This window comes from Nocardioides zeae, from assembly GCF_030818655.1.
Taxonomy (GTDB): domain Bacteria; phylum Actinomycetota; class Actinomycetes; order Propionibacteriales; family Nocardioidaceae; genus Nocardioides; species Nocardioides zeae_A.
The window spans coordinates 4108573-4334092 of sequence record NZ_JAUTAN010000001.1 but is presented as its reverse complement, the minus strand read 5'-3'; the positions used below and the strand labels follow the sequence as shown (position 1 = coordinate 4334092).

At 71.8% G+C, this 225520-nt stretch carries 218 protein-coding genes, 3 tRNA genes, 3 rRNA genes, 5 pseudogenes and 1 other annotated feature (2 of these 230 running past the window's edge); of the genes and pseudogenes, 74 read left to right on the top strand and 155 right to left on the bottom strand.

Annotated features, from left to right (window positions below):
* The 3 genes in view from rpmB to rpsN are tightly spaced (each overlapping or abutting the next) and all read left to right on the top strand, a layout consistent with a single transcriptional unit that may run on beyond the window.
* Positions 1 to 84, top strand: the 3' portion of a protein-coding gene (gene rpmB, locus QE405_RS20560) for a 50S ribosomal protein L28 (RefSeq protein ID WP_307205181.1). It extends 153 nt beyond the left edge of the window; only the last 84 of its 237 coding nucleotides appear in the window; its start codon lies off the left edge, out of view; the stop codon is at positions 82 to 84.
* On the top strand, positions 84 to 254 hold the full coding sequence (gene rpmG / locus QE405_RS20555; protein WP_307205180.1) for a 50S ribosomal protein L33: 171 nt from the start codon (positions 84 to 86) through the stop codon (positions 252 to 254). Before rpmB ends, rpmG begins: the two co-directional genes overlap by 1 nt.
* Positions 254 to 559, top strand: coding sequence for a 30S ribosomal protein S14 (gene rpsN, locus QE405_RS20550; RefSeq protein WP_307205178.1), 306 nt, complete (start codon positions 254 to 256; stop codon positions 557 to 559). Before rpmG ends, rpsN begins: the two co-directional genes overlap by 1 nt.
* A 215-nt stretch (positions 560 to 774) precedes the next feature.
* Here rpsN and npdG read toward each other — a convergent pair whose 3' ends face one another.
* On the bottom strand, positions 775 to 1467 hold the full coding sequence (gene npdG / locus QE405_RS20545) for an NADPH-dependent F420 reductase (RefSeq protein WP_307205176.1): 693 nt from the start codon (positions 1465 to 1467) through the stop codon (positions 775 to 777).
* Between the two features lie 306 nt (positions 1468 to 1773).
* On the opposite strand from npdG, the gene QE405_RS20540 reads away from it, so the two are divergent.
* Both QE405_RS20540 and QE405_RS20535 read left to right on the top strand, forming a co-directional pair.
* Positions 1774 to 2982, top strand: a complete 1209-nt coding sequence (locus tag QE405_RS20540; RefSeq protein WP_307205174.1) for a hypothetical protein — start codon at positions 1774 to 1776, stop codon at positions 2980 to 2982.
* Positions 2983 to 3004: 22 nt separating this feature from the next.
* Entirely contained in the window at positions 3005 to 3652 is a 648-nt protein-coding gene (locus QE405_RS20535) for a class F sortase (protein WP_307205172.1), read from the top strand.
* A gap of 97 nt (positions 3653 to 3749) precedes the next feature.
* On the opposite strand, the gene QE405_RS20530 is transcribed toward QE405_RS20535, so the two are convergent.
* A complete protein-coding gene (locus tag QE405_RS20530; RefSeq protein WP_307205169.1) occupies positions 3750 to 4196 on the bottom strand; it encodes a carboxymuconolactone decarboxylase family protein in 447 nt (148 codons plus the stop codon).
* 16 nt (positions 4197 to 4212) lie between these two features.
* Complete coding sequence (locus QE405_RS20525; RefSeq protein ID WP_307205161.1) at positions 4213 to 4518, bottom strand: GNAT family N-acetyltransferase; 306 nt, start codon at positions 4516 to 4518, stop codon at positions 4213 to 4215.
* An 85-nt stretch (positions 4519 to 4603) separates the two neighbouring features.
* On the opposite strand from QE405_RS20525, the gene QE405_RS20520 reads away from it, so the two are divergent.
* Together QE405_RS20520 and QE405_RS20515 are read left to right on the top strand one after the other, a co-directional pair.
* Entirely contained in the window at positions 4604 to 5143 is a 540-nt protein-coding gene (locus QE405_RS20520) for a hypothetical protein (protein ID WP_307205147.1), read from the top strand.
* Between the two features lie 274 nt (positions 5144 to 5417).
* A complete protein-coding gene (locus tag QE405_RS20515; protein ID WP_307198779.1) occupies positions 5418 to 6551 on the top strand; it encodes an IS30 family transposase in 1134 nt (377 codons plus the stop codon).
* Between the two features lie 106 nt (positions 6552 to 6657).
* Here QE405_RS20515 and QE405_RS20510 read toward each other — a convergent pair whose 3' ends face one another.
* Together QE405_RS20510 and QE405_RS21115 are read right to left on the bottom strand one after the other, a co-directional pair.
* A complete protein-coding gene (locus QE405_RS20510) occupies positions 6658 to 7677 on the bottom strand; it encodes an LLM class flavin-dependent oxidoreductase (RefSeq protein ID WP_307205140.1) in 1020 nt (339 codons plus the stop codon).
* 14 nt (positions 7678 to 7691) lie between these two features.
* Positions 7692 to 8639 (bottom strand): helix-turn-helix domain-containing protein, encoded by a 948-nt coding sequence (locus QE405_RS21115; protein WP_307205133.1) that lies wholly within the window; start codon positions 8637 to 8639, stop codon positions 7692 to 7694.
* A 135-nt stretch (positions 8640 to 8774) separates the two neighbouring features.
* Between QE405_RS21115 and QE405_RS20500 the strand changes: the two genes are divergently transcribed.
* The gene (locus QE405_RS20500) at positions 8775 to 9734 is read left to right on the top strand and encodes a cyclase family protein (RefSeq protein ID WP_307205127.1); all 960 of its coding nucleotides are present in this window, start codon (positions 8775 to 8777) and stop codon (positions 9732 to 9734) included.
* 7 nt (positions 9735 to 9741) lie between these two features.
* The gene (locus QE405_RS20495; protein WP_307205120.1) at positions 9742 to 11391 is read left to right on the top strand and encodes a class I adenylate-forming enzyme family protein; all 1650 of its coding nucleotides are present in this window, start codon (positions 9742 to 9744) and stop codon (positions 11389 to 11391) included.
* A 60-nt stretch (positions 11392 to 11451) separates the two neighbouring features.
* On the opposite strand, the gene QE405_RS20490 is transcribed toward QE405_RS20495, so the two are convergent.
* Positions 11452 to 12807 (bottom strand): MFS transporter, encoded by a 1356-nt coding sequence (locus QE405_RS20490; RefSeq protein ID WP_307205116.1) that lies wholly within the window; start codon positions 12805 to 12807, stop codon positions 11452 to 11454.
* A gap of 204 nt (positions 12808 to 13011) precedes the next feature.
* On the opposite strand from QE405_RS20490, the gene QE405_RS20485 reads away from it, so the two are divergent.
* Together QE405_RS20485 and aac(3) are read left to right on the top strand one after the other, a co-directional pair.
* Positions 13012 to 13827, top strand: coding sequence for a helix-turn-helix transcriptional regulator (locus QE405_RS20485; protein ID WP_307205100.1), 816 nt, complete (start codon positions 13012 to 13014; stop codon positions 13825 to 13827).
* A gap of 26 nt (positions 13828 to 13853) precedes the next feature.
* Positions 13854 to 14660, top strand: a complete 807-nt coding sequence (aac(3), locus tag QE405_RS20480) for an aminoglycoside 3-N-acetyltransferase (protein ID WP_307205094.1) — start codon at positions 13854 to 13856, stop codon at positions 14658 to 14660.
* A 35-nt stretch (positions 14661 to 14695) separates the two neighbouring features.
* Here aac(3) and QE405_RS20475 read toward each other — a convergent pair whose 3' ends face one another.
* A complete protein-coding gene (locus tag QE405_RS20475) occupies positions 14696 to 15238 on the bottom strand; it encodes a TetR/AcrR family transcriptional regulator (protein WP_307205089.1) in 543 nt (180 codons plus the stop codon).
* Positions 15239 to 15309: 71 nt separating this feature from the next.
* On the opposite strand from QE405_RS20475, the gene QE405_RS20470 reads away from it, so the two are divergent.
* A complete protein-coding gene (locus QE405_RS20470; RefSeq protein WP_307205081.1) occupies positions 15310 to 16005 on the top strand; it encodes an SDR family NAD(P)-dependent oxidoreductase in 696 nt (231 codons plus the stop codon).
* A 24-nt stretch (positions 16006 to 16029) separates the two neighbouring features.
* Here the strand turns inward: QE405_RS20470 and QE405_RS20465 are convergent, their stop codons facing one another.
* The 12 genes and pseudogenes from QE405_RS20465 to QE405_RS20415 all read right to left on the bottom strand — a co-directional run bounded on the left by QE405_RS20465 (position 16030) and on the right by QE405_RS20415 (position 24015).
* Positions 16030 to 17070, bottom strand: a complete 1041-nt coding sequence (locus tag QE405_RS20465; protein WP_307205073.1) for an extracellular solute-binding protein — start codon at positions 17068 to 17070, stop codon at positions 16030 to 16032.
* A 43-nt stretch (positions 17071 to 17113) separates the two neighbouring features.
* The gene (locus QE405_RS20460; protein ID WP_307205064.1) at positions 17114 to 17539 is read right to left on the bottom strand and encodes an SDR family NAD(P)-dependent oxidoreductase; all 426 of its coding nucleotides are present in this window, start codon (positions 17537 to 17539) and stop codon (positions 17114 to 17116) included.
* A gap of 25 nt (positions 17540 to 17564) precedes the next feature.
* A pseudogene (locus tag QE405_RS21025) lies at positions 17565 to 17936 on the bottom strand (SDR family NAD(P)-dependent oxidoreductase); the annotation flags it as partial.
* Positions 17933 to 18328, bottom strand: coding sequence for a nuclear transport factor 2 family protein (locus QE405_RS20455; RefSeq protein WP_307205057.1), 396 nt, complete (start codon positions 18326 to 18328; stop codon positions 17933 to 17935). The pseudogene QE405_RS21025 and the gene QE405_RS20455, both read right to left, overlap by 4 nt.
* 181 nt (positions 18329 to 18509) lie before the next feature.
* Positions 18510 to 18585: transfer RNA gene (locus QE405_RS20450), tRNA-Ala, on the bottom strand.
* A 149-nt stretch (positions 18586 to 18734) separates the two neighbouring features.
* On the bottom strand, positions 18735 to 19625 hold the full coding sequence (sepX, locus tag QE405_RS20445) for a divisome protein SepX/GlpR (protein WP_307205049.1): 891 nt from the start codon (positions 19623 to 19625) through the stop codon (positions 18735 to 18737).
* Positions 19626 to 19713: 88 nt separating this feature from the next.
* Complete coding sequence (locus QE405_RS20440) at positions 19714 to 20325, bottom strand: GNAT family N-acetyltransferase (RefSeq protein ID WP_307205959.1); 612 nt, start codon at positions 20323 to 20325, stop codon at positions 19714 to 19716.
* A gap of 1 nt (position 20326) precedes the next feature.
* Positions 20327 to 20830 (bottom strand): MogA/MoaB family molybdenum cofactor biosynthesis protein, encoded by a 504-nt coding sequence (locus tag QE405_RS20435; RefSeq protein ID WP_307205040.1) that lies wholly within the window; start codon positions 20828 to 20830, stop codon positions 20327 to 20329.
* Positions 20827 to 21252 carry a cyclic pyranopterin monophosphate synthase MoaC gene (gene moaC / locus QE405_RS20430; RefSeq protein ID WP_373459500.1) on the bottom strand — a complete coding sequence of 142 codons (426 nt, stop codon included), beginning with the start codon at positions 21250 to 21252 and terminating at the stop codon, positions 20827 to 20829. Before moaC ends, QE405_RS20435 begins: the two co-directional genes overlap by 4 nt.
* Positions 21253 to 21320: 68 nt before the next feature.
* On the bottom strand, positions 21321 to 22037 hold the full coding sequence (locus tag QE405_RS20425; RefSeq protein WP_307205027.1) for a molybdopterin molybdotransferase MoeA: 717 nt from the start codon (positions 22035 to 22037) through the stop codon (positions 21321 to 21323).
* Positions 22038 to 22134: 97 nt separating this feature from the next.
* Positions 22135 to 22512 (bottom strand): annotated as a pseudogene (locus QE405_RS20420) (gephyrin-like molybdotransferase Glp); the annotation flags it as partial.
* A gap of 123 nt (positions 22513 to 22635) precedes the next feature.
* A complete protein-coding gene (locus QE405_RS20415) occupies positions 22636 to 24015 on the bottom strand; it encodes a UTP--glucose-1-phosphate uridylyltransferase (protein WP_307205013.1) in 1380 nt (459 codons plus the stop codon).
* A gap of 23 nt (positions 24016 to 24038) precedes the next feature.
* Between QE405_RS20415 and QE405_RS20410 the strand changes: the two genes are divergently transcribed.
* The 5 genes from QE405_RS20410 to QE405_RS20390 all read left to right on the top strand — a co-directional run bounded on the left by QE405_RS20410 (position 24039) and on the right by QE405_RS20390 (position 25992).
* Positions 24039 to 24668, top strand: coding sequence for a 5-formyltetrahydrofolate cyclo-ligase (locus QE405_RS20410; protein WP_307205006.1), 630 nt, complete (start codon positions 24039 to 24041; stop codon positions 24666 to 24668).
* A 161-nt stretch (positions 24669 to 24829) separates the two neighbouring features.
* On the top strand, positions 24830 to 25054 hold the full coding sequence (locus tag QE405_RS20405; protein ID WP_307205001.1) for a hypothetical protein: 225 nt from the start codon (positions 24830 to 24832) through the stop codon (positions 25052 to 25054).
* Between the two features lie 30 nt (positions 25055 to 25084).
* Positions 25085 to 25324, top strand: coding sequence for a superinfection immunity protein (locus QE405_RS20400; RefSeq protein WP_307204998.1), 240 nt, complete (start codon positions 25085 to 25087; stop codon positions 25322 to 25324).
* Between the two features lie 86 nt (positions 25325 to 25410).
* Entirely contained in the window at positions 25411 to 25557 is a 147-nt protein-coding gene (locus QE405_RS20395; protein ID WP_307204993.1) for a hypothetical protein, read from the top strand.
* A 90-nt stretch (positions 25558 to 25647) separates the two neighbouring features.
* Positions 25648 to 25992 (top strand): FmdB family zinc ribbon protein, encoded by a 345-nt coding sequence (locus QE405_RS20390; protein WP_307204989.1) that lies wholly within the window; start codon positions 25648 to 25650, stop codon positions 25990 to 25992.
* Between the two features lie 6 nt (positions 25993 to 25998).
* Here QE405_RS20390 and QE405_RS20385 read toward each other — a convergent pair whose 3' ends face one another.
* A complete protein-coding gene (locus tag QE405_RS20385) occupies positions 25999 to 26202 on the bottom strand; it encodes a hypothetical protein (RefSeq protein ID WP_307204983.1) in 204 nt (67 codons plus the stop codon).
* Between the two features lie 88 nt (positions 26203 to 26290).
* Between QE405_RS20385 and QE405_RS21020 the strand changes: the two are divergent.
* From QE405_RS21020 to QE405_RS20365, 5 genes and pseudogenes are all read left to right on the top strand, one after another.
* Positions 26291 to 26542: pseudogene (locus tag QE405_RS21020) on the top strand (hypothetical protein); the annotation flags it as partial.
* A 43-nt stretch (positions 26543 to 26585) separates the two neighbouring features.
* Positions 26586 to 26945, top strand: a complete 360-nt coding sequence (locus tag QE405_RS20380) for a hypothetical protein (protein ID WP_307204980.1) — start codon at positions 26586 to 26588, stop codon at positions 26943 to 26945.
* A 52-nt stretch (positions 26946 to 26997) separates the two neighbouring features.
* Positions 26998 to 27384 carry an MscL family protein gene (locus QE405_RS20375; protein WP_307204975.1) on the top strand — a complete coding sequence of 129 codons (387 nt, stop codon included), beginning with the start codon at positions 26998 to 27000 and terminating at the stop codon, positions 27382 to 27384.
* A 99-nt stretch (positions 27385 to 27483) separates the two neighbouring features.
* Positions 27484 to 28452, top strand: a complete 969-nt coding sequence (gene gmd / locus QE405_RS20370; protein ID WP_307204970.1) for a GDP-mannose 4,6-dehydratase — start codon at positions 27484 to 27486, stop codon at positions 28450 to 28452.
* A gap of 86 nt (positions 28453 to 28538) precedes the next feature.
* Positions 28539 to 29651 (top strand): DUF1972 domain-containing protein, encoded by a 1113-nt coding sequence (locus QE405_RS20365; protein ID WP_307204964.1) that lies wholly within the window; start codon positions 28539 to 28541, stop codon positions 29649 to 29651.
* A 539-nt stretch (positions 29652 to 30190) separates the two neighbouring features.
* On the opposite strand, the gene QE405_RS20360 is transcribed toward QE405_RS20365, so the two are convergent.
* The 15 genes from QE405_RS20360 to QE405_RS20290 form a co-directional block, all read right to left on the bottom strand.
* Positions 30191 to 31363, bottom strand: coding sequence for a hypothetical protein (locus tag QE405_RS20360; protein WP_307204962.1), 1173 nt, complete (start codon positions 31361 to 31363; stop codon positions 30191 to 30193).
* Entirely contained in the window at positions 31356 to 32588 is a 1233-nt protein-coding gene (locus QE405_RS20355) for a glycosyltransferase family 4 protein (RefSeq protein ID WP_307204960.1), read from the bottom strand. The genes QE405_RS20360 and QE405_RS20355 overlap by 8 nt, the downstream gene beginning before the upstream one ends.
* The gene (locus QE405_RS20350) at positions 32581 to 33897 is read right to left on the bottom strand and encodes an O-antigen ligase family protein (protein WP_307204958.1); all 1317 of its coding nucleotides are present in this window, start codon (positions 33895 to 33897) and stop codon (positions 32581 to 32583) included. Before QE405_RS20350 ends, QE405_RS20355 begins: the two co-directional genes overlap by 8 nt.
* Positions 33894 to 34784, bottom strand: coding sequence for a glycosyltransferase family 4 protein (locus QE405_RS20345; protein ID WP_307204956.1), 891 nt, complete (start codon positions 34782 to 34784; stop codon positions 33894 to 33896). The genes QE405_RS20350 and QE405_RS20345 overlap by 4 nt, the downstream gene beginning before the upstream one ends.
* A 200-nt stretch (positions 34785 to 34984) precedes the next feature.
* Entirely contained in the window at positions 34985 to 35698 is a 714-nt protein-coding gene (locus tag QE405_RS20340) for an acyltransferase (RefSeq protein ID WP_307204955.1), read from the bottom strand.
* Positions 35679 to 36692, bottom strand: coding sequence for a glycosyltransferase family 4 protein (locus QE405_RS20335; protein WP_307204953.1), 1014 nt, complete (start codon positions 36690 to 36692; stop codon positions 35679 to 35681). Before QE405_RS20335 ends, QE405_RS20340 begins: the two co-directional genes overlap by 20 nt.
* 749 nt (positions 36693 to 37441) lie before the next feature.
* Positions 37442 to 38686 (bottom strand): sulfate adenylyltransferase subunit 1, encoded by a 1245-nt coding sequence (locus QE405_RS20330; protein WP_307204951.1) that lies wholly within the window; start codon positions 38684 to 38686, stop codon positions 37442 to 37444.
* Positions 38686 to 39600, bottom strand: a complete 915-nt coding sequence (gene cysD, locus QE405_RS20325; protein WP_307204949.1) for a sulfate adenylyltransferase subunit CysD — start codon at positions 39598 to 39600, stop codon at positions 38686 to 38688. The genes QE405_RS20330 and cysD overlap by 1 nt, the downstream gene beginning before the upstream one ends.
* Before the next feature lie 116 nt (positions 39601 to 39716).
* A complete protein-coding gene (locus QE405_RS20320) occupies positions 39717 to 41192 on the bottom strand; it encodes an amidohydrolase family protein (protein ID WP_307204947.1) in 1476 nt (491 codons plus the stop codon).
* Positions 41193 to 41236: 44 nt separating this feature from the next.
* Positions 41237 to 42532 carry an MFS transporter gene (locus QE405_RS20315; protein ID WP_307204945.1) on the bottom strand — a complete coding sequence of 432 codons (1296 nt, stop codon included), beginning with the start codon at positions 42530 to 42532 and terminating at the stop codon, positions 41237 to 41239.
* Between the two features lie 94 nt (positions 42533 to 42626).
* Positions 42627 to 42989 (bottom strand): hypothetical protein, encoded by a 363-nt coding sequence (locus tag QE405_RS20310; RefSeq protein WP_307204943.1) that lies wholly within the window; start codon positions 42987 to 42989, stop codon positions 42627 to 42629.
* Positions 42986 to 43876, bottom strand: coding sequence for a hypothetical protein (locus QE405_RS20305; protein WP_307204941.1), 891 nt, complete (start codon positions 43874 to 43876; stop codon positions 42986 to 42988). The genes QE405_RS20310 and QE405_RS20305 overlap by 4 nt, the downstream gene beginning before the upstream one ends.
* 17 nt (positions 43877 to 43893) lie before the next feature.
* Positions 43894 to 44412 carry a DoxX family membrane protein gene (locus tag QE405_RS20300; protein ID WP_307204937.1) on the bottom strand — a complete coding sequence of 173 codons (519 nt, stop codon included), beginning with the start codon at positions 44410 to 44412 and terminating at the stop codon, positions 43894 to 43896.
* The gene (locus QE405_RS20295) at positions 44409 to 45239 is read right to left on the bottom strand and encodes a citryl-CoA lyase (RefSeq protein WP_307204931.1); all 831 of its coding nucleotides are present in this window, start codon (positions 45237 to 45239) and stop codon (positions 44409 to 44411) included. The genes QE405_RS20300 and QE405_RS20295 overlap by 4 nt, the downstream gene beginning before the upstream one ends.
* Positions 45236 to 46408, bottom strand: a complete 1173-nt coding sequence (locus QE405_RS20290; RefSeq protein ID WP_307204926.1) for a CaiB/BaiF CoA transferase family protein — start codon at positions 46406 to 46408, stop codon at positions 45236 to 45238. Before QE405_RS20290 ends, QE405_RS20295 begins: the two co-directional genes overlap by 4 nt.
* Before the next feature lie 180 nt (positions 46409 to 46588).
* On the opposite strand from QE405_RS20290, the gene QE405_RS20285 reads away from it, so the two are divergent.
* Complete coding sequence (locus tag QE405_RS20285) at positions 46589 to 47386, top strand: IclR family transcriptional regulator domain-containing protein (RefSeq protein WP_307204920.1); 798 nt, start codon at positions 46589 to 46591, stop codon at positions 47384 to 47386.
* A gap of 15 nt (positions 47387 to 47401) precedes the next feature.
* Here the strand turns inward: QE405_RS20285 and QE405_RS20280 are convergent, their stop codons facing one another.
* Positions 47402 to 48568 (bottom strand): nucleotide sugar dehydrogenase, encoded by a 1167-nt coding sequence (locus QE405_RS20280; RefSeq protein ID WP_307204914.1) that lies wholly within the window; start codon positions 48566 to 48568, stop codon positions 47402 to 47404.
* 10 nt (positions 48569 to 48578) lie between these two features.
* A complete protein-coding gene (cysC, locus tag QE405_RS20275) occupies positions 48579 to 50270 on the bottom strand; it encodes an adenylyl-sulfate kinase (protein WP_307204905.1) in 1692 nt (563 codons plus the stop codon).
* Positions 50271 to 50638: 368 nt separating this feature from the next.
* Here cysC and QE405_RS20270 point away from each other — a divergent pair, with 368 nt between their 5' ends.
* Positions 50639 to 51004, top strand: a complete 366-nt coding sequence (locus tag QE405_RS20270) for a helix-turn-helix domain-containing protein (protein WP_163773531.1) — start codon at positions 50639 to 50641, stop codon at positions 51002 to 51004.
* 28 nt (positions 51005 to 51032) lie between these two features.
* Positions 51033 to 51791 carry a hypothetical protein gene (locus QE405_RS20265; RefSeq protein WP_307204902.1) on the top strand — a complete coding sequence of 253 codons (759 nt, stop codon included), beginning with the start codon at positions 51033 to 51035 and terminating at the stop codon, positions 51789 to 51791.
* Between the two features lie 72 nt (positions 51792 to 51863).
* On the opposite strand, the gene QE405_RS20260 is transcribed toward QE405_RS20265, so the two are convergent.
* On the bottom strand, positions 51864 to 52982 hold the full coding sequence (locus tag QE405_RS20260) for a nucleotidyltransferase family protein (protein ID WP_307204900.1): 1119 nt from the start codon (positions 52980 to 52982) through the stop codon (positions 51864 to 51866).
* Between the two features lie 51 nt (positions 52983 to 53033).
* Here QE405_RS20260 and QE405_RS20255 point away from each other — a divergent pair, with 51 nt between their 5' ends.
* A complete protein-coding gene (locus QE405_RS20255; RefSeq protein WP_307204898.1) occupies positions 53034 to 53342 on the top strand; it encodes a DUF2516 family protein in 309 nt (102 codons plus the stop codon).
* A gap of 15 nt (positions 53343 to 53357) precedes the next feature.
* Here the strand turns inward: QE405_RS20255 and QE405_RS20250 are convergent, their stop codons facing one another.
* From QE405_RS20250 to rfbB, 3 genes are all read right to left on the bottom strand, one after another.
* Positions 53358 to 54761, bottom strand: coding sequence for a bifunctional dTDP-4-dehydrorhamnose 3,5-epimerase family protein/NAD(P)-dependent oxidoreductase (locus QE405_RS20250; protein ID WP_307204896.1), 1404 nt, complete (start codon positions 54759 to 54761; stop codon positions 53358 to 53360).
* A gap of 17 nt (positions 54762 to 54778) precedes the next feature.
* A complete protein-coding gene (locus QE405_RS20245) occupies positions 54779 to 55039 on the bottom strand; it encodes a hypothetical protein (RefSeq protein WP_307204893.1) in 261 nt (86 codons plus the stop codon).
* An 89-nt stretch (positions 55040 to 55128) separates the two neighbouring features.
* A complete protein-coding gene (gene rfbB / locus QE405_RS20240; protein WP_307204892.1) occupies positions 55129 to 56127 on the bottom strand; it encodes a dTDP-glucose 4,6-dehydratase in 999 nt (332 codons plus the stop codon).
* A 101-nt stretch (positions 56128 to 56228) separates the two neighbouring features.
* Here rfbB and rfbA point away from each other — a divergent pair, with 101 nt between their 5' ends.
* Positions 56229 to 57101: a glucose-1-phosphate thymidylyltransferase RfbA gene (gene rfbA / locus QE405_RS20235; protein WP_307204891.1), complete on the top strand. Its 873-nt coding sequence runs from the start codon at positions 56229 to 56231 to the stop codon at positions 57099 to 57101.
* 79 nt (positions 57102 to 57180) lie between these two features.
* Here the strand turns inward: rfbA and QE405_RS20230 are convergent, their stop codons facing one another.
* Positions 57181 to 58656, bottom strand: coding sequence for a sugar transferase (locus QE405_RS20230; RefSeq protein ID WP_307204890.1), 1476 nt, complete (start codon positions 58654 to 58656; stop codon positions 57181 to 57183).
* A 191-nt stretch (positions 58657 to 58847) separates the two neighbouring features.
* On the opposite strand from QE405_RS20230, the gene QE405_RS20225 reads away from it, so the two are divergent.
* Positions 58848 to 60281, top strand: coding sequence for a polysaccharide biosynthesis tyrosine autokinase (locus QE405_RS20225; RefSeq protein ID WP_307204888.1), 1434 nt, complete (start codon positions 58848 to 58850; stop codon positions 60279 to 60281).
* Positions 60282 to 60376: 95 nt separating this feature from the next.
* Here the strand turns inward: QE405_RS20225 and QE405_RS20220 are convergent, their stop codons facing one another.
* Genes QE405_RS20220 through QE405_RS20205 form a run of 4 tightly spaced genes read right to left on the bottom strand, consistent with a single transcriptional unit; the run spans position 60377 to position 64097 of the window.
* Complete coding sequence (locus QE405_RS20220) at positions 60377 to 62131, bottom strand: DUF4012 domain-containing protein (protein WP_307204874.1); 1755 nt, start codon at positions 62129 to 62131, stop codon at positions 60377 to 60379.
* Between the two features lie 21 nt (positions 62132 to 62152).
* Positions 62153 to 63136: a CAF17-like 4Fe-4S cluster assembly/insertion protein YgfZ gene (gene ygfZ / locus QE405_RS20215; RefSeq protein ID WP_307204870.1), complete on the bottom strand. Its 984-nt coding sequence runs from the start codon at positions 63134 to 63136 to the stop codon at positions 62153 to 62155.
* Positions 63133 to 63600, bottom strand: coding sequence for a Fur family transcriptional regulator (locus QE405_RS20210; RefSeq protein WP_307204865.1), 468 nt, complete (start codon positions 63598 to 63600; stop codon positions 63133 to 63135). Before QE405_RS20210 ends, ygfZ begins: the two co-directional genes overlap by 4 nt.
* Before the next feature lie 2 nt (positions 63601 to 63602).
* Positions 63603 to 64097 (bottom strand): FABP family protein, encoded by a 495-nt coding sequence (locus tag QE405_RS20205; protein ID WP_307204860.1) that lies wholly within the window; start codon positions 64095 to 64097, stop codon positions 63603 to 63605.
* 160 nt (positions 64098 to 64257) lie between these two features.
* On the opposite strand from QE405_RS20205, the gene QE405_RS20200 reads away from it, so the two are divergent.
* A complete protein-coding gene (locus QE405_RS20200) occupies positions 64258 to 64617 on the top strand; it encodes a DsrE family protein (RefSeq protein ID WP_307204853.1) in 360 nt (119 codons plus the stop codon).
* Between the two features lie 98 nt (positions 64618 to 64715).
* On the opposite strand, the gene QE405_RS20195 is transcribed toward QE405_RS20200, so the two are convergent.
* The 6 genes from QE405_RS20195 to QE405_RS20170 all read right to left on the bottom strand — a co-directional run bounded on the left by QE405_RS20195 (position 64716) and on the right by QE405_RS20170 (position 69128).
* On the bottom strand, positions 64716 to 65150 hold the full coding sequence (locus QE405_RS20195; RefSeq protein WP_307204849.1) for a hypothetical protein: 435 nt from the start codon (positions 65148 to 65150) through the stop codon (positions 64716 to 64718).
* A 154-nt stretch (positions 65151 to 65304) separates the two neighbouring features.
* A complete protein-coding gene (locus QE405_RS20190; RefSeq protein WP_307204842.1) occupies positions 65305 to 66150 on the bottom strand; it encodes a 3-keto-5-aminohexanoate cleavage protein in 846 nt (281 codons plus the stop codon).
* 482 nt (positions 66151 to 66632) lie between these two features.
* Positions 66633 to 67379 carry a hypothetical protein gene (locus tag QE405_RS20185; RefSeq protein ID WP_307204837.1) on the bottom strand — a complete coding sequence of 249 codons (747 nt, stop codon included), beginning with the start codon at positions 67377 to 67379 and terminating at the stop codon, positions 66633 to 66635.
* Between the two features lie 83 nt (positions 67380 to 67462).
* Complete coding sequence (locus tag QE405_RS20180) at positions 67463 to 67759, bottom strand: DUF1416 domain-containing protein (RefSeq protein ID WP_307204830.1); 297 nt, start codon at positions 67757 to 67759, stop codon at positions 67463 to 67465.
* 1 nt (position 67760) lies between these two features.
* Entirely contained in the window at positions 67761 to 68609 is an 849-nt protein-coding gene (locus QE405_RS20175; RefSeq protein WP_307204822.1) for a sulfurtransferase, read from the bottom strand.
* 51 nt (positions 68610 to 68660) lie between these two features.
* Positions 68661 to 69128, bottom strand: a complete 468-nt coding sequence (locus tag QE405_RS20170) for a DUF4395 domain-containing protein (protein WP_307204815.1) — start codon at positions 69126 to 69128, stop codon at positions 68661 to 68663.
* 545 nt (positions 69129 to 69673) lie between these two features.
* Between QE405_RS20170 and QE405_RS20165 the strand changes: the two genes are divergently transcribed.
* Positions 69674 to 70612: a hypothetical protein gene (locus QE405_RS20165; RefSeq protein WP_307204807.1), complete on the top strand. Its 939-nt coding sequence runs from the start codon at positions 69674 to 69676 to the stop codon at positions 70610 to 70612.
* A 736-nt stretch (positions 70613 to 71348) separates the two neighbouring features.
* Here QE405_RS20165 and dapC read toward each other — a convergent pair.
* Positions 71349 to 72458, bottom strand: coding sequence for a succinyldiaminopimelate transaminase (gene dapC, locus QE405_RS20160; RefSeq protein ID WP_307204802.1), 1110 nt, complete (start codon positions 72456 to 72458; stop codon positions 71349 to 71351).
* Positions 72455 to 72778: a ferredoxin gene (gene fdxA / locus QE405_RS20155; RefSeq protein WP_307204787.1), complete on the bottom strand. Its 324-nt coding sequence runs from the start codon at positions 72776 to 72778 to the stop codon at positions 72455 to 72457. The genes dapC and fdxA overlap by 4 nt, the downstream gene beginning before the upstream one ends.
* Positions 72779 to 72885: 107 nt before the next feature.
* Between fdxA and QE405_RS20150 the strand changes: the two genes are divergently transcribed.
* Positions 72886 to 73881, top strand: a complete 996-nt coding sequence (locus QE405_RS20150; protein ID WP_307204780.1) for a GNAT family N-acetyltransferase — start codon at positions 72886 to 72888, stop codon at positions 73879 to 73881.
* A 19-nt stretch (positions 73882 to 73900) separates the two neighbouring features.
* On the opposite strand, the gene QE405_RS20145 is transcribed toward QE405_RS20150, so the two are convergent.
* The 4 genes from QE405_RS20145 to QE405_RS20130 are packed head-to-tail and all read right to left on the bottom strand — an operon-like array spanning position 73901 to position 77492.
* Positions 73901 to 75847 (bottom strand): VanW family protein, encoded by a 1947-nt coding sequence (locus tag QE405_RS20145; protein ID WP_307204774.1) that lies wholly within the window; start codon positions 75845 to 75847, stop codon positions 73901 to 73903.
* A 51-nt stretch (positions 75848 to 75898) separates the two neighbouring features.
* On the bottom strand, positions 75899 to 76267 hold the full coding sequence (locus QE405_RS20140) for a DUF6113 family protein (protein ID WP_307204767.1): 369 nt from the start codon (positions 76265 to 76267) through the stop codon (positions 75899 to 75901).
* Positions 76264 to 77166 (bottom strand): N-acetyl-1-D-myo-inositol-2-amino-2-deoxy-alpha-D-glucopyranoside deacetylase, encoded by a 903-nt coding sequence (mshB, locus tag QE405_RS20135; protein ID WP_307204759.1) that lies wholly within the window; start codon positions 77164 to 77166, stop codon positions 76264 to 76266. Before mshB ends, QE405_RS20140 begins: the two co-directional genes overlap by 4 nt.
* Positions 77167 to 77210: 44 nt before the next feature.
* A complete protein-coding gene (locus tag QE405_RS20130; RefSeq protein WP_307204742.1) occupies positions 77211 to 77492 on the bottom strand; it encodes a hypothetical protein in 282 nt (93 codons plus the stop codon).
* Positions 77493 to 77541: 49 nt separating this feature from the next.
* Here QE405_RS20130 and QE405_RS20125 point away from each other — a divergent pair, with 49 nt between their 5' ends.
* Entirely contained in the window at positions 77542 to 78612 is a 1071-nt protein-coding gene (locus QE405_RS20125; protein ID WP_307204737.1) for a hypothetical protein, read from the top strand.
* A 108-nt stretch (positions 78613 to 78720) separates the two neighbouring features.
* On the opposite strand, the gene QE405_RS20120 is transcribed toward QE405_RS20125, so the two are convergent.
* Positions 78721 to 79554: a thioesterase family protein gene (locus tag QE405_RS20120; RefSeq protein WP_307204729.1), complete on the bottom strand. Its 834-nt coding sequence runs from the start codon at positions 79552 to 79554 to the stop codon at positions 78721 to 78723.
* A 117-nt stretch (positions 79555 to 79671) separates the two neighbouring features.
* Here QE405_RS20120 and typA point away from each other — a divergent pair, with 117 nt between their 5' ends.
* Together typA and QE405_RS20110 are read left to right on the top strand one after the other, a co-directional pair.
* Entirely contained in the window at positions 79672 to 81555 is a 1884-nt protein-coding gene (typA, locus tag QE405_RS20115; RefSeq protein WP_307204720.1) for a translational GTPase TypA, read from the top strand.
* Positions 81556 to 81565: 10 nt separating this feature from the next.
* Complete coding sequence (locus QE405_RS20110) at positions 81566 to 82231, top strand: hypothetical protein (RefSeq protein ID WP_307204704.1); 666 nt, start codon at positions 81566 to 81568, stop codon at positions 82229 to 82231.
* Positions 82232 to 82252: 21 nt separating this feature from the next.
* Here the strand turns inward: QE405_RS20110 and QE405_RS20105 are convergent, their stop codons facing one another.
* A complete protein-coding gene (locus QE405_RS20105) occupies positions 82253 to 83032 on the bottom strand; it encodes a TetR/AcrR family transcriptional regulator (RefSeq protein WP_307204697.1) in 780 nt (259 codons plus the stop codon).
* A 107-nt stretch (positions 83033 to 83139) separates the two neighbouring features.
* Here QE405_RS20105 and QE405_RS20100 point away from each other — a divergent pair, with 107 nt between their 5' ends.
* Entirely contained in the window at positions 83140 to 84642 is a 1503-nt protein-coding gene (locus QE405_RS20100; protein WP_307204689.1) for an MFS transporter, read from the top strand.
* A gap of 33 nt (positions 84643 to 84675) precedes the next feature.
* On the opposite strand, the gene QE405_RS20095 is transcribed toward QE405_RS20100, so the two are convergent.
* Genes QE405_RS20095 through QE405_RS20085 form a run of 3 tightly spaced genes read right to left on the bottom strand, consistent with a single transcriptional unit; the run spans position 84676 to position 86638 of the window.
* Positions 84676 to 85221: a hypothetical protein gene (locus QE405_RS20095; protein WP_307204683.1), complete on the bottom strand. Its 546-nt coding sequence runs from the start codon at positions 85219 to 85221 to the stop codon at positions 84676 to 84678.
* Positions 85214 to 85402: a hypothetical protein gene (locus QE405_RS20090; protein WP_307204677.1), complete on the bottom strand. Its 189-nt coding sequence runs from the start codon at positions 85400 to 85402 to the stop codon at positions 85214 to 85216. The genes QE405_RS20095 and QE405_RS20090 overlap by 8 nt, the downstream gene beginning before the upstream one ends.
* Entirely contained in the window at positions 85403 to 86638 is a 1236-nt protein-coding gene (locus QE405_RS20085) for an LCP family protein (protein WP_307204669.1), read from the bottom strand.
* Positions 86639 to 86874: 236 nt separating this feature from the next.
* Between QE405_RS20085 and QE405_RS20080 the strand changes: the two genes are divergently transcribed.
* Entirely contained in the window at positions 86875 to 87294 is a 420-nt protein-coding gene (locus tag QE405_RS20080; RefSeq protein ID WP_307204663.1) for a BLUF domain-containing protein, read from the top strand.
* Between the two features lie 262 nt (positions 87295 to 87556).
* Here QE405_RS20080 and QE405_RS20075 read toward each other — a convergent pair.
* The 5 genes and pseudogenes from QE405_RS20075 to QE405_RS20055 all read right to left on the bottom strand — a co-directional run.
* Positions 87557 to 88177 (bottom strand): annotated as a pseudogene (locus QE405_RS20075) (PP2C family protein-serine/threonine phosphatase); the annotation flags it as partial.
* 1063 nt (positions 88178 to 89240) lie between these two features.
* Positions 89241 to 89771 carry an ATP-binding protein gene (locus tag QE405_RS20070; RefSeq protein WP_307204658.1) on the bottom strand — a complete coding sequence of 177 codons (531 nt, stop codon included), beginning with the start codon at positions 89769 to 89771 and terminating at the stop codon, positions 89241 to 89243.
* Positions 89772 to 89885: 114 nt separating this feature from the next.
* Positions 89886 to 91064 carry a glycerate kinase gene (locus QE405_RS20065; protein ID WP_307204650.1) on the bottom strand — a complete coding sequence of 393 codons (1179 nt, stop codon included), beginning with the start codon at positions 91062 to 91064 and terminating at the stop codon, positions 89886 to 89888.
* A gap of 92 nt (positions 91065 to 91156) precedes the next feature.
* Positions 91157 to 92257 carry a sugar diacid recognition domain-containing protein gene (locus QE405_RS20060; RefSeq protein ID WP_307204642.1) on the bottom strand — a complete coding sequence of 367 codons (1101 nt, stop codon included), beginning with the start codon at positions 92255 to 92257 and terminating at the stop codon, positions 91157 to 91159.
* A gap of 23 nt (positions 92258 to 92280) precedes the next feature.
* On the bottom strand, positions 92281 to 94011 hold the full coding sequence (locus tag QE405_RS20055) for a cyclic nucleotide-binding domain-containing protein (RefSeq protein ID WP_307204636.1): 1731 nt from the start codon (positions 94009 to 94011) through the stop codon (positions 92281 to 92283).
* 142 nt (positions 94012 to 94153) lie between these two features.
* Between QE405_RS20055 and QE405_RS20050 the strand changes: the two genes are divergently transcribed.
* On the top strand, positions 94154 to 97612 hold the full coding sequence (locus tag QE405_RS20050; protein ID WP_307204627.1) for an adenylate/guanylate cyclase domain-containing protein: 3459 nt from the start codon (positions 94154 to 94156) through the stop codon (positions 97610 to 97612).
* A gap of 16 nt (positions 97613 to 97628) precedes the next feature.
* On the opposite strand, the gene QE405_RS20045 is transcribed toward QE405_RS20050, so the two are convergent.
* Positions 97629 to 98399, bottom strand: a complete 771-nt coding sequence (locus QE405_RS20045; RefSeq protein ID WP_307204621.1) for an SDR family oxidoreductase — start codon at positions 98397 to 98399, stop codon at positions 97629 to 97631.
* A gap of 146 nt (positions 98400 to 98545) precedes the next feature.
* Here QE405_RS20045 and QE405_RS20040 point away from each other — a divergent pair, with 146 nt between their 5' ends.
* A complete protein-coding gene (locus QE405_RS20040) occupies positions 98546 to 98770 on the top strand; it encodes a hypothetical protein (protein ID WP_307204614.1) in 225 nt (74 codons plus the stop codon).
* A gap of 165 nt (positions 98771 to 98935) precedes the next feature.
* Complete coding sequence (locus QE405_RS20035; RefSeq protein WP_307204608.1) at positions 98936 to 100609, top strand: PucR family transcriptional regulator; 1674 nt, start codon at positions 98936 to 98938, stop codon at positions 100607 to 100609.
* On the opposite strand, the gene QE405_RS20030 is transcribed toward QE405_RS20035, so the two are convergent.
* The 9 genes from QE405_RS20030 to QE405_RS19990 all read right to left on the bottom strand — a co-directional run bounded on the left by QE405_RS20030 (position 100573) and on the right by QE405_RS19990 (position 109250).
* Entirely contained in the window at positions 100573 to 102147 is a 1575-nt protein-coding gene (locus QE405_RS20030) for an acyl-CoA synthetase (protein WP_307204602.1), read from the bottom strand. The two genes, QE405_RS20035 and QE405_RS20030, sit on opposite strands and share 37 nt — an antisense overlap.
* Before the next feature lie 64 nt (positions 102148 to 102211).
* Complete coding sequence (locus QE405_RS20025) at positions 102212 to 103375, bottom strand: NAD(P)/FAD-dependent oxidoreductase (RefSeq protein ID WP_307204599.1); 1164 nt, start codon at positions 103373 to 103375, stop codon at positions 102212 to 102214.
* A gap of 105 nt (positions 103376 to 103480) precedes the next feature.
* Positions 103481 to 103831: a RidA family protein gene (locus tag QE405_RS20020; RefSeq protein ID WP_307204594.1), complete on the bottom strand. Its 351-nt coding sequence runs from the start codon at positions 103829 to 103831 to the stop codon at positions 103481 to 103483.
* The gene (locus tag QE405_RS20015; RefSeq protein WP_307204581.1) at positions 103828 to 105339 is read right to left on the bottom strand and encodes an amidohydrolase family protein; all 1512 of its coding nucleotides are present in this window, start codon (positions 105337 to 105339) and stop codon (positions 103828 to 103830) included. Before QE405_RS20015 ends, QE405_RS20020 begins: the two co-directional genes overlap by 4 nt.
* Positions 105336 to 106127 carry an ABC transporter ATP-binding protein gene (locus tag QE405_RS20010; RefSeq protein ID WP_307204574.1) on the bottom strand — a complete coding sequence of 264 codons (792 nt, stop codon included), beginning with the start codon at positions 106125 to 106127 and terminating at the stop codon, positions 105336 to 105338. Before QE405_RS20010 ends, QE405_RS20015 begins: the two co-directional genes overlap by 4 nt.
* Positions 106124 to 106912, bottom strand: a complete 789-nt coding sequence (locus QE405_RS20005) for an ABC transporter permease (RefSeq protein ID WP_307204568.1) — start codon at positions 106910 to 106912, stop codon at positions 106124 to 106126. Before QE405_RS20005 ends, QE405_RS20010 begins: the two co-directional genes overlap by 4 nt.
* Positions 106909 to 107748 carry an ABC transporter permease gene (locus tag QE405_RS20000; protein ID WP_307204562.1) on the bottom strand — a complete coding sequence of 280 codons (840 nt, stop codon included), beginning with the start codon at positions 107746 to 107748 and terminating at the stop codon, positions 106909 to 106911. The genes QE405_RS20005 and QE405_RS20000 overlap by 4 nt, the downstream gene beginning before the upstream one ends.
* Positions 107745 to 108728: an ABC transporter substrate-binding protein gene (locus QE405_RS19995; protein ID WP_307204560.1), complete on the bottom strand. Its 984-nt coding sequence runs from the start codon at positions 108726 to 108728 to the stop codon at positions 107745 to 107747. Before QE405_RS19995 ends, QE405_RS20000 begins: the two co-directional genes overlap by 4 nt.
* A 446-nt stretch (positions 108729 to 109174) precedes the next feature.
* A tRNA-Arg gene (locus tag QE405_RS19990) sits at positions 109175 to 109250 on the bottom strand.
* Positions 109251 to 109426: 176 nt separating this feature from the next.
* Here QE405_RS19990 and QE405_RS19985 point away from each other — a divergent pair.
* Positions 109427 to 109978: a hypothetical protein gene (locus tag QE405_RS19985; protein ID WP_307204556.1), complete on the top strand. Its 552-nt coding sequence runs from the start codon at positions 109427 to 109429 to the stop codon at positions 109976 to 109978.
* 29 nt (positions 109979 to 110007) lie between these two features.
* Here the strand turns inward: QE405_RS19985 and QE405_RS19980 are convergent, their stop codons facing one another.
* The gene (locus QE405_RS19980; RefSeq protein WP_307204550.1) at positions 110008 to 110871 is read right to left on the bottom strand and encodes a helix-turn-helix domain-containing protein; all 864 of its coding nucleotides are present in this window, start codon (positions 110869 to 110871) and stop codon (positions 110008 to 110010) included.
* A 118-nt stretch (positions 110872 to 110989) separates the two neighbouring features.
* Between QE405_RS19980 and QE405_RS19975 the strand changes: the two genes are divergently transcribed.
* The gene (locus tag QE405_RS19975; protein WP_307204543.1) at positions 110990 to 112054 is read left to right on the top strand and encodes an ABC transporter substrate-binding protein; all 1065 of its coding nucleotides are present in this window, start codon (positions 110990 to 110992) and stop codon (positions 112052 to 112054) included.
* Between the two features lie 71 nt (positions 112055 to 112125).
* Here QE405_RS19975 and QE405_RS19970 read toward each other — a convergent pair whose 3' ends face one another.
* Both QE405_RS19970 and QE405_RS19965 read right to left on the bottom strand, forming a co-directional pair.
* On the bottom strand, positions 112126 to 112821 hold the full coding sequence (locus tag QE405_RS19970) for an HAAS signaling domain-containing protein (RefSeq protein WP_307204541.1): 696 nt from the start codon (positions 112819 to 112821) through the stop codon (positions 112126 to 112128).
* Positions 112818 to 113195, bottom strand: coding sequence for a PadR family transcriptional regulator (locus tag QE405_RS19965; RefSeq protein WP_307204540.1), 378 nt, complete (start codon positions 113193 to 113195; stop codon positions 112818 to 112820). The genes QE405_RS19970 and QE405_RS19965 overlap by 4 nt, the downstream gene beginning before the upstream one ends.
* Before the next feature lie 55 nt (positions 113196 to 113250).
* On the opposite strand from QE405_RS19965, the gene QE405_RS19960 reads away from it, so the two are divergent.
* Complete coding sequence (locus tag QE405_RS19960; RefSeq protein WP_307204538.1) at positions 113251 to 113898, top strand: potassium channel family protein; 648 nt, start codon at positions 113251 to 113253, stop codon at positions 113896 to 113898.
* Between the two features lie 15 nt (positions 113899 to 113913).
* Here QE405_RS19960 and QE405_RS19955 read toward each other — a convergent pair whose 3' ends face one another.
* From QE405_RS19955 to QE405_RS19905, 11 genes are all read right to left on the bottom strand, one after another.
* Complete coding sequence (locus tag QE405_RS19955) at positions 113914 to 114702, bottom strand: SDR family oxidoreductase (RefSeq protein WP_307204536.1); 789 nt, start codon at positions 114700 to 114702, stop codon at positions 113914 to 113916.
* A 71-nt stretch (positions 114703 to 114773) separates the two neighbouring features.
* Positions 114774 to 115745, bottom strand: a complete 972-nt coding sequence (locus QE405_RS19950) for a hypothetical protein (RefSeq protein WP_307204535.1) — start codon at positions 115743 to 115745, stop codon at positions 114774 to 114776.
* Positions 115742 to 117406 carry a hypothetical protein gene (locus tag QE405_RS19945; RefSeq protein ID WP_307204533.1) on the bottom strand — a complete coding sequence of 555 codons (1665 nt, stop codon included), beginning with the start codon at positions 117404 to 117406 and terminating at the stop codon, positions 115742 to 115744. Before QE405_RS19945 ends, QE405_RS19950 begins: the two co-directional genes overlap by 4 nt.
* A 268-nt stretch (positions 117407 to 117674) precedes the next feature.
* Positions 117675 to 119213 carry a rhamnulokinase gene (locus QE405_RS19940; protein WP_307204531.1) on the bottom strand — a complete coding sequence of 513 codons (1539 nt, stop codon included), beginning with the start codon at positions 119211 to 119213 and terminating at the stop codon, positions 117675 to 117677.
* Between the two features lie 190 nt (positions 119214 to 119403).
* Positions 119404 to 121458 (bottom strand): bifunctional aldolase/short-chain dehydrogenase, encoded by a 2055-nt coding sequence (locus QE405_RS19935; RefSeq protein WP_307204529.1) that lies wholly within the window; start codon positions 121456 to 121458, stop codon positions 119404 to 119406.
* 71 nt (positions 121459 to 121529) lie between these two features.
* Positions 121530 to 122693, bottom strand: coding sequence for an L-rhamnose isomerase (gene rhaI, locus QE405_RS19930; RefSeq protein WP_307204527.1), 1164 nt, complete (start codon positions 122691 to 122693; stop codon positions 121530 to 121532).
* Positions 122690 to 123124 (bottom strand): L-rhamnose mutarotase, encoded by a 435-nt coding sequence (locus QE405_RS19925; RefSeq protein ID WP_307204525.1) that lies wholly within the window; start codon positions 123122 to 123124, stop codon positions 122690 to 122692. Before QE405_RS19925 ends, rhaI begins: the two co-directional genes overlap by 4 nt.
* Positions 123125 to 123230: 106 nt before the next feature.
* A complete protein-coding gene (gene rhaS / locus QE405_RS19920; RefSeq protein WP_307204524.1) occupies positions 123231 to 124253 on the bottom strand; it encodes a rhamnose ABC transporter substrate-binding protein in 1023 nt (340 codons plus the stop codon).
* A gap of 84 nt (positions 124254 to 124337) precedes the next feature.
* Complete coding sequence (locus tag QE405_RS19915; RefSeq protein WP_307204522.1) at positions 124338 to 125420, bottom strand: ABC transporter permease; 1083 nt, start codon at positions 125418 to 125420, stop codon at positions 124338 to 124340.
* The gene (locus QE405_RS19910; RefSeq protein WP_307204520.1) at positions 125420 to 126484 is read right to left on the bottom strand and encodes an ABC transporter permease; all 1065 of its coding nucleotides are present in this window, start codon (positions 126482 to 126484) and stop codon (positions 125420 to 125422) included. Before QE405_RS19910 ends, QE405_RS19915 begins: the two co-directional genes overlap by 1 nt.
* Positions 126481 to 128073 (bottom strand): sugar ABC transporter ATP-binding protein, encoded by a 1593-nt coding sequence (locus tag QE405_RS19905; protein WP_307204518.1) that lies wholly within the window; start codon positions 128071 to 128073, stop codon positions 126481 to 126483. The genes QE405_RS19910 and QE405_RS19905 overlap by 4 nt, the downstream gene beginning before the upstream one ends.
* Positions 128074 to 128233: 160 nt before the next feature.
* Here QE405_RS19905 and QE405_RS19900 point away from each other — a divergent pair, with 160 nt between their 5' ends.
* On the top strand, positions 128234 to 129235 hold the full coding sequence (locus QE405_RS19900; RefSeq protein ID WP_307204517.1) for a LacI family DNA-binding transcriptional regulator: 1002 nt from the start codon (positions 128234 to 128236) through the stop codon (positions 129233 to 129235).
* A gap of 159 nt (positions 129236 to 129394) precedes the next feature.
* Here QE405_RS19900 and QE405_RS19895 read toward each other — a convergent pair whose 3' ends face one another.
* The 21 genes and pseudogenes from QE405_RS19895 to QE405_RS19800 form a co-directional block, all read right to left on the bottom strand.
* On the bottom strand, positions 129395 to 130078 hold the full coding sequence (locus QE405_RS19895; protein ID WP_307204515.1) for a histidine phosphatase family protein: 684 nt from the start codon (positions 130076 to 130078) through the stop codon (positions 129395 to 129397).
* 9 nt (positions 130079 to 130087) lie between these two features.
* A complete protein-coding gene (locus QE405_RS19890; RefSeq protein ID WP_307204512.1) occupies positions 130088 to 130879 on the bottom strand; it encodes a thioesterase family protein in 792 nt (263 codons plus the stop codon).
* On the bottom strand, positions 130876 to 132759 hold the full coding sequence (locus QE405_RS19885; RefSeq protein WP_307204510.1) for an acetyl/propionyl/methylcrotonyl-CoA carboxylase subunit alpha: 1884 nt from the start codon (positions 132757 to 132759) through the stop codon (positions 130876 to 130878). Before QE405_RS19885 ends, QE405_RS19890 begins: the two co-directional genes overlap by 4 nt.
* A gap of 31 nt (positions 132760 to 132790) precedes the next feature.
* The gene (locus QE405_RS21110) at positions 132791 to 133504 is read right to left on the bottom strand and encodes a carboxyl transferase domain-containing protein (protein ID WP_444939692.1); all 714 of its coding nucleotides are present in this window, start codon (positions 133502 to 133504) and stop codon (positions 132791 to 132793) included.
* Between the two features lie 122 nt (positions 133505 to 133626).
* Positions 133627 to 134352: pseudogene (locus QE405_RS21105) on the bottom strand (carboxyl transferase domain-containing protein); the annotation flags it as partial.
* A gap of 45 nt (positions 134353 to 134397) precedes the next feature.
* Entirely contained in the window at positions 134398 to 135273 is an 876-nt protein-coding gene (locus QE405_RS19875) for an HpcH/HpaI aldolase/citrate lyase family protein (protein ID WP_307204508.1), read from the bottom strand.
* Positions 135270 to 135782 (bottom strand): MaoC family dehydratase, encoded by a 513-nt coding sequence (locus QE405_RS19870; RefSeq protein WP_307204506.1) that lies wholly within the window; start codon positions 135780 to 135782, stop codon positions 135270 to 135272. The genes QE405_RS19875 and QE405_RS19870 overlap by 4 nt, the downstream gene beginning before the upstream one ends.
* An 11-nt stretch (positions 135783 to 135793) precedes the next feature.
* A complete protein-coding gene (locus tag QE405_RS19865; protein WP_307204504.1) occupies positions 135794 to 136972 on the bottom strand; it encodes an acyl-CoA dehydrogenase family protein in 1179 nt (392 codons plus the stop codon).
* Positions 136973 to 137195: 223 nt separating this feature from the next.
* Positions 137196 to 137576 carry a hypothetical protein gene (locus tag QE405_RS19860; protein ID WP_307204503.1) on the bottom strand — a complete coding sequence of 127 codons (381 nt, stop codon included), beginning with the start codon at positions 137574 to 137576 and terminating at the stop codon, positions 137196 to 137198.
* A 45-nt stretch (positions 137577 to 137621) separates the two neighbouring features.
* Positions 137622 to 138716: an MSMEG_0565 family glycosyltransferase gene (locus QE405_RS19855; RefSeq protein WP_307204501.1), complete on the bottom strand. Its 1095-nt coding sequence runs from the start codon at positions 138714 to 138716 to the stop codon at positions 137622 to 137624.
* Positions 138713 to 139582 (bottom strand): carbon-nitrogen hydrolase family protein, encoded by an 870-nt coding sequence (locus QE405_RS19850; RefSeq protein WP_307204499.1) that lies wholly within the window; start codon positions 139580 to 139582, stop codon positions 138713 to 138715. The genes QE405_RS19855 and QE405_RS19850 overlap by 4 nt, the downstream gene beginning before the upstream one ends.
* Before the next feature lie 11 nt (positions 139583 to 139593).
* The gene (locus QE405_RS19845; RefSeq protein ID WP_307204497.1) at positions 139594 to 140970 is read right to left on the bottom strand and encodes an MSMEG_0569 family flavin-dependent oxidoreductase; all 1377 of its coding nucleotides are present in this window, start codon (positions 140968 to 140970) and stop codon (positions 139594 to 139596) included.
* On the bottom strand, positions 140967 to 141284 hold the full coding sequence (locus QE405_RS19840) for an MSMEG_0570 family nitrogen starvation response protein (protein WP_307204495.1): 318 nt from the start codon (positions 141282 to 141284) through the stop codon (positions 140967 to 140969). Before QE405_RS19840 ends, QE405_RS19845 begins: the two co-directional genes overlap by 4 nt.
* Positions 141277 to 142188: a carbon-nitrogen hydrolase family protein gene (locus tag QE405_RS19835; protein ID WP_307204493.1), complete on the bottom strand. Its 912-nt coding sequence runs from the start codon at positions 142186 to 142188 to the stop codon at positions 141277 to 141279. Before QE405_RS19835 ends, QE405_RS19840 begins: the two co-directional genes overlap by 8 nt.
* The gene (locus QE405_RS19830; RefSeq protein ID WP_307204491.1) at positions 142185 to 143639 is read right to left on the bottom strand and encodes an MSMEG_0567/sll0787 family protein; all 1455 of its coding nucleotides are present in this window, start codon (positions 143637 to 143639) and stop codon (positions 142185 to 142187) included. Before QE405_RS19830 ends, QE405_RS19835 begins: the two co-directional genes overlap by 4 nt.
* 1 nt (position 143640) lies before the next feature.
* Positions 143641 to 144708 carry an MSMEG_0568 family radical SAM protein gene (locus tag QE405_RS19825; protein WP_307204489.1) on the bottom strand — a complete coding sequence of 356 codons (1068 nt, stop codon included), beginning with the start codon at positions 144706 to 144708 and terminating at the stop codon, positions 143641 to 143643.
* 10 nt (positions 144709 to 144718) lie between these two features.
* Positions 144719 to 145243: an MSMEG_0572/Sll0783 family nitrogen starvation response protein gene (locus QE405_RS19820; protein WP_163774083.1), complete on the bottom strand. Its 525-nt coding sequence runs from the start codon at positions 145241 to 145243 to the stop codon at positions 144719 to 144721.
* 42 nt (positions 145244 to 145285) lie between these two features.
* On the bottom strand, positions 145286 to 146110 hold the full coding sequence (locus QE405_RS19815) for an amidohydrolase family protein (RefSeq protein WP_307204486.1): 825 nt from the start codon (positions 146108 to 146110) through the stop codon (positions 145286 to 145288).
* A gap of 263 nt (positions 146111 to 146373) precedes the next feature.
* A complete protein-coding gene (locus tag QE405_RS19810) occupies positions 146374 to 147960 on the bottom strand; it encodes a phytoene desaturase family protein (RefSeq protein WP_307204484.1) in 1587 nt (528 codons plus the stop codon).
* The gene (locus tag QE405_RS19805; RefSeq protein ID WP_307204483.1) at positions 147957 to 148943 is read right to left on the bottom strand and encodes an SDR family NAD(P)-dependent oxidoreductase; all 987 of its coding nucleotides are present in this window, start codon (positions 148941 to 148943) and stop codon (positions 147957 to 147959) included. The genes QE405_RS19810 and QE405_RS19805 overlap by 4 nt, the downstream gene beginning before the upstream one ends.
* The gene (locus QE405_RS19800) at positions 148940 to 149374 is read right to left on the bottom strand and encodes an SRPBCC family protein (RefSeq protein WP_307204481.1); all 435 of its coding nucleotides are present in this window, start codon (positions 149372 to 149374) and stop codon (positions 148940 to 148942) included. The genes QE405_RS19805 and QE405_RS19800 overlap by 4 nt, the downstream gene beginning before the upstream one ends.
* Before the next feature lie 111 nt (positions 149375 to 149485).
* Between QE405_RS19800 and QE405_RS19795 the strand changes: the two genes are divergently transcribed.
* Positions 149486 to 149824 (top strand): hypothetical protein, encoded by a 339-nt coding sequence (locus tag QE405_RS19795; RefSeq protein ID WP_307204479.1) that lies wholly within the window; start codon positions 149486 to 149488, stop codon positions 149822 to 149824.
* Positions 149825 to 149826: 2 nt separating this feature from the next.
* On the opposite strand, the gene QE405_RS19790 is transcribed toward QE405_RS19795, so the two are convergent.
* Both QE405_RS19790 and arsB read right to left on the bottom strand, forming a co-directional pair.
* Complete coding sequence (locus QE405_RS19790) at positions 149827 to 150282, bottom strand: arsenate-mycothiol transferase ArsC (RefSeq protein ID WP_307204477.1); 456 nt, start codon at positions 150280 to 150282, stop codon at positions 149827 to 149829.
* On the bottom strand, positions 150279 to 151364 hold the full coding sequence (gene arsB, locus QE405_RS19785; protein ID WP_307204475.1) for an ACR3 family arsenite efflux transporter: 1086 nt from the start codon (positions 151362 to 151364) through the stop codon (positions 150279 to 150281). Before arsB ends, QE405_RS19790 begins: the two co-directional genes overlap by 4 nt.
* Positions 151365 to 151366: 2 nt before the next feature.
* Here arsB and QE405_RS19780 point away from each other — a divergent pair, with 2 nt between their 5' ends.
* Complete coding sequence (locus tag QE405_RS19780; protein ID WP_307204473.1) at positions 151367 to 151735, top strand: ArsR/SmtB family transcription factor; 369 nt, start codon at positions 151367 to 151369, stop codon at positions 151733 to 151735.
* A gap of 180 nt (positions 151736 to 151915) precedes the next feature.
* On the opposite strand, the gene QE405_RS19775 is transcribed toward QE405_RS19780, so the two are convergent.
* Entirely contained in the window at positions 151916 to 152788 is an 873-nt protein-coding gene (locus QE405_RS19775) for a hypothetical protein (protein ID WP_307204471.1), read from the bottom strand.
* Between the two features lie 106 nt (positions 152789 to 152894).
* Positions 152895 to 154180 (bottom strand): IS3 family transposase gene (locus tag QE405_RS19770; protein WP_307204469.1). Its coding sequence is split into 2 segments (ribosomal slippage): positions 152895 to 153889 and positions 153889 to 154180, totalling 1287 coding nucleotides; the frame shifts between segments, so codons are not numbered across the junction.
* Positions 153738 to 153902: a sequence feature (AL1L pseudoknot), on the bottom strand. (Overlaps the previous gene by 165 nt.)
* A gap of 207 nt (positions 154181 to 154387) precedes the next feature.
* Here QE405_RS19770 and QE405_RS19765 point away from each other — a divergent pair.
* Positions 154388 to 154609, top strand: a complete 222-nt coding sequence (locus QE405_RS19765) for a hypothetical protein (RefSeq protein ID WP_307204467.1) — start codon at positions 154388 to 154390, stop codon at positions 154607 to 154609.
* Here QE405_RS19765 and QE405_RS19760 read toward each other — a convergent pair.
* Entirely contained in the window at positions 154606 to 155787 is a 1182-nt protein-coding gene (locus QE405_RS19760; protein ID WP_307204465.1) for a hypothetical protein, read from the bottom strand. The two genes, QE405_RS19765 and QE405_RS19760, sit on opposite strands and share 4 nt — an antisense overlap.
* Positions 155788 to 155993: 206 nt before the next feature.
* On the opposite strand from QE405_RS19760, the gene QE405_RS19755 reads away from it, so the two are divergent.
* Positions 155994 to 156617, top strand: coding sequence for a recombinase family protein (locus tag QE405_RS19755; RefSeq protein WP_307204463.1), 624 nt, complete (start codon positions 155994 to 155996; stop codon positions 156615 to 156617).
* Positions 156618 to 157061: 444 nt separating this feature from the next.
* Here QE405_RS19755 and QE405_RS19750 read toward each other — a convergent pair whose 3' ends face one another.
* On the bottom strand, positions 157062 to 161855 hold the full coding sequence (locus tag QE405_RS19750; protein ID WP_307204460.1) for a DNRLRE domain-containing protein: 4794 nt from the start codon (positions 161853 to 161855) through the stop codon (positions 157062 to 157064).
* 1116 nt (positions 161856 to 162971) lie between these two features.
* Between QE405_RS19750 and QE405_RS19745 the strand changes: the two genes are divergently transcribed.
* From QE405_RS19745 to QE405_RS19735, 3 genes are all read left to right on the top strand, one after another.
* A complete protein-coding gene (locus tag QE405_RS19745; protein ID WP_307204458.1) occupies positions 162972 to 163289 on the top strand; it encodes a hypothetical protein in 318 nt (105 codons plus the stop codon).
* 189 nt (positions 163290 to 163478) lie between these two features.
* Complete coding sequence (locus QE405_RS19740) at positions 163479 to 164171, top strand: hypothetical protein (protein ID WP_307204456.1); 693 nt, start codon at positions 163479 to 163481, stop codon at positions 164169 to 164171.
* A gap of 823 nt (positions 164172 to 164994) precedes the next feature.
* Positions 164995 to 165564 carry a hypothetical protein gene (locus QE405_RS19735; protein WP_307204454.1) on the top strand — a complete coding sequence of 190 codons (570 nt, stop codon included), beginning with the start codon at positions 164995 to 164997 and terminating at the stop codon, positions 165562 to 165564.
* 122 nt (positions 165565 to 165686) lie between these two features.
* On the opposite strand, the gene QE405_RS19730 is transcribed toward QE405_RS19735, so the two are convergent.
* The 3 genes from QE405_RS19730 to QE405_RS19720 form a co-directional block, all read right to left on the bottom strand.
* Positions 165687 to 166826, bottom strand: a complete 1140-nt coding sequence (locus QE405_RS19730; RefSeq protein ID WP_307204453.1) for a hypothetical protein — start codon at positions 166824 to 166826, stop codon at positions 165687 to 165689.
* A 348-nt stretch (positions 166827 to 167174) separates the two neighbouring features.
* Positions 167175 to 168125 carry a nucleotidyl transferase AbiEii/AbiGii toxin family protein gene (locus tag QE405_RS19725; RefSeq protein WP_307204451.1) on the bottom strand — a complete coding sequence of 317 codons (951 nt, stop codon included), beginning with the start codon at positions 168123 to 168125 and terminating at the stop codon, positions 167175 to 167177.
* Positions 168125 to 168472: a transcriptional regulator gene (locus QE405_RS19720; RefSeq protein ID WP_307204449.1), complete on the bottom strand. Its 348-nt coding sequence runs from the start codon at positions 168470 to 168472 to the stop codon at positions 168125 to 168127. Before QE405_RS19720 ends, QE405_RS19725 begins: the two co-directional genes overlap by 1 nt.
* A 113-nt stretch (positions 168473 to 168585) precedes the next feature.
* On the opposite strand from QE405_RS19720, the gene QE405_RS19715 reads away from it, so the two are divergent.
* Positions 168586 to 168894, top strand: coding sequence for a hypothetical protein (locus tag QE405_RS19715; protein ID WP_307204448.1), 309 nt, complete (start codon positions 168586 to 168588; stop codon positions 168892 to 168894).
* 84 nt (positions 168895 to 168978) lie between these two features.
* Here QE405_RS19715 and QE405_RS19710 read toward each other — a convergent pair whose 3' ends face one another.
* Genes QE405_RS19710 through QE405_RS19695 form a run of 4 tightly spaced genes read right to left on the bottom strand, consistent with a single transcriptional unit; the run spans position 168979 to position 171556 of the window.
* Entirely contained in the window at positions 168979 to 169209 is a 231-nt protein-coding gene (locus QE405_RS19710) for a hypothetical protein (RefSeq protein ID WP_307204446.1), read from the bottom strand.
* Positions 169210 to 169236: 27 nt separating this feature from the next.
* Complete coding sequence (locus QE405_RS19705) at positions 169237 to 169836, bottom strand: hypothetical protein (protein WP_307204443.1); 600 nt, start codon at positions 169834 to 169836, stop codon at positions 169237 to 169239.
* Complete coding sequence (locus QE405_RS19700; RefSeq protein WP_307204441.1) at positions 169833 to 170363, bottom strand: M23 family metallopeptidase; 531 nt, start codon at positions 170361 to 170363, stop codon at positions 169833 to 169835. The genes QE405_RS19705 and QE405_RS19700 overlap by 4 nt, the downstream gene beginning before the upstream one ends.
* A 20-nt stretch (positions 170364 to 170383) precedes the next feature.
* Positions 170384 to 171556, bottom strand: coding sequence for a saccharopine dehydrogenase family protein (locus QE405_RS19695; protein ID WP_307204439.1), 1173 nt, complete (start codon positions 171554 to 171556; stop codon positions 170384 to 170386).
* A gap of 34 nt (positions 171557 to 171590) precedes the next feature.
* On the opposite strand from QE405_RS19695, the gene QE405_RS19690 reads away from it, so the two are divergent.
* Together QE405_RS19690 and QE405_RS19685 are read left to right on the top strand one after the other, a co-directional pair.
* The gene (locus tag QE405_RS19690) at positions 171591 to 171860 is read left to right on the top strand and encodes a DUF2277 domain-containing protein (RefSeq protein ID WP_307204437.1); all 270 of its coding nucleotides are present in this window, start codon (positions 171591 to 171593) and stop codon (positions 171858 to 171860) included.
* 33 nt (positions 171861 to 171893) lie between these two features.
* Entirely contained in the window at positions 171894 to 172775 is an 882-nt protein-coding gene (locus QE405_RS19685; protein ID WP_307204435.1) for a Sir2 family NAD-dependent protein deacetylase, read from the top strand.
* Here the strand turns inward: QE405_RS19685 and QE405_RS19680 are convergent.
* Positions 172741 to 173085, bottom strand: a complete 345-nt coding sequence (locus QE405_RS19680) for a hypothetical protein (RefSeq protein ID WP_307204434.1) — start codon at positions 173083 to 173085, stop codon at positions 172741 to 172743. The two genes, QE405_RS19685 and QE405_RS19680, sit on opposite strands and share 35 nt — an antisense overlap.
* Before the next feature lie 249 nt (positions 173086 to 173334).
* A complete protein-coding gene (locus QE405_RS19675) occupies positions 173335 to 174021 on the bottom strand; it encodes a metal-dependent transcriptional regulator (protein ID WP_307204432.1) in 687 nt (228 codons plus the stop codon).
* Between the two features lie 72 nt (positions 174022 to 174093).
* Between QE405_RS19675 and QE405_RS19670 the strand changes: the two genes are divergently transcribed.
* Complete coding sequence (locus QE405_RS19670; protein ID WP_307204430.1) at positions 174094 to 175455, top strand: cryptochrome/photolyase family protein; 1362 nt, start codon at positions 174094 to 174096, stop codon at positions 175453 to 175455.
* Here QE405_RS19670 and QE405_RS19665 read toward each other — a convergent pair.
* Positions 175427 to 176281, bottom strand: a complete 855-nt coding sequence (locus QE405_RS19665; protein WP_307204428.1) for a hypothetical protein — start codon at positions 176279 to 176281, stop codon at positions 175427 to 175429. The two genes, QE405_RS19670 and QE405_RS19665, sit on opposite strands and share 29 nt — an antisense overlap.
* Positions 176282 to 176360: 79 nt before the next feature.
* Between QE405_RS19665 and QE405_RS19660 the strand changes: the two genes are divergently transcribed.
* Positions 176361 to 178022, top strand: a complete 1662-nt coding sequence (locus tag QE405_RS19660; protein ID WP_307204426.1) for a glycoside hydrolase family 13 protein — start codon at positions 176361 to 176363, stop codon at positions 178020 to 178022.
* A gap of 97 nt (positions 178023 to 178119) precedes the next feature.
* Here the strand turns inward: QE405_RS19660 and QE405_RS19655 are convergent, their stop codons facing one another.
* Both QE405_RS19655 and QE405_RS19650 read right to left on the bottom strand, forming a co-directional pair.
* Positions 178120 to 178623 (bottom strand): MarR family winged helix-turn-helix transcriptional regulator, encoded by a 504-nt coding sequence (locus tag QE405_RS19655; RefSeq protein WP_307204424.1) that lies wholly within the window; start codon positions 178621 to 178623, stop codon positions 178120 to 178122.
* Positions 178620 to 180263: an MDR family MFS transporter gene (locus QE405_RS19650; protein WP_307204422.1), complete on the bottom strand. Its 1644-nt coding sequence runs from the start codon at positions 180261 to 180263 to the stop codon at positions 178620 to 178622. The genes QE405_RS19655 and QE405_RS19650 overlap by 4 nt, the downstream gene beginning before the upstream one ends.
* A gap of 187 nt (positions 180264 to 180450) precedes the next feature.
* Between QE405_RS19650 and QE405_RS19645 the strand changes: the two genes are divergently transcribed.
* Positions 180451 to 181110 (top strand): response regulator, encoded by a 660-nt coding sequence (locus QE405_RS19645; protein WP_307204420.1) that lies wholly within the window; start codon positions 180451 to 180453, stop codon positions 181108 to 181110.
* A gap of 12 nt (positions 181111 to 181122) precedes the next feature.
* On the opposite strand, the gene flgN is transcribed toward QE405_RS19645, so the two are convergent.
* The gene (gene flgN / locus QE405_RS19640) at positions 181123 to 181647 is read right to left on the bottom strand and encodes a flagellar protein FlgN (RefSeq protein ID WP_307204418.1); all 525 of its coding nucleotides are present in this window, start codon (positions 181645 to 181647) and stop codon (positions 181123 to 181125) included.
* A 356-nt stretch (positions 181648 to 182003) separates the two neighbouring features.
* Between flgN and QE405_RS19635 the strand changes: the two genes are divergently transcribed.
* Positions 182004 to 182894, top strand: coding sequence for a sigma-70 family RNA polymerase sigma factor (locus tag QE405_RS19635; RefSeq protein ID WP_307204416.1), 891 nt, complete (start codon positions 182004 to 182006; stop codon positions 182892 to 182894).
* 18 nt (positions 182895 to 182912) lie between these two features.
* On the opposite strand, the gene QE405_RS19630 is transcribed toward QE405_RS19635, so the two are convergent.
* Positions 182913 to 183479, bottom strand: a complete 567-nt coding sequence (locus QE405_RS19630; RefSeq protein WP_307204413.1) for a hypothetical protein — start codon at positions 183477 to 183479, stop codon at positions 182913 to 182915.
* A 189-nt stretch (positions 183480 to 183668) separates the two neighbouring features.
* Between QE405_RS19630 and QE405_RS19625 the strand changes: the two genes are divergently transcribed.
* The gene (locus QE405_RS19625; RefSeq protein ID WP_307204411.1) at positions 183669 to 184151 is read left to right on the top strand and encodes a hypothetical protein; all 483 of its coding nucleotides are present in this window, start codon (positions 183669 to 183671) and stop codon (positions 184149 to 184151) included.
* Here the strand turns inward: QE405_RS19625 and rlmC are convergent.
* The gene (rlmC, locus tag QE405_RS19620) at positions 184106 to 185293 is read right to left on the bottom strand and encodes a 23S rRNA (uracil(747)-C(5))-methyltransferase RlmC (RefSeq protein WP_307204409.1); all 1188 of its coding nucleotides are present in this window, start codon (positions 185291 to 185293) and stop codon (positions 184106 to 184108) included. The genes QE405_RS19625 and rlmC overlap by 46 nt on opposite strands.
* A gap of 170 nt (positions 185294 to 185463) precedes the next feature.
* On the opposite strand from rlmC, the gene QE405_RS19615 reads away from it, so the two are divergent.
* Positions 185464 to 186270 carry an alpha/beta fold hydrolase gene (locus QE405_RS19615; protein WP_307204407.1) on the top strand — a complete coding sequence of 269 codons (807 nt, stop codon included), beginning with the start codon at positions 185464 to 185466 and terminating at the stop codon, positions 186268 to 186270.
* A gap of 12 nt (positions 186271 to 186282) precedes the next feature.
* The gene (locus QE405_RS19610) at positions 186283 to 186864 is read left to right on the top strand and encodes an HD domain-containing protein (protein WP_307204405.1); all 582 of its coding nucleotides are present in this window, start codon (positions 186283 to 186285) and stop codon (positions 186862 to 186864) included.
* Here QE405_RS19610 and QE405_RS19605 read toward each other — a convergent pair.
* The 8 genes from QE405_RS19605 to QE405_RS19570 form a co-directional block, all read right to left on the bottom strand.
* On the bottom strand, positions 186854 to 187135 hold the full coding sequence (locus QE405_RS19605) for a DUF4031 domain-containing protein (protein WP_307204403.1): 282 nt from the start codon (positions 187133 to 187135) through the stop codon (positions 186854 to 186856). The genes QE405_RS19610 and QE405_RS19605 overlap by 11 nt on opposite strands.
* A gap of 9 nt (positions 187136 to 187144) precedes the next feature.
* Positions 187145 to 187312, bottom strand: a complete 168-nt coding sequence (locus QE405_RS19600; RefSeq protein WP_307204401.1) for a hypothetical protein — start codon at positions 187310 to 187312, stop codon at positions 187145 to 187147.
* A gap of 114 nt (positions 187313 to 187426) precedes the next feature.
* The gene (locus tag QE405_RS19595) at positions 187427 to 188140 is read right to left on the bottom strand and encodes a tetratricopeptide repeat protein (protein WP_307204399.1); all 714 of its coding nucleotides are present in this window, start codon (positions 188138 to 188140) and stop codon (positions 187427 to 187429) included.
* Between the two features lie 461 nt (positions 188141 to 188601).
* Positions 188602 to 188718: ribosomal RNA gene (gene rrf / locus QE405_RS19590) — 5S ribosomal RNA — on the bottom strand.
* A 228-nt stretch (positions 188719 to 188946) separates the two neighbouring features.
* Positions 188947 to 192075, bottom strand: a 23S ribosomal RNA gene (locus QE405_RS19585).
* Positions 192076 to 192546: 471 nt separating this feature from the next.
* A 16S ribosomal RNA gene (locus QE405_RS19580) occupies positions 192547 to 194072 on the bottom strand.
* The 16S, 23S and 5S rRNA genes sit together here, the layout of an rRNA operon.
* Positions 194073 to 194702: 630 nt before the next feature.
* Positions 194703 to 195974, bottom strand: a complete 1272-nt coding sequence (tyrS, locus tag QE405_RS19575; RefSeq protein WP_307204397.1) for a tyrosine--tRNA ligase — start codon at positions 195972 to 195974, stop codon at positions 194703 to 194705.
* Positions 195975 to 196035: 61 nt separating this feature from the next.
* A complete protein-coding gene (locus QE405_RS19570) occupies positions 196036 to 197034 on the bottom strand; it encodes an ADP-ribosylglycohydrolase family protein (protein ID WP_307204395.1) in 999 nt (332 codons plus the stop codon).
* A gap of 134 nt (positions 197035 to 197168) precedes the next feature.
* Here QE405_RS19570 and QE405_RS19565 point away from each other — a divergent pair, with 134 nt between their 5' ends.
* Both QE405_RS19565 and QE405_RS19560 read left to right on the top strand, forming a co-directional pair.
* Positions 197169 to 198050, top strand: a complete 882-nt coding sequence (locus QE405_RS19565; protein WP_307204393.1) for a bile acid:sodium symporter family protein — start codon at positions 197169 to 197171, stop codon at positions 198048 to 198050.
* A 55-nt stretch (positions 198051 to 198105) separates the two neighbouring features.
* Positions 198106 to 199299 carry a PP2C family protein-serine/threonine phosphatase gene (locus tag QE405_RS19560; protein ID WP_307204391.1) on the top strand — a complete coding sequence of 398 codons (1194 nt, stop codon included), beginning with the start codon at positions 198106 to 198108 and terminating at the stop codon, positions 199297 to 199299.
* 18 nt (positions 199300 to 199317) lie between these two features.
* Here the strand turns inward: QE405_RS19560 and QE405_RS19555 are convergent, their stop codons facing one another.
* Positions 199318 to 200031 (bottom strand): transporter substrate-binding domain-containing protein, encoded by a 714-nt coding sequence (locus QE405_RS19555; RefSeq protein WP_307204390.1) that lies wholly within the window; start codon positions 200029 to 200031, stop codon positions 199318 to 199320.
* A gap of 169 nt (positions 200032 to 200200) precedes the next feature.
* Here QE405_RS19555 and QE405_RS19550 point away from each other — a divergent pair, with 169 nt between their 5' ends.
* Genes QE405_RS19550 through QE405_RS19530 form a run of 5 tightly spaced genes read left to right on the top strand, consistent with a single transcriptional unit; the run spans position 200201 to position 205319 of the window.
* Positions 200201 to 201250, top strand: coding sequence for a glycosyltransferase (locus QE405_RS19550; protein WP_307204388.1), 1050 nt, complete (start codon positions 200201 to 200203; stop codon positions 201248 to 201250).
* Complete coding sequence (locus QE405_RS19545) at positions 201247 to 202251, top strand: glycosyltransferase (RefSeq protein ID WP_307204386.1); 1005 nt, start codon at positions 201247 to 201249, stop codon at positions 202249 to 202251. Before QE405_RS19550 ends, QE405_RS19545 begins: the two co-directional genes overlap by 4 nt.
* Positions 202248 to 203057, top strand: coding sequence for a glycosyltransferase family 2 protein (locus QE405_RS19540; protein WP_307204384.1), 810 nt, complete (start codon positions 202248 to 202250; stop codon positions 203055 to 203057). The genes QE405_RS19545 and QE405_RS19540 overlap by 4 nt, the downstream gene beginning before the upstream one ends.
* On the top strand, positions 203050 to 204042 hold the full coding sequence (locus tag QE405_RS19535) for a hypothetical protein (protein ID WP_307204381.1): 993 nt from the start codon (positions 203050 to 203052) through the stop codon (positions 204040 to 204042). The genes QE405_RS19540 and QE405_RS19535 overlap by 8 nt, the downstream gene beginning before the upstream one ends.
* On the top strand, positions 204039 to 205319 hold the full coding sequence (locus tag QE405_RS19530) for a glycosyltransferase (RefSeq protein ID WP_307204379.1): 1281 nt from the start codon (positions 204039 to 204041) through the stop codon (positions 205317 to 205319). Before QE405_RS19535 ends, QE405_RS19530 begins: the two co-directional genes overlap by 4 nt.
* Here QE405_RS19530 and QE405_RS19525 read toward each other — a convergent pair.
* On the bottom strand, positions 205307 to 206443 hold the full coding sequence (locus QE405_RS19525; RefSeq protein WP_307204377.1) for a glycosyltransferase family 1 protein: 1137 nt from the start codon (positions 206441 to 206443) through the stop codon (positions 205307 to 205309). The two genes, QE405_RS19530 and QE405_RS19525, sit on opposite strands and share 13 nt — an antisense overlap.
* Positions 206444 to 206460: 17 nt before the next feature.
* On the opposite strand from QE405_RS19525, the gene QE405_RS19520 reads away from it, so the two are divergent.
* Complete coding sequence (locus QE405_RS19520; RefSeq protein WP_307204375.1) at positions 206461 to 207399, top strand: WcbI family polysaccharide biosynthesis putative acetyltransferase; 939 nt, start codon at positions 206461 to 206463, stop codon at positions 207397 to 207399.
* A 72-nt stretch (positions 207400 to 207471) separates the two neighbouring features.
* Here QE405_RS19520 and QE405_RS19515 read toward each other — a convergent pair whose 3' ends face one another.
* Positions 207472 to 211029 carry an alpha/beta hydrolase family protein gene (locus QE405_RS19515; RefSeq protein ID WP_307204373.1) on the bottom strand — a complete coding sequence of 1186 codons (3558 nt, stop codon included), beginning with the start codon at positions 211027 to 211029 and terminating at the stop codon, positions 207472 to 207474.
* A gap of 238 nt (positions 211030 to 211267) precedes the next feature.
* Between QE405_RS19515 and QE405_RS19510 the strand changes: the two genes are divergently transcribed.
* Positions 211268 to 211666 (top strand): hypothetical protein, encoded by a 399-nt coding sequence (locus tag QE405_RS19510; RefSeq protein WP_307204372.1) that lies wholly within the window; start codon positions 211268 to 211270, stop codon positions 211664 to 211666.
* A gap of 59 nt (positions 211667 to 211725) precedes the next feature.
* Here QE405_RS19510 and QE405_RS19505 read toward each other — a convergent pair whose 3' ends face one another.
* Together QE405_RS19505 and QE405_RS19500 are read right to left on the bottom strand one after the other, a co-directional pair.
* On the bottom strand, positions 211726 to 212478 hold the full coding sequence (locus tag QE405_RS19505; protein ID WP_307204370.1) for an NAD(P)-binding protein: 753 nt from the start codon (positions 212476 to 212478) through the stop codon (positions 211726 to 211728).
* A complete protein-coding gene (locus QE405_RS19500; RefSeq protein WP_307204368.1) occupies positions 212420 to 213664 on the bottom strand; it encodes an oxidoreductase in 1245 nt (414 codons plus the stop codon). Before QE405_RS19500 ends, QE405_RS19505 begins: the two co-directional genes overlap by 59 nt.
* A gap of 123 nt (positions 213665 to 213787) precedes the next feature.
* On the opposite strand from QE405_RS19500, the gene QE405_RS19495 reads away from it, so the two are divergent.
* Entirely contained in the window at positions 213788 to 214966 is a 1179-nt protein-coding gene (locus QE405_RS19495; RefSeq protein ID WP_307204366.1) for a thiolase family protein, read from the top strand.
* Between the two features lie 63 nt (positions 214967 to 215029).
* Here QE405_RS19495 and QE405_RS19490 read toward each other — a convergent pair.
* Positions 215030 to 215111, bottom strand: a tRNA-Tyr gene (locus QE405_RS19490).
* A 111-nt stretch (positions 215112 to 215222) separates the two neighbouring features.
* On the opposite strand from QE405_RS19490, the gene QE405_RS19485 reads away from it, so the two are divergent.
* Entirely contained in the window at positions 215223 to 215714 is a 492-nt protein-coding gene (locus QE405_RS19485; protein WP_307204364.1) for a YajQ family cyclic di-GMP-binding protein, read from the top strand.
* A 123-nt stretch (positions 215715 to 215837) separates the two neighbouring features.
* Positions 215838 to 216425 carry a hypothetical protein gene (locus QE405_RS19480; RefSeq protein ID WP_307204362.1) on the top strand — a complete coding sequence of 196 codons (588 nt, stop codon included), beginning with the start codon at positions 215838 to 215840 and terminating at the stop codon, positions 216423 to 216425.
* A gap of 77 nt (positions 216426 to 216502) precedes the next feature.
* Here QE405_RS19480 and QE405_RS19475 read toward each other — a convergent pair whose 3' ends face one another.
* Entirely contained in the window at positions 216503 to 217186 is a 684-nt protein-coding gene (locus tag QE405_RS19475) for an Ltp family lipoprotein (protein ID WP_307204360.1), read from the bottom strand.
* 224 nt (positions 217187 to 217410) lie between these two features.
* Here QE405_RS19475 and QE405_RS19470 point away from each other — a divergent pair, with 224 nt between their 5' ends.
* Together QE405_RS19470 and QE405_RS19465 are read left to right on the top strand one after the other, a co-directional pair.
* Entirely contained in the window at positions 217411 to 218766 is a 1356-nt protein-coding gene (locus QE405_RS19470; RefSeq protein WP_307204358.1) for a serine/threonine-protein kinase, read from the top strand.
* 57 nt (positions 218767 to 218823) lie between these two features.
* A complete protein-coding gene (locus QE405_RS19465) occupies positions 218824 to 219720 on the top strand; it encodes a M23 family metallopeptidase (protein ID WP_307204356.1) in 897 nt (298 codons plus the stop codon).
* On the opposite strand, the gene QE405_RS19460 is transcribed toward QE405_RS19465, so the two are convergent.
* The 6 genes from QE405_RS19460 to QE405_RS19435 all read right to left on the bottom strand — a co-directional run.
* Positions 219707 to 220675, bottom strand: a complete 969-nt coding sequence (locus QE405_RS19460; protein ID WP_307204354.1) for a bile acid:sodium symporter — start codon at positions 220673 to 220675, stop codon at positions 219707 to 219709. The two genes, QE405_RS19465 and QE405_RS19460, sit on opposite strands and share 14 nt — an antisense overlap.
* Before the next feature lie 43 nt (positions 220676 to 220718).
* The gene (locus tag QE405_RS19455; protein WP_307204352.1) at positions 220719 to 220859 is read right to left on the bottom strand and encodes a hypothetical protein; all 141 of its coding nucleotides are present in this window, start codon (positions 220857 to 220859) and stop codon (positions 220719 to 220721) included.
* Positions 220860 to 221143: 284 nt separating this feature from the next.
* On the bottom strand, positions 221144 to 222823 hold the full coding sequence (locus QE405_RS19450; RefSeq protein ID WP_307204350.1) for a dipeptide ABC transporter ATP-binding protein: 1680 nt from the start codon (positions 222821 to 222823) through the stop codon (positions 221144 to 221146).
* On the bottom strand, positions 222820 to 223752 hold the full coding sequence (locus QE405_RS19445) for an ABC transporter permease (RefSeq protein WP_307204348.1): 933 nt from the start codon (positions 223750 to 223752) through the stop codon (positions 222820 to 222822). Before QE405_RS19445 ends, QE405_RS19450 begins: the two co-directional genes overlap by 4 nt.
* A gap of 16 nt (positions 223753 to 223768) precedes the next feature.
* Positions 223769 to 224731, bottom strand: coding sequence for an ABC transporter permease (locus QE405_RS19440; protein WP_307204347.1), 963 nt, complete (start codon positions 224729 to 224731; stop codon positions 223769 to 223771).
* 66 nt (positions 224732 to 224797) lie between these two features.
* Positions 224798 to 225520, bottom strand: the end of a protein-coding gene (locus tag QE405_RS19435) for an ABC transporter substrate-binding protein (protein WP_307204346.1). The gene runs 990 nt beyond the window's last position; only the last 723 of its 1713 coding nucleotides appear in the window; the start codon falls outside the window, past its right edge — the gene reads right to left on this strand; the stop codon is at positions 224798 to 224800.

Sequence of the window (225520 nt, the reverse complement as noted above, 5' to 3'; positions counted from 1 at the left end):
AGCGCGCGCGGCATCAAGGTGATCGACGCCCGCGGCATCGAATCGGTCGTCGCCGAGCTGCAGCGGGCAGGGGTGAAGCTCTGATGGCGAAGCGCGGCAGCGACGTGCGCCCGATCATCAAGCTCCGCTCCACGGCGGGCACGGGCTACACCTACGTCACGAAGAAGAACCGGCGGAACGACCCGGACCGGATGGTGCTCATGAAGTACGACCCCCGGATCCGCCGCCACGTCGAGTTCCGGGAGGAGCGCTGATGGCCAAGCAGTCGAAGATCGCCGCCGAGAAGCGGCGCCAGGAGATCGTCGCCCGCTGGGCCGAGCGGCGCGCGGAGGCGAAGGAGCGCGTACGGCGCGCCCCCGCCGGCTCCGCGGAGCTGACCGCGGCGGTCCAGGCGCTGGCCCGGATGCCCCGCGACTCCTCCCCCGTGCGCCTGCGCAACCGCGACCAGGTCGACGGCAGGCCCCGGGGCTACCTGCGCAAGGCCGGGGTGTCGCGCGTGCGGTTCCGCGAGATGGCGCACCGCGGCGAGCTCCCGGGCATCACGAAGTCGAGCTGGTAGGGGTCGGGCCGGGGCCCGAGAAAGAAAACGCGGACGGGGCCCGGGAGCCCCGAAAGAAAACGCGGACCCGGAGGCGCGACACGCCGAGGCGCAGGCCCGCCCGGTCCGCGTTTTCTTCCTCCCGGCCGAGCCCCCCGCGCACTTTCCCCCAACGAGTCGTGGCCCCAGCGCACCACTTTCCGGTGCGCTGGGGCCACGACCCCGTGAGGGACGGATCAGACGTCGGTGATGCGCACGCCGGCGTGGGCCTTGTAGCGACGGTTCGCGGCGATGAGGTTCGCCGTCAGGGCCTCGACCTGGTGGGCGTTGCGGCGACGTCCGCCGTAGATCCCGCGCACCCCCGGGATGACGCCGGCCAGGTCCTGGACGAGGTCGGTGGCCTCGCGCTCGTCGCCGAGCACCAGCACGTCGGTGTCGATCGTGGTGACCTCGGGGTCCTCCAGCAGCACCGCGGAGACGTTGTGGAAGGCACCGACCACGGTGGAGTCGGGCAGCACCGCCTGGGCCTGCTCGGTCGCGGACCCCTCCTCGACCTTGAGCGCGTAGGGGCCCTGCTTGTCGAAGCCCAGCGGGTTCACGCAGTCGACGACGACCTTCCCGGCGAGCTGCTCGCGCAGGCTCTCGAGCAGCTCCTTGTGGCCGTCCCACGGCACGACGACGAGCACGACGTCACCGGCGGCGGCGGCACCGGCGTTGTCCGTACCGGTGACGACACCGACACCCTCGGTGCCGGCGAGGGCCTCCGCGAGCTCGGCCGCGGCCGCCTTCCCCTTCTCCTCCGTGCGCGAGCCCAGCACGACGGGCAGGCCGGCGGCAGCGAAGCGGCGGGCGAGGCCGCGGCCCTGGGGGCCGGTGCCGCCCAGCACGGCGATGGTCGTGCCCTGGAGGCGCTCGGGGAGAGAAGTCATGTGGATGGCTCCGTTCGTCGGGATCTGCGGGGCTCCCGATCGAACGATCGGCAGCGACAGCGGACAGCGTAGTGCGGCACGGGGCCCTCGCCACGAGGCGTCAGCGCCGGCTCCCCCGGTGAGACACCGGCCTCTTGCAATGGCCTTGAGAAAATCTTGAGAGTAGCCTGCGATCGCATGTGTCGTTGACCACCTCGAGCGGGGCACAGAAGGCGTCGCTCGTCGTGATCCATCCGGGGAGGGATTCCTTTGCCACGCTCAACCACGCGCCTTTTCGCCGCGCTCTCGACCGTCGCCATCATCGGCGTGACCACCGCGCCCGCCATGGCCGCCGAGCCCGCCGCCGAGGCGAGCGCCACGGCGGCGATCCTGACGATCGCGGGCAGCCCGGTCGACTCCGGCCAGTTCACGGTCGTCAACGACGGCAAGGAGCAGACGGCCACCGGCACGAACTCCCCTGAGGTCGCCGACGTCCTGTCCAACCAGAGCAACGTCTCGGTGGGCGTGCTCTACCAGGACGCGACCACCACCGTCGCCGACGGCCGCGGCACGTCCCAGGCCTGCTCGGGCGTCGCCGGCACGGGTGCGGTCGTCGTCGAGGTCGGTGACGGCTCCTGCCTCACCGGCGGCGACGCGGTCACGCTGCTGCCGGGCACGGTCAAGCTGGGCGACGCCCAGCTGATCCAGTCCAACATCCTCAACCCGCTGACGCAGCCGCTCAACGACGCGCTCGGCCCGCTGGCCTCCCAGCTGACGACGCCGCTGAGCGACGTGGTCAACCAGGTCCTGGGCGGCCTCGGCGACCTCGGCATCGTCATCGAGTCCGCCGGCGCGATCCAGAGCACCTGCCAGGCGACGTCGACCTCCGCCTCGGCCGACTCCAACGTCGCCGACCTGCGCGGCTACGTGACGGTCGGCGGCCAGGAGATCGAGATCCTCGACCTGCCGGTCGGCGACATCGCGCCGAACACGGAGGTCGTCACCAACCTCGACGACGTCGTCGACGCCGTGCTCGTGGGGGTGGACCAGCAGCTGACCAACGGCCTCAACGGCGCGCTCCAGCCGCTCACCGCCCTGCTGCCCTACGTCGGCCAGATCAACGACCTGGTCATCGCGCAGATCTCGAGCCAGCTGGCCCCGGTCCGCGACAACCTGCTGAGCCTGACGCTCAACAAGCAGTCGCAGCCGTCCGCCAACTCGATCGAGGTCACCGCCCTCGACCTGCAGGTGCTGCCCGCGGCCTCGCAGTTCATCGGCACCAGCTTCGCGAGCCTCGAGCTGGGCAAGGCGTTCTGCAAGGGCGGCGTGGCCGACATCGACACCCCGACCCCGCCGACCACGACGCCGAACCCGACGCCGCCGAGCGACCCGACCCCGGCCGTTCCCGTGTCGGTGCCGGCTGGCTCCGCCGGTGAGACCGAGGTCCCGTGGGGCCCGGTCGCCCTGGGTGGCATGGCGGTCCTCGCGGGCGGTGCCGGTGTGGCGCAGCTCGTCCGTTCGCGCCGTTCGATCTGACCCTCCGTGGTCTACTGACGCGATGAACGAGAGCACCACGACGAAGCGGCCCGGACTGGGGGACGCGCTCCTCTCGGCCCTGACCACGGTGCTCCTCGTGATGAGCGTCGGCATGATCGGCTGGGGTGTGGCGTGGCCGGGTGGCGAGGCGGACGACGGCACGACGTCGTCGGAGTTCGTCTCGATCGACCCGGCCGCGCCCATCCGGCTGGAGGTGCCGCGGATCGACGTCTCGGCGCCGATCATCCCGATCAGCGTCGCCGACGGGGTGCTCGACCCGCCCCGCGACGCCGAGCTGGTCGGCTGGTGGAACCTGAGCGCGAAGCCGGGCGCCACCCAGGGTCAGACGGTCATCACCGGCCACACGGTCCACACCGGGGGCGGCGCCATGAACAGCGTCGGCCAGCTCGAGCAGGGTGACCTGGTCGACGTGGTGAGCGACCAGGGCCGGATGCGCTACGAGCTCACCACCTCCCCGCGCTACTACAGCCGGGAGGACGTCACCGAGAAGGCCGAGGAGCTCTTCGGCCAGGACCACGGCGACGGCGCGCTGGTGCTCATCACCTGCGCGGACTGGAACGGCGAGTACTACGAGAACAACGTCATCGTCGTCGGCAAGCCGCTCGGCCGTCCCAAGGACGGCCAGCCGATCGACGTCGCTGCGGGCTGACCCGCGGCGTACTCCCTCCCCCACGACCGGGTCGTGGTGCGAGACCTACGGATTCCGTCGGTCTCCCACCACGACCCGGTCGGCGTTCGGGGGGGGCTCAGCCCACCGGGTGGTGGCTCGTCATCGACAGCCGGTTGAAGGCGTTGATGGTGACGGCGATCCAGGCGACGACGGAGTACGCCTCGTCGCCGAGCACCCGTCGGGCCCGCGCCTCGGCGCGGCAGCGCTCGTCGTGGGACGGCAGGCGGGTGATCGACTCGGCGAGCACGAGCGCGGCCTGCTCCGCCTCCGAGAACAGGGAGGTATCGCGCCACGCCACGAGCACCGCGAGCCGTCGCGGCTCCTCCCCCGCCGCCAGCGCACGGCGGTGGTGCAGGTCGAGGCAGAAGGCGCAGCCGTTGATCTGCGAGACCCGGAGGTTGACGAGCTCGACCAGCCGGCGGTCGAGCCCGACCCGCTTCGCGGCCTCGGTGACGGCGGCGGCCGTGGAGCCGAGGGCGGCGTACGCCGCAGGTTCGGCCTTGTCGAGGTAGCAGTCGCTCATGGTGCGGCCGCGCGGCTCAGTCGGTGACCCGGCTGGCCGGGGCGTTGAAGGCGAGGTCGGCGTAGTCGGGGTGGCGCTGCATCCAGCCCAGCACGAACGGGCAGAGCGGCATGACCTTCGTGCCCCGGGCGCGGATGTCGTCGAGGGCGAAGCGGGCCAGGGCCGAGCCGACTCCCTGGCCCTCGTGGGCCGGGTCCACCTCGGTGTGGGTGATGACGCGCATGCCGTCGGCGGGGATGTAGACCGCGAAGCCGGCGAGCGCCCCGTCGACGCGTGCCTCGTACCGCTTCTCCTGCTCGTTCTCGACGACCTCGACCGCCATGGCGACTCCTCGCTCGGGGCCGCCGCCCGTCGGCGGCCACGGGTCGACGCTATCCGGTCGGCGCGGGCTCGCTAGCGTGCGCCGCATGGCGACCTCGTCCCGCTTCCTCGACGGCCTCGACGGACTGGCGCGTGCCACGAGCCACCCCGCGTACGTCGCGGTCGCGCCCGACTGGTTCTGGGCCGCCGACGACCCGCGTGCGCCGTTCGGCTCCGACGACGGGCACGACACGTTGCGGCACCTCGAGGAGTACTTCTTCGACGGCGGGTCGGACGACGAGGTCCCCGGCGCGCTCGTCGAGCTGCTCGACGACTGGGCGCTCGTGCCGGAGGAGCTGTGGGAGGCGGCCCCAGAGGACGTCGTCGCGTGGCTCGACGCCGACGAGCCGCACGTCCGCTTCCTGCACGGCGAGATCGACGCCTACGTCGCCGCCGCGGTGGCGCACTTCAAGGTCGCGGGCGGCGTCCACCCGCAGCTCCGGGCGTGGGCGGAACGGGCGTGTGCGCTGCTCGCCACCGTCGTGGACCCGTGGGAGCAGCGGGCGTACGGCGCGGGGCCGGGGCGGTACGACGAGCGCGTCGCCGCCGTGCGGACGGTGCTGGCCGCGGCGCCCGCGGTGGGCTGAGCCCGGCTGGCCCTTGCCTCGGCGGAAGAAAACGCGGACCGGGACCGGGGCCGGACCCGAACCGGGAGAAGAAAACGCGGACCCGGACCGCGACACGCCGAGGGCGGTTTCTAGTGGTCGGTGCAACACGGCTGTGGGGGTTGTGTTGCGGGATCAAGAAGCGGCGCGTGCGCGGGGTCTGGGGCTGTTGGCGGCCGGGGTCCCGGCGAAGCAGGTGTCCGAGTTGCTGGGGTGGGATCGAGACACGGTGGCTTCATGGGCCACAGTCGCTGGCATGCGACTGCGCAAGGGCCGCCACGGCGGTGTTGTCGGTGCCCATCCACCCCCGCTGGACGGTGACTGGGTCGATGAGCACGGCCGGTTGAGCCAGGCCGGGCGGGCCTTGATCCAGATCCGTCGCAGCGAGGGACGGTGTCCAGCACGGATCGCTGCCGAGCTCGGGGTGCACCGCAGCACGGTGGGACGCGAACTGGCCCGCAACACCCGCCTGGGTCGCTACCACGCTGCTGCAGCGCAGGTGATGACCGAGCAGCGCCGGCCCCGGCCCCGCCCGTCCAAGCTCGCAGTTCGTGCAGACACCGGCGTGGATGCGGGTGTGGATGCGGGTGTGGATGGGGGTGCCGGTGAGGTGCTGCGCGCAGCGGTGCTGGTCCGGTTGAACAACCGGTTCTCACCCGTGCAGGTCAGCCAGGATCTGCGGCGGTGCTATCCGGGGCGCGACGATATGCAGGTGAGCCACGAGACGATCTACCAAGCGCTCTACGTGCAGGGCAAGGGATCGCTGCGTGAGGAGCTGAAGGTCGAGAAAGCGTTGCGCAGCGGCCGCACCAGCCGTCGGCCCCGCTCGGCGCTGCCCCCACGGTCCAACCGGTCCTGGATCGGTGCCGAGGCCCACATCAGCCACCGCCCACCCGAAGCCGCCGACCGCGCCGTACCCGGGCACTGGGAGGGCGACCTCGTCATCGGCGCCGGCGGGCGTTCGGCGTTGATCACCCTGGTCGAACGCTCGACCCGCTACGCCCTGATCCGACGGCTGCCGCTGACCCACGACGCCACCACCGTCGCAGCTGCCCTGGTCACGATGATGACCAACCTGCCCGAGTCGTTGCGCCGCTCGCTGACCTGGGACCAGGGCAGCGAGATGGCCGCGCACACCACCTTCACCCTGGCCACCGGATGCCCCGTCTACTTCGCCGACCCCCACAGCCCCTGGCAACGCGGCACCAACGAGAACACCAACGGACTCGTGCGCGACATCCACCCCAAGGGCACCGACTTCAACCACGTCAGCGACGCCGACATCACCGAGACCGAACGCCTCCTCAACATCCGCCCCCGCCAAACCCTCAACTGGGACACCCCCGCCGATAGGCTCCAACAACTACTCAACGTTGCACCGACCACCTGAAGCCGCCGAGCGCCCGGCCCTGAGGGTCCGCGTTTTCTTTCCCGAGCCTCACCGGCCCGCGCACTTTCGTCCCCCCGGGCTCGGGCTCACCCGAGCCGCACGAGGCTCAGCGCCAGCCCAGCCCCGGCGCGACGTGGGTCAGCAGGGACTCGATGACGTGGGCGTTGTACTCCACCCCGAGCTGGTTCGGCACCGTGATGAGCAGCGTGTCCGCGGCGGCGATGGCCTCGTCCTTCGCCAGCTCGTCGATGAGCTGGTCGGGCTCGGCGGCGTACGACTTGCCGAAGCGGGCCGTGCCCCCGTCGATGATGCCCACCTGGTCGCTGCTGGCCCGGTCCTGGCCGAAGTAGGCCCGGTCGCGGTCGTCGACGAGCGGGAAGATGCTGCGGCTGACCGAGACGCGGGGCTCGCGCTCGTGCCCCGCCTCCGTCCAGGCGTCACGGAACACGCGGATCTGCTCCGCCTGCAGCTCGTGGAACGGCACGCCGGTGTCCTCGGTGAGCAGGGTGGAGCTCATGAGGTTCATGCCCTGCTGGGCGGTCCACTCGGCGGTGGCCCGCGAGCCGGCACCCCACCAGATGCGGTCGCGCAGCCCCGCGGAGTGCGGCTCGATGCGCAGCAGGCCGGGCGGGTTGGGGAACATCGGGCGCGGGTTGGGCTGGGCGAAGCCCCGTCCGCTCAGCACGTCCAGGAACACCGACGTGTGGCGCCGCGCCATGTCGGCGTGGTCCTCGCCCTCGGCGGGGCCGTAGCCGAAGTAGCGGTAGCCGTCGACGACCTGCTCCGGTGACCCCCGGCTGATGCCGAGCTGCAGCCTCCCGCCGGAGATGAGGTCGGCGGCACCGGCGTCCTCGGCCATGTAGAGCGGGTTCTCGTAGCGCATGTCGATCACGCCGGTCCCCAGCTCGATCCTCGACGTGCGTGCGCCGGCGGCGGCGAGCAGCGGGAAGGGCGACGCGAGCTGGCGGGCGAAGTGGTGCACGCGGAAGTAGGCGCCGTCGGCACCCAGCTCCTCGGCCGCCTCGGCGAGCTCGATCGACTGCAGCAGCACGTCGGACGCCGACCGCGTCTGCGAGTGCGGCGACGGCGTCCAGTGCCCGAACGACAGGAACCCGATCTTCTTCATGGTTGAAAGAACAACTACCTCTCCACCGATGTTCCAGCACCGGCTCTCATCGCCGCGGCAGCGGCCGCGCCGACGGACGGCACCGTACGGCGTCGAGCGCGAGCTCGACGTATCCCGCCGCCACCTCCTCGGGCGTCGCCGGCCCGGTGGGGCGGTACCACTGCGCCAGCGACGTGCACATCGTGACCACGGCGCGCGCGGCCTCGAGGGGCTCCGCCACGTCGAAGGCCCCGGCGGCCCGGCCCGCGACCACCTCGCGGTCCACCTTGGCCTGTTCCCCGCGCCGTACGGCAGCGATGCGGTGCCGAGCCGCGGGCAGGAGGCTGCGCATCTCGGCGGCGCCGATGAAGCCCAGCTCGCGGCGGTGGGTGTGAGAACAGCGCGAGGCACTCGACGAGGTTCGCGAACCGCTCCGCCGGGTCGGCGCCGGCCGCCGCGGCCGCGTCGGTGCGCGCCGCGAGGTCGCTCATGGTGCGGTCGAGGATGGTGACGAGCATCTGCTGCTTGCTGGCGTAGTAGTGGTAGAGCCCCGCCACCGACAGCCCGGACCGTGCGGCGACGGCGCGCATCGTCGCGCCGTGGTAGCCGAGCTCGAGGAACGTCGCGAGCGCGCCCCGCAGCGCCGGGTCGAGCACGAGCGGCGCGTAGGTGCGCCAGTCGCCCGCGGGGCCTGGCGCCCGGGCCCCGGCGGACGCCCGCAGCGCCCACCGCTCGTCGCTCACCGGCTCCGCCAAGTTGCCGACCAGTCGCTCCACCCGCACCCCCAGCGCGTCGGCGAGCTGCACGACGCGCTCGCTGGAGGTGCCGGTGCGGCCGTTCTCGATCGCGCTCAGCGTCGCCGGGCTCACCGCCAGGGCGCGGGCGAGGTCCCGCAGGGTCAGGCCACGGTTGCGGCGGAGGTCGCGGACCGTCGCCCCCAGCAGCTCGCGGTGCAACGACGCGTCCGGCACAGAGTTCAGCATACCTGAACACGATGCTCCGAGAACAACCCGATGCAGCCCTTGACGACCGCCCCAGAACCCCGAAGTGTGACGTGGGTCATGCCCGTTGCCGAACGGCCGTTCGCGACCCGTCCGGCACGACTCCGTGGAGGAACCATGTCCGACGGCACCGCCCCCGACCTGACCGACCTGCTCGCCGACTCCCCGTCGAACTGGGGCAAGTGGGGACCCGACGACGAGGTCGGCAGCCTCAACTACCTGGGTCCGGAGCAGGTCGTGGCCGCGGCCGGCCTCATCAGCTCGGGCAAGGTCTTCACGTTGCAGCGCCTCATCGGCGACCCGAAGGGCGACCCCGTCTGGCCGGGCCGCACCCCCGCGACCCGCACCCAGATCCTCGACGAGTCGAGCTGGGACGGCGCCGATGCGCCGCAGTTCCCGGGCGGCCTGCACTACGCCGACGACAAGATCGACGCCTTCCTGCAGGGCTCGACGCAGTACGACGCGCTCGGCCACGTCTGGTACGGCGGCCAGCTCTACAACGGCTTCGACGCCCGCACGACCGTCGGCGGCATGGACAAGGCCTCCGTCGAGCCGATCGCCCAGCGCGGCGTCGTCGGCCGCGCGGTCCTGCTCGACATGGCCCGCTTCCGCGGCAAGGACACGCTGGACTCCGCCGAGACCTACACCCACGAGGACCTCGTGGCGTGCGCCGAGGCCCAGGGCGTCGAGCTGCGCAAGCGCGACATCCTCCTCATCCGCACGAACTACCTGCAGCTCTTCTTCGAGCTGGGCGACAAGTTCTACGAGGGCTTCTGCGAGCCCGGGCTGGTCTACAGCCCCGAGCTCGTGCAGTGGTTCGCCGACATGGAGATCCCCAACCTCGTCACCGACACCATCGCCAACGAGGTCACCATCGACCCCGAGAACGGTGTCGCGCTGGTGCTCCACAACGCGCTCATGCGCAACCTCGGCATCGCGTTCACGGAGATCTGCGACCTCGAGGCGCTCGCGGCCGACTGTGCCGAGGACGGCCGCTACGAGCTCTTCTACGCCGCCGCCCCCCTCAAGGTCGCGAAGGGCAGCGGCTCCCCCGTCAACCCGCTCGTCGTCAAGTGAGCCCGGCGTGAGCGTCTACGACGAACGGCCGTGGCTGGACCGCTACGGCCAGCAACCGCCGGAGATCGAGCCGGACCACCGCAACGCCCTCGCGATGTTCCGCGCGGGCCTCGCCCAGGAGCCCGACGGTGTGGCCGTGCGCTACTTCGACGGGGTGCTCACCCGCGCCGAGCTCGACGCGCAGAGCGACGCCCTGGCCTCGGGTCTCCTCGCGCACGGCGTGGCCCCGGGGGACCGCGTCGCGGCGTACCTGCAGAACGTGCCGCAGTTCCTCGTCGTGCTGCTCGCGGCGTGGAAGGCCGGCGCCGTGATGGTCTCCGTCAACCCGATGAGCCGTGCGCGGGAGCTCACCTACCTCCTCGAGGACTCGGGGGCGCGGGTGCTCGTGTCCCTGGAGTCGTTGTACGACGAGGTGGCGCGCGACGTCGTCCCCGGCAGCGCCGTCGAGCTCGTGCTCACCACCAGCGAGCTGGAGCACCAGACGCGGCACGACCCCCGCCTGTTCGCCGGGACGGAGCGGCAGCGGCACGAGGGCACGACGGACCTGGCGGCGTTCATCGACGCGCACCGCGGCCAGGTGCCGCCGCCCGTGACGCTCGGGCCGGAGGACGTCGCGTTCCTGACCTACACGTCGGGCACCACCGGCGTGCCGAAGGGCGCGATGAACACCCACGGCAACGTGGTGTTCACCGCGACCGTCTACCGCGACTGGGCGCGCTTCCGGCCGGGCGGCTCGGTGTTCGGCATCGCGCCGCTCTTCCACATCACGGGGCTGATCGGACACATCGCGGTCAGCTTCCTGGCGCCGATGCCCCTGGTGCTGGCCTACCGCTTCGAGCCGGCGGTGGTGCTCGACGCGCTGGCCGAGCACCGGCCGACGTGCACGATCGGGGCGATCACGGCCTTCAACGCCCTGCTCAACCACCCGGACTTCACCCCCGACCACTTCTCCTCGCTCACCTCCGTCTACTCCGGCGGCGCGGCGATCTCGCCGACGGCCGAGAAGCGGTTCCTCGAGGCGACGGGACTGCAGGTGCACAACGCCTACGGCCTGACGGAGACGACGAGCCCGATGACGCTGACGCCGTTCGGCACGCCCTCGCCGGTCGACCCGGTCTCGGGGGCGCTGTCCGTCGGCGTGCCCGTGCCCTCGACGGTGGTGCGCGTCCTCGGGGACGACGGCCACGACGTACCCCTCGGCGAGGTCGGCGAGATCGTGGCCGAGGGGCCGCAGGTGGTGGCGGGCTACTGGGGCAAGCCGCGGGAGACGGAGGCGAGCCTGCCCGGGCGGTCGCTGCGGTCGGGTGACGTCGGGTTCATGAACGACGACGGCTGGATCTTCATCGTCGACCGCAAGAAGGACATGATCAACGCGTCGGGCTACAAGGTCTGGCCGCGGGAGGTCGAGGACGTCCTGGCCGAGCACCCGGCGGTGCGGGAGTCCGCGGTCGTCGGCGTGCCCGACGAGAAGCGGGGCGAGACGGTGAAGGCGTTCGTGAGCCTGCACGCGGGCCGGGAGGCCACGCCCGAGGAGCTGATCGAGCACTGCCGGGAGCGGATGGCGGCGTACAAGTACCCCCGCCAGGTCGTCGTGATCGACGAGCTCCCGAAGACGGTGACGGGGAAGATCCTGCGCCGCGAGCTGCGGGGCTCCTGAACGCGAGGAGGCCGTCGCACCCACCCGGGTGCGACGGCCTCCTGTGCAGGCGCGTCCGGCTCAGCCGGCCACGGCCATGCGGGTGCGACCGCGGAGGGCGACCGTGCAGGCGATGCTGAGCACGGCCAGCAGGGCGAGCATGACGCCGACGGCGATGCTGCCGTACGACGCGGTGAGGCCCGGCGCCAGCAGCGGCGGGACCGCGCCGCCGAGCACGCCACCCAGGTTGTAGCCCGCACCGGCGCCCGTGTAGCGGAAGCGGGTCTCGAAGAGCTCCGGCAGGTAGGCCCCGACCGGACCGAAGGCGAGACCGAAGATCGCGAGCGTCACGACCACGCCGGCCGCGAACGCGAGCGGGGTGTCGGTGTCGAGGAGCGGGAAGAGCACCAGCGACCAGGCGAGCGCCAGCACGCCGGACGTGATGATCACCGGGCGACGGCCGACACGGTCCGACCACACGCCGCCGGCGAGGGTGGCCACGCCGAGGGCCAGGGCGGCCACGATGCCCGTGGAGAGCACGAACTGCCGGTCGAGCGCGGCGCCCTCGGGTGCGGTGCCGTAGGCGGTGAGGTAGGCCGTCCCCATGTAGAAGAAGCCGAAGAGCACGCTCATGAGGCCGGCGGACAGCAGGATCTCGAGCGGCTGCTGGCGCACCACCTCGACGAACGGGAGCGGGCGCTTCGCGCCGGCGACGTCCTCCGCCCGGTCGGCCCGCTCGGCCTCGGCACGGAACGCCGGGGTCTCCTCGATGCTGATCCGGATGTAGAGCCCCACGGCCACCATGAGCGCGCTCGCGATGAAGGGGATGCGCCAGCCGTAGCTGAGGAACGCCCCGTCCGTGGTGCCGAGCACGGCGTCGCTCACCAGGAAGGTCGCGCTCGACAGCGCGAAGGCGAAGGCCGGGCCGAGCTGCGGGAAGACGGCGTAGAAGCCGCGCTTGCCGACCGGCGCGTACTCCGCCGTCAGCAGGTTCGCCCCCGCCCACTCGCCGCCGACCGCGAGGCCCTGGAGGAAGCGCAGCACCACGAGGGCGATGGGCGCGAGCACGCCGATGGCCGCCGCCGTCGGCAGCAGGCCGATCGCGACCGTCGCCGCACCCATGAGCAGGAGCGTCGTGACGAGGGTGCGCTTGCGGCCGAGCCGGTCGCCGAAGTGGCCGAAGAGCACGGCACCGAGCGGACGCGCCACGAAGGCGACCGCGAACGTCGCGAAGGAGGCGACCGTGCCCGCGGTGGACCCCAGCGCGGGGAAGAACACCGTCGGGAAGACGAGGGCGGCGGCGGTGCCGTAGATGAAGAAGTCGTAGTACTCGATCGTGGTGCCGACGCAGCTGGCGACGGCGACCTTCCGCATCTCCTGCGGGCGGTCCCCCCGTGGGGCGACGTGCCCGGGCGGTGTCGTCGACGTGGTGCTCATGCGACCTCCGTGGTCGGTTCGGGCGGCGACCTGGTGTCGACCGGCGGCGGAAGTGTCGGCCGTCACACCGACAGGTCACCACCCTCCAACGGGGGTACGCCGCTCCCCCGCCCCCGCTGCCGGAGCACCACCCCCTTCGGAGGGTGGTGACCCAGGTCACGCTGGGCGATCATGGGGCCCCGACCCCCCTGCGAGGAGGCCTCCGTGCAGCGCCCGACCCCCGACGTCACCGCCGTCCTCAACCGCGGCCTCGGTGAGGCACTGCGCCGGACCGGTCTGCCCATCGGCTTCGCGGGCCTCGTCAACCCCGACCGCCGCAGCTTCGTGATCTCGGCGTCGCGCGGCCTCCAGACGTCGTCCCTGGTGAACCTCACCGTCCGCTCCGGCGAGGGACTGGGCGGCCGGACCCTGGCCGCGGCGCGGCCCACCGCCGTGTCCGACTACGCCAGCGCCCGCGGCATCACGAAGCGGTACCACCGCGAGGTGAGCCCGGAGGGGCTCGTCTCCGTCATCAGCCTCCCGATCGCCCTCCCGGGGTCGCCGGTGAGCGCGGTGCTCTACCTGGCCGAGCGTCGCCGTACGGACTTCGGGTCGGTCCTCGCCGACCGCCTGCGTCCTGTCGTCGCGGAGCTGGCCCGCGAGATCCACATCGAGAGCGAGGTGGCGCGGCGCGCCGCGCCGGCCGCGGCCCCCGCCATGGCCCCGGAGCTGTACGCCGAGCTCGTCGACCTCATGGGCACCACGACCGATCCGCGCGCCCGGGAGCGCCTGGCGGCCCTCCTCGGCGGCACGCGCGCCGGGACCGACGACGAGGCAGCGGGGGGCGAGGTCCGGTTGACGCCGCGGGAGCGGGACGTCGTGCGCGGCGCGGGCGAGGGACTGTCGAACGCCGCCGTGGCGCACCGGCTCGGCCTGACGGAGCAGACCGTGAAGTCCTACATGAAGGGCGCGATGGCCAAGCTGGGGGTCGCCAACCGCGTGCAGGCCGCGAACGTCGCGCGCCGTCACGGCCTGCTCTGAGGGCCGCCCCGGGGGATGATCCCGCCGTGAGCACCCCCGCCTTCGTGACCCGCGCGGACGTCGCCGCCCAGCTCCGCGACCTCGGGTTGTCGCCCGGCGACGTCGTCATGGCGCACGGCGCGCTCGGCGGCGTCGGCCCGCTGCTCAACGGCCCCGACGCGGTGGTCGGAGGACTGCTCGACGCCGTCTCGCCGGGCGGCACGGTGCTGGCCTACACCGACTGGGACGCGCGCTACGACGTGCTCCTCGACGCCACCGGACGGGTCCCGGCCGCGTGGCGCCCCCACGTGCCGCCCTTCGACGCCGCGACGTCGCGCGCCCACCGCGACAACGGCACCCTGCCGGAGTTCCTGCGCACGTGGCCCGACGCCCGCCGCAGCGGCAGCCCCGGTGCGTCCGTGGCAGCGATCGGCGCCGAGGCCGAGGCGTTCACGCGCGACCACCCCCTCGACCACGGGTACGGCGCGGGCTCGCCCCTCGCCCGCCTCGTCGCCGCCGGCGGGAAGGTGGTCATGCTCGGCGCCCCCTGGGACACCATGACGCTCCTGCACCACGCCGAGGCCCTCGCCGACGTCCCGGGCAAGCGCGTCATCCACTACGAGGTGCCGTTGCTCGTCGACGGCCAGGTCACCTGGCGGATGGTCGAGGAGTTCGACACGAGCGTGCCGGTCGTCGACGGCCTCGCGGAGGACTACTTCGCCGACGTCGTGCGGGGGTTCGTCGCGGAGCACCCGCACCGGCTCGGTCAGGTGGGCGCGGCCCGCACCCTCGTGGTCGACGCCGCCGCGATCTGCGCCTTCGCGGTGAGGTGGCTCGAGGCGCGGTGCCGCTGAGCCTCGCGTCCTGACCCCGTCGGTCGTTGCGGGGGTCAGCCGCCTGGCCCCGACAGCCGAGCACCGGCCACGCGTGCCACGTCGGCCTCCGGGATGCGGTCGAAGACGTCGAGGTGGAGGAAGTGCTTCCCGATCGTCAACCCCAGCAGCGCACACACGGCGAGCGCGGCTCGCGCCTCGGCATCAGGACCCTGCAGGGCGCCGGCGAGGTTGACCACGCGCTCGTCGAGGTAGGCCCGCATGGACTCCGACGCCTCCGGCACGGTGAGCATCGACCGCACGAGGGCGTGGAGCTCGGGCGGCAGCCCGTCGAGGCGCGCGTCGACGACCTCGCGGAGGTGGGCGTCGACGTCGTCCACCGTGCGTCCGGTCAGCTGCACCGCACTGCGGAACAGGGCCGCCTTCGACCCGTGGTGCTGCATCACCAGGGCCGGGTCGACGCCGGCACGGGAGGCGATGGCGCGGATCGTCGCCTTGTCGTAGCCGTGGGCAGCGAACTCCTCGCGCGCCGCGTCGAGGATGCGGCGGGCACTCGCGGCGCGTTGCGCTGCTCGACTCGGCTTCTCTGCTGTGGTCACGAACTGACTCTACAACTGTTGAGCAGGATGACCTACGCTTCACTCAACAGACGATGAGCGGAAGGTGAGCCATGAGCGACAAGCACGCACTGATCGTCGGGGCCTCTCGGGGCATCGGCCTGGGCCTGACCGAACGGTTCCTCGAGCGAGGGTGGTCGGTGACGGCGACCCAGCGGGTGGGATCCGGCGGGAACCTGGCCCACGCGGCCGACCGCGTGGGCGACCGGTTGCGCCTGGAGCACGTGGACATCAACGACACCGCACAGGTGTCCGCCCTGCGTGAGCGGCTCGACGGGGCACGGTTCGACCTGGTGCTGGTCAACGCCGGCATCACCCACGACCGGTGGGAGACGGTGGCGGAGGTCTCGACCGCGACGTTCGAGCGCCTCATGCTGACCAACGCGCTCAGCCCGATGCGCTTCGTCGAGCAGTTCCGCGACCTGGTCACCCCCCATGGCGTCCTCGCGGTCACGTCATCGGGCCAGGGCAGCATCACGAACAACACCCGCGTGACCGGGTGGGAGATCTACCGGGCCAGCAAGTCCGCGCTCAACCAGCTGATGCGTAGCTTCGCGGCCCGCCACGCCGACGACCCGCGCACGCTGCTGCTCCTGGCGCCGGGCTGGGTGCGGACCGAGATGGGCGGCCCGGACGCGGGCCTGTCCGTCGAGGCGAGCACCAGCGGTCTGGCCGACGTCGTGGAGACGTTCTCCGGACGCAGCGGCTTGCACTACGTGGACCACCGGGGCGCCACCGTCCCCTGGTGAGGACCGCCCCGCGCCCGACCACCCTCAGCGGAAGAGCTGCTCCCACTCGGTCTGGTAGGCCGCGACCGACTCCGAGGTGAGCGAGTCCGTGTCGGGGAACGGGATGTCCTGGGCCCGGGTGATGGGCGACTCGACGCTGCCGAGGACGCTGCCGTAGCCCAGGGAGAGCGCCTCCTGGCCCTCCGGCCCGACCATGAAGTCGGCGAGCACCTGGGCCGCGTTGGGGTGCGGCGATGCCGCGAGGACGTGGGCGTACATCGGCACGCCCCAGGCGGGGTCGGGCAGTGCCCAGTCCACCGGGGCACCCGTGTCGCCCTCGCGCACGAGCGGGGCGACCATGGGCGTCACCTCGATCTCGCCCGAGGCCAGGGCCTGGGCGATGCCGAGGACGCTGGGGTAGACCCGCGGCTCGAGGTCGGCCAGCCGCTCGTTGAAGTCGCCGTCGCCCCAGTTGGCGTCGAAGAAGCGGTACTCGTCGACCACGGAGGCGAAGCCCGCCGGGTCGACGACACCGACCTTGCCCTCGAAGCGCGGGTCGAGGATGTCCTCGACGTCGTCGAGGCCCTCGGGCACCGCGTCGGTGTTCCACCCCATCGCCATCACGGCCGCCCCCGCGAGGAAGAGCTTGTCCTCCATGATGCTGGCCGCACGGTCGTAGTCGGGGTCGTCGAACGACGGGCCGACGACCGGGGTCGAGAGGTCACCGGACTCCGCCGCACGCTCGGCCCAGGCGGGGTCGGAGGTCATGTGGACGTCGGCCATCCCCCGCCCGGTCTGCGCCTCCGTCTCGACCCGCGGGGTGATCTCGACGTCGGTGCCGCGCACGAACTCGAGGTCGATGTCGGGGTACGCCGCCTCGAACGCGGTCTCGAGCCGGGCCAGGTTGTCCGGGTGCTGCGTGGAGTAGAGCAGCACCGAGCCCTCCTCCTCGGCGGCCGCCACGACGGCGTCCCAGTCGCCGTCGACCGGTCCGGACGCCGTCGGCTGGCTCGACCCGCAGCCTGCGGCGAGGAGGCCGACGCCCACCAGGGCGGCGGTCAGGGTGACGGGGGTTCGCTTCTTCATCGTGGTCTCCTGCATGCGTCGGTGGATGGGGAGGAGCGGGGGGTCAGCGTCCGTAGACGAGGCCGCCGTCGGCCGCCGCGGCGGCGGCGAGGTCGTGGGCACGAGAGGCGAGCGCCTCGCGGTGGTGCGGCTCGATCGGCACGACCCAGGAGCGGCCCTCCTCGACCGCGTCGAGGGTCAGGCGGGCGATCGCGGCCGGGTCCGCCTGGTCGGTGCGGGGACCGCCGACCGCGGCGAAGCGACGGCGGGCGACCTCGTCGAGCCCGGGGGCGGCGGGGCCGGCGCTGCGCCAGATGGCGGTGTCCACCCCGCCCGGGCACACCACGCTGACCCGCACGTGGTCCGCACCCGCCTCGGCCAGCTCGACCTGCAGTCCTTCGGCCAGTCCGACCACCGCGTGCTTGCTGGCCGCATAGGCCGCGAAGCCGGGCGCGGCGGTGAGGCCGGCCACCGACGCGGTCAGGACCACGGCCGCCGGCCGCGTCGCGCTCGACCATGTCGGGGAGGAAGGCGGCGAGGGTGTGGACGGCGCCGAGCAGGTTGACGTCGAGGACGGTGCGCCAGGTCGACAGGGGGGTCGTCCAGGTCGAGCCGGGCCGGATGAGCCCGGCGTTGGCGACCAGGAGGTCGACCGGCCCGTGCAGGGCGTGGACGTCGGCGGCCAGCGTCATGCAGGCCGCTGCGTCGGTGACGTCGACCTCGGCGGCGTGCGCCCCGGCGAGCGACGCGGCGTGCTGCTCGGCACCGGCACGGTCGCGATCAGCCACCACCACGCGGCCGCCGCGACGGACGACCTCGCTCGCCACGTGCGCTCCGATCCCGCTCGCGGCACCGGTGACGACGGCCAGACCGCCCGCGATCCTCACGCCGCGGAGCCTTCCTGCGCCCAGACGGCCGGCACGCTGACGTACGCCGCGTACCGCGCCATCAGGCCCGAGGTCGCGTCGAGCTCGGCCTGGGCCACGAACGACATGACGACGACGCCACCGTCGTGGACCACCCCGGAGGCCAGGCCCGTGCGGCCGTCGTCGAGCACGGTGTCGACGCGGTGACGGAGGGTGCGCGGACCTCGGCGCTCGAAGACCGCCAGCAGCTCGGATCGGCCGACGGACTCGTGACGCGGCCCGTCGGCGCCCTCCTCCGGGAACGGCGGGTGGGAGTAGACCGCGTCCTCGGTGAAGCACCGGGTGGCAGCCTCGAAGTCGGCCGACTCGAGGGCGGAGAAGTAGCGCTCGAGGATCTCGCGGAACGTGGTCACAGGCTGCATTCCTGTCAGAGGAGGAATCGTGAACTGATATCAGTTCAAGGTAGGGCCACCTGGCTGTGACGTCAATCACCCGCGGGAACGATCGATCCGATCCGGACCCCGGCTCGGGCACGGAGACAGAGGGGTCCGAAAAGCACTGAAGGCCCCGCCGTAACCGGCGGAGCCTTCGTGGTGGTGGAGCTGAGGGGATTCGAACCCCTGACCTTCTCGATGCGAACGAGACGCGCTACCAACTGCGCCACAGCCCCAGTGCGTCACCGTGGTGACGCGAGGAGAAACGTTAGCACCACCGTCGTCCCGGTCCGAATTCGGGTCCGGACCGCTTCACCCCCACCGGGTCGTGGTGGGAGGCCGTCACTTTCCGCAGGCCTCGCACCGCGACCGGGAGGGGAAAGGATCAGTGACCGACGGCCCGGCGGTGGTCGTCGAGCTCGGCCTGCTGGGCGGTACGCCGCTCCTCGGCCTCCGCGCGCTCGCGGCGGACCAGCTCCGAGTCGGCCTGGTCGCGGCCCGAGGAGAAGACGCCCGTGTCGTCGAAGTCGAAGGCGGGGAGCTCGCGGGCGGCGGCGTGGTCCTTGCTGACGTACGTCGGGAGCGGCACCGCGACCGGGTCCCAGAGGGTGCGCGGGTCCCGCGTCTCGGCGGGGTCGCCCGGCGTGTGCGCCCGGGAGAGCTCGGTGGCTCCCTCGGCGGACACGGCGGAGATCAGGCCCGTCTCGGCGTTGGCCTCGAGCAGGTGGGCGCCACCGTCGTCGTACCCCTCGAGACCGGCGACGAGGTCCGCCTCGCTGCTGGCGGCGTTGGGCACCTCGGTGGAGCGGGTCACCACGACGGGCACGACGCCCCGGGCCTGGTTCCACGCGGCGAGCTCGCCCTTGACCATGACCCGGCAGGTGACGAGCCAGGCGCCGAGCAGCACGACCGGGGCGGCGACGTACCCGCGTGCGATCACGCCGGTCACCGCCAGGACGACACCGGCGACGAGCAGCGTGACGAGCACGCCGAGCACGCGACGGCGGCGCTGCATGGCGCGGCGGGCGGCGGCGCGACGGGCCCGGAGCTGCGCAGGGGTGGGCGCAGCTACGGGCTCGACGACCTCCTCGGCCGCCTGGCCGGAGCCGCTGGCACCCGACGCGGCACCGCGGCGCACGAGCACCCGCATCGTCGCCGAGAAGCGCTCCACGGAGCGGGTCTGGACGGCCTCGTCGTGGTGCTTGAGGGCTTGGGGAATGAGGTAGGCCGCCCACGCGAGGGCGACCGCCGCGAAGATGACACCGCTCAGATCCACGAGCCGAGGCTACGAGCGCGGAGCGCGCGAGTTCGGGAGGTGGACTGGTGTGTCGCTTGACAACTGGTGTGACCAGGGAGAATTCGGCTCACGCCAGCCGGGTGCGCAGACCTCCGGGGCACTCCTCGGGCGTGATGGCGTAGAGCCGGTGGTCGCGCCAGTCGCCGTCGATGTGGAGGTAGCGCGGCGCGTAGCCGAACTCCCGCAGCTCCAGCTTCTCCACCACGCGCAGCGAGCTCGAGTTCTCGGGCCGGATCGCGATCTCCACGCGGTGCAGGCGCCCGGGCCCGAAGCAGTGGTCGACGGCGAGCGCGACGCCGCGCGGCACGAGCCCGCGGCCCGCGAAGCGCTGGTCGATCCAGTAGCCGATCGACGCGGACTGTGCCGAGCCGCGCAGCACGCTGTTGACGGTCACCTGGCCGCCGAACGCACCGTCGACCTCGAGCACGAACGGCATCGCCTCGCCGCGGTCGGCGAGCCGCAGCAGCTGCCGGAGCCCGCGCCGCAGGGTGAGGGGCGTGTCGGTCTCGGCGCCGGGCGGCGCGGTCGCGTCCCACGGGGCCAGCCAGTCGCGGTTGCGCTCCCGCGCGTCGCGCCAGGCCTGGGCGTCGCGCATCCGCATCGAGCGCAGCACGAGGCCGGTGGCGGGGTCGGGATCGACGATGCGAGCAGGCCAGGCCGCAGCGTGGCTCCACCGCATCTCAGTCACCGGTGCGCGGGTGGTCGCCGCCGCCGATCTGGTCGACGGCGTGGGGCACGACGTCGGCGAGCACGCCGAGCGCGTCCTTCACCCCGCCCCGGGAGCCGGGGAGGTTGACGACGAGGCAGTGGCCCGCGACGCCGGCGAGCCCGCGGGACAGCACGGCGGTGGGCACGCCCTTGGCCACCCCGGCGGCGCGGATGGCCTCGGCGATGCCGGGCACCTCGCGGTCGAGCAGGGGGCGGGTCACCTCGGGCGTGCGGTCGGTGGGCGTGAGACCCGTGCCGCCGGTGGTGAGCACGACCCGCGCTCCCGCCCGTACGGCGCTGCCGATGGCCTCCCCGACGGGAGCCCCGTCCGGTACGACGACGGGCTCGTCCGTCACGAAGCCCCAGGCCCGGAGGGCCTCGACGAGCAGCGGGCCGGTGGTGTCGTCGTACACGCCGGCGGCGGCGCGGTTGGAGGCGACGACGACGGCGGCGGGGAGCCCGGCGGCGGAGCTCATCGGGTCCAGTCCCCCGACTTGCCCCCGGACTTGGCCTCGACGCGCACGTCGGTGATGACGGCGAGCTTGTCGACGGCCTTGACCATGTCGACCACGGTGAGGGCGGCGACGGAGACGGCGGTGAGCGCCTCCATCTCGACGCCGGTGCGGTCGGCGGTGCGCACGGTCGCGCTGATCTCCACGGCCTCGTCGGTGACCTCGAGGTCGACGGTGACGCCGGACAGCGCGAGCGGGTGGCAGAGCGGGATCAGAGCGGGGGTCTGCTTGGCGCCCATGATCCCGGCGATGCGGGCCACGGCGAGCGCGTCGCCCTTGGGCACGCCCTCCCCGCGCAGGAGGCCGACGACGGTCGGCGACACCAGCACGCGGCCGGTGGCGGTCGCGCTGCGCGTCGTGACGGTCTTCGCGGAGACGTCGACCATGCGCGCGGAGCCGCGCTCGTCGACGTGGGTGAGGCGAGAGCCCTCGGGCGGTGTCGTCACGGGTGACCTCAGAACTGCTCGTCGAGGGCGAGCACGTGCACGGGCTGGCCCGCCTCGACGTGCGTGACGCTCTCGGGGATGACGATGAGGGCGTTGGAGGCCGCGAGGTCGCCCAGCAGGTGGGAGCCGTGGCCCCCGACGGGCGTGACGCTGGCGCTGCGCGCGACGTTGCCGCCGACGCCGGTGGGCACGGAGTAGTCGCCCCGCAGGAACTGACGACGACCGGCGATCGAGGAGATCGGGTGGGTCAGCGCGGCCCGGCGCAGCGGCCGCGCGTAGGGCGCCAGCCCCATGAGCTTGCGGATCGCGGGGAGCACGAACACCTCGAAGGACACGTAGGCCGAGACCGGGTTGCCCGGCAGCGTGACGATCGGCGTCTGGTCGTCGCCGATGACGCCGACGCCCTGGGGCTTGCCGGGCTGCATGGCGACGCCGCCGAACCAGACGTCAGCGCCGGAGCTGGCCGAGCCGAGCGCGGCCTTGACGATGTCGTAGTCGCCCGCGCTGACGCCGCCGGAGGTGATGACGAGGTCGGCGCGCACGAGCTGGTCGTGCACGGCCTCGAGGAAGGCGCCCGGGTCGTCGGGCACGATGCCGACGCGGTAGGACACCGCACCGGCGGCCCGCGCGGCGGCGGCGAGCATGTAGGAGTTGCCGTCGTAGATCGAGTCGTGGCCGACCTCGTCGCCGGGGTCGCGCAGCTCGGAGCCGGTGGAGACGACCACGACGCGCGGGCGGGGGCCGGGCGAGCACGTGGGAGCGGCCGACGGCGGCGAGCAGGCCGATCTGGCGGGGGCCGAGCACGGTGCCGGCGGAGACGACGACCTCGCCGGCCGCGACGTCCTCGCCGCGGTTGCGGATGTGCTGGCCCACGGCGGGGGCGCGCTCGATGCGCACCTGGGCGACGCCGCGGTCGGTCCACTCGTAGGGCACGACGGTGTCGCAGCCGGCCGGCACGGGGGCGCCGGTCATGATCTTGGCGGCGGTGCCGGGGCTGAGCGCCATGATCCGCGCCTGGCCGGCGCCGATCTCGCCCACGACGGGCAGGTGGACGGGGTGGTCCTCGCTCGCGGTGACGACGTCGGAGGCGACCACGGCGTAGCCGTCCATCGCCGCGTTGTCGAACGACGGCAGCGCCACCGGCGCCGCCACGTCCTCGGCACACGCCAGCCCGGAGGCCTCCTGCAGCGAGTGCGACATCGGCGCGAGCGGGTGGACGACGTCCATCACGCGCTCGAAGAACTCCGGTACGCCGATCAGGGAGGTCGCGTCAGGCATCAGGCTCCTCGGTTCGGCGGACGGGCGGGCTGCCCTCGGGCGAGGTCAGCCTCCGAGCACGGTACCCGGGTCGAGGCGCTGCGCCGAAGGAGCCTCGTCGAGCTCGACCTCGCCCTTGACGGTGACGCCCTTGCCGAAGGTCCAGTCGCCGCGGACGCGCAGCGCCGTGGCCTCCTTCAGCGACGGGGCACCCTCGGGGAAGCGGCGGTCGAAGTCGCCGACCAGCTTGTAGACGTCGCCGTCGAGGTCGACGAACGGCACGTCGGTCGCCACCTGGTCGAGCACGAAGTCGTCGCCGATCGCGTAGATGTCGCTGCGCAGCACGAGCAGGTCGTTGGTCGTCTTCACCGGGATGAACCGGTCGCGGCCGACCTCGATCGTCTGGGCGCCCTCGAACACCTCGATGGCGGCACCCATGGCGGTCTCGATCTGCACGACCTTCTCGGTCGAGGAGTCGGCCGGGTCGACGTTCTTCACGTTGCGGATGAGCGGGAGGCCGAGCACGCCCTGGCGCTCGGTCAGCGTCTTCTTCATGGCGTGGAGGTCGAACCACAGGTTGTTGGTCGACATGAACCGGTGGCGGTCGAGGTCGGCCAGCGCGTCCTTGTCCTCGTCACGGGTCTGCGCCGTCTCGCGCAGGATGATGCGTCCGTCGGAGCTGCGCCGCGCGAAGTGGCCGCCCTTGCGGTCGGACGCCGTGCGGCGCACGGCCTCGATCGCGAACGGGGCACCCGAGGAGGCGAACCAGCCGGCCACCCGCGGGTCGGCGACGGCGCCGAGGTTGTCGGAGTTGGAGACGAACGCATAGCGGTAGCCCTGCGCGATCATCTCGTCGAGCAGGCCGGTGCCGAGCAGCGCCGTGTAGATGTCGCCGTGCCCGGGCGGGCACCACTCGAGGTCGGGGTCGCCGGCGAACTCGACGGGCTCGAGGTCGCTGACCCGGAGCTTGGGCTCCTTGTTCTGGAGGAACTCCAGCGGCAGGCCGTCGACGGGGAGCGCGTCGTACCGCTCCAGGGCCGCCAGCGTGTCCGCCGACGTGCGGAAGGAGTTCATGAAGACGAGGGGGACGCGCGCGTCGTACCGCTCCCGCAGCCGCAGCGTCTGCCGCGCGATGATGTCGAGGAACGAGAGGCCCTTGCGCACGCAGAGCAGCGACTTCGCGCGGTCCATGCCCATCGACGTGCCGAGGCCACCGTTGAGCTTGATGACGACGGTCGCGGCGAGCGCCTCGGCGGCGGCCGCCTCGTCCACGTCGACGTCGGCCAGCGCCGGCATGTCGAGCGGCTCGATCGTGTCCTCCGCGATCATGCCGGTCTCGCCGTGCTCCAGCAGGCGGTAGTAGTGCGCGAACACCTCCACGGCGGTCTCGTCGACACCGGCGTCACGCATCTTCGCGGCCGCCTTCTTCAGGCCAGGGCTACCCATGAGCGCGATCGTAGGCTTGTTCGGTGCCGACCACACATCCTCCTGCACAACCCGTCCCGACGGGTGGGGCGCGGGAGGCCAAGCGGGCCCTCCGGCGCGAGATCCTCGGGTGGCGCGCGCAGCGGTCCGAGGAGGGCCGCACGGCCCACGGGGCCGCGCTCGCCGAGGCCGCCCTCCGCACCGAGCCGCTGGCGGCCGTGGTCGCCGCCGGGGGGTGCGTCGCGGCGTACGTCGGGGTGGGCAGCGAGCCGCGCACCCTCCCCCTCCTCGACGCGCTCGTGGCGCGCGGGGTCGAGGTCCTGCTCCCCGCGCTGCGGCGGGACTGGTCGATGACGTGGGGCCGGTACGTCGCGCACGACGCCCTCGTCGCCGCCGAGCGCGGGCTGCTCGAGCCGGCCGAGGCGCCGCACGGGCTCGCGCGCGCCGGCCTGGTGCTCCTGCCGGGCCTGGCGATGGGGCCCGACGGGATGCGCCTGGGGCGGGGCGGGGGCGCCTACGACCGGGCCCTCGGCGCGGCGGCGCCGCACGCGCCGCTCCTCGTCGTGCTCCACCCCGAGGAGGTCGGGCTGCCCGTGCCGGCCGAGCCCCACGACCGGGCGGTCGACGGGGCGCTGACCGTCGACGGAATCGCTTGGTGCGAGCACGCCCAATAATTGATACCGTTCCGGGGTATTCGTTTTTTACCGCCCGCCGCCCGGCGTCACGCACTGTTTACACGCTCGATGCAGTCGTACCGCCGGGTAGGGCTCAGACTCCTCTCAGGGAGAGGGAACGACGGATCTGGGGTCCGTCGTCGGAATCACGGGAGCACACCATGCGCGTATTTCTCGCTGCCGAGGGCAGCACGCTCACCATCTCGTCCAACCGGGCCTTCGAGGCCCTGGTCCTGGCGTCGATGCCCTCGGGCGACGGCGCGTTCCTCAACTGCGACGTCGCTCCGGGAACCACCATCGTGAAGCTGCCGCTCTCGGGCGACGGCCTCATGCTCGAGGTCGTCGACAGCCGCACCGGCGCGGTCACCGGCACCATCACCGTCTGATCTCCACCACCCGTCGGGGAGGATGACGACATGGATGCCGTCGTCACCGACAAGAAGGGCCGCCCGGCGAGCTCGATCGTCAGCATCGTCGTGGCGGTCCTGACCCTGGGCTACATGGTGCCCTGGATGATCGCCGCCCTCCGCGGCAAGCAGAACGCCTGGGGCGTCTTCTGGATCAACCTGTTGCTGGGCTGGACCGCGCTGGGCTGGATCGCAGCCCTCGTGCTGGCCTGCATGCCCCACCGGGTCGTGGGTTTCCGCAGGTCCTGAGCAAGTCCTGAGGGCTTGCGCAAGATCCGCGCCGACTTCCATCCGGGGAGGTTACAAACGGCCGCGGAGTGGTCATAGTCACCCCCATGGCCGTCAACCTGCCGCACGAGCAGCGCTGCTCCTGCGATCACCTCGCCTTCCTCCACGAAGCGCGCGCGCCCCACGGGTGCACCGAGGCGTGCGGTTGCCGTGAGTTCACCGAGCTAGCGGAGGCCGACCTCCTGGAGTGGTGAGCGCCGACCTCCGGTCGCCGCCTAGACTTGGCAGTCGAGGCTCGAGAGTGCCAATCTCTCGCTCGACGTCACGTTCTCCGGAGGTCTCACGTGCCCACCTACCAGTACGCCTGCACCGAGTGCGGTCACTCCTTCGAGCAGGTCCAGAAGTTCTCGGACGACGCGCTCACCGCGTGCCCCGAGTGCCACGGCAAGCTGCGCAAGCTCTTCAACGCCGTCGGCGTGGTGTTCAAGGGCTCGGGCTTCTACCGCAACGACAGCCGCGGCACGGACACGTCCTCGAGCAGCGGTACGTCGTCGAGCTCGACCACCACGAAGAGCGACAGCTCGTCGTCGAGCAGCTCCACGACGTCCGCCACGTCGAGCTCGTCCGGCTCGTCCGGCTCGTCGAGCAGCAGCACGTCGTCGACCTCGTCGTCGTCCGCGTCGGCCTGACGGGGCTCAGCGCATCGCGCGCACGCTGAGCGCCGCGACGAGCACCCAGACGAGCGCGCGCGGGAGGTCGCTGGCGACGACGCCGTGGCCGCCGCCCACCGCCAGCAGGATCTTCGACTCGGAGGAGTGCGCCGCGGTGACGGCGAAGGCGAGCCACGCGGTGGCGCCGACGAGCAGCGCGAGAGCGCAGCAGCGGCGTACCCAGGTCATCCCCCGATCCTAGGGAACCCGACGGCGCCAGCCGCGGCCTGTGGATGAGGCACCGCGCACACCGCGCTCGCCGCCTAGCGTCGTCGCCATGGTCTCGGATCCCTCCACGTCGACGCGGCCGTCGCCCGCCCAGCGGCTGCGCTCCGTCCGTCATGCGCTCTCACGTCGCCGCCGGTGGCTGGCCGCGGCGTGCGCGCTGCTCGCCGTGGGCGCGACGGTGGCGGCCCTGCGTCCCGCTCCCCCGGCCAGCAGCGCCGTCGTCGTCGCCGCGTCGCCCCTGGCGGCAGGCACGGTCCTCGAGGCGGCGGACCTCGTCACGGTCGCCGTACCGCCCGAGGCCGCACCCCCCGGGCCGCCTCGCGGTCGACGAGCTCGTGGGAGCGGTGGTCGCCGCCCCGGTGGACGCGCGCGAGCCCCTCACCTCCCGGCGGATCGTGGGCGCGAGCGCGCTGGCGCCGGCCGAGGGCGAGGTGACGGTGCCGATCCGCCTCCCCGACGCCGGCGTCGCCTCGCTGCTCGGCGTCGGCGACGTCGTGGACGTGCTGGCGACGGACGCGGAGAGCGGTACGACGCGCACCGCGGCCCGCGACGTCCGCGTGGTGGCGCTCCCACCTGACGACGGTGACGTCGGCGCCGCGGGCTTGGGCGGCCGCCTGGTGGTGGTCGCGGCGCCGCGCGACACCGCTGTGACGCTGGCCGGAGCAGCCGTCCACCACTTCCTCACCATCGCGTTCACGAACTAGGGTCGTGAGCCGACCGCCCCGACACCGGGGCCTCGGGACCTAGGAGCTGAGGATGACCGGATTCAAGAACTTCCTGCTGCGCGGCAACCTCATCGAGCTCGCCGTCGCGTTCATCATGGGCGGCGCCTTCGCGACGGTGGTGACCGCGACCGTTGCCCTGATCATGGACCTCGTCGGCAAGGTGGGCGGGCAGCCGGACTTCTCGACCTATCGCCCCGAGGGCATCTCGGTCGGTCCCTGGCTGACGGCCCTCATCGCCTTCGTCATCCTGTCAGCGGTCGTCTACTTCGCGATCGTGATGCCCTACACGCGGGCCAAGGAGCGATTCTTCCCGGACCCCACGGAGGAGCCCGGCACGCCCGAGGACATCGCGCTGCTGACCGAGATCCGCGACCTGCTGGCGAACCAGGGACAGGCGGGGCAGCACAAGCAGCTCTAACCTGAGCGTCGCGATGGCCCACCCCCCGCGGGGTGGGCCATCGTCGTCTCCGGACCGGGGGAAGCCGAACACGACAGCACCACTGGCACAATCCTCGCCATGTCGTCGCGTCGCGCCCTCATCACCGGCATCACCGGTCAGGACGGGCTGTATCTCTCGGAGCTTCTCCTGTCGAAGGGCTACCAGGTCCATGGCCTGATCCGCGGGCAGAACAACCCCAAGCGCGTGCTCGTCGAGGAGATCTCCCCCGAGATCGTCCTCCACGAGGGCGACCTCACCGACTTCGCCAGCATCGCCCGCGCCCTGAAGGCCAGCGACCCCGACGAGGTCTACAACCTGGGCGCTGTCTCCTTCGTCGCCCACTCCTTCCGGAGCGCACTCCACACCAGCAACGTCACGGGCCAGGGAGCCCTGAACGTGCTCGAGGCCATCCGCCTCCACGACCCGGACAACCGCATCCGCTTCTACCAGGCGTCCAGCTCCGAGATGTTCGGCAAGGTGCAGGAGACGCCACAGACCGAGACCACCCGCTTCTACCCCCGCTCCCCGTACGCCGCGGCCAAGGCCTTCGCGCACCACATGACGGTGAACTACCGCGAGGCGTACGGGATGCACGCCTCGGCGGGCATCCTCTTCAACCACGAGTCGCCGCGCCGTGGCCCCGAGTTCGTCACGCGGAAGATCACCCAGGCCGTTGCACGCATCAGCCTGGGGCTGCAGGACGAGATCCGGCTCGGCAATCTCGACGCGGCACGGGACTGGGGGTTCGCGGGCGACTACGTCGAAGCGATGTGGCTGATGCTGCAGCAGGACGAACCGCGTGACTTCGTGATCGCGACGGGCGAGCTGCACACGGTTCGAGACGTGCTAGAGATTGCTTTCGCCCATGTCGGCATCAACGGCTGGGCGGCGCACGTTGCCACCGATGCTGAGCACCTCAGGCCATCCGAGGTCGACCACCTTGTGGGCGACTCAAGCGAGGCCCGTGCCCATCTCGATTGGGAGGCCACCACCTCGTTCGAGACCCTGATCAAGGGCATGGTCGAGAGCGAAGTCACGGCGCACTAGCGCTGCGATCCAACAAACTCCGCACATGGGGCCTTCCCGACACGACACACTGCTCTGGACGACAACTGAGGGAGGCGCTGAAGAACGTGGGCACCAAGCCACTGCGAGTAGCGATCATCGGCACACGCGGCTATCCAAGCTACTACGGAGGTTTTGAGACAGCCGTGCGCCGAATAGCGCCTGCGTTCGCCGACCAAGGTTGGGACGTGACTGTCTATGGACGTCCTGGCAGCACGAAGCCCGACGACCCAGCCAACGATCCAAGAGTCAAGCCTGTTGAGACTAAGGGACTGAACCGGAACGCGCTCAGCACACTGACCTACGGACTTACTGCCGTGCTGCATGCCATTGCGAAACGTCAACAAGTCGCTTTGATCATGAACGTGGCTAACGGATATTGGCTACCCCTGCTGAAGCTGTTTCGCATTCCGACAGTTGTCAATGTCGACGGGATCGAATGGGAACGCGCGAAGTGGAGCAAGCTCGGAAAGCGCGTCTTCTACACGGGGGCAAAACTCACCGCACGATTTGCCGATGAGTTGATCTTCGACGCCGAGGCCATTGGCGACTACTGGGCACGGGAGTTCAATCGAACCGGAACATTCATTCCGTACGGCGGCGACGAAGTCGGAAGGCTTCCGTGCCCCGACATGGTCAGGTCTGGCGAGTACGTTTTGGTAGTCGCCAGATTTGTTCCGGAAAACAGTGTAGGCGAGTTCTTTGACGCGGCTGACGAACTTTCTCGTGAGAACTCCGTCGTGGTCCTGGGCACGGGATCTCCCGAACTGGAGGCCCGCGCCCGCGAGCTCTCTGAACGCCACGAAAAGTTCAAGTGGTTGGGTCATGTGAGCAACGACCAATTGCTACACGGACTCTGGCAACACGCAGGTGCATACTTTCACGGCCACAGCGTCGGCGGCACAAACCCCGCACTTGTGCAAGCAATGGCTTGCGGCGCGCCAATCGTCGCTCGCAACACCGTGTACAACGCGGAGGTGCTCGCGGGTGCGGCGACACTTGTCGAACCCGACCCGCGACAGATCGCTTCTGCCGCTGCCTCTTTACTTGCTTCCGCGGACCGTCGGCTCAGTGTAAGCCGCGCCGTGCGAGCTCGAGCTGCGGAACGATACACATGGTCGGAAGTGGTCGACCTCTACATCGAAACAGTCGCAACGACCGTCAGAGTCAGTCGGGATTAGGCACGACCAGACTGCCAGCTGGACCAGTTGCAATTCCATTGCAGTTGAGGGGCGAGGCACATGCGAGTGGAAGACATGCCGGAATAGAATTCCTCATATTGGGATAATGACCAGCTATGCGGAAACAGCGGAGATAGCGCAGTCCAAACTTCTCGGACGCCCCCAGAATGACCACTTCACGAATCACGGACTCCTTACAAATCCGACACCAATCTTGGGGTTCCAGCTACGTGAATCCGCCTCTCGCTGACATGCCTCGCAACTCGCAGACGCAAACCCCCTGATACAAAGAGTCGCGCCGCCGATCCGCATCGCACCAGCGGGTGCCACACTGGAACATTCGACCGCCGGAAAATTCAACGCCCCGAGTTTGCCGCTTTGTGGACCGAATCGCGTGTCACCCAAGCGACGGCATCGCAGGCACGCCGGTCTCACCCCTCCCGGTGCCCCGACCTGAGCCAGGGCGCTGCCGAGCTACTCACGCCTGCGACTTGAGTGCCTCGACCGTCGCCCAAGAAGCGCGGCGCGCCAACGCGTTTTCAGCGCTTCCGCATACGCCGGCCATAGCGCATCACCAGCAGAAGACGAACGAGGGCTCCAACGCCAATCGCGGAAACAAGACCAAGAGGACCCATTATCAAAACTGACGCGAGTTGGAGCACAATATCCCCCGCCGCCAAGGCTGTCCGTTCAGCGTGCAATCCCTTGCTCACTTCGAGCATTCGGATTGAGGTGACGTAAAGTTCCAACACCTGTGCCGCAACTAGCGACAATCCAACAACCGGAAGAAACGCCAAGAAGAGGTTGGAGTCGACAGCCCAGAAACGAGGCACCACGATACAACCCAAACCCCCCGCTAAAAGGGATAAGAAAAAGACCGATGCAGACACACGCCGGAGCAACCGTCGGACGTCCCCGACGCGTCTCTGGACCATTCGTTCATTCAACTCCCGGACAATGAGAGGGACGAGGCCTTGGAGCAGTGAGAACACAGGCGAGAAGACGAGAGCGTAGGAAACTCGCAGTGCCACAGTCGCGTCGGATACGTCCGCGAAGTAAAGCGCGAAAAGACCAACTTGACCAGCCAGACCGAAGTAGCAAGCCTCGAGCCCCAGGCTCAGACGCAGTCCAACCGTCGCTGGCGCGCGCTCCCGCAGATGGGGCACTCGGGTTAAAGCGACGATCATCCAACCGCCCCAGCAAAGCAAGCACAAAACAATCAGCCACCACACTGACGGGTCATCTTGGAAGAAGAGGACTCCAAATCCCGCGAGAATAGCGTGACCCACCGCCAGGAACAACGACCATACGTAGCGTCCCTCAATAACTAAAATTTGCCGCGGTGAATCTGCGAGCACCAAACCTGCGGCCAGAAAAGCGAAGACGAAACCAATATCCCCCAACCGCGACGTGGCCAGCCAGGCGCATCCACCGACGGCAAGACCCAAAAGGGCGTTTACCTTCAAGCCCGAACGAACCATCACAGCCTCTGTTGACAAAACATGCTGCTTAGTTCCTGAAATTATGTCTGCTTGGAGAGTTGCCGAACGCGAGATAGCTACTCCAATGAACCCGAGCGCAGTGGCAGTCGCCAACCCAGCAAACTGATCCGCGCGTAAGGCAGATAAACATTGCGCGTTGAAAGCGAAAAAAGCCAGGGACCATGCTGCTTGGTCAGCTATCCGCAGCGACGCGACCGAATATTTACGCAAGGTCGGACGCCTCGGCGTCACCGCGACCCGACACCACGAACTCGACCTTCGTACGGATCCGATCTTGATCCCAAACTGGCGGTGCTGAATTCCTTCCCATCCCGGCAGCCGCGACGAGTGCAGACGACAACCTGTGGATATCAAAATTCCTAGAATCAACTTCGATCCCATGGCCCCCAGAAGCCCTCAAGACTGCCGCCGCGCCAGTCAGATTGAACGTCACTATTGGAATTCCAACGGTCGCGGCCTCTCCCACCACGCCAGGCGCGCCCTCTCGCGCAGCACAATGAGCGAAAACATCATGCTCGCTCATCAACTCAAGCAATTTCTTCCTATTCACCTTTCCCAGGAAGTTGACCCGTCCTCTCACACCAAGAGTCTCAGCCAAACTCGGGAGATAAGCACTGGTACCAGGAAGCGGCGCACCCGCGATTGTGAGTGACGCATCCTTCAGCTCTGGGCTCGCAAGGGCCCCCAGAAGTAGCGCGAAACGCTTCCTAGGCACAAGGTGGCCGGCCGCCAGGATCGATATTCCCTTTGACTTCGGTTCTGTCGACGGAGTTCCGCGAGGCAGCAGATCCGCTGGAATCACCAGATTCGGGAAGACCTGCGCCCGCTCACCCAATGCTAGTTTCAGCTGCGGGCTCTGCGTAAGCACCAAGTCCATCTCACGCGCTGTCCGACGCGCGATAGCCACACTGACTTGGTTTCGACACCATTGCAACATCGCGTCAACAAGCCAACGACCTTCACGAGGCTTCAACAAGAAAACTCGCCAATCGCCGGATGAACCGACAGGCCCCCAAACCTTGAACCCTCGGCCTAGGTCCAGATTAGCAAATGGTACCGGCAGGAGCTCAGAAGCGAATGTTACATGCCAAGCCACAGAAAACCGCGAACCCTGCGAAACCAACCTCTTTATGGCTGAGCGGACCGCGATGAACCAGGCAAGGTACTCCAAACGCGTCAATCTAGGATCAAGCAAAAATCCTAGAGATCGGGGCGGGTCTATCCCGACTAGCTTCGCGCAAGTGATGCCGCGTTCCTCAAGTGCCACAGACGTCGCCGCCGCCGACCGCCGGTTCATGAAGGCAATGACCTGCGCGTCGTTTTCCGCTGCGTACTCGCAGATCTCGAGGAGAAACTGCCAACCAATCCCAGCTTCGCTGCTCATTTCCGGATGGCAGGCAAAGGCCGAGACAAGAAATACCTTGTAATCAGACATTGATTCTCGCCTCGTCCCTTCTGTGACTTCGATGGGAGGCAGCCGCAAATCCCACGCTTAAGTACAACCATGCGAACTGAAACCAAATTGTGTTAGTAATGGCGGCGCAGATCAAAACTGAAAGAAGCACTCCAACGTGACCGGCATTAAAGTTCTCCCGCATGGCGGACCAGATAAGGACGGCGAACGCCACGAGGGCTAGCACACCGCCGTCGTACAGAGTCGCGAGAAAGAAGTTTCCCAAGTATTCCGCATATCTGTTGGTTGCATCTATGAGGTGATACTGTGAGTACGAGTTCACACCCGATCCCACAAGCCATCGAGGCCACTCGCCAAGCTCATCGACTGCTTGCCGGTAGATCTCAAGTCGGTAGAATCCAGTGCCGCTGTCGAAGTTCGTAAGATTCGCCAGTCGCCAAGTGAGCGACTCTTCGCTTACCTGACGCCTCTGAGACGTTGCTAATGGAAGCAGAACCAGACCACCGAGGCCTATGAGACCGGCTCCAAGAAGTCGCGCTGGTCGCTTCAACACATCTCTCAAAGCGAAGATGATGATTACGACCGCTAGCGCGATCCACGCGGATCGAGTACCCGCCAGCACGACTGCAGCGCAAACAATGAGGAACAGGAGCCTGTCGCCAGACTCAAGTTTTAGACGCGCTGCGAGCACCACCGCAACGATCCCCACGCACTGAGCCGCGAAGATATTGGTCTCGATCGAGAATCCGATCAATCGGAAGTCCTCGGCGACCCCCCACTGCCCCGGTGGCAGAACACCACCACGTGCCAGGGCAAGCGCTGCCAACGCTACGGAGCAGATCGCGCCCATCACGCGAAGCGCGTCGCGGACACATCGCTCGATATCGAGGTGAGAGGACTGAACCGCTACGAATAGTAGTACGCCGCCGGCGATCTGCACAGCGATCCACAAACTTGCAGCAGGAACGGGCGCAACTGCCGCCGAAGAAAAGAACAGCAGACTCAGGTAGGCAGCGGCCGGCAACAGTATTCGCGCGGGAACCCTTATTGGTATTCCGTTGGCGACTATTGATAGCAGGAATACGGGTAAAACAATCAGCTCGAACCGTACATCTACTCCGCCGGCTGGGAGCGAGAGGCCGTTCAAGGAGACAGCAACGAGAAGGGAGACCCACGCTACTCTGGGGCTCCCTAGGCATGCTCCGACAACCCAGGCACCCACCAGGATGCTGAGTGTGACTGCGGGGTCATGCGCAAGAAGCACCGAGCCGATCGCAACGGCAAAGAAGGTTGCTGCCCAGACAAGCGCGTCGGACTTTAGAGTTCTCATGACACTGTGTCAGGACTCGTCGCGCCAAAAAGATCCCAGTACCTTCTACCAACAGTGGACGGCGAGAAAAGTTCACGCGCTCGCAAAACCATAGGCTCACGCTCAGTTTCGCGAATTTGCTTTTCTAAAGTGCCGTCCAGCAGGGCGACTTCAAATTGTTCGAGATTCTCGAAGATCAGTCCGTGGCCCACCTCGCCTATGACCTCCGCAGGGCCGTCTTTGCCTATGGCAATCGGAGTAAGCCCCAACACAGCTGCCTCAGCTAGCGTCCGACCGAATGCTTCGTGCCGGGAAGCGTTGACAACCGCGGAACACCCATCGAGGGCAGCCGCGAGGTCGTTCGTTCGTTCAACGACCTCAACGCCGATGGATTCCGCAATCTCACGTACCTTGGCCTCGTAATCAGACATGGTGAGCTTCGACTTGATGCCGATGATCCGAAGTTTGGTACTTGTCTCGCCCCACGGTAGCTCCAGCAGTTCCCGGACACCTTTGTGCTCGACCACCTGTCCAACAATCGCGATGACAATGGGCGCGGACTTGGTCAAGCTTCGAGCTTGCGGGAGGAGGCTCACCGGTCGTGGAACTACCGTCGCATCGTGCACTTGGGGCCACCGAGGCAGCGTTTCCAGAACCGCAAAACTTGGCGCAATTGTTCTCCACGCGCAAAGCCGGATAAGAACCTTCAGAAGCAAGGTCATGAACCTATTGCTGAAAGTCTCGTGAAAATCCAGAATTAGGCGTCGTCGACCGAGAAACTTTGCGATCAGCGCGTCGGGAAGTTGCCACACGCTGAACACAAGAATGACATCGCCCGCCCGGCCACCCTTGAGGATGTTTAGAACAGACGAGAAGACCCGACCCGGCAACCCGGCAATGCTCGTCATACTCGATCCTCGGCGAGAGGACTCGAAGGCAAACCGTGTCTCACGCACTTTTACGTTCATGTTGTCCAGGTCGGCCACCAGCGGCGACGCGCGCCCGACGACGAACGATATGTCAACCCATCCTGGACAGTGCTCGAGGAGAGTCAAGAGGGACTTTTCGGCACCCCATGAGGCGCGCGATTCAGTTACAACGACGACGTTCAACGGCCCTCCCCGCGAGTTCCCTTTTGCGAAGCCGGGGCTCCCGCAACGACCGAATAAGCCGCAATCTCTCCCCGGACGACTGAGTTTGCTGCGACCACCGCTCCGTCGTGGATAACCGATCCTGCTAGAACTACTGAATTCGCGCCTATCCACACATCGTTACCCACGCGGATGGCGTTTCGCTGCTCGCCCTGTTCGCGGATCGGAATCTCGCGATCCTTGAAGATATGGTTCTCGGAGTGCATTTGCACTCCGGGTCCTAGCAAGCAGTCGTCGCCGATATACACGCCGCCTTGGCCAAGGATGACATTGTACGCCCCAACTGCTGTCCGCTTGCCGATTACGATCCCTTCGCCCACATTGCGAATGGCTCCCGAAGCTCTAAGTACGGCTCCAATGTCAATTGTCGATTTATCGCCCACTTGGATGCCGCGTTTGGAGACTGCGTCGAGTAACACGTCTGCTGCAATCGCAACGGATTTTCCGAGCGCTAGGGAATCACGGCCTCTGATTCTAACGCGGCGCCCGCGATAGACGTGAGGCATGAGGGTAACGACGCCACGAGCGCGGTCGCCTACTTTCGCCACCAAGAACGAAGCGAGCTGGCGATCCGAAACCAGCGGGTCGATCCCCGATTGGATCCCACGCTCGCGACCGTAGAGTGAATCAACCCATTGCCGCAGTTGTGGCCTACGCACGCGCTGCCTCACTTCTAATATTGTGGGCGATCGTGTTCCAAGTTGGAACCTTTGCCTGACATGGCCGAGCCTCGCGTAGCGCATCGGAGACCACTTGACTTATTGATCTTTCGTCGCGCGGGTCAAAGAACGAGGCCCCAGGGTCCAGTTCGCGGAACACTGCAATGTCGCTCAACGCAATGGGCGCCCCGAAGTGGGCGGCTTCGGCTACCGGCATTCCGAATCCCTCATCCAAAGAGCCGAACACAACCAGATCGCAGTTTCCGTAGAGCCATGCCATCTCGTCATCAGTTACGTACCCCAGGTAGCGGAGTGATTGACTAGATGCGGACTGCTTGTGATGCAAACCGTCTGGGCTCCCCGCGATGTAAATCTGCCTCCCCGCAAGGACCGAATGATCGTCAACAGCGCGCAAGACACGTTCCAGATTCTTGCGTTCGTTCAGGCGGCCGACGATCAGGAGAAATCGTGCTTGGGGGTTTACGCCAACCGGAGGTTTGGGTCGACTGTCTGAAAGTCCGAGATGAAGGCCGAGGCCGACCGGAGTAATGGGAGTCCTGGGCAAATATTTCTCGATGCGCTTAGCCTCGCTTTTGGAGGTCGTGATGACGACGTCGGCCCCGCGCGCCAGCGGCAGTAAAGGACTCAGATACGCCCGCTCCCTCCGAGTGAACCAGTCAGGAGAGTCCTTATAAATGAGGTCATGGATAAGGACAATCTTTGAGTGTGCGCGAACGAACGGGGGCACGAAGTTTTGTGTGAAGGTCGCGTCATACGAGCCCGAGTGCGTCAGAATTGATAGGAGGTGTTGACCTGATTTAGCCTCAACAGTTCTTAAGCTGATGCTGCCCGCGCCGAAGGTCTCGCGAACGACACGTCCTTCGCCAGGCTTGCAAAGAACCCAGATCTCATCCTCGGGGGCGATGTCAATCCACGCTTTCAGTACAGACCGGACCACGTTGCGGCCCGATGGCGGGCCACTCGCCGCCCAGATCCCGTCGTACAAGACCTTCAATCTGGATCAACCGCACTTCCGACAACCGAGGATGAGCACTTCGTATTCACGGATAGTCACGTCGCAGCCCGAGCCTCCGCGCAGGTATCCCACCCCAGATCTCTCCAACGCCGGTGGACTCGAGGAGAACGGAGTTCGCGGCCAACACGGTACCTCGCGCCACCTTTATTTGATGCCCGCGGAATAGGACAACGGCGCCGGGACACAGAACCGAGTCGTCCTCAATGAGTACGCCCTCCTCGGCCTCCAACTCCCGCGACACCCATGAGTCGGCTCGTCCCACGGTGACATTGTGGTAGACGGTCACGTTCTCACCGATCTTCGTGGTCGGGTGAAGAACCACACCCACGCCTCCATGGACAATCCTTGTACTTCTCGGGACGTGAACATTCTTCGGGATCTCGACGCCAAGCAATCGCAGCAGGGTCCGCGCGACGAGACCAACTACAGGAGCGCCCTGTAGTCGAGCGAGCCGTGTGAGCAAGTGGCCCTCCTGGTTGCCGTGGCCTCGCACCGAGTGACTCAGGTGTTCCGGAGCCCGGCCCATCATTGCGGATCGCGCGGCACGGCGTGGATTTTTCCGCCATCCAACGCATCCGTCATGCGTCACAGTCCGCAACGGCCTCCTTGCCCGCCGCGGGTCCGCCGGTGGCAGCGGTCGACCATGCAGGTGGGTCCCAGTAGCAGTCGAACCCCCTGAGGTGGTGCAGGCACCAGGATCTATTGGGCTCCGCTGCTAGCTAGTCGTTCACCATCCCCGCTCCGACCGTCACACCCGTCGCCTCGTCGATGAGGATGAACGCGCCGGTCGTGCGGTTGCGCGAGTAGGGGTCAAGCAGCAACGGCTGCTGCGTCCGCAGGCGCACGCGACCGATCTCGTTGACGCCGAGCTCGCCGGCCTCGAGGTCGCGGTGGAGCGTGTTGACGTCCAGCCGGTAGTCGAGCTCCTTGACGAGGGCCTTGACCGTGCGCGTCGTGTGCTTGACGAGCAGCTTCTGCCGCGGGCGCAGCGGCGTCGTGCTCATCCATGCCACCATCGCGTCGACGTCCTGCGTCACGGCGGGCTGGTTGTTGGGTCGCGCGATCAGGTCGCCGCGGGAGACGTCGACGTCCTCGTTGAGCCGGATGGTCACCGACATCGGCGGGTAGGCCTCCGTGACCTCCCGGTCGAACAGGTCGATCCCCGCGATCGTCGCCGGCATGCCGGAGGGCAGCACGACCACGTCGTCGCCGGCCTTGAAGACGCCGCCGGCCACCTGGCCCGCGTAGCCCCGGTAGTCGTGGTGCTCGTCCGACTTGGGGCGCACGACGTACTGGACGGGGAAGCGAGCGTCGCGGAGGTCGCGGTCGGAGGCCACGTGGACGTTCTCGAGGTGGTGCAGGAGCGAGGAGCCGTCGTACCAGGGCATGTTGGCCGACCGCGTCACCACGTTGTCGCCCTTGAGCGCCGAGATCGGGATGACCGTCAGGTCGGGGATCGTCAGCTTCGTCGCGAAGGCGCTGAACTCGCGCTTGATCTCCTCGAACCGCTCGGCCGAGTAGTCGACGAGGTCCATCTTGTTGACGGCGAGCACGAGGTGGGGCACGCGCAGCAGCGAGAGGAGCACCGCGTGGCGTCGCGACTGCTCCGTGAGCCCGTGACGGGCGTCGACGAGCACCAGGCCCAGGTCGGCGGTAGAGGCGCCGGTGACCATGTTCCGCGTGTACTGCACGTGGCCCGGCGTGTCCGCGATGATGAACTTGCGGGTCGGGGTCGCGAAGTAGCGGTAGGCCACGTCGATGGTGATGCCCTGCTCGCGCTCCGAACGGAGGCCGTCGGTCAGCAGCGCGAGGTCGGTGTAGTCGTAGCCCTTGGATGCGCTCGTGGCCTCGACGGCAGCGAGCTGGTCCTCGAAGATCGCCTTCGAGTCGAGGAGCAGGCGGCCGATGAGGGTCGACTTGCCGTCGTCGACGGATCCGGCGGTGGCGAAACGGAGCAGGTCCATCAGAAGTAGCCCTCCTTCTTGCGGTCCTCCATGGCGGCCTCGGAGAACCGGTCGTCGCCGCGGGTCGCGCCGCGCTCGGTGACACGGGCGACGGCGATCTCGTCGATGATCTCGGCGGTCGTCGCGGCGGTCGACTCCACGCAGCCGGTGAGCGTCAGGTCGCCCACGGTGCGGAACCGGACCGTGCGCTCCTCCGCGACCTCGCCCGCCCGCAGCGGGTTGTGCTCGCTCTCGCTCAGCAGCATGCCGTCACGCTCGAAGACCCGACGCTGGTGGGAGAAGTAGATCGACGGGATCGAGATCTGCTCCCGGTCGAGGTAGTGCCAGATGTCGAGCTCGGTCCAGTTGCTGAGCGGGAAGATCCGCATGTGCTCGCCCTCGTGAATGCGCCCGTTGAACAGGCTCCACAGCTCGGGGCGCTGGTTCTTCGGGTCCCACTGGCCGAACTCGTCGCGGTGGGAGTAGACCCGCTCCTTCGCCCGAGCCTTCTCCTCGTCGCGGCGACCGCCGCCGAAGGCTGCCGTGAAGCCCTCGGTCTCGATCGCGTTGAGGAGGGTGCCGATCTGCATCCGGTTGCGCGTCGTGCGGCCGTCGTCCACCACCACGCCGGTCGCGATCGCCTCCTCGACGGAGGCCACGATGAGGCGGAGTCCCAGGCGGGCCACCCACTCGTCGCGGCACGCCAGCACCTCGGGGAAGTCGTAGCCCGTGTCGACCTGCAGCACGGGGAACGGGACCTTCGCCGGGTAGAAGGCCTTCTCGGCGAGCCGGAGCATCACGATCGAGTCCTTGCCGCCCGAGAACATCAGGACGGGCTTCTCGAACTCGGCGGCGACTTCGCGGAAGATGTGGATCGACTCGGCCTCGAGCTGGTCGAGCTGGCTCAGGCGGTAGTCGGGGTGGGTCACGGACACCGGTTCAGAGTACGGACAGGTGTCTCACGCGCCGTACGCATCCCGAGGGATGAGAGGCCCCGGCCGTCGCCGAGACGGTCGACGGCCGGGGCGCTCGGCACGCGGCACGCGTGAGGTCACGCCTCGTGGGTCGACGCGTCGGCGAAGTCGGTGTAGGTGTACGGGTTGTCGAGCACCTTCGACTCCGGGATGTCGGGGTTCATGCCACCGACCCACGCCTCCTCGCCGAGGGTGGCGCGCAGGTGAGCCACCGTGTCGCCGACCGTGCTGCGGGCGGCGGTCAGGTCGACGCCCACCAGCTCGTGCGCCTCCTTCACCACGCGGCCGTCGACCAGCACGGTGTGCACGTCGCCGCGCTGCGCCTGGAACACGATGTGGCCGTAGGGGTTGAGCAGCGGGAACATCGCGGGTGAGCGGTCGTTCTTGATGAGCACGAGGTCGGCACGCTTGCCGACCTCGACGCTGCCGACGAGGTGGTCGAGGCCGAGGGCCCGGGCGCCGCCCAGGGTCGCGTGCTCGACGACGTCCTTCGCCCGCAGGCCCAGGTGCGTGACCGTGTCCCCGTTCGCGTGCGCCTCCTGGTGCTCGCGCGAGCGGTCCGACGACAGCGTCGAGCGCATCGCCGCGAACATGTCGGCGCTGAACCAGACGCTGGTGTCCACGGAGAGGGAGATGCCGATGCCGTGGCGCCGCAGCGCCCAGCTCGAGGGGTAGCCCTGGCCGCAGCTGGCCTCGCTCTCCGCCGAGACCGACGCCGTGCCGCCCGTGGCCGCGATCCGCTGGTAGGAGTCGTCGCTGAGGGTCGCCGCGTGCACGTACACCGTCCGCGGCTCCATGAAGCCGTGCTCGTGCATGAGGCGGACCCCGTTGTCGTTGGTCGCACCCCACACGCCGGCGTGCGTGGTGACCGCGACGTCCAGCTCACGGGCTGCCTCGAAGGCGGCCTTCTCGGGGAAAGCGGGGTCGCCGGTGACGTCGAAGGCCAGCTGGAAGCCGAGCATGTCGGAGCGCGGCATCCGCCGCTCGACGAAGCTCCGGAAGTCGGCGTCGTGCGTCCACTCCCACGGCGCGGCGTGGATGTTGCCGTAGCCGAGGACGAAGCGGCCCGGCACCGCCTCCAGCGCATCGACCGCCGCTTCCGCGTGCTCGACCGTCGAGAGCCCGTGCGACCAGTCCACCGAGGTGGTCACGCCGGCGTCGATCGCCTCGATGCCGCTGAGCAGGTTGCCGGCGAAGATGTCCTGCGGGCGGAACTTGATGCCGTGCTCGAGGTAGTTCCACACGAAGTACTGCGTCAGCGTCCAGTCGGCGCCGTAGCCCCGCAGCGCGGTCTGCCACATGTGCCGGTGGGTGTCGATCATGCCGGGCATGACGATGCCGCCGGCCGCGTCGACCTCCCGGGTGCCCTCCGGGACCTGCAGGCCGGGACCGACAGCCTCGATCCGGTTGCCGACGACGAGCACGTCGGCGTCCTCGAGGACGCGGCGCGTGGCGTCCATCGTGACGACCACGGCGTTGCGGAAGACCAGCGCGTCGCTGCGGGCGCGCGCGGACGTGGACGTGGGCGACGTCGAGGTGGGGCTGTCGGACATGGGGAGACCTTTCGGGGTGGAGGAGTGACGGCGGCCGCAGGGGGTCAGACGCGCTGGATCATGCGCTTCTGGTCGACGGCGAGCATGAGGACGGCGCCCACGAGCGGCAGCGCGACGATCTGGAGCGTGCCGGCGCCGTCCCACCCGAGACCGGCGACGAGGCGGGCGAAGAGCAGGCCGGAGAAGGCGGCCGCGACGTAGTAGGTGAGCACGAAGACCCCCTGGCCGCGTCCGACCAGGTCGGGGTGCACCGAGCGCTGGAGCGCGGTCGAGAAGTTGGTGAACAGACCGCCGCTGGCGAACGCGCCCACCAGGAACGAGAGCACGTACTGGGCCGTCGGGTCGGTGGCCACGGCGTACATCGGGTAGGCCACGACCGCGGTGCCGACGAAGCTGATCATGAGCACCACCCGCTGGGGGTAGCGGTCACCGAACCACCCGAAGAGGAGGGCGAGCATCGCGCCCAGCCCACCCGCAGCCACGGCGACCGCTCGCTGGCCCGGGGTGAAGCCGAGCTGCTCGGCCAGGAAGGTCGGGTAGAGCCCCAGGTATCCGTAGAAGGTCACGCCGGCGAGGGCGGCACCCGCCCCGAGCACCACGGTGTTGCGGTTGAGCGTCGTGCGCGGCAGGTGGGCGTACGCGTCGAGCTCGGCCTGGGGGCGCTCCCCCGCCACGGCCTCGCTCATCTCGCGCGGCACGAGCACCAGGATCAGCACCGCCATGAGCAGGCCCAGGCAGGCGAAGAGGAGGAACGGCGCGCGCCACGAGTCCATCGCCTCGGAGAACGGCACGCCCACCAGGGGCCCCAGGAAGATGCCCGCACCGAAGGCGACGCCCACGAAACCGGCCGCGAAGGCGCGCTTGTGGAAGAAGTACGCCCCGATGATCGCGTAGAGGGCCGTCGCCTGCACGCCCTCGCCGACGCCGGAGAGCAGGCGGTAGGCCGCCATGTCGAGGAAGCCGCCGGCCAGCGGGATCAGTCCGGTGCCCACCGAGAACACCAGGACGCTGCCGACCACGACCGTCTTCCGCGCGTAGCGGTCGATGACGAAACCCGCCACGAACCCGGCCACGGCCAGCCCGAGGGTGAAACCGGTGGCGAGGAAGCCCGCCTCGGAGAGCGAGAAGCCGAGCTCCTCACGGATCTGCGGCAGCAGCGGGTAGTAGACCTGACGGTCCATCGCGTTGAGCATCCACGACACGCACAGCACGGCGAACCCGAGACCGACGACGACGGGCCCGAGCCGCGAGGGCGGCGTGACGGGGGCGGTGGCAGCCGGAGGACCGGCGGCGGCCGCCTGGCCACCGGCAGCGGCCGGGACGGGAGTGGGGACGGACATGGTGGCTCCTCGGGACAGGGCGCACGAGGGTGTGCGGCACCGCCCGGCCGTCCCCGGGGGACGGCAGGTCGCGGGGTCGCAGCTCGGTGCGGGATCAGGTGGTGATGTCGGGGTAGGGCATGCGCACGTGCGCGAGCTTCTCGGCGTAGTCGAGCTGCATGCCCAGGGGCTCGGTGAAGTCGCGCTCGAACATGGCGATCCACAGCGTCAGCGTCAGGAAGGGATGGGCCCCGAGCTCGAAGAGCGCGACGTGGTCGTGGGTGGCGAGCGCGGTGCGCTCGGCGTCGGTGAAGGAGAGCCAGGTCGTGGTCTCCGATGCGATGCAGTTGAGGATCCGGCCCGCCATCTCCTCCTCCCACCAGGCCACCGTGCCCGCAGGGTCCTCGCGGTAACGCTCGGTGAGCTCGTGGTCGCGGTCGACGGTGTAAAGGAACTTGTTGACGAGGTACTTGCTCATGCCCGCCCTCCCGGCGTGCTCGGCGCGTCGATGAGGTGCGGGTTCGGATACCAGGTGAAGTAGGCCTCCATCGTGTGGAAGAGGCTCAGGCTGTCGGCGTGGTCGGCCTTCTGGTAGCCGGCGACGCCCATCATCAGCATGAAGTCCATGAAGCCGTGGGTGGCGTTGCCGGGGCCGTGCAGGCTGTCGAGGGTGACGTGCTCCAGCACGCCGTCGATGTCGCCGTTGCTGATCCACTCGACGGCCCGCGCGTCGAACTCCGGGTCCGGTCCCGTGGGCCCGAACTGGCGTGGTCCGCCGAGCTCGAGGGAGAGGTGGCCCGAGCCGATGACGGCCACCCGCAGGTGGCTGGGCCACGACTCGATGATCTCGCGGATCGTGCGGCCCAGCTGCACGAAGCGCTCGGGCCGCGGCAGGGGCGGCGCGAAGATGTTCGTGTAGATCGGCACGATGGGCAGGTCGGCGTCGGGCCGGACCGTGAGGATCGGGCAGGTGATCGAGTGGTCGATCCGCAGCTCGTTGGAGAAGGCCAGGTCGAAGCCCTTGTCAAGCCCCTCGCGCAGCATGTAGGCCGAGAGCTCCTCGTCGCCGCGCAGCAGCAGCTTCGGCATGCCGAACTCGCGGATCTCGTTCTCCCAGTTGGCGTCGTACATCGGCGCCTTGCCCACCAGGAACTGCGGCATGTTGTCGAGCCACAGCTGGTGGAAGTGGTCGGAACCGACCATGACGAGCACGTCGGGCCGCGCCCGGGTGAGGGTCTCGCGGTAGGTCGCGATCTTGCTGATCCACTCTGCGGCGAACGGGGGCGCCTGGTCGGGCGGCAGCTGGCTGGTGCGGTAGTAGAACGGGTGGTGCGTGGTGGCGAGCACCGCGACGAGGTCGGCCATCGTTGGGAGCCTCCGGTTCAGGCGACGGGACGGGTCGCGCGCAGGGCGCGGCGACGCTGGAGCAAGGGCGGGACGGCCGCGGCGCAGCCGAGCAGGACGAGGAGCGGTCCGGCGACGGCTCCGCCGTCCGGAACGCCGAGGGCGTGGTCGAGCGACAGCCGCCCGGGGCCGACGAGCGCGAGGCACGCGCCGAGGAAGCCGTAGAGCAGGGGCACCTCGCACCCGCCGAGGTGGGCCCAGATGCCGTTGGCAGCGGTCGGGGCAGCCGCGACGACCATGGTGCCGACGAGGATCGCGCAGCCGAGCCCGAACCCGAGGCCGCCGATGATGAGCACGGCCGCGACGACCTCGCTGGCCGCGGCGAGGGCGACGAGCCGACGTCCGGGACGGAAGCCCCACGACTCGAAGACGCCCGCCGTGGCGTCGATGCCCGCGCCGCCGAACCAGCCCAGGCTCTTCTGCAGGGCATGCCCCAGCAGCAGGGCGCCGAGGCCGGCGCGCAGCACGAGCAGCCCCACGTCGACGGTCTCGCTCACGACGAGCGCCCCTCGCCGTCACCCTCCTGGGCGGCGAGCGCGTCCTCGGGGCTGACGAAGACGGCATGGTGCTCCACGGCGAGGTAGGCATCCATGCCGATCGGGCTGCGCAGCTCCTCCGCCAGCTGCCCCAGCAGTCCGGCCGCCCGGGCCAGCAGGGCGAACCCGCGCAACAGCGGCAGGGGCAGGTCGAGGTCGGCGAGCGCCGCCCCCACGACGCCGGCGCCGTTGAGCACCAGACGCCGGCCGATGATCTCCGGGTGCACGCGGCCGATCGCCTCGAAGAGCGCGAGGTGCGGGCCGTGCACGCCCTCCTCGTGAGCGATGGCGACGAGCGCCGGCGTCCGTGGGTCGAGCTCCTTGTGCACCGGGTGACCCAGGCCCGGGATCGTGCGTCGCTCGGCGCGGGCGGCACCCACCACCTCGCGCGCGACCTCGTCCCAGCCCGCCTCGTCGTCGGGCACCTCGTCGAGGTCCTCGACGACCGCGTGCAGGAACTGCCCGCAGTCCTCGGTGACGCCGAGAAAGCGTGACCCGCCCCCGAGGAGACCGGCGGCCATGGCGCCCTGCACGGAGTCCGGAGCGCTGAGGAAGGTGAGCCGAGCGGCGATCGCCGTCGGGGTGAAGCCGTGGTCGGCCAGCGCCAGGAGACAGGCGTCGAGCATCCGCACCTGGCCCGGGGTCGGCGTGCGCAGCGTGACCATCCGGTAGACCAGCTCGGTCAGGCCGACCTTGCCCATCAGGTCGCCGGCGAGGTCCTCGCCGAGCAAGGTGATGGTCGACGTGGTCGACATGCCGAGCGAGGTCGGGAAGCGCAGCTCGCTCATCGGCCCTCCTCCTGCGCCGCGAGACCCTGGAGCCAGGACCGCACCTCGGCGCCCTGCTGGTCGAGGGTCGGCGGCGGGAGCTCGTAGCGCGCTGCGGAGCGCGAGAAGCGGATGGGGTTGCGCACGAGCGGCACGGCGTCGTCGCCGTCCCCCACCTCGACGACCGGCTCCAGGCCGAGGCTGTCCGCGAACGCGACGCCCTCGGCGACGGAGTTGATCGGGCCCGACGCCACGCCGACGCCGGAGAGGATCTCGAACCACTCGGCCTTCGTGCGCCGCGCGAGCGCCTCCTCCAGCAGGGGGCGCAGCTCCTCGCGGTGTGCCGTGCGGTCGTCGTTGTGCAGGAACCGCGGGTCGTCGACCAGCTCGGGCACACCCAGCGCCGTCGCGAGCGCGGCGAACTGCCGGTCGTTGCCGGCGATGACGATGATGTCGCCGTCGGCGGCCGGCAGCGGCTCGTAGGGGAACAGCGAGGGGTGGGCGTTGCCCATCCGGTGCGGCACCGTGCCGCCCGCGACGTACGCCCCCGTCTGGTTCACCAGGCCGGAGAGCGCCGAGGACAGCAGGTTCACCTCGACGTGCTGGCCACGACCCGAGGCGTGGCGCTCGTTCAGCGCGGCGAGCACCCCGACGAGGGCGTGCATGCCGGTCATCACGTCGAACACCGAGATGCCGGCACGGTACGGCGGGCCGTCCGGGTCACCGGTGAGGCTCATGAGCCCCGACATGGCCTGGACCATCAGGTCGTAGCCCGGGAGGTGGGCGCCCCCGGCGGACCCGAACCCGCTGATCGAGGCGTACACCACGCGCTCGTTGTCGGCGCTGACGCTGTCGTAGTCGAGCCCGTACTTCGCGAGCCCACCCGGGCGGAAGTTCTCCACGACGATGTCGGCGCGGCGCGCGAGGTCGCGGGCGACGGCGAGGTCGTCGGGGTCCTTGAGGTCCAGGGCGATCGAGCGCTTGTTGCGGTTGACGCTGAGGTAGTACGTCGAGACCTCGTCGCGTACCGGTGGCATCCAAGTGCGGGTGTCGTCACCGCCGGGGCCCTCCACCTTGACCACCTCGGCCCCCAGGTCGGCCATCAGCATCGTGGCGTAGGGGCCGGCGAGGATGCGCGAGAAGTCTGCGACGAGGAGCCCGTCGAGAGGTCCGCGGGAACTGTCCGGCATCAGTGGGATCCATCCTTTGTCCGTCAGGCGGTCATGTGTCCGTTTTCGGGATAACTGTGACCGCCCCCACGTCGCCATGTCAAGGGGCACGCTCGGTCGACAGCGGCTGGCCTAGGATTCGCCGGGACCCACCAGGCACGGAACGGCACGACGACGGCACACCGGAAGGAGGCGGAGGCGATGGCCAGCCGTGGCAACGGGCCGGACTTCATCGAGGCGCTCGCGCGCGGGCTCGACGTGATCAAGGCCTTCGACGCCGCCCAGCCGACCCTGTCGATGTCGGAGGTCGCGCAGCGCACCGACCTGGCGCGCCCGACCGTGCGGCGCATCCTGCTCACCCTCGAGGAGCTCGGCTACGTGCGGGCGTCGCGCGCCGGCTTCTCCCTGACCCCGCGCGTCGTGGAGCTGGGCATGGCCTACGTGAACTCGATCGGCCTGTGGGACGTGGCGCGCCCCCACATGGAGGCGCTCGTGGAGCGCACCGGCGAGTCGTCGTCGATCGCCCAGCTCGACGGGTCCGACATCGTCTACGTGGCGCGGGTGGCCGTGCCGAAGATCATCGCCCTCAGCGTGGCCATCGGCACCCGGTTCCCCGCGACGTCGACGTCGTTGGGCAAGGTGCTGCTCTCCGAGCTCGAGCAGTCCGCCGTGGACGACGCGCTCGCCGAGCCCAGCCGCTCGGGCGTGGTGGTGCGCCACACCCCCACGCGCGACGAGCTCGAGCGCGAGCTGGCCGTCACCCGCGAGCGGGGCTGGTGCCTGACCGACGAGGCGCTGGCCGCCGGGGTCCGGTCGGTGGCGGTCCCCCTGCGCGGTGCCGACGGGGCGGTGCTGGCGGCCATGAACGTGACCGTCCACGCGGCCGAGACGAGCGTCGAGACGCTGCTCGACGAGCACCTCCCCCACCTGCTCCGCACGGCGGCGGCGATCAACGACGACTTCGCGCGCCGCGGGGCAGTGCCGACCGTGCAGGGCTGAGGTCCGCCCCCGGGATCAGTCCCGGCCGTAGATGTCCCGCGTGTAGACCTTGTCCGCCACGTCGGCCAGCACGTCGGTGCGGCGGTTGGCGATGATGACGTCGGCCCGCTTCTTGAACTCGTCGAGGTCCTGCACGACCTCCGAGTTGAAGAACAGGTCGTCGTCGAGCGAGGGCTCGTAGATGACGACCTCGACGCCCTTCGCCTTGATCCGCTTCATGACGCCTTGGATCGAGGACGCCCGGAAGTTGTCCGACCCGGACTTCATGATGAGCCGGTAAATGCCCACCGTGGTCGGGTTGCGGCGCAGCACGTCCTCGGCGATGAAGTCCTTGCGCGTCGTGTTGGCCTCGACGATCGCGGAGATGAGGTTCTGCGGCACGTCGGAGTAGTTGGCCTGCAGCTGCTTGGTGTCCTTCGGCAGGCAGTACCCGCCGTACCCGAACGACGGGTTGTTGTAGTGCCCGCCGATGCGCGGGTCGAGCCCGACGCCCTCGATGATCTGCGACGAGTTGAGCCCGTGCACGGCCGCATAGGTGTCGAGCTCGTTGAAGTACGCCACCCGCAGCGCGAGGTAGGTGTTGGCGAACAGCTTGATCGCCTCCGCCTCGGTGGCGTCGGTGAACAGCGTCGGGACGTCCTTCTCGAGCGCGCCCTCGATGAGCAGCGCGGCGAACTCCCGGGCCCGCTCGCCCGTGTCGCCGACGACGATGCGCGACGGGTGCAGGTTGTCGTAGAGCGCCCGGCCCTCACGGAGGAACTCCGGGGAGAAGATGACCGAGGCGCCCGGGTTCTCCGAGCGCACCCGCTCGGTGAAGCCGACCGGCACCGTCGACTTCACGATGATCGTCGCGTCCGTGTTGACCGCGAGCACGTCGGCGATGACCGACTCCACCGTCGAGGTGTTGAAGTAGTTGGTGCGCTCGTCGTAGTCCGTCGGCGTTGCCACGACCACGAAGCGGGCGTCCGCGTACGCCGCGGCCTTGTCCAGCGTCGAGGTGAGGTTCAGCGGCTTCGTCGCGAGGTACTCCTCGAGCTCCCGGTCCTCGATGGGGGACTTCCGGTCGTTGAGGAGGTCGACCCGGTGCTGGTCGACGTCGACGGCGACGACCTCGTGGTGCTGGGCGAGGACGACGGCGTTGGACAGCCCGACGTATCCCAGGCCCGCGACGGCGATCTTCATGGTCGGGAGCCTAACGGCGCGCGAGGGCGGGCGTGACCTCCGTGACGAGACGGTCGATGTGATCCGCGCACGCTGCTGCCGCCGCTGGACCGCGCCGGTAGGGGTCGGCGATGTCCGCCCCGTCCGCGCTCGGCCGGCTGGCGGCGAGCCGCGCGACCGCGTCGCGCGGCGACGTACCGTCCGGGAGGCCGGCGACGCCGCGCGCGAACTGGCCGACGGTGAACACCTTCTTGAAGGCGGCGGGGTGCTCCTCGAGCACGAAGGTGCGGTGGCGCGCCTCGGCGGTGAGCACGAGGTCCGCCTCGGCCACCAGCTCCCGGGTGAGCGGCCGGCTCCGGAAGGCCGCTGGGTCCAGCCCGCGGGCGACCGCCTGCGCGGCCATCTCGGCGTCCATCTCCTTGTCGACAAAACCGTGCGTGCCCGCGCTGGTGACCTCTACCGTCTCCCCCGCCGCGGCCTGGAGGGCCAGCTGCAGGTACGGCGAGCGGCAGATGTTGGCCGTGCAGACGACGAGCACCCGGAACGGGTCCGCCACGGGCTCGGGCTCGAGGTCCGACTCGCCCGTGAGGCCCACGACCGCGAGCACCGGCGCGAGGGCGGCCTCGACGGTCAGCCCGGTCGTGTCGACGACGACGTCGGCGTCAGCGGGCACCTCGTAGGGCGCCGAGATCCCGGTGAAGTCGGCGATCTCGCCCGCGCGCGCCTTGGCGTAGAGCCCCTTGCGGTCCCGCCGCTCGCACTCCTCGACGGGGGTCGCGACGTGCACCAGCACGAACCGCCCCCCGGCCTCCTCGACCATGCGCCGGACCTCGCGGCGGGTCGCGTCGTACGGCGCGATCGGGCTGCACACCGCCACACCGCCGTGCCGGGCGATCTCGGCCGCGACCCAGCCGATGCGCCGGATGTTGGTCTCGCGATCGGCCGGCGAGAAGGACAGGCCCGCGGACAGGTTCCGCCGCACGACGTCGCCGTCGAGGCTCGTCGTCACCGTGCGGTCGGTGGTCTCGAGGACCTCGTCGACCAGGGCGCGGGCGAGCGTGGACTTCCCGCTCCCGGACAGCCCGGTGAAGAACACCACCACTCCCCCGGCGCGCTCCACGGGCTGCGTGGCAGACGCGGCGGCGTCCTGCGACAGCTCGACGACGGCAGCGCCCTCGCCGTACGCCGCGAGGACCCGCCGCCGCCGCTCCGCGTCACGTTCCGCGTCGCCCGTTCGCGCGAGCGGCACGACGACCACGTGCACGTCGGGTACGCCGCGGACCGCCGCCACCGTCGAGCGCACCAGCGCGAGCGGAGAGGTGCCGACGGGCCAGTCGGTGCCGGCCAGCACCAGGAGGACGACCGGGTCGCCGACGCCGCGCACGTCAGCCAGCTGGGCCGCGGTCAACGGGGACTCGACCGGCACGACGACGGCGCCGGGGTGGCGGTCCCGCCGCTCGTCGGGGGTGAGCCGCAACCGGCGGAAGGGGCCGTAGGACGGACGCGAGAGCGGCTCGGTGCGCCCTGCGTCGGGGCCGGTCAGGCTGACCCGCGCGAGCGGCAGACCCTCGGGGTCCACGAGGTCCACGGCCGGCAGCCCGGCCAGGTCGCGGGGCAGGTCCAGCTCGTCGGGGTTCGACGTCGGGGGAAGCACGCCCAGCGCCTGCAGCTCGAGGTCGTCGAGGATGCGCGGGCTCGGACTGTGCTGGGGAACGGCGGCCACGCGCTCATCCTGCCAGCGAGCAAGGGGCGTCGCGGCGGCCGTCCGAGACAGCGGAGCCGCCCTGCCCTCTGGGGTTCGGCAGGGCGGCTCCTGGAGGTCGTCCACCCACCAGCCGTCAGGGATTGCCAGCGGCAGACTCGCTCCGACGACAACTGTCCCACGCCGGGGGGCTCCGCACAAAGCAACTCAGGCGCAACTTTGCGGAGAGTTCCGCCGGCACTGATGGTCGGTTGAAGGGTGCAAGCAGAAGCAAGCACAGCGTCCGTCGCGATCTCACCCGTTCGGTGCTCGGGTTCTTCGCGCGCTGTGCCCGTCCTCACGTTACTCAGGGGTTGAGTTTGCTAGCTGCAGTTAGCACGATGGAGGGCATGGCAAAGGGGAAGGTCGGCAAGACCGTCGAGACTCTGGGCGAGTACCTGAAGGAGCAGCGCACCTCTGCACAGCTCTCCTTGAGGCAGCTCGCGGAGCAGGCGGGTGTGTCGAACCCCTACCTGAGCCAGATCGAACGTGGTCTGCGCAAGCCCTCGGCCGAGGTGCTGCAGCAGATCGCCAAGGCACTGCGGATCTCCGCCGAGCAGCTCTACATCCGCGCGGGCATCGTCAGCCCGACGGACGGCGGAGGTGGCTCCGTCGAGCTCGCGGTGCTCGCCGACCCGAACCTCACGGAGCGGCAGAAACAGTCCCTTCTCGAGGTGTACGCGTCGTTCCTGGCGCTCAACTCCAGCGAAGGCTGATCCCCGCACACAAGCAGAAGGAGTGGACATGGCTGCCACCAAGTTCGACATCAAGTCCGAGGCCCAGAAGGGCCTGTACGCCGGCGCCGGCGTCGTCGACCTCGCCGTCGAGGTCGTTCGGGAGTACGTGAGCACCACGCAGGCCAAGGTGACGGCGTTCCAGGGTGACGTCGAGGCCCGCGTCAAGGGCGTCCAGGCCCGCGCGACCGAGGCCCAGAAGAAGGCGACGAACCTCGAGCTCAAGCCCGAGGCCCTCCGCGACCAGGCCGTCGCGACCGTCAACAAGCGGGTCGAGCTCATCACCAAGGAGGTCGAGGAGCGCCGCGCCGCCATCGAGTCGCGCGTCGCCGACCTGCAGGCCGAGGCCCGTGCCCTCCCGAAGAAGGCCCGCAAGGCGAGCGACGAGTACGTCGCGACCGTGACCGGGGCCTACACCGACCTCGCGAAGCGCGGCGAGACCCTCGTCGAGCGCATCCGCAAGCAGGAGTCGACCCAGGAGGCCACGGCATCGGCCAAGAGCACCGCCTCGCGGGCCAAGGCGACCAAGACCACCGCGAAGAAGACGGCCAGCTCGGCGAAGACCACGGCGAAGACCGCCTCGTCGCAGGCCCGCAAGGCGGCTGAGTCCGCCACGAAGTCGCCGGCCACCAAGCGCGCCACGACCACGACGCGCAAAAAGGCCGCCACGACGAAGTCGACGGCCAAGGCGACCGGCACCACCGCGAAGAAGACCGCCGAGAAGACGGCCACGGCCGTGACCGAGGCCGCGAAGAAGGTCGGCGACTGACGACCGAGCCCCTCGAGGGCTGAGCTCACGAGGCTGGGAGTGCGTACGACGCGCTCCCGGCCTCGTGGCGTGTCAGGCGTGGCGCCACTCCCGCAGGCGGCGGCGGGCAGCACGCGCTCGGATGCCTGCCACCCGGATCGACGCTCCGGGGAGCCGCGACGCGTTCAAGGATCCGAGGTCGCTCGGATGAGCAAGCGTGACCGCGATGACTCGTTTCAGATCGCCTAGAGACGTCGCGTCTCGACCGAGCCTTCTCGCGGCGAGCAGCGTCCGGTGCCCTGGGAACCTTCCAACAGATGCATCCAACGGCATGGCCTGCCTTGCGACAGCCAACGCGGCGGCACGCCTCCCACGGGGGCGGAAACACGATCGGCCGAGCTGAGCACTGACGATCTCGAGCGTCGTGCTCACTGATCGCGGTCCGCGTGCCAACTCGTTCGGAAGCACCTGGTCACGGAGAAGGCACACGTCGACGAGGCTGCGCAGCACCGACCAATCATCTTTCGCGGCGTGACTGGCCGAGTGCCGAAGCGCGTCAGGCGCGCCGAGCGTGGCGACGTCGGCGCCGCCGACTCGAACTGCCGCGCGTTGCGCCCATGCCTCGTCGAAGGACGGGAGTAGGTGACGAGTGGGCCCCAGGTGCCAATGAAGGTCAATAGTCGAGGTGCTCGAGTGGAGTGGCATCTCGTAGTAGTTGCGCAACGTGTGGGACCACGCCCACGTGAGGCCCGGCGATGCGTAGGCAGAATCAGCGCGCCAGCCAGCCTTCTCGAGCGCGTGGCACGCAAACACGACGTCAGCAGGGTGAACGAAGAGATCAAGGTCGCCCGATCCCCGGGCGGCGAAGTCACCATGCGCCTGCGCAGCGAGGGCAAGACCCTTGAAGCTCAGCACCCGCACACCGGCAGCCGTCAGTGCGTCCGTCGCCTGGTGCAGGGCGCGCGCCATCCCGAGGGTCGCGATGCGCTCCCGCCGGGCCAGCGCGTGGATCCGCCGCGCCAGCTCCGGCGTCAGGTCGAGCTGTTCCTCGCGCAGCGCGAGGAACACCACGAGACGGTGGCGCTCGACCGCCGCCAGGTACGCCGTCTCGTCGACCTCTGGCGTCGTCGTGGGGACGTCGCTCTCGCCCTCGAGGAGGCGGCGCACGGTCAGCCGCAGCGCGGCCACGGACTGCTCCGTGTAGACGACCACGACGTCTCCCTTCTCCTCGCGAGCCCCGGAGACACCCTAGTGTTGGGTCTCGTGCTGGTGTACCAGGTGGAATCGTGGGTCATGCTCGCCCTGCTGCTCGCGATCATCGCGGTCAAGGGCTTCACCCTCGTGAGCGCGATCGGGTTCCGCCCCGACGCCTTCGACGCGACGGGCAAGCAGACGAAGTCGACCTGGGTCGGCATCCTCACCGTGGGCCTCGTGCTCGAGCTGGCCACCCTCTTCGTGCCGCTGGGCCTCATCGGGAGGCTCCTCAACATCGGCTTCACGATCGCGGCGCTCGTCTATCTCGCCGACGTGCGCCCCGCGCTGAAGGAGGTCATGCGCCGCCCGCGCTGGTGACTGACGGCGCACAGGTCATCCTGCCGCGACGTACTCCGCCAGCTGCTCCAGCGCGTCACGCGGCACGAAGCCCGTCGACTCGATCTTGGTGAGGTCGAGCGCGCTGTGGGTCGGACGCGGGGCGACCTGCTTGCCCGCGACGTACTCCGCCGTCGTGATGGGCGTGACGTCCTCGCGCGGACGCCCCGCGAGCTCGAAGACCTGCTGCGCGTAGGACGCCCAGGACAGCACCGCTCCGGCCCCGGTCACGTTGTAGATGCCGAAGGGCGCCTCGACGTCGATGAGGTGCTTGATCGCGCGGGCGAGCTCTGAGGTGAAGGTGAGGCGCCCGTACTGGTCGTCGACGACCGTCGGCGCCACGCCGTTCCCCGCCAGCTTCTGCATCGTGCGCACGAAGTTGCCGCCGTCACCGATGACCCACGAGGTGCGCAGCAAGTAGTGCCGGGGCGCGATGCCGACGGCGATGTCGCCAGCGGCCTTGGACTGGCCGTAGACGCTGAGCGGCGAGTAGGGCTCCGTCTCCGTGTGGAGCTCGACGGTGCCGTCGAACACGTAGTCGCTCGAGACGTGGACGAGCGTGAAGCGGTGCTCGGCGGCGAGCCGCGCCAGCGCCGCCGGCGCCGCCGCGTTCGCCGCCCAGCAGGTGGCGCGCCCCTCGGGGGTCTCCGCGACGTCGACGGCCGTGTACGCCGCGGCGTTGAGCACCACGCCGTAGTCGCCCCACGGCCAGGCGGCCACCGCGTCGGCGTCGGTGAGGTCGAGCGCTGCGATGCCCTCGCCCGCGACCATGTCGACCCGCTCGGCGTCGGGGAACTCGACGAGCAGCGCCCGCCCGAGCTGGCCCCCTGCGCCGATGACGAGGGTCTTGCGCGGCTGCATCGGCGTGACGTCCGCGAGGCGCGGGTTGTTCTGGTCCTTCTCCGAGATCTCCGCCTCCGCGAGCGGGATCGGCCACGGGATACCGGCCGTCTCGTCGGCGAGGTTCAGCGCCGGGTAGACCCTGCCGGGGACGAAGTGGTCGTTGACCAGGTAGCTGTAGACGGTCCCGTCCTCCAACGCCTGGTAGGAGTTGCCGACGCCGCGCGGCACGAAGACGGCGACCGACTCGTCGATCTCGATCCAGAAGGTCGCCCCGAACGAGTCGCCGTCGCGCATGTCCACCCAGGCGGCGAAGACGCGACCGGTGGCCACCGCGACGTACTTGTCCCACGGCTCGGTGTGGATACCGCGGGTCGCGCCCGTCGTCGCGTTGTAGGACACGTTGTTCTGCACCGGGCCGAAGTCGGGCAGGCCGAGCGCGGTCATCTTCGCGCGCTGCCAGTTCTCCTTGAACCAGCCGCGGGAGTCCCCGTGCACGGGGAGGCGGACGACCAGGAGGCCGGGGATCGGGGTGGTCTCGACGGCGAGCTCGGTGGTCACGGGTTGGGCGCTCCTGCTCACTCGTCGTCGAGGTCGAAGTGCCGCGCGATGCGCGGGTGCCACCGCTCACGCTCGTCGGCCGGGTCACCAGCGCTGCCCGAAGCGTCGACGTCGACCGCGCTGGGCTTGCCCGTCTCGTTGACCGCCCAGGCCAGGAGGGGCCGGGACCACGAGTACTGGCCGCGCTCACCGACGTGCTTGAGCAGCGTCCCCATGTCGTTGGCGGTGTAGGCGCGGTCGCCGTCGCTGATCGCTCCGGCCAGCTCGCCGTAGGTCATGGGCTCCGTGCTCTGACGAGCGCGTGCCGCGAGGACGCCCTCAGCCCGTCGCGCGAGCTCCGGAATGGACTGCTTTGCGATTGCCACTGTCACTGCCCCTTGGCTGCGTAGGTTGCCTCGACGGCCCGCTTGTGCGGGCGCCACCAGGCCTCGTTGTCTCGGTACCACTGGACGGTTCGCGCAAGCCCATCGGCGAAGTCACCGTACGCGGGCTGCCATCCCAGCTCGTTGCGGAGCTTCGAGGAGTCGATGGCGTAGCGCAGGTCGTGACCCGCCCGGTCGGTGACGTGGTCGAAGTCGTCAGCCGGGCGGCCGAAGGCCTCGAGGATCATCCTGACAACCTCGAGGTTGTTCTTCTCGCCGTCGGCGCCGATCAGGTAGGTCTCCCCGATCCGGCCCTTCTGGAGGATGGTCCACACCGCCGAGGAGTGGTCGTCGGCGTGGATCCAGTCGCGCACGTTGAGGCCCGCGCCGTAGAGCTTGGGTCGCCCACCGTCGATGACGTTGGTGATCTGGCGCGGGATGAACTTCTCGATGTGCTGCCACGGCCCGTAGTTGTTCGAGCAGTTCGACACCGTCGCCTGCACGCCGAACGAGCGCACCCAGGCGCGCACGAGGTGGTCGGAGCCGGCCTTGGAGGCGGAGTAGGGCGACGACGGCGTGTAGGGCGTCGCCTCGGTGAACCGGTTGGGGTCGTCGAGCTCGAGGTCGCCGTAGACCTCGTCGGTCGAGATGTGGTGGAACCGCACCCCGGCCTTGCGGACGGCCTCGAGCAGCACGAAGGTGCCGACGATGTTCGTCTGGATGAACGGGCTCGGGTCGTGGAGCGAGTTGTCGTTGTGCGACTCTGCCGCGTAGTGCACGACGGCGTCGTGACGGGCCACGAGCGGCTCGACGACGCTCGCGTCGGCGATGTCGCCGACCACCAGCTCGACCCGGTCGGCGGGGAGGGCGGCCAGCGACTCGCGGCTCGCGGCGTAGGTCAGCTTGTCCAGCACCGTCACCTGCGCGTCGGTGTGGGCGACGAGGTAGTGGACGAAGTTGGAGCCGATGAACCCGGCGCCGCCGGTCACGAGGATGCGCTGCATGGGGGAAGCCTAGGGAACGCGCGCACCGATCTCCGATTCAACGCTGAACCCCGACCAACTTCACACCCGCGACAGGGTCGACCCCCCTAGGCTGTGGGCCCATGCGCGGAATCATCCTGGCCGGTGGAACCGGCTCGAGGCTTCACCCCATCACCCTGGGCGTCAGCAAGCAGCTCGTGCCCGTATACGACAAGCCGATGATCTACTACCCGCTCACCACCCTGATGCTCGCGGGCATCCGCGACGTCCTCATCATCACGACCCCGCACGACAACGAGGCGTTCCGGCGCCTCCTCGGCGACGGGTCGCAGCTGGGCGTGAGCATCACCTACGCGGTGCAGCCGAGCCCCGACGGGCTCGCCCAGGCCTTCGTGATCGGGGAGGAGCACATCGGCGGCGAGTCGGTGGCCCTCGTGCTGGGCGACAACATCTTCTACGGTCCGGGCCTCGGCACTCAGCTCCGCCGCTTCGAGCAACTCGACGGCGCGGCGGTCTTCGGCTACCAGGTAGCCGATCCCACGGCGTACGGCGTCGTCGACTTCGACGCCTCGGGCGTAGCGACGTCGCTGGAAGAGAAGCCGACGGAGCCGCGCAGCAACTACGCGGTGCCGGGCCTGTACTTCTACGGCAACGACGTCGTCGGCCGCGCCAAGGAGCTCACGCCGTCGGCACGCGGCGAGCTGGAGATCACCGACCTCAACCGGATCTACCTCGAGGAGGGCCGGCTGCAGGTCGAGATCCTGCCCCGCGGCACGGCCTGGCTCGACACCGGCACGTTCGACTCCCTCAACGACGCCAGCAACTTCGTGCGCACGCTCGAGGGCCGCCAGGGGCTGAAGATCGGCTGCCCCGAGGAGGTGGCCTGGCGCATGGGCTGGCTCAGCGACGACGAGCTCCGCGACCGCGCGGAGCCGCTGCGCAAGAGCGGGTACGGCGCGTACCTCGAGGGCCTGCTGGCATCGGACCTCGTCTGAGCGGGCCTGAACGACACGACCGGGCTCGCCGTCCCCCAGGAGGGCGACCCCGGTCGTAGCTCGGGAGGGAACCGCTGCGTCAGTAGGCGCCGCGGGAGCTCACCACGGCACCGACGGTGCGGCCCAGGATGCTGAGGTCCTGCATCATCGACCAGTTGTCGACGTAGTAGATGTCGAGTCGGATCGCTTCCTCCCACGACAGGTCGGAGCGGCCGGAGACCTGCCAGAGGCCCGTCATCCCGGGCAGCACGCGGAGCCGGCGGCGCATGTCGTCGTCGTACGTCGCGACCTCGGCCGGCAGCGGGGGCCGGGGGCCGACGAGGCTCATCTCGCCGCGGATGACGTTGAACAGCTGGGGGAGCTCGTCTATGGAGAACCGGCGCAGCCACTTGCCGGGCTTCGTGATGCGCGGGTCCTCCTTCATCTTGAAGAGGCCTCCGTCGAAACCTGCCTCGGCATGCAGCTTCGCGAGCAGCTCCTCGGCGTTCGTCACCATCGAGCGGAACTTGAGGCAGGCGAACTCAACGCCGTCGCGCCCGGTGCGCGTCTGGCGGAAGAGGATGGGCCCGCGGTCGAACGCCCACACCCGCACAGCCGCGATCGCAAGAACGGGGCTGAGGACCACCACCAGCAACGAGGCACCGATGAGATCGAAGGTGCGCTTGGCCCACCGGGACGCCTTGAAGGACCGGGCCGTGTCGAGGTGCATCAGCGGGAGCCCGCCGACCGGGCGGACGGTGATGCGCTCGCGCGCCACGTCAGTGACACTCGGCGCCACCACGACCTGCGTGCGGTGCTGCTCGAGGTCCCAGGCCGCGCGGCGCATCTCGTCGGACGTGCGGAAGGCGCCATTGGCGAAGAAGACGATGTCCGCATCAGCGCCGCCGGCCACACTGGCCAGGTCAGCCGAGTCACCGATGACCGGAATGCCCGACGCGGTGGTCGTGCTGACGTGTCCGGCCGGGGTCACGGCGCCCACGATGTGATAGCCGAGCCACGATTCGCGGTCGAGGACAGCGGCGATCTCGTCAACGTGGGAGGGACGACCGGCGATGACCACTCGGTGCTGGAGCACGCCAAGGCGGTGGGCCTTGTGGAGGGCGCGGCGCAGGGCGAACCGACCGAGCACGAGCAGGGGGATACCGATGGCGAAGGCCAGGAGGAAGAAACCGCGCGACAAGGGGAACTTAGCGAGGTAGCAGCCGACCCCGACGACGGCTGCCGTCAGGAGCGAGGCATTGACGACCCGCTTGTACTCGTCGGGGCCGGCCCCGAAGATCGACCGCGTATAGCCACCGGAGGAAGCGATTGCGCCGATCCACGCAAGGAACATGAGGGGTCCGACCACACCCAGCATATCGGACACATCGCCGACAAGGTCAAAAAACGCTAGTCGGTTGCGGCCAGCGATCGCGAGCGCCGCTGTCACCGCGATAGCGATGGTGTCCGTCACCAATGCCGTCAGCGGGATATAAACAAGAGCTCGGTGCCGGAAACCCTGTGACGACACGTTCATCGCGCTGTCTCGGCTGACTGTGGCGATCGTGTGCGTCAACTAGGGCTCCGAGAGGTGGGCAACGGCAGGGACCTCCCCTAAGTCTGCGGCATGCAAGGGGTGCCCGCATCCGCTTCTCGAAAATGACACGTACACCACACCCGGACGCGTGATGGCCTGAAGGTCGGCGCAAGAGGTCTCGCGCGGATAGCATGTCCGACCATGGCCCAGACCACGCTGGCAGGAGAGGGATGACTCTCCGCGACTACCTGCGCATCATTCGCTCGGCTTGGCTGTCGATCGCGATCGTGACGCTCCTTTGCGTCGCTATGAGTGCGGCGTACACCTTCACCGTGGCCCCTCAGTATGAGTCGTCAGCCCGTTTGTTTGTGAGCACCCAGGGCAGCGATACGAACGACGCATACACCGGTGGGCTTTACTCACAGCAGCGCGTTGCGTCCTACGCAGACCTCATCCAGAGCCGCGAACTCGCTGGGGACGTCATCGACGAGCTCGGTCTAGACCTCACGCCGCCACAACTGCTGGGGCGCGTATCGGCAACCGTGGTGCCGGACACCGTCAACCTCGAGATCTCCGTCGAAGACAGCGACGCCCAGAACGCGCAGCGCATCGCCCAGGGGTACGCCGAAGCGATGGTCGCGCTCGTACGCGAACTCGAGACGCCTCCCGGGCAGACCGTCGCTCCCATTAAGGCTACGATCGTGGACCCGGCCGACTTCAACGACGCCCCCGTGTCGCCGCAGCCAGTGCGCAATATCGCCCTCGGCCTCATCCTCGGCGCCCTCCTCGGGATTGGCATTGCCATTCTGCGCGACCTACTCGACTCTACGGTCAAGTCGGCGGACGACATCGCCGGAGCCACGGACGCGCCGCTCATCGGTGCAATCGGCTACGACGCAAGTGTCCGCAATGACCCACTGATCACCACTCTGCCCTCGCACGCACCCCGAGTCGAGGCATTCAGGGTGCTGCGCACCAACCTCCAGTTCATCGACCTCGACAAGACCTCCAAGATCTTCGTCGGCACGTCGGCAGTCCCGGGCGAGGGCAAGACGACCACGATGGTCAACCTTTCCCTCGCTCTAGCCCAGGGCGGGGAGCGCACCTTGCTCATTGAGTGTGACCTACGCCGCCCCAAGGCGGCGGCATCCCTGGGCCTGGACTCCAGCATCGGGGTCACCACCGTTCTCTTGGGACGGGTAACGCTCGCCGACGCCGTGCAGACGCACGAATCGGGTCTCGACGTGCTCGGGGGCGGGGCGATCCCGCCCAACCCGGCCGAGCTCATCCAGTCCGCCGCCATGAAGGATCTCCTTGCCGAGGTTCGTGAGCAGTACGACGTGGTGCTCATCGATGCGCCGCCGCTGCTTCCCGTGACCGACGCCGCGCTGCTGTCGGCGCAGGCCGACGGTGCGCTCGTCGTCGTGCGGCACGGCAAGACGACCGTGGACCAGTTGAACGGTGCGGTTCGGCGCCTCGAGCAGGTCGACGCGGCGGCCCTCGGCGTCGTCTTGAACATGACGCCGAAGGCCGGCGGCGCCTACGGGTACGGCTACGGATATGGCTACGGGTACGGCTACGGTCCGGAGGAGGGTCGGCGCGCCGACCGTTCCGCGAAAGATTCTGACGACGACGGCGCACGGCGGGGCAAACGCTCTCGCTGACGCCGTCACCTTCTACGTAGGCCCCGCCACCGTGATAGGAGGCGGGGCCTTCTGCTTAGTCGTGATCATGCGCTCAGACCGGAGACACCACTCGATCAGGAACGGCAGGCGGAAGTTGAGATCGAAGACAGGTCGCCAGGCTCCACTCCGGCAGTCGTATCGACCTCGACAGCGCCTGGCTGACCCTGACCGGTCGTCATCGTCCATCGGATGTCGGCTGTGAACCCCGGGTCCAGGAACGCCAGCACGGTCTGCACGGGCCGACCGTCGAGGTCGACCGTGGGCGTCCCAACGTAGGGCTCGTCGTTGAACGTGACGTCGTCGATGGTGCCGCCCACCGGTCCGATGACCTGGACCGACACGAGCTGCTTGCCGGGTTCGATCCCAAAGTTGCCAGCTCCCGTCACGTAGCTGGGCAGCGAGGCTGCATCCTCGGGGGCGTCCGACAGTAGGTACGCCCGGCCGGAGAGGCGCTGCTCCCCGCGGGCGCAGCTGGTGGCCGTGACATGCACTTCGTGGCGAAGGAAGTAGGACATCTTCGCGCCGGTGGTGTCGTTGAGGAACACGCCGACCTGCGGGTTAGCGTCGTCCGGATCGGTCACGAGCTCCCCGGCGATGCGCGTTCCGGCCACCACGGCCTGCTCGGCCTCCTCGAACGAGTGCAGCTTGACACGGCCTTCGTCGACACCGCGCCCGAGTGCCTCGACCAGCGCACGGGGATTACCGCCCCCTGCGGCCAGGGCGTCGAACGTGCGGGCGGCTGCCGCATTGAAGTAGGCGTCCTGCTGGGCCGGGTCGTCGTAGCGCAGGTAGACCTGGTGGAGCAGCTCGTCGACGAGGTTGTCCTGGGTCAGCGTCGGCCCCCCCGGCACATCAATGGGACCGACCGCGCCCAGCACGTAGGACAGCGTCACCGGGTCGATCGCCATGACGCCGTCGACCGGCTCGTACTCCTGCTCCCATCGCGCCCGCCACAGCTCAGCGGAACGGGGGAAGTCGGGGGTGAAGTTCGCGTCGAGGAAGTAGGTGCCGAGCTGGCGGTTCCAGATCTCGTCCTCGGCGTCCGTCAGCGGCAGCACCGGCTCGTCCGTCATGCCGAACGAGTTGCCCGCCACCTGCCGCGCCAGCTCGATCTTGCCGTCGACCGCGGTCACGAGCGCCGCCGAACCGGGCAGGCCCCCGCCGGCCCGGATCTCGGCGTTGTTCTGGAAGATCAGCAGGTAGTGCCGCGGACCGTCGGCGCCCAGCATCGACGGCATCACCTGCGCCGCGCGGTCGGCGGAGTCGAGGACCCGCGCGGCGCGTCCGACCTCGCTCACCACCTCGCGGTACTGGTCGCGCACCACCCCGACGTACCCCGCGGAGTCGTGCTCGTCGAGCTCGGCGACCGCGCGCTGGAACGCCTCGTTGCCGCGGGCCACCGGCTCCTGCAGCGCCGCCACGGCGTCGAGATCGATCCGCCCGTCGCGGGGGCTCAACGCTTCGAGGTTGCCGGCCGTCTCCACGAGCGGCGCCAGGCCGTCCTGGGCGAGGTCGTCGAGCACGGTGCTGACGGCGCGCACGCCCTCGAGGTCGTCGCCCACGAACGGGGTCCACGTCATCACCGACCACAGCGGACCGTCCGTGCGCCCCGCCGCGGACGCGGCGTGGTCCTGCAGGCTGGCCAGCGCGGCGTCGGCGGCGGCGTCGTCACCGTCGGTGACGGCGGTCTGCAGCGTGCGCGCGTCGTCGGCCGCGGCCGCCAGGTCGGTGCTGGTGCGGACGACGAGCCACACGCCCCAGAGCACCACCCCGAGCAGGAGCACGCCGGCGAGCAGGACGGGCAGCTTCCAGCCGCGGGCAGCACGCATGGGCGTGACTCTAGCGAGGGATCAGCGCAGGCGTGGACGGACGTGCAGACCCACCTCGGGGTCGACGAGCACCTCTTGGCCGGCGGGCATGCCCTCCACCTCGAGGGTCGCGTCCAGGGCGACGTTCCGCTTCACCATCGCCAGGGCGATCGGGCCCAGCTCGTGGTGCCGCGCCGAGCTGCCGACGAAGCCGACGACCTTCTCCCCCAGCCGCAGCTCGGCCCCCGGTGTGGGCAACGTCTCCTGCGATCCGTCGAGGTGGAGCAGCGTCAGGCGCCGCGGCGGACGCCCCAACGTGTGCACGCGCGCCACCGTCTCCTGACCCCGGTAGCATCCCTTGTCGAGGTGCACCGCCGGCCCGATCCAGCCCGCCTCGTTGGGGATGGTGCGGTGGTCGGTGTCGAGACCGAGCCGGGGCTCGCCCCGCTCGATGCGCAGGGCCTCGAAGGCCCACAGCCCGGCCGCCGGGCCGGCGGCCGCGGCGTACGCCTCCAGCTGGTCGCGCGGGACGAGCTCGTACGCCGCATAGGGACCCTCGCCGCGGGACGCCGGGCGCCACGTCAGCGCCCACTCCGCGGTGACGTCGGCGACCTCGACCTTCGACCAGAAGCGCATCCGGTCGAGGAACGTCACCAGGGCCGCACCCTGACCGGGCTCGGTGTGGGCGAGGAAGGCCTCACCGTCGTCGTACCCGTAGAAGGCGTGCTCCACGTGGCCCTGCGGGCTGAGCACGAGCACACCGGTCCACTCCCGCGGCGCGAGGTCGGTGAGGTGCTGCGTCGTCAGCGAGTGCAGCCATGTCAGGCGGTCCTCCCCCGACACCCGGATGACGTCGTGGTGGGACAGGTCGACGAAGCCCTCCCCCGCGACCAGTCGGCGCTGCTCGACGTTGAACGAGCCGTAGTGCGCCGCCACCGCAGCATCGATGCCGTTCGCCGCCACCGCGCCCGGCAGGCGCAGCAGGGGGCTCGTGGGGGTGCTGGGGGTGGGTCCGTCGTCGGTCATTGCGTCTCCTCGTCGGTGGGGCAGCGCACGCACTCCCCGAAGATGGCCAGGTGGCCGGCGTCGGCGACGAACCCGCGGCGGTCACGGAGCGCGTCGAGGAACCGAGCGGCCTCCTCCACGTCAACAGACGAGACCCGCCCACACTTCCGGCAGACGAGGTGGAAGTGCTCGTGGCCGTCGTCGACGGCGTGGAACGTGGGCGCCCGGTCGCTGAGGTGGGCGTGGCGCACCAGGCCGAGGCCCTCGAGCACCTCGAGCGTGCGGTAGACCGTCGACAGGTTGACCGCCGACGACGACTTGCGCACCTCCGCGAGCACCTCGTCAGGGGTCGCGTGGCGCAGCGTCGTCACCGCTTGGAGGATCAGCTCGCGCTGGGGGGTCAGTCGGTAGCCCTGGGCTCGGAGACGGGCACGCCAGTCCGGCTCGACGCCGTCCCCCGGTGCTGCCGGGTGGTGCGCCCCCACCGTCAGGCCCGCTGCAGACGCGCCCAGGTGCGGGGCTGCAGGGCCTCGCCGAACGCGGCCAGGTCGTAGGCGTAGAGCAGGTCGCCCTCGACGTTGCCGTAGAGCCGCTTGCCGCCCGTCACCTCGGGGGCGCCCTCGGTGCGACCGATCGCGTCGGTCACGATCTCGAGCTTGCCACCCTCGGCCTCACCGATCCAGATCTCGACGACCCCGGACTCGTGGCTGAGCAGCAGCTCGACCTTGCCCCCGGGCAGCGCGCGCAGGAAGCCGGTCTCGATCGCGTCGTCGCGGACCTTCGCGCCGTCGGCGTCCACCACCCAGGACCGCGCCATGTAGTGGAAGAACGGGCGGCCGTCGTGGGTGAAGATCAGCTCCTGACCGAACTGGTAGGGCTCGATCGTCGGGTAGTCCCCGTGGCCGTTGCCCCGCCACGTGCCCAGCATCCAGGCGATGGGCCCACAGTCGGGGTGGAGGTCGGACGGCAGCTCGAACGCCATCAGACCCGCCCTCCGGCCCCGGCGCCCACGAGGCGCGCCAACGCACGGAGGGCCAACGCCGCGAGCCCCAGGGGCGCGGCGACGAGCACGGCGATCAGCACGGCATCCATGAGGCGGGAGTCTATCGGCGGCCGTCCGCGGCTCGTCCTAGGCTGGCGGGATGCGAAGCCTGAGGATCAAGGTCACCTGCGGGGTCGAGGACGCCGAGCGCTGCAACCAGGCCTTCACGGTCGCCGCGGCGGCCGCTGCCGCCGGGGCCGACATCGGCCTGTGGCTCACGGGCGAGGCCGCCTGGTTCGGCGTGCCCGGCCACGCCGAGGAGTTCGCCCTCCCCCACGCCGCCCCGCTCGCCGACCTGCTCGCCACGGTCGTCGAGCTCGGCCAGGTGACGGTGTGCACGCAGTGCGCGGTGCGCCGCGGGATCACCGAGACCGACCTGGTGCCCGGCGTGCGGATCGCGGGTGCCGCGGCGTTCGCCGAGGAGATCCTGGGCGACGGGGTGCAGGCGCTCGTCTACTGAGGCTCCGCTACGGGGCCGAGCACCGCTGCGCCTACTACCGCCAGAAACGCAGAACGGCCCCCGCCCGAAGGCGGGGGCCGTTCTCGAGATGCTGCGGGTCAGGCGCGACCGGACTGGGTGACCCAGACGTTCCAGGCGCGGACCGAGTTGCGGTACTGGTCGTCGTTCGGGACGAAGGTGACCGTCACCCGGTAGTTGGCCTTGACGCCCGCCGCGAAGGTCGGCGTCGTGTAGTAGCGCGTCGTGCCGGAGTAGCTGTACTGCTTCACCTGCACCGAGCTCGTGCCGTAGCGACGGATCGACACGTAGACCGTGCCGCTGACCCGGGTGCCCGGCTCACCGGCGTAGAAGATCGTGAAACCCTTGCCCGTGCCGGCGCGGCCGATGTTGGACGGCGCGTCGGGCGTGAGGCGGGAACCCGTGGCGTACTGCCCCGGGTAACCCTCGGCGGCCTGCGCGGTGACGGCCGAACCGGCGAGCACGCCAACGGCCATCACGACCGTGGAGATGATCGCCACGAGAAGCTTCTTCATGAGAACCCCTGACGTAGATCGAAGCGGATGGATGAACCCCTCATCCATCCGCCCCGAACTCTAGGCCATTTCGGGAGACTTCCGGACCACTCCGGGCAAATAACCCCCGTTCCGACCGAAGTTCACGCTCCCTTAACACGATCCGTGACTGCGCTCACCGCTGAACGGCCAGCCCGAGCGCCTCCCGGACCCGGTGCGGCGCCATCGGCACCCGGTGGACTAGACCACCCAGCGCCACCGCCCGCTCCACGAGACGCCGGTTGCTCCCGACCGGCTCCCCCGGCGCAAAGCTGAGCGTGTCTTCCATGCCGACGCGGAGGTGCCCGCCCTTGGCGAGCGCGGCCATCGCCACCGTCATCGCCGTGCGCCCGATGCCCGTCGCCGACCACGACGTCACCGCGGACGGCAGCGCGGCGACGGCCGCGACGAGCGCGTCGGCCGTGCCCGGCATCCCGCCCGGCACCCCCATCACGAGGTCGCAGTGCACGCGGTCGCCGACCGGCAGGCCGTCCGTCGCGAGGAGACGCCCCAGGGCCGCCACGTGCCCGAGGTCGAACAGCTCGAACTCGGGCGCGATGCCCCGCTCGCGGGCGGCGCGGTGGAGGTCCCGCACGAAGGGCCACGGGTTGAGGAACACGTCGTCCCCGAAGTTCACCGTGCCGAGCGTGATGGAGCAGGAGTCGGGCGCGGCATCCAGCACGCGGAGCCGGTCCTCGAGCGGGTCGTGCACCGAGCCCCCGGTCGACAGCTGCACGACGAGCGACGTCGACTCGCGCAGCGCGGTCACCGTCTCCCGCAGGCGGCCCAGGTCGAGCGTCGGGCGGTGGTCGGCGTCGCGCACGTGGACGTGGATCAACCCCGCGCCCGCCGCCTCGCACTCCTTCGCCGTCCCGACGAGCTCGTCGAGCGTCGTCGGCAGCTCCGGGCAGTCGGACTTCGCCGTCTCGGCCCCCGTGGGGGCGACGGTGATGAGCAGGTCGTCGACGACGGTCTCAGCCATCACGCCATGCTCGCAGAAGATCCTGCGGCGGAGAACACCAACGACAGGACGATCTTCTACGGCGTGCGCGTCACCGCCAGGTAGCAGAGCACGACCGTGACGATCGACAGGATGACGAGCAGCGAATACTGCAGCGTCCTCCGCAAGCGTCGCTGCTCAACTGGGCCACGACGAGCCATGCTTCTCCGGTTCCTCCTTCTCGAGACGTTCACCCCTCACCCCCAAGGGTGACACCGATCCCAATCGTCCGAGAACCAGGTCTAGACCACTCAACCTCGTGACGTGTGCCACGGACCCGGTCAGGGGTGGTAGCTCGGGTGGTGGGGGCACCTGTCGCCGTACTTCATCCAGCACCGCATCGCGCGGGCCAGCCGCTTCATCCTCCGCACCGGAGCTCCTCGAATCGCCGTGGTCTCGACACCACGACGCTAGGGCGATCCGGAGGCGCTTCCGTCTCCCTTGCGGCAACGTTGAGGGTGCGTCTAGACCATCGGAGGCAGCGACCCCGGCGTGCCCAGCCCCGCGCGGAACCGCGGGTCGGCGGCGGCCCGCCCCACGACGTACGCCGCGGTCTCCGCGCCGCCCGCCAGCCGGTGCGTGCTCACGGTGAGCGGGCGGACGCGCCACGAGCGGACCGGGGGGCCGTGGCGGTCCACGACCGGTCGGGCGCCCGCGTGCACCCGGATCCCCAGTGGTTCCGCGGGATCGACGCCGGCGATGGCCGTCCACGGCACCTCCCACGTCGTGCCGAGGTGCTCCGCGATGACCCGGTGGGGCGTCAGCCAGACACCGCCCGCCGTGTCGCGGCCCGGGGAGGCGACGACGACGAGCGCGATGCCGACCAGCCCGCAGGCCGAGGCCAGGACCCAGTGGGCGGCGACGAGGGCGAGCACCGCCCCGATGAGCAGTGTCACACCCGCGCCGAGCAGCATCCGGGTCACGTTGCGGACCACCGCACCGTCCCGCGGCAGGAACAGGGCCGGTTCGCCCCCGCGCAGCACGACGAGGGTCGGGACGGGCGGGTGGCGCTCGAGGGCGGCGTACGCGCGCTCCTGGGCCACCCCGCCCGCCAGGGCGACGCAGAGCAGCAGCCCCGGCACGAGGACGACCCCGTTGCCGCTCCCGAGGAGCAGCGCGACGCCCAGCAGCGTCACGACCGGCGCGACGATGCCGAGGACGACGAGGGCGCCGCGGCGCACGACGACGAGGTCCGAGGCGGGAGACGGCACCGCACCAGTGAACCGCACCGCCGGGAGACGCCGACGGGCCCCGGAGCAGTGCTCCGGGGCCCGTGCGGGTGGTACGGGGTGGTTCAGATGGCGATCTCGACCTCGGCGACCACGCCGGTGCGGGCGACGACCGCGCGGTCGACGGGCTCCGCCTTCGGGGCGAGGGTCCGCAGGGTCCACTCGCCGTCACCGGCGAAGAACCGGAAGTGGCCCGTCGCGGAGGTCGGGACCTCCGCGGTGAACTCACCGGTGCGGTCGAGCAGACGGACGTAGGCGCTCTCGACGGGCTCGCCGTCGCGCAGCACCTGGCCCTGGATCACGGCCTCCTTCGCGACGTTGACGCCGTCGAGGGACAGGCCGCCCTTGGTGGCTCCACACATGTCAGGCCTCGCCGGGCTCGTCGCCGAGGACCACGGGCACGCCCACGAGGGAGCCGTACTCGGTCCACGAACCGTCGTAGTTCTTCACGTTCTCGTGGCCCAGGAGCTCCTTGAGCACGAACCACGTGATCGACGAGCGCTCACCGATGCGGCAGAGCGCGATGGTGTCCTTGGAGTCGTCGATGCCGGCGTCGGCGTAGAGGGCCTTGAGGTCCTCGTCCGACTTGAAGGTGCCGTCGTCGTTGACGTTCTTGCTCCACGGCACGTTGAGCGACGTGGGGATGTGGCCGGCACGCTGGGCCTGCTCCTGCGGGAGGTGGGCCGGGGCGAGGAGGCGGCCCGCGAACTCGTCGGGGCTGCGCACGTCGACGAGGTTCTGCACGCCGATGGCGGCGATGGCGTCGTCACGGAAGGCGCGGATGGAGTGGTCCTGCTCCTGCGCGACGTACTGCGTGGCGGCGCGCTCGGGCACCTCGTTGGTGAGCTCGCGGGACTCGAGCTCCCACTTCTTGCGGCCGCCGTCGACGAGCTTGACGTTGGTGTGGCCGTAGAGCGTGAAGTACCAGTAGGCGTAGGCCGCGAACCAGTTGTTGTTGCCGCCGTAGAGCAGGACCAGGTCGTCGTTGGAGATGCCCTTGCGGGACAGGAGCTCCTCGAACTGCTGCTTGTTGACGAAGTCGCGGCGGACCTGGTCCTGCAGCTCGGTCGTCCAGTCCAGCTTCACGGCGCCACGGATGTGGCCCTTGTCGTAGGACGTGGTGTCCTCGTCGACCTCGACGACGACGATGCCGTCGCTGTCGAGGTTGTCCTCGACCCACTGGGTGGAGACGAGTGCGGACTCACGGCTCATGGTTGGTGCCTTTCGGTTGTGGTGCTGGACGTCGGACGGGTGGTGCGCGGCTCAGGCGGTGGCGCGCTTGAGCAGCAGGTAGACCTCGCAGCCCAGGCAGAACGCGAAGACCGCGTTCAGCAGGGCCGCGACGAGGGCGAACCCGACGGCCACCTGGCCGACGAGGGTCGCCCCGAGCAGGTACGCCGCCAGGGCGACCACGACGAACCCGAGGCCCACGGCCTGGGCGAAGCGCGGCGGCTCCGGGTCCTCGAGCTCCGTCGGCGGCTGCAGCCGCGGCCGGACGAGGGTGCGGAACACCCAGCCGTACGGCGCGTGCTGCGGCCCCGCCGCCGCCCCGACCGCGAAGACCGCGGCCTGGACGCCGAGCAGCACGAGCGCCACGGGGCTGTCGCCCAGCAGCAGGGCGACGGCGAGCACGACGGACGTGATGCCGGCCGCGAGCTGCGGACCACGGGGGTCGATGCCGGCCCCCGTGGCGGGGGCACCCGCGGGACGCGCGGCGGAGTCGGTGGACATGGAGTTCCTGACGGTGGTGTTCGGGTGCTGTTCGAGTCATGCCCGGGGGCGTGGACGTGCCGGGACGCTGTCGTCGCGCATCGGCGAGGCGCGTGCGTCAGTCGGTCAGGAGCAGCGACACAGGGCGGAGCGCACGCGGCAGTGGTCGACTGCGCGTCGCTTCGTCAGCAAGGTCGTGAACACGTCGCCCAATGTAGGCGGATGCCGGGCGGGCGCGAATTCTGGGTCCGGATGGTGGGACGGATGTTCGATGGGTGAGATGAGGGGGGCGGGGTGGGGCGGCCTCGCGTGGGCTCGGGGACCGGACTCGCGTGGCGTCGGGACCGGACTCGCGTGGCCTCGGGACCGGAAATGTGCGGAGGGGGCAGGTCCGGCCGGCTCGGGCCCGCCCCAGCGTCCCAGTTCGGGGGTCGGGGTGGGTTGCGGCCGGGGCGCTCGCCGGCCTCGGCCCGCTGGTGGTCCCCAGGCGGGTGGCATCGGGACCTTGTCCCCAGGCGCTGTCCGCGAGGCCCCGGGGACGTCGCGGGTGGGGCAGCGTCGTACCCGTGCCCACGGACCCCGACCTCCCTGTCGACCTGCCCCCTGACCTGCGGGTGGGGCGCCTCCGACGGGCCGGCTGGGAGCGGGTGACACGTGGCGTCCATCGCCGGTCCGACGCGGAGGAGGCGGAGCTGCTGGACCTGCGTGGTTGCCAGGAGGCGTTGCCGGACGACGCGGTGCTCACCGGGCTGACGGCCGCGTCCGCACGGGGGTGGTGGCTGCCGATGCTGCCGGAGGACGTGCCGGTGTTCGCGACCACGCGGGTGGGGTCCGGGCAGAGTCGGCGCCCCGAGGTGCGGCTGATCCGCGCGGTCGAGGCGCCCACGGTCGACCGGGTCGGTGACCTGCGGTTGGCGTCGCCCGTGCGGACCCTCCTCGACTGCGGGCGCCTGCTGGGTCCCCTGGACCTGGCGGTCGTCCTCGGTGGCGCGCTGCGCCCGCCGGGCGACGCCCCTGCGGTCACCCTGGCCGAGGTCGAGGCGGCAGCGGCCCGCGCCGGCGCCCGGGGGGCGAGCCGGCTCCGGGAGGCCCTCGCACTGCTGGTCGACCCCGGACGCGCCGAGTCGGCCCCCGAGGTCACGCTCGGCGCGCTGTGCCGCACGCTGCGGGTGCCCGTGGTGGCGCAGCACGAGGTGCGGACGGCCGCCGGCTCCTTCGTCGCCCGCGGTGACCTGTGGGTCGTGGGCACGAGGACGCTGGTGGAGTACGACGGCGCTGTCCACCGCGAGAAGGAGGCGTACGCCGACGGGCTGCGCCGCGACCGACGACTGAGGTCCGAGGACTGGGGGCGGATCGCCGTCACGCGCGACGACCTCGTGGAGCGGTCGCAGCAGCTGGCGCGGGAGCTCTACGAAGCGGCCGGACTCGCCCACGACCAGCGGCGGGTGCTGGCGTGGTGGCGGCTGTTGCGTACCAGCGGCGAGACCCCCGCCGGGCGGGCCTAGCTGAGTGGCCGCTGGGCACGGCGGACCAACGCGCGACGCGCGGATGCCCAGGAGGGTGAGAGGGAAGATCCGCGCGACGGCCCGGCTGACGGCCCGGCTGACGGTCAGACCAGCGACGGCAGGCACGCGGCGTAGGGCGGGCGCCCGACGCGCGCCCCACCGGCGGGCCGGAAATGTGCAGCTGGAGCAGGCCCGGCCCGACCAGACCCACCCCAACCGCACATCTCGCGACCCGGCCAACGGGGGGCCACCCGCGACACCCCCACCGGCGGGCCGGAAAATGTGCAACTGGGGCAGGCCCAGCTCGACCAGACCCACCCCAACCGCACATCTCGCGACCCGGCCAACGGGGCGCCACCCGCGACACCCCCACCGGCGGCCCGGAAATGTGCAGCTGGGGCAGGCCCGGCTCGACCAGACCCACCCCAACCGCACATTTCGCGACCCGGCCAACGGGGCGCCGCCCGCGACACCCCCACCGGCGGCCCGAAATGTGCAGCTGGGGCAGGCCCGGCTCGACCAGACCCACCCCAACCGCACATCTCGCGACCCGGCCAACGGGGGCCACCCGCGACACCCCCACCGGCGGCCCGAAATGTGCAGCTGGAGCAGGCCCGGCTCGACCAGACCCACCCCAACCGCACATTTCGCGACCCGCGGGCCACCCAGAAGCCCGAAACCAGAAGCCCGAAACCAGAAACCAGAAGCCCGCAGCCCGCAGCCCGCAGCCCGACCCTCAGGCCAGCCGCGCCACCGCGGCGTCGATCCGCTCGTCGGTCGCGGTGAACGCCACGCGCACGTGCTGACGACCCGCCGCGCCGTAGAACGCCCCCGGTGCCACGAGGATCCCCCGCTCGGCGAGCCAGGCGACGGTGTCCCACGAGTCCTCGCCGCGGGTGGACCACAGGTAGAGCGACGCTTCGGAGTGGTCGACCCGGAAGCCGGCCCGCTCCAACGCCGCGCGGAGGCGGGCACGACGCGCGGCGTACCGGCTGTGCTGCTCCAGCGCGTGCGCGTCGTCGCCGAGGGCGGCGATCATCGCGTGCTGCTGCGGCAGCGGCATGATGAGGCCGAGGTTCTTCCTGACGGCGAGCAGCTCGCCCACCACGGCCGGGTCGCCGGCGACGAAGGCGCAGCGGTAGCCCGCGAGGTTGGACCGCTTCGACAGCGAATGGATCGCGAGGATGCCCTCGTGCGAGCCGCCGGAGACGTCCGGGTGGAGCACCGACGTGACCGGGCCCTCCCAGCTGTTCTCGATGTAGCACTCGTCGCTGACGAGCAGCACGCCGCGCTCGCGGCACCACTCGACCACCTTGCGCAGGTGCGCCGTCGGCAGCACGCGGCCGGTCGGGTTCGAGGGGCTGTTGAGGAAGAGCAGCGCCGGCACCCGCGGCCCGAGCGCCGTCAGCGAGTCGGTCGCGAGCGACTCGGCGCCGGCGAGGGCGGCACCGACCTCGTACGTCGGGTAGGCCACCTCCGGCAGCACCACCAGGTCGCCCGGGCCGATGCCCAGGTGCAGCGGCAGCGCCGCGATGAGCTCCTTGGAGCCCACCACGGGCAGCACGCCGTCGAGGCCGAGGCCCGTGACGCCGTGGTTGCGCGCCAGCCAGTCGATCGCCGCCTGGCGCACGGCCGGGATGCCGATCGTCGTCGGGTAGCCCGGCGCGTCCGCGGCCGCAGCCAGGGCGGCCTGCGCGACCTCGGGGGTCGGGTCCACCGGCGTACCGATGGAGAGGTCGACGATGCCGTCGGGGTGCGAGCGCGCGCGCTCCGCGTGCTCCACCAGACCGTCCCAGGGGAAGTCGGGCAGGCGCTGGGAGACGGCGCGCCGCGCCGGGGCGCTCACTCCTGGTTCTGGGGCGGCAGGGCGGCGATGAAGGGGTGGTCGGCCTCGATCACGCCCATCTTCGCCGCGCCACCGGGCGAGCCCAGGTCGTCGAAGAAGTTCACGTTGGCCGTGTAGTACTCCTTCCACTCCTCCGGGGTGTCGTCCTCGTAGTAGATGGCCTCCACCGGGCAGACCGGCTCGCACGCGCCGCAATCGACGCACTCGTCGGGGTGGATGTAGAGCATCCGGCTGCCCTCGTAGATGCAGTCGACCGGACACTCGTCGACGCACGCGCGGTCCTTGACGTCCACACACGGCTGGGCGACGACGTACGTCATCTCGGGTCCTCCTGGAGTCACGGGGCACGCGGTCGTGCCTTGGTGGTGCGGGTCGAGCGGGATGCACGGGCGCGGATCACGCGCGGCGCCAGCCTAGTATCCGCGAGGTGACCTCCCCCGACGAACCCCACGATGTGAACAGCGGGTCACCCGTCACCGGCGCGCACGGTCTCGGACCGCACGTCGTCGGTACCCGCATCGTCGTGCGCCGACTCGTCCCCGGCGAGACCGGCCCCACCGGCGGGCCCGCGTTCACCGACCTGCTGGGCGTGGCGGAGGGGTGGTGGCCCGACCTCGTCGTACGGCGCGCGGACGGCACCGCCGTCACCGTCCCCCACGCGCTCATCGTCTCGGGCAAGCCCGTGCCGCCCCGCGCCAGCCGGCTGCAGCGCGTGCCCGGCCGCGAGGTCCAGCGGCGCGTGCGCGGGCTGTGGCCCGGCGAGACGGCCACGCTGGGCGACTGGCTGCTGCAGGTGTCGCCGCCGCACGAGGGGCGCGTGCGCCGGCGCGCGAACTCGGTGCTCGCCTACGGCAGCCCCGACCGCCCGCTCGGCGAGGCGCTGGTGGCCGTCGAGCAGTGGTACGCCGCGCGCGACCGCCCACCGGAGCTGTGCGTCCCGCTGGGCTCGGCCGAGGAGGCCGCCCTGCGGGACGCGGGCTGGACGGAGCCGCCGGACTTCGCCGGGCACGCCGTGGCGGTGCAGGTCGGGTCGGTCGCCCGTCTGCGACGCGCCCTCGGTCCGATCGACGGCCGCGGCGACACCGGCACGGCCGAGACCCGGCGTGGGCCGGTCGAGGGCGCCGCCCCCGACGTCGAGCGGGTGCGGGCCTCGGTCACCGCCGACGGCCACCGGATCGCGACCGGTCTCGCCGACCTGCGCGGCGACTGGGCCTGCGTGCACGACGTGCGCACGGACGCGGCGTACCGGCGCACGGGGCTGGCGCGACACGTGGTCGCCGGGCTGCTCGGCGAGGTCGCCGAACGCGGCGTCACCACCGTCGTGCTGCACGTGCTGACGACGAACGCGCCGGCGCTGGCGCTCTACGCAGGGCTCGGGTTCGAGGAGCACCACACGGCGACGTACCTCGCGCCGCGGCGCTAGCGCGGGACGGAGAGCGGCCTCAGCCGCCCGTGCCCGCCTCGCCCGGCTCCACCGGGTCGGCCTGCTCGACCGGCGGCGGGGTCGGCTCCGGCTCCGGCGAGACGCAGCGGATCGTCGGGGTGGGGCTGTAGGTCCAGCTGAAGTCCTCGGTGCGCACGATCTCGTCCGACCCGGGCTCGCGGAAGATCCGGTCGTAGTCGACCGAGAAGCCGCTCGAGCCGCTCTGGGGCTCGCAGTCCGCGGTGTCGAGGGTGCGGGTGCTCGAGCTCGTGACGGCGTAGCGGCCCGAGACGTCGGACTCGATGTCCCACGTCTTCGTGGACCACATGCGCACCGTGATCGACCCGCGGTTGCCCGGCGAGCTGGGACTGAGGATCGCTTGCACGAGCACGCCGTGCTCGGTGTCGTTCTCGAACTTCAGGTCCACCGTCGGCCACGCCACCGTCGCCTCACGACCCTCGGGGTAGCGGTCGATGTAGAGCGAGTGGGGCTTGTGCTCGACGTCCTTGAGGCCGGCGAAGTAGGCCGCGTTGAACGTCGTCGTCGCCATCTGCGAGACGCCGCCGCCGGGCTCGGAGCGGAAGATGCCGTTCGAGATGATGAAGCCGTCGGTGAAGCCGTTCTCGTAGGTGCGCTCCCCCACGATGCCGTTGAGCGAGAAGACGTCGCCGGGCTTGAGCACGGTGCCGTCGATCAGCTCGGCCGCGCGACCGATGTTGGTGTTCCGGTACGGCGCGTGGGGGTAGTAGGTCGTGAACTCACTGACCTCCTCCACGATGCCGAGGGCCTCGGCGTCCGCGGTCGTGAACTCCGGCTCGACGGCCTCCGCCTCGACGGTGCCCTCCCGGCTGCCCTCGGGGGCGGTCACGACCTCCGTGAACACCGCCGCCAGCGTGTCGGGGAGGAAGTCGACGCCCGGCTCCGCGGGCACGACGACGGGCTCGCCGTTCTCGATCACGACCGTGGCGTCGACCGGGCGACCCGGGTCGCCCACGCGGTCGTCGACCAGGTCCTTCAGCACGGCGCCGTCGATCCGGCCCACGAGGGCCCCGTCCTCGGCGACCATGGAGACCGCCGGCGCGTACTCCACCGGGTCGAGCTCGACCGGCGTCTCGCCGAAGACGAGGGTCACGGGACCCGACATCGCCGGCTCCGCGAAGGTCGCCAGCGCGGTCTCGATCTCGTCGGCGTCGATGGTCGGCGCCACGTCGGCGAGGGCCAGCTCGACGGTGCCGTCCTCGGCGACGAAGGCGTCCTCGATCGCCGCGACCGCCGCGTCCCGCTCGAACCCGCGACCCGGCATCGGGTCGGTGACCACCGGCTGGCCGTCGGTGAAGGCGATCGCCCCCTCGACGGGCGGCTGGCCGGCCGCCTCCTCGAGACCGGCGAGGAACTCCTCTACGGCGGCGTCGTCCGCCTTCACCACGGCCGGCAGCTCGTCGCCGCCCGTGAAGTAGTCCCACAGCCGGCGCGGCGCCCAGCTGCGCTCGCCCCCGGCCGCGGCGACCGATGCCGCGTAGTCGACCTCGAGGCCCGCGGCCCCCGGGTCGAGCTCGTCGGAGAGGTCCGAGTCCGCCACCGTCACGGCGATGGGGCGCTGCACGCGGTCGGCCAGACCGTCCTCGAGCGCCTGCTCCGCGTCCTCCTGCGTGAGGCCGCCGATGTCGACGCCGGCCACGGACGTGCCCCGGGCGACCTTGTCGCCCGCGACCGCGTAGGCCGCGACGTACAGGCCCGCGGCCAGGAGCACGAGCGCGAGCGCGGAGAGGGCCACGACCCGACCCGTACGGCGCTGCTGGGCCACCGGCTCCTCCGTGGGCTCGTCGGGATCCATGAGGGAGAGGCGCTCCGTCTCGGGGGCCTGCTCCGGACTCGCCGCGGACGGCCGCACGGCGGGGCGCTCGGCAGTGTCCCCGCCCTCGAAGCCGGCGTCGGGCCGGTCGGTGGGCTCGTCAGCGTCAGTCACGGGCGCCATCCTAGGTATGCCGGGTCGGCGCGCCGACCCCGTGCACCCCGTTCACCCCTTCGGACGGCCGGGTCGCTCCCCCGCCGGGCGGCGGTCGAGGCCGCCGGCGAGCGCGACGACCCCGGCGAGCGCGACAAGGAAGCCGAGCACGAGGATCGCGTAGCCCTTCCCGTCGTCCGCCACGGCGAAGTCACCCTCGGGGCGGCCCTCCAGCACGACCAGCAGCATCGCCGCCCACCCGGCGGCGAAGGTGCACCAGGCGAGCCGGGTGCGCGGGAGCGCCACGAACACGGCGGCCGCGGTCACCGCAGCGAGGCCGACGCCCCACCAGCGTCCGCCGACGACGACGGAGGCCAGCCCGCTCGTCGCGCCGGCCAGCACGAGGCCGAGACCGAGCGCGATGCGCAGCGCGAGCGTCACAGCCCGGCGAAGAGGTCGGTCTCCCACCCGGCGGCGTCGACGGGGCCGACCTCGCCCTTGGCGATCCGGTAGTGCTCGATGCCCCAGATCGCGTTGCCGAGGTTGTTGGAGAGGGCGAAGAACGGGCCGTCCACGGTGATCTGGGTGGCGTGGGCGCGCATCGCGTCCATCTTCGTCTCGGCGTAGTCGCTCGCGTCGACCCGGCAGGCGATGTCGGCGTCGGGAGAGGTCATCGGCATCGGGCCCTCCGGGTCCATGCCCTCGAACGTCGTGGTGTCACCGGCGGCGCGGAGCTTCCGGAGGCCGTCGCGGAACTGGCTCTCCGACATCGCGCCCCAGTAGATCTTCGCGATGTCGTGCGCCTCGCCCAGGTCGCGGCGGTAGGACGGCACGGCGGCGAGCACCGCGGCGTACGTCGCCACCCGGTGGGCCTGGATGTGGTCGGGGTGCCCGTAGCCCCCGAACTGGTCGTACGTCACCAGCACCTGCGGCCGCACCTCGCGGATGACCGCGACGAGGTGGTCGGCCGCCTCGGTGAGGTCGGCGTTGGCGAACGCCCGCTCGTCGGTCTCGTCGGCGGCGACCGCGTGGCCGTCGGGGTGCCACTTCATGCCGGAGTCGCGGTAGCGCCCGAACCCGCCCAGGTAGCGGTGGTCGGTGACGCCGAGGATCGCCATCGCGTCGGCGAGCTCGCCCTTGCGGTGCTCCCCCAGCGTGTCGTCGCGGTCGGCGGCCAGGTGCTCGAGCTCGGGGACGAGCACCTCGCCCATCTCGCCGCCGGTGCAGGTCACGAGGGTGACGCCGCGACCCTCCGCGACGTACTTCGCCATCGTGGCGCCCTGGCCGATCGTCTCGTCGTCGGGGTGGGCGTGCACGAGCAGGAGGTGCTGAGAGGTCACGGGGCGAGGGTACGGCGCGGCACCGACATCACCGCACCGCTCCCTCACGCGGGCGGCCGCTTGACGCGCCGCGGGGCGGTGGGCAGGACGAGCGGCGGGGGCGGCGCCACCGGCTCGGCCTCCTCGGCGTCGAACCAGCCGTCGAGGTCGTCGCACACGACCTCGAGCACGAAGGGCGGCGCGTCGCTGACGACCGCCCAGGGGTGGTCCTCGTCGTCGTCCTCGCCGGCGAGCCGCTCGCGCTCGACCGCGGCCTCGTAGCCGTCCCGTCGGAGCCGCGCCACCGCGGCCTCGGCGTCGTCGGGGTCGAAGAAGATGGCGCGCACGGCTCCATTCTGGACCCCGGCGCACGGGCCCGCCCCGTAGCGTCGAGGGATGACCGCCGCGCTCCACGTCCGTCGCACGTCGTCCCGCGAGCCCCTCGTCGACGAGCTCGCCGCCCGCATCGGCACCCGCCCCGGGCTCGAGGCCCTGCTGGGCGACCTGGACCGCCGGGCGCACCGCAGCGTCGTGCCGCGCCTCCTCGGCCGCCGCGTCGCCGCTGCCTGGGGCTGGGACGCCGAGGACCGACGCAACGAGTGGTGGCCGCAGGGCGTGACGACGACCGAGGACGCGACCGGGCTCGGCACCGTCCCGGACGGCCTCGGGGGACGGCGGGTGGCGGTCGTGTCGTCGTACGCGAAGGCGGTGCCCGGTCCCGGCTCGGGGGGCCCGGTGAAGCAGGGCGCGCGCCTGACGTTCCTCGACCTCGGGACCGGGGCCTACCGGCACGTGCTGCTGGTGAAGCCGGTACGCCGCGACGACGGCACCGTCGACCACGAGCCCGTGCCGGTCCACGCCGGCGGGGTCGTCTGGTCGGGGTCGTGGCTGCACGTCGCCGCCACCGGGAAGGGCTGCGTGTCGGCGCACCTCGACGACCTCGTGCACCTCGGGGACGGCGAGCGGGGGACGGCCTTCGGGTACCGCTGGGTGCTGCCGACCCGCGTCGACCACCGCGGCGGCGCGGACGAGGGCACCGAGAGGCTGCGCTGGTCGTTCCTGTCGCTCGACGTGGGCACGCGGTCGCTGGTGGTGGGTGAGTACGGCCGCGGCGAGAAGTCGACGCGCATCGCCCGCTTCCCGCTCGCCGACGACGGCCTCCCGGCGGGCTCGGCCGAGGACCCGACGCTGACGCGGGCCAGCGAGGTCGTCGACACGGGCGTGAAGGGCATGCAGGGCGTCGCGTCGGTGGACGGCCGCCTCCACGTGACGACGTCGCACGGCGGGTGGCTGCCGGGCAGCCTCGTCACCGCCCGCTCGCACGACGCCCGGGGCTGGCGCCGCACCGTGGCCGCGGCCCCCATGGGCCCCGAGGACCTGGCGTGGTCGCCGGCCGAGCGCCTGCTGTGGACCCCCACCGAGCACCCCCGACGGCGGTGGCTCGTCGCGCTGCGCCCGCCGCGGTGACGGGCTGACACTTTCCCCGGTCGACCGGGGAAAGTGTCGCTTTGACCATCAATATTGATGGTCAAAGTGGCGTGTTCCCCGGTCGACCGGGGAAATTCGCGCTGCGGGCTAGCGCGGCACCCGCGCGAGCTGGCGGGCCTGGGCCACGAGGCGGCCGGCGGAGTCCCAGATCTCGCAGTCCTCCTCGAAGAACCCGCCCGCGAGGTTCGTCGTCGACTGGCGCATCGCGAGCCACCCCGGGGCCGGTACGGCGCGGACGTGCGTCGTCAGCTGCACCGTCGGGGCCCAGCCGGGGCGGCCCAGGTCGAACGTGACCGGCGGCATGGCGTCGCACGCGAGCAGCAGCATCAGCGGGTCGGGCTCGCGGTCGCGCAGCCGGAACCAGCCCTCGAGCACCCCCGTCCCCGACGGCTGCCCCAGGGCCCAGCCGATGCTCCGCGGCGTCAGCCGCATCTCGAACCGCTGGACGAGCGGCGCGATGCGCAGGAACTCCTCCGGCCCGTCCGAGGTGGCGACGCAGTCCTCCGGCGGCGGCAGCACCGGCGCGACGGCCGTGGTGCCGACCTCGTCGGTCAGCCCCGCCAGGTCGGAGAACGTCGCGAGCGCGGTGATGCGGGCCGCGCCGTCCTGCGCCAGCTCGGCGGCGACGGTGGTGAGGGTGCCCCGGCGGACGATCCGCGTCGTCACCTCGGCGGGGCCCTCCGTCGAGGCGCCGACGTACGTCGCGGCCACCGCCACCGGGTGCGGCCGGTCCGGCACGGTCTCACGCACGGCCGTGCCGAGCAGCGCGAGCAGGAAGCCCCCGTTGATGCCTCCGCCGACGGACCAGCCGCCCGGGAGGTGGCCGGAGAAGCGGCGTACCGGCTCGTCGGGACCGTCGAGGGGCGTCAACGCCACGTCGCGGTCGAACTCGGCGGTCGGCGAGGTCTCGGTCTGGATCACAGACGCAGGGTAGCGGCCAACGAATCGGCCCTGGCCGTGCGGGGCACTAAGATCGCCGGGGCCCTCCGGCGACCGGTGTGCCACCCAGATCCCTCGACGGAAGTGACGCCGCACCTCATGACCACGCTCCGCTCCGACCTCCGCAACGTCGCCATCGTGGCGCACGTCGACCACGGCAAGACCACGCTCGTCGACGCGATGCTCAAGCAGGCGGGGGCCTTCACGGAGCACCAGGCCGAGGGCGTGGCCGACCGCGTCATGGACTCCGGCGACCTCGAGCGCGAGAAGGGCATCACGATCCTCGCGAAGAACACCGCGGTCCGCTACACCGGTCCGTCGGCGCCCGACGGCATGACCATCAACATCATCGACACCCCGGGCCACGCCGACTTCGGTGGCGAGGTCGAGCGCGGCCTGTCGATGGTCGACGGCATCGTGCTGCTCGTCGACGCCTCCGAGGGCCCGCTCCCCCAGACGCGCTTCGTGCTCCGCAAGGCGCTCAACGCCGACATGCCGGTGATCCTGGTCGTCAACAAGACCGACCGCAGCGACGCGCGCATCTCCGAGGTCGTCGACGAGTCCTACGAGCTGTTCATGGACCTGCTCGACGACTCCCACAGCCAGGACGCGCTCGACTTCCCGGTCGTCTACGCCTCCGGCAAGGCCGGCATCGCCTCGCTCACGCAGCCCGAGAACGGCACCATGCCGGAGGGCAGCGACCTGGAGCCGCTGTTCCGCACGATCCTGGACACGATCCCGGCGCCGTCGTACGACGAGGACGGCCCCCTCCAGGCCCACGTCACCAACCTCGACGCGTCGCCCTTCCTCGGTCGTCTCGCCCTGCTGCGCATCCGCCAGGGCCACCTGAAGAAGGGCCAGACCGTCGCGTGGATGCAGCGCAACGGCGACGTCAAGAACGTGCGCATCACCGAGCTGCTCGTCACCGAGGGCCTCGAGCGCAAGCCGGGCGAGTCCGCGGGCCCCGGTGACATCGTCGCCGTCGCCGGCATCCCCGACATCATGATCGGCGAGACGCTGGCCGACCCGGAGAACCCGGTCGCCCTGCCGCTCATCCACGTCGACGAGCCCGCCATCTCGATGACGATCGGCACCAACACCTCGCCGCTCGTCGGCAAGGTCAAGGGCGCGAAGGTCACCGCCCGCCTCGTCAAGGACCGCCTCGACTCCGAGCTGATCGGCAACGTGTCGCTCCGCGTGCTGCCCACCGACCGCCCCGACGCGTGGGAGGTGCAGGGCCGCGGCGAGCTGGCGCTGGCGATCCTCGTCGAGCAGATGCGCCGCGAGGGCTTCGAGCTCACCGTCGGCAAGCCGCAGGTCGTCACGCGCGAGATCGACGGCAAGGTCCACGAGCCCACCGAGCGCCTCACGATCGACGCGCCGGAGGAGTACCTGGGCACCATCACCGAGCTGCTCGCCACCCGCAAGGGCCGCATGGAGGGCATGACCAACCACGGCACCGGCTGGGTCCGCATGGAGTTCGTCGTGCCCGCGCGCGGCCTCATCGGCTTCCGCACCGAGTTCCTCACGGAGACCCGCGGCACCGGCATCGCCCACTCGATCTCCGAGGGCTACCAGCCGTGGGCCGGCGAGATCCGCTCGCGCGCCTCGGGCTCGCTGGTGGCGGACCGCAAGGGCGCCGCGACGGCGTACGCCATGACGGCGCTGCAGGAGCGTGGCGTCATGTTCGTCGAGCCCACCACGGAGGTGTACGAGGGCATGATCGTCGGCGAGAACTCCCGCGCCGACGACATGGACGTCAACATCACCAAGGAGAAGCAGCAGACCAACATCCGGTCCGCGACCTCCGACAACTTCGAGAAGCTGATCCCGCCGCGCAAGCTGTCGCTCGAGCAGTGCCTGGAGTTCTGCCGCGAGGACGAGTGCGTCGAGGTGACGCCCGAGATGGTGCGCATCCGCAAGGTCGTCCTCGACCAGAACGAGCGCGCCAAGATCGCGTCGCGCGCCCGCAAGTCCAAGTAGGGCACGCACCGTGCACGGCCGGGTCCGCAGGCTCGGGGACGACGGGGGCACCGGCGAGCGGCTGGCGGCCTGGCTCGAGGAGATCGGCCTGGCCGACCAGCTCGGCCCGGCCGGCCTCCCGTCGTTCCGCCGCGGGGCCGACGGCGCGGCGTACTGGACGGAGCCGGGCACCGGCGAGCCCCTGACGCCGGAACGCCTGGAGGAGCTCGACGCCCTGCTCCACCAGCAGGGCGACGACCCGGCCCACGCCGTGCCGGTCGCGCTCGTGCAGCTGCGGCGCAAGGCGGCCGTGCGGGCGGGGCTGCTCACGAGCCCGTGGCACACCTACGCGAGCCTCGCCGAGCTGCGGGGCCGGTCGGAGAACGCAACGCGCTTCGCCGTGCACAAGGCCGCCGAGCGCGGCGGGCTCCTCGTCGTCGTGCACGACGACGGCCGCACCATGGTGCCGGCGTTCCAGCTCGACGACGCCGGCGACCTGCGGCCCGAGCTGGGGGCCGTGCTCGAGCCGCTGCTCGCCGCGCGCATGGATCCCTGGCAGGTGTGGGCCTGGCTCACGCAGCCGGCCGCGCTGCTCGGCGGCCAGGTGCCGCACGAGGCCGCGCGCGACCCCGAGGAGGTGCCGCTCGTGCAGCACGCGGCCGTGCGCCTCGCCGAGCGGGCCCGCGCGAGCTCCTGAGCGCCCGGCCCCAGCGCCTGCTCAGTCCTCGCCCAGCGCCTGGCGCACGAGGCCGAGCACGAGCAGGTCGAGCCCGGCCGCGAACTGCTCCAGGTCCTCGTGCCGACGGAACTCCTCGGCCATCGAGCGGATCCAGCGGAACTCGGTCGCGTCGAGGTCCTGCCACCGGCTGACGACGAGGTCGAGCTGCTCGTCGGCGTCGAGCGCGGGGTCGACGATCGCGTCCTGCGAGGACATCTGGGTGGCGACACCCACGACGTACCCCAGCAGCGCCGTGCTGCCGTGGAACTGCTGGCGGGGCGTCAGGCCCATCGCCGCGAGGGGCCGCCCCATGTGCTCCCACACCCGCAGCCCGTTGGGCTGACCACCGCTGAGCTCGACCTGCCCCGGCAGCCAGGGGTGCCGGTCCATCTGGGCGAACAGCGCCAGCGCGATGCGCCGCAGCTGGGTCGCGGCCGCGACCACCGTGGGGTCCGTCGTGCCGAGGTCGACCTCGAGCGGCGGTGACGGTACGTCGTCGCGCGCGTCCCCGGGGCCCTCCCCGGTCCCTGCGGATCCCGCCGACTCCGCCGCGGCCAGCGCCCGGCCGACGAGCTCGTCGCAGGCCAGCCCGACGAGCTCCTCCTTGCCGGCCACGTGCCAGTAGATGCTCCCCAACCCGCCGCCGAGCTCGGCGGCGAGGCCACGGAGCGTTAGCCCCTTGATGCCCTCGGCGTCGAGGATCGCGGTCGCCGTCTCCACGATCTGCTCGCGGGAGTGGGTGACGCGCCTCGTGGAACGGGTCGAGCGCGACGGAGCCATGCGTCACACCCTAGGCCGTGTTGACAGTCTCGAACAACGTTCTATTATCGAACCACGTTCGAGTCGAACGTCGTTCGATCACCCCGACCCCCCGAGAGGAGGCCGTCATGACCGCCGTACCGACGCCCACGACGACCCCGTCAGCACCCCCGTCACCCGCCCCGTCAGCCCCTTCGACCCAGTCCCGTCCCCGCCCCACGTCGCTCCGCGCGGCGGCTCCCGCCCTCCTCGCGCTCTGCCTCACGATGCTCGTCGAGATGGTCGACAACTCGATCCTCACCGTCGCGCTGCCGACGATCGGGCGCGACCTCGCCGTCGGTCCCACCGGCCTGCAGTGGATCGTGGGCGCCTACGCCCTCACCTTCGGCGGCCTGCTGCTCATCGGCGGCACCCTCGGCGACCTGCTGGGCCGCCGCCGCATGCTGCTCGTGGGGCTCACGGGCTTCGGGCTCTCGTCCCTGCTCGTGCTGGCCGCCACCGAGGCCTGGCAGCTCATCGCGGTGCGCGCCCTCTGCGGCGTGTTCGCGGCGCTCATCGCGCCCGGGACGATGTCGCTGATGTTCCGGCTCTTCGACGACGAGCAGCTGCGCCGTCGGGCCATCGGCCTCATCGTCAGCGTCGCCATGCTCGGCGTCGTCGTCGGGCCCGTGCTCGGCGGTCTCGCCGTCACCCACCTGCCCTGGCAGGTGCTGCTCGTGGTCAACGCCCCCGTCGCCGTCGTCGCCTGGTGGGGCGTGCGGCGCGGCATCCCCGCCGACGACCCGGCCGACCTGCGCGTCGGCGGCGCCGACGTTCCGGGCGCGCTGCTCTCGGTCGCCACGCTCGGGCTCGGCCTGCTGACGCTCACGCTGGCCGTCGACGAGGGCTGGTACGCCCCCGTCACGCTCGTCGTCGCCGCCGGTGCTGTCACCGCCGCCACCGGCTTCGTCCAGCGGGAGCGGCGCGCCGCCCACCCGATGCTCGACCTGCGGCTCTTCACCCTCCCCACCGTGCGCGGCAGCGCCCTGCTCCAGTCCGGCGTGATGGTGGCGATGGTCGGGGTGTCGTTCTCGGCGACGCAGCTGTTCCAGTACGCCTGGGGCTGGTCCCCCGTCGTCGCCGGGTTCGGCACGCTGCCGATGGTGGCCGGGATGTTCCTCGCGGGGCCGCTGACCGACCGGCTCGTCGACCGCGTGGGCCACCGTCTGACCGCCGTCGCCGGCAGCTCGCTGCTCGTCGTGGCCCTGCTCGTGCTGGTCGTCGCACTGGACGCCGGCTACCCGGTCTTCGCCGTCGGGCTCGGGCTCCTCGCCGTCGCCATGCGGCTCGTCGTGACGACCTCGGCCGTCGCGCTCGTCGAGGCCCTCCCCGAGAGCCACACCTCGCTCGGCTCCGCCCTCAACGACACCGCGCAGGAGGTCGGCAACTCCCTCGGCGTGGCGGTCGTCGGGACCGTCACCGCCGCCGTCATGGGCTCGACGCTCCCCCTCGGCGCGTGGTCCTCGGCCGTCACCGACGAGTTCCTCGACAGCCAGCGGATCGGCTTCGCGATCCTGGCCGGGCTCGTCGCCGTCATCACCGTGGTCGGCGCGCGCACCCTCACCGACTCGCGCTCGACCGAGGAGCACTGAGGGGCCGGACCTCCGGAGGTCGGGTCGCGCGCCTCAGCGGGTCAGGCGCGCGACCCAGTACTGCACGCCGTACGGCGCGTCGTCGTAGGTCACCTCGACCTGCCACGCGCCCCCGCCGTCACGCAGCAGCCCGCCCAGCGTCCGCAACGCGTCGACCTCGGCCCACAGGGCACGGCCCAGGTCCGCGTCGACCGCGGCGAGGGTCGCACCGTCGCCCGCGGCGAGGGCCGCACCGAGCGCGACGTCGAACGCCTCGGCCCGCTCGTCGAGGTGGCCGGGGGCCTTCTCCGTGCGTGTGGCCGAGCCGTTGCCCAGCACCAGCAGGCCGGCGAGGTCGGCGGGGGGTCGCTCCGCGTCGTACGGCGCGTGGGGAACCCCGTCGAGGAGGTGGTCCGCGACGTGGGCGGCGGCCGGGGAGCCCAGCACGCCGACGAGGCCTCCTGCGGCGCGGAGGCCCGCGGTGGCGGCCGCGACGGCGGCGCGGAGCTCGGCCACCGGGTCGACGAGGCTCGCGTGCTCCGGCAGGAGCGCCGGCACGGGCGGGACCACGACGATCTCGCGGAGCGTGCGGTCAGCCATGGTGCGGGGGCACCTGGGCGCGGAGCCAGGCATCGGAGGCCGAGTCGCCGCCGCGCGCGTCGCCCGGCTCGCCCCGGTCGGTGTCGTCGCCGGTCTGCTCGGGCAGCGCGTCGCCGAAGATCGCCGCGAGGCGGCGCTTGCGCTGCCACTCGGGCTCCGGACGAGGCTCCTGCTCGGACATTCAGCAGAGACCGTTGTCGGCGGCGAATTCCTCGGCGTTGAACTCCTCGTCGTCCGTCGGGTCGCTGTCGGTCGCGGTGTCCGTCGGGTCCGTGGTCGAGGGAGCCGTGGTGGTGCTGCCCGGGTCGGTCGGCGATGCCGTCGGCTCGCCGGTGTTGACGCTGCCGCCGCTCTCCTCGGCACCGATGGCGCCGGTGAGGAACTCCGACGTCAACGGCTTGTCCTCGCGGATGAGGGTCCACAGGTCGTCGGCCTCGTCGGTCCAGACGAGGCGGTTGCGGTCCTCGGAGTACTCTTCGTTGGGGACCGTGAGGAAGTTGATGTTGTCCAGGCCGATGCCGTTGAAGCCGACCGCGATGTCGGCGAGCTTCTGGATGCTGCCGTACTCCTCGGTGATGGTCATCGAGTCCCTGACCGCCGTGACGAAGTTCCGGACCCGGACCGGGTTGGTCAGCGTCTCCGCCGACACCACCTTGTTGGCCATCGACGCGAGGAACGCCTGCTGCCGCTTCATGCGGCCGACGTCGCCGTTGATGGAGAGCTGGTGGCGCTCGCGCACGTAGATGAGCGCCTCCTCGCCGTTCGCCGTGAAGGTGCCCTCCTTCGGCAGCGCCTTGTTGTAGCGGCTCGCCCGGATCGGCTCGGTCAGGCAGATCTCGACACCATTGATGGCGTCGACCATGTCCTCGAACCCGCCGAAGTCCATCTCGATGGTCGCGTCGATGCGGATGTCGGTGAGCGACTCGACCGTCTTCTGCGTGCAGAGGGCGCCGCCCTCGCTGTAGGCCGTGTTGAACATGACCATCTTCTCGCCGGGCACGTCCGTGCCGTCCGGCGCGAGGCACTCGGGACGGTCGACGAGCGCGTCGCGCGGGAGGCTCACGCCGTACGCGAAGTCCCGATCGCCCGAGAGGTGCATGATGATCGTGGTGTCGGAGCGCGCCCCGTTGTCGGGGTTGTTGGCGTCGGAGCCCACGAGGAGGATGTTGAGCGGCTCCTCCGGGGTGTCAGCGTCGACCTTGTCCGGACGGTCACCGAGGGCCTCCGCCTCGTTGCCGAACGTGTTGATGCCGTTGTCGAACTGACGCACCGTGAAGGCCACGCCGAGCGCCGTCACCATGCACAGGATCGCGGCGGTCGCCGTGATGACGGTCGCCACCGTGTGCCGACGCTTCGACCGCGCGCGGCGCTTGGGGGCGGCGCGACGGCCGGAGGGGCTCGGGGGTGTGACGGACACGTCTTCTCCTGAACGTGGACGAGGGCCAGACGCAATGTACGTGGGCCCCGCAACGCGTGCGACATCATCGGCGTCGTTCTGGCGAAGGTCACAGCGTCCCCTCAGGTACGCCGCGCGCTCGCCCGCACGGGTGAAAGGTGCCGCTCGGACCGGCGCGGCGGCAGGGGGCCGCGTCGCGACGTACGCGCCGCGTGTGACGATGGGGGACCCGACAGCGCTGATGAGCAGGTGGCCCCATGATCTCGTTGACCTACCTCAGCAGCGCCATCGAGCCGATGTCCCCCGACGAGCTCGAGGACCTGCTGACGCAGTCGCGCGCGGCCAACCACGACGCCGGCCTGACCGGGGCGCTGCTCTACGCCGACGGCAGCTTCGTGCAGACCCTCGAGGGGCCGGACGAGGCCGTCCACGCCACCTTCGGCCGCATCCTCGCCGACAACCGGCACCGCGGACTGTTCATCGTGCTCAACGAGCAGATCACGGAGCGGGCGTTCCCCGAGTGGACGATGGGGTTCCGGCGGATCGACGGTGTCGAGGCGCAGCGGCTGCCGGGCTTCTCCGACTACCTGCGCACGAACCGCGAGATGGGACTGGCGACGCCCGCCGGGCGCGGCGCCGAGGTGTTCCACCAGGTGTTCCGCGAGGGGCTGCGCTGACGCAGGCGCGGCACCTCTCGACCGCGGGTCCCCGAACCTCGACCGGCAACGTCGCCCGCGCGATGAGACCGCGGGGGTGCCGGGGCGAAGAGGGCATGGGCCCGGTCGGCCCCGAGACGAGCCGGGAGCTCGACCTCCTCGTGCTCAGCGCCGACCTGCGGACGGGCGACGGCGCCGTGCCGTGACCGGGGTGGTCTACTCCGTGCGCGCCCGTAGGACCATGAGGGCGATGTCGTCGTCCTGGTCGTGGGCGGCGAAGGTGGGCCAGGAGGTGGTCGCAGAGCGCCTCGGGATCGAGGTGCTGCAGGCCGCTGATCTCGGAGCGCAGGTACTCGATGCTGATGTCGAGGGGGATCCCGCGTCGTTCGATGAGGCCGTCGGTGTAGAACACCACGGTGGTCTCGGGGGCCAGCTCGACGGTGAGGTCGGTGCGGGCGACGTCGCGGTAGACCCCGAGGATCGTCTCCCCGCCCTCGTCCAGCAGCTCGGCGGTGCCGTCGGGCCGCAGCAGCACCGGAGGCAGGTGCCCGGCCCGTGACCACCGCAGACTGCGGAGCCCGGCTGCCTTCTGCTCGGGCGTCTGCTCGACGCGCGCGAAGACCGCGGTGGCCATCGTCTCGACCCGGAGGATCTCCATCGTCCGGTCGAGGTGCTCCAGGATCCGGGCGGGGCTCTGGTCGGTGGCGACCGCGATGCCGCGGGCCAGGTTGCGGAGCTGGGCCATCGCAGCCGCAGCCTCGAGGTCGTGGCCTGCGACATCGCCGATGCTGAGGACGAGCGCGCCGTCGGGCTGCTGGAACGCGTCGTGCCAGTCCCCGCCGATCTGCGCCACGTCGGTGGCAGGGGTGTAGCGCACCGCGATCTGCAGGTGGTCGGGCTCCATGGGCGGCGTGAGCAGGGCCTGCTGCAGGGCGACCGACATCTGCCGCTGGGCGGCGGCGACGTCGCGCTCGGCCTCGAGGAGGTCGATGCGGGTCAGGGCCTGCGTCAGCGAGGCGGCCACCAGCCGCAGGAAGGTGCGGTAGTCCTTGTCGAAGGGCAGCTGGTCGCTGATCCCGCACACCAGGGTCGGGAGCGGCCGGCCGGGCCGCGGGAAGCTCGTCAGCGGCTGCCACACCACGCGGCCCCCGGGGGTCTCCTCGACGAAGAGGGACGTCCCGGACATGGGCGTCCCGGGGGCGCTCGGCAGGGCGGGGGGTGTGGACCCCGAGTGCGCGATCGGGGCCTCCTCCGGCAGCTCGGGGATCCGGATGTCGACCGCGGGCAGGTCCCGCACGAGGTCGCGCAGCAGGTAGAGGGAGAGCCGACGGAGGTCCTGCTTGGTCTCGACGGTGGCGAGCACGTCGGAGAGCCGGCTCAGCGCCTCGGCGCGACGTTGACCGATGACCTTGGCCGTCGTCTCCGAGGCGATGTCGAGCACGCCCTCGATCTCGCGCTCCTCGTTGCGCACCGGCGAGTAGGAGAAGGTGAAGTAGCACTCCTCGAGGAAGCCGTGGCGGTCCAGCGGAACGAGCTCGTCCTCGTAGAAGCAGGCGCCCCCACCCGAGCGCACTCCCTCGAGCAGCGGACCGATGTGGTCCCACGCCTCGGCGAACACCTTGCTCGCCGCGGCACCCAGCGCGGCCGGGTGCTTCTCCCCGATGAGCTCGGCGTAGGCGTCGTTGTAGACCATGAGGAAGTCCGGACCCCACATCAGCACCGCCGGGAACTGGGTGTCCAGCACGGTCCGTGTGGCGGCGCGCAACGCGGGCGTCCAGCTCGCCGTGGCACCGAGAGACGTGGTCGCCCAGTCGATGGCCTCGTAGTGCGCGCGCAGCGCGGGGCTCGCGCCCTCCCAACCCTTCACTGGCGGGAACATAGCGCCCCGGACGTGCCAGCGCACGACGACCGTGGGACTCGCCCGTCGCGCCACTCCTACGGGTGGCTCCACGACCTCGCTCCACGGTTCACGACCTGCGGGCGCACCCCGCCAGGCAGGCCGTCACCTGGGTGGTCGCGGTGGCCGGGTCGCTCGCGACCGACCACTGCTCGCAGATCGCGTCCACCATGAACAGGCCGCGGCCCCGGATCGACGCGGGGTCGCCCCGCTCGCGCAGCCCCTGGCTGAACGCGGGGTCGTAGCCGGCGTCCGTCATCCGCAGGTAGACGCGACCCTCGTGCGACCTCCACGACAGGCGGACGGTGCCGAGCACCCCCGGACGACCGTGGTCCACGGCGTTGATGACGAGCTCCCCGGCCACGATCAGGACGTCCTGCAGCACGTCCTCCGCCCGCCCGACGTCCAGGGCGCACTCCTGGTCCGCCGCGCCCTCCGCGGCGGCGGCCATCCGGGCGGCGAACGCCTCCCGCAGCGCCTTCCGGGCCAGGGGCACGGCCTCCGCGCCGTGCGGGAGGTCGAGGTCGACCCAGTCCCCCGCGGCGCTCACGACGCTCCACCCGGCGGGCTCGACGCCGGACGACATCGGGCGCTCGACCATGGACGGGAATCTCTCGCGAGACCCACGGCCCCTCCTCCTGCCACTGCACCGACGTCCCCTGGGTTCGAGGAGCGTCGACGATGCTAGCCCGGCCGCCCAGGAGCCCCGCGGCGATCAGTCCGATGTCGTCCGGCTCGCGAGCCACACCCGCACCACCTGGGTCGTGGTGGCGGTGACGGCCTCGACGGCGCCCGCCCGGAGCTCGTCGAGCGACGCGGGGCCCCGGGCGATCGAGAACGCGGCGGTCAACCCGGCCGCGTCGATCTCCTCGGTCGTCGCGGTGACCGATCCCGCCACGGCGACGACGGGGACGGGCGCCGGGGTGAGCCGGCGGACCGTGTCGACGACCTTGCCGTGGAAGGACTGCTGGTCGAGCCGCCCCTCGCCGGTGAGGACGAGGTCGGCGTCGGCGAGCAGGTCCGGCAGGCCGACCGCCGCGGCCACGAGGTCCCCGCCGGGAGCGAGCTCCGCCCCGAGGAGGGCGTGCAGACCGGCGGGCAGGCCGCCGGCCGCGCCGGCGCCGGGGAGGTCGGCGACGTCGACCCCGGTCACCGCGAGGAGCACCGCGGCCAGGCGCCGCAGACCCCGGTCGAGGATGGCGACGTCGACGGGTGTCGCTCCCTTCTGCGGCGAGAACACGGCCGCCGCTCCGCGCTCCCCGACGAGGGGGTTCGTCACGTCGCACGCGATCCGCCAGCGCACCGCCGCGGCCCGGGGGTCGAGCCCCTCGGCGTCGACGCGGTGGAGCCGCTCCAGCGCACCCCCGCCGTCGGGGAGCTCCCGGCCGTCGACGTCGAGGAAGCGGACGCCGAGCTCGCGCAGGAGACCGGCACCGCCGTCGGTCGTGGCGGACCCACCGATGCAGAGCAGCAGCTCCGAGCAGCCGGCGTCGAGGGCGGCGCGGACGACCGTGCCGACGCCCCGGGTCGTCGCCGCGAGGGGCTGCAGCGGTACGTCGCTCACCTGGGGCAGTCCGTTGACCTCGGCCGCCTCCACGATCGCGGTCGCCCCGTCGGGCGCGAGGCCCCAGCGCGCCCGGGCCGGGCGGCCGAGCGCGTCCGTCGCGGCGACGAGGCGGGGCGTCGACCCCCAGGCATCGAGGAGCGCGTCCAGCGTGCCCTCGCCGCCGTCGGCGAACGGGACCGCGCGGACCTCCGGCTCGGGTCCGTCCGAGGCCCGGGCCGCGGCGCGGACACCTGCGGCCATCGCCTCGGCGACCTCGGCGGCGGTGGCGCTGCCCTTGAAGGAGTCGGGCACGACGACCACCCGGGGCCGGCGTCGGGACGAGGTCATGCGAGGACCCTAGGCGGCCGACCCGGCGGCCGCTACGGTCCTCCGCCCACCTTCGAGGCGAGCCGGCGCGCTGCGCTGTGTGCGCACGCCCACTAGCCGGCCGACAGCGACCGGAGCGCGTGCACCGCCGCGAGCAGCACCGCGGCCTCGTCGGGGCGACCGAGGTCGAGGCCCGTGAGCGCACGGATGCGGTCGACACGTTGGAGCAGGGTGTTGCGGTGCACGACGAGCTGCTCCGCCGCCGCGGCGGGCGAGGACGAACGCGCCACCACCGCCACGGTCTCCCGCTGCACCGGCGAGAGCCGCTCCACGGTGCGCGCCCACCGGCGCCGGCTCCGCTCGGGGAGGTGCGCCACCCCGATCGCGACCTCCGCCCTCCAGCCCGGCTCCTCTTCCGCCGTCGGCAGCAGCCGACCCCGCTGCCCGAGCGCGCGCAGGTCGGGGGCCCACCCGGCCAGCTCCTCGACGTCGGCGAGGTCGTCGACGACGACCCGACGCGTCGCCGTACCGCCGAGACCTCGGTCGAGCCGGCGGCCGTGGCCGGCGACCGCCCACAGGAGCCCGTCCAGGACCACGGCGCACGGGGCCGTGGCGTCCCGGCGGTCGTTGACCGCGGTGACGGCGTGCTCGGCACGGGCCGGGGGGACGGCCACCCCGTCCCCGGCGACCTCGCGGCTGGCCCAGACCCCGATCGCCCACGGTCCCCGACCGAGACCGAGGCGGTCCAGCCGGTCCTGCACCGCGACGGGCGACGCGGTGGGCGACACGAGCGTGGCGACCAGCTCGCGGGCTCGGGTGCGGGTCTCGGTGCCGCTGTCGTGCTCCCGCTCCCGGGCCAGCAGCAGGCCCACGGCCAGCGCGACCAGCCGCGCGACCGGTTCGACCGCCTCCGGGTCGCCGGTGACGCCGACGACCCCGGCGATGCGGCCGTCGAGCTCGAGCGGGACGTTGGCACCGGGCCGGTCCCCCACCCCGTCGGCCACGCGGGTCACCCGGACCGGGCGGCCCGTCGCCGCCACCTCGCGGGCCGCACGGTGCGGCTGCCCGATCCGGTCCGCGTCGGTGGACGCGACGACCGTGCCGTCGACGTCCATGAGGTTGAGGTCCTGCTGGAGGGTCGGCGCCACGGCGTCGACGACCCGCTGCGCCAGCGCGGGGTCGAGCCCGTCGCCCGTCCCCGGTGCTCCCGCCATGGCGGTCACCCTAGGCGGCCGGGTCAGCCGCGGAACGCCAGCCGGCTGGCCGCGACCTCCTCCACCAGCGAACGGGGCCGCCCGGCCACGGCGGCGAGGAACTCGTGGCGGCCGAGGCTCATGACGACCGTCGGCTCGAGGGCGACGACGCTGGCCGTGCGCGGGATGTCGCGGACCAGCGCGATCTCGCCGAAGAAGTCGCCCGGTCCCTGCTGGCGGAGCACCCGCCCCTCCTGGGTGACCTCCACGCGTCCCGAGGCGATGACGAAGAACGCGTCGGCCGGGTCGCCCTCCCGCACGAGCGTGGCGCCGGGACCCGCCTCCACGCGACGCAGCGAGCGGGCCAACGACTCCTGCACCGCGGGGGCGAGCAGCCGGAACCAGGGCACCTGCTGCACCAGCGGCAGCGCCGCAGGTGCCTCGAGGCGGGCGTCCAGCCGCCGCATCCTCGGCAGGCTCAGCGCGGCCACGGCCGCCACCGGGACCGCCACCACGACCAGCGACCAGCGCACCCCGACCAGCACGAGCAGGGGGGCCATCACGAGCGAGCCGAGGGCCTGGGTGGCGATGTAGCAGGTGTCGAGGGCCCCGAACACGCGTGCCATCGTGGCCTCGGGAGTCATGCGCTGCACGATCGTGTCGAGGTTGACGTCGACCACGGGGTTGGCGGCTCCCACGACCACGAGCGCGACCACCAGCGCGACCGGCGAGGGCCAGGCGGCCACCGCCAGCAGGGGCAGGGACCACAGCAGCACGCCGGCCGCCAGGTCACCACCGAGGCGCTGGCGCGACGCACGTGCCAGGGTCAGCAGTCCCCCGACGACCGCGCCGACCCCGAGCACCGCCTCGAGCAGACCGACGCCCCCGGCGTCCGTGCCCAGCACCTCGACGGCGAGGACGACCAGGAACACCTTCGACGCTCCCCCGACGAAGGTCTGCGCGCACACCTGGCCGGCGACGTTCCGGAGGTCCGGGTCCTGCCCGACGGTGACGAACCCGGCGCTGAGCTCCCGCAGGAAGCCGGATCCCGGCGAGGGCGCACCCCCCGGGCCGTCCGGGCCGTCCGGGTCGTCCGCACGCCGCCCACCGCGGCGTACCCGAGCGATGAGCAGCATCGACAGCGCGAAGGTGGCGACGTTCAGCGCGAGCACCACCGGCACGCTGGCGACGAGCAGGAGCAGTCCCCCCAGCGCCGGACCGACGAAGACCGCGAGGCTCTCCAGGGTGCCGCTGGCCGCGTTCGCGGCGGCCAGCTCGCGAGGGTCGTCCGCGAGCGCCGGCATCCAGGCGCGCTGCGCGGAACGGAACGGCGCCGCGAAGACCCCCGCGAGCGTGGCGAGCACGTAGACGGGCCACGGGTCGTCCGCCCCGGTGACGAGGTACGCCGCGGCCGCACCGATCAAGAGGGCCCGGAGGCCCGAGGTGACGAGGAGGGCGGTGCGACGGCTGACCCGGTCGCTGACGACGGCCGCCAGGGGTGCCGTGACGGCAGCGGCCGCGAGGCGGGCAGCAGTGAGCAGCGCGACGGCGCTCGCTCCGCCGACCGTGTAGGCCCAGACGGTCACGGCCGTGGCGCACGCGAAGTCACCGACGAGGGAGGTCACCAGGGCGAGCTGTACTCGCCGTAGGTCGGCGTTGCGGACGACGGTCACGAGCGCGCTGCGGGTCTCGGCCAGCACGGCACCGATCGACAGGCGTCGCGACCGCCGCGTCGGCCCTGCGGCGCGACGACCGGCGTCCTCCGGTGCGGCCACGGCCACCTCCTCCATCGATGGGGCGGCACACCCGACTCCCTCGGGGAGACTTTAGAGACCGCCGCGGGGCATCGAAGTGGAATCCCGCATATGCTCACGCCGCGGCGGCCCGCCCGGCCGCCCGAGGTGGCGAGGAGGCACCGTGGTCTGCGCGACGTGCGCACTGCCCCTGCTCGCGGGAGCCCGCTTCTGCGCCGGCTGCGGCACGGCCGCACCCGCGCCCTGCACCTCCTGCTCCGGCGTGCTGCCTCCGGGCGCGCGGTTCTGTCCCGCCTGCGGACGGGAGGTCGGTGCCCCGACCACGCCGGCGGTGGGAGCGGGGACGACCGCGCCCGTGGCGCAGCGCCGGGTGGTCTCGGTCCTCTTCTGCGACCTCGTGGGATTCACCGGCCTGGCAGCACGTCGAGACCCCGAGGAGGTGCGCGAGCTGCTGACGGCGTACTTCGACCGGGCGCGGCAGATCGTGGCGCGCTACGGGGGGACCATCGAGAAGTTCATCGGGGACGCCGTGATGGCGGTCTGGGGCGTCCCCACGGCTCACGAGGACGACGCCGAGCGGTCCGTCCGCGCCGGTCTCGACCTCGTCGACGCCGTGGCGCGGCTGGGCGAGGACCTCGACGCTCCCGCACTGGCGTCGCGGGTGGGCATCGTGACCGACGAGGTGGCCGTCACCGTCGGGGCCGTCGGGCAGGGCATGGTCGCCGGCGACCCGGTCAACGTCGCCGCCCGCGTGCAGGCCGCCGCGACCCCGGGGAGCGTCTGGTGCGACCACGCCACGGCGCGTCTCGTAGCGAGCATCTTCGACGTGCGCGACAGGGGCGAGCACGACCTCAAGGGGAAGACCGAGCCCGTGCGCCTGCACGTGGTCGCCGGCGCGAGCCCCACCACGACGACGGGGCTCGACCGCTCGGACGTCCCGCTCGTCGGCCGGGGGCGGGACCTGGCCCTGCTCCAGCAGCTGTTCCACGCCGCCGAGGAGGAGCGACGTCCACGGATGGCCGTCGTCGCGGGCACCGCGGGCATCGGCAAGTCACGGCTCGCCCGCGAGCTCGAGGCCTACGTCGAGGGCCTCCCCCACGCGGTCCTGTGGCACAGCGGCCGCTGTGTGTCGTACGGCGACGGCGTCGCCTTCTCCGCCCTGAGCGCTACCGTCCGGGTGCGCGCGGGGATCCCCGACGACGCCGAGCCCGCCGAGGCGCGCGAGCGGTTGCACGCGGTCCTCTGCGACGTGGTGCAGGACGTCGCCGAGCGGAGGTGGATGGAGGCCCACCTGCTGCGACTGCTGGGCCTGGCGCCCGAGGGCGAGGAGCTCGTCGACGTCGGTCGGGACGACCGGTTCGCCGCCTGGAGCCTGTGGTTCGAGCGGATCTCCGAGCGCCACCAGGCACCCGTCGTGTGGATCGTCGAGGACGCCCACCACGCCGATGCCGGGTTCCTCGACTTCGTCGGCCACCTCGTGTCCCGGGGCCGCTTCCCCGGGTTCGTGGTCGTGCTGGCCCGTCCGGAGCTGCTCGACGGACGCCCCCGCCTCGCGACCTCCGGGCGCACCGCGGTGCTCAACCTCGAACGGATGACCCCGGAGCAGCTGCGCTCGTTGCTCGACGAGCTGGTCGACGGCCTGCCCGACGCCGTGGCCGAGCTGCTGGTGCGCCGCTCGGAGGGCCTCCCGCTCTTCGCCGTGGAGACCGTGCGCGCGCTGCACGACCAGGACCTGCTCGAGCCGACGGGGCAGCCCCAGCGGCCACCGCTGCGCTGGCGTCCGACGGTCGACCCCGCAGCGGTGGAGTCGATGCGCGCTCCCACCAGTCTCCAGCTGCTCGTCGCCAGTCGCCTCGACCTCCTCACGGCCGCACCACGTCGGGTCGTCGACGCCGCCGCGGTGCTGGGCCAGACCTTCACCGTCGCCGGGTTGTGCGCGTTGACGGGGGCAGACCCGCACGAGGTGGAGGCCCAGGTGGCCGATCTCTGCACGCGCGAGCTCTTCGTGCGCGTGACCGACCGCCTCAGCGCCGACCACGGCCGGATCGCGTTCGTGCAGCCGACGGTGCGGACCGTGGCCTACGAGGGTCAGGCGCGTCGCGACCGGGCCCACCTGCACCTGGCGGCGGTGAACCACCTCGAGGGTCTTCCCGGTGCACGGGGCGAGCTGGGCGCCGTGATCGTGCAGCACCTCCACGATGCCTACACGCTGCTCCCCGCGGCGGACCCGCGGCGCGGTGCGCTCGGCGAGCGGCTGGTGGCGTGGCTGGCCACGGCGATGGCCCATGCCGCGGAGATGGGAGCCGCGCAGGAGGTCCTGCACCTCGGCGACCAGCTGCTGGCGCGCGCCGACGGCCTGACGACCGCTGCCGTCCGCGCGCGGATCGCGATGGCCGAGGCCGCCACCGATCTCGCGCACCTCGACGTCGTCGTGGACGTTCTCGAGCCGGTGCTCGCGGAACCCGCCCCGGTCACCGCCACCCCCGACGACCGCGCTCGTGCGGCGGCCCTCGCGAGCCGTGCCCACGGCCTGCGCGGCGACGTGGCGGCGCAGGGTGCGGCGCTCCGGTCCTTCACCGGGCCCGACGGACTCGAGGGCGTGGGTCCGGGAGCCGCCGCGATCCTCTGCATGCAGGCCATGCAGTGGCACGAGACGTGCGCCGACTGGTCCTCGGCGCTCGTCTGGCGCGACCTGATGTCGACCCACGCCGAGCGGAGCGGGCAGCCGCCCGTCGTGGCCGTGACGTTGAGCGCCGCAGCCCAGTCCGTCAGCCTCCGGGGCCAGCACCTCATGGCCCGTGAGCTGCGTCGGCTCGCCGTGGACTACGCACGCTCGCACCTCCTCACCGCGCAGCTGACGCACAGCCTGCTGGTGGCGTTGGCGTTCGGGATCGCCGACGACGTCCAGCAGGCCGTGGCCATCGGCGAGGAGGCCGTCGCCACGGCGACGCGTGCGGGCAACCGTCCGTTGCTCGAGCAGATCGTCTCCAACCAGGTGCTCGCCCTGCGGCTGGCCGGACGGTGGACCGAGCTCGACGCGCTCGCCGGGAGCCATCCCGACCTCGAGGACCACGTCGCCGACATGATGGCGCGGGTGCAGAGGGCGCTCGCCGCGGAGACGCGGGGGCGTCCGGCCGAGGCCCTCGCGCACCTCGACGCCCCGGTCCGGGAGGGTCTCGACGGTTACGACCGGCTGTGGCTCGACGCGATCCACGCCCTGCGCTGCCACCTCGAGGGCGACCACGCCGAGGCGCTCGACCGGGCGGAGCGCCTCTGCGGCCTCGCCCTGCACCACTGCGGTCTCGTCGACGACTACCCGCACCACCTCACGATGGTCGCCCCGTGGTTCCTCGCCGCGGGAGAGCACGACCGCCTCCGGGCCCTGCTCGCGCCGACGCTCCACGAGACCGGCCTCACCCCGCTGCTGCAGGCGCAGGCCCTGTGGCTCCGCGCTGCGTTGGAGGACGCCGATCCCTCGTCGGTGGTCGAGGACCAGGCGGTGGATGCCCTCTTCGAGCAGGCGGTCGAGGCACTGGAGGCCGTGGGCGCCGCCACCGACCTCGCGCGCGCGGAGGCCGCGCGGCGCGCCCGCGCCGCCCGCCGCCGACCCTCCGTGCCCTGAGCGCGACCGGCGGCCCCTAGGCCCGCAGGCGGGTCACCGTCGGGCCGGCGTCGACGAGGAACGCGTCGCCGCTGCTCGCCGCGATCCGGCCCTCGACGAGGTCCCACGCGGCCTGCGCGACCTCGTCCGTCGTCGTCAGGCGACCGCTCGGGGCGAAGCCGGCGGCGAACCCGGCCTTGTCGTCCGGCGCGCCACCCGTCAGCCGGTCGACCATCGGGGTGTCGATGACCCACGGGCAGAGCGTGTAGACCGCGATCCCCGCGTCCGCGAGGAGCGGCGCCGCGCTCCGACCGGCGGCGACCACGCCCGCCTTCGCCGCGGCGTACGGCACCGCGATGGGCACCGCCAGCGCCGTACCCACGAAGGAGGCGGTGTTGACCACCGCTCCCCCGCGGCGCAGGTGGTCCGCCGCGTGGCGCAGGCCGGAGAGCACCCCGAGGAGGTTGACGTCGAGCACCTGGCGCAGCGCGGTCTCGTCCCAGGTGGCCATGGGTCCGATCGGACCCTCCGTGCCCGCATTCGAGAACCAGAGGTCGAGCGGCCCGTCCGCGCTCGCCCGCTCGGCGAGCCGCCGGACGTCGGCGTCGACGGTCACGTCCGTGGCCACGAACTCGGCACGGCCACCCAGCGCCGTGACCTCCTCCACGACGGCGGCCCCCCGCCGCTCGTCGCGCCCGGCCACGACGACCCGCACACCCTCCTGCCCCAGCCTCACGGCGAGTGCGCGGCCGATGCCGCTCGTGCCTCCGGTGACCACGGCCGTCCGACCGTCCCGCTGCTCCTCCATGCTCGACCCCTGGTCTCGATCCGCACCGGGACGTCGACGACGGCCCGGGCGCCCCGCGGGGCGCGGACGCATCATATCGAATCCCCTGCTGAGGTAACCGATTTTGCGGGACTGCACACCGCTCCGCCGCTCGCGGTGCGCTGCGGGTGGCCTGCTGGGAGGAGGCGCGAGGCCGCCGTGACCATGTCGCGGACCTCCTGCGCTGGGCCGAGGACTACACGACGTTCAACGACTTCCTCTCCGAGCAGGTCCACGCGGCCACCGGGGCTCCCGTCGCGGCCCTGCCCATGCCCTGGGCGCACGGCATGGTGCTGCTCGTCGAGGCCGCCCTCGCCGGACGCCAGGTCAGGCGGCTCGCACCCGCCCCGTGAGCAGAGCGGCCCACGACCACACGACCCAGGCAGGGGGTGGCGCGCAGCGCCACCGCGGTCGAGCCGACCCCTAGAATCCCGGTGCGTGACCACCTCGCAGGTCGACCGTCGGACCGGCCCACGGCCCGGTCGTCGCCCGATGCCCTCCCCCGCGGAGCCGCGACCGTGACCAGCGCTCGGTCCGCTGCGACTCTCCGACGGGTCCTGGACGACCTCGGGCCGGCCCTCCTGGAGGTCGTGCACGGCCACGCCCTCGACGGCGTGGTGTCGGGGGTCGCCTTCCACGACCCGATCGACGACTCCTACGTCCCTCCCCGCGCCGTCGTGCTGGCCATCGGCATGGACGACCCGGACGAGATCGCTGCGACCGTCGAACGGCTCGGGCGCCGAGAGGCAGCTGCCCTGATCGTGCGGTCGCCCGTCGCCGCGACTCCGGCCCTGGAGAGCGCCGTGGCCACGTCCGGCGTCCCTGTCGTCGGACTGACACGTGGAGCCTCGTGGGCGCAGCTCGCTGCCATGATCCGCGCGTCGCTCTTCGAGGACGTGGTGGCCGACGACGGGTCCGAGACCCTGGGCGGTGTCGCGTCAGGTGACCTCTTCGCACTGGCCAACGCCATGACGGCCATGATCGACGCACCCGTCACGATCGAGGACCGCAGCTCCCGCGTGCTTGCCTACTCGGGCCGCCAGGACGAGGGCGACTCCGCACGGGTCGAGACCGTGCTCGGACGCCAGGTCCCCGACCGGTTCACGAAGGCGCTGCTCGCCAACGGCGTGCTGCACGACCTCTACCGCAGCAGCGAACCGGTCTGGGTCGACCCGGAGCCGCCGGAGCCCGACACCTTGCCGCGCGTGGCGATGGCGGTCCGGGTCGGGGACGAGATCCTCGGGTCCATCTGGGCCGTCGTGCGCGAGCCCCTGACGGACCACCGCAAGCAGGCGCTGGTCGACGCATCGAAGCTCGTGGCCCTCCACATGCTCCGTCTCCGCGCCGGCGCCCACGGGTCCCAACAGCTGAGGGCCGACCTCGTCACCACCGCCGTGGGCGGCGGACCCGCAGCGCACGACGCCCTGCGACGGTTGGGGTTGTCCGACCAACGCGTCCTGGTCCTCGCGCTGGGGCTGATCGACGACCCGGTCGAGTCCGTCGACCTCCACGCCCGCCGGGCGGCCGACCGGGAACGGATCAGCTCGGCACTCGCGATGCAGCTCACCGCCGTGCACCCGCGCTGTGCCAGCGCGCTCATCGGCGAGGTCTGCTACGGCCTGGTCCCGGCGGGCAGCCAGAGCGCCGAGGCGGCCGAGAGGGCGGCCGTCCGTGTCGCGACGGAGTTCCTGAGCAGGACGACCGGCGGCGAGCACGCGGTCATCGGCATCGGCCAGGTGTCGGCTCGTCCCGCCGACGTGGTCGAGGGACGGAGGAGTGCCGACCGCGTGCTGCGCGTGCTCACCGACCAACGGGGGCGCCATCGCCGCGTGGCACGGCTCGAGGACGTGCACGTGGAGTCCCTGCTGCTCGAGCTGCGCGACCTCGTGGTGTCCCGCGGTGACCGACCGACCGGTCCCGTGGCCCGGCTGGTCGAGCACGACTCCCGTCGTGGCTCACGGCTGACGGAGACGCTCCAGGCATGGCTCGACCACTTCGGGGACGTGGCTGCGGCCGCGACGTCGCTCTACCTGCACCCGAACACCTTCCGCTACCGCCTCCGGAAGGTCGTCGAGGTCAGTGGTCTCGACCTGGAGGATCCCGAGGCTCGCCTCGCCGCCATGCTGCAGCTGCGGGTCGTCCTCGGCGCAACGCCTCAGGAGGGCGGGGTCTCCGGCGACACCGGGCCCTGAGCCGCCTCGGCCGCGTACCGCGCGTGCAGGACGTGCTTCATGAGCTTCCCCGTGGCGCTGCGCGGGAGGGAGTCGCTGAAGTCGACGCTCCGCGGCACCTTGAACCCCGCGATGCGGCCCCGCGTGAACTCACGGAGCTCCTCGGCCAGCTCCGGGCCGGGCCGGTGCCCGTCGGCGAGCTGGACCACGGCCTTGACCCGCTCGCCCATGTCCTCGTCCGGGACACCGATGACCGCCACGTCGTGCACCTTGGGGTGCAGGGCCAGGCAGTCCTCGATCTCCTGGGGGTAGATGTTCACGCCGCCCGAGATGATGACGAACGCCTTGCGCCCGGTCAGGAAGAGGAACCCGTCGTCGTCGACGTAGCCCATGTCGCCCGTCGTCGACCAGGTCTCGTGCAGGGGGTGCTGCGCGTTGCGGGTCCCCTCGGGGTCGCGGTGGTAGGTGAAGGCGACGGTGTCCCTCTCGAAGTAGATGGTGCCGATCCGCCCGGGGGGCAGCTCCCGGCCCCCGTCGTCGCACACGTGGATCACGCCGAGCGCCGCTCGGCCCACCGACCCGGGCTTCCGAGCCCACGTCTCCGGGTCGATGAGCGTGATGCCGTTGCCCTCGGTCGACGTGTAGTACTCGTGCAGGACCGGACCCCACCAGGCCATCATCCGGTGCTTCACCTCGACCGGGCAGGGCGCCGCGGCGTGGATCGCCACCTGCAGGCTCGAGAGGTCGTGGCGCCGACGCACCTCGTCCGGGAGCTTGAGCATCCGCACGAACATCGTGGGCACCCACTGCGAGTGCGTCACGGCGTAGGTCTCGAGGTCGGCGAGGGCCGTGGCGGCGTCGAACCTCCGCGTCGTGACCAGCGTGCCGCCCAGGGCATGGACGATTCCCCCGAAACGCAGCGGCGCGGCGTGGTAGGTCGGCGCCGGGGAGTAGTACACCGTGTCCGGCCCGAACCCGTACATCGGACCGAAGACCGTGGTGAGCGGGTCCCCGGGTTCGTGGACCTCCCGATCGGGCAGCGCCGGCTTGATGCCCTTGGGGCGACCGGTCGTGCCGGACGAGTAGAGCATGTCCGCCCCTCGGGGCTGGTGCTCGAGCGGCTCCTGGGACTGCCCCGCCAGGGCGTCCTCGTAGACGTCGTGGCCCGGCACCGCCCCACCGAAAGCGAGGCGGACGCGCACCCCGGGCGTGGCGTCGAGCACCGCGACGGCGAGGTCCGCCTTGGCGGCCGACACGATGAGCACCTCCGCGCCGCAGTCGTCCACGACGTGCGCTACCTCAGCGGGGGTGAGGTGGTGGTTCACGCCGGTCACGTAGAGACCCGATCGCAGCGCTGCCCAGTAGATCTCGAAGACCTCGGCGGCGTTGTCGCTGAGGAAGGCGATGTGGTCACCGCGTCGGAGTCCGTGCGCGGCGAGCACGCGGGCCAGGCCGGCGGACCGACCGTCGAGCGCCCCGTAGGTCAGCCGCCGTCCGGTGTCGGCCTCGATCACGGCGGGCTTGTCCGGATGGGTCGCCGCGTGGGTTCCTGGATACATGGGACGACCTCTCAGACAGGCGTCGGGACAGAGGGGGAGCAGAGGTCGGAGCGAAGCCGCCCGGTCACCGCTGGTGCACCGTTCCCTCCGAGACGGACAGTGACGGACGGCCCGGCGCGAGCATCTCCGCGCGGAGCCCGCGCTCGGCGACGTCCGCCGGGACCGGCCCGCGCCGGAGCAGTGCCGCGCCGGTCCTGGCGAGCGCCGGACCGGCCTGGATCCCGTACCCGCCCTGTCCGGCGAACCAGAACACCCCGTCGGCCGCGGGGTCGTAGCCGACCACCGGGGTCCGGTCGGCCGTGAAGCTGCGGAGCCCGGCCCACGAGTGCCGGACATGACGTGCGTCGATGGTCGTCGCGTCGTTGATCGCGTCCAACGCCATGGCGATGTCCAGGGTGTCCGGCTTCGCGTCGCCGGGTGCCTGCGGGGTCTCGTCGGCGGGCGAGCACAGGAGCATGTCGGTCTCGGGCTTGAAGTAGAACCGGTCGTCGACGTCGATCGTCAGCGGCACCGGACGGTCGGGATCCACCGCGGGCGCAGGGACCATGAAGACGGTGCGTCGGAGGGGCTGGATGCCGATCGGCTCGACCCCGAGCACCGCCGCCACCGCATCGCACCACGCGCCGGCCGCGTTCACCACGACCGGAGCGCGGAACTGCCGACCGCTCCCGTCCGTCAGCGTCCACCGGCCCCGGGCACGGACCGCCTCGACCACACGTGCCGAGGTCGCCACGTGGCCACCTCGGCCTCGCAGCCCCTTGGCGTACCCCTGGTGGAGCGCGTGCACGTCCAGGTCGAGGGCACCGGGCTCCCACAGGGCGAGCTCCACGTGGCCGGGGCGCAGGAGGGGGTGCCGGCGCTCGGCCTCGGCGGCGTCGAGGACCTCGATGTCGGGCGTCAGCTCCCGGACCTGGTCCTGCAGCGACCTGATCGCCCCTGCCCGTCCTTCGCCGGCCACGTAGAGCAGGGGCAGGGGTCGACTGACGGCCGACTCGAAGATGTCGGGCGGATCGGTGAAGACCCCACGGCTCGCCACCGTGAGCGCCCGGATGGGCAGGTTGCCGTAGCTCTCGATGAACGCCGCAGCCGACCGGCCCGTGGAGTGGTACGCCAGGGTCGACTCTGTCTCGAGCAGGCAGACGGTCGTGTCCGCCGCCAGCTCGTAGGCGATCGACACGCCGGCGATACCGCCGCCGATGACGATCACGTCCCACTCTTGAACGGTCATGGCGCCTCACTTCGTCGGGGATCTCGGAGTCGTTGGACGGCGCGCTCGAGGCGCGCCGGGGCCGGCGCCCGTGCTGGCGGGCGCCCGGCGAGGGGGTGGGGTCGGTCAGGCCTGCGCTATCGCGCTCAGCTCGAACAGCAGACCGGGATAGAGCCCGCAGGCGATCGTGGTGCGGACCGGGAAGGGCGGGGAGAAGAAGCGGCGGTACGCCGCGTCGAAGGCCGCGAAGTCGTCCATCGACGCCAGGTACACCGACACCGAGGCGACATCGGTCATCCGCAGGCCGTGGTCGTCCAGGATCTGCGCGAGCTGGCCCATCACGGCCTCCACCTGGTCGTGGAAGTGGGCATGGGTCACGCCCCCGGGCCCGATGGCGGCGAGCCCGGAGGTGTGCAGCTGACCACCGATCCACCGGGCCGGGGACAGAGCGGGCCCGACCGGTGTGGAGGCGGTCACCGGGTCCCCCGGACGGGACGCCCCGGGAACGCGTCCAGGCGGAGCTCTCCGTCGGCCACGAGCTGCTCGCCGTTCACGATCACGTGCTCGATGCCCGTCGACGGGCTGACGGAGCGCTGGTAGGTGGCGGTGTCGGTGACCCGGTCCAGGTCGATCACGAGGATGTCCGCGTCACACCCGGCCTGGAGGCGACCCTTGCGCCGCATCTGCGGCGCCGCCGACTCGACGATGCGGGCGGGGTAGAGGCTGCACTTCGCGATGGCCTCGACCAACGGCATCGAGGCCGTCTCGCGCACCGCGATCCGGAGGCTGCGCGCGAACGTGCCCGCACTGCGGGGATGGGTCGCGACGAAGTCCGGGATCGGCCACTGCATCGGGTCGTAACGGGCACCGGCCGGGACCACGAAGGGCACCGCGTCGGACGCCACAGCGGCACCGGGCAACGCGAGCATGCGCGCGAGGCGGTCCGGGGAGGCGTTCTCGTCGAACGCCTTGATGAACGCCAGGCCCCCCGGGTCGGAGGCACGCAGCTCGAGCAGGCGCTCGACCGACGCGACCGTCTCGCCGGTCCGGGCGTAGATGACGTCCTGCGGCGTCCCCGTCGCCCCCAGGACGTGGAGGCGGTCCGGGTGGAAGTAGTCCGCGCCGATCGCACTCATCCCGGCGCCGTAGGGATAGACCTCGCTCGAGACGGTCGCGCCCTCCGCGCGCACCCCCTCCACCAGGGCCTGGACCCGGTCGAGGTGTCGTGTGGACGTCGAGTTGATGTGGCAGTAGTGCATGTGGGCCCCGGTCTCGCCAGCCACTCTCGTCAGCTCCTCGGCGCCGTCGACCACGACGCCCGGGTCCTGCTCGACCAGCGGACGCGCGTGGGTGAACGTCGGCACCCCCGCGGACGCCGCGAGTCGCGCGACGGCGACGTACTCGGCGGGGTCGACAGCGGGCGCGTAGCCCAGCGGGATGCCGATGCCCAGCGCGCCGGCCGCCAGCTCGGACCCGAGGAGGTCGAGCAGGGTGTCGGTCTGCGCGGGGGTCGCGACACCGCGCCAGGGGTCGGACCCCAACCTGGTGAGCAGGCCTTCCTGGCAGCCCGTCAGGGGCTCACCGCCCAGGACGTGCATGCGGATCGAGGCCCAGGACGCCGAGTAGCCGTAGTTGATCGGACGCCCCTCGGCCGCTGCGCGCAGGTACGCCTGCTCGACCGGCGCCAGGCCGGCCTCGAGCTCGAGCGCCGTCGTGACGCCGTCGAGCGCCTGGAGGCGGCACTCACCGATGGCCTGCCCGTGGCTGTGCAGGTCGATGAACCCCGGTGTCACCACGCGGCCCCGGGCATCGACCACGACACGGCCGCGGATCTCGTCCGTGGTGACGGCGGCGATCCTGTCCCCGAGGACGCCGATGTTGCGGACGTCGTCGAGCTGCGTCTCGGGATCGATGACCCGGCCGCCGAGGACGACCAGGTCGTAGGTCTCGGTGTGCTGGTTGCCCAGCCCGTCGGCGCCGCTCATCGAGCCACCTGCTGGTGCGCGCTCTCGCGGATGTGCTGGAGGACCGTGGTGCGCAGCTCGACGAAGGACGGGTGTGCCTTGGTGGTCACCTGGTCGCGCGGACGTGGCAGCGGCACGACCACCTCCTCCGTGACCGAGGCCGGGCGACCCGCGAGGAGGACCACGCGGTCCCCGAGGTAGACCGCCTCGTCGATGTCGTGGGTGACGAGCACGATGGTCATGCCGAAGTCGTCGCGGACCCGCAGCGTGAGGTCCTCGAGGTCGGCCCTGGTCTGGGCGTCGACCGAGGCGAACGGCTCGTCCATGAGCAGCACGGTCGGCCGGTAGGCGATGGCCCGGGCGATGGCGACACGCTGTTGCATGCCACCGGACATCTCCCAGGGGTAGAGGCGGCCCGTCCCGCCGAGGCCGACGGCCTCGAGCGCGGCCTCCGCGGCCGAGCGCCGCTCGGCCGCGGACCGCGTCGTGCGCCGCAGCGGCAGCGTGACGTTGTCGATGATGCGCATCCACGGCAGCAGCGAACGGCTGTAGTCCTGGAAGACCACAGCGAGGTCCTCGGGCGGCCCGGTGACGGGTGAGCCGTGGAGGGAGACCCCTCCGGTCGACACCGGCAGCAGACCGGCCATGCACCTGAGCAGCGTGGACTTGCCCGTGCCCGAGTGGCCCACGATGCACAGCAGCTCCCCGGCTCGGACGTCGAACGTCACTCCGTCCAGGACGGGACGCCCGGCCCCTGGGTAGGACTTGCCCACGTCGTCGACCGCGAGGACCACCCGATTGCTGATCATGCGCTTCTTCCTTCCGTCGGACGTGCTCCGTGGAGGCCGCGGTGCCACGCCAGGACTCTTCTCTCGACCAGGGCCGTGGCCAGGTTGATGGCGTAACCGAGCAGCCCGAGCAGCACCAGGCCCGCCCACATGTCGGTGATCGCGTAGGTCCGCTGCGCCTGGAGCACGAAGAACCCGACCCCCGACGTCGCCCCGAACAGCTCGCTACCGACCATGACGACGACGGCGATGGAGACGCTCGTGCGGGCGCCGACGATGATCTGCGGCGCCGCCGAGGGCAGGACCACCCGACGGACCAGGTCCCCTCGGCCGATGCGATACGTGCGCGCCATCTCCCGCACCTGGGGATCCACCGCGCGTACGCCGTCGATCGTGGTGACGAGGGTCGGCCAGAAGGCGCCGAAGGCGATCAACGCGATCTTCGAGGCCGATCCGATGCCGAGCATCGCGATCAGCAGTGGCAGCAGGGCCAACGCCGGGGTGGCTCGGGCCAGCTCGACCAGCGGACGCAGTGCTCCGTAGACCCGCGGGAGCAGACCGAGCAGGAGGCCGATCGACACGGCGGCCACCAGGCCGACGGCGAGGCCCCCCGCGAGGTTGGTCAGGCTCGGCACCAGGTGCTCACCGGCCTGGTCGAACAACCAGACCTCCCGGAAGCGGGCGAGGATCTCCCGTAGCGGCGGGAAGTACAGCGACGTGCTGTTCGCCGAGAGGAACCACCACGCCGACACCACGGCGACCGGCAGCCACGCCTCGAGGGCCACCGCCCGCAGCCGCCCGCTCACGACGTCGTCCTCTGCGACTGGTGCCAGTGGATCAGGCGCTTCTCCAGCTGCCCGAACACCAGCACGACCGCCAGTCCGAGCAACGCCGCCGTCAGCGTGTACGCGTACACGCCGTCGGTCGCGCCGCTGCCCTGGGCCCGCGCCAGTCCGTTGCCGACCCCCGGCACGCGGACGAGCAGCTCGATGCTGATGGCGACCAGCATGCCGATGACCGCCGCGATCCGCAGACCCGTCGCCACGAACGGCGTCGCGCTGGGGAGCACGACCCGCGTCAGGGTCCGCGCTCGACCGAGCCGGAAGGACCGGGCCGTCTCGAGGGCCACGGGGTCCACGTCGCGCACCCCGTAGATGGTCTGCAGCAGCAGCGGCCAGGTGCAGGCCGGGATCACCAGGAAGAGCTCCGCCGATCGCGACGAGCCGTACACCAGCGTCGCGAGCGGGATGATGCCGAGGACGGGGATCGTCCGCATGAAGTCGATGAGGAAGCGCGAGCTCCGGTAGGCGGAGTCGCTCGTCCCGAGGAGGATGCCCAGCGGTACGGCCACGAGCACGGCCACGCCCAGGCCGATCGACCACCCGGACAGGGTCTGGCCGACCTCGGTCCAGAAGCCGCCCGAGCGTGCGAGGTCGAGCAGCGCTCCGGCGGTGTCCGCCGGACCGGCGAAGGCCTGGTCGCCCACGAGGTCGGCAGCCCCGATGACCTGCCACAGCACGAGCGCACCCGCGAGCACGACCAGCTGACCGGTGAGCCTCGTCGCCCGGCGGCTGCTGCGGCCCCCTCGGGACGTCCGCGCGGGCACGACCCGCGGTCGCGGCTCGGAGAGGACGGAGGTCACGGGACCAGGTCACCTGACGGGATCGGGGACTCCAGGGCGCCGTACTCGACCAGCACGTCGACGATCCCGGCGAAGCTGTCGGCGTCGAGATCCGTGCTGAACTCGTTGAGGGCCTGCGCCTCGGCTTGCTCGGGCGTCGTCGAGAAGTACTCGACGTAGATGTCGTGCAGGAGGTCCGGCTGCTCCTCCGCGAGCTGGACCGACTCCTCGACCGCTGCCTGGAACTTCTCGACGGTCTCGGCGTTCTCGGCCGCGTAGGTGTCGAGGGTGGTGTAGACGAGTCGCGGCGAGTCGCCGAAGACCTGCTCGATCGGATCACCCAAGGGGGCCTCGAAGTCGCCCGTCGCCATGAGCTGGGACGCGAACGGCTCGGCCACCTGCGCGGCGTCGACGTCGCCGCGGAGCAGCGTGTCCCCCATGGAGGCGACCGGGACCTCGACGATCGTCGCGTCGGCACCGTCGCCACCGTCGGCGTCGATCAGGCTGCGCACGCCGAACTCGGACGCCGAGCCCAGGAAGTTGACGGCGATCGTCTTGCCGTCGAGGTCAGCCGCGCTCTCCACCGCGCTCCCCTTCTCCACCAGCAACAACGATCCCGAGCTGCCCTCCGCGCCCTTGTTGAACGTCGTCACCCCCTCGACGGCGACGACGGGGACGTCCTTGCCGGCGGCCAGCACGAAGCTCGGCCCGATGTTGGGACCGAAGTCGAGCTGCTTCGAGATCAGGGCACCCACCAGGTCGCTGGGGTTCGACTCCTGCAGCTCCACCTCGAGGCCGTGCCGTTCGAAGATGCCCTCCTGGACGCCGAGCAGGATCGGTACGGAGTCCGTGAGGGCGTAGCCGACCCGGATGGTGGTCATGCCGTTCGCGTCGGGAGTCGACTGCGAGGAGCCACCCCCGCATGCCGCGGTGAGCACGGCGGCGCCGACGGCAGCCGGCAGCAGGAGCAGCCTGGGCGAACGGCGGGGGCGATGACGCATGGAGGTCTCCTGAGGGGTGGTGCGGAACGCGGTGCGAGGCCGCTCGAGCAACCGCCCGCCGATCGGCGGGGCCTGCTCGGAGACGTTGCCGTCACCGCGTCGCGGGGGTGAGATGCACAGCACTCTAAGGACACGCCCTCCACTCAGGCCTGTCCTTCTCGACGAAGATCCGATCGAGAACTGTGCTATTGCACAGTCGGTCGTGGAGGGCGGGCAGACCCGTCCCGTCGGTCATGGCCTCGAGGTCATCCAGGTGAGGAGCCCCCCGCCCCCGTCCGCACAGCGCGCGGGGCCGACAGGCGTTGTCGCGACCCTCGGGTCGCTGCTTCCCCGCCCGGCCCGGACGCCGCCTGGCTGCGCTGCCGCCCAACCTCCGCCACGACATCGAGGACGAACTCGACGACAGCGCTTGCCCAGGTCAGAGACTCACGACGGGGTGTTGCTGGTGGTGCCCCAGGCAAGAGTCGAACTTGCGACCTTTCGCTTAGGAGGCGGCTGCTCTATCCACTGAGCTACTGGGGCGTGGGCCATATCTTGCCACCCGACCCCGGCCCGGCCGCACGGTGCCGCACCAGGCCGGGACGTACGCCGCGGCGGGGCGTCGAGTCGGGGGCCGGGGCGGCGCCGGGCATCATTGAGCAGGGCCTGCGCAACGTGCCCGCCGGGCTCGCCCTGCGCGGTCTCCGGGAGGTGTTCTGATGCGTGGACGGTCAGCGTGGCGGGGTGGCGTGCGGCGCGGGGCGGCGCTGGGGACGGTGGCGGTCGTGACGCTGGCGGGCTGCGCCGTCGGCGGCGGCGACGGGGACGACGACGCGGCACGATCGGCGCTCGAGCAGCTCGAGCAGCTCGAGACCGACGTCGACGCCCTGGTGCTCGACCTGCTCCCGGGCCTCGCCGACACCTGGGGCGCGGAGGCGTCGTCGGGCCGGGCGTCCTACGAGATCTGCGGCATGGAGCCGTCGCCGTCCGGCGCCCGCTACCGGAGCACCCCCCAGTTCCGGAACCTCCAGGTCGGTGGCGACCGGGCGGTCGCCGCAGCAGCCGACTTCCTCGAGACCGAGGGCTGGCAGCTGGAGCAGGTCGGAAACCCCGACATCGTGGTCGCGCACCGCGACGACGGCACGGAGGTCCGGGTGACGGCCATCCCGAACGGGGCGTCGGTGCAGGTGACGTCCCCGTGCGCGGACAGCGACGGCGACCTCGCCCGCGAGTTCTTCGAGCGCCCGTCGAAGGACGTGCCGCTGGGCTGAGGCACCGGCACGCTCCGGCACCCTCCGCTTCACCCGCCGCGAGTGACGTCCGCCGCGACGACCGTGGCGCGCGCGTCCGCGGCGTACCTCCGCGGGGTGCACCCGTAGACCTCCGCGAAGCTCGCGATGAAGGCGCTGGGCGAGGCGTAGCCGACGCTCGCGGCGACGTCCGTGACGGTGTGCCCGTCGGCGAGCAGACCGGCCGCGGCCTGCAGGCGGCGGCGGAGCCGCCACTGCCGGAAGGTGAGGCCGGTGCCGGCGACGAACGCGCGGGCGAGCGTCTTCTCGCTGACGTGGAGGGCGGCTGCCCAGTCGCCGAGGCTCCGGGCGTCGGCCGGGTCGTCGAGGAGTGCGACCGCCACGCGGCGCGCCCGAGGGTCGGCGGGCAGCGTCACCACGTCGTGCCGCAGGGGCGCGTCGGTGAGCACGTCGAGGAGGAGGCGGTAGGCGAGGCCACGCCGCTCGAGCGTCCGCGGTGCCTCCGCCGCGTGCCGCAGCAGCGTCGCGGCCATCGGTTCCACGACGAGCACCGCCGGGCGGTCCCAGCGGTCGCCGCCCGCCGGGCGCAGGACGGGGTCGGCGTAGACGTCCACGAGGGTCCCGGTCCGGGTGATCGTCATCTCGTGCAGGGCCTCGGCGGGGATCCACGCCACGTGGTCGGCGCCGAGCTCCCACGTGGTGCCGCCGACCGTGAGCCGCATGCTGCCGGCCACCATCCACGCGAGCTGGTCGGTGGCGTGGAGGTGGGAGTCGTAGCGTGTGCCCGCGGGGACGTCGAACCACTCGGTGGTGATCGCCGGGGTCCCGGGACGGCCGATCGTCCGCTCGCCGACAACGGCCTCGCGGCTCTGCGCAGCGCCGTACGCGGGATGCCGCTCGACGGACAGGGTCATGACTGCTCACCTCGACTGGTGTCCGTCCACGACGATCGCGACGGAGGTTAGGTGAGGCTACCCTCCACAGCGCCGTGCCGTCGTGTCCGATCCGACGGCCCCACCCCCGAGGACCACCGTGACCCTGCTCCCCCGCCCGCGCCACCGCCCCACCCGCGCCCTCGCTGCGTCCATCACCGCCGCGCTCGCGCTCACCACGCTCGTCGCCTGCGGCGAGAGCGCCGCCGACGACCGCGCCGACGAGAACCCGCACTACACGACCGAGCCGTCGGACACGTTCCCGGTGACGGTCGAGCACGAGTACGGCGAGACCACGATCGAGTCCGAGCCGCAGCGCATCGTCAGCGTCGGCCTGACCGAGCAGGACGTGCTCCTCGAGCTGGGGGTCACGCCGATCGCGACCACGGAGTGGTACGGCGAGCAGGACTTCGCCGTCTGGCCCTGGGCCACCGACCTCCTGAACGGCGCCGAGCCGGAGGTGCTGAGCGCCGCCGACGGCTTCCAGTACGAGCGGATCGCCGAGCTCGAGCCCGACCTCATCATCGGTACCAACGCGGGCATGACGGAGGACGCCTACGACCGGCTGTCCGAGATCGCGCCGACCGTCACCGCCACGGACGGGTCCGAGGGCTACGCGTCGCCGTGGCGCGACCAGACCCGCCAGATCGCCGCCGCCGTCGGCCGCTCCGCCGAGGGCGAGGAGCTCATCGCGGGGGTCGAGGAGGCGTACGCCGCGGTGGCCGCCGAGCACCCCGAGTTCGCCGGGAAGACGGCGACCTTCGCGCAGGGCGTCATCTGGGAGGGCGTCATCTACGTCTATCCGGACGGCGTCAACACCGACTTCCTCACCGACCTCGGGTTCACCATCACGCCGGGCCTCGAGGAGTACGCACCGGGTGCCGGCCAGCAGGCCCAGATCTCGGCCGAGAACGTCGGGATGCTCGACGCCGACGTCGTCCTGTTCGCCACGGAGTCGCCGGAGGGCGTCGACGAGGTGCTGTCGTTCGGCACGATGTCCACGTTGCCCGCCGTGCAGGAGGGCCGCGCGATCTACAGCGACGCCGTGCTCTCCGGCGCGATCTACTTCCTCACCCCGCTGAGCCAGAAGTACGTGCTCGAGCACCTCGAGCCCCGGCTCGTCGACGCCCTCGCGGGCGAGTCCCCGCAGGACGTCGAGGGCTGACGGGCCACCCGATCCCGGGCGGGGCGCGCACGGGGGCGCGCCCCGCCCCGCCGCCTGTCGCGGCCGGGGCCTCAGGAGCCCCTGGCCCGCACCACCGCGAGACGTGCGAGCAGCACGAGGTAGGCGAGGCCCACCACCACGAACGGCACGCCGATGGCGAGCATCCCCAGGCTGCCGTCGGCACCGGACGACTGGCAGACCGTCTGGGTGTCGGTGCCGTCGAAGACCGTCTCGCACGACTGCGCCCCGCCCGTGAACGCGTTCAGCGCGATGGACACGACGATGCCCGGTGCCGGCACCAGGAGGGTCCCGAAGAGCTGCTCGCCGGTCCGCCACAAGGGCGACGCCCAGATCCCGACCCACCCGAGGACGATGATCGCGATCGCGACAGGCACTCCGTCATCGCTCACGAGCCCCACCAGGAGCGATCCCAGCACGACCAGCCCCAGGGCGACCACCGCCGGCCAGGCCCTCCGACGTCGCACCGGTGCCGCGGCCACGGGCGCCGGCACGTACGGCGCGGGTCGCGGCGGCCCGGCGTCCCGCTCCGCCTCCGCGGCGATCGCCTGCGGGTCGCCCAGGCTGGCGAGCACCGCCTCGAGGCCCTCGCCCTCGCCGAGCGCGGCCTCGACGTGCTCGCGCAGGTCGGCGACGATCTCGGCCCGGTCCGCGACGCCACGCGCCGCCAGCGCGGCATCGACCTCGGCCAGGTAGCGGCCCACCCGCTCGTCCGGGGACATGCGCACCGTCTTCTCCTCACCGCTCATCGCGGCCCCTCCCCTCGCCTCTCGACCTCGCTCCGTGTCCCGCCGCCCCCTGCCAGCGCTCCGTCCACCGCATCACGGAAGGGGGACCACGCTGCCTCGAAGGCCTGCAGCGCCGCGTCGCCGTCGCCGGTGAGGCGGTAGTAGCGGCGCGGTGGTCCCTCGCTCGACTCCTGCCACGAGGTGGTCACGAGCCCGGCCTTGCGGAGCCGGGACAACAGCGGGTAGAGCGTGCCCGTCCCGGCCAGCAGGGTGCCCTCGAGCTCCCGGGCGATGTCGAGCCCGTAGCGCTCCCCCGACCGCAGGGCAGCCAGGACGCAGTGGTCGACCACCCCCCGACGGAGGTTGGCGAGGACCTGCGCTTCGCTAGGTACCATGCGACGCATGCTACCTGTCCACGCCGAGGCGTGTCAGCGAACCCAGGGTTCAGCCGTGGACGAGTCGCGGGTCGAGGCATGGGAACGACGCGTCGAGGTGCCGCTGCTCGGCCTCGCGCTCGCGTTCCTGGTCGCCTGGGCCTGGCCGGTGCTGGACCCCCGGCTCGACCCGGACGTGCGCACGCTGCTCCGCACCGTCTCCTGGACCGTGTGGGGCGCCTTCGCGGTGGACTTCGCGATCCGGATGACGCTCGCGCGCGACCGCCGCCGCTACGCCCTCCGGCACTGGTACGACGTCGCGCTCATCCTGCTCCCGCTGCTGCGGCCCCTCCGGGTGCTGCGCGTCCTGGCGTTCATGCGGGTGCTCCAGCGCACGGCCGCAGGCGGGCTCGCGGGCCGCGCCACGACGTACGTGCTGGGCACCGCGCTCATCTCGCTCTTCCTCGGCGCCATCGCCGTGCTCGACGCCGAGCAGGACGCCCCCGACGCGAACATCCGGACCTTCGGCGACGCCCTCTGGTGGGCGACGACCACCGTGACCACCGTGGGCTACGGGGACCGCTACCCCGTGACGTTCGAGGGGCGTCTGCTCGCGGTCGTGCTCATGCTCGTCGGCATCGGCGCCGTCGGCACCGTCACCGCCGCGCTGGCGACGTGGCTCCTCTCGCACGTGCGGGAGGAGCAACGCGGCGCCGGCAGCTGAGCCGGCGCCGCGCGATCACACCTCCCGCCACCCCGACCCCGCCTGGTCGTGGCCGTGCGCGGCCATGAGCCCGAGCCCGCCGTCGACGGTGAGGGTCGAGCCCGTGACGTACGACGAGCGCGGCGACGCCAGGAACCCCACGAGCGACGCCACCTCGTTGACGTGACCGGGGCGCCCGAGGGGGTTGCCGGGCCGCTCCTCGGCGTACGCGTCCTGGGTGTCCTGCCCCGTCATCTCGGTGGAGATCTCGCCGGGCGCGACGGAGTTGACGGTGATCCCGTGCTCGCCGAGCTCGAGCGCCAGCACCTTGGTGAGCGCCCCGAGGCCGGCCTTGGCCGCGCAGTAGGCGGCGGCGCCGAGGCGGGGCAGGTACTCGTGGACGCTCGTGACGTTGACGATCCGACCGCCGACGCCCCCGGTCACGAGGTGCCGGGCCGCCGCCTGCGACGTCAGGAACGGTCCGTCGAGGTCGGTGGCGAGCACCTCCCGCCACTTCTCCAGCGTCAGGTCGAGCACCCGCGAGGAGTGACCGGTGCCGGCCACGTTGACGAGCACGCCGAGGCCGCCGAGACGGTCGACGAGGTCGTCGACGACCGTTCCCGCGGCGTCGGAGGTCGCGTCGAAGTCGGCCACGAACGCCCGCTGGCCACGGCGCTCGACCTCGGCGGCGGCCGCGGCCGCCCCCTCGCTGTCGTGGTGGCGGGTGAGGCCGACGTCGAAGCCCTCGGTCGCGAGCAGCTGGGCCACGGCGCGGCCGATGCCGGAGTCGGATCCGGTGACGACGGCGAGACGGGGGTAGGACACGGGGACCTCCGGCGGGTGGGGTGGGGGCGGGTGGTCACCACCGGGTACCCACCCCGCGCACCCCCTGCCCGTCAGCGGGGGGCCGCATCCCAGCGCGGCTCGCCGAGGTCGACGACGGCGTCCCACGCCGACCCCGCGGGGAGCCGCACGACGCGTCCCGCCGACTCCGGCACCGGGGTGCACTGCTCGGCGCCCGCGGCGCACGTCGCCAGCACGCCCGCACCGCCGGAGCCGGACGCGTCGGCGACGACCGCCACGACCGTGCCGTCGGCCAGCCGTTGCAGCGGCAGCCAGCGGGCGGGGTCGACGCCGTTCGGGGCCGGTGCGACGGTCTCCTGCCACGGTGCGTCCTCGGGCTCGTCCCCCGGGTCCACGGCGGCGACCCGACCGTCGGCCGGGTCGACGGTGCGCGTCCCCTCGGCCGTGTCGATCCAGAAGACACCGTCGGCGAACCCGCGCACCTCGAGCTCGACGTCGGGGTAGAGCGCGGCGAAGTCGTCGGTCGCCGGGTCGCCCATGCCGTCCGTCGAGCGGACGACCTCCTCGCCGGTGCGCGTGTCCACGACCACGGTGGCCGCCTGGGGGGTGCCGTAGCGGTCCGCCTCGCCCGAGGTCAGGTCGATGAGCGCGACGTACCGACCGTCGGGCGAGGCGGCGAGCGACGCGACCTCGACGTCCGTGTCGTCGACGTCGCCGGACGCATCGACGAGGTGCAGGGCGTCGCGCGGGCCGAGATCGTCCGCGCCGCTGTCCGGGAGATCCGCCGGCAGCACCCAGCCGCGCACCCACACCCGGTCACCCCCCACGACGAGGTCCCCCGGCTCCCGGTCCGGGCCGCCGACGGGGACGGTCGACCCGTCCCCCAGGTGCAGCTCGCCGTCCGCCCACCAGACGAGGCCGGACTCGGCCAGTGGCGCATCGGTTGCCGGCCACGACGGCTCGACAACGGGAGCCGGCGCATCCGCCGGACCGTCCTCGGTGCACCCGGCGAGGGCGAAGGGGACGACCAGGGCGGCGGCTGCGGCGTACCGGCGCCGCCTCACGGCTGCATGCCCGTCAGGTGCGAGGCGACGCCCTCGTCGGTGCCGGTGAGGTCGCTCGACACGGCCTCCAGCCCTGCGGCGACCTCGTCGGTCGCCCGTGCACCCGCCTGCAGCAGGGAGACACACCGCTCGAGCACCTCGTTGATCCGCGTGCTCCCCGTGGCGGCCGACGGCACGTCGCCCAGCTGGGCCGCGGCGGTTCGGACGCCGGAGACGGTGGACGCGACGGAGCGCAGCGTGTCGGCCACACCGCCGAGCCGCGCCGCGGCCGTCACGAGGCTCTGCGGCTCCACCGCCACCTCGTCCACGGACAGCCCGAGCTCGGAGAGCGGCGTGCGGGTCATGTGGGGGCTGGCCCACAGGCCGTCGTCGTCCGGCACCCCCCAGAGCCACCCGAACACGCCCGTGCCGGCGCTGTCGAACTCCTCCGCGCCCGACTCGTAGGTCGTCACGATCTGGCCGTCGACCTCGACGACGCCCTGGGACATGTTCGGCAGGGGGTACGGCTCGCTGCGCTCACCGGTCTCCCGGTCCTGGACCACGAGGGCACTCTCGTTCTGCCGACCGTAGGAGGTGCTGAACACGAGCTCGCCGTCGCGCACGACGACGCCCTGGACCTCCGGCGGCGTGGCGATGGTGACCGGGTCGCCGGCGCCGTCGAGCTGGGGAGTCCAGCCCCCGTCCGCGTCGGGGCGGTAGACGTGCAGGACGTTCTTGCTGTGGGAGCCCACGTAGAGCAGGCCGTCGGCGAACGCCGTGTACGACGCTGCAGCCACCGGGCTGGAACGGACGGCGTCCACCCGTGTGCCGGGCGGTGCGTCGCGCAGGGCCTGCAACGAGTAGCTGTGGACACGGCCGTCCGAGCTGACGTGCACCAGCCCGTTCTCGTCGTCGACGGTGACCCCGCCGACGTGGCCCGGCGCCTCGCCGTCCTCGTCACCGAGCCGCAGCTCGTTGACCTCCGTTCCTCCTGCCTCGTCCACCAGCGCCAGGTAGGAGCCGCCGTCCTTCGTGTAGTAGCTCTGCAGCAGCAGCCCGGTGGCCCCGCTGTAGCCGAGCCCCTGGGGGATCCACCCGCGGTCGTCGCCCGTGGCCGCCGTGTTCGGGATGAGGGGCCCGAGCTCGCTGCCGTTGCCTGACAGCCACGCGTCGGTGCGGTCCAGCCCCCGCTCGACCCACTCCCGGGTGTCGGCGTCCAGAGCGTCGAGGTCGACCTCGTCGCCGTCCCCACCGAGCACCGCCGCGACCGCGGCCAGCCGGGCATCGTGGTCGGAGGTGATGCCCACGAGTCGGCCGGAGACGGCGAAGGCCAACAGCTGCTCGAGCCCGCCCGGGTCGGCTCCTCGCTCCCGCCACGGCACGATGGCGGCGTCGGCGGCCTCGATCGCGGTCTCGACCGAGCCCGCCGCGGCCTCCACCCCGCCCGCGGCGAGACCGAGCACGTTGCGCACGGTGCTGATGCCGTCGACGAGTCCCTGGGCGCGAGCCGCGTAGTGAGCCGCGGCCATGCCGGTCCACCCGGGTATCGCCGCCACCGCGGCGCTCTCCTCGCGGGCGCCCTCGAGGCGGGTGTGCTCCGCGCGGATCACCTCGACGTAGCCCCTCAGGGCAGCGGGATCACCGGTCGTCGCGCGGCGGTGGAGCAGGTCGGGATCGAGCATGGGAGTTCCTCCGGGTCCGAGATGACCCGGACGGATCCCCCGACCGGCGGTGGCGGAAACGTCGGCGGACCTCCACCTCGACGTACGGCAGCAGCCGCACCGGCCCGAGCAGCCCGTGATCCTGGCGAGGCGCGACGCCGTGCACCTCCGGCGTCACCGTGCGGAGCCGGTCGAGCAGCGGGGCACGGGGCGCGAGCGCCTCAGGGAGGCAGTCGTGACGTCGGCGTCCACGGTGTCTCCCGGGACGAGCGGCGCGTGGGCCGTGAGGTCAGCCGACGGTCGTCGGCCGCCCAGGTCGGACGCGCCGTTCGGCGGCGTCCCAGTCGAGCGCGTCCGCGCCGGTGCGCGGCTCGTGGCGGCGCAGCTCGTGCGTCGCGCGGAGCAGGGCACGCATCGCCGTCAGGTCGGGCAGGTCCGCTCCGAGCGCGCGGGCCTGGACCAGCACGTTGCCGAGGGCGGCGGCCTCGCCGGGACCGGCGAGGACGGGGACCCCGAGGGCGTCAGCCGTCAGCTGGCACAGCAACGTGTTGTGGGTGCCCCCGCCGACCACGTGGACGACGTCGAACGGCCGTTCCGCGGTGGCGGCCGCGGCGCGGAGGTGCCGGCGGTAGGCCACGGCGAGCGAGTCGACGATGGTGCGGGCGACCTCGGCGGGCGTGCGCGGCTCGGGCTCGCCCGCCGCCGCCGCGAGCGCGCGGATCCGGGCCGGCATGTCGCCCGGCGGCAGGAGGCTCGCGTCGTCGATGTCGACGACGGTGCGCAGCGCCGGCAGGGCGGCGGCCTCGGCGAGGAGCGCGGGGAGGTCGATCCGGGTCCCGTCACGCTCCCAGGTCTGCACCGACTGGGAGAGCACCCAGAGGCCCATGACGTTCTTCAGGTAGCGGACCGTGCCGTCGACGCCCGCCTCGTTGGTGAAGTCCGCGGCGCGTGCGGCCTCGGTCAGCACGGGGGCGTCGAGCTCGAGGCCGACCAGCGACCAGGTGCCCGACGAGATGTAGGCGAAGCGCTCGCCGTCCTCCCCCGGGCCTGCGGCCGGTACGCCGACCACCGCGGAGGCGGTGTCGTGCGACCCGACGGCGACGACCGGGACGGGGGCGTCGTCCGGCCCGCGGCCGAGTGCGGCGGCGATGTCGGGCAGGAGGGTGCCGACCCGGTCGCCCGCGTCGCGGAGCGGCGGGAGGATGCTCCACGGCAGCCCGAGCCGCGCGGCCAGGTCGATGGCCCACGTGCCGGTGGTCGCGTCGTACAGGCCCGTCGTGGAGGCGTTCGTGCGTTCCGCGCCGATCTCGCCGGTGAGCCAGTAGCCGAGCAGGTCGGGCAGCAGCAGGAGGGTCTGCGCCGACTCCAGCGCCGCGGTGCCGCGGGCGGCGGCGAGCTGGTAGACGGTGGTGAAGGGCAGGTGCTGCAGGCCCGTGCGGGCGTAGAGCTCCTCGGCGGGGACGGTCTGCCAGACCTGCTCCGGTACTCCGTCGGTGCGGGAGTCCCGGTGGCTGTAGGGGTTGCCGAGCAGCACGCCGTCGCGGTCGAGCAGCCCGTGGTCGACGGCCCAGGAGTCGATGCCGATGCCGTCGAGGGGGCCGGTCGCGGCGATGGTGCGGAGCCCGGCGAGCACCTCCCGGTGGATCCCGAGGACGTCCCAGAAGAGCGAGCCGCCCGCGGTCACGCCGCCGTTGGGGAAGCGGTGCACCTCGGCGAGGTCGAGGCGCCCGGGACCGACGACGGCCACCATGACCCGGCCGCTCGTGGCGCCGAGGTCGACGGCCGCGACCCGCAGGTCACCCGGGCGCGGCTGGGGCAGGTCCGTCATCGTTCCTTCTCTCTCGGGGGTGGGGCGTTGAGCGCGTCGAGTTGGGTTGTACGGCTGTGGCAGATCCGCCGAGTTGGGTCGTACGGCTGCGGCGACCGCGGCGTACGACCCAACTCGACGCACGAGCCGCGCCGTACGACCCAACTCGACGCACGAGCCGCGCCGTACGACCCAACTCGACGCGGGAGGGTCAGCGCAGGAAGGCCGCCGCGACGCCGGCGTCGACGGGGACGTGGAGGCCGGTGGTGTGGGTCATCTCGGGGCCGCAGAGCACGAAGACCGCGTTGGCGATGTGCTCCGGCAGCACCTCCTTCTTCAGGATGGTGCGCTGCGCGTAGAACTTGCCGAGGTCCTTCTCCTCCACGCCGTAGACCGCGGCGCGGTTGGCGCCCCAGCCGGAGGCGAAGATCCCGGAGCCCTGCACGACGCCGTCGGGGTTGACGCCGTTGACCTTGATCCCGTGGGCGCCCAGCTCCGCGGCGAGCAGCCGCACCTGGTGCGCCTGGTTGGCCTTCGTGGCCGAGTACGCGATGTTGTTCGGCCCGGCGAACACGGAGTTCTTCGACGAGATGTAGATGATGTCGCCGCCGAGCTCCTGGTCGATCATCACCTTCGCGGTCGCCTTGGCGACGAGGAACGAGCCCTTCGCCATCACGCGGTGCTGGAGGTCGAAGTCCTCGCCCGTGGTGTCGAGCAGCGCCTTCGACAGCGACAGCCCGGCGTTGTTGACGACGAGGTCGACGCCGCCGAAGGCCAGCACGGTCGCGTCGACGGCGGCCTGCACGGCCGCCTCGTCGGACACGTCCGCCGCGACGCCGATCGCCACGTCGGAGCCGCCGATCTCGGCGGCGGCCGCCTCCGCCTTCTCCAGGCTGAGGTCGGCCACGACGACGACCGCGCCCTCGCCGGCCAGCTTCTTCGCGGTCGCCTTGCCGATGCCGCCGGCGGCACCGGTGACGAGCGCGATCCGGCCCGCGAGCGGCTTCGGCTTCGGCATGCGCTGGAGCTTGGCCTCCTCGAGCGCCCAGTACTCGATGCGGAACTTCTCCGCCTCGTCGATCGGGGCGTAGGTCGAGAGGCCCTCGGCGCCGCGCATCACGTTGATGGCGTTGACGTAGAACTCGCCCGCGACGCGCGCGGTCTGCTTGTCCTTGCCGTAGGAGAACATCCCGACGCCGGGCACGAGCACGATCAGCGGGTCGGCGCCGCGGATGGCCGGGCTGTCGGCCGTCGCGTTGCGGTCGTAGTAGCCCTGGTAGTCGGCCCGGTACTCCTCGTGCAGCTCCTTCAGCCGCGCGATCGAGTCCTCCACCGAGGCCGACGCCGGCAGGTCGAGCACGAGCGGCTTGACCTTGGTGCGCAGGAAGTGGTCGGGGCACGAGGTGCCGAGGGCCGCGAGCCGCGGGTGCTCGGCGGCCGCCAGGAAGTCGAGCACGACGTCGCTGTCGGTGAAGTGGCCGACCATGGAGCGCCCGGCCGCGGCCGCGTCCTTCGAGGCGATGCCGCGGATGGTGCCGGCGAGCGCGGCGGCCTTCGCCCGGCGCTCGGCCTCCGGCAGCGCGCCGTACCCCTCCAGCGCCGGACCGAACGGCTCCGCCGAGGAGTGCTCCGCGATGTACGCCGCGGCGGTGTCGATGATCCAGAGGCTGTTGGTCTCCGCCTCCTCCGAGGTGTCGCCCCAGGCCGTGATGCCGTGGCCGCCGAGGATGCAGCCGACCGCCTGCGGGTTCTTCTCCTTGATCTCGGCGATGTCGAGGCCGAGCTGGAAGCCGGGCCGGCGCCACGGCACCCACACGACCTTGTCGCCGAAGACCTGCTGGGTCAGCGACGGGCCGTCGGCCGCGGTCGCGATCGCGATGCCGGAGTCGGGGTGCAGGTGGTCGACGTGCGCCGCATCGACGAGCCCGTGCATGGCCGTGTCGATCGACGGCGCCGCCCCGCCCTTGCCGTGCAGGCAGTAGTCGAAAGCCGCGACCATCTCGTCCTCGCGGTCGATGCCCGGGTAGACGTCGACCAGCGCGCGCATCCGGTCGAGGCGCAGCACCGCGAGACCGGACTCCTCCAGGGTGCCGAGGTCGCCGCCCGAGCCCTTGACCCACACGAGCTCGACGGGCTGCCCCGTCACCGGGTCCGTCTCGGTGCCCTTCGCGGACGTGTTGCCGCCGGCGTAGTTGGTGTTCTTCGGGTCGGAGCCCAGCCGGTTGGACCGGGCGATCAGCTGCTGCGGGACGGTGAGATCAGTCATCTCGGGTGGTTCCTCTGGGTGTGAGGGCGGGCGGGATCGGTACGACGGGGGGGCGGGTCGCGCGGCCGGGCTCAGCTCCAGCCGACCTGCGTGCCACCGACCCGGGCGGCCTCGAGGCCCTCCTGGTGACCGCTCGCGGCGTACGCCTTCGCGGGGTGGGCGGGCAGGCCGCGGGACTCGCGCCAGGCGGCGAGGTCGGCGCGGACGTCGGTGGAGAAGGCGTCCATGAAGATCTCGTGGGCGTCGAGCACCTCGCCGGCCTCCTGGGCGGCGGTGAGCGCCTCGCGGTCGAGCAGGAGCGCGCGGGCGGTCATCTCCTGCACGTTGAGCACGGAGCGGATCTGGCCCGGGATCTTCTTCTCGATGTTGTGGCACTGGTCGAGCATCAGCGCGACGTCGGAGTCCTCGTCGAGGCCGCCGCCGCGGATCACCTCGACCATGATCCGGAAGAGCTGGAACGGGTCGGCCGCGCCCACGATGAGGTCGTCGTCGGCGTAGAACCGCGAGTTGAAGTCGAACGAGCCGAGCTTCCCGAGGCGCAGCAGCTGCGCCACGATGAACTCGATGTTGGTGCCCGGCGCGTGGTGGCCGGTGTCGAGGCAGACCTTGGCGCGGTCGCCGAGGGCGCTCACCTGCACGTACGACGTGCCCCAGTCCGGCACGTCCGTGTGGTAGAAGGCCGGCTCGAAGAACTTGTACTCGAGCACGAGGCGCTGCGTCTCGCCGAGCCGCTCGTAGATCGCGGCGAGCGACTCCGCGAGGCGGTCCTGCCGGCCGCGCATGTCGGCCTGGCCCGGGTAGTTCGAGCCCTCGGCCAGCCAGATCTTGAGGTCGCGCGAGCCGGTCGCGTCCATGACGTCGATGCACTCGAAGTGGTGGTCGATCGCCTTCTGGCGGATCTTCGGGTCGGTGTGCGTGAGGGCGCCGAGCTTGTAGTCGTCGTCCTGGAACGTGTTGGAGTTGATGGTGCCGAGCGCGATGCCCTGGTCCTCGGCGTAGCGGCGCAGCGCCGCCCAGTCGTCCACGAGGTCCCACGGGATGTGGAGCGCGACGGCCGGGGCGAGCCCGGTGAAGCGGTGGACGGTCGCGGCGTCGGCGATCTTCTCCTCCACCGAGCGCGGCGTGCCGGGCGTGCCGAACACCTTGAACCGGGTGCCCGAGTTGCCGTAGGCCCAGGACGGGACCTCGATCGCCAGACGCTCCAGCGTGGGCGTGATGTCGGCGAAGCTGGTCATGCGGGCTCTCCCTCGGTACGGCGGGTGGTGGGGTCGGTCGGTGCGGCGGGGGTGCCGGCGGGGGTGTCGGCGGGGGTGCTGACGGGCAGGTCGGCGGCGGCGAGCTGGTCCTCGAGGTGGAAGACCTCGTCCAGCCGCACGAAGCCGGTGTCGGGGGCGGCGCCCTCGAGGTCGACGAAGAAGGCGCCCATCTCGGCCTGCCAGCGGGCGTTCACCTCGGTGGCCGCGATCGCGGCCTGCGCCTCGGCGAGGGTGCCGTCGACCTCGACGTACCCGATGAGGAGACCGTCGGGGCGGAGGAACAGCGAGTAGTTGCGCCACCCGGCGTCGCGGAGCGCCTCGAGCATCGCGGGCCAGACGGCGGCGTGCCGCTCGGCGTACTCCTCCAGGCGGTCCGGCCGGACCTGCAGCTGGAAGCAGACGCGCTCCATGGATCCCTCCTCGGGACAGGCTGATTGAATCGATTTAATCGTACGGCGGGCCGGGCCCCGCGGGACCAGCACCCCGGGGGTGGTGCTGGTCCCGCGGGTCGGCGGATCAGAAGTCGAAGTCGCCGACGTTGTCGACCGTGAAGACGGTCGGCTCGCCGAGGACGACCTCGCCGTTCGCGCCCACGGTGTACTCACCGAGGTCGCCCGCCTCGAAGGTGTCGCCCTCCTCGCCGGTGATGTCGCCCTCGATCAGCGCGTGGGCGGCGTAGGCGGCGAGGTAGCCGAGCTCCTCCGGGTTCCACAGCGCGAACGCGGTGACGGTGCCGTCCTCCAGGTACTCGCGCATCTGGTTGGGCGTGCCGAGACCGGTCAGCGCGACCTGGCCCTTGTACTGCGACGTCGAGAGGTAGCGCGCCGCGGCGGCGATGCCGACCGTGGTCGGGCTGATGATGCCCTTGAGGTCGGGGTGCGACTGCAGCAGCGCCGCGGTCTTGTCGAACGAGGTCTGGTCGTCGTCGTCGCCGTAGACGGTCTCGACGATGTCGATGTCGGGGTACTCCGAGGCGGCGTACTCCTCCATGAGGTCGATCCAGGCGTTCTGGTTGGTGGCGTTGGCCGCGGCCGAGAGGATCGCGACCTCGCCCTCGCCGCCGATCTGCTCGGCGACCAGGTCGACCTGCGCCTCGGCGATGCCCTCGGGGGTGGCCTGGTTGACGAAGAGGTCGCGGTACTCGGCGTCGACGTCGGAGTCGAACGTGACGACCTTGACGCCGGCGTCGCGGGCCTCCTCGAGCGCGTCGCCCAGGGCGGTCGGGTCGTTGGCCGAGATCACGAGGGCGCCGACGCCCTGCTGCGCGGCCGTGTTGATGAAGGGGACCTGCGCGTCGGGCGTCGCGTTGGTCGGGCCGACCTCCTCGAACGTGCCGCCGAAGGCGTCGACCGCGTTCTCGCCACCCGTGCTGGAGGCGTCGAAGTAGGGGTTGCCGAGGTTCTTCGGGAGGAAGGTGATCGTCTCGGCCGAGTCGCCGCTGCCGCCGTCGCCGTCGCCGCCACCGCAGGCGGTGAGGGCCGTGCTCGCAGCGAGCGTCAGGGCGACGAGCGCAGTGGTGCGCCGGGAGTTGAACTTCATCGTTCTGCCTTTCGGTCGGGGCGGTGCCCTGGATCGAGTGGTGCTGCTGGGTGCTGCTGGAGGAACAGGTGGAACGGAGGTGCGTCAGGTCCGACGCGAGCGCGCGGACGCGCCCTTCACTCCTGCGGGCAGGCGCCCCGAGACCCACGAGAGCAAGCTGGGGGTCACCACGGAGGCGATCAGCAGCAGGCCGATCACGATGGTGGTGACGTTCTCGGTCTCACCCTGCAGACGCATCGCGCTGGAGATGACACCGATGAGGAGCACGCCGGCGACGACGCCGTGGAGGGCGCCGCGGCCGCCGAAGATCGACACGCCGCCGAGGAGCACGGCCGCGATGACCTGCAGCTCGAGGCCGTTGGCCGCGTCACCGCGCGCCAGGTCGTAGCGGAGCGTGTAGTAGACCCCCGCGAGACCGGAGACGGCGCCGGCGAGCACGAAGAGGAGCAGCTTGGTGCGGGCGACGTCGACGCCGGAGAACCGGGCGGCCTCGTCGTTCAGGCCGATCTCGTAGACGCCGCGGCCGAAGCCGGAGAAGTGGAGCAGGAGGACGAAGACGACCGCGAGCACGCCGAAGACGACGAGCACCTGCGGGTAGCTGGTCTCCCCGATCCGCTCCTTGACCCGGTCGGTCCACTCCTCGGGGAAGCCGGTCTTGGCCTCGGTGCCGAGCAGGCCCACCGCGATGCCGCGGTAGAGCGCGAGCGTGCCGATGGTGACGGCGAGCGACGGCAGCCCCACGTAGCCGACGAGGAACCCGTTGAACAGGCCGCACAGCGCGCCGACCGCGATGGCGACGAGCGCCGCCTGGCCGAAGCCCCAGCCGGCGTCGACCGTCAGCAGGCCGGTGACGGCACTGGTGAGCACGACCGTGCTGGCGACCGACAGGTCGATCTCGCCGGTGATGATGACGAGCGTCATCGGCAGCGCGATCAGCAGGATCGGCATCAGGTCGAGGAACAGGTAGTAGAGCGTCAGGGGGCCGTCGAAGTTCGGCACCGACGAGGTCGCCCAGACGAACACGACGGCGAGGAGCAGGATGACGGCCGTCTCGCGGGTGAGCAGCCAGCGCTGCCACGCGGGGCGGGCGTACGACGCGTAGGTGCGCGCCTCGCCCTTGCTGAGGCCCACGGGAGCGGTGCCGCGGGTCGGGGTGGAGGCGGACATCAGTCCTCCCTCTCTTCGTCGAGGCGGCGGGCGCGTCGGGCCGCGAGCAGCCGGTCGAGCACGACGGCGCCGAGGATGAGCGCGCCGACGACGGCGCGCTGCCAGAACTCCGGGATGCCGAGGATGGGCAGGGCCCGGTTGATGGTCACGAGGAGCACGGCGCCGATGGCGGCGCCCCACACGGTGCCGCTGCCGCCGAAGATCGCGACGCCGCCGATGACCGCGGCGCCGACCGCCTGCAGCTCGATGCCGTTGCCGACCGAGGAGGAGACGGAGCCGTAGCGCGCGGCGTGGAGCACGCCGGCGAGGCCGGCCAGCGCGCCGCAGAGCACGAACGCGGTGAGCACGCGCGTCGGGACCTTGAGGCCGTAGAGCCGCGCGGCGTCCGGGTCGGAGCCGATCGCGTAGAGCTCCCGGCCCGAGCGGGCGGTGTGCAGGTAGTAGCCCACCGCCGCGACGACGAGCAGGGCGAGGATGGTCAGCACGGGGATGCCGACGAGCGAGCTCGTGCCGAGCGACAGGAAGTCCTTCGGCATCTGGTCGGCCGTGATGCGGTCGCTGCCGGCCCAGCTGAGCATGGCGCCGCGGTAGACGTACATCGTGCCGAGCGTGATGACGAGGGCCGGCACGCCGGCGTAGGCCACCAGCACGCCGTTGACGACGCCGAGCAGCGCGCCCATCGCCACGCCGGCGAGCACGACGACGGGGATCGGCAGGCCCGGCTGGTCGATGAAGAGCCGGCCGGTCAGGTAGGCCGTCAGCGCCATCGTCGAGCCCACCGACAGGTCGACGCTGCGGGTGACGATGACGAGCATCTGGCCGGCGGCGAGCAGCAGGAGGATCGACGGGGTCAGCAGCAGGTCGCGCCAGCCGTCGCCCGAGAGGAGGAAGCTGTCGTTGCGCGCCGTGGCGGCCGCGACGACGAGCACGAGCACGACCGCGACGGCGATCTCGCGGGAGCGGAGCGCGTGACCGAGCGCGGCGCGCACGCGGCCTCCGGCACCGGGGGCTCCGGACCCGCTCGGGGCGCCGCCCGTGGACGGCGGGGCGAGGGTGGCGCTCACGCGCTGACCTCCTTCATGAGGGCATCGGGCAGGACGGGGGCCAGCTCGCCGGTGGACTCGTGGCCCGCGGTGGCGGCCTTCATGACCGCCTCCGGCGTCGCCTCGGCCCGGCTGAGCTCGGCGGTGATCTCGCCCTCGCGCACGACCAGCACGCGGTCGGCCATGCCCAGCACCTCGGGCAGCTCGGAGGAGATCATGAGGATGGCGAGGCCCTGGCCGGCCAGGTCGGAGAGCAGCCGGTGCACCTCCGACTTCGTGCCCACGTCGATGCCGCGGGTCGGCTCGTCGATGATGAGCAGCGTCGGCTCGGTCGCCAGCCACTTGGCGATGACGACCTTCTGCTGGTTGCCGCCGCTCATCGTCGTCGCGGGCATGTCGAGGGCGTTGGTCTTGACCTCGAGGCGGCCCGCCCACGGTGCGCTCGCGCGGTTCTCGGCGCGGTTGGTGAGGAGGCCGAGGCGGTCGAGCCGGGTGCGGATGACGGCCGCGACGTTGTGGGCCACGGAGTTCTCGACCACGAGGCCCTGCTTGCGACGGTCCTCCGGCACGAAGGCCATGCCCGCGGCGATGGCCGCGCGGGGGCGCCGCGCCGGGACGGGCTTGCCGTGCATGGTGACGCGGCCCGCGTCGTACCGGTCCACGCCGAAGACCGCCCGGGCGATCTCGCTGCGGCCGGCGCCCACGAGACCGGCCAGGCCGACGATCTCGCCGGCGCGCACCTCGAGGTCGATGCCGCGGAACGTGCCCGCGGAGGTGAGGCCCTCGACCTTCAGCACGGTCTCGCCGATCGTGGCGGGCTGCTTGGGGAAGAGCTCGCCGACCTCGCGGCCCACCATCATCTCGACGATCGCGTCGGGCGTGGTGGCGGCGATGGCGGTGGTCGCGACGTACTCGCCGTCGCGCATCACCGTCACCTCGTCGCAGAGGGCGAAGACCTCCTCGAAGCGGTGGGAGATGAAGACGAGGCCGCGGCCCTCGTCGCGGAGGCTGCGGGCGACCGCGAAGAGCCGCTCGACCTCGACGCCCGAGAGCGCGGCGGTCGGCTCGTCCATGATGAGGAGGCGGGCGTCGAGCGAGATGGCCTTGGCGATCTCGATGATCTGCTGGTCGGCGATGGACAGGCCGAGCGCCGGGCGCCGCGGGTCGATGTCGACACCGAGCCGCGCGAAGATCGCGCGGGTCTCGGCGAGCATCGCGGCCCGGTCGATGCGGCGACCGCGGCCGAGGGGCTGGCGACCCATGAAGATGTTCTCGGTGACCGAGAGGTCGGGGAAGAGCGTGGGCTCCTGGTAGATGACCGCGATGCCCGCGGCCTTCGAGTCGGCCGTCGAGGCGAAGTCGACGTCGTCGCCCTCGAAGCGCAGCGTGCCGCCGTCGCGGCGGTGCACGCCGGCCACGATCTTCACCAGCGTCGACTTGCCGGCGCCGTTCTCGCCGACGAGCGCGTGGATCGACCCGGGACGCACGGTGAGCGTGCCGGAGCGCAGCGCGGCGACGGGGCCGAACGACTTGCGCACGTCGGCCATCTCGAGCACGGGGCGCGCGTCGCCGCCCGGGTTCTCCGGGGCCGTGGTCGGGCTCGGGGTCATCGGACCTGCTTCCTCCTCAGGTGGTGCCACACGGGCGCTGAACCGATTAAATCGTTTCAATGTGAGTGGCGTCACGGACCGTACGCCCGTTCCAGATCGCTTGTCAACGGCCGAATTGAATCGTGTCAACCCGCCCGTGACGCGTGCTAGCGTCCCCGGCATGCAGGCGCAGGTGCGGGACGTGGCGCGGCTCGCCGGCGTCTCCTCGGGGACCGTGTCCAACGCGCTCAACCACCCCGAGAAGGTCTCACCCGCGACGCGCGAGCGGGTGCAGCAGGCCATCGCCGAGCTCGGTTTCGTGCCCAACATCGCCGCCCGCCAGCTCCGTCGGGGCACCAACGACTCCATCGGGATGGTCGTGCTCGACATCGCCAACCCGTTCTTCACCGCCGTCGCCCGCGGCGTCGAGGAACGGCTCGCCGGCGTCGGTCGGCCGCTCGTCATGGCCCACAGCGGCCAGGACCACGAGCGCGAGAAGGCCTATCTCGACCTCTTCGCCGAGCAGCGCCTCTCCGGCGTGCTCGTGACCCCGGCCGGCCAGGTGCTGGACCGGCTGCGTCGCCTCCGCGACCGCGGTACGGCGATCGTCGTCGTCGACCGCAAGACCGGCGCCCGCGAGTTCTCGTCGGTGTCCGTCGACGACACGCTCGGCGGCACCCTCGCCACCCAGCACCTGCTCGACGTGGGACGACGCCGCATCGCCTTCCTCGGCGGGCCCGAGCGGCTCACGCAGATCAAGCACCGTCTCGGGGCGGCACGCCGGGTCGTCGAGCAGCACGGCAGCGGCGCGGTCTGGCACGTCGACTCCCCCACCCTCGACGTGGAGGCGGGCCGCGTCGGCGCGGCGGCGCTGCTCGACCTGCCCGCGGCCCGGCGGCCCGACGCGATCTTCGCGGCCAACGACCTCATCGCGCTCGGCGTGCTGCAGACGTTGACGCTGGCCGGCGTGCGGGTGCCGGACGACATCGCCATCGTCGGCTACGACGACAACGAGTTCGCCGCCGCGGCCGCCATCCCGCTCACCTCGGTGCGGCAGCCCGCCGTCGAGATGGGCGCCGCCGCCACCGGGCGCCTGCTCGAGGTCATCGAGGACCCGCACGCCAAGGTCGAGCACATCGTGCTGTCGCCGGAGCTCGTCGTACGGCGCTCGACGGTCGCCTGAGCCTCTCCCGCTCCCCCGCCCGGACGTCATGCACCCCGGCGGTCGGGGGCACCGCGCCGCATGACGTCCGCGAGGGGTCCGGCCCCCGGGCTCCAGGACGTCATGCGCAACGGTCGCCCGGGGCACCGCACCGCATGACGTCCCGGATCGGGGAGGGGCTCAGTCCGCCTCGCGCACGGCCTCCTCGGCGCGCTCGCCGGTGACGTCGTGGGCGGTGTGGTCCTCGAGGTGCTCGCCGCCGACGGGGTCCTCCGACCAGCGCACGAGCTCCCAGCGGTCGCCGTCGCCCTCGAGCCAGGCGCCGCCGGTGTTCTGGATGCCGGCGACGAGGGGGTGGTCGTCGTCGATGCCGCCCAGGAGCGTCGCGATCCAGGCGCGGAGCGCGGCGCCGTGGGAGATCGCGAGCACGGTGTCGTCCGGCCGGTGGCGCGCCACGATCGCGCGGACCGCGCCGTCGAAGCGGGCGTGGAACGCCGCGCCGTCCTCCCCGCCGGGCATGCCGCCGGACAGGTCGCCGCGCATCCAGCCGCCGACGCAGGTGAGGTATGCCTTGATCGCCTCACGCCCGCTGCCCATCTCGTGGTCGCCCGCGGCGACCTCGCCGAGCCCGGGGAGCACCACGACCTCGAGACCGCGGTCCGCGGCGAGCGGCGCCGCGGTCTCCTGGGCCCGCGTGCGGTCCGAGGCGTAGACCCCCACGATGGGCTCGTCCGCCAGCGCCGGCACGAGCGCCGCCGCCTGGCGTCGACCGAGATCGGTCAGCGGCAGGCCGGGCGCCGCGGTGTCGAGCTGGCCGGCGACGTTGGCGGGCGTCTGGCCGTGGCGGAGCAGGAGGAGGCGCACCCGTGCAGCCTACGAGGGTGCCACCGGCCGCACCGTCAGCACCTGCGCGCTCGTGCCCAGCGGGCCCGCGGCGTCGTGCAGCACGCTGCTGGTCAGGCCGAGGCCGTCGGGGCCGTAGGTCTGCGTCGTGTCGAACCCGACCCAGCCGTCCTCGAGCACCGGCTCCCGCACCAGGTGCGCCGTGAGATCCACGTTGGGGAACACCACCGCGCCCGGCTCGGCCCGCGCGACCATGCCGTTGCTGATGTCCCAGAGCCCGGCCGCGCGGGCCACCGGCGAGACGGTCCCGTCGTCGACGAGGTCGAGGGGCGTCCGCACCCAGAAGGCCCCCCGACCGGGGGCCACCGCCGCGCGCCGCACCTCCACCGACGCGATGAACCCGCCCGCCCACACGGTGGTCGGGTCCCACGGCTCCATCGCCGCCGGCGGCGGCAGCGGGGTCAGCCCCGTGCCGGCGACGTCCGCGGTCGGGCGCGGGTCGAGCAGCCAGGCCCGCAGCACCACCGCTGCGCGGCCCTCGTGGGCCAGCGTCGCCTCGACCAGCTCGATGGTGCGCCCGGGCCGCAGCACCCGCACCGTCACCTCGACCTCGGCGAGCGGCATCGTGCCGAGGATGTCGAACGACGCGCGCCCGATCCGCAGGCCGTCGGACCGCCGGGCGTCCCGGTCCTGCTCGACGGCGTGCACGAGCAACCCGAGCGCGGGCGCGACGTGCTGCGTGGCCTGGTCCCAGGCACCGCCGGTGTGCTCGGTGGCGCGGTAGGTCCGCTCGCCCGTCCGTCGGAAGTAGGCCGCGCTCACGACGCGCTCGCCTCCACCTCGGCGAGCAGGGCACCCAGCGCGACCGGATCGCCGACGGCGACCGCGAGCGACGTGACGGTGCCGTCGAACGGCGCCCGCAGCGCGAGCTCCATCTTCATCGCCTCCATCGTGACGACCACCGTCCCCTCGGTGACCGTGTCGCCCACCTGCACGGCGACGCCGGTGACCGTGCCCGGCATGGGCGCGACGAGCGCGCCGTCCCCGGCCGCAGCCGCCGACGCCGTGAACGGGTCGGGCTCCGCGAAGCGCCACTGCTGCCCGTCGACGACGGCCTCGACCGCGTGGGCGGTGCGCCGCAGCGCGGCCACGCGCGTCCCCGATGTCCCCGGGGCGTCCGCTCCGGAGGGCGCCTCCAGCCACGGCACCACGTACGGCGCGGGCTCGGCCGCCGACCGCCACCCGTCGAGCGCGAACGGGCCGCGCGTGCGGGCACGGTCCTCCGCGGCCAGGCGGTCGAGCACGACCGCGCGGGCCGCCGCCTCGTCCGGGGCGGGCAGGTCGGCGCCGCCGATGTCGGCGCGGTCGAGCCACGAGGTGTCGAGCCCCCCGGGTAGCCCCACGTCGCGGAACGCGTCGCTCGCCACGAGCGCCCGCAGGAACCCGGTGTTGGTGGTGACGCCCAGCACGACCGTCTCGTCGAGCGCCCGCACGAGCGCCGCGCGGGCGGCCTCGCGGGTGGGGGCGTGCACGATCACCTTGCCGAGCATCGGGTCGTAGGACGTCGAGACGACCTGGCCCGACTCCAGCGCGTGGTCGGTGCGCACGACGACGCCGCCCGCCGGGCCGCCGCCGTCGCGCGGGGCCGGCCACGCGACGTACGACGCCGTGCCCGCCTGCGGCAGGAAGCCGCCCCAGGCGTCCTCGGCGTAGACGCGCGCCTCGATGGCGTGGCCGCGCGCCACCAGGTCCTCCTGGCGGAGCGGCTCGCCCGTGCGGCCGGCGACCTGCAGCTGGAGCCGCACGAGGTCGGTGCCCATGACGAGCTCGCTCACCGGGTGCTCGACCTGGAGGCGGGTGTTCATCTCGAGGAAGTAGTGCTGGCCGGAGTCGACGTCGAGCAGGAACTCGACCGTCCCGGCCCCGGCGTAGCCGACCGCCGCGGCCAGGCGCACGGCGTCGTCGCAGCGCTGCGCGGCACGCGCGGCCTCGTCGGCGGAGCGCGCCGGCGCGGGGGCCTCCTCGAGCACCTTCTGGTGGCGCCGCTGCGCGGAGCAGTCACGGTCGCCGAGGTGCACCACCGCGCCGTGGTGGTCGCCGAGCACCTGCACCTCGACGTGGCGGCCGCGCTCGACGTACTTCTCCACCAGCAGCGTGTCGTCCCCGAACGCGGCGACCGCCTCGCGCCGCGCCGCGCCGAGGGCGTCGGGCAGCTCCGCGGCCGCGCGCACCACGCGCATGCCCTTGCCGCCGCCGCCCGCGGCGGCCTTGACGAGCACGGGGTAGTCGAGGGTCGCGGGGTCGGCGTCGAGGGGGTACGACGGCACGACCGGCACCCCCGCCTCCACCGCCGCCGTGCGGGCCCGGTCCTTGCGGCCCATGAGGTCGATGACCGCGGGCGAGGGACCGATCCAGGTGATGCCGGCGTCCTCGACGGCGCGGGCGAAGCCGGCGTTCTCCGACAGGAAGCCGTAGCCGGGGTGGATCGCGTCCGCCCCGGCCGCACGGGCGGCGGCGACGATCGCGTCGCCGTCGAGGTAGCCCGGCACGGGCACGACGACGTCCGCGGCCCGGGCGTGGGGGGCGCTGACATCGGCCGGCGCGACCACGGCGACGGTCCGGAGGCCGAGGTCGCGGCAGGTGCGGAAGACGCGCAGCGCGATCTCGCCGCGGTTGGCGACGAGCACTGATCTGATCTTCATGGGTTCTCCAGGTGAGCGCGTCGGGGTGAGTTCACATGCGGAAGACGCCGTAGGAGGGCTGGGGGATCGGCTCGACGGCGGCACCCTGCGCGGCGAGCGCGAGGGCCATCCCGACGACGCGGCGGGTGTCGGCCGGGTCGATGACGCCGTCGTCCCAGAGCCGCGCGGTGGAGTAGTAGGCCGAGCCCTGCGACTCGTACTGCTCCCGCACCGGCGCCTTGAACGCCTCCTCGTCCTCGGCGCTCCACGCGCCGCCGCGCGCCTCGATGCCGTCGCGACGGACCGTCGCGAGCACGCTGGCGGCCTGCTCGCCCCCCATCACGGAGATGCGCGCGTTGGGCCACATCCACAGGAACCGCGGGTCGTAGGCCCGGCCGCACATGCCGTAGTTGCCCGCGCCGTGGGAGCCGCCGATGACGACCGTCAGCTTCGGCACGACGCTGCTGGCCACGGCGGTCACCAGCTTGGCGCCGTCGCGGGCGATGCCCCCGTTCTCGTACTCCCGCCCGACCATGAACCCGGTGATGTTCTGGAGGAACAGCAACGGGATCTTCCGGGCGTTGCAGAGCTCGACGAAGTGGGCGCCCTTGAGCGCCGACGAGCTGAAGAGGATGCCGTTGTTGGCGACGATCCCGACCTCGTGCCCCTCGACCCGCGCGAAGCCGCAGACGAGCGTCTCGCCGTACAGCTGCTTGAACTCGTGGAACCGCGACCCGTCGACGACGCGGCGGATGACCTCGCGCACGTCGTAGGGCTGCCGGGTGTCGGAGGGGACGACGTCGTAGACGGAGTCGAGAGGGGGTACGCCGGGGGCTCGGGCTCCTCCGCGGCCGGGGGCAGCGCGGGCGGTGCCGGGAGCGTGGCGACGATGGAGCGCAGGATGGCGAGCGCGTGGTCGTCGTCGTCGGCGAGGTGGTCGACGACGCCCGAGGTGCGGGCGTGGACGTCGCCGCCGCCGAGCTCCTCCGCGGTGACGACCTCACCGGTCGCGGCCTTCACGAGGGGCGGCCCGCCGAGGAAGATCGTGCCCTGCTCGCGCACGATGACGGTCTCGTCGCTCATCGCCGGCACGTAGGCACCGCCCGCGGTGCAGGAGCCCATGACGGCGGCGAGCTGCGGGATGCCGCGCGCGGACATCTGCGCCTGGTTGAAGAAGATCCGCCCGAAGTGCTCGCGGTCGGGGAAGACCTCGTCCTGCATCGGCAGGAACGCGCCGCCCGAGTCGACGAGGTAGATGCACGGCAGGTGGTGCTCGGCGGCGACGGTCTGTGCCCGCAGGTGCTTCTTGACCGTCATCGGGTAGTAGGTGCCGCCCTTCACCGTCGCGTCGTTCGCGACGACCATGACGGGGCGACCGTGCACGAGGCCGACGCCGGCGACGACACCGGCCGAGGGCACCGCGTCCGGGGCGTCGGGGGCGGCGTCGGGCGCGCCGTACATGCCCGTCGCGGCCAGCGGCGCCAGCTCCAGGAAGGGGCTGCCGGGGTCGAGGAGCCGGTCGACGCGGTCACGCACCAGCAGCTTCCCGCGGTCGGTGTGCTTGCGGCGCGCGGCCTCGCCGCCGCCCGCCCGGCCGGCGGTCAGGGCCGCCATCCGCGACCGCAGGTCCGCGGTCACCTCCCGGAGGCTCATGCGTGGTCACCTCTCTGCTGGTCCCTCGGCTGGGTGGTCGCTGCCGCCCGACGCAGCACGGTGCGCGCCTGGGCGAAGATCGGGCCGTCGACCATCCGGCCCTCGTGGGTGCCGACGCCGCCGGCGCCGGACAGGCCGTCGGGGTACGCCGCGAGCAGTCCCTCCCGCCCACGCGAGCCGCTCGGGGCTCGGCGCGTACGCCGCCCGGATGACGGCCACCTGGCTGGGGTGGATCGCGACGGTGGCGTCGAAGCCCACGGCGGCGGCGTCCTCGGCCGCGGCAGCGAGACCGTCGGTGTCGGCGATGTCCATGTGCACGGCGTCGAGCGCGAGGCGACCGTGCGCCTTGGCCGCGACCAGCGTGCGCTCCCGGGCGTAGCGGGCCACGTCGCGGTAGCTGCCGTCGGCGCGCCTGCTGCCCGTCCCGCCCATCGCCGCGACGAGGTCGTCGGCGCCCCACATGACGGCCACGACGCCGTCCGTGGCCGCGATCGGACCGGCGTTCTCGATGCCGCGCGGCGTCTCCAGCAGGGGCAGCACCTCGTGCGCTCCCCCGGCCGCCAGTGCCGCGACCGCGGCCGGCTCCTCGGCCTTGGCGAGCATCACGCGGCGTACGCCGGCGGCGGCGAGCAGGGCCACGTCGTGGGCGTGCTCCGCGGCGTCGTCGGCCGCGTTGACCCGCACGACGGTGCGGTCGAGGTCGAGGCCGCCGGTCTCGGAGAGCCGCCGGACCGCGTCGCGGGCCGCGGCCTTGGCGGGCCGGGCGACGGCGTCCTCGAGGTCGAGGATGACGACGTCGGCGCGGTCGAGGGCCTTCACGTAGCGCTCCGGCCGGTCGGCCGGGCAGAACAGCCAGCCGGGGCCGGGGAGCCAGGCGCTCATGCCGGGTCCTGCCGGGGCTCGTCGGGCCGGACCCGCACGAGGGTCTTCCGCGTCGCCGTGGCGACGACCTCGCCCCGCTGGTTGCGCGCGGTGTGGGCGAGCGTGACGACACCCTCCCCCGGTCGGCTCGAGGAGAGCCGCTTGTCGACGACGAGCGTCTCGGCGTAGATCGTGTCCCCGTGCCGCACCGGCGCCGGGAAGGCGATGTCGGTGAACCCGAGGTTCGCGACGATCGTGCCCTGCGTCAGCTGGGCGACGGAGAGCCCGACGAGCGTCGACAGCGTGAACATAGAGTTCACGAGGCGCTCGTGGAACGGCGCGGTCTGCTCGCTCTCGGCGGCGTCGAGGTGGAGCGGCTGGGTGTTCATCGTCAGCGTCGTGAAGAGGACGTTGTCGGCCTCCGTGACGGTGCGGCCGGGGCGGTGCTCGTAGGTCGTGCCGACCTCGAACTCCTCGAACCACAGGCCCCGCTGGGTGATGCGCTTGGTGCTGCCGGTGTCGCTGGTCATGGCGCCGCCGCTCACTCGACCGGGAGACCGAGGCCGCGGGCGATGAGCATGCGCTGCACCTCGGAGGTGCCCTCGCCGATCTCGAGCACCTTGGCGTCGCGGTAGAACCGCGCCACCGGGTACTCCTCCATGAACCCGTAGCCGCCGAACACCTGCGTCGCGATCCGCGTCGCCGTCACCGCGGCCTCCGTGGTCTGCAGCTTGGCGATGGAGGCGGCGTGCTTGAACTGCTGGTACGGCGCGCCCGCGTCCTTCATCGCGGCCGCCCGGTAGGTGAGCATCCGGCCCGCCTGCAGCATCACCTCGAGGTCGGCGATCTGGAAGGCGACGCCCTGCTTGCGCCCGATGGGACCGCCGAAAGTCTGGCGCTCGCCGGCGTAGGCGACGCAGAGGTCGAGGCAGGCCTGCATGCAGCCGACGCTGAGGGCCGAGATCGCGACCCGGCCGTCGTCGAGGGTGGCGAGGAACTGCGCGTAGCCCCGACCGCGCTCACCGAGGAGGTTCTCCGCCGGGACGCGGCAGTCCTCGAAGCTCAGCGGGTGGGTGTCGGAGGCGTGCCAGCCGAGCTTGTCGTAGGCCTTCTCCGCGGTGAAGCCGGGCGTGCCCGCCGGGACCATGAGGGTGCTGATCTCCGGACGACCGTTCTCTCGCGTGCCGGTGCGGGCGGTGATGTTGACGAGGCTCGTGATGGCGGAGCCGGAGTTGGTGATGAACTGCTTGGCGCCGTCGATCACCCACTCGTCGCCGTCGAGGCGGGCCTTCGTGGCGGTCGCCCCGGCATCGGACCCGGCGCCCGGCTCCGTGAGGCCGAACCCCGCGAGGGTGCGCCCGGCGACGAGGTCGGGCAGCCACTGCTCCTTCTGCGCGGCGGTGCCGTAGGTGAGGACCGGGTTGATGCCGAGGCCCACCCCGGCCTGCAGCGTGATGCCCATCGACTGGTCGACGCGGCCGAGCTCCTCGATCGCGAGGCACAGGGAGGTGAACCCGCCGTCGGAGCCCTCGAGCCCGGCGCCGCCGTACTCCTCCGGCGCCGTCAGCCCGAACAGCCCCAGGTCGCCCATCTTGTGGACGACGTCGGTCGGGAAGTGGTGCTCGCGGTCCCACCGCGCGGCGTGCGGGGCGATCTCCGCCTCCGCGAACTCGCGCACGGAGCGGCGGAACTCCTCGTGCTCCCGTGACAGCTCGAACATCGGCGGCGCCTCCTGCGGTGGTTAGCGGTTGCTAACCAGCGAGGTTAGCGTTCGTTAACCACGGGGGCAAGGTGGCGGCCGGCCCCGGCCCGGCCCGGTTCCGGCCCCGTCCGGCCCGGAAATGGGACGTTGGTGCGCCTCCGGTGCGGTCGGACCTGTCCCAGCCGCACATTTCGCGAGGGCCTGGGGCGCGCACCCGGCCGCCCCGCCCGGGCCCGACCCCTCAGGCCGCTTCGCGCGCGACGCGCAGTCGCGGGACGCCCGCGAGCCCCTTCCGGTACCGCACGTGGGGCGCGAAGGGCGTCAGCGCGTCGTACAGCTCCGCGTGCGCCGCCCACGGCAGCGGGTCCACGCCGCGCCGCCAGGTGTCGCCGAACGCGATCCAGACCGGGACCCACCGCGCGGCGTCGTCCCAGGCCCCGCGCCGGGCCTCGACCATCCGCCGCCGGATCACCCGCGCCGCCTGCGCCCCGTCGCGGTAGACCCCCGCCGTGCGCACCGGCCACAGCCAGAGGTCGCGCCCGACCAGCTCCAGCTCGAGGTCGTGCAGGACGGCAGGGTCGACGAGCACCGTCAGCACGTTCTCGTGGGGGCGCCGCCTCATGCGCAGCACCCTAGGCCGGTGCGCTGACAACCGGGAGGGGTCAGGTCAGGCGCCGTACCAGGCCAGGTGCTGCCGCGCGGCGCTCTCCCACGTGTACGACGCGGCCAACGCCCGCCCGACCTCTGCGTCCACCGGCGTCCGCAGCGCCCGGTCGAGCGCCTCGACGAGCTCCGGCACGGACGCCCCGAACAGGACGGCGGACCCGAACACCTCGCGCAGCACCGGCAGGTCGCGGCAGACGACGGGGACGCCCGCGGCCAGCGCCTCCATCGCGGCGAGCCCGAAGCCCTCCTTCGTCGACGGGAAGCCGAGCACGGCGGCCTCGGCGACGAGCGACGGCAGGTCGGGGTCGGGGACCGGGCCCAGCACGACCGGCGTGACGCCCAGCTCGGCCGCCCGGGCATCGAAGGCGGCCCGGTAGTCCCGGTAGTCGAACAGCGTCTCGCCCCCGCCGACCACCAGCTCGAGGTCGGCGTGGTCGGGCGACGACGCCCGCAGCGCGGCGAACGCCTCGAGCAGGTCGAGCGTGCCCTTGCGGGGCTCGATGCCCCCGAGGGCCAGCACGTAGCGCCCGAGGTGGGCGGCCCACGTCGCCCGGCCGACCGCGTCCCCCGCTCCGCCCGCGAACCGGGCCGCGTCGACCCCGTTCGGCACGACCACGGGCGTGCGTCCCCACCCCTCCTCGACCTCGGCGGCGACCGAGGCGGACACGCAGAGCAGGTGGGTGGGCAGCGCGACGGCACGATCGTGGCAGGCCACGAGCTTGGGAGTCGTGAAGGTGTCGAGGTGGTGCACGGTGCGTCGGCACGGCAGGCCGGCGCCCAGCGCCGCGTTGGCCGAGATGCAGTCCTGGGCGTGCACGACGTCGTACGCCTGCCCGGCGTCCCGGAGGGCGGCGCCCAGCACCTCGATCGAGCGCAGGATCCGCTCGCCGACGCTCTCGTCGTCCCGGGCCTCGAAGGGCACGGCGTGCACCCCGACCCCGGGCGCGACGGGACGGAAGAAGGCGGTGTCCCCGCCACGCCCCAGCGTCCAGACGTCGACCTCCGCCCCCAGCCCGACGAGCGCCTCGGCGAGCGCGAGCGTGTGGACGACGCCGCCGCGCGGCTTCGTCGAGTAGGTCAGGAGCGCGATCCTCACGCGCCCAGGGTCCCGTACGCCGCGGGCGACCGCTCGGCGAGGTGGTGGAGCAGCCGGCGGGCCCGCGCGACCTCGACGTCGACGTCGACCTCCGCCAGCGCGAGCCCGCCCTTGGACGAGGTGCGCGCCAGCACGTCGCCGCCCGGTCCGACCACCTTGGCCTGGCCGAGGAAGCGCAGCCCGCCCATCACGCCGGTCTGGTTCGACGACACCCAGACGACCTGGTTCTCGGCGGCGCGGGCCGCGTCGTACAGGTCGAAGAGGCGCGACTGCCGGTCCTGGGGCAGGCGGGAGGCGCGGTCGGTGACGCTCGCGGGCCACGCCGAGAGGCACGCCAGCAGCCGCGCCCCGTCGAGGGCGAGGGTGCGGGCGGCCTCGGGGAACGTCTTGTCGTAGTCGATGAGCATGCCGAGCCGCCCGACGGGCGTGTCGAAGGCCTCGAAGGCCGTGCCCGCGGCGTAGACGAGCGACTCCCCCGCCGGCTGGTGCACCTTGCGGTGCCGGCCGAGCACGCCGTCGCCCGTCACGGCGAGCGCCGTGTTGTAGAGCCGCAGCTCCGGCCCCGCGGGGTCGCCGGGGCGGTCGACGACGACCTCCTCGGCGTAGCCGAAGCAGACCACCATCTCGCGCGCCAGCGCGACGATGCGCTGCACCTCCCACGAGTCCTCGGCCAGCGCCGGCGGCAGCGTGGCCGGGTCGGGGTGGCGGAGGTCGGAGAGGTAGCCGCCCAACGTCGCGTCCGGCAGCACGAGCAGGCCCGCGCCCGCCGCCCGGGCGTCGCCGATGATGCCCTCGACCTTCGCGACGGCACGCTGGACGTCCCGCCCGAAGTGGGCGGCGACGGCGGCGATGCGGAGGGCGGGCACGGCCGGTGACCCTAGCGCGCGGCGGCTGCGGCGGTCTCGACCCGCACGTCGCGACCCCAGGGCCCCGGGGACACCTCGCGGGCGAGCGCGGACGCGGCGGGCGTGGTGCGCGTCGGGCGTCCCGTGATGCAGCCGGCGACGTGCTCGGCGTCGGCCGCGATCCCGAGGAAGCGGCCCGAGCCCCACGTGTGCAGCCAGGGCAGACCGAGGAAGTAGAGCCCCGGCACCGCGGTCACCCCGCGCGTGTGGGTCGGTCGCCCCGTGCCGTCGAAGACCCCGACGCGCACCCAGCGGTAGTCCGGGCGGTAGCCGATCGCCCACACCACGCTCGTGACGCCCGCCGCGGCGAGGTCCAGCGACCCCGGCTCGGTCTCGGGCTCCCAGACGGGCTCGTACGGCGCGGCCGGCGCCGCGTCGATCCCGGCACCCTCGGCGTTGCGCGCCTCGATCCAGCGGTCGACGTCGCGGCAGATGGACCGGTAGGTGTCGTCCGCGGCGTCGAGCGCGGCCCGCAGGGTGGGGCGGAACGTCACCGTCGTGCCGCTGCCGGCCTCGAGGCCGTCGAGCAGCCCGTAGAGCCGCATCCCCTCGGCCGCGAACGCCCGCAGGTCGATGTCGCGCCCGCCGTCGCGGCCCGTCACGTAGTGGTTGGTCTTCTCGCGCGCGGCGAGACCGCCGGGGTACTGCGCCACCGACGTGTCGTAGAGCCCCATCTCGGCCAACCACGTCATCACGTCGCGGCCGCGGTGGCGGCGCGCCACCCGCGGCGCGTCGCCGACGGCGAGGTGGACCCGCCGCCCGGCGAGGTGGAGGTCCTCGGCGATCTGGGCGCCGGACTGGCCGGTGCCGACGACGAGCACCTCGCCGTCGGGGAGCGCGTCGGGGTTGCGGTAGTCCGCCGACTGCAGCTGCGTCACGGACGGCGAGAGCGCCGGGGCCCAGGCGGGCACGATCGGCACGTGGTAGCCACCGGTCGCCACGACGACCTGGTCGGCCTCCCACACCTCGGGCCCGGCGGGACCGACCGCGTCGACGACGAAGCCACCGCCCTCGCGCTCGGTGAGCGCGGTGACGCGGGTGTGCTCGCGGAGCGGGGCGCCGAAGCTCGCGGGGTAGCCCGCCAGCCACGCGACGACCTCGTCGCGGCTCATGAAGCCGTCGGGATCGGGTCCGTCGTAGGACCAGCCCGGCAGCCGGCAGTGCCAGTTGGGCGTGACGAGGGTGAAGGCGTCCCAGCGGGTGTCGGCCCACTCGTGGGTGGCCGTCCCGGCCTCGAGCACGACGTGGTCGACCCCGTCGCGGGTGAGGTACCAGCTGGTCGACAGTCCGGCCTGGCCGCCGCCGACCACGACGACGCCGGTGCGGTGCAGGGTGGGTGCGGTGCTCATCGGGGAGCCTCCTCGGGCAGGGACGCAGGCAGGGGCGGGAACAGGCGCAGCACCTCGACGGGGGCGTCGGGCGCGTGGGTGGCCGCGCGGACCTCGATCAGGTCGAGCGACGCGGCCGAGGCGGTGCACGCGAAGCCGTAGCGCGCCCTGACCCGCTCGCTCCCCTCCGCCAGTGCCGCGGCGGAGCGGCGCGTGAACTCCTCGACGGTGTAGGTGGCCCCCTCGTCGAGGTGGTCGTGGACGACGAGGGAGGGCGACCAGCAGTCGGTGACGGCGCCGTCGGGCCAGCGCACGGTGAAGGTGGCCTCAGGCACGGACCGGCTCCCGCGTCGGGGCGCCCTGCGCGAGGGTCGCCGGGTAGGTGTCCGGACGACGGTCGCCGAGGTGGAACATCGCCCGCCGGGCGGTCTCGAGCGCGGCCGGCACGTCGACGTGGGCGACCGCGAGACCGGCGGCGGTGCCGGTGCTGGCAAGCACGTCGCCGCCCGGGCCCACGACCTTCGCGTTGGCGACGAAGCGCAGCGACCCGAAGGTGCCGTGCTGGTTGGAGGCGACCCACACGACCTGGTTCTCCAGCGCCCGTGCGGCGTCGAACAGGTTGAAGCGCGTCGTCCAGCGGTCCTGGGCGATGTCCGCGGCGCCGGCGGTGCGCGAGGCCGGCCACGCCGAGATGCAGGTGACGACCTCGGCCCCGTCGAGCGCGAGCGCGCGGGCCGCCTCCGGGAACGCCTTGTCGTAGCAGATCAGCGCGCCGACGCGCCCGGCCGGCGTGTCGAACGCGGCGTAGGTGTCGCCCGCGGCGTAGAAGAGGCTCTCCCCCAGCGGCTGGTGCACCTTGCGGTGCGCCCCGACGACGCCGTCGCCGGTGACGATGGCGGCCGTGTTGTAGCGCTCGGCGCCGTCCGACTCGCACAGACCGACGACGAGCGTCATCTCGCGGGCGATGGCGGCGACGCGGCGCAGCTCGGGACCGTCGAGGTCCATGACGGGCGGCAGGTCGGCCGGCAGCTCGTCGCCGCTGCCGTCGCGGCCGCGGCCGAGCACGGACAGGTAGCCGCCCAGGCAGGCCTCGGGCAGGGCGAGGAGGCGCACGCCCTGGGCGCGGGCGGCCTCGACGTGGGCGGCGACCTGGGCGAGGTTCTCCTCGACGTCGCGGCCGAAGCCGGCGCAGACGGCGGCGACAGCGCCAGCCGACGGAGTGGTGGCGGGAGTGCTCATGCTGGTCCCATTCCTGTGACGGTGTGACGGACGGCTTCGGTGACGACGCCGTCCGGCCAGCGCAGCCCGACCCCGGTCCCCGGGGTGAGCGCGCCGCAGCGGGCGGTGTCGACGTGGTGGGGCAGGGCGGCCGCGTGACCGGGGAGCGCGGTGGGGCGCTCGGCGGTGACGACGGCGAAGCCCGGGAAGCAGGTGAGCCAGTCGCCGACGCGCGCGTCGGCGGGCGTGGGGATCGCTGCCACGTCGAGCACGGCGCGGCAGCCGCTCGCCTCGGCGAGCATCCCCGTGGTGCCGACCAGGCCGCTCATCGAGACGTCCTTGGCGGCGGTGGGCGCCAGGGTCGGTACGACGCGGGCCTGCGCCCGCAGGTCGTCGGGCCGACGGTGGGAGGTGGAGTCCCACTGCTGGCCGGTGTAGCCGGGTCGCCAGCCGCCGCCGAGGTCGGCGGTGACGCGGAGGACGTCGCCGGCACGGCCACCACCCCCGGGCACGGGACGCGGCAGGGCGTCGTCGGTCCGGCCGAGCGCGGTCACCGACAGCGCCGCGGGCACGCCGAGCTGCGTGTGACCACCCAGCACCGGCACGCCCCACGCGGCGGCGGCGTCGCCGAGACCGCGGAGCACGCGGCGCGCGAAGGAGGCGTCGCGGGCCCCGACCGCGTCGAGCAGCCCGACGGGGTGGGCGCCCATGGCCGCGAGGTCGTTGACGTTGACGAGCACCGCGCACCAGCCGGCCCACTCGGGGTCGCGCTCGACCATCGACGGCAGGATCGCGTCGCACGCGGCGACGAGCCCGTCGGCGCTCGGGACGGGGGCGGCGTCGTCCCCGACGTACCCCGCCGGGACCCCCGCGCGCAACGGGTCCAGCAGCCGGCCGAGCGCCGCCTTCGTGGCGTCCGCGAGCCGCTGGACGCGGTCGATCGGCCAGTCCATGACGACGTGCGGCGTGCCGTGCGCGGTCACCGAGGCGCGGGTGCGCCAGCCGAGCCGCGAGAAGAGCCGCTCGTTGGCGACCTGCACGACGGCGTCGAACCGCAGCGCGCCCTCCGCCTCGGCCCGGGCACAGGCGGCCCGCACGAGGGCAGGCCCGAGGTGGCCGACGCTGCGCGCGCCGGGGGCGACGACGAGACGGCTCCCCCGCCACCAACCGATGTCGCGGACCCGGACGGAGCCGTCGGCCTCCGGCGCCGGGTGGAGGCGCACACCGCCCAGCACCGTGCCGTCCGCCGCGCGCGCGAGCAGCACGACCGTGCGCGGGTCGTCGTCGACCGCGTCGAGGTCGTCGCGGGCGAAGACGCCCTGCTCGGCGACGAACACGTCGCGCCGCAGGCGCCGGTACGCCGCGTGCTCGGCCGCCGACGCGGCCTCGGCCACCGACCAGCCGGGGGCCGGGGTGCGCGCGGGGGCGGTGTCGCGTCGTACCCCGGCGAGGACGTGCAGGTCGAGCGTCACCTCAGGCCCCCTCGCACGAGAGCGCGGAGCAGGCGCCGCAGGCCGCGCAGCCGGCAGACTGGTCGGCGCCGGCCATCCCGGCGGCGCGCAGGAGGGCGGCGACGCGGGTGGTCACGTCGGCGACGACCCGCGGGTCGGGGGCCGGCACGTGGTCGACGTCGGTCGCGAGGGTGCCGGCGAGAGGGCGGAAGGGGACGACGAAGGGGTAGACGCCCATCGCGATGAGCTCGGCCGCCGCGGCGACGAGCTCGTCGGGGTCCTCGCCGAGGCCGACGAGGACGTAGGTCGAGACCTCGTTCCAGCCGAAGACGCGGACGGCCTCGGCCCAGGCGGCGCGGTACTCCGCCATCGGCACGCTGCCCTTGCCCGGCATCCAGCGGCGCCGCACCTCGTCGTCGAGCGACTCCACGTGGATGCCGATCGAGCTGGCGCCCGCCTCCTTCAGCTCGGTGATGGTCGCGAGGTCGCCGGGCGGCTCGCACTGCACCTGGATGGGGAGGTCGGGGAGCACGGCGCGCACGGCCCGCACGCAGCGGGCCAGGTGGGTCGCACCGCGGTCACGGCCGGTCGAGGTGCCCGTCGTCATCACGACCTGCGTGATCCCGTCGAGCTCGTGGGCGGCGAGCGCCACCTCGGCGATCTGGGCCGGGGTCTTCACCGCCACCGTCGCGCCCGCCCGCAGCGACTCCTCGATGGCACAGAAGCGGCAGCGCTCGGCCTCGGCGTACCGGGCGCAGGTCTGCACCACCGTCGTGGCCAGCACGTGGGAGGAGTGCAGGCGGGCGATCTTCTCGTAGGGGACGCCGTCGGCGGTCGTGAGGTCGTAGAACCGCGGGCGGCGGATCGCCTCGAGACCGAGGCCGGTGTCGGCGCCGTCGAGGAGCAGCTTGCCGCCCCGGACGGTGTAGGGGCTGCGGGGATTGAGGGGGATGGCCGCGCCGACCCCGCCCAGCAGCACGTGCCCGTCGTCGCTGGGTCCCGCGCCGGCACGGCGCGCGACGGGGGCGTCGAGGAGACGAATGCCCTGGATGGCGACGTCCACCCGGGTGGAGGGGGCCGGTGCGGTCATCGTCCGGCCCTCAGAGGTTGTAGACGGAGTTGATGATGGCGCCCTTGTTGGCGTAGTGGATGACCGCGTCCTGCACGTCGAGCGGGTGCGCGGGGATGACGCCCTCGATCAGGTCCTCCTCGCGGCTGCCGTGGAGCGCGAGCCCGAAGCGGCAGCAGAAGACCGTGCCGCCCTCCTTCACGAACGTCTTGATGGAGTCGTTCATGTTCTGGTTGCCGGGGAAGGCGACGTCGCCCGTCGTCGGGAAGCCACGGGTGTCGACGCAGGCCAGGGCGCCCGGGCCGTAGAAGTAGAGCGCCGACTCGAAGCCCTTGCGCAGTGCGCGCGTCGCCTGGAGGACGGCGACGAAGCTGACCGAGCTCTCGTGCGGGATGCCGTGCACGAGGGTGAGGTAGCTCTGCCCCTCGCTCGCCTGGTAGTCCGGGAAGATCTTCGTCGAGCCGTAGAGGTTGGTGCCCTTGGGCTGCGAGGGGTGCGGGATCTCGGCCACGGACTTCTCGATGTTGGCCATGATCTCGTCGTCGAACGTGGGCATGCGGGTCTCCTGTGGTCGGTGTGCGGGGGGGGTGGTGCGGTCTCAGCCGTAGAGGGCCTCGAAGTTGCCCCGGAAGAGCGCGGCGGTGAGCTCGGGGTCGTCGGTCGCGGCGGCCAGGCGGGCGTGCTCGCCCGCGTGGTCGCCCCAGGGGGTGTCGGTGGCGAAGAGGACGCGGTCGGCGCCGATGCCGCGCCGCTGGATCTCCTGGCAGAGCCACACGGGAGCGAACCCGATGGCCCAGGAGGTGTCGGTGTAGACCTGCTTGCCCGCCTCGATCCAGTCGAAGAAGCGGCCGCCGATGAGCTTCATGTGGCCGCTCATCCCGCCGCCCAGGTGGACGAGGTGGATCTTGGTGGCGTCGCCGTGGCGCTCGACCAGCTCGCCGATGCGGTCCACGTCGGACGCCGCGCCGGGCGAGGTGTGCACGTGGACGACGAGGTCGAGCTCCGCGGCCGTCGTGAAGATCCGGTCGAGCTCGACCCGGCAGTCGGGGTCGTCGACCGCGCCACCGAGCAGGAAGCTGGTCTTGAGGGCGGCCACGCCGTCCTCCGCGGCGAGGGCCAGGGCGGCGGTGTTGCGCTCGGCGTCGGAGGCCTTCGGCGACACCCACAGCCCGCACCGGATCCGGTCGTCAGCGTGCGCCGCGTCGAGCGCGAGGTGGTTGAGGCGGAACGAGACGTCGGGGTCGGGCACGCCGTAGTTGGGCAGCACCAGCGCCCGCTCCGTGCCCTCCGCGTCGAGGTCGGCCACCAGCTCGGCGACGCTCTCGCGGGCGGTCACGTCGGGCTGGATCGGCGGCCCCCCGTAGAAGGGGTACGCCGGGAGCCGACCGATGTGCCGGTGCGCGTCGTGGGCGGTGAACCTCATGGGAGAAGTCCACGGTCCGAGTGTTTCCGAATGGTCACACCTGGAAGACGTTGCGGTCCTCGGTGCGTAAGTTCCGTGTTACCGGGGCGCCGGCCGGCCCCGGGACGTCATGCGGTGCGGCGCCCCCGACCGGCGGTTCGCATGACGTCCCCGAGGGGTCCCGCGCCGCACTCCGGGACGTCATGCAACCCGACGGCCCGCACCACCACTTCGCATGACGTCCGCGAGGCGACGATCCACGAGGCGGCGGTCCGGGGAGGCCCTCAGCGCCGCAGCCGCCACCGGTCGTGCGCCAGCGCGGCGCGGGCGGCGTTGCTGCCCGGCGCCCCGTGCACCCCGCCGCCGGGGTGGGCCGAGGCCGAGCCGAGGTAGAGCCCCTTCACGGGCGTCTCCGCCCGCCCCCAGCCCGTGACGGGCCGGAAGACGAGCTGTTGGTGGAGCTGCGCCGTACCACCGTTGATGGAGCCGCCCACCAGGTTGGCGTCCCGGGCCTGCATCTCGTGCGGGCCCAGCACGCGGCGGGCGCGCACGAGGCTCCCGAACCCGGGCGCGAGCCGCTCCATGCGGGCCTGCACGCGGTCGGCGAACCGCTCGCACTCGTCGCGGTCCCAGGCGCCGGTGAGGCCGTCGCCGCCGGCGTCGGTGCGCACCTCCTGGGGCACGTGGGTGTAGGCCCACATCGACTCGGTGCCGGCCGGCGAGCGCGAGGGATCGGTCGCCGTCATCTGCCCGGTGAGCAGGAACGGCTCGGCCGGGACGGACCCGTTGCTCACCTGGTGGAGCGCGTCGGCCATCTGGTCGACGGAGTCGGCGACGTGCACCGTGCCGGGGGCGACGACGGGCGGCGCGGCCCACGGGACCGGGCCGTCGAGCGCCCAGTCGACCTTGACCGTGCCGGGGTCGAGCGAGAACCCGCGCAGCCGCCGGCGGAACCGGGGCGGCAGGTGCTCCTCGGCGACGAGGCCCCCGTAGAGGTGCGGGACGACGACGTCGGCCACCACCGCGCGCCGCGCCGCGATGCGCTCGCCGAGCGCGACGACGCCGGTGGCTCGTCCGTCCGCGACCTCGATCGCCGTGACCTCGGCGCCGCAGCGCACCTCGCCGCCCCGGGCCACGAACCGGCGCTCGAGCGCCGCGGCGAGCTCCCCCGCCCCGCCGGTGGGCACGGGGAAGCCGACGGTCTGGCCGAGCATCGACATGAGGATGCCCATGAGGCCCGAGCCGGGGGCGTCGAGGGGGATGTCGGCGTGGCCGGCGTTGCCGGCCAGCAGGAGCCGCGGCCCCTCGCCGCGGAACAGCTCACGGCCCACGTCGGCGACCGGGCTGAGCAGCAGCCGCACGAGGTCGAGGCCGCCGGCGCGCGGCAGGCTCGCCACCGCCCGTGCGCCCGCCCGCACCGGCGGGAAGGGCGCGAGCAGGGCGTGCACGACGTGCTCGCCGATGCGGTCCCAGGTGGCGCACAGCTCGAGCCAGGCATCCCCGTCGCCGGGGCACAGCTCGTCGAGCCCGGCGGCGGTCCGGTCACGGTCCCGGTGCAGGATCGCCCAGCGCCCGTCGGCCGTCGGGTGGCCGAGCACGGCGGGCGCGTGGCGCCACACCAGCCCGTACCGCTCCAGCTCGAACCCCCGCAGCGTCGGCGACGCGGCCGCGAGGGGGTAGAACGCGCTGAACGTGTCGTGCACGAACTCCGGGTCCACCCCCCGATCGCTGCGCACCGCACCGCCCACCTCCGCCTGGGCCTCCAGGAGGAGCACCGACCACCCGGCGTCGACGAGGAGGTTGGCCGCGACGAGGCCGTTGGGCCCGCCGCCGACGACGACGGCGTCGTACGCCGCGGCAGCGCCGCTCACGCGACCCCGCCGCCCGCACCGCCCGACGGGCCGGAGGGCGCCGGAGGCGGACGACGTACGCCGAGGGTCCGCCCCACCTGGCGCGCGACGGCCCGCAGACCGCTGCCGTGGCCGCCGCTGAGCGCGTGCTCCGCGACGGGCTCGAAGGCGTTGCCGGGTCCGGCCGGCGCCGGCTCGCGCTCGGCCGCGATGGCGCGGAACGCGGGGGTGACCAGCGCGTCGTACACCCACGGCACCGCCGTGAACCCGAACCGCAGCAGGTGGTTGACCGGGGTGAGCTGCGCGGCGCGGCGGCGGCCGTCGAGCATGGCGACGATCTGCTCCGCGGCGCGGTCGGCCGACGAGACGGGGAGCGGCGGGCGTCCGCGGACCCCCGTCGTCGCCGCGCTCGTGTAGATGGGGGTGTCGACGCCGCCGGGCGCCACGTAGTCGACGTGGAGGTCGGGCAGGTCGCGGTTCTCGACCTGGAGCTGGCGGGCGAGGCCGCGCAGGCCCCACTTGCTGACGACGTAGGGCGTCATCGTCGGCGCGACGACGTGGCCCAGCACCGAGCCGACGAGCAGGAGCCGCCCCCGCCCCTGGGCGCGCAGCACCGGCAGCGCGTGGTGGGCGAGCGACAGCCCGCCCAGCAGGTTGGTGCGGAGCACGGCGCGGGCCACGTCGGCGGGCTGCTCCTCCAGGCGTCCGTACGACGCGACCCCGGCCGCGCTGACGACCGCGTCGATGCGGCCCTCGCGCCCGGCGGCGGTCGCGACGAGCCGGGCGACGGCCTCGTCGTCGCCCACGTCCGTGGGGACGACCATCGCGGAGGCCGCCCCGGCCCGGACGCAGTCGGCCGCCGCCTGGTCGAGCGCGGCACGGTCGCGGGCCGCCAGCACGAGGTGCATGCCGCGGGCCGCCAGCCGGCGGCTGACCCCGAGGCCGATGCCGCTGGAGGCGCCCGTGACCAGCACGACGGCGCCGTCGGGGAGCGGTCCCGTCACGACCGGCCCTCGGCGAGCAGCGCCAGCCGTCGCAGGGTCTCGACGTTGCGCCAGGCGATGCTCACGCCCCGCACGGGCGGCGGCGCGAGCCGCCCGGGCCCGGCGATCGCGTCCTCCTCGATGACGAGGCGGGTCCCCTGCCCCTCGGGCTCCAGCGTCAGCACGACCCGAGCCTCCCCCATCGGCCAACCCCGGGCCTTCAGCTGCAGCCGCCGCGAGGGCTCCGCCTCCTCGACGATCGTGGCGTCGTCGATGAGGAGCGGCCACACGCCGACGGAGTGGTGCAGGCGGGAGCCCGCCGCGGGCCAGGTGTCGTCGACCGCCCGCATCCGGGAGGCCCCGACGACCCACGAGGGGTAGAGCCAGCCGTCGGCGAGGACGTCCCAGACCTGGGCGGGGGTGGCGTCGGTCAGTCGCTCGTTGCGTGCCATGCGGGGCCGGTACCCGACACCCCGCGCGACACCCCGCGCGACGCCCGGGAGCCGGTCACGGACCGACTTCACCCCTTCGGTCTTGTTCGAACACATGTTCTAATCGGAGGCGTGAAGGTCCCGTCCACGCAGCGCGAGCCCGCCCGGTCGGCGCGGGTGCAGCACGTGTGGGTGGACATCACGGCGCAGTGGGTGCACCCGAAGCCCGGGATCCTGCTCATGTGGCGCCGCCGGCTCGGCCAGCGTGGCGGGTGGGAGGCCTGGGTGATCGCCGTCGACCAGGCCGCCGAGGCCCACGGCGGGTCCCCGCGGGTGGTGCAGGGGTGGGTCGACGCGACCCACGTGCGCCCGGCCGGCAACGAGCGCCCGCCCATCCCGACCTCGAGCCCGACCTCGAGCCCCACCTCGAGCCCGGCCGCGCTCCCCCCGCGGAACCGCAGCGCCGGCTGACCTCAGCCGCGGCCGAGGAGGCTCGGAGGCAGGTCGATGTCGGGCACCAGCTCCACCAGCAGGTCGCGCACGCGGGCGTCGATGTCGGCGACGATGCGGCGCACCGTCGCCTCGTCCTGGCCCTTCGGGTCGTCGAGCGGCCAGTCGCGGTAGCGGGCGCCCGGCACGTAGGGGCACGTCTCGCCGCAGCCCTGGGTGACCGCCAGGTCGCTCGCGGCGATCATCTCGGCGGTCAGCAGCCGCGGCGACTCGCGCGAGGTGTCGAGGCCGAGGTCCTCGAGCACGCGGGCGACCTCGGGGTGCACGCGGTCGCCGGGGGTCGTGCCGGCGGAGAGCGCGACGACCCGACCGCCGGCGTAGTGCTCGGCCAGCAACCGCGAGGCGACCGACCGGCCGCCGTTGGCGCGGCAGGCGAAGACGACGACGGGGGCGTGGCCGGCGGGGACCTGGTCGCTCATGAGGAGCCTCCTCGGGCGGGGGTGGGGCCGACGGGGTCGTCGCCCCGCAGGCGCAGCGCGACGTGGACGAGCGCGACGAGCACCGGGACCTCGATGAGCGGGCCCACCACGCCGGCGAGGGCCTGGCCGGAGGTGACGCCGAAGGTGCCGATCGCGACGGCGATGGCGAGCTCGAAGTTGTTGCCGGCCGCGGTGAACGCCAGCGTCGCGGTGCGGGGGTAGCCGAGCCCCAGCCGCACGCCGAGCACCCAGGACAGCGCGAACATGAGCACGAAGTAGGCCAGCAGCGGCAGCGCGATGCGGGCGACGTCCCACGGCCGCGAGGTGATCGCGTCCCCCTGCAGGGCGAACAGCACGACGATCGTGAAGAGGAGGCCGTAGAGCGCCAGCGGACCGATGCGGGGCAGGAAGCGCTCCTCGTACCAGTCACGACCCCGCGCGCGCTCGCCCCCGACCCGCGTGAGCCAGCCCGCGACGAGCGGGACCCCGAGGAAGACCAGGACGCTGAGGGCGATCGCCCCGACGGACAACTCGGCCGAGGTCGTCGAGAGCCCCAGCCAGCCCGGCAGCACCTGCAGGTAGAACCACCCGAGCCCCGCGAACGCCACGACCTGGAACACGGAGTTGAGCGCCACGAGCACGACCGCGGCCTCGCGGTCGCCGCACGCCAGGTCGTTCCAGACGAGCACCATCGCGATGCAGCGCGCGAGGCCGACGATCACCAGGCCCGTGCGGTACTCCGGCAGGTCCGGCAGCAGCAGCCACGCGAGGGCGAACATGAGGGCGGGCCCGAGGATCCAGTTCAGCACCAGCGACGCGACGAGCAGCCGCCGGTCGGAGGTCACGCGCCCCGTCTCGTCGTACCGCACCTTGGCGAGCACCGGATACATCATCAGGAGCAGGCCCAGGGCGATCGGCAGTGACACCGACCCGACCTCGACCGCGCCCAGCGCCTCGTCGAGGCCCGGCACGAGGCGGCCCAGCAGCAGGCCCGCCGCCATCGCGGCGGCGATCCACACGGGGAGCAGCCGGTCGAGGAGCGGGAGCCGCACGCCCGGGACCGACCTTGTTTCGACGTTCATCGATGCAGACTGTGGCGGCCTGCTTCGACATCTGTCAATATCCGCAGGTGACCACGGCCCCCGCCCCCGCGTGCTGCACCCCGAGCGCCGAGTCCCTCCCCGGGCTCGACGAGGACGCCGCGACGGCGGCGGCGGCCGTGCTCAAGGCCCTCGCCGACCCGGTCCGGCTCCGGCTCTACTCGCGGATCGCCGGCGCCCCGGAGCCCGTCTGCGTGTGCGACATCGACGACGTGGGCGTCTCGCAGCCCACCGTCTCCCACCACCTGCGCAAGCTGCGCGAGGCGGGACTCATCGACTGCGAGCGCCGCGGCACGTGGGTCTACTACTGGCCCGTGCCCGACGCCACCGCAGCCGCTCGCGGGATCCTCTGACCTCCACCACGGGCCTGCGTCGCGATTCGCCTGACTGCAGCACGGACCGTTCGCCAATCTTTCTGATGGGTCCAGGTGCTGGACGCGGGGGGTTTCCCCTGGTGTTCGTGGCAGCGAGCTACAAGCTGGGCCGGGCCTGATGAGCGAACTGACCGGGGACCTTGCCCACCGCCCCCGTGTTCAATGCAATGTCGCGGGCTGCCGCTTCCCCGTCACTGCGGGTTGGTGAGGTGCTTCTTGAGTGCTGCTCGGAGTCTGCGGGGCTTGATGGGACCGGCGATCAGGATCGCGTTGCTGTCGTGGTGGTGGGCCTCCTGGACGTCTTCGAGTGCAGCGAGCATCTCGGTGGCCGTTTGCGGCGACGGTTGGAAAGTCGTAGAGGGTCTCATCTGTGAACCAGACCTCGAAGGAGTAGGTGGGGTCGTCGGGGTCGCGCCATCTGGAGACCTTTGCGTTCGGTACGGGCGGCTTGCGGCGCTTGAGTTCCTTCTTGCTCTTCTTCAGCGCCTCTTCGTAGGCGTCGAAGGTCCTCATCAACCAGTTGTGGAGTCGGAACTCGTCGTCCGGGTCCCGGTCGAAAACCCGCCCCATGCGCACGGCAAGTGATGCTGTCTCGACGGCGGCCCCCCACTTCACCCGCGGCGCCCAGTCCAAGCCGGACGCGTACTGATCCATCACCTTGATCTGCCCGGGGCCGGGCGTCTTGGCAATCGCGGGGACCAAGGCTGGGTGACGACGCCACAGCACTTGCTCGAGGTATCCGACGACCGCCTCGACCGCGGCGGATCGGCGCTCGGCCGCTGACCCGCTGAGCGGTCCGACCCAGAAGACCGGGTCGGGTGTGGCGACGTCTTGGGGTCCGCGTATCCACTCTCTGAGCCAGTCCCACACTGCCTGCAGCGATGCGGGTTCGTAGTTGAGGTCGACCGCACAGTGCTCGCGCAACCACGCTTCGCGATCGCCGGCGGCAGCGTCCCAGCGGGCCCGGAACTCAAAGGCCTCAGCTGGCGTGATCGCGTCCCAGTCAACGACGCGGGGTTCGGCGTCAATCAATCAATCCCTGTCCGGGAGGGGTGTGAGCAGATCCGGCGGAAGTGATTCTCACCCCTGGCCGGCGACCCTCAACGCGGAACGGTCGACAAAGTGTCGCGTGCCGGGTTCAGTGGAGGCTCTGAAGTGACGCGCTGACGGTAGTCGGCGCAGGGTTGTGCCGGTAGTAGTCGTCCTCGAACTCGACCGGTGGGACGAGCCCGATCTCGCCGTGCAGACGTCGATGGTTGAACCAGTCGATGTACTCGGCGACCGCGATCTCGAGGTCGTCGATGTTCTTCCACGGCCCCTTGTTGCGGACGAGTTCGGCCTTGAATAGCGAGTTGAACGCCTCGGCCAGGGCGTTGTCGTAGCTGTCGCCCGTCGACCCCACCGACGCGACAGCACCGGCCTCGGCCAGTCGCTGGGTGTAGCGCACTGCGAGGTACTGGACGCCCTTGTCGCTGTGTGCGATGACGCCGGTGGTGTCCTGGCCGGCGTGCTGACGGGTCCACAGCCCCATCTCGAGGGCGTCCAGGGCGAGGTCGGTGCGCAGGCTCTTCGAGAGCTGCCAGCCCACGACGCGGCGCGAGTAGACGTCGATGACGAACGCGGCGTAGACCCAGCCGGCGAAGGTGCGGCAGTAGGTGATGTCCGCGACCCAGACCCGGTTCGGTTCCGGCGCCTTGAAGTCACGATCCAGCAGATCCGGGCGGGTGTCCGGGCCGCTTCCAGGAACCGTGGTGCGGGGTCCCTTGGCTCTGCTGATCCCGCGTAGGCCCTCGGCGCGCATCAGCCGGTGCACCGTGCACCGCGCGATCCGGTGGCCGCGCCGGTTGAGCTCGGCGTGCATCTTGCGGACCCCGTAGACGCCGTAGTTCTCCTCGTGAACCCGACGCATCACCACCAGCCGCTGCTCGTCAGCGATCGCTCGTGCCGATGGCGGCCTGCTCTTGGCGGCGTAGTAGGTGCTCGGGGCGATCTGTATCCCAGCTGCTCGTAGGACGGTGCAGATCGGCTCGACCCCGAACTTCTCGCGATGCTGGTCGATGTAGTCGACCAGCACCGCAGTCGGCACCCGGTTGGATGCCTGGGCTACTTCAGCTTGCGGTCGAGCTCCGCCGCGGCGAAAAACGCCGACGCCGTCCGCAAGATCTCGTTGGCTCGCCGCAGCTCACGAACCTCGCGTTCGAGCTCGTTGATCCGCTGCGCCTCGGCCGTCGTGACGCCGGGCCGGTGGCCCTCGTCGACCTCGGCCTGCTGGACCCAGTTGCGCAGCGTCTCGGGATTGATCCCCAGCTGCTCGCCCACCCGGCGCAGAGCGCCGCTCCTGGTGGCCGGGTCACGCCGCAGATCGACCGCCATTCTGATCGCCCGCTCCCGAAGCTCCTCGAGGTACTTCCTCGGTGCTGCCATGACTCTCATCCTTCCGTGGAATGAGAGCCTCCATCAGACCCGGCACGCGACAAAAGTGAGTTGATCCTCGAACGGTCTGCCTATTCACGCGGGCCGCCCGGGCCGACCGGGACGGCTGGCTAGCTCGGCGTACGGGCCATTGCGGTGGCCCGGGGAATGAGAGGGCCGCTCGGGTTCACCGGCAGATCGTTGGGGTATCTGACGTGAATGAGACTCGTGCTGGCTGCCGCTACGGGCCTGTTTTTCGGGATCGCATGGTTCCCGTTCATGCTGTCGCACGACGAGACCGTGCTCTCCGCAACGGTGGTCTCGGTTGTCGCCGGTTTGTTCTTCGCCTTCTCCTGGTACGCGTTCTATCCGGTGCTCGATCGCTCGCTGAATCGCGGCGCCCGCTCTTCTGCTTCGCGTCGACGCCGTCGTCGTCGCTAGTCCCGCCGGTCGATGATCATGGGTCCGAAGTCGTGTCGGGCTTGGGCGAGGACGTGGGGGTCGGGTTCGTCGTGGGCGAACCAGGCGGCGGGGTCGGGGTGTTCGACGAGGTGCATGCCGCCCGTGAGGGGGGTGATGATCCAGCCGGTGAGGTCGTGGGCTGCGGCGAGGTGGGCGTCGCTGAGGAGCTGGATGCCGTAGGCGTCGAAGGTTTTGGTGGCGTCGTGGTGGCGCCACCGTGAGTAGATGGTTCGGGTTCGCGGTAGGTGTTCGGGCAGAGGCGCGTAGGACGACAGCGCCCAGCCGGGTTTCCCGGTCTGATTGGGGGCGAGTCGGACGACACCGAGCTCGAGGTCGCGGTGCAGGTCGATGAGCAGGGACCGCACGGCCGCGAGGGTCATGGTCCAGGGTTGGTGGGCTTCGTAGGCCTGGGCCAGGATCCGGCCGATGGAGTCGAAGCGGACGTTGCGGCTGCGGGTGTCCTGCTCGAACCACATCAGTTTCGCGTTGGTCAGGTTGCGTCGTAAATGCCACGCGGCTTCGGTGGGAGGCATGAACATGCCGACGCCGTCGACGACGATGTCGACGGTGGCGGTGTCGGGAGTGGGGCTGTCCCGCACGACCCACTTCAGCGTGGAGTGGAGCAGCCGGTCGGCCAGCTCGTGGTCGAACACCCAGCCCGGGTTCGGATACCTGCCCCACCGGCGTGTGTCGTCCATGATGCGCCACCCTTTGAGGCACAGCGCGGCGCTCGGGATCATCTGCCCGTTCGGTTCGGGGCGGCTGCGGCCGGCCCAGCGTGAGGGGCTGAGGGTGCAGCGCACTCCCTTGGCGTTGAGAACGGTGGCGAAAGTCCGGATCCAGGCGAGGGCGTGCTCGATGCTGGGCGCATCAGTCAGCCACACCTCGACGTCGTCGATGCGTGGCGTCGGCGCGGGGCCGCAAGCGAGGGTGTAGTCGGGGTCGGGTGGATCGGTGATGACGGCGTGGCGGTCGTTCGCCGCGATCAGGGCGGTGCTGCAGGTGCTTGCGAGGTCTGCCAGGGCTTCGCGTCGCTGCTCCAACGGCAGGGCGTCGATTCCGTCTGGGCGCACGCTGATGTGAATCGACTCCTGGTCGTCGTGCCACCGCGCTCGGAACGACGACTCGTCACCTCTGACGCCACCTGTCGACACCACCACGCCAGTCTCTCAGTCCCGCGTGGGCGGCCGGTCGTCAAACGGTCGTTTTTGAGCCTGGGTGTCCCAAGTCCCGTGGGTGCACCAAAGCGTGCATCAGAACCCGTGTCCAGAATCTACGGATCACAAGTCGCGCCGTCATCGTTTCTGAGCCATTCCACCGTAGAGTCGGGCGCCCGAAGCCAACCGGGCGACGAGGAGGGGTGATGCTCGAGGAGCAGGCGGCTACAGCAGCGGCTGCGGCGGTGCCCGAACGCGTTCGGACCCTGGTGGGCTACGCCCGGGTCTCGACCGCAGATCAATCGGCCGACCTGCAGATCGACGCGCTCGCAGCGGCCGGCGCCACACGGGTCTTCGTGGAGACCGCGAGCGGCAAGACCGACTCCCGCCCTGAGCTCACGAGAGTGCTGGACTACCTCCGCGAGGGCGACGTGTTGGTGGTGTGGCGCCTGGACCGCCTGGGACGCTCGCTGCGACACCTCATCGATGAGGTGAACGCTCTCGAGGCCCGCGGCATCGGGTTCCGCTCGTTGACCGAGGCCATTGACACCACGACCGCCGGCGGGCGCCTCGTGTTCCACGTTTTCGGCGCGCTCGGCGAGTTCGAGCGCGAGCTGATCGTGGAACGCACCCGCGCCGGACTCGCGGCTGCCCGCGCCCGCGGACGCCGCGGCGGTCGACCGCGGGTCATGACTCCCGAACGAGTCACTACGGCCCGCCGGCTCCGAGACGAAGACGGTCTCACCCTTGACCAGATCGCAGCGATCATCGGCGTCTCTAGGGCGAGCGTGGTGCGCGCTCTGAGCAACCGGAAGCCCCCCGCGCCGTAGAACTCAAGGCCCCCGGACGCACCACTATTTGGTGGAAGAAGCCACTTTGTCTCTCCGGACTTCGAGGAGTCCCGCGATCGCGCCTGTCAAGAGCAGGGCGGACGCAGCAAGCCACGCCGCGAAAACCAACCGGAGAACTTGTGTCCCATCTACAAGCGACAAGATCAATGCCCCCGCCGACATGGCCGTACTGAGGGCGTAGACCACCGTCAGGAATATCAGAACTCCCCGATGCTTCGGCATTCGAAGAAAGCTGGTCGTCACAATCCCCTCCGTTTTCGCTGAATCCTCTTCAGGCAATGTTAGTGGGCTGACGAAAGCGAGGTGCTCGTCCGCGTGCAGCTCCGGGGCCCGTCCATCTGCATATAGCGGACAGACGAGCCCCGGGAGACTCCCTGGAATTCTGGTGGTTCTAGCGGCTAGGAGCGTTCCACACCCCTTCGCTCAGCTATTGGCCCAGAGCTGACCGATCGCAAGCGCGTTCCCGTAGATGAAGCCGGCAGCGGTGCCAATCCCAGCTCCAGTCTGTGCGCCGGCAGCGCAGCCAGGCGGGCCTGCCCAGGCCCCAGCGATGCAGCCGGCGCTCGTACCGGCAAAAGCAAAGAACGTGGTCGTCGCAATGACGGTGACGGTGTAGTCCACCCATCCGTCAGCAAAGCTGCTGATCGCGCCCTTGGCGTCGCCCTTGAACTCATCCCAGCTGTAGCGGCCGGTGGGGTCGGTGTTGTTGATGGGGTCGCCACCGGCGTAGGCGTAGCGGTTGGCGTTGTTGGGGTCGAGTGGTGCGTCGAGGGTGTCTTGCTGGGTGAAGGTGCCGGTGCGGGTCGAGTAGTAGCGCTCGCCGTAGTGGACCCAGTTGGTGGTGCGGTCGCGGACGCCGTTGCCGGAGAAGGTGTAGGGGTTCTCGGCGGCGACGTTGGGGTTGGCGCCGGCGGCGGTGGTGGCGGCGCCGTAGGGGTCGTAGGTGTAGGCGGCGGTCCGGGCGGCCTGTCCGGCCTGGTCGGAGATCAGGGCGATGGGTGCGCCGGGGGTGCCGTCGTAGACGTAGATCGAGGCGATGCCGTCATCGCTCTTGAGCATGACGGGGGTGCCGGTGACGGGGTCGCTGATGACCGCGGCGGCGTTGGTCACCACGGATCCGTTCGAGTTGAAGGTGCGGTGGACCTGCTCGACGACGGGGACTCCGGTGCCGGCGTTGCGGCCGTAGGTGTATCGGTAGGTGCCATCGGGGCTGGACTGCTCCAGGAGCTCGTTGTTGTCGTCGCCGGCGTGGGAGTAGTAGTACGTGGTGCCGTTCTTGTTGACGCTGTTGAGCTGGTCGGCGGGCGTGTAGGTGATGTTGGTCGAGCCGGAGGCGGGGTCGGCGGTGAGGTTGCCGGCGCCGTCGTAGGTGTAGCCGCTGGTGGAGATCTGGTGGGCGGCGTTGAACGTCAGCGTCTGCGTGGTCGACCCAGCTGTCGCGGACGTGCGGGCGCCGGCCTGGTTGTAGTCGTAGGAGTAGGTGGTACCCCCGGCGGTGGGCTGGGCGTTCGTGAGGCGCCCGGTCTCGTCGTAGGTGTAGCGGACGCCGTCGCCGGTGAGGTTGTCCTTCTTCCAGGCGAGCTTGGCGCGGTCGTTGTCGGTGTCGTTCTCCGGGCAGGCGCTCGCGGGGGTGGTGCCGGCGACGTAGCAGTAGCTGACGTCGATGATGTCCGGGGTGCCGTTGCCGCGGTCGGCGCGGACGCGGGAGACGCGACCGGACTTGTCGTAGGTGTTGGTGGTCCGCGCGGTCCAGGTGGTGAAGTCGGCGTTGGGGGCGACGTAGGTGCCGGTGCGTCGTCCCTTGTCGTCGGTGGTGAACCGGACGGTGATGCGGGTGGAGCTGCCCGGGGTGACGGGGTAGTTGTAGCCCGTCGGGGTGCCGGCGTTGTCGTAGGCGTAGTTGGTGGTGCCGCCCTCGGTCGAGGTCGAAGACGCCAGGCGCGAGGCCTTGTCGTAGGTGTAGGTGATGGTGCCGCCGCCGGCGGTGTTGACGCGGGTCAGCAGCCGACCGAGCTGGTCGTAGGTGGTGGTCGTGGTGCCGTGGGTGTCGACGCGGGAGTTCTGCCGACCGGCGGCGTCGTAGCCGTAGGTGACGGTCTGGGTGCCGCTGCCGCCGGTGCCGCCGCCGTCGTGGGTGACGGAGACGACCTGGTCGTTCTCGTTGTAGCTGTAGGTGGTGGTGATCCCGCGACCGTTCGTGGAGGTGGCCAGGCGACCGACGGTGTCGTAGGTGTAGGCCCGCGCGGTGAGCGAGGACCCGGTGACCGGGGTCATCGAGGTGACCTGGCGGTTGGTGTAGCCGTAGTTGGTGTCGTTGGAGCCGTTGCCGGGGCTGGTTGCGGTGTCGATCGTGCCGTCGGAGTTGCGGGTGACCTCAGCGGTCGCCTGGGAGGCGTCGGAGGAGGTCATCTGGTTGCCGGCACCGTTGTAGGTGTAGAGACTCTGGTTGCCGGCGTCGTCCTCGCTGGAGGTCGGGCTGTAGACCGCACCGGCGGTGCCGTTGTACTCCCAGGAGCTGCTGGCGCCGGTGGGCATCGTGGACCCCGTCATCGAGTCGCCGCCGTTGCCCTCCCACGTGTTCGTGATCGTCGACCCGGCCGCGGCACCACCGCCGCCACCGCCGCCGGAGGAGGCGCCGAGGGTGCTGGTCGCGGTGTCGGAGTTGGGGGTGTAGGTGCGCGAGCGCTCGCGGCCCTCGGGGTCGATGGTCTTCTTGACGCGGTTGTAGTCGTCGATCTCGTAGACCGTGTTCGGGGCCTCATCGACCGACTGGCTCTGGTTGGTGTCCGGTGCGGCGACCCGGGTGAGGTGGCGGTTGGGGTAGGAGAACCGGGTGATGGAGTTCCCGGGTCCGCCGGAGGCGTTCTCGACCTGGGTGACCGCGGTGACGCGGCGGCGGTCGTCGTAGGTGAACTGGGTAGTCACGTTGCCGGGTGCGGCGATCTCCGAGAGCAGTCCGTTGCTGTTGTAGCTGAACGTGGTGGTGCGGCCCCGTGCGTCGGTGAACGAGGTGGTCTGGTTGTTGGACCGGGCGAACGAGATGGTGCGCAGGGCGCTCGAGGTGCCCTGGGTGATCGTGGTGGTGCCGTTCGAGGTGGTGGTGATGTTGCCGGTGCGGGCGGCGACCGAGCCGGCCGGGGTCTCGATGGTCAGGTTCTTGTACGCCGAGCCGGACGGGGTGGCGCCCTCGGAGACACCGGTGGTGTTGCCGTTGCGGTCCTCCATGCGCAGCAGGCCACCGTCGGGCGAGAAGACGTACTTCATCTGCGACTCACGCATCTTCAGCGTGTAGCCGTTGCTGGAGCGGAAGAGGTCGGCCTTCACGCCGTCGGGGCTGTCGTAGCTGGTGACACCGGACCCGCTGGTGGTCGTGGTGGTGAACTCCTCGGTGCGTCCGCCGGGGCCGGTGAACACGACGTCGGCGCTGGACTGGCTGCCGGCACGTGGGGTCATGCGGATGTCGGTGGTGTTCTCCAGGATCCAGCCGCGGCCGAGGCGACGGTCGGTGCTGCCGCCGACGGCGTTGTAGGTGGCGCTCAGCGGCAGCTGGCCGTCCATGGTGGGCAGGTTGAGGCCGTTGACGGTGACCATGAGGTTGCCGGTGCCGACGTCGACGGTGGTGTTGATGCGGTCGCTGGCGGTGAAGCTGAGGTGGCTCGCGCCGGGACGCTGACCGGCGATCGCCAGGGAGTACGACACCCGCAGGTAGGGCTTGTGGTCGCAGCCCGGGAATGCGGCGCTGTAGTCCATGGAGCAGTACGACCGGGCGGAGGTGGTGTCGCTGCCGTTCGGGGCGGCGAGGATGACGCCGCGGTTGGGGCGGGCGCCGTGGGCCCAGTCCCGCACGATCGGGGTGATCTTCATGTCGACGTAGCCCGCGCCGGAGGAGCAGCTCGGGGCGCGGTTCTGCGTGGCGGTCTCGAAGTTGGTGTTGTAGAACGACGGCTGGTTGGCCCAGGTGGTCTGCGACTGCGCCCACTGGTCACGGATCGAGTAGATGTTCATCGTGCGGTCCGCGCAGGTGCCCGCGCCGTACTGGTAGAGCCCGAGGTAGGCCTGGTCGATCTGGCGGCCGTCGAAGACGGTCGACTGGAACTGCAGGAGCGAGGCGGCCAGGTTCGCAGCCGCGCCGCTGGTGCCGTGCTTGCCGACCAGCAGCTTGGAGTCCGAGCCGTTCAACGCGGTCGTGCCGTTGCGGATCCAGGTGTCCTGGCTCTGGGTGAGGTTCTCGAACTGCGGGTCGATGATGACCGGGTACTCCACCCCGGCGCCCGCGCCGTCGGTGCCGCCGAGGAGCTCGGCTGGCGGGGTCACCGTCAGCTCGTGCTCCGACGAGTCCCCAGAGCCACTGGCGTCGCCGGCGTCGCCGGGGTCTCCAGTGCCCTCGAGCTCGGTGAGGTCGCTGCCGAGGAGGGTGTACTCGGTCGGCATGCCGACCTCGTCGAGGGCGGAGGAGTCCCAGGCCACCAGCGGCGGCGTGGCGCCCACCGCCTCACCGTCGTCGTCGGTGAGCACCAGCGCACCGGGCGAGACGTCGGTCGCGAGGGCCGGGTCGGCCGCGATCGCCTCATCGCTGGTCTGCAGGTCCACCCCGCCGGAGGTCCGCACACCGAAGGTCACGCCCTCGGACTCGATCGCCGCGGTCTCCTCGGGCGTGAGGGCCTCGTTGATCCGCAGCCACGTCGAGGCACCGGTCGTGGTCATCGCGACCACCAGGTCCACCGAGCCGGAGAACCCCTCGAGCGGGTACGTCGCGAGCCCGCCCTCGATGACCGGCTCGCCGAGCTCGCCGGGGTTGTCCTCGGGCCACGTCACCGCGACCGAGGAACCGTCCTCGTAGGTCACCCGGGCGGCCTCGACGACACCGTCGACGGTGCCGTTGACGACCACGTCGGCCCGAGAGGCCTTCGGCGCCCAGACACCGTCGCCGGTCTCCTCGAGGTCGTAGTCCACGTCGACCCAGCCGTCGTCGGCGCCGTCGGGGTCGGTCTGGATGCGGATCGGGGAACCGAAGTCCTCCACGCTCAGCAGGCCCTCGGCATCAGCCACGACCGTCTGCGACTCGCTGCGCAGCGAGAGCACCTCGACCTCGACACCCAGCCGGGTCGCGACCTCGATCGCCGTCTCCTCGGAGGGCTGGTCGGGACGACCGTCCCCGTCGGAGTCGTAGTCCGCCGGATCGCTGGACAGCGCCTCAGGCGTCGCCGCGATCCCCAAGGGGCTCGTCGGGGCGCTGGCTGCAGCCGCTCCCGAGAGCGTGAGAGCCGGAGCTCCCGCCAAGCACACCGCCAACGCGGCCAGGCGGACGACAGGTGGACGAAGACGCATGGTGACTCCCCAGATCACGCCGACTCTGCCGAGACGGCTCCCCGACACAGGCCCCCTGACCTGCGCATATGCGGGACACCGGACCATCCTCAACATCCGCGTGCAAGATCTGTGTAGAAATCTTGATAGCGGTCTAGCCCACCCGAAAGTTGGTTACCAGCCGGTTGTGGTACGCGCGCGCGTGCTCTGTCGCGATGGCAGGGCGCAGTGCCCGCGGGCGCAAATCATCTGCTTTCGGGTGAGATGAGCCAAGCAGGCCTCGACAGGCCTGCTTGATTGAGTGCGTGGCGGGATCGACGTTTGCCGTACGCGTGGCGGGGGATGTGGGGGTCTCCACGAGCCGACGGGACGCCTGGCCATGCAGAACGAGACCACGCCCGAGATCCTCCGAAATCGGACTGCACTCGGCGTTTTCATGGCCCTGCTTGGTGGCGGCGTGGTCTTGCAGCTGGGGGTTGCTTTACTCCAAGTCCTTGACGGGTCCGTCTCAGACGCAATCCCCTACCTCGTGTTCGCGATTGTCCCGGCCGGTTGCTTCATCTTCTTCCTCCGGTATTGGCTGAGGGCGTCTCGCGAAGGCCGCTGAGCACGGCGAGGTGACGGCGGCGCCGCCGTGGCCGGACGCGCCGAGCAACCCGCGTAGAAGAGCGCACGCCCTTATCCGTCGCAGTCCCGAGTACCCACCACCGGCACGGGCGAGGCCGGTAGGCCGTGGCCAACGTAGGTGCGACGCTCGGGCGCTGCCGACCGTGAGGAGCACCTGGCGCTACGCGGTGAGGTCCGACGACTGGCGCCCGCCCGCTTACCCGACGAACTTCTCGGCAGGTTATCCCGCATGAAGGACCCGATCCGCGAGTTGTTACGGACGGGCCTCTCGGAACGGTGGCTCGCCAGCGGTGAGCGATGCTGCAGCTGGATCCGCGGTGGTCCGGTCAGGGATCCGCTACCGGGACACCTTGCCTCGCGCGCAGCCCGGTGCTCCATCGGTCTGCCAAGGTGGGCCCCATGGGCGACATCAACTTGGACAACGCCGACGAAATTGGCGGAGCTATCGGAGACTTCGAGGCGAACGGTGGCCGCGTATTCGACACCGTCCGCATCTACACGTACGAGATGACCCGGACCAGCGTGGCCCGTGGGCCCCACGAGTTGCGCGTCGAAGTTCTCGACGCGGGCCCTAGCAGCAGTTCGCGGTACGCCGCCCGCGTGACCGATCTGTCCACCGGCACTCAGCTGCTGGGGAATGACGAGCAGAGTGTGAAGGACGCCCTCCGTGTCATCCACTGGGACCGCCTGGACACGCTCCCGCGTGCCGACGCCTAGCCTGGGCTGGTGGCCCAGAGGGCCCCGGGGGTTGGCGCCCTAGCCGGGTTGGTCGTGATGCTGACTCAGGCTTGGCCCAACTCCATGCTGTGTTACATTATGGGCAGAGCGCCCCGGGATTAACGGTTTCTGGACTCCGGTCACAGGAACCCCCCGGGGCCTAGTCCATTTCAGGGCAAGATGCTGGTCGTGACGATCTACCGCCCGGTCTCCACCGAAGTGACGCGCTTGCTCTCCACACCGCGTATGGGTCCCTATCTGGCTGCTTGTGGCAACAAGAGGACTGCGGCGCTCAAGCTCTATGCGTGGAACCTCGACGTTGGCGACGCATTCTTCAGGGGCATCCACTACCTCGAGGTCGCACTGCGCAACACGATCGACGAGGCGCTTACGCAGTGGATCGCAGCCGAGCAGCGGTCCAACGGCCGCCCCTTGGTGCCTTGGTATCTCGACACCAACCTGCCGTTCCAGCAGGTTCCGAGCACACGCAGGTTCGTCACCCAGGCGCTGGACCGCGCGAGGCCTGCCCCCGATCCAGTGACGGGTCCGGTGCCCGACCCGCTCGTCTCGCAAGGCAAGGTCGTCGCTGAGTTCACGTTCGGCTTTTGGTGGTCGATGTTCAGCGCCGCGAACAACCGGTCCCTTTGGCAGCCTTGCCTCCGGCACGCGTTCCCCCACTACGGACGGCACCGGCTACACAGCGACCTTGACGCCATTCGCGAGCTTCGCAACCGCATCGGTCATCACGAACCGATCCACCACCGCGACCTAGACGCCCAGTACCAGCACCTCGTCGCGACGGCTGAACGCATCAACCCAAAACTGGGTTGGTGGATCGACAGCACCAGCAGGGTCTCGATCCTTCTGGACCGCAAGCCCTGAGGCGGGGCCGTTCCTTGTGTACCGAGTGCGAGAACTCCGGGCCGTCAGCGGGCTGCCTTGGACGGCTGGGAAGCCTGTGAGCAAACGTAGGTGTGGCGGCCTCAAGGAACCCTTGAGGCCGCCACGGTCCTGCCAGCCGAGCGCTTAGCGCTTGGGCTTCACCGTGATGGTGACTCTGCGCTCGATGCGCACGGGCACCCGGACAGTTCTTGTCGTCTTGCGGACGACCCTACGAGTGGAGACGGGCACGGTGGCTCGCTCCTTCCATACTCATGCATGAGCCCCACGTGTAAGACCTACCCGCCCGGCCATCTGGGTCGCCCGGGTAGGCCTCACGCGTTCCTCGGTTGTAGCCTTAGAAGCAACACGCTCTCGCCAGAATGTGTTGTCGAAGACCCCAAGGCGCAGGTCCCGTCCAGCACGGAGCCATTCCGCGCCTTGGGGTTTTTCATGCCCTCTCACCATACCGCACCCCTCCGACTAGGGGTGCAACCAATCCACAGCGTCGCGCTGACGGGGCGCTAAGCGGGTGTACAGCGCCTGGCAGCCCCAGTCCTATGTCCCTAGGTGTTCCGAGGCCTCTAAGGCGCTCAAATCGCAATTTCGACACAACTTCGCAAGTCGAACATGCGTCCGATCCTGTAGGTCTATGTTCGATCCGACCCGTCGAAGCCGGTCCGTCGATCTGGGTGCACGTTGGGTGTGTGGGGAGGTGATTCGACGGAATCGCCCGTCGGGCGGGCCCGAGCGGCCCCGGGTTCCGGCCGCCAGGTCGGGGTGTGGGTGAACTCCGATTGTCGGTGCGCCCGCCTACCTTGCGGGCATGTCGAGCGAGATGTGGATGACCGCGGTGACTTCGATGGTCAGTGCCGTGATTGGTGCGTTGGCCGCGATCGGCGCCGTCGCGTTTCAGGCGAGGCAGCAGACCCGCGAGTCGGGGCGGCAGGGCGAACAGGAGGCGGTCGAGCAACTGATCGTTCGAGCGACGGCCGTTGTCCTACGAGCGCAGCAGAGTTCGATCATTGCGCCAGCGATCGGCTCGCTGAGCGGCGGCGTGGGGCGACTCTTCCGGATCATGGCGCCGGTGGACCTGTCGGCCTTCTCTGAGCCGTTGGTGGCCGAGGCCATCGGACTAGAGCATGCGGCCGCCAAGGTGCAGCTCCTCAGCGACGCGACGACTAGGGCGGCGGCGGAGAGCTTGGTCTCGGCGGACATGGACGTCGTGACCGCGTACAGCAGTGAGTCGGGCAACCGGGCGCGCCGATACCTTCTCTTGATCTTGTTCGGGAAGCGGCTGGTGGACCCTGATGAGATCGCTCGCGCAGTGGGTGAGTTGGTCACGCAGCGGCGCGAGTTTGAGCGACACATCCGCGAGCGGCGCACGAGCGTCTAGTTGAGATCCTTCGCCGCCGCATCGTTGGGACGTGACTGGGACCAGCGCGCTCGACGCGCCAGGATCTAGTTGGGCGCTTGCGGCCGCTCGCCCCGACGCTCGGCAGTTTCGGGGCTGTGGGTTCAGTCGTCGTCGACGACGCGGGCGCGGCTGCGGTTGGCATGGTCGAGCTGGAGGTCCAAGAAGTGGTCACGGAAGCCGATGCCTGCCCTGCGCTTCGCCTGACCACCGCCGGGCGGTGTGGTCAGGGGGAAGCGCATTCCGAGTGGAGTATGGGCGTCGATGTCCTGCGGCCTGGGTCCTCCTACCGGGTAGCCGGGGTGGGGTGCTGGCGCCTGGAAGTCCTGAAGGTCGTCGCGGCCCGCGAAGTGCTCCACGCCGGCAACGTGAAACAGCACGCCATGGGCCATGGCGATCATGTATGCCTCCGCTAGCACCGCCGACGGCTTGAGCCGGAGTTGCGTGATCTCCAGTCCCTGGCGGTGACCGTCGACTTTCTGGTCGCGAGTAAGGAACTCGAGGACGGGTTGATCGAAGATGTCGAGTACGCCGGGGCCGGTGAAGGCGCTGAGGGGAACCGTGCCGTCTGCACGGGGCGGTGTAGTGACAAATGAGACTCGCATGTCTGATCGCGCCCGAACTGCAAGGCCGTGTTTCACCTTGTTGTGAGCTGCATGGAGGTCGATCTCAGCCGGGCTCATTAGATTCGCGGCGTGCTCTAGCCACGCGAGGAGGACGTTGCAGGCGCCAGTGATGTCCGAGCTTCTGCGGGCAGCCTCGCGCGATTTGGGTTCGACGAGGGCCCGCAGCGCCCGCTCGCTCGCGTCCGCCTCCTGAGCAGCTGCGTTGAGACCGCGGAGCACGTCCGCGATATGTGTCGGCCCCGCGGCTAGTTCCCCCCACAGACATCTCACTTGCGTGTTCGCTGGCGGGGCCAGGCGAACGTGGGCGAACCGAAGAAGGGCCTCAGCGGCGTGATGGCGAACCGCGAGCGCGTCGGCTGCTACCTGCGCGTGTACGTCGAGCTCGTCGAAGGGCCCGTCGGCGGCGGCGCGCTGCAGGTACTGGTTGAACTCGGCTCGAACGCTGCCGGAGTCGGGCGGTGGCAGGGGCGTGCTCGCCAGCGGCGCTCGCTCGTGCCAGGTCAGCAATGAGGAAATGCGCGAACAGAAGTACTTGAACGGGTCCGAGGCCAGAAATGTGTCGTCAAGCTCCCTTGCCTGGAGTTCCGTGAGCTCCGGGCCGGCGGGTGGCGGGTACATGATGGAACCGTAGGCGCCGATCCGACGTCGGGGGCTGCCTCTCGTTCCATTCAGAGAAGGTGGGCGTCGTAGGTGGCGCGGTTTGAAAAAGGTGGCGGCGTCGTACTGTCTTTTTGGAGCGAAGTCGAAGTCAGTTGTATGACCGACCCGACCGACCGAGACCGGCACCCCGATGAATCGACCCGCAGGCCCGCTGGAGCGCTTACCTGGGCACTCGCCATCGCGGAGGTGATCCGAGCCGCCGCTGAGCTTGCCGATGTGCTCTCCGGCGCGGCCTGAGTTGCAGCCGCACGGCCCGCCGCGATCTCCTCAGAGCCCGGAGGGCCGTCCCGGCGCGCTAGTTGGGGGTTAGCTGCTAAGCGGCCGACGCTTGGACCCTCGCTCCAAGGTGGCTCGTCGCGGTTCGTCGACGCGCGGGAGCTGGGCTTCACTCTCGACGCGGGCCGCGCTCGTGTTCGCTGCGTCCAGGCGAGCGGCTGTCGATCGCGCCTGCTGCAGCTCGTCATGCGCCGCGGCCCGGAGGTGCGCGGCGCTGGCGCCGGCGGGGTCAATCTGGGCAGACCAGAGCGTGAGGCGCGCCTGGACGGCTGCAAGGTCGTCAGCGTCGAGTCCGTAGGGCTCGACGGCGGCCGGCTCGGCGCGTTCGACCCCCCTCAACTGGCGCCCGAACATGAGGGGCTCGAAGCCGGGGTCGCGCTCGGCTGCGGCTGTGAGCAGCTCGTCGTCGTTGAACCGGCCGGTCTGGCGGATGGCGTCGACGTCGAGGTAGTCGCGGACCTCGCCGCGCGAGTAGAGCGCCAGCACCTTGTTGGCGACAGCGTCCTCGAGGGCCAGTACCGGGCCGACGTCGAGCGTCACGGGCGGGTGTGCCCGCCAGTCGATACCGAGGTCGACCTCGACCACCAGGCCGCTCGGGTCCTCCGGTCCTCCCGGGCGATGTTCTTCTGTTGTCGCGGGTGTGGGGGGTGCGAGGACCTGGAGGCGGGCGAACCCGTCGAGGCGTCGCAGTGCGGCCACCTGGAAGCCTTCGTTGCCCAGGCCCGCGACGACCTCGTCGACCGCCGCGCTGAACGCCGCTGGGTCGGTCTGGGTGGTGAAGAGGTCGACGTCCTGGGTGGGGCGATCGGTGACGCCGTGGGCGCGGATCGCGCCGGCGCCCGCCAAGGCGAACCCAGACGCAGCTGCACTGCGCAGTGCGACCGCGGCCACTCGTTGCTGGATTTGCTCGAACGCCGCGCGTTCGAGGTCGGGAGCGGCCGCGGGTCTTCCGCTCTCGTCCCGGCTGCCGGCGTCGCTCACTATCGGTGCGCGCCGGCGGGCGCGGCCGGCTCGGTGCTGGTCAGCTCGGGAAAACGTGCTTCCCACAGCTCGCGCGCCCGGCGCGGGATCATGAGCCGAGGCCAGTCCTCGACCAGCAAGTCGCGGTTCAACAACGCGGCCTGGTCGGCGCGGGTGCCCTCGGCGATCACCGCGACGTAGACCATGCGCCGCACCGCGGCGTCGTCGAGGTCGCGGGCTGGGCCTCCGGGGGCCCACAGCACCGCGTGCGGCACGTCGACCACCCCGCCGGCGGGTCCGGTCAGGTCTTCCAGGCGCTCCGGGGAGTCGTAGGGGCGGTGGTCCCGGAAGAAGGTGCGCTGCTCCATCGCGACCCCTCCTCCCTCTGTGCTGGTTCTCCCTCTAGTTGGCCGTCGGCCAAGAAGACCATGGTAGACCGGTTTTTATCGAACACCTGTTCGATGAATGGTCTACTGGTGTCATGCCCTCGCGTCGCCTCGCTCCTGACACTGCCTTGAAGATCAGCCTCGAGGCCGGTGCGCGTCGACGGCTTGAGGACGGCATGCCGTTCGAGGTCGTCGTCGAGGAGCTCCGCGCGGAGGCTGCCGGACGTACGGATCTGCTCGCGCAGGCGGCGGGGAGCTTGATCGGTCTCTACCTGGCGCGGCCGACGGCTACCCAGCCCCGCTCGGTCGCGGCGTTCGCGGCGCTCGTCCTGGCCGGCGCGGACCCGCAGGCGCTGGTCGAGCGGGCCGACGAGTCACGCGAACGCATGACGTCCGCCCCCTGACCGCCCTTGAACGCGGCACTGACTTTCCACCGCCCCGGGGTGATTCCGTCGAATCACTCCCGGAGGGGCAACGAGTGCACCTCGTCAGCACCAAGGCGCGTGCAAGAACCACGCCAGGAGGATCAGGCCCACGCCGAGGACCACGCCACCGATCGTGAACCGGCCCATCCACGGGGGCCGGCGGAACTCGCTGCGCCCGAGAGCGAACGCGACAAGGGCGACCACCAAGGCCAGCGCTCCGACAATCAGGGCAAGGTTCGCGAGGGCGTCGAGCGCTGGAACGTCAGGTGCGCACGGCGGGGAGTCTTCGAACATCGCATCTCCTTCGGTAACGGTTGACAGTCACTGGCCGTCGGCGATCGAGGCGTGGAGCGGGGTCACGGAGCGGACCTGGCCGCGGTAGCCGGCGGTGCTCGCTACCGCCGAGCCCCGCTGGAACCTCGGGGCGCCGAGGCCAGCGGGGTCGAGCTCCAGGAGCACCGCGGCACGTCGTCGACGCGCCGAGACGTTCGCCTCGGCGGCCGCGACGCTCGGGGACGAGGTGAAGAAGTAGACCCCGCGGCGGGGCAGGCGCCAGGGCCGCGAGCGGTCGGGCATCCGTGCCAGGGGGCGGCAGTGGTCGACGTCGAGCGTGACCACGCTGCCCGGCGTCGCCTTGAGGAGGGCCGGGGCTGAGGTGATGTGCCACAGCGACTCGGTCGGTGGCGCGCTGATCGGGCGGTACCCGACCGAGCGGGCCAGGCCGATGAGGCACCCCAGCGCCAGGGCCGCGCCGGCCCCCAAGATCCCCCACCAGCTCAAGCCTGACCAGAACCCCGGCACGAAGTAGGCGCCGTAGAGAACACCGATGGACACCAGGGCCAGCAGGGGAAGCACGACGACCGCTTCCCGGTTGGTGCTCTCCGCCCACTGCTCACGCAGTGATGATGTCGACCGGCTCATGGCGCGAGGGTGCGTCCGGCGTTGTTCCGCAGCCAGGTCGAGGGGTTGATGTTGTCTGCGTAGATCGAGCCGTTGTCCGGGTGGACCTCGAAGTGGAGGTGGCAGCCGGTGCTGTTGCCGAGCGTCCCGACGTGGCCGATGATCTGCCCGGACTGGACCTGCTCGCCGTCCTCGACGATCGCGGCCGACATGTGGGCGTACCAGGTGGCCAAGCTGTCAGTGCCGGTGGTGGTCTTGGGGAAGTTCGGACCGGCCCATCCGCTCTGCGAGGGGTCGGTGCGCACGATCCCCGAGTGGGCGGCGTAGACGGGCTCACCGCAGGGCAGCGAGAAGTCGGTGCCGGTGTGCCCGCGCGCCCAGTTACCGCCGGAGTTGCCCCAGTTCTGGCGGTCGAGCCCGACGCCGCTGGCGACCGGCCAGGCGACCTCGCCCGGGGCGACGGCGAGATCGGAGCACGACTGGCCGGGCTCGAGGACCTCGACGCCGGCGCCGGTCATCTGGGTGATGAGGTCGACGGCGTCCTCCACAGTGACCCGTACGACCCCCCTCAGAGCACCTCGAACCGGATCCCCGCCGCCTGCAGGCGGGCCGTGAGGTGCTCGCCCATCGCCTGCGCGGTCGTCACCATCCCGGCCGTCGGCGGGTTGTCGTCGAACAGCAGCGACAGGGCCGACTCCGCGAGCATCTTGGACGTCTCCCCGTAGCCGGGGTCGCCGCCGCTCACCCGCGCGTGCACGGTGCGACCGCCGCCCTCCGCGACGACGTCGACGGTGAACCACGACTTCTCCCGGCGCCGCTCGTCCGGCCCCTGGCCGGAACCGAACCGGTTCATCAGCGCCCGGCGCAGCGGGCCGACCTGGGCCGCGACCGCCAGCGCGCCGACGGCGCCGGCGCCACCCGCGGCGTACCGGAGCGTCTTGGTGCCCGCGTAGTGGGAGTAGGTGAAGTCGGGCCCGTACGACGGGTCCGCGGCCGCGCTCCGCACCACGACCATGGGGTCGATCGTGGGCAGCGGCAGCAGCCAGTAGCCGAGCGCGGGGTCGCGGTGCGGCTTGCCGCCGGAGCCGCGCACGCGCCGCCCCTCCGGCCGCCCCTCGGCCTTGCGGCGGGCCGCGTGGGTGCGGCTCATGGTGCGGGCGCGGGCGAACTGCTCGAGCGCCGAGTGCAGCGTGCCGGACGACGAGATCGCCGCGGCGCGCACGACGCCGCGGGCCTTGATCGGTACGTCGTCGGGCAGGTGCCCGACCGCGAAGCGGACCCCGAGGTCGTGGGGGATCGAGTCGAAGCCGCAGGCGTGGACGATGCGCGCACCCGAGGCCTCGGCGGCCTCGTGGTGGCGCAGCCACACCTCGTCGACGAACTCGGGCTCGCCCGTGATGTCCACGTAGTCGGTGCCCGCGGCGGCGCAGGCGGCGACGAGCGGCTCGCCGTACCGGAGGAACGGCCCCACCGTCGTGATGACGAGGCGGGTGCTCTCCGCCAGCGCGCGCAGCGACTCCGGGTCGCCGGAGTCGGCGACGACGAGCTCGGGGGCGCCGACCGCACCGGTGGGCAGCCCGTCCCGCACCTGCGCGAGACGGGCCTCGTTGCGGCCCGCGAGGGCCCAGCGGAGGTCGGCGGGGGCGTGGCGGGCGAGGTACTCCGCGGTGAGGCGACCGGTGAAGCCGGTCGCGCCGAGGAGGACGAGGTCGAGGGCTCGGTCCGAGCGGCTCTCAGGCATTCCCCGAGGATAGGTGGCGACGTACCGTTGGACCATGTGCCGCAACATCCGTCCGCTCAACAACTTCGAGCCGCCGGCGACCGACGACGAGGTGCACGCCGCGGCGCTGCAGTTCGTGCGCAAGGTGAGCGGCACGAGCAAGCCGTCGCAGGCCAACCAGGCCGTCTTCGACCAGGCGGTGCGCGAGATCGCGCACATCACGCGCCGCCTCGTCGACGACCTGGAGACCTCCGCACCGCCCAAGGACCGCGAGGTGGAGGCGGCCAAGGCACGGGCGCGGGCCGAGCTGCGCTACGCCCGGTGACCCGACCTCCGCAGCCCGGCGAGGGCACGCCGCGTGGCTGAGCGCACCGCCGCCCCGGAGGCCGTCGAGGCGGCCCTGGCGCTGCTGGCACCCCGGCGCCTCGTGCTGGTCGGCGGCGCGGGCCTGTCGACCGACTCGGGCATCCCGGACTACCGCGGCCCCGTCGCGGAGGGCCGCCCGCCGCGGCCCACCCCCATGACGTACGGCGACTTCGTCTCCGGCGCCGACGCGCGGCAGCGGTACTGGGCGCGCAGCCACCTCGGCTGGACCCGCATGCGGCGCGCCGACCCCAACCCCGGCCACCGGGCGGTCGCCGCCATCGACCCCGAGCTGCTCATCACCCAGAACGTCGACGGCCTCCACGAGGCGGCCGGCACGCGCCGGATGGTCGCGCTGCACGGCCGCATCGCCGACGTGGTCTGCCTCGACTGCCGGGCCACCAGCCCGCGGGCGACGCTCCAGGAGCGGATGGCGGCCGCCAACCCCGACTGGGCGGAGCGGCACGCCACCGTGCTGGTGCGTCCCGACGGCGACGTCGACCTCGAGGACACGAGCGACTTCGTCGTGCCGCCCTGCGAGGCCTGCGGCGGCGTGCTCAAGCCCGACGTCGTGTTCTTCGGCGAGAACGTGCCGGCGGCGCGGGTCGAGCGCTGCTTCGCCGCGGTCGACGCGCTGCGGCCCGACGACGGCGCGCTGCTAGCGGTCGGCACGTCCCTCACGGTGATGAGCGGGTTCCGGTTCGTGCGCCGCGCGGTCCGCAGCGGCGTGCCGGTCGTCATCGTGAACCGGGGGGCCACCCGGGGCGACGACCTCGCGACCCATGCGCTCGACATCGGCTGCAGCGGCTTCCTCGACGCGCTCGACGCGCGTCGGCGCGAGGTCAGCGCACGCGACGCAGGTGCGCGGGTCGGCTGACACCGACCGCCGCCAACAGCCGCTCGGCCCCGGCGCGGACCGGCAGGGCGCCCGCGCCCAGCGCGGTCGACACGGCCAGCTCGGCCTCGTCGAGACGAAGCACCTCGCCGAGCGTGAGGCGGTAGTAGGTGTCCTCGAGGTCGAAGTCGAGGTCGGCGACGACGGCCACCCGCACGACGTCGTCCTGGTCGCGCGTCGCCACGGTCTCGCCGGGCTCCAGCCCGCGGACGAGGTCGGTCGCGCTGTGGGCGACGACGACGCTGCCGGTGCGGCGCGTGAACGCCGTGAGCTCGACCGCGAGCATCTCCATCTCGGAGCCTTCCGCCGGGGCGGGGAGCGACTCCCCACGCTGCCTCCACCAACGAAGACGGCCCCCGCGAGTCACGGCCCGTGCCGACGGCGTCCGCCGGCACCGGGACGTGTGGCCGAATGGTGCATCGTGCTGTGGCGCTGCCCCTCACCCTCCCCGCGAGGGGCAGCGCACCGCGACGCTACGACTTCCGACCGGCGGCCAACCTCAAGAGAACCTCTGGATTCCCGCCGGGCATCGGACGCGGGGTCAGATGCGGCGCACGAAGATGTGCTCGGCGGCGTCGGGGAAGATCTCGGCGGTCTCGCCGCCGGAGCCCACGAGCACGCCCTCCGAGGTCGCCACGACGGTCACCGTCTTGTCCGGCAGGGCCCCCACGCGACGCAGCGCGCTCATGAGCACCTCGTCCTTCTGCATCTCCTCGGAGATGCGGCGCACGTGCACCCGCGACTCGTCGGCGGCGGCGACGCTCTGCAGCGACTCGACACCGTCCATGAAGTCGGCGGGCAGGTCGTCCTGGCCGAGCTCGTCGAGGCCGGGGATCGGGTTGCCGTAGGGCGACTCGGTCGGGTTGCCCAGCAGCTCGAGCAGCCGCCGCTCGACGGTCTCGCTGATCACGTGCTCCCACCGGCAGGCCTCGGCGTGCACGAGCTCCCAGTCCAGGCCGATGACGTCGGTGAGCAGGCGCTCCGCCAGGCGGTGCTTGCGCATGACGCGCACGGCGAGGCGGCGGCCCTCCTCGGTGAGCTCGAGGTGGCGGTCGCCCTCGACCGTCAGGAGGCCGTCGCGCTCCATGCGCGCGACGGTCTGGGACACCGTCGGACCCGACTGGTGCAGGCGCTCCGCGATGCGCGCGCGCAGCGGGACGATGCCCTCCTCCACGAGCTCGTAGATCGTGCGCAGGTACATCTCGGTGGTGTCGATCAGATCGCTCACGAGAACCATTCTTCCCTACCGGCGGGCAGGCGACGACCCCCCACCCGAGGGGCGGCCTGGCACTGTGGAGGAATGCCCACCCGCCACAGCGTCATGTGGTTCCGCCGCGACCTGCGGCTGGCCGACAACCCCGCCCTCCTGGCCGCTGCCGAGGCCGACGCGGTGCTGCCGCTCTTCGTCCTCGACCCCGCCCTGTGGGACGTGGCCGGCGTCTCCCGCAGGGCCCACCTGGCCGCCTCGCTGCGGGCGCTCGACGCGTCCCTCCGCTCGCGCCGCACCCGCCTGTCGGTGCTCCGCGGCGACCCCGTCGAGCAGGTCGTCGCGGCCGCCCGCGAGGTCGACGCCACCGAGGTCCACGTCAGTGCCGACTTCGGCCCGTACGGCGCGGAGCGCGACGAGCGCGTCGCCGCGGCCCTCGCGGAGCACGACATCGAGCTGGTGCGCACCTCCTCGCCGTACGCGGTGGACCCCGGCAGCGTGACGAAGGGCGACGGCACGCCGTACGCCGTCTTCACCCCCTTCTCCCGCGCCTGGGCGGACCGCGACTGGGACACGCCGTACGAGGCGCCGCGCGGCCTGAGCGGCCTGGAGCTGGCGTCCTCCGTCGACGTGCCCGACGTCGACCTGCCCGAGGGGTTGCGCCTCCCGGAGGCCGGGGAGCGGGCGGCGGCGCAGCGCTGGGAGACGTACGTCGCGGACCACCTGGCGACGTACTCCGACGAGCGCGACCGGCCCGACCTCGACACCACCTCGAAGATGTCGGTGCACCTCAAGTGGGGCGAGATCCACCCCCGCACGATGCTGGCCGAGATCGGCCGGGCGAGCGGGGCCGGACGCGCGACGTACCGCTCCGAGCTGGCGTGGCGCGAGTTCTACGCCGACGTGCTGCACCACCGACCGGAGACGGCACGGGAGTACCTGCGGGCCGAGTACGGGCGGATGCGCTACGACGACCCGGGCGAGGGGTTCGACGCCTGGCGCGAGGGGCGCACCGGCTTCCCGATCGTGGACGCCGGCATGCGGCAGCTGCGCTGCAGCGGCTGGGTCCACAACCGGGTGCGGATGATCGTCGCCAGCTTCCTGGTGAAGGACCTCCACGTGGAGTGGCAGCACGGCGCGCGGCACTTCATGCAGTGGCTCGTCGACGGCGACCTGCCCTCCAACCAGCACGGCTGGCAGTGGACCGCCGGCTCCGGCACCGACGCGTCGCCCTTCTTCCGGGTCTTCAACCCGACCGGGCAGGGTCGCAAGTTCGACCCGCGGGGCGACTACGTGCGCCGCTGGGTGCCCGAGCTGCGCGACCTGCCCGACGGCGAGGATCCCCACGAGCCGTCGGCCGCGGCGCGCGAGCAGGTGGGGTACGCCGCGCCGATCGTCGACCACAAGGAGGAGCGCGTTGAGGCGCTCAGCAGGTGGGAGGAGATCCGCCGCTGAGGCAGTAGTCCGGGACCGGGTTCATGACCTCGATCCGGTCGACCTCGGTGACGCCGTCGGACTCGGTCACGGGCACGCTGGTCGGCAGGGCCGCGTTGAACGCCTCCAGCTCCTCGACCGTGTCGACGTCGGCGGGGAGGTCGGGGACGCCGAACAGTGCCTGCTCCGCGTAGCCCGCGATGCCGCAGCGTCCGGCGACCTCGACGAGGTCGGGCGACTCGAGGTCGTCGACCTTGGGCCCGTAGGACTGCCCGCGCTCGTTGACCGGGTAGTCGGGCAGCCCGGGCGGCTGGTGGCGACCGATCACCGTCGTGCCGTCCTCCGCGCGGAGGGCCACCGCGCCGGCCCCGAAGCGCACGACGCTGTCGCGGTCCCAGCGGAAGACGTAGCCCTCGACGCCGCCGTCGCCGACCACCCAGACGAAGGTCGGTCGCTCACCGTCGAGCTCGTCGTAGGGCCGGTCGAATCCGAAGGTGGCGGCGCCGTGCCCGCCCGGTTCGCCCGGCAGGACCGAGCCGGGCGGGCCCGTGCCGAGGCCGTCGGCCGGCGGCGGTGACGCGACGACGGGCTCCTCCGCGGGCCACGCGTCGGGCACGCCCATCGCCTCGTACGGCCCCTCGGCCGTCGGCTCCGCGCCGGGCGTGGGCTCCGGGCACTCCCAGCCCTCCTCCCCTGCGGCAGCCGTCGCTGCCTCCGGGGGCGAGACATCGACGACGCGGGTCGCGGGCTCGCGGTCGAGGAGCTGCACCCCGGCGATGCCCACCAGCACCGCTGCTGCCGTCGCGAGCACGGCTGCCGCCCCACGGGCCGTCGTCGAGCGCCTCATGGCCCTGAGTGTCACCGATCACGGGACCTCGCGCGCGGGTTTTCCGTCCTGCAGGCACCCCGTCCCTAGACTCGCCCGCATGGTCGACTCGAACGATCCAACCCCGTCCGCCCTCCCGTCGGTCGACGGCGCCTGGTGGCGCCAGGCGGTCGTCTACCAGGTCTACGTGCGGAGCTTCGCCGACGCCGACGGCGACGGCGTGGGCGACCTGCCCGGCATCACCGCCCGGCTCCCCCATCTGCGCGACCTCGGCGTCGACGCGCTGTGGATCACGCCCTTCTACACGTCGCCGCAGAAGGACCACGGCTACGACGTGGCCGACTACCGCGACATCGACCCGCTCTTCGGCTCGCTCACCGACGCCGACGCCCTGCTGGCCCGGGCCCACGAGCTGGGGCTCAAGGTCATCGTCGACCTCGTGCCCAACCACACGTCCGACCAGCACCCCTGGTTCCAGGCCGCGCTGGCCGCCGGGCCCGACAGTCCCGAGCGCGAGCGCTACGTGTTCCGCGACGACGACGGCACCGACACCCCGCCCAACAACTGGCCGAGCGTCTTCGGCGGCGCGGCCTGGAGCCGCGTCGAGGAGGCGGACGGCACCCCCGGGCAGTGGTACCTCCACCTCTTCGACTCCACCCAGCCCGACCTCAACTGGCGCAACCCGGAGGTCGGCGACGAGTTCGTCGACATCCTGCGGTTCTGGCTGGACCGCGGGGTCGACGGCTTCCGCGTCGACGTGGCGCACGGCCTCTTCAAGAAGGAGGGCCTGCCCGACACGGAGCTCCCCGATCCCGACGCCGACGGGCCTGCCTCCATGGTCGAGGCAGCCGGCCTGGACGAGCCCATGTGGGACCAGCCGGAGGTGCACGACGTCTACCGGCGCTGGCACGCCGTGCTGGCGGAGTACGACGACTCCGAGCGCGGCCGCCGCATGGCCGTCGCCGAGTCGTGGGCGCGCACGGCGGAGGCCATCGCGCGCTACGTCCGTCCCGACGAGCTCCAGCAGTCCTTCAACTTCCACTGGCTCTCCGCGGCGTGGGACGCGCAGGCGTTCGCCGACGTCATCACCGAGACGCTCCCCTCGCTCCGCCCGTACGGCGCGACCCCGACCTGGGTGCTCAGCAACCACGACGTGGTCCGCCACGTCACCCGGTACGGCGGGGGCGACCTCGGCCGGGCCCGGGGCCGCGCGGCCACGCTGGCCATGCTGGGCCTGCCGGGCTCGGCGTACCTCTACCAGGGCGAGGAGCTCGGCCTCGAGCAGGTCGACGTGGCCCCCGAGGACCGCACCGACCCGTCCTGGTTCCGCACCAAGGACAGCGCCAAGCCCGACATCGGGCGCGACGGCTGCCGCGTGCCGATCCCGTGGAGCGGCGAGACCGCGCCGTACGGGTTCGGGCCGGCGGCCGACGGCACCCAGCCCTGGCTGCCGCAGCCCGGCGACTGGGCGGCACTGACGGTCGAGGCTCAGACGGGGGCCGAGGGGTCGACGCTGGAGTTCTACCGCGCGGCGCTGGCGACGCGGCGCACGTTCGCCGACACGGCGGGCGAGGAGGTCGACGTGCTGCAGGCCGGACCGGCGCTGCTCGTCTACCGCCGCGGCCCGCTCACCTGCGTGCTCAACGCCGGCGAGGCGCCGGAACCGCTGCCCGACGACCTCGGCTCGCTGCTCCTGAGCAGCGGCGAGGCCCCCGGCGCGACGATCGCCCCCGACACCGCGGCGTGGTTCCTGGCGGACTGACCGGGTACGACGCGACCCACGCGAGAAGGGGCACGAACGACGGTCCGGACCGGGGTCCGGGTGTCGTTCGTGCCCCTTGTGCGTGAGCCGTGAGCCGTCAGCGCTCCGCGGCCAGCGCGGCCTCGATGCTCGCGTTGTAGCGGCCGAGGGTGGCCGCGAGGTCGGCCACCTCCTCGGAGGTCCACTCCGCCATCGCCTGGAGGAAGACGGCGTGACGCTGGAGGCCCACCGCGGTGAGCCGCTCCCGACCGTGGTCCGACAGCTCCAGCACGAGGGCCCGGGCGTCGTCGGGGTCGTTGCTGCGCTCGACCAGGCCCAGCTCGACGAGCTGGTGGACGGTGCGGCTCATCGCGCCCTTGTCGACGCCCAGCACGCACGCCACCTCGGTGGCCCGGGCAGCGCCGTCGCGCGCCAACTGGTCGAGCACGCCGTAGCCCAGGGCCGTGAGGCCCGGCGCCACCGCGTGGCCGCGCTCGGCCAGGTTGCGCCGGAGACGCCGCAGGAGCACGAAGAACTGGTGCTCCAGGTCCCGCAGCACGTCCGGGTCCAGCTCGGCGGTGCCGTGGCCGCTCGACGCGGGGTGGGTGGCGGTGGCGCTCATCGCGCCGCCTCCACCTCGACCGGGGCGTCCTCGCGCTCGTCGACGGGCGTCGACGGGGCGACGTCGAGGGTCGTGCGCAGCGGGACCTCGCGGATCGCGCTGACGAGGAGCAGGGCCACGACGGCGAAGGGCACAGCGACGAGGAACAGCAGCGCGGTGGCGTCGCCGTAGGCACCCTGGAACACGTCCCGGACGGGCGCCGGCAGCGTGTCGAGGTCCGGCAGCGTCGTACCGGAGCCCTCGGCAGCGATCCCCAGCGACGCCAGGCCGCTCGTCACCTTGTCGGCCACCTGGTGGCCGAGCAGGGCGCCGAGGGCCGCGACGCCGGACGAGCCGCCGATCGAGCGGAAGAACGTCACGAGGGCACTGGCCGCGCCCATGTCGCGCTGCGCGACCTGGTTCTGCACCGCGAGCACGAGGTTCTGCATCGTCGCACCCAGGCCGGCGCCGAGCACGACCATGAACGCGCCGATCTCGACGAGGGGCGTGTGCGCGTCGATGGTGGAGAGCAGGGCGAGACCGACGACGACGGCGACCATGCCGCTGACGAGGAACCTCTTCCACCGGCCCGTGCTGCTGATGATCCGACCGGTGACGACGCTCGAGACGAAGAGACCGAGCACCATCGGGGTCGACATGAGACCTGCGTGGGTGGGGCTCATGCCGCGGGCGATCTGGAAGTACTGCGACAGGTAGACCGTCGAGCCGAACATCGCGACGCCGACCATGACGGAGGCGAGCGTGGCGAGCGTGGTGGTGCGGTCGGCGAAGAGGCGCAGGGGGATGATCGGCTCGGCCACCCGGCTCTCGACGACGACGGCGGCAGCGAGGAGCGCGACACCGAGGGCGATCATGCCGGCGGTGGTCAGCGAGGCCCAGTCGAACTGGTGGCCCGCGAGCGAGACCCAGGCGAGCAGCACGGAGACGCCGCCGACGATGAGGAGCGCGCCGGCGTAGTCGATCGACGGACGCTCACCCGGCACGCGGACCGGCGTGGGCAGGTGGAGCGTGCGCTGCAGGACGACGAGCGCGACGGCGGCGACGGGGACGCCGACGAGGAAGGTCCAGCGCCAGCCGAGGCCGGGGGTGTCGACGATGAGGCCACCGATGAGCGGGCCGCTCACGGTCGCCATGGCGAAGACGGCACCGATGTAGCCCGAGTAGCGGCCGCGCTCGCGCGGCGTGACGATCGTGGCGATGACCACCATGACGAGGGCGGTCATGCCGCCGACGCCGAGACCGGTGACGGCACGGGCCGCGATCAGCTGCCCCATGTTCTGCGAGAGGCCGGCGGCGATCGAGCCCACGGCGTAGGTCACCAGGGCGATCTGCACGAGCAGCTTCTTGTCGACCAGGTCGGCGAGCTTGCCCCAGATCGGGGTGGACGCCGTCATGGTGAGGAGCGTGGCGACGACCACCCACGTGTAGCCGGCCTCGCCGCCATTGAGGTCGACGACGATGCGGGGCAGGGCGTTGGTGACGATCGTCGAGGACAGCATCGCGACGAACATCGCGAGCAGGAGGCCCGACATCACCGAGAGGATCTCCCGGTGGGTCATCGGGACGTCGGACCGGACCTCGGGGTCGACGGCCAGGTGGTGGGGCTCGTGGTGGGGCTCGTGATGGGGTTCGTGTGCCATGCGGGGACCTTCGATTCCGTGCGGGGGTTTCACGACGGGACGCCGTTTTGGTTGCTGATGACAACCATACGCCCTTGGTTGCTAGATGCAACCAATCCCCGCTGTGGTGCCAGTCTCGTCCCCCTTCCAACGGGCGATCCCGTCGCATCACTAGGACTTTCGACCCGATCCGACGCAGAGTGGCCCCATGAGCTCCGCCGTTCGCGTGTTCCTGGTCGACGATCACGAGGTCGTACGTCGGGGGTTGCGCGCATTGCTGGAGTCGGACCCCGACCTGGAAGTGGTCGGGGAGGCCGGCACCGTGGCCGAGGGGCTCGACGGGATCCGGGAGACCGGGCCCGACGTGGCGGTCCTCGACGCCCGCCTGCCCGACGGGTCCGGCATCGAGCTGTGCCGGGAGATCAAGTCGTCGCGGCCCGAGATCCGCGCCCTCGTCCTCACGAGCTACGACGACGACGTCGCCCTGCAGAGCGCCATCCTGGCGGGCGCGGACGGCTACGTGCTGAAGGAGATCGGCGGGAGCTCGCTCATCTCGGGGGTGCGGGCGGTGGCGGACGGGCACTCGCTGATCGACCCCATGGTCGCGATCCGCGCGATGGAGCGGATGCGGGAGAGTGCCCAGCGGGGCGCCGAGGCCGACCCCTCGACGCTGACACCGCAGCAGCAGCGCATCCTCGCCCTCGTCGGCCAGGGACTCACGAACCGGGAGATCGCCGACGAGCTCTTCCTCTCGGAGAAGACCGTCAAGAACCACATCACGCACCTGCTCGCGCGCCTCGGCGTCAAGCGCCGCACCCAGGCCGCGCTCCTCGCCGCGCAGATGAGGCTCGACGCCGACCAGGCGTGAGCGTCCGGCACCTCAGCGCAGGAAGTCGCCCAGGCTCGTCCGCACGACCCGCGCGGACGTCCCCAGGGCCGACCCGTAGGCCGCCTCCTGCACCTGCAGGTCGGCGAGCGCGGCGGCGCCCGTCGTCGCCGCCAGCAGGGTCGCACGGGTCGCCCGGTGACCGGCGGCGATGAGCGCGCGGTTGGCGTCGGCGCGCTCGGCGATGGTCCGGGTCAGGGCCAGGAGAGCGTCGCGGTGCTCGGCGAGGATGGTGGCCCACGGTTCGTCGCTGCGCTCCGCGAGCGCCCGCAGGGTCGGGCTCGCGGCGAGGCCGACGGCGGTGCCGATCTCGTCGGCCACGACGGCCCGCAGGAGCTCGGTCTCGCCCAGGGTCGTGAGCACGGCCTCGACGTCCTGCGAGACGCGCGCGAGCCAGCGTGCGCTGCCGCTCATGAGCACGAGCTGCTCGAGCTCGACGCGGTAGAGCAGCGCGTCGAGCAGCTCGCGCTCCCGCCACAGGACGCGTGACAGCCCCTCCACGTCGACCCCCTCGGTCACCCGGTGCACCGGGCACCGCCCGTCCCGGCCGGTCCCGCTCCGGGCCCCTGCTCGCCTGTCCCCCGCATGCCCTGCCCTTCGGCGACCGCGTCGCGGTCCTGAGCCGATTCCCCCGGCAGAGAAGCCGATACCCGTCTCCCGTTCCGTCACCGCGCCCCCATCGGGCGCTCGCGAGCTCGCTTGAGATTTTCTTGAGTTTTCCTTGCGCGCCCCTTCGGAGTTGGGGCACCCGGGACCTACGGCGTGATCGGACAGGGCTAGACCGGACCGGGACCAAAGTCCCGACTCTGCGGACGAGGGTGCCTCATAGCAGGGCTGACGTCGCCAATCCGCGCGACACGCCAAAGGATCGAGTCATGGCTCCGATCCCCCTCCCTCAGCAGGACGAGCTGATCACCTCCCACGTGGCGCTGGTCGGACACATCGTCCGCGAGACGATGAACCGCGTCCCCGCCCACGTCAGCCGCGACGACCTGACCTCGGCCGGCCTCACCGCCCTCGTCCAGGCCGCCCAGTCGTTCGACGAGGAGCGCGGCGTGCCCTTCACCCGGTACGCCGCCCGCCGGGTCCGCGGCGCGATCCTCGACGAGCTCCGGAGCGTCGACTGGGCCTCCCGCTCGGTCCGCCGCCGCGCGCGCGACCTCGAGGAGACCCGGAGCCGGCTCGCCGCGACGCTGGGCCGCCCGGCCAGCGCCGACGAGATCGCCTCCGCCGCCGGCCTCTCGGTCGCCGAGATCGAGTCCAACGACGACGACATCGCCCGCGCCCAGGTGCTGTCCCTCCAGGGCGCCGCCGGCGCGACGCTGGAGGAGACGCTGGTCAGCGGGACCGCGACGCCCGAGGAGGCGCTCGAGCACACGGAGCAGCTCCAGTACCTCGTCGCCGCCGTCGCCGAGCTGCCCCACCGCCAGCGCGTCGTCGTCGAGGGCTACTTCTTCGCCGAGCGCCCGATGGCCGAGATCGCCGTCGAGCTGGGGGTCAGCGAGTCCCGGATCTCCCAGATCCGCGCCGAGGCGCTCGTGCAGCTGCGTGATGCCATGAACCACGCCCTCGCGCCCGAGCTCGTGCAGCCCGCCGCCCGGCCTGGCGGCTGCGCCGCTCGGCGCCGGGACCAGTACGTCGCGGCCGTCATGGCCCGGCACGAGTCCACCACGGGCCGGGGCGACGACCGTCGCGTGCTGGCCTTCCCGCCGGTGGCGAGCGCTCCGCGTCGTGCGGTCGCCGCCTCCGCGGGCCTCGCTGGCTGAGACCCGGGAGCCGCCCCCTCACGGGGCCTCGGGGCCGACCGGCGCGGGCGCGGGCGCGAGATCAGAGCCCTCGCGGTCGGTCGGGTCGGGGAAGCCCGGCGCGGCGAGGACGGCCTCCCGCACCACCGCGACGTCGGCGGTCGTCACCTCGAGGAACCCCGACCGGAAGACCACGCCCCAGCCCGGCTCGTCCCGCACGAACGACAGCCGGGACAGCAAGGGCTCGACCGTCGCCTCGCCGCCGGTGTCCACGAGGTCGACCGCCCGGCACCAGTCCTGCGACGTGGTCCCGTCGCCCTGGTAGGGCGCCACACCGGTCACCCTGCCGACGGCTGTGAACCGCCGCACGACCGCGCCGCTCCGCCGTCCCTCCCGCGGGGAGTAGATCGCCACCCCGTCGCCGAGCCGCATCCGACGCAGCCGCCCCTCGCCGCGTGGGCCGAGGCACAAGGTGCCCGTCGCGATGGAGGCGAGCGCGTCGGCCCGGCTGAGCACGCAGATCCACCCCGTCGGCTCGACCCGCCCGTCCGGCACCAGCTGGAGCCTGCCGGTGCGCGCTCCGGCCGCCGTGACGTCATCGCTCATCCTGCTTCCCCCTGTGCTCTCCGGCGTCGGGTGTGACGCCTGCGGCCCACCCTGCCGCGCGACGAGGGCGCCACGGCGACGTGCGGCCTCCCCTGGGGACGACGCCGCGGACGGACCGCGCTGGGGACGAGCAGCGGGCCTGTGGAGAGCCGGTGGCGGCCGCGCACTGATCACCCGAGGGTGGTGCCCATGGACACGACGACACCGACCCCGCCCACCGCCCGCACCGCTCGCGAGCTGCGCGCCGGTTGGGAGGAGCTGCTCGACCCACCCGACCACGACCGGCCCAGCCTGTGGATCCTCGTCGTCGACGGGGAGACCCGCCGGCTCACCTCGCTCCTCCACGAGGTGGCGGACCTGCCCGCGACGCCCACCCCGGGCGACGCGGCGCAGCTGGAACGGTTCCTCGCGCAGCTCGCTGCCGCCGTCCTCCGCGACCGCCACCGCGTGGCCGTCGCGCTCCGCCGCCGCGGCGGTCCGCTGCCGGGCGCGACGGACCTGCGATGGATCGAGACCGTCTACGAGGCCTGCGACGCCGTGGACGCGCCGTGCGAGACGGTGCACCTCGTCGGCGATGCGGGGGCGTTCCCCGTCACCCGCGCGGAGGTCCGGGCCGCCCGCGCCGCTCAGCGCGGGCGGGACGCTCGTTCGAGCAGCACGACGGCCTCGTAGTGGGCCGTGTGGGGGAACATGTCGAGCAGCCGCGCGCGCGCCGGTCGCAGCGACGGCATGGCCTCGAGGTCCCGGGCCAGGGTGACCGCGTTGCAGCTCGAGTAGACGACGTGCTCCGCTCGTGACTTCTCCAGCAGACGCGCCAGCCGCGGACCGATGCCCCGCCGGGGCGGGTTGACGACCACGAGGTCGGCCACCGGCCCCGCGGACGCCACGGTCTCGGCCACCCACGACACGGCATCAGCCGCGACGAAGTCGGCGGAGAGGCGGTGGTCGGCGGCGCTGCGGCGCGCGCTCTCCACGGCGGCCTCGCTCACCTCGACGCCGACCACCCGACGCCCGGGCGCAGCCACGTGGAGCGCGAAGCCACCCACCCCGCAGTAGAGGTCCCACACCGACCCCGGGGCGACCTCGTCGACCCAGTCCGCGACCTGGCGGTAGAGCGCGGCCGCCACCGCCGTGTTGGTCTGGAAGAAGCTCTGCGGCAACAGGTGCAGGTCGAGATCGTTGACCTGCACCCGCAGCGACGCCTCGTCGGTGAGCACGATCTCGCGCGGCCCCTCGAGCACGGCCTTCGGGTCGGGCTGCAGGTTCACGGAGACCACACGGGCCTCGGGCAACCGCGCGAGCAGCCAGGGCAGGTGCTTGCGGATCCGCGTGACCGCCTCCTCCGAGCGCAGCACGAACCGCACGAGGAGGCCGCCGTCCGGAGCGACCGTCACGAGCAGGTGCTTCAGCTCACCGCGGCGCTGGACGACGTCGTACGGCGTGACCTGTGCCCGGACCACGAGCTCCGCGAGCGGGTCGGCCGCGGCGACCAGACGGGGATCGTGGAGCGCGCAGTCCCGCAGGTCGACGCCCTGGCCCGCCGGATCGAGGATGCCGAGCGTCGGCGCGTCCGGCGCGCCGCCCACCGCGAGCTTGGCCTTGTTGCGGAACCCGCCCAGGCCGCCCTCCACCGCCGGCTCCCAGCGGATCCCCGGCCACGGGGCGAGCAGCGCCCGGCAGGCCCGCTCCTTCTCCGACAGCTGCTGCTCGTAGGGCCGCGGCAACCACGTGCAGGAACGGCACTCGCCGCGCGCGTGGTGGTAGCAGGCAAGGGTCCGCCCGGCCGTCACCGCTCCGACGCCCGTCCCGACCACGGGCCGAGACTACGCGCGGCGCGCCCCACGCCCACACCGGGACGTCATGCGCGGCGGCGCCTCCGGCCGCCGCGCCGCATGACGTCCGGGGTGTGGGCGGGATTGCGTGCATTCTGCCAGTTTTGATGTAACACTCCCGATGTCACATTGACGCGCAGGAGGAGTACGACGTGGTGCACTCACCGCTGGTCCACACGCGACGCGGCTCGGGGGAGACCGTGGTGCTGATCCACGGCATCGGTCACCGCCGCCAGGCTTGGGGCCCCGTCTTCGACCGCCTCAGCGAGCGCTACGACGTCATCGCCGTCGACCTCGCCGGCTTCGGGGAGTCCGAGCCGATCCCGCGGGGCGTCCCCTACACGATGGACGTGGCGTGCCAGCACCTCGCCGAGCAGTTCGCCGAGTGGGGCCTCGACCGCCCGCACGTGGTCGGCAACTCCCTCGGCGGCGCCATCGCCCTCGAGCTCGCCTCACGCCACCTGGTCTCGTCGGTCACGGCGCTCAGCCCGGCGGGGTTCTTCGGCCGGTTCGACCGGTTCCAGGCGCTGGGGATCCTCTCCCTCATGCGGCTCACCAGCCAGCTGCCCGATCGTGCCCTGCGGGCGGCCGCGCGTCCGGCGCTGGGACGCCGTCTCATCGGGATGGCGCTCTACGCGCACCCCGAGCGGCACGACGCCGCGTCGACGTACGGCGACGCCCTCGCCCTCAAGCACTGCAGCGGGTTCGCGGCGGTCGCCCGCGAGGGCGTGCACTACGCGTTCCGCGGCGCGGTGGGCGTGCCGACGACCGTCGCCTGGGGCACCAAGGACCGGATCCTCCCCTACCGGCAGTCGGCCCGGGCCCGCCAGCGCCTCCCCCACGCCGACCACGTCCCCCTGCGGGGCGCCGGCCACGTCCCCATGGCCGATTGCCCCGACGAGATCGTCGCCCTCGTGGACGCCACCGTCGGCCGGGCGCGCAAGGTCGCCGCGGCCTGAGACCCTGGGGACGTGCGCGTCCCCGATCTGCCCTGGCCCCTCCCCCACCGCAGCGACCTGCGGGACGAGCTCGTGGCCGCCTACGGCACCGGCCGCGGCTACCACGACCTCCGGCACCTCACCGAGGTGCTCGAGCGTCTCGACGAGCTGGGGTGGGGCCACGACGTGGAGGTCGTGCTCGCGGCCTGGTTCCACGACGCCGTGTACGACGGAGGCGCCGACCTCGAGGAGCGCTCGGCGCTCCTCGCCCGCGCCCGTCTCACGGGGGAGGACGTCGACGTCGACGAGGTGGTCCGGCTCGTGCGCCTGACGGCCGACCACCGCCCCGCCGCGGACGACCGGCGGGGCCAGGCACTGGTCGACGCCGACCTCGCGATCCTCGCCGCTGCGCCGTCACGCTACGACGAGTACCGCCGCGCCGTCCGCACCGAGTACGCCCACGTCCCCGATCCGGACTTCCGGACCGGCCGACGCACCGTGCTGCAGGACCTCGCCGGACGCGAGCGCCTCTTCCACACCGCGCTGGGGCACGACCGGTGGGACACCGCCGCGCGGGAGAACCTCGCCCGCGAGATCGCCGAGCTCAGCGACTGACGTCCCCCCGGCCGCGTCGCGACTTGCGCCGACGCAGCCCCGCGGCCGACAGCCGGGCGACCAGCTCGCGGCTGCGCACCTCGACGGCGCCGGCGGCGACGGCGGCGTCGTACAGCTCCGCCGGGACGTCGTAGTGGTCCCCGTCGAAGGCCCGCTCCGGCACCCCGAGCGCCGCGGCGAACGTGTGCAGCTCGGCGTAGGACGTGTCGGAGGCCAGGTGCGACCACCACCGCCCGCGCCAGGGCACCTGGGGCTCGTCGATGAGGATCACCGCGGCAGCCTACGGCCACGTTCCCTCGAGATCGTCGGCCAGGCACTCCCAGCCGTCGGCGAACCGTTCCGCCACCAGCTCGCGACTCAGTGCCTCACCCGCGCTCACCGTGGGGCCCCGTTGCTCGCGCCGCGCGCGCCACTCGGCCAGGTCGATCACGTCTGCCCTGCGACCCATGTCGCCTCCTCTCTCCGCCACCAGCATGGGGCGTGGGGAGCGACCGCGCAGAGACCCGGCAGCACCTGCGGACGAACGTGCCGCTGCCCGTCCCTGGGGACGGGCAGCGGGCCCTCACTCTCCTGCGGAGTCGAGCTGCTTCTCGAGCTCGGCGGCACGGTCGGCCGCGTCGGTGATCTCGTCGGCGTCGAACGCGTGGGTGCGGTGGAACCACTCCAGCGCCTCGGCCGGGCGACCCGCGGCGAGGAGGGCCTCTGCGTACACGTACCGCAGCCGCACCACCCACGCCGCGCGCGTCTTGTTGTTGAGCGGGGAGAGCTCGAGCGTGCGCAGGGCAGCGTCGGTCTGGCCGAGGTCGAGACGTGCGCCGGCCTCGACGATCGTCATCTCCGCCTTCGCCTCCGCCGAGAAGCCCTTCACCGAAGGGCTCTGCGCGAGCTTGAGCGCCTGCTCCGGCTGCCCGAGAGCGCGGTGGCAGTCCGCCATGATCGGCAGGTACGCCGTCGCACCGTTCATCCGCTTCGCCGCTCGGAGCTCCGCGAGGGCCTCCTTGTAGTGACCGGCCGCGTACGCCGCCTCACCGACCGCCTCGCGCACCATGCCGAGACGGGAGGCGCGCGCCCGTGCGGCGAGCGTGTGCTGGTACGCCGTCTCCGGGTCGGACTCGATCAGCCGCGTGGCCGCCACCAGGTGGCGCGCCACGCGCGTCGCCAGCTTCTCGGGCATGCCCTTCAGCTGCGAGGCCAGGTTGCGGTCGAGCTCCTGGCCGGTGATGTCGGCGTCGAGCTCCGGCCCGTCGTACTGAGCCTGCGCCACCGAGCGCTCCACGCGCGGCTCGTCACGACGGTCACCCCGCGGACCCCCGGGACCCGTACGCCGCGGGCCGCCCCCTCCGGAGCCGCCCGACCCACCGGGGCCGCGCTTGGGGCCACCGGGCCCGCCCGAGCGGCCGCCAGCGGACGGGGCTCCCCCACGACGGGGACCCGAGCCGGTGCCGGCTCCCTCGGGCTTGCCGCCACGGCCGGCGGGGCGACCCTGGCCGCTCGGACGACCGGAGCCGGAGCCGGAACCGGAACCACCGGGCCCGCCAGAGCGGCCCGGACGACCCTGCCCCTGACCCTGACCGCCGGGACGGCGCCCGCCGCCCCGACCGGCACCCTGACCTCGACCGCCCTGCTCCGCCACTGTCCGACTCCTCAACGCTGGAACCACCCGCATGCTGCGGGCACGCAAACAAGAGTAGGGGTTGTCGTGACCCGAAGGTCACGACAACCCCTACTAGAAGAAATGTCCGGCGGCGTCCTACTCTCCCACGACCTCTCGGTCGCAGTACCATCGGCGCTGAAAGGCTTAACTTCCGGGTTCGGAATGGGACCGGGTGTTTCCCTCTCGCTATGACCGCCGTAACTCTATTGACTTGACACCCACCCGCACACCACCCCAGGCAGCCCCGCTAGGGGGTCAACTGGATGGTTCGGATATTGGTGTGTTGTCTCAGACACCAGACAGTGGACGCGAACACTCACAAAAAGTTTCTCAATAACGCTTCGGCAGCACACACAGATTCTGCATGTCCTCTTCACAACACCCCACCAGTGCTACCGGTGTCGGGTTTGTGTGGTGATGATGGCTTGTATGACAAGCCCTCGGCCTATTAGTACCGGTCGGCTAGGCATTACTGCTGTACACCTCCGGCCTATCAACCCAGTCATCTACTGGGGGCCTTAACCCATCAAGTGGGTGGGAAACCTCATCTTGAAACGTGCTTCCCGCTTAGATGCATTCAGCGGTTATCACTCCCGAACGTAGCTAACCAGCCGTGCCCTTGGCAGAACAACTGGCACACCAGAGGTTCGTCCATCCCGGTCCTCTCGTACTAGGGACAGCCTTTCTCAAGTTTCCTACGCGCGCGGCGGATAGGGACCGAACTGTCTCACGACGTTCTAAACCCAGCTCGCGTGCCGCTTTAATGGGCGAACAGCCCAACCCTTGGGACCTACTCCAGCCCCAGGATGCGACGAGCCGACATCGAGGTGCCAAACCATCCCGTCGATATGGACTCTTGGGGAAGATCAGCCTGTTATCCCCGGGGTACCTTTTATCCGTTGAGCGACGCCGCTTCCACATGCCAGCGCCGGATCACTAGTTCCGACTTTCGTCCCTGCTCGACATGTCTGTCTCACAGTCAAGCTCCCTTGTGCACTTACACTCAACACCTGATTGCCAACCAGGCTGAGGGAACCTTTGAGCGCCTCCGTTACATTTTAGGAGGCAACCGCCCCAGTTAAACTACCCATCAGGCACTGTCCCTGATCCAGATAATGGACCTAGGTTAGACATCTAGTACGACCAGAGTGGTATTTCAACGTTGACTCCACCCCAACTGGCGTCGAGGTTTCACAGTCTCCCACCTATCCTACACAAGCCGAACCAAACACCAATACCAAACTATAGTAAAGGTCCCGGGGTCTTTCCGTCCTGCCGCGCGTAACGAGCATCTTTACTCGTAGTGCAATTTCGCCGAGTCCACGGTTGAGACAGCGCCCAAGTCGTTACTCCATTCGTGCAGGTCGGAACTTACCCGACAAGGAATTTCGCTACCTTAGGATGGTTATAGTTACCACCGCCGTTTACTGGGGCTTAAGTTCTCAGCTTCGACACACAAGGCGTCTAACCGGTCCCCTTAACCTTCCAGCACCGGGCAGGAGTCAGTCCGTATACATCGTCTTACAACTTCGCACGGACCTGTGTTTTTAATAAACAGTCGCTTGGGCCTGGTCTCTGCGGCCATCACCGCTACCACCAGCAAGTGGTGTCACGGATCCGGCCCCCCTTCTCCCGAAGTTACGGGGGCATTTTGCCGAGTTCCTTAACCATGGTTCGCTCGATCGCCTTGGTATTCTCTACCTGATCACCTGAGTCGGTTTGGGGTACGGGCGGCTCGTAACTCGCTAGAGGTTTTTCTCGACAGCATAGGATCATCGGCTTCCCCCATACGGGGTCCCCATCAAGTCTCAGGATCGTGATCAAACACAACCACCCGGATTTGCCTAAGTGGTTCCCTACACTCTTAGCCACGGAACAACCATCGCCGTGGTCCGACTACCTTCCTGCGTCACCCCATCACTTGACTACTACCAGCTCGGGTCCCGCGCTACGCCCGCGCGCCTCACCCCGAAGGGATCAGTCACACGGGTTTCGGACGGTTAGCATCACCAGGTTCGTCATGGGCGCTACTTCGCCGGTACGGGAATATCAACCCGTTGTCCATCGACTACGCCTGTCGGCCTCGCCTTAGGTCCCGACTTACCCAGGGCAGATTAGCTTGACCCTGGAACCCTTGATCATTCGGCGCACGTGTTTCTCACACGTGATTCGCTACTCATGCCTGCATTCTCACTCGTGTCGCATCCACGGCTGGATCACTCCGCCGCTTCACCCGCGACACGACGCTCCCCTACCCATCCACACACCCGTTAAGGCTCCTCACTCAAGAGGATGTGAATGCCATAGCTTCGGCGGATGACTTGAGCCCCGCTACATTGTCGGCGCGGAATCACTTGACCAGTGAGCTATTACGCACTCTTTCAAGGGTGGCTGCTTCCAAGCCAACCTCCTGGTTGTCACTGCGACTCCACATCCTTTTCCACTTAGTCACCGCTTAGGGGCCTTAGCTGATGGTCTGGGCTGTTTCCCTCTCGACTACGGAGCTTATCCCCCGCAGTCTCACTGCTACGCTCTCACGCCACGGCATTCGGAGTTTGGTTAACGTCAGTAACCTGGTCGGGCCCATCGGCTATCCAGTGCTCTACCTCCGTGGCGAAACACGTAACGCTGCACCTAAATGCATTTCGGGGAGAACCAGCTATCACGGAGTTTGATTGGCCTTTCACCCCTATCCACAGGTCATCCCCTCCATTTTCAACTGAAGTGGGTTCGGTCCTCCACGCAGTCTTACCCACGCTTCAACCTGCCCATGGATAGATCACTCCGCTTCGGGTCTTGATCGTGCTACTCAAACGCCCTATTCGGACTCGCTTTCGCTACGGCTTCCCCACACGGGTTAACCTCGCAACACAACGCAAACTCGCAGGCTCATTCTTCAAAAGGCACGCTATCACCCCGAACGAATTCAAGGCTCTAACGGATTGTAGGCACACGGTTTCAGGTACTATTTCACTCCCCGCCAGGGGTACTTTTCATCTTTCCCTCACGGTACTTGTCCGCTATCGGTCACCGAGGAGTATTTAGGCTTAACGGGTGGTCCCGCCAGATTCACACGGAATTTCAGGGGTTCCGTGTTACTTGGGAATACGTCCACACAGCCAGAGCTTTACGTCTACGGGGCTATCACCCTCTACGGCCCCACTTTCCAATGGGCTTCGACTTCGACTCTGGTTTCTTACTGTGCGACCGGCCGGCAGACCGATCAAAACGCACCCCACAACCCCACATACGCAACCCCTGCCGGGTATCACACGTACATGGTTTAGCCTCTTCCGCTTTCGCTCGCCACTACTCACGGAATCACTGTTGTTTTCTCTTCCTACCGGTACTGAGATGTTTCACTTCCCGGTGTTCCCTCCACACACCCTATATATTCAGGTGCAGGTAACTGGACATGACTCCAGCTGGGTTTCCCCATTCGGACATCCCCGGATCAACGCTCGGTTGCCAACTCCCCAGGGCTTATCGCAGGCTCCAACGTCCTTCATCGGCTCTCGGTGCCAAGACATCCACCATGTGCCCTTAATAGCTTGTCAAACAAACCACAACACAACACAACCCCCAATCAAAGGGCATATGCTGCGAAAAGAAACGCTGCAAAATCTATCGCAAACTACCAAGCACTATTAATAAGATGCTCGCGTCCACTGTCCAGTTCTCAAACAACACACCCACCAACCCCCCACCACCAACCAACCGGCCAGATGACGGGACAAAGGAGGCAACCCCACCCCATGAGGAGCAGAGCCCTTGGTACTGAAGCATCACTCGCGTGATCCCTCAGGACCCAACAGTGCGCCACACAGACAAACCCCCACCCCGACAACCCACACCCTCCACACAACACCCCCAGCAAAACCAAGAGCACTGCAGTACTAGCGCAGGACCACCAGAGAAACAGGCAAGTCCTTCATCGACGATTCCACAAAAGAGCCGCCACACAACTAAGAGCCCCCACACCATTGTTGGTGCAAGCAGCAGACGTGTGACTGATAAAAGCTCCTTAGAAAGGAGGTGATCCAGCCGCACCTTCCGGTACGGCTACCTTGTTACGACTTCGTCCCAATCGCCAGCCCCACCTTCGACGGCTCCCTCCCACAAGGGGTTAGGCCACCGGCTTCGGGTGTTGCCGACTTTCGTGACGTGACGGGCGGTGTGTACAAGGCCCGGGAACGTATTCACCGCAGCGTTGCTGATCTGCGATTACTAGCGACTCCGACTTCATGGGGTCGAGTTGCAGACCCCAATCCGAACTGAGACCGGCTTTTTGGGATTCGCTCCCCCTCACGGGATCGCAGCCCTTTGTACCGGCCATTGTAGCATGCGTGAAGCCCTGGACATAAGGGGCATGATGACTTGACGTCATCCCCACCTTCCTCCGAGTTGACCCCGGCAGTCTCCTATGAGTCCCCACCACCCCGAAAGGCGTGCTGGCAACATAGGACGAGGGTTGCGCTCGTTGCGGGACTTAACCCAACATCTCACGACACGAGCTGACGACAGCCATGCACCACCTGTACACCGGCCAAAAGGAGGCCACATCTCTGCAGCTTTCCGGCGTATGTCAAACCCAGGTAAGGTTCTTCGCGTTGCATCGAATTAATCCGCATGCTCCGCCGCTTGTGCGGGCCCCCGTCAATTCCTTTGAGTTTTAGCCTTGCGGCCGTACTCCCCAGGCGGGGCGCTTAATGCGTTAGCTGCGGCACGGAACCCGTGGAATGGATCCCACACCTAGCGCCCAACGTTTACGGTGTGGACTACCAGGGTATCTAATCCTGTTCGCTCCCCACACTTTCGCTCCTCAGCGTCAGGTAATGCCCAGAGAACCGCCTTCGCCACCGGTGTTCCTCCTGATATCTGCGCATTTCACCGCTACACCAGGAATTCCATTCTCCCCTGCATACCTCTAGTCTGCCCGTATCGGAAGCAAGCCAGGTGTTAAGCACCTGGTTTTCACTCCCGACGCGACAAACCGCCTACGAGCCCTTTACGCCCAATAATTCCGGACAACGCTCGGACCCTACGTATTACCGCGGCTGCTGGCACGTAGTTGGCCGGTCCTTCTTCTCCCCTTACCGTCACTTGCGCTTCGTCAGAGGTGAAAGAGGTTTACAACCCGAAGGCCGTCATCCCTCACGCGGCGTTGCTGGATCAGGCTTTCGCCCATTGTCCAATATTCCCCACTGCTGCCTCCCGTAGGAGTCTGGGCCGTGTCTCAGTCCCAGTGTGGCCGGTCACCCTCTCAGGCCGGCTACCCGTCGAAGCCTTGGTGAGCCACTACCTCACCAACAAGCTGATAGGCCGCGAGCACATCCCTCACCACTAAACGCTTTCCACCACACCCCATGCGAGACGTGGTCATATCAAGTATTAGCCGCAGCTTCCCGCGGTTATCCCTGAGTGAGGGGCAGATTACTCACGTGTTACTCACCCGTTCGCCGCTCGAGTACCCCGAAGGGCCTTTCCGCTCGACTTGCATGTGTTAAGCACGCCGCCAGCGTTCGTCCTGAGCCAGGATCAAACTCTCCATTGAAAACAAAACACGAGAAAACCCGTGCTTCACCAATAAACAGAGCCATCTTCCTGACAGAAACAAACACCGACATCCATATAGACATCGATATCATCGTCTCCACCAAAGAAACATCAACCCCACCCCACAACCAGCCATAGGCCAGCCGAAGAGCAGAGCCGACGAGGCAAAAACAAACAAACTAATTCGTCGACTTATATGACACACTGTTGAGTTCTCAAGAATCACACGCGCACCGCTTGACCGAGGTTTCCCTCAGCCCCTCGGGGCTAACGAGGTGGAACATTACCGGAGAATTTCCCAGATGCAAACTCGGGCGTTTTCTCCGATTCACCGCATACTTCGTAAACCTCTTGATCGGCTGGTTTCGCACGCGGCGAACCCGGCCTCTTCCGAGGCTTGCTCAGTAGTTGGTGGTTACCCCTGCCGGGAGCCCGGCCTCTCGGCCTTGCTCCCCGTCGCGTTCGGGGCAACGAGGAAGAACATTACGTCCGGACGACGGGACGGTCAACTCGGGGCGACGTGACCTGGGCCACGTGTGCTTGACGGGCCCCGACCGAGCCCTTGCCAGGGCCTCAAACGCAGCGTGGGCCCGCCTTCCGGCGGGCCCACGTGGGCGACGTACGTCGGTCAGACCAGCTCCACGCCGGCCAGGTTCTTCTTGCCCCGGCGCAGCACGAGCCATCCCCCGTCGAGGGCGTGCTCCGGACCGGGCACGAGGTCGGGGTCGGTGACGCGCTCGTTGTTGAGGTAGGCCCCGCCCTCCCCCACGGTGCGCCGGGCCTCCCCCTTGCTCTTCGCCAACCCGGACGCGACCAGCAGGTCGACGATGCCGAGCCGACCCTCGCCGGCCGGGGCCGTGACCGCCCCCGCCTCGCGGAGGGCGGCGCCCAGCGTCGTACCCGGGAGAGCGGTGAGGTCGCCGCCGCCGAAGAGGGCGGCGGAGGCCGCCTCGATCCGGGCGGTCTCCTCGGCACCGTGCACGAGCGTCGTCACGTGCGCGGCCAACGCCTTCTGCCCCAACCGGAGGTAGGGCTTCTCCGCGCTCTCGGCCTCGAGGGACTCGATCTCCTCGTGGTCGAGGAAGGTGAAGACCCGCAGGAGCTCGCCGACCTTGGCGTCCTCCACGTTGAGCCAGAACTGGTAGAAGGCGTAGGGCGACAGCATCTCGGGGTCGAGCCAGAGGGCACCGCCCTCCGACTTGCCGTACTTGGTGCCGTCGGCCTTCGTGATCAGCGGGGTGGAGAAGGCGTGGACGTGGCCCCCGTCCGCGCGGCGCACCAGCTCGACGCCGCCCGTCAGGTTGCCCCACTGGTCGGAGCCGCCGAACTGCAGCGTGATCCCGTGGTCGCGGTGGAGGTTGAGGTAGTCCATCGACTGCAGCAGCACGTAGCTGAACTCCGTGAAGCTGATGCCCGACTCCAGGCGCCGCTTCACCGTCTCACGGGCGAGCATCCGGTTGACCGGGAAGTGCTTGCCGATGTCGCGGAGGAAGTCGATGGTCGACAGCGACGCGGTCCAGTCGTGGTTGTTGACCATCGTCGCGGCGTGGGGACCGTCGAAGTCGAGGAACCGCTCGAGCTGCGCCCGGAGCCGCTCCACCCACTCCTTCACGGTCTCGGCGCTGTTGAGCGTGCGCTCCCCCGAGTCGCGGGGGTCACCGATGAGCCCGGTGGCTCCGCCCACCAGCAGGTACGGCGTGTGCCCGGCCTCCTGGAGGCGCCGTGCGGTGAGGATCTGCACGAGGTTGCCCAGGTGCAGGCTGGGGGCGGTCGGGTCGAAGCCCACGTAGTAGCGGACGCTGCCCGTGCCCAGGTGCTCGTGGAGGGCGTCACGATCCGTGGAGTTCGCGACGAGGCCGCGCCACTCCAGGTCGTCGAGGACGTTCGCGTGCGTGGACAACCGACTGCCTCTCTCTCGCGTCCGGTCGCTGCCGGACGGCTGGCCGTCCTTCGGCCAGGGGTCAGTCTGCCCCATCGCCCCGCACGGTGCGCCGCGCGAGCGCGACGAGGCCTGCGGCGCCGGGCCCTTCGGCCGGCCCGTCGCCCGGCCACCCGTGCAGCAGGCGGGCCCACGCGGTGGGCACCGCCGCCGCTCCCCAGCGCGCACCGAGCAGTGCGCCGGCGATCGCGGCCACGGTGTCGGTGTCGCCACCGATCCGGATCGCCGTGGCGAGGGCGTGCTGCAGGTGGTCCGCGGGGCGGTCGACGGGCACGGGCGTGCGCACCACCGACGACCACGCCGCCTGCAGCGCCCCACCGGCCCAGGAGTTGCTGGTGAAGGTGCGCGGGTCCTGGGCCTCCGCCTCGTCCAGCATCGCCAGCCAGCGGCGGCGAGCGTCCTCCGGCAGGTGGCCCAGCTCGTCCCGGGCGCCGTCGAGCGTGCCGTCCAGCACCGCGTGCCGCACGAGGAGGCACCAGGTGGCCGCGGCCTCCCCGGCGAGGGGGTCGTGGTGGGTGAGGGCGCTGACGGCGTACGCCGCGGTGACGAGCGCCGCCGGGTCGTCGAGGTGCGCGAGGGCCACCGGCGCGGTGCGCATCAGGGAGCCGTTGCCGGCCGACCGCCCCGTGCGCGCGTGCACGGCGTCGGCGGCGGCACGCATCGTCGCCGCCGTCGGGTGCCGGCCCGCCGCCTCGAGCACCGCGCGCGTCTGGATGCCGACGTCGGGCGGGCTCGCGGCGTACCAGTCGGCGAAGCGTTGGGCGATCGCGTCGAGCGCGGCCTCGGTGCGCAGGTCGGCCCCGGTGGCCGCCACCTCGGCGATCGCGACTGCCTGCGCGGTGTCGTCGGTCCACTCCCCCGGAGCGAAGCCGCCGAGACCGCCCCCGATCATGCGGGGCGCCTCCCCGGGGGGAGGCAGGGGCGCGGAGTCGAACTCGTAGCCCGCCCCCAGCGCGTCGCCCGCAGCGCTCGCGACCAGCACCCCCGCGGCGCGGTCGATCTGCGCGGACGTCGGGTCCATCCGGTCCTCCTCGGGCTCGTGCGGCGCGGGCCACGGTAGCACTAATTGTCACTTCGACATTTAGATGGTGCAGCGACATCGGCGTGTGACCCGTGCCACAGTGCAGCCACTGCGCACCCGAGGAGGACCCACGGATGGACGACTCGCTCCTGACCATCGGCCTGCCGATCGCCCTGGCCGTCATCATGTTCGGCCTGGGGCTGACGCTGACGGTCGGCGACTTCCTCCGGATCGGGCGGGACCCCAAGCCGGTGGTGCTCTCGCTGGGGGCCCAGCTGCTCCTCCTGCCCGCGATCTGCTTCGGCCTCGTGCTCGCCTTCGACCTCGAGCCGCTGCTGGCGGTGGGGATGATGCTGCTCGCCGCGTCGCCGGGCGGCACGACGGCCAGCCTGTTCGCCCACCTCTTCCGGGGCGACGTCGCCCTCAACATCACCCTGACGGCCGTCAACTCCGTCATCGCGATCGTGACGTTGCCCCTCGTGGTCAACCTGGCGCTGGGCTACTTCGAGCCCGGTGGGCCCGAGTCCCTCGGCCTCCAGCTCGGGAAGACGGTGCAGGTCTTCGCGATCGTGCTCGTGCCGGTGCTCGCCGGCATGGCGGTGCGCACCAGCGCGCCGGCGTTCGCCGACCGCGCCGACCGTCCGGTGCGCATCGCGTCGGCCGTGGTGCTCGTCGTCGTCATCGTCGGTGCGCTGCTCGCCGACGAGAACGTGGGTGACTACCTCGCGCAGGTCGGGGTCGTCACGACCCTCTTCTGCGCGATCAGCCTGACCCTGGGCTACCTCGTCCCGCGGGCGGCGGGGATCGACGCCCGCCAGTCGCTCTCGTCGTGCTTCGAGGTCGGTCTGCACAACAGCACCCTCGCCATCACCATCGCCCTCGGCGTGCTGGGCAACGAGACGCTGGCGGTGCCGGCCGCGGTCTACGGCGTGCTCATGTTCCCGCTCGCCGTGGTGGCCGGAACCGTGCTGCGCCGACGGGTCGCACGCGAGCCGGAACCGGCGCAGATGGCCTAGTCTGCGGGGGTGGTGTAGCCCTCGCCGCGACCTCCCCGCTCCCGAGGCTGCCCCCATGACCTCCTCCCTCGACGACCCCCTCGACGACCCCCTCGCCGTCGCCGACGGCGCCGACGAGACGCTCGAGTCGGCGCTCGAGCGCGTGCGCACGCTCATGGACGCGCAGACCGCCACCGTGCTGCTGCTCGACGTGCCGTCCGGCAAGCTGCGGCCCGCGGCCGCGATCGGGTTCGGCCGCCGCTGGCGCACCGCCTCCCACGTGGCGCTCGGCGAGGGCTTCGCGGGGCGCATCGCGGCGACGCGCACCGCCCAGGTCGTCGACCTCGCCGCGGGAGCCACGGTCGTCAACCCGTTGCTCCTCACCAGCGGCGTCGCCAGCCTCCTCGGCGTACCGCTGCTGTCGCGCGGGCGGCTGCTCGGGGTGGTCCACGTCGGCTACCACCAGCGGCGCTCGTTCAGCAGCGAGGACGTCGCCGACCTGGAGCTCGCCGCCGCGAGCGTCGTCCGCACCATCGAGACCCACGACGCCCACGACGCGCACCTGTCGGCCCTCGTGCTCCAGCGCAGCTTCCTGCCCACCCTCCGCGACGTGGACGGCCTCGAGATGGCGGCGCGGTACCTGCCGGCGGACGGTGACTTCGGCGGGGACTGGTACGACGTGTTCCCGCTCCCGGGCGGCCGCCTCGGCGTCGTGATGGGCGACGTCATGGGGCACGGGCTCCAGGCCTCGATCGTCATGGGTCGGCTGCGCAGCGTGCTGCGGGCGCACGCCCTCGAGGAGGACGACCCGGCCGTCGTGCTCCGGCTCCTCGACCGGACGCTGTGCCACTTCGAGGAGGGGACGACGGCGACGGTGCTCTACGCCGTGACCGCTCCGCCGTTCGCCGAGCTGCGCGTCAGCAACGCCGGCCACCCGCCGCCGGTCCGCGCGCGGGTCGGTGGCGTCGAGGGCGCGGCGATCGAGCCCGACCCGCTCCTCGGCTTCGACCCGGACGCCCGGCGCACCACGACGGTGCTGGACCTGGCGCCCGGGGAGGCGCTGGCGCTGTTCACCGACGGGCTGGTCGACCTCCCGGCCCACGACGACGGGCAGGACCCCTACTGGGAGCGGCTGTCCCGCATCGCCCAGTCGTTCTCCGCCGAGGACCACCCCGAGACCGCGTGCACGCGGATCCTGGCGGAGACGGTCGGCGACGACGGCACCGAGGACGACGTGGCCCTGCTCGTGCTCCGGCGGCCGCCGGACTAGGGGCCTCAGCCGGGGCCCTCAGGCGGGGACCGTGGCGACCTGTCCGGCCCGCTCCAGGCTGTCCGCGACGAACCCGCTGGCCTTGAGCTCGGCCACGACGGCGTCGACCTCCGTCGCGGTGGCGTCCGAGACGCTCCGCGGCAGGGCGACGGCCTGGCTGATCTGCTGGAACGCCGGCTCGAGCACGCGGAGGCCGTGCTCCGCGGCGTACGCCTCCACGGGTTGTCGCACGCCCGCCAGCACGTCGAGGTCCTGCTCCTCGAAGACCTCGTGGGCCTCGTCGCCGCGCACGATGGTCGCGGCGGTGAGCGTGCGGGTGAGGTAGAGGTCGTAGGCCGACCCGCGGCGTACGCCGATGGTCGTGCCGGCGGCGTCCACCGCGGCGCTGCTCGTGACGGAGGCGTCCGGCCGGACCGCGTGCACGCCCTCGATCTGCACGTAGGGGACCGTGAACCGCACGCCCTCCTCGCGGGCCGGCTCGACGGCGAGGAAGCCGAGCGACGCGCGGCCCTCGACGAGCGCCGCGTAGGCGTCGCGGGCGGCGCCCACGGTCAGCAGCTCGACCTCCACCCCGAGCCGCTGCGCGACCTCGTGCGCGATGTCGACGGTCACGCCCGTCGGTGCGTCGGCCGTGCCCTGCACCAGGACCGGGTTGCCGAGGTTGAGCACGACGCGGAGGACGCCCTCGGGCGCGAGCTCGCGGACGACGTCTTCCTTGGAGGGCGTGGTCATGATCAGCAGCCTAGGCAGGCCCGCCCACCGACACCGGCCGGCGGCGGAGGGGGAGGCGGGGGTCACACGGCTACCGCGGCGCGCATCGGGTACCGCCCGCGGCAGGGCCCAACCCCGGCCCCCGGCTCCACGACGACGAGAGGACAAGGGACACGACGTGAGGATCTGCGTGGTCGCATCGAGCCGATTCCCCCTGGCGGAGCCGTTCGCCGGTGGGCTCGAGGCGCACAGCCACCAGCTGGTGCTGGAGCTGCGGCGCCGCGGTCACGAGGTGGTCGTGTTCGCCGCCCCCGGGTCCGACGCGGCGCTCGGCGCGACCGCCCTGCCGGTGCAGCCCTTCGTGGCGACGCCCGAGGCCCGGGCCGACGTGGCTGCCCCGCCGGACCGCTGGATGGAGGAGCACCACGCCTACCTCGACCTCATGCTCAGCCTGCGGGACGCGGACGTCGACGTCATCCACAACAACAGCCTCCACCACCTCCCGATCGCGCTCTCGCCGCTCGTGGCGGCACCGGTCGTCACGACCCTGCACACCCCGCCTCTCCCCTGGCTCGAGTCCGCGATCCGGTTCGCCTCCCCCCGCGCGCGCTTCATCGCGGTGAGCGCGGCCATGGCCGCCGGCTGGGCGCCGACCACCGAATCGGTGGTCGTGCCCAACGGGATCGACCCGTTGCGCTGGCGCGTCGGCCCCGGAGGGCCGCGCGCGGTCTGGGTGGGCCGGCTCGTGCCCGAGAAGGCCCCGCACCTGGCGATCGCCGCGGCCCGGCGGGCCGGGATCGGGCTCGACCTCGTCGGACCGATCGGGGACCGGGGGTACGTCGCGCGGGAGGTCGCGCCGTACCTGGGCGAGCAGGTGCGGCACGTCGGGCACCTCGCCCACCGTGACCTCGACGTCGTGCTCGGCCGGGCCGCGGTCGCGGTCGTGACCCCTGCGTGGGACGAGCCGTTCGGCCTCGTCGCCGTCGAGGCCATGGCGGCCGGCACGCCCGTGGCCGCCTTCGCCCGCGGCGCCCTCGCGGAGATCGTCGACGCCACGTCGGGCCGGCTCGCCCCGCCCGACGACGTCGACGCGCTCGCCCAGGCCATGCACGACGCCGCCCGGCTCGACCGCGGCCAGGTGCGACGCCGCGTGGAGGACGCGTTCTCGCTGACGGCGATGGTGGACGCCTACGAGCAGGTGTACGCGGAGGCCGTGACCACCCTGCCGGCCGCGGCGTGAGCGCGGGGCTGCGCGTCGGCTGGTACGTCCACCACCACGGCCACGGTCACCTGCACCGTGCCCTCGCTGTGGCGACCGTGCTGGCGGCGGACGGCGCCGAGGTGACCGTGCTGGGTTCCCGCCCGGCCGAGCCGCACCCGGCGGTCGCGGCGTGGGTCGCGCTGCCCCGCGACGACGGGGGCGAGGTGCGGGCGGTGACCGCCAACGGCACGTTGCACTGGGCACCACGGCACCACGACGGGCTGCGGGCCCGGATGCACGCCATCTCGGCCTGGATCGCCACGGCCCGCCCCGACGTCGTGGTCTGCGACGTCTCGCAGGAGGTCGCGCTGCTGTGCCGGCTCCACGGCGTGCCGGTCGTCTCCGTCGTCCAGCCCGGGGACCGCTCCGACGCCCCCCACCTGACCGGGCTGCGCGCCGCGGACGTGCTCGTCGCCTGCTGGCCCGCGGCGGCCGGGATGCTGGTCGAGGGCCTGCCCCCGGAGGTCGCGGCGCGGGTCGTGCCGGTGGGCGGGCTCTCGCGCTTCCCGGTGACGGCCGGAACGGTGACCCGCCGCGACGAGGTCGTCGTGCTGGGCGGCTCCGGCGGCGCCGCGTGGACCAGCGACCAGCTCGACGGGCTGCGCCGGGAGGCGGGGCGTCCGGTGCGCGAGCTCGGCGGGGCGGGCGGGTGGGACCCCGATCCCGCGGCCGCCCTGGCCGCTGCGGCCGTCGTCGTCGTGCACGCCGGGCAGAACGCGCTGGCCGAGGTGGCCGCCGCGCGGGTGCCGGCCGTCGTCGTGCCGGCCGCCCGGCCCCACGACGAGCAGCACGCCACCGCCCGGGCGCTGGCGGCGGGCGACTGGCCGGTCCGGGTGCTGCCCGCCCTCGAGCACGACGACTGGCCCGCCCTCCTGGCCGAGGTGGCCGCCCTCGACGGTCGGCGCTGGGCCGGCTGGTGCGACGGCGGCGCCGCGACCCGGTTCGCCGACGTGGTGCGCGCGGTGGGGGGCCGGCGATGACCCGCACCGCGGTGCTCACCGTCGTGCACGGCCGGGCCGAGCACCTCGCCGCGCAGGAACGCTCGCTGGCCGCCGGGACGCGCGCCCCCAACGTACGGGTGGTCGTGGCGCTCGGCGACCCCGCGCTCACCGGGCCGGACGTCGTGCACCTGCCTGCCGATCCCGCCGCGCTGCCCCTCGCGGCCGGGCGCAACCTCGCCGCCCGCACGGCCCTCGAGGCGGGAGCCGAGGTGCTCGTGTTCCTCGACGTCGACTGCATGGTCGGGGCGGGGACGGTCGCGGCGTACGCGGCGGCGGCAGCCGAGCACCGCCGGACCGTCTGGTCGGGACCGGTCACCTACCTCCCGGCCGAGGCGCGCCCCTACCGGCTCGCCGACCTGCCCCGCCTCGACGCGCCGCACGCGGCGCGCCCCGCGCCGGCTGCCGGCGAGCAGGTCGCCGAGGAGCGCTGGGAGCTGTTCTGGTCGCTGTCGTTCGCCCTGCACCGCGAGGCGTGGGACGCGAGCGGGGGGTTCGACGAGGCGTACGCCGGCTACGGCGCCGAGGACACCGACTTCGGGCAGCGCTGCGCCCGCGCGGGGCTCGACCTGCGCTGGGACGGATCGGCGCGCGCCTACCACCAGCACCACCCGGTCTCCCGGCCACCTGTGGAGCACGCGGCCGACATCGTGCGCAACGGGCGGCTCTTCGCGGAGCGCTGGGGCTGGTGGCCGATGGCCGGGTGGCTGGAGGAGATGGCGGAGCTGGGCGTCGTGCGGCGTCGGGACGAGGGATGGGAGCTGGTGGACGGTGACGGGCGTGGATGACCTGCCGGTGACGCTGGCGCTCGGCGACGACACGCACGGGGTGACCCGGTTCGCGCTCGAGGTCGCCCGCTGGACGGGCGCGCGGGTGGCGCGGAGCGCCGACGACCTGCCGACCGGCAGCCGGGTGCACCTCCACGTCACGGACCGTGTGCTGGGACCCGACCCGGTCTCCGCGGGACGCGCCGCCGTGGCGCTCGCGCGGCGCCACGAGCTGACGGTGACGCTGCACGACGTGCCGCAGCGCACCGACGGCGACGGGTTCCTGCGCCGGGTCGACTGCTACCGCGCCGTGCTCGGCGTCGCCGCCGGTTGGGTCGTCAGCTCCCACCACGAGCGCGCGCTCGTCGAGCGCTGGTGCCACCCGCGCACGCCCGGACACGTCGTGCCGCTGCCGGTGGTGCCGCTGGAGGGTGCGGCCGTGCGGCCCGCCACGGGCGGTCCGCTCTCGGTCGGCGTCTTCGGATTCGTCTACCCGGGCAAGGGCCACGCCGAGGCCCTCGCCGCGATCGCGGCACTGCCGCCGTCACCGACGCGCGGCCCGGTGGAGCTCCGGGTGCTGGGCGCCGCCGCGGCCGGGCATGCGGCCGACCTGGAGGCGCTGGTACGGCGCGGGCGCGACCTCGGCGTACCCGTCCGCGTGACGGGTCGGGTGCCCGAGCCCGCGGTGGCGAGCGCGCTGCGGGACGTCACCGTGCCCGTCGTGGCCCACCGGAACGTCTCCGCGTCCGGCAGCCAGAACTCGTGGATCGCCGCCGGGCGGCGGCCGCTCGTGCGGGACGGGGTCTACGCCCGGGAGATGGCGGCGCTACGCCCCGGGACGACCACCCTCTTCACGGACCCGGACCTCGGGACCGCCGTCGCGACGGCGCTGGCCGACCCGGCGTCGACGTGGGTGGCGGCCGGGGTGCCGGTCGGACCCGGGCCCGCGGAGGTCGCCGTCGCCTACCGCCGCTGGTGGCGGGACGTCGCGGAGGAGGCCGCGTGACGCGCCCGCCCTGGGGGACGACCGTCCCCGGCAACCGCTGGGACCTGGCGGACGTCCGAGCCGAGCCCGGGTCGCACCGGTCGGTCAGCGTGGTGGTCCCCCACTTCGAGCAGCCCGCGCAGCTGGCGCGCACGCTGGCGGCACTGGACGCGCAGACGGTGCGCCCCGACGAGGTGCTCGTCGCGGACGACGGATCGGCGGTGCCGCCCGCGGTGCCTCCCGGGGTGCGGCTCCTGCGCCAGGAGGACCGCGGGTTCCGGGCGGCGGCGGCGCGGAACCTGGCCGCCGCGTCCGCCTCCGGCGACCTGCTCGTCTTCCTCGACGCGGACACCACGCCCGAGCCGCGGTACCTCGAGGAGCTGACCCGCTTGCCCGCCCGTCTCCCCGAGCTGGTCGCCGTCGGGCGTCGCCGCCACGCGACGCTCGAGGGCCTGCCCGTCGACGCTCCCCTGCCGCCGCCCGCGGAGCGGCACCTGCCCGAGCCGGCGTGGCTCGCGGACGCCCACGCCGGCAGCCGCGACCTGCTCGACGCCGATGCGACCGGCTTCCGCTTCGTGATCTCCGCGGTGCTCGCCTGCTCGCGGTGGTGGTTCGAGGAGCTGGGTGGCTTCGACGCGACGTTCGTCGGCTACGGCGGGGAGGACTGGGAGCTGGCGCACCGCTCCTGGCTCGCCGGCGGTCTCGTGGCCCACGTGCCGACCGCGGTGGCCTGGCACGACGGCCCCGACGCCGGTGCCGCACCGCGCACCGCCGACGCCGGCACGGCCGAGGCGACCGGGGTCGCGGACCGCGTCGCCGTGCCGGGTGTGGCCTGGCGGGGGTTGCTGCGGGGACCGGTGGACGTGGTGGTCGACCTGCCCGGGGCCCTGACACCCACCGACCTGCTCGTCACCGTCGACGCACTGCTGGCCGCGCTGCCGCGCGTCCGCGTGGTGCTCGACGACGAGCAGCGTCGGGTGGTCGGGACCGATCCGCGGGTCCACGGGTGCGCGGAGGCCGCCGACCTGTTCGCGTCGGCGCGGCTCCACGTCCGGCTCCGCGCGGGCGTCGTGGGCGGGGCCGCGGCGTACGAGGAGCTGCTGGGAGCCGTCGACGGCTCCTGCGCGACGTGGGTCGTGAACGACGGCGCCGCCGAGGTGCGGGACCTGCGGCTGCACCGGCGCGCGGCGCGGTGGGACCGCCCCGACCTCGTGGGCGTCGGTCACGTCGAGGTGGCGGGGCTGCGTCGCCTCCCGGCGGGCGCCCGGCTGGACGCCCACCTCGGTCAGTGGCTGTGAACCCGCTCGGCGGCCCGGCGGACGGCGCGGGCGTAGACCGCGTCGTGCGCGGCCGCGACCTCCTGGCGCTGGCGCTCCCGCTCCGCCACGGTGATCGGCGGACGGGGCCCCCGGTCGCGGACCGCCTCGAGCGCCGCGACGAGGGAGCCGACGTCGACGGACCCGTCCGCGGCGTGGCGGTAGACGTCGACGGGGCCCTGGTCCGCGTAGTACCCGAGGTCGGGGGCCAGCACGTCGGTGCCGAGGTCGCGGCACATCTCGAGCCAGCCGGAGTGCGTGCCGAAGCGGTAGGGCAGCACGGAGACGTCGAGGGCGACGAGCTGCGCGTGGAGCGCCGCGTCGTCGAGGTAGTCGTGGACCCGCACCTCGACGCCGGGCACGGTCGCGGCTCGCTCGAGGAGGGCGACGGCCGCCGGATCGTGCCGCGGGTGCTCGGGAGCGAGCACGTCGCGGTGCAGGGCGATCTCGAGCGTCGTGCCCGGCACCTGCGGCACCGCCGCGAGCAGGCCCTCGAGCACCGGCACCGCCGCGACGTTGGGACGCAGGCTCTTGAGGCTGACGCCCACGCGGACGGGCTCGCCCGGGCGTCGCGGACGCCGGCGGGACTGCCAGGACCGCATCTCGTCCAGCGGCACGACGTGGGGGTGCGGCACGACGACGGACGTGCGGCCCCAGCGCCGCTCGACCTCGGCGGCGGCGCCCGCGGTGAGGGTGACGAGCCCGTCCGCGGCCGGGACCAGCACCCCGAGCTGCGCGAGGTGGGCGGTGCGGTCGGTGAGGTGGGGGTTGTGGAGGTCGTGCACGGTGAGCACGAGCGCGCGGCCGGTCCGTCGCAGCGTCGCCACCAGCTCCTCGAGCTGCGCGGGGGTGCGGCCCTCGAACCCGAAGTGGACGTGGAGGACGTCGGCGTCCACCCGCTCCGTGCGGGCGGCGTCGAGCAGCACCGGCGGCCACCAGTGGCCCGTCGGCACACCGTGCTCGTCCTCACCGGGCGGGTCGTCGAGACGCACCGGCCCGGGCCGGTCGAGGGGAGCGAGATGACGGACGTAGGCGTGGTCCGCGGGGACGGACGCGACGACGAGCCTCCGGTCGGGGGCCGGTGGGTGGTCGGGCGTGACGGTCACGGTCCCAGGTCTACCCGATGAGCCGCAGCGAGGCCGAGCAGCGGCACTACGCCGCGTTCCACGAGCTGGCCGTGCGGGTGGACGACGCGCCCACCGACGGCCCCGAGGCCACCGACCCGTCGCTCCCCCAGCTCGTGGTGATGGGCAACTGCCAGGCGGAGTCGCTGCGCCTGCTGCTCCGCGGGCCGGACGTGCGGACCGTGCGCGTCCCGCCGGCCCACGAGCTCACCGCCGACGACGTCCCGCGCCTCCAGCGCCTGCTCGCCCGCACCGACCTGTTCGTGAGCCAGCCCATCGGTGACGGCTACCGCGGCCTGCCGATCGGCACCGACCAGCTGGCCGAGCACCTGCCCGCCGACGCGCGGACGGCGCTGGTGACGCCGATCCGCTACCACGGCCTCCACCCGTGGCACGTCGTGGCGCACCCGCCGGGGCTGGAGGACCCGGACCCGCCGGTCGTGGCCTACCACGACCTGCGGGTGGTGACCGGTCGCTCCCACGGGAGCCGGACCGAGCCACCGCCGGGCGCCGTCGAGGAGGTCGGTCGACGCTCGGTCGCCGAGCTGGAGCGCCGCGAGGCGCTGCACGGGTCGGTGGTGGTCTCCGACCTCTTCGCGACGCCCCGGCGGGACATGATGCGCACGGTCAACCACCCCGGCAACAGCATCCTCGAACCGGTGGCCGCTCGGCTGCGGGAGGCCCTGGGGCTCGACCCCGCCCCACCCGGGCTCGAGCGACCGGTCCTCGACGCGGTGCACGCGCCGGTGGAGGCCCCGGTCGTCGCGGCGTGGGGGCTCGACGGCGACCCCGAGCCCGACTGGCGCGTGCAGGGCGAGCGCGTCCCCGCGTCGTACGTCGCGGTGGAGCACGAGGCGTTCTACCGGCGCCGGCCGGCCGTCGCCACGCTGCTGCGGCGGAGGTTCGCCGAGCTGATCGAGGTGCTCGGGCTGGGGTGAGGCAGACGCGGACCGGCCCCCGTCCCCTGCCGCGCGGCAGGGGACGGGGGCCGGTCGTCACCGGACGCCGGATCAGCGCACGGTGAAGGTGCGGCTCTGGCTCGCGCCCAGGGACAGGGCGTCACCGCCGTAGGCGATGTCGGCCCGGTAGGAGCCCCGCGGCAGGGCCGGGAGGTTGACCCGGACCGTGCCGTCGCTCAGCCGCTGCACGCCCGACCACCACACCCCGCGGCCGCTGGAGGTGTAGAGACGCACCACCATCGGACCGGCGGGACGCGCGACCTGACCGGCCCCGTCGCCGACGAACGCGGCGCCGACGAGGAAGCTGCTCCCCCGCGTCGGGGTCGGCAGGGTGGGGAGCGAGTTGCCGAGCGACACGCGGCCCTTGGAGACCGTCACGACCACGCCGCCCTGGGCGGGCATCGCCGTGTCGCTGCCGGCGTAGCGGAGCCCGACCCGGTAGGTGCCCGGCTTCCAGCTGGCCGGGAGGCGCAGGGTGGCCGTCCCGTCGACGATCTCGCCGGTGGCGACGACGCCGCCGTTGGCGGTGCCCCAGCGGGCCTCGACCACACCGGTGGGTGCCGCGGCCCCCTCACCCGTGGACACGTTCACCGCGACGACGGCGGACTGGGCGTACCGTCCCGCGGCCGTGGCCGGGGCGGTGAGCGTCGTCGCGTCACGGACGGAGGTCGTGCCCGTCGTGGTGCGGGTGGTGCCCGCGCCCGTCGCGGTCAGCACGATGGCACCCCGCGCGATGTCCGCCGGGACGGCCAGCTCGGCCGTGGCGGTGCCGTCGGCATCCGCGACCACCGTGACCGGCTCGAGCCCGGCACCCGTCACCCTGACCGACTCGCCGGCGCGGAAGCCGGTGGCCGTCACGGTCAGGGGCGCGCCGGGAACCGCGTCGGCCGCGACCTGGAGCGTGCCGCCGCGCAGGTCGGCGAGCTCGGCACACGGGTCGCCGCTGACGCCCACGGGGGGCAGCTCGGTGGCGACCGAGCCGTTCTGCGCCGGCACGATGCCGTCGTCCTCGCGGATGGTGGCGAAGACGATGGCGTCGGCCCCCATGACGCCGCCCGCGGTGTTGATGACCGACGCCTTGACCTGCGTCGAGGCGGAGGTGCTGGGCGTGCGGTCGCCGTTCACCGCGGCGGTGACGACGCGGCAGGTCTGGCCCGGGGCGAACACGACACGCTCCATGGCCGCTCCCGCGCGGGAGGTGGTCGAGCCGAGCAGCGACACGAAACCGGTCACCGGCTCGTCGGCCGGAGCGTCCAGGTAGACCGCGATGTCGGTCGTGCCGGGCGCACTGCCCTCCTCGGTCGCCGGCGCGAACACGCTGACCGTCGGGAGGTCCTCCACCGCCAGGTCACCCACCGCGGACGTCTCGAACGCCAGGTCGGAGAGGTAGGCGGCACCGGCCGCGGTCCCGTCCTCACCGGCCACGCCCGTGAGGCTGACCTCGCGGAGGTCCGTCGTGTCGAGGCCGGCCTCGGCCACCACGTCGAGCGGCAGCGCGAGCTGCTGGAGCACGATCTTGCCGAGCGTCGTGGCGCTGGTCGTCGTCGCCGATGCCGGGAGACGACGCAGCGCCTGCGGGTTCAGCGCGGAGACAGGCTGGCTCCACCGCTGGCCCTGGCCGTCGATGAGGCCGAGCGTCAGGTCGGTCGCGCCGACCACCGTCTCGTCCGCGGCCAGCTTGAGCGACAGGCGCTCGTACGCCGAGGCGTCGCGCTGGGCGGCCGGGATCGTCACCCGCACGCCGGCACCGGGGGCGGTCCACGCGAGGCGGGTCATCGGGCTCGCCGGCACGTTCGCGCCGTTGGACGCCGGCGTCCAGTGCGGCACCTGCGCCGAGGCGGACGTGGTGGCGCAGGCCGGGAGCGTCTGCGTCACGGTGCGACCCGCCAGGGAGGCGCACACCGTCGCCGTCGCGCCCGAGGTCGTGCGGATGAGCGAACCGGTCCGCTCGAACGAGGCGATGGTGGAGCGCGCCGAGCCCGGGGCCGTGGCCTGCGTGCGGACGTCCTCGTCACCGAGGGCGGCCGGCACGGCGCCCGTGCCGTCGAACATCGGCAGGAACTGCTCCTCGCCGCCGAGGGTCAGGCGGAACCAGGCCGTCATGTAGGACGTGCCCTGGTCGTACTGCTCCTGCGCCGTCATGCGGATCGACGTCGCAGCGGTGCTCGGCGCGGTGCCGCAGATCGGCTCCGTCGCGCGGGCGCTGGCGGGGTTGGTGCCGCTCCAGTCGTCGCTGACGCTGTAGCGGTAGACGCCCGGCGTCCAGACCGTGTTGTAGAAGTTGTGGTTCGCACCCATCACCCAGGTGCCGGCCCGCAGCGCGTCGTCACCGAAGGCGTAGCGGCTGTCGTCCAGCATGTGCTGGCCCTGCTGGTTGCTGACGTCACCGTCGCAGTAGGGCAGCAGCACGTTCATGGCGAGCCCGGGCACCGTCATCCGGCCGAAGTCCACCGGAGCCAGGGGCAGCACGGACGTGAAGCCGAAGGGCGTCTCGCGCGCACCGTTGAGCACGGCGGCGGACGTGACGCCCTCGCCGCCCCGGGAGTGACCCATGAGGCCGACGTTGGTGAGGTCGAAGCGACCGACGAGGTCGGTGGCCGTCATGGGGTCGAGCCCGTCGTAGCCGTCGACGAAGCCCTCGGCCCGCTGCGCGACCGCGGCCTCGCCGAGCTCGAAGGCCTCGTCGAGCGAGACGTCGGCGCCGGTGGCGGCGTCGCGGTAGGAGACCGCCTCGCCGGCCGAGGCGTCCTGCAGCATGTCGAGCGTGTCGAGCACGAGCTGGCCCCGGGCCCGGGCGCCCTGGTCGGCGGCGAGCTGGTTGTCGTTCGCGTTGATCGCGTTGGCCGAGACCGACACCACCGCGTAGCCGTGGCTCGCCAGGGCGCGGGCGGTGCCGTCGTACCCGAGGTAGCTCGGGATCGAGAGCTGGGTGGCGGAGCAGGGCCACCGGGCGGGGTTAGCGTCGCCGGTGCCGTAGCAGTAGCTGTGGCGGCCGTGGAGCAGCACCACGGTGGGCCGCGCGCCGCCTCCCTCGGGCAGGTAGACCTTGCCCTCCAGCTCGCCGCGGATGCCGCCGATGCCCGCGAGGTCGATGGCCTGGTCGCCGAACTTGTAGACGGCCTCGTCCCACGCCTGGTCGCCCAGGGCGGCCGGGTCGTCGGCGAGGGCGGCCAGCGCCTCGGCCTCCTCGGCGGGTACGTCGAGGGCCTCGGGCGTCGCGGCCGGAGCGCCGGCCGGGTCCGTCGCGGACCAGCCCGCTGCCGCGGTGCGCGCCTGCAGCACCGCCGGGTCGGTCGTGAAGACGTTGAGGCTGCGACCGTCGGCGGCCTCCGTCGCGACGCCGAGCGACTCGCCGTCGACCACGATGGTCGGCGCGTCGGAGACGATCGGCAGGGGCTCGTCGAGCTCGACCGTCACCTCGTAGCCACCGGCCACGGGCTCGACGGTCCAGTTGTCACCCCCGGGCGCGGCCGACGCGGGGGCGGTGCCGGCGAGGGCCGGCAACGCTGCGGCGCCGAGCGCCAGGGAGACGAGGAAGCGCGAACCTGCTCGGGTGCGGCGCGTCGAGGAGACCCCCGACGACCGCTGGACAGCACGTGGAGAAGACAAGGCAGACCTCTCGTGGGGGATGAAGGTGAGGTCCGCTGCACGGCCCGAGCCTGTGAGGGACCTGAGGAACCTAAGAGCGCGCTGTTTCAGGTGCGTTTCCGGAGTGCGTCAGTCCGGATCCGGCGTTCCGGGTCCTTCCTGCCCCCCGCCTGGGTGGCCCACCCGTGCATGACCGAGGGCTCCGCGGGGCAGGGACCTGCGCCGTACCGCCCACCCACGACACCCCGGGGGAACCTCCATGCACCGCACCGCCGCCGCGCTCCTGCTCTCGCTCGCCGCCGTCACCCTGACGGCCTGCGGAGGTGACGACGAGGACGGCACCAGCACCGGCACCGGCACCACGACGGACCCGCAGGACGGGGGCGACCGCGGGGGCGACACCTGCTGCGAGGCCGTCGAGGCCGACACCGCGTCGGCGGCCGTCGCCTACAACCCGGTGCTCCCCGGCATGAACGTCGACATCGACGGCATCCTCGACTTCCTCGAGACGGCCGGAGCTCCCGACGGGCTCGAGGCGGAGCACGAGACGTGGGTGGCCTACCTCGAGGACAAGGACCCCGAGGAGTTCGCCCCCGAGCCCGACGACGTCGCCGAGGCGCGCGAGGCGTTGTTCGACGCGCAGCTGGAGTGCCGCTGACGGACGGGCGAGGCGACGCGCGACGTCGAGCGGGCCCCGACCCGGGGAGGAGCCGGTCGCTAGTCGGGGGTCCGGGCCAGACGGCGACCGAGCTCCCGTCCCTCGGCGACGGCGTGGGCGACCCGTCGCGGGGAGATGCAGTCCCCGACGGCCCAGTCGGCGTGGTCGGGCGCAGGGAGGGCGGTCCGCAGGCCGACCTGGACCACGGCGTCACCGTGCACCTCCCGCGCCCCGGGGGAACCGTTGCTCCGCACCGTGACACCGGTGGGTGTCGAGCCCACCACCTCGGTGAGGGGGAGCACGTCGAGCGCACGGCCGCGGAGCCGGCGCAGCAGCTGCGCTCGCGCGTCGGCGGGGATCGCCGCACCCAGGCTGGGCGCGGCGGTCACGAGCGTCACGACCTCGGCGCCGCGGTCGAACGCCAGCTCCACCGAGCTCAGGGCGGGCCACCACCCGAAGCCGTCGTCGACGACGACGGGCCGGGACGGCCGCAGGGACCGGTCCGTGAGGAACCGGGTCGACGTGACCCGGCCCGCCGGCGCCTGCTCCTCCACGGCGCCCGCCGCCCACACCGTGGGCATCCCGAGCGCGTCGCTCACCTCGGAGCCCAGCCGCAGCTGGACGCCCGCGCGCGCCAGCTGCCGCTCGTAGTAGCGCAGCAGGCGTGACCAGCCCGGCCTGGTCCCGCTCGCCGTGGCGGTGCACAGCTGGCCGCCCAGCCGGTCCGCCCTGTCGTGGACGACCACGTCCACATCAGGGCGCGCGAGCGCGATCGTGAGAGCCGTCTCGAGGCCCGCCGGTCCCGCGCCCACGACCGCGACGGAGCCACCGGCGGCGATCGCGGGGCGGGGGGAGGTGGGCAGGCCCACCCACTGCGGAGCGGCTGGCCGGACCTCGCTCCCCCGGCGGAGCGAGGTCCGGGTTGACCACGCACAGCGCCACGGGGTCGAACGCGCGGCAGTCCTCGTTGCAGGAGACGCAGGGGCGGACGTCGTCGTCGCGACCCGTCAGCAGCTTCGTCGTCACGTCGGGATCCGCGAGGTGGGGCCGGGCCATGCCGACGAGGTCGGCGCGACCATCGTCGACCATCGACTCGAGGTCGGCCCGGTCACGGAACGACACACCGACGAGGAGGGGCACCCCCAGCCCCGCCCGCAGCTCGCGCAGGGTCGGGGCAGCCGCGGCAGCGGCGAGAGGCGGCCGATCGGTCCCCATGTCGGGGGTGTAGCCCAAGCGGCTCCCCCACGAGAGGCTGACCAGGTCGACGGGGCTGCGCTCCTGGACGACCAGCGCGGAGCGGCACACCTCGGCGAGGTCCATGCCGCCGGGGTCCGTCGACGGCGAGAGCCGCAGCGAGACGATCGCGCCGGGACGGCACGCTCGGATCCCCTCGACGATCTCGACCACGATGCGCGCTCGACCGCCCCGGTAGCCCCCGTACCGGTCGGTCCGCAGGTTCGTGGCGGGATCCAGGAACTGTGCCAGCAGGTAACCGTGGGCGGCGTGCAGCTCGATCCCGTCGAATCCCGCGTCGACCATCCGGCAGGCCGATGTCACGAAGGACGCGACCACCTCCGCGCAGTCGTCGACGGTGAGGGTGCGCGCCATCGCGGGCTCCCGCGGAGACCGGACCGGGCTCGGGGCCTCGAACGGCAGGAACGTCGCGGCCCCGAGGGTCTCGCGCCCCAGGTGGCACAGCTGCGCCAGCGCGACCGCACCGTTCGACGTGATCGCCGAGGCCTTCTCTCGATAGGCCTCGGCCGCGTGGTCGTGCCAGGCCTCGCCGGGGTAGCGCGCCCGCAACGTCGACGCGGCGCTCACGGAGATGCCACCGGTGACGACGAGACCGGGCCCGCCCTGCGCCAGACGGCGCCAGTACGCGGCGTCGGCTGCGGTCGGCATGCCGTCGACGACGGACGCCGTGCCGTGCGCGGTCGCCACGATGCGGTTGCGCAGCGGCCGGCCGGCGACCAGCACCTCCTCGGCGAGAACCGACATCCTGCCTCCTCGGCGAACTGACATGAGTTCACTTCATAGCAGGACCATGTGGCACCCGTCACGCGGACGGGGACAACGCAGCGGTCCGGACCCGACCGAGCGAACGTTCGGTACGCTGCGCCCATGAGCGAATCGAAGATCGTCCTCGTCGACGGTGCGCGCACCCCCGTCGGCAGCTTCGGCGGCGTGTTCAAGGACGTGCCCGCCCACGAGCTCGGCGCGCAGGCGACCACCGCGGCGCTGCAGCGGGCCGGCGTCGAGGGCAGCGACGTGCAGGAAGTCGTCATGGGCTGCATCGGGCAGGTCGGCCCGGACGCCTACAACGCGCGCCGGGTCGCGGTCACCGCGGGCCTGCCGAAGAACGTCCCGGCCTACACGGTGAACCGGCTGTGCGGCTCGGGGCTGCAGGCCATCTGGTCGGCCGCCATGGAGATGCGCTGGAACGACCTCGACGTCACCGTCGCCGGGGGCGACGAGTCCATGACCCGGATGCCGTTCTACGACTTCGGCGCCCGCAACGGCTACAAGCTCGGCAGCCGCGAGCTCGTCGACGGCACCGTCATGATGCTGACCGATCCCTTCCAGGGGATCCACATGGGCGTGACCGCCGAGAACGTCGCCGCCAAGTACGGCGTCTCCCGCGTCGAGCAGGACGAGTTCGCCCTCGAGTCCCAGCGCCGCGCCGCCACCGACGCCGCGAAGGCCGCGTTCGCCGAGGAGATCGTCGCCGTCGAGGTCGGCGGCCGTCGACCCTTCACCGTCGAGACCGACGAGCACCCCAAGCCCGCGACCACGCTGGAGACCCTCGCCGGCCTGCGCCCGGCGTTCGCCAAGGACGGCACCGTCACCGCCGGCAACGCCTCGGGCATCAACGACGGCGCCGCCGCCGTCGTGCTGGCCTCCGAGCAGGCCGTCGCGGAGCGGGGCCTGACCGGGCTCGTCACCCTCGAGGCCGTGACCACCGGCGCGATGGAGCCCGAGCTCATGGGCTACGCCCCCGTGCTCGCGCTGAAGGCGCTGTTCGAGAAGACCGGCACCACCCCCGGCGACATCGACGTCATCGAGTGCAACGAGGCCTTCGCCGCCCAGGCCGTCGCGGTCGTGCGCGACGCGAAGCTCGACCCCGAGAAGGTCAACCCCTACGGCGGCGCCATCGCGCTCGGTCACCCCGTCGGCGCGACCGGGGCGATCCTCTCCCTGCGCGTCGCCAAGGAGCTCCACCGCTCCGACAAGGAGCTCGGCATCGTCACCATGTGCATCGGCGGCGGCCAGGCCCTCGCCGCGCTCTTCCGCCGCATCTGAGCGCGCACGACAGAACGGCCCCGGCGCTGCGCGTTCGCAGTGCCGGGGCCGTTCTCGTTGCTGTGGCGGGTGAAGGATTCGAACCTTCGAAGGCTACGCCGACGGATTTACAGTCCGCTCCCATTGGCCGCTCGGGCAACCCGCCATGTCGACGCCCGACTTGGCCGGGTGACAACAGCACGAAACAATAGCGCACGCGGTCGCGACCGAGGAAACCGCCGCGACCACCCGCCGTACCCGATCTGCAGGAGCACCCATGGCCGACTCGTCGTTCGACATCGTGAGCAAGTTCGACCGCCAGGAGGTGGACAACGCCCTGGGGCAGACCGCGAAGGAGATCGCGACGCGGTACGACTTCAAGGGCACCGGCGCCACCATCGAGTGGAAGGGCGAGGAGGCCATCGAGATCACCGCGTCGGCCGACGACCGCGCGACCGCGGTGCTCGACGTCTTCCAGGGCAAGCTCATCAAGCGCGGCGTCTCGCTCAAGGTGCTCGACGCCTCCGAGCCGCGCCCGTCGGGCCAGACCTCGAAGATCGGTATCGTCCTCAAGGAGGGCATCTCCACGGAGGACGCCAAGAAGATCTCGAAGCTGATCCGCGACGAGGGCCCGAAGGGCGTCAAGGCGCAGATCCAGGGCGACGAGCTGCGCGTCTCGTCCAAGAAGCGCGACGACCTCCAGGCCGTGCAGGCGCTGGTGAAGGAGCAGGACTACGACTTCGCGGTGCAGTTCACGAACTACCGCTGACGGGACTAGCGTGCGTCTGAACGGCCTACAGGTCGACCACGGCGGAGGGGGATCCAGGTGCGACGGACGTCGATGTGGGCAGCAGGAACGGCGGCGGTCGTCGCCCTGACCGTCGGGGCACCGATGACCAACGCCTCGGCGCCACCGGCCGAGGGGTCCAGCTTCACGTTCTCCGACGCGGCTCGTGACGCGCGGATCAACGTGTACTACTCCCGGGGCCCTGCCTTCACGCACCGCATCGACCAGCAGGCGTCCGACATCCGGAGCGTAGGAGTGGTGACGACGGAGTCCGTCGTCTACGTCCGCGTGAACGTGCGGGACCTCTACGGCCAGGTCCGGGCGAGCAACCGGCAGGAGGGCGAGCAGACGATCGCCGTGATACTCCAAGGCGCGGAGAACTCACCGCGGGCGGGTGGGTACATCCGATGGACAGTGGGACGGCCGGTCGAGCAGGGCACGAACACCTACGCGGGCAGCCTCGACGACATTCACACCACCCCCTGCACCGACACTCCACGACCGACGGCCTCAGGCTCCGGCAACTACGTCCTCTTCCGCATCCCGACCAGGTGCGTCGTGCGAGGTGCCGATGAGGCCGTCTTCGACACCGTCCACGCCATCACGCAGAACACCGTGCGACAGCTCGATGCGGGCGGCCGTGAACTCGCGCAACGGCTCTACGTCGACGACGCCGTGTCGTCCGGCGCCTGAGGTCGCGTCTCGACGGCGACGCCGGCCCCTGATCCGCTGGACGGGATCGGGGGCCGGCGTCGTCGGTCAACGTGAGGTCAGAGACCCGCCTCGTTGACACCGTAGACAGCCTGCTCGGCGGTGTACCCCTCGAACTCGAGCTGCTCAATGAGGCCGGAACGGGAGAACCCGGTCATGTCGAGGTAGCCCTCGGCCGCCTCGGCGGCCTGCTCGTTCCAGTCGACGTCGACGTTGTCCACGGCGTACTCCGCCTCCGTCGTCTCGTATCCCTCGAACTCCAGTTGCTCGATGAGTCCTGACCGGGAGAACGGTGCGAAGTCCAGATAGCTTTCGGCCGTGCGGAGGGCGTTCTCCTGCCCCGCGGTGAGCTCCGGCTCGGGCTCCGGCTCGGGCTCCGGCTCGGGCTCCGGCTCCGGCTCGGGCTGGGCCACCTGCGCCGGAGACTCGCTGACGGCGGGGGTCTCGACGTCGACGGGCTCGGGCTCCGGGCTCGGGGAGGGCGCGGACGTCTCGACTGCCAGCGGCTTCTCGTCGTCGCCCTCACCGGAGCTCCCCGTGTTCCCACCGGCCGCAGCACCGCCGACCAGGACGGCGGCGGCGATGCCCCAGACGAGCTTGCGCTTGAACCACGGCTTCTTCTCGGGCGGCACCGATCCGGGCGGGAAGAACGTCCCGGCGGCGTAGGTCTGCGGGGTGGGCGGGACGTAGGGACTGTGCTGGGCGGCCAGGTGCTCCGCACCCTCCCCCGGAATCTGTGACATCCCTCGAACCTAGAATTGACTGCCACTGCCACGCCGCGAATTGTGTCGGTCTTGCACATTCACATGGCGGGCCTTGCACTCGATCGAGGATCCGCTGTCACGCATGGAACTCGCGGAGAACGGGTAACGGCTTGCAGGCCCTCGGGCGGCCGACCAGCGACACCGTGCACGACCATCCCCCCGCCACCGGCGCACGGCACCGGGCGCACCGCCGAGGAGTTCCCATGCCTGACACCGCCGGCCAGCTCCTCGCCGGCCGCTACGTCCTGCACGAGGTGGTGGGCCGCGGCGGCATGGCGGAGGTGCACCGCGCGACCGACGTGACGACCGGCGGACCGGTGGCCGTGAAGCTGCTCCACGAGGCCGGCCTCGACGACGCCGACCGCGCCCGGTTCGTCGACGAGGCGCGCCTGATGGCCGAGGTCGACCACCCGAACCTCGTCGCGGTCCTCGACTCCGGCGTCGCCGACGGTCGGCCCTACCTCGTGATGGAGCTCGTCGACGCCCACACGCTGCGCACCGAGACCCGCACCGGCGCGCTGCCGCCGGCCAGGGTCGCCGGCGTGGGCGCCCAGGTGGCGGCGGCGCTCGCGCACGTGCACGCCGCGGGGATCGTCCACCGCGACGTGAAGCCCGGGAACATCCTCGTCCGCGCGGACGGTCGCGTCTGGCTGACAGACTTCGGCATCGCCCGGCTGATCGGCGAGACCGCCCACCACACGCGGACCGGGACGACCGTCGGCTCCCCCGCCTACCTCGCCCCCGAGCAGGTGCGCGGCGAGCGGGACCTGACCGGGGCGGTCGACGTCTACGCATTGGGGCTGGGTCTCATCGAGTCCCTCACCGGCCGCGCCTGCTACCCCGGGCCGGCCACCGAGGCCGCGCTGGCCCGCCTGACCCGCGCACCCGAGCTGCCCGAGGGCCTCGAGCTCGCCTGGGTCGAGCTCCTGCGCGCGATGACGGCCGACCGACCCGCCGACCGACCCGCCGCCGCGGAGGTCGCCGACCGCCTGCGCAGCCTCGCGGCCCGCGAGTCCGCTCGGTCGCTCGGCCCGCTCGCCGGTCCGGTGGTCGTCGCCGAGGCGACCCAGGCGTGGCCCGCTCCCGCGCGCGTCGAGGTGCCGCACGGGGCGGCTCCGCGGCGTACGGCGTCACCCCGGCGCGTGCGGACCGCCGCGGGGGTGCTCGTCGCCGCCGCGGCCACCGTGGTCGCGCTCGTCCTGACCCTCGACGACTCCGACGCCGAACCCGTCCCCGCACCGACGCCGACGGCGTCCCAGGACGAGGTCGCCGAGGAGGTCGTGGACAGCCCGACGCCCGAGGCCACCGCGGAGCAGGTGACGACCACCGCCCCGTCGTCGGCGCCGGCGTCGGCGCCGACCACGCCCGCGGAGCCGGCACCCACGGTGGCCCCGACCCCGACCCCGACCCCCGCCGCCGGCGGCAACGGCGGCAACCCCAACGCCGGGCCCGGCAACAACAACGGCGGCGGCCGCGGGAGCGGCGGCGGCGACGGCGGCGGGAACGGCCGCGGCAACGGCGGCGGGAACGGCGGCGGGAACGGCCGCGGCGGCCGCTGACCCCCGGTTGTCGCGGCCTGCTTGGCTGGCGGGTACGTCGAGGGAGGGGGCCCGAGGATGGTGCGGGGGATCGCGGGGGCGCGGGTCGTGTGGGCGCGGCTGCTGGCCGTCCTGTTCGTGCTGATGGTGGCGGACGTCCTGAGTGCCGTCCTGGACGTCGTGCCGGGGGACGGTCTGCTGCCCGGCGGACCCGTCACGGTGGCCGGGGTCGTCGTGGGGATCGTGGTGCTCTCGCTGCTCATGACCGTCGCGCCCACCGCGGCGCCCGGGCCGCCGGTGGAGCTCGCTCCCCCGGTGCGCGGCACGTGGACGGCCGTGAACAGCCCCGGGCAGCGCGTCCCGAGCCACGGCACGCGCACCCGCGGGCAGCTGTGCGCGGTGGACCTCTGCGGGCGTTCCACGCCGGACACCCCGCCCCTGGCTCGCTTCGGGCTGCGGGGCACGCGACCCGAGCGGTACCCCGGGTTCGACGCCCCGGTGCTCGCCATGGCCGCGGGCGAGGTCGTCACCGCCACCGACCGCCAGCGCGACCACCGCGCCCGGGACACGTGGCAGGGGCTGCTCTTCATGCTCACCCTCGAGGGGGTCCTGCGGGAGGTCGTCGGCACCCGCGCGGTGCTCGGCAACCACGTCCTGGTGCGTCACGACGACGGCACGGTCGCGGCGTACGCCCACCTGCGGCAGGGATCGGCGACCGTGCGGCCGGGCGACCACGTCGAGACGGGCGCCGAGCTCGGCCGGGTCGGGAACACCGGCAACACCTCGATGCCCCACCTCCACGTGCACCTCATGGACCGCGCGCGCGTCGACGCCGCAGCGGGGCTGCCGCTCACGTGGCCGGCGATCACGTGCACCGGGGAGATCGACCCGCCGTTCGCGAGCCACGCGAAGGAGCCGGACGCGAGCGCCCTGCCCGGCATGCCCCGCAACGGTGAGGTCGTCACCGCGGAGTGAGCGGCACCAGCCGCGGCACGACCCGCACGTAGACCACCATCCCGACGAGCTCCACCAGCGTCTGCGTGACGACGACGAGCGCCGCGATCGCATAGGCCTCCGGCAACGCGAGGGCCAGCGGCAGCACCACGAGCGAGTTGCGGGTCGCGCCGCTGAACACGAGCGCCCGCGCTGCGGGGGCGTCGACACCGGCCACCCGCGCCGTGAGCGCGCCGAGGGGTGCCATGACGACGAGGAACGCGACGTACACGGGGACCACGGCCAGCAGCGTCGTCAGCCGCCCGTCCGCGATGCCCGGCACCTGGGAGGCGACCACGACGGCGAGCGTCGCCGCCATGAGCGGGACCATCGCGGCCGCCGCGACGTCCACGACCACCCGGCCGGCACGCCCCCGGCGCGCCGCCCGCTGCACGAGCACGGCGGCGGCGAGCGGCAGCACGATCAGCACCAGGAGGGCGCGCAGGAACGGCCCGGCCGCCACCACGTCGGCGACGTCGGGGCCGACGAACAGCCAGAGGTACGCCGGGAGCAGCGCCGCCTGCGCCAGCATCAGCAGCGGCGCGGCGGCGAGGAGGCGCTCGGCGGCCGCGCCCGCGAGGCCGGCGAACACGATGACGTAGTCGATGCACGGCGCCAGCAGCACCAGGAGCACGCCCACGAGGACGGCCCGCTCGGCGGCGACGAACCGGCTGAGCAGGCCCACGACGACCGGAACCAGCACGAAGTTGAGCACGAGGAGCGCGAGGAGGAAGCGGCCGTCGCGGAGGGCGGGTCCGAGGGCCCCGAACGGTACGCCGAGGAAGGTCGCGAACAGCAGCAGGCCCAGCACGGGCTCGATCGCGACGTCGAGCGCGGCAGCGCCGGGGAGCAGGAGCCCGGTGAGGCCGGCCGCCACGATGGCGAGGAGGTAGATCGCGACCTGGTGGCGCTCGCTCGCCGCCACCAGACCCCTCACAGGTCGGACGCTAGCCCGACGGGCGGGTCAGCGACGCGGGAGGTCAGCGACGCGCGAGGTCGAGCGTCGCGGTCAGGACCGCCGCGACGAACGCCACCAGCGCGAAGACGGCGAACGCACCCGCGAGCCCGACGCCCACGAGGGTCTTCCGGAAGGGGGCCGTGCCGGCCGCCACGTAACGCATGTCGTCGTCTCTCCACTAGCGAGGTTTTTGATCGATCAAAGGAAGTGTCCCACACAACACCAGGTGATCGGGCAGGAATGGGCGTCGTCCGATGAGATCGGCGCCCGAGCCGATGCGCGGAGAAAGAAAACGCGGACGCGGCGACCTCGCAGACACGATTGGATCGTTCTCATCCGAGGTCGGGTCCGCGTTTTCTTTCCCCGGTCCGCGTTTTCTTTCCCGGGGCCGCGCGACCGAGGCGACCGAGGGCACCGAGGGCACCGACGCCCCCGGGCCCCGCGCACTCAGGAGGTCGCGCCGGGGATCGCGGCGAGGAGCTCCTTCGTGTACGCGTGCCGGGGCGCGGCGAAGACCTCGTCGACACGCCCCGTCTCGACCACACGCCCGTCCTGCATCACGCTCACGTCGTGCGCGAGCAGTCGCACCACACCGAGGTCGTGCGTGACGAACACGTAGCTGAGCCCGAGCTCCGCCTGGAGGTCCACGAGGAGCTGGAGGATCTGGGCCTGCACCGAGACGTCGAGCGCGCTCACGGCCTCGTCGAGCACGATCACCTCGGGCTTGAGCGCCAGGGCACGCGCGATCGCCACGCGCTGGCGCTGGCCACCGGAGAGCTGACGCGGCAGCCGCTGCGCGAACGACTCGTCGAGCGCCACCTGGCGCAGCAGCTCCGCGACCCGCGCCCTCCGCTCCTCGCGGCCGGTCGCCAGCCCGAACGCGTCGAGCGGCTCCGCGATGATCCGCGCGACGGTGAAGCGCGGGTCGAGGGACGTGAACGGGTTCTGGAAGACGAACTGGAGGTCGCGGCGCACCTCCCGCAGCTCGTGACGCCCGAGACCGGTGGTCTCGCGCTCGCCGACGTGCACCGTGCCCGCGTCGGCGCGGGAGAAGCCCACGAGGATGCTCGCCAGGGTCGACTTCCCCGCCCCGGACTCACCGACCACGGCGTGGGTCGTGCCACGCCTGACGACCAGGTCCACGGCATCGAGGGCCCGCAGCGGCTCGCCGGCACCGCGGCCACGCAGCCGATAGCTCTTCGTCAGCCCCCGGCCCTCCAGCGCCGCCGGCGCGTCGGCCGGCGGCGTCACGACGACCGGCACCTGCGGCTCGAGCCGGCCCCTGTGCCGCGACGGCGCCGCGGCCAGCAGGCGCTGCGTGTAGGGGTCGTCCGTGCCCTGGAGCACCTCGCCGACCGGGCCCTCCGAGACCAGCCGCCCGCGCTGCATGACGAGGATCCGGTCGGAGCGGTCGAGCGCGACACCCAGGTCGTGGGTGACGAGCAGGATGCCGATGCCGAGCTGCTCCTGCAGGCCGACGAGGTGGTCGAGGATGCGCTTCTGCACCGTGACGTCGAGTGCACTGGTCGGCTCGTCGGCGACGATGATCTCGGGACCTCCGGCGAGGGCGATCGCGATCAGCACGCGCTGCTTCATCCCGCCGCTCAGCTCGTGGGGGTACTGCCCCGCCACCCGCTCCGGGTCCTTCAGGCCCGCGGTGACGAGGCTCTCGATCGCCGCCTCCCGGTAGGCCGCCGCGTTCCGCGCGGGTCCGGTGTCGTTGAACCGCACGGCCTCGACCACCTGGCGCCCGATCTTCTTGGTCGGGTTCAGCGAGGTGTTGGGGTCCTGCGGCACGAACCCGACGAAGCTGCCGCGCACCAGCGCCATCCGCCGGTCGTTCCACCCCGTGACGTCGACACCCTGGAACGCCACCGAGCCGCTGCTGATGCGGGCGGCGCCGGGCAGCAGCCCGAGGGCGCCCTGGACCAGGGTCGTCTTCCCGGACCCCGACTCCCCCACCAGCGAGACCAGCTCGCCGGGGCGTACGTCGAGGCTCACCCCGCGGACGGCAGGGCTGCGGTTGCGGCCGGCCCGGTAGTCGATGTGGAGGTCCCGCACCGCCAGCAACGGCTCGGCGTCCGGCGCCGGCCCGGCGACGGGCGGGGCGACGAGGGCGTGGGTCATCCGAGGTCCTTCCGGAGCGAGGTGCTGATGCGGTGGGTGGCGATCACGACGACCGCCAGCGCGGCGCCGGGCAGGAGGGAGGTCCAGGGGTGGACGGCGATGAAGTCGCGGCCCTCGGCGACGAGGAGGCCCCACTCCGGCTCGGGCGGCGGCGCGCCGTACCCGAGGAAGCCGAGCGACGCGACCGCGAGGATCGCGGCGCCGACCTCGAGCGCCGCGAGCGCGACCACGGAGGAGAGGGAGTTGGGCACGACGTGGGTGCGCACCACGCGCCAGCGGCCGACGCCCAGGCCGTAGGCCGCACGCACGTAGTCGCGGGTGACCACGCCGATCACCTCGGAGCGCATGACGCGGGCGAACGAGGCGATGGAGGAGATGCCGACCGCGATCGCGATGTTGTGGGTGGAGTAGCCGAGGACCGAGACGACGACCATCGCCAGCAGCAGGCTGGGGATGGCGAGGAAGACGTCGACGACGCGCATGATCGCCGTGTCGACGAAGCCGCCCGAGAAGCCCGCGGCGAGACCGACGACCGTCCCGACCCCGAAGGCGATGAGGACGGCCAGCAGGGTCGCCGACAACGTCGTGGCCGCGCCATAGACGCTGCGGGCGTAGAGGTCGCGACCGAGCCGGTCGGTGCCGAACCAGTGCTCGCCGCTCGGCGGCGCGAAGCTCGCCGAGGGATCCCCCTGGTAGGGGCTGTGGCTGGTGAACAGGCCCGGCGCGAGCGCCCAGCCGATCGCGACGAGCACCACCGCCCACGCGAGGAGGAGCACCGGCTGGCGCGCGACCTCCGCGACGTGGTGCCCGATCGCGCGGGCGAGGCCCCCCGCGGTCCTGCCCGCGGGCGGGGCCGGCTCGGGCCCGCTGATCGCGGGCGGCGGAGCGGTGGCCCCCGGCCCGGCGGTCGGAACGGTGTCGATGCTCATCGGATCTCCTCCTGCCTCAGGCGGGCACGCGGGCCGGGGTGTCGGCGAGCGTGGCGCGCAGGCGTGGGTCGAGCAGCGGGTAGACCAGGTCCACCGCCAGGTTGATGAGGGCGAAGCAGACCGCGACCAGCACCACGATGCCCTGCACGAGGGGTACGTCGAGGGTGTTGATCGCCGTCTGGGTCATCCGGCCGATGCCCTTGCGGGCGAAGACGGTCTCGGTGATGACGGACCCCGCGATGAGGTTCCCGAAGGTCACCCCCGCGATCGTCAGCGCCGGCAGCGCGGCGTTGCGGAACACGTCGCCGACGATGATCTGGCTGCGCTCGGCGCCCTTGGCCCAGCTGGTGGTGACGTAGCCCGAGCGGAGCTCCGTCGCGAAGCTGCGCACGAGGAGCTGGGCGATGGGGCCCGAGACCGGGATCGCGAGGGTGACCAGGGGCAGCACCAGGCTGCGCCACCCCTCGTCCCCGAAGGCGGGGAACCACCCCAGCTGGAACGAGAACACCTGCAGCACCAGGATCCCGGACAGGAAGACGGGGATCGAGACCGCCGCCGAGGGCAGCGCCTCCACCAGGTCGCGGAGCCAACGGGCCTCCGTCGCCGTGGCCACCAGGGCGATCACGAAGGCGATCACCACGGCCAGCGCGAGCGCGCCGGCGGCGAGCACGAGCGTCGCGGGCAGCACGCCGAGGATCGCCTCGGTGACCGGGCGCCCCGACTGCACCGAGGTGCCGAAGTCCAGGCGAGCCGCGTGCCAGAGCCGGTCGGCGTACTGCACGAGCACGGGGTCGTCGAACCCGTAGTTCGCCGCCACCTGCTCACGGACCTCCGGCGGGATGGTGTTGACCTCCGCCGGGTCGAACAACAGGTCGACCGGGTCCGCCGGCAGCACGAAGAGCAGCACGAAGCTCACCGTGAACGCGGCCCAGACGACGAACAGCGCGCGGCCCACCTTGAGGGCGACGTAACGCAGCATCGGGCGCTCCTTCCCGGGGTGCGGCCGACGGAGCCCGAGCCAGCCCGGGCTCCCCCAGCCGCGGTGTCACTCCCCGTTGCTCTTCCAGGTGTCGACGAAGTGGTTCCGGGACTGGGCGTCGAAGACGATCCCGTGCACGTGATCGGCGTGCGCGATGACTTGCGACGGGTTGTAGATCGGGTTGACGAGGGCGTACTCCTCGAGCAGGAGGTCCTGCGCCGCCGCGGCCGCCGCGTCGCGCTCGTCGGGGTCGAGGGTCGTCTCGATCGCCCCGAGCACCTCGGTCACCCGGTCGACGTCGACACCCGTGGCGTCGGGTCCGAGGTAGGAGCCGTTGCCGTTCGCGGGGCTGTACTGCAGCGTCAGCGCCGCCGGGTCGTTGCGCGAGCGGTTGGCGGCGACGACGTTCCACTCCGTCGCCGCGTTGGCCACGTTCGCGGTGTAGTCCGGGATCGGCACGACGGTCAGCTGCAGGTCGATGCCGATCTCGGCGAGGTCCTGCTGCACGGACTCGTAGGCCGGCTTGTTGGGCACGAGGTTGTTGATGCCGAGCAGCTTCACCTCCAGCCGACGTCCGTCCTTCTCGCGGATGCCGTCGGAGCCCTCGACCCAGCCGGCCTCGTCGAGGATCCGCCGGGCCTCGTCCGCGTCGTACCGGAGCGTCTGGCTGTGGTCCTCGTAGCCCCGGACGGAGGGGGCCAGCACCGACGTGGCGATCGAGTAGGAGTCGGTGAGCACGGTCTGCTCGACGGCCTCGCGGTTCCAGCCGAGCTGGATGGCGCGGCGCAC

Bases quoted from the DNA above. Each gene is read 5' to 3' on its own strand.
- QE405_RS20070 (WP_307204658.1), bottom strand. From the start codon at position 89,771: ATGGTCGAGCGCCCGATGTCGTCCGGCGTCGAGCCCGCCGGGTGGAGC.
- QE405_RS20220 (WP_307204874.1), bottom strand. From the start codon at position 62,131: ATGCGTGCTGCCCGCGGCTGGAAGCTGCCCGTCCTGCTCGCCGGCGTG.
- QE405_RS20395 (WP_307204993.1), top strand. From the start codon at position 25,411: ATGGCCGTCAACCTGCCGCACGAGCAGCGCTGCTCCTGCGATCACCTC.
- QE405_RS20190 (WP_307204842.1), bottom strand. From the start codon at position 66,150: ATGGCTGAGACCGTCGTCGACGACCTGCTCATCACCGTCGCCCCCACG.
- QE405_RS19735 (WP_307204454.1), top strand. From the start codon at position 164,995: ATGTCGAGCGAGATGTGGATGACCGCGGTGACTTCGATGGTCAGTGCC.
- QE405_RS19445 (WP_307204348.1), bottom strand. From the start codon at position 223,752: ATGAGCATCGACACCGTTCCGACCGCCGGGCCGGGGGCCACCGCTCCG.
- QE405_RS20510 (WP_307205140.1), bottom strand. From the start codon at position 7,677: ATGAAGAAGATCGGGTTCCTGTCGTTCGGGCACTGGACGCCGTCGCCG.
- QE405_RS20500 (WP_307205127.1), top strand. From the start codon at position 8,775: ATGTCCGACGGCACCGCCCCCGACCTGACCGACCTGCTCGCCGACTCC.
- gmd (WP_307204970.1), top strand. From the start codon at position 27,484: ATGTCGTCGCGTCGCGCCCTCATCACCGGCATCACCGGTCAGGACGGG.
- QE405_RS19690 (WP_307204437.1), top strand. From the start codon at position 171,591: ATGTGCCGCAACATCCGTCCGCTCAACAACTTCGAGCCGCCGGCGACC.
- QE405_RS19450 (WP_307204350.1), bottom strand. From the start codon at position 222,823: ATGACCCACGCCCTCGTCGCCCCGCCCGTCGCCGGGCCGGCGCCGGAC.
- QE405_RS19520 (WP_307204375.1), top strand. From the start codon at position 206,461: ATGAGCCGCAGCGAGGCCGAGCAGCGGCACTACGCCGCGTTCCACGAG.
- QE405_RS19705 (WP_307204443.1), bottom strand. From the start codon at position 169,836: ATGAGCCGGTCGACATCATCACTGCGTGAGCAGTGGGCGGAGAGCACC.
- QE405_RS19720 (WP_307204449.1), bottom strand. From the start codon at position 168,472: ATGGAGCAGCGCACCTTCTTCCGGGACCACCGCCCCTACGACTCCCCG.
- QE405_RS20295 (WP_307204931.1), bottom strand. From the start codon at position 45,239: ATGAGCGAGCTGCGCTTCCCGACCTCGCTCGGCATGTCGACCACGTCG.
- QE405_RS19650 (WP_307204422.1), bottom strand. From the start codon at position 180,263: ATGGCACACGAACCCCATCACGAGCCCCACCACGAGCCCCACCACCTG.
- QE405_RS19600 (WP_307204401.1), bottom strand. From the start codon at position 187,312: ATGGGTCGCAGGGCAGACGTGATCGACCTGGCCGAGTGGCGCGCGCGG.
- QE405_RS20205 (WP_307204860.1), bottom strand. From the start codon at position 64,097: ATGGCGTTCGAGCTGCCGTCCGACCTCCACCCCGACTGTGGGCCCATC.
- QE405_RS20015 (WP_307204581.1), bottom strand. From the start codon at position 105,339: ATGAGCGGCGCCGACGGGCTGGGCAACCAGCACACCGAGACCTACGAC.
- QE405_RS20315 (WP_307204945.1), bottom strand. From the start codon at position 42,532: ATGTCCGTCCCCACTCCCGTCCCGGCCGCTGCCGGTGGCCAGGCGGCC.
- QE405_RS19440 (WP_307204347.1), bottom strand. From the start codon at position 224,731: ATGCTGCGTTACGTCGCCCTCAAGGTGGGCCGCGCGCTGTTCGTCGTC.
- rpsN (WP_307205178.1), top strand. From the start codon at position 254: ATGGCCAAGCAGTCGAAGATCGCCGCCGAGAAGCGGCGCCAGGAGATC.
- QE405_RS20045 (WP_307204621.1), bottom strand. From the start codon at position 98,399: ATGGAGGAGCAGCGGGACGGTCGGACGGCCGTGGTCACCGGAGGCACG.
- QE405_RS19680 (WP_307204434.1), bottom strand. From the start codon at position 173,085: ATGGAGATGCTCGCGGTCGAGCTCACGGCGTTCACGCGCCGCACCGGC.
- QE405_RS19655 (WP_307204424.1), bottom strand. From the start codon at position 178,623: ATGAGCGCCACCGCCACCCACCCCGCGTCGAGCGGCCACGGCACCGCC.
- QE405_RS19645 (WP_307204420.1), top strand. From the start codon at position 180,451: ATGAGCTCCGCCGTTCGCGTGTTCCTGGTCGACGATCACGAGGTCGTA.
- QE405_RS20490 (WP_307205116.1), bottom strand. From the start codon at position 12,807: ATGAGCACCACGTCGACGACACCGCCCGGGCACGTCGCCCCACGGGGG.
- QE405_RS19630 (WP_307204413.1), bottom strand. From the start codon at position 183,479: ATGAGCGATGACGTCACGGCGGCCGGAGCGCGCACCGGCAGGCTCCAG.
- QE405_RS20180 (WP_307204830.1), bottom strand. From the start codon at position 67,759: ATGTGTGGAGCCACCAAGGGCGGCCTGTCCCTCGACGGCGTCAACGTC.
- QE405_RS19695 (WP_307204439.1), bottom strand. From the start codon at position 171,556: ATGCCTGAGAGCCGCTCGGACCGAGCCCTCGACCTCGTCCTCCTCGGC.
- QE405_RS20280 (WP_307204914.1), bottom strand. From the start codon at position 48,568: ATGAAGATCGCCGTCGCGGGCCTGGGATACGTCGGGCTGTCCAACGCC.
- QE405_RS19995 (WP_307204560.1), bottom strand. From the start codon at position 108,728: ATGCGTCATCGCCCCCGCCGTTCGCCCAGGCTGCTCCTGCTGCCGGCT.
- QE405_RS19885 (WP_307204510.1), bottom strand. From the start codon at position 132,759: ATGAAGATCAGATCAGTGCTCGTCGCCAACCGCGGCGAGATCGCGCTG.
- QE405_RS19900 (WP_307204517.1), top strand. From the start codon at position 128,234: ATGCAGGCGCAGGTGCGGGACGTGGCGCGGCTCGCCGGCGTCTCCTCG.
- QE405_RS19800 (WP_307204481.1), bottom strand. From the start codon at position 149,374: ATGGCACGCAACGAGCGACTGACCGACGCCACCCCCGCCCAGGTCTGG.
- QE405_RS19495 (WP_307204366.1), top strand. From the start codon at position 213,788: ATGAGCGAATCGAAGATCGTCCTCGTCGACGGTGCGCGCACCCCCGTC.
- QE405_RS19755 (WP_307204463.1), top strand. From the start codon at position 155,994: ATGCTCGAGGAGCAGGCGGCTACAGCAGCGGCTGCGGCGGTGCCCGAA.
- QE405_RS20415 (WP_307205013.1), bottom strand. From the start codon at position 24,015: ATGGGTAGCCCTGGCCTGAAGAAGGCGGCCGCGAAGATGCGTGACGCC.
- QE405_RS19815 (WP_307204486.1), bottom strand. From the start codon at position 146,110: ATGAGGTTCACCGCCCACGACGCGCACCGGCACATCGGTCGGCTCCCG.
- QE405_RS19905 (WP_307204518.1), bottom strand. From the start codon at position 128,073: ATGACCCCGAGCCCGACCACGGCCCCGGAGAACCCGGGCGGCGACGCG.
- QE405_RS20305 (WP_307204941.1), bottom strand. From the start codon at position 43,876: ATGGCCGACCTCGTCGCGGTGCTCGCCACCACGCACCACCCGTTCTAC.
- QE405_RS20125 (WP_307204737.1), top strand. From the start codon at position 77,542: ATGACCGCCGCGCTCCACGTCCGTCGCACGTCGTCCCGCGAGCCCCTC.
- rpmG (WP_307205180.1), top strand. From the start codon at position 84: ATGGCGAAGCGCGGCAGCGACGTGCGCCCGATCATCAAGCTCCGCTCC.
- QE405_RS19985 (WP_307204556.1), top strand. From the start codon at position 109,427: ATGCGTGGACGGTCAGCGTGGCGGGGTGGCGTGCGGCGCGGGGCGGCG.
- QE405_RS19915 (WP_307204522.1), bottom strand. From the start codon at position 125,420: ATGTCCGCCTCCACCCCGACCCGCGGCACCGCTCCCGTGGGCCTCAGC.
- QE405_RS20060 (WP_307204642.1), bottom strand. From the start codon at position 92,257: ATGGCGGGAGCACCGGGGACGGGCGACGGGCTCGACCCCGCGCTGGCG.
- QE405_RS20320 (WP_307204947.1), bottom strand. From the start codon at position 41,192: ATGTCCGACAGCCCCACCTCGACGTCGCCCACGTCCACGTCCGCGCGC.
- rhaI (WP_307204527.1), bottom strand. From the start codon at position 122,693: ATGACCAGCTTCGCCGACATCACGCCCACGCTGGAGCGTCTGGCGATC.
- QE405_RS20200 (WP_307204853.1), top strand. From the start codon at position 64,258: ATGCGAAGCCTGAGGATCAAGGTCACCTGCGGGGTCGAGGACGCCGAG.
- QE405_RS19745 (WP_307204458.1), top strand. From the start codon at position 162,972: ATGGGCGACATCAACTTGGACAACGCCGACGAAATTGGCGGAGCTATC.
- QE405_RS19715 (WP_307204448.1), top strand. From the start codon at position 168,586: ATGCCCTCGCGTCGCCTCGCTCCTGACACTGCCTTGAAGATCAGCCTC.
- QE405_RS19475 (WP_307204360.1), bottom strand. From the start codon at position 217,186: ATGTCACAGATTCCGGGGGAGGGTGCGGAGCACCTGGCCGCCCAGCAC.
- QE405_RS21115 (WP_307205133.1), bottom strand. From the start codon at position 8,639: ATGCTGAACTCTGTGCCGGACGCGTCGTTGCACCGCGAGCTGCTGGGG.
- QE405_RS20470 (WP_307205081.1), top strand. From the start codon at position 15,310: ATGAGCGACAAGCACGCACTGATCGTCGGGGCCTCTCGGGGCATCGGC.
- QE405_RS19730 (WP_307204453.1), bottom strand. From the start codon at position 166,826: ATGTACCCGCCACCCGCCGGCCCGGAGCTCACGGAACTCCAGGCAAGG.
- QE405_RS20515 (WP_307198779.1), top strand. From the start codon at position 5,418: ATGCGACTGCGCAAGGGCCGCCACGGCGGTGTTGTCGGTGCCCATCCA.
- QE405_RS19875 (WP_307204508.1), bottom strand. From the start codon at position 135,273: ATGAGCGCCTGGCTCCCCGGCCCCGGCTGGCTGTTCTGCCCGGCCGAC.
- QE405_RS19980 (WP_307204550.1), bottom strand. From the start codon at position 110,871: ATGACCCTGTCCGTCGAGCGGCATCCCGCGTACGGCGCTGCGCAGAGC.
- QE405_RS20105 (WP_307204697.1), bottom strand. From the start codon at position 83,032: ATGGCTCCGTCGCGCTCGACCCGTTCCACGAGGCGCGTCACCCACTCC.
- QE405_RS19790 (WP_307204477.1), bottom strand. From the start codon at position 150,282: ATGAGCGACCAGGTCCCCGCCGGCCACGCCCCCGTCGTCGTCTTCGCC.
- QE405_RS19865 (WP_307204504.1), bottom strand. From the start codon at position 136,972: ATGTTCGAGCTGTCACGGGAGCACGAGGAGTTCCGCCGCTCCGTGCGC.
- QE405_RS19570 (WP_307204395.1), bottom strand. From the start codon at position 197,034: ATGGACCCGACGTCCGCGCAGATCGACCGCGCCGCGGGGGTGCTGGTC.
- rfbB (WP_307204892.1), bottom strand. From the start codon at position 56,127: ATGCAGCGCATCCTCGTGACCGGCGGCGCCGGGTTCATCGGCTCCAAC.
- QE405_RS20270 (WP_163773531.1), top strand. From the start codon at position 50,639: ATGGCAAAGGGGAAGGTCGGCAAGACCGTCGAGACTCTGGGCGAGTAC.
- QE405_RS20530 (WP_307205169.1), bottom strand. From the start codon at position 4,196: ATGAGCGACTGCTACCTCGACAAGGCCGAACCTGCGGCGTACGCCGCC.
- QE405_RS20080 (WP_307204663.1), top strand. From the start codon at position 86,875: ATGATCTCGTTGACCTACCTCAGCAGCGCCATCGAGCCGATGTCCCCC.
- QE405_RS19940 (WP_307204531.1), bottom strand. From the start codon at position 119,213: ATGACGGACCTGCCCCAGCCGCGCCCGGGTGACCTGCGGGTCGCGGCC.
- QE405_RS20100 (WP_307204689.1), top strand. From the start codon at position 83,140: ATGACCGCCGTACCGACGCCCACGACGACCCCGTCAGCACCCCCGTCA.
- QE405_RS19540 (WP_307204384.1), top strand. From the start codon at position 202,248: ATGACCCGCACCGCGGTGCTCACCGTCGTGCACGGCCGGGCCGAGCAC.
- QE405_RS19925 (WP_307204525.1), bottom strand. From the start codon at position 123,124: ATGGAGCGCGTCTGCTTCCAGCTGCAGGTCCGGCCGGACCGCCTGGAG.
- QE405_RS20525 (WP_307205161.1), bottom strand. From the start codon at position 4,518: ATGGCGGTCGAGGTCGTCGAGAACGAGCAGGAGAAGCGGTACGAGGCA.
- QE405_RS20350 (WP_307204958.1), bottom strand. From the start codon at position 33,897: ATGAGAACTCTAAAGTCCGACGCGCTTGTCTGGGCAGCAACCTTCTTT.
- QE405_RS20330 (WP_307204951.1), bottom strand. From the start codon at position 38,686: ATGGACCTGCTCCGTTTCGCCACCGCCGGATCCGTCGACGACGGCAAG.
- QE405_RS19470 (WP_307204358.1), top strand. From the start codon at position 217,411: ATGCCTGACACCGCCGGCCAGCTCCTCGCCGGCCGCTACGTCCTGCAC.
- QE405_RS19555 (WP_307204390.1), bottom strand. From the start codon at position 200,031: ATGACCACGCCCTCCAAGGAAGACGTCGTCCGCGAGCTCGCGCCCGAG.
- QE405_RS20030 (WP_307204602.1), bottom strand. From the start codon at position 102,147: ATGTATCCAGGAACCCACGCGGCGACCCATCCGGACAAGCCCGCCGTG.
- QE405_RS19635 (WP_307204416.1), top strand. From the start codon at position 182,004: ATGGCTCCGATCCCCCTCCCTCAGCAGGACGAGCTGATCACCTCCCAC.
- QE405_RS19825 (WP_307204489.1), bottom strand. From the start codon at position 144,708: ATGACCGCACCGGCCCCCTCCACCCGGGTGGACGTCGCCATCCAGGGC.
- QE405_RS20385 (WP_307204983.1), bottom strand. From the start codon at position 26,202: ATGACCTGGGTACGCCGCTGCTGCGCTCTCGCGCTGCTCGTCGGCGCC.
- QE405_RS20400 (WP_307204998.1), top strand. From the start codon at position 25,085: ATGGATGCCGTCGTCACCGACAAGAAGGGCCGCCCGGCGAGCTCGATC.
- QE405_RS19670 (WP_307204430.1), top strand. From the start codon at position 174,094: ATGCCCACCCGCCACAGCGTCATGTGGTTCCGCCGCGACCTGCGGCTG.
- QE405_RS19820 (WP_163774083.1), bottom strand. From the start codon at position 145,243: ATGCCCACGTTCGACGACGAGATCATGGCCAACATCGAGAAGTCCGTG.
- QE405_RS20285 (WP_307204920.1), top strand. From the start codon at position 46,589: ATGGCCAGCCGTGGCAACGGGCCGGACTTCATCGAGGCGCTCGCGCGC.
- fdxA (WP_307204787.1), bottom strand. From the start codon at position 72,778: ATGACGTACGTCGTCGCCCAGCCGTGTGTGGACGTCAAGGACCGCGCG.
- QE405_RS20405 (WP_307205001.1), top strand. From the start codon at position 24,830: ATGCGCGTATTTCTCGCTGCCGAGGGCAGCACGCTCACCATCTCGTCC.
- QE405_RS20225 (WP_307204888.1), top strand. From the start codon at position 58,848: ATGACTCTCCGCGACTACCTGCGCATCATTCGCTCGGCTTGGCTGTCG.
- QE405_RS19870 (WP_307204506.1), bottom strand. From the start codon at position 135,782: ATGACCAGCGACACCGGCAGCACCAAGCGCATCACCCAGCGGGGCCTG.
- QE405_RS19945 (WP_307204533.1), bottom strand. From the start codon at position 117,406: ATGCTCGATCCCGACCTGCTCCACCGCCGCGCGACGACCGGTGATCCC.
- QE405_RS19465 (WP_307204356.1), top strand. From the start codon at position 218,824: ATGGTGCGGGGGATCGCGGGGGCGCGGGTCGTGTGGGCGCGGCTGCTG.
- QE405_RS19500 (WP_307204368.1), bottom strand. From the start codon at position 213,664: ATGTCGGTTCTCGCCGAGGAGGTGCTGGTCGCCGGCCGGCCGCTGCGC.
- QE405_RS19485 (WP_307204364.1), top strand. From the start codon at position 215,223: ATGGCCGACTCGTCGTTCGACATCGTGAGCAAGTTCGACCGCCAGGAG.
- QE405_RS20345 (WP_307204956.1), bottom strand. From the start codon at position 34,784: ATGACGAGCATTGCCGGGTTGCCGGGTCGGGTCTTCTCGTCTGTTCTA.
- QE405_RS20435 (WP_307205040.1), bottom strand. From the start codon at position 20,830: ATGAGCTCCGCCGCCGGGCTCCCCGCCGCCGTCGTCGTCGCCTCCAAC.
- QE405_RS19845 (WP_307204497.1), bottom strand. From the start codon at position 140,970: ATGAGCACCGCACCCACCCTGCACCGCACCGGCGTCGTCGTGGTCGGC.
- QE405_RS19935 (WP_307204529.1), bottom strand. From the start codon at position 121,458: ATGACTGATCTCACCGTCCCGCAGCAGCTGATCGCCCGGTCCAACCGG.
- rfbA (WP_307204891.1), top strand. From the start codon at position 56,229: ATGCGCGGAATCATCCTGGCCGGTGGAACCGGCTCGAGGCTTCACCCC.
- QE405_RS20355 (WP_307204960.1), bottom strand. From the start codon at position 32,588: ATGTCTGATTACAAGGTATTTCTTGTCTCGGCCTTTGCCTGCCATCCG.
- QE405_RS20195 (WP_307204849.1), bottom strand. From the start codon at position 65,150: ATGAAGAAGCTTCTCGTGGCGATCATCTCCACGGTCGTGATGGCCGTT.
- QE405_RS20065 (WP_307204650.1), bottom strand. From the start codon at position 91,064: ATGACCTCGTCCCGACGCCGGCCCCGGGTGGTCGTCGTGCCCGACTCC.
- QE405_RS20440 (WP_307205959.1), bottom strand. From the start codon at position 20,325: ATGCGGTGGAGCCACGCTGCGGCCTGGCCTGCTCGCATCGTCGATCCC.
- QE405_RS20245 (WP_307204893.1), bottom strand. From the start codon at position 55,039: ATGACCTACGGCGAGCTGGCCGGAGCGATCAGCGACGGCGACCGCGCC.
- QE405_RS20095 (WP_307204683.1), bottom strand. From the start codon at position 85,221: ATGGCTGACCGCACGCTCCGCGAGATCGTCGTGGTCCCGCCCGTGCCG.
- QE405_RS20520 (WP_307205147.1), top strand. From the start codon at position 4,604: ATGGCGACCTCGTCCCGCTTCCTCGACGGCCTCGACGGACTGGCGCGT.
- QE405_RS19480 (WP_307204362.1), top strand. From the start codon at position 215,838: ATGACCAACGCCTCGGCGCCACCGGCCGAGGGGTCCAGCTTCACGTTC.
- QE405_RS20265 (WP_307204902.1), top strand. From the start codon at position 51,033: ATGGCTGCCACCAAGTTCGACATCAAGTCCGAGGCCCAGAAGGGCCTG.
- QE405_RS20310 (WP_307204943.1), bottom strand. From the start codon at position 42,989: ATGAGCAAGTACCTCGTCAACAAGTTCCTTTACACCGTCGACCGCGAC.
- QE405_RS19835 (WP_307204493.1), bottom strand. From the start codon at position 142,188: ATGAGCACTCCCGCCACCACTCCGTCGGCTGGCGCTGTCGCCGCCGTC.
- QE405_RS19765 (WP_307204467.1), top strand. From the start codon at position 154,388: ATGAGACTCGTGCTGGCTGCCGCTACGGGCCTGTTTTTCGGGATCGCA.
- QE405_RS19710 (WP_307204446.1), bottom strand. From the start codon at position 169,209: ATGTTCGAAGACTCCCCGCCGTGCGCACCTGACGTTCCAGCGCTCGAC.
- QE405_RS20375 (WP_307204975.1), top strand. From the start codon at position 26,998: ATGACCGGATTCAAGAACTTCCTGCTGCGCGGCAACCTCATCGAGCTC.
- QE405_RS20090 (WP_307204677.1), bottom strand. From the start codon at position 85,402: ATGTCCGAGCAGGAGCCTCGTCCGGAGCCCGAGTGGCAGCGCAAGCGC.
- rhaS (WP_307204524.1), bottom strand. From the start codon at position 124,253: ATGAAGTTCAACTCCCGGCGCACCACTGCGCTCGTCGCCCTGACGCTC.
- QE405_RS19665 (WP_307204428.1), bottom strand. From the start codon at position 176,281: ATGAGGCGCTCGACGACGGCCCGTGGGGCGGCAGCCGTGCTCGCGACG.
- QE405_RS20535 (WP_307205172.1), top strand. From the start codon at position 3,005: ATGAACGAGAGCACCACGACGAAGCGGCCCGGACTGGGGGACGCGCTC.
- typA (WP_307204720.1), top strand. From the start codon at position 79,672: ATGACCACGCTCCGCTCCGACCTCCGCAACGTCGCCATCGTGGCGCAC.
- npdG (WP_307205176.1), bottom strand. From the start codon at position 1,467: ATGACTTCTCTCCCCGAGCGCCTCCAGGGCACGACCATCGCCGTGCTG.
- QE405_RS20175 (WP_307204822.1), bottom strand. From the start codon at position 68,609: ATGAGCCGTGAGTCCGCACTCGTCTCCACCCAGTGGGTCGAGGACAAC.
- QE405_RS20465 (WP_307205073.1), bottom strand. From the start codon at position 17,070: ATGAAGAAGCGAACCCCCGTCACCCTGACCGCCGCCCTGGTGGGCGTC.
- QE405_RS20010 (WP_307204574.1), bottom strand. From the start codon at position 106,127: ATGATCAGCAATCGGGTGGTCCTCGCGGTCGACGACGTGGGCAAGTCC.
- QE405_RS19455 (WP_307204352.1), bottom strand. From the start codon at position 220,859: ATGCGTTACGTGGCGGCCGGCACGGCCCCCTTCCGGAAGACCCTCGTG.
- QE405_RS19965 (WP_307204540.1), bottom strand. From the start codon at position 113,195: ATGGTACCTAGCGAAGCGCAGGTCCTCGCCAACCTCCGTCGGGGGGTG.
- moaC (WP_373459500.1), bottom strand. From the start codon at position 21,252: ATGGTCGACGTCTCCGCGAAGACCGTCACGACGCGCAGCGCGACCGCC.
- QE405_RS19860 (WP_307204503.1), bottom strand. From the start codon at position 137,576: ATGAGGCGGCGCCCCCACGAGAACGTGCTGACGGTGCTCGTCGACCCT.
- arsB (WP_307204475.1), bottom strand. From the start codon at position 151,364: ATGAACGTCGAAACAAGGTCGGTCCCGGGCGTGCGGCTCCCGCTCCTC.
- ygfZ (WP_307204870.1), bottom strand. From the start codon at position 63,136: ATGACCGACGACGGACCCACCCCCAGCACCCCCACGAGCCCCCTGCTG.
- QE405_RS19565 (WP_307204393.1), top strand. From the start codon at position 197,169: ATGGACGACTCGCTCCTGACCATCGGCCTGCCGATCGCCCTGGCCGTC.
- QE405_RS19510 (WP_307204372.1), top strand. From the start codon at position 211,268: ATGCACCGCACCGCCGCCGCGCTCCTGCTCTCGCTCGCCGCCGTCACC.
- QE405_RS19625 (WP_307204411.1), top strand. From the start codon at position 183,669: ATGGACACGACGACACCGACCCCGCCCACCGCCCGCACCGCTCGCGAG.
- QE405_RS19660 (WP_307204426.1), top strand. From the start codon at position 176,361: ATGGTCGACTCGAACGATCCAACCCCGTCCGCCCTCCCGTCGGTCGAC.
- QE405_RS19780 (WP_307204473.1), top strand. From the start codon at position 151,367: ATGCAGACTGTGGCGGCCTGCTTCGACATCTGTCAATATCCGCAGGTG.
- QE405_RS20025 (WP_307204599.1), bottom strand. From the start codon at position 103,375: ATGACCGTTCAAGAGTGGGACGTGATCGTCATCGGCGGCGGTATCGCC.
- QE405_RS20170 (WP_307204815.1), bottom strand. From the start codon at position 69,128: ATGTCCACCGACTCCGCCGCGCGTCCCGCGGGTGCCCCCGCCACGGGG.
- QE405_RS19970 (WP_307204541.1), bottom strand. From the start codon at position 112,821: ATGAGCGGTGAGGAGAAGACGGTGCGCATGTCCCCGGACGAGCGGGTG.
- QE405_RS19560 (WP_307204391.1), top strand. From the start codon at position 198,106: ATGACCTCCTCCCTCGACGACCCCCTCGACGACCCCCTCGCCGTCGCC.
- QE405_RS20290 (WP_307204926.1), bottom strand. From the start codon at position 46,408: ATGCCGGACAGTTCCCGCGGACCTCTCGACGGGCTCCTCGTCGCAGAC.